Annotated in this window: 190 protein-coding genes, 3 rRNA genes and 2 pseudogenes (1 of these 195 cut by a window edge); 79 read left to right on the top strand and 116 right to left on the bottom strand. The window is 73.2% G+C overall.

Annotated features, from left to right (window positions below; genetic code table 11):
• Positions 1–39 precede the first annotated feature (39 nt).
• Positions 40–852, top strand: coding sequence for an ion transporter (locus tag EKG83_RS34690; RefSeq protein ID WP_322746613.1), 813 nt, complete (start codon positions 40–42; stop codon positions 850–852).
• 77 nt (positions 853–929) lie between these two features.
• On the opposite strand, the gene EKG83_RS34695 is transcribed toward EKG83_RS34690, so the two are convergent.
• The 4 genes from EKG83_RS34695 to EKG83_RS34710 form a co-directional block, all read right to left on the bottom strand.
• Positions 930–2231, bottom strand: coding sequence for an NlpC/P60 family protein (locus EKG83_RS34695; protein WP_033431847.1), 1302 nt, complete (start codon positions 2229–2231; stop codon positions 930–932).
• Positions 2232–2379: 148 nt separating this feature from the next.
• Positions 2380–3909 (bottom strand): AMP-binding protein, encoded by a 1530-nt coding sequence (locus EKG83_RS34700; protein WP_033431848.1) that lies wholly within the window; start codon positions 3907–3909, stop codon positions 2380–2382.
• Positions 3910–4180: 271 nt separating this feature from the next.
• Positions 4181–4759: a carbonic anhydrase family protein gene (locus tag EKG83_RS34705; RefSeq protein WP_170191862.1), complete on the bottom strand. Its 579-nt coding sequence runs from the start codon at positions 4757–4759 to the stop codon at positions 4181–4183.
• A 61-nt stretch (positions 4760–4820) separates the two neighbouring features.
• On the bottom strand, positions 4821–5579 hold the full coding sequence (locus tag EKG83_RS34710) for an SIR2 family NAD-dependent protein deacylase (RefSeq protein ID WP_084716558.1): 759 nt from the start codon (positions 5577–5579) through the stop codon (positions 4821–4823).
• A gap of 36 nt (positions 5580–5615) precedes the next feature.
• On the opposite strand from EKG83_RS34710, the gene EKG83_RS34715 reads away from it, so the two are divergent.
• Both EKG83_RS34715 and EKG83_RS47230 read left to right on the top strand, forming a co-directional pair.
• Positions 5616–6071 (top strand): hypothetical protein, encoded by a 456-nt coding sequence (locus EKG83_RS34715; RefSeq protein WP_033431852.1) that lies wholly within the window; start codon positions 5616–5618, stop codon positions 6069–6071.
• A complete protein-coding gene (locus tag EKG83_RS47230; protein ID WP_051766102.1) occupies positions 6068–7525 on the top strand; it encodes a hypothetical protein in 1458 nt (485 codons plus the stop codon). Before EKG83_RS34715 ends, EKG83_RS47230 begins: the two co-directional genes overlap by 4 nt.
• Before the next feature lie 28 nt (positions 7526–7553).
• Here the strand turns inward: EKG83_RS47230 and EKG83_RS34725 are convergent, their stop codons facing one another.
• Together EKG83_RS34725 and EKG83_RS34730 are read right to left on the bottom strand one after the other, a co-directional pair.
• Positions 7554–8201, bottom strand: coding sequence for a hypothetical protein (locus EKG83_RS34725; RefSeq protein ID WP_033431853.1), 648 nt, complete (start codon positions 8199–8201; stop codon positions 7554–7556).
• A gap of 160 nt (positions 8202–8361) precedes the next feature.
• Positions 8362–9105, bottom strand: a complete 744-nt coding sequence (locus EKG83_RS34730; protein WP_228122328.1) for an ABC transporter ATP-binding protein — start codon at positions 9103–9105, stop codon at positions 8362–8364.
• A 146-nt stretch (positions 9106–9251) separates the two neighbouring features.
• Between EKG83_RS34730 and EKG83_RS34735 the strand changes: the two genes are divergently transcribed.
• Complete coding sequence (locus EKG83_RS34735; protein ID WP_084716560.1) at positions 9252–12074, top strand: aconitate hydratase; 2823 nt, start codon at positions 9252–9254, stop codon at positions 12072–12074.
• Positions 12075–12129: 55 nt separating this feature from the next.
• Here the strand turns inward: EKG83_RS34735 and EKG83_RS34740 are convergent, their stop codons facing one another.
• Positions 12130–14217, bottom strand: a complete 2088-nt coding sequence (locus EKG83_RS34740; RefSeq protein WP_170191863.1) for an ATP-binding protein — start codon at positions 14215–14217, stop codon at positions 12130–12132.
• 390 nt (positions 14218–14607) lie between these two features.
• Here EKG83_RS34740 and EKG83_RS34745 point away from each other — a divergent pair, with 390 nt between their 5' ends.
• Both EKG83_RS34745 and EKG83_RS34750 read left to right on the top strand, forming a co-directional pair.
• The gene (locus EKG83_RS34745; protein WP_033431856.1) at positions 14608–15624 is read left to right on the top strand and encodes a pectate lyase family protein; all 1017 of its coding nucleotides are present in this window, start codon (positions 14608–14610) and stop codon (positions 15622–15624) included.
• A 199-nt stretch (positions 15625–15823) separates the two neighbouring features.
• Positions 15824–17080, top strand: coding sequence for an RAD23 family protein (locus EKG83_RS34750; RefSeq protein ID WP_153278652.1), 1257 nt, complete (start codon positions 15824–15826; stop codon positions 17078–17080).
• Here EKG83_RS34750 and EKG83_RS34755 read toward each other — a convergent pair.
• Entirely contained in the window at positions 17028–18623 is a 1596-nt protein-coding gene (locus EKG83_RS34755) for an alpha/beta hydrolase (protein ID WP_033431857.1), read from the bottom strand. The genes EKG83_RS34750 and EKG83_RS34755 overlap by 53 nt on opposite strands.
• Positions 18624–18734: 111 nt before the next feature.
• Between EKG83_RS34755 and EKG83_RS34760 the strand changes: the two genes are divergently transcribed.
• Positions 18735–19808, top strand: coding sequence for a DUF4037 domain-containing protein (locus EKG83_RS34760; RefSeq protein WP_033431858.1), 1074 nt, complete (start codon positions 18735–18737; stop codon positions 19806–19808).
• A 248-nt stretch (positions 19809–20056) separates the two neighbouring features.
• Here the strand turns inward: EKG83_RS34760 and egtD are convergent, their stop codons facing one another.
• The 5 genes from egtD to EKG83_RS34785 form a co-directional block, all read right to left on the bottom strand.
• Positions 20057–21031, bottom strand: coding sequence for an L-histidine N(alpha)-methyltransferase (gene egtD / locus EKG83_RS34765; RefSeq protein ID WP_033431859.1), 975 nt, complete (start codon positions 21029–21031; stop codon positions 20057–20059).
• Positions 21028–21777 (bottom strand): ergothioneine biosynthesis protein EgtC, encoded by a 750-nt coding sequence (gene egtC / locus EKG83_RS34770; RefSeq protein ID WP_033431860.1) that lies wholly within the window; start codon positions 21775–21777, stop codon positions 21028–21030. The genes egtD and egtC overlap by 4 nt, the downstream gene beginning before the upstream one ends.
• Positions 21778–21779: 2 nt before the next feature.
• Positions 21780–23393: an ergothioneine biosynthesis protein EgtB gene (gene egtB / locus EKG83_RS34775; protein ID WP_228122329.1), complete on the bottom strand. Its 1614-nt coding sequence runs from the start codon at positions 23391–23393 to the stop codon at positions 21780–21782.
• Positions 23390–24637: a glutamate-cysteine ligase family protein gene (locus EKG83_RS34780; protein ID WP_051766109.1), complete on the bottom strand. Its 1248-nt coding sequence runs from the start codon at positions 24635–24637 to the stop codon at positions 23390–23392. The genes egtB and EKG83_RS34780 overlap by 4 nt, the downstream gene beginning before the upstream one ends.
• Positions 24638–24865: 228 nt before the next feature.
• Positions 24866–25405 carry a Scr1 family TA system antitoxin-like transcriptional regulator gene (locus EKG83_RS34785; protein ID WP_033431862.1) on the bottom strand — a complete coding sequence of 180 codons (540 nt, stop codon included), beginning with the start codon at positions 25403–25405 and terminating at the stop codon, positions 24866–24868.
• A gap of 127 nt (positions 25406–25532) precedes the next feature.
• Between EKG83_RS34785 and EKG83_RS34790 the strand changes: the two genes are divergently transcribed.
• Genes EKG83_RS34790 through EKG83_RS34800 form a run of 3 tightly spaced genes read left to right on the top strand, consistent with a single transcriptional unit; the run spans position 25533 to position 27767 of the window.
• Positions 25533–26129, top strand: a complete 597-nt coding sequence (locus EKG83_RS34790; RefSeq protein WP_033431863.1) for a TetR/AcrR family transcriptional regulator — start codon at positions 25533–25535, stop codon at positions 26127–26129.
• Complete coding sequence (locus EKG83_RS34795) at positions 26126–27298, top strand: MFS transporter (protein ID WP_033431864.1); 1173 nt, start codon at positions 26126–26128, stop codon at positions 27296–27298. The genes EKG83_RS34790 and EKG83_RS34795 overlap by 4 nt, the downstream gene beginning before the upstream one ends.
• A 10-nt stretch (positions 27299–27308) precedes the next feature.
• Positions 27309–27767 (top strand): acyl-CoA thioesterase, encoded by a 459-nt coding sequence (locus tag EKG83_RS34800; RefSeq protein ID WP_051766111.1) that lies wholly within the window; start codon positions 27309–27311, stop codon positions 27765–27767.
• Between the two features lie 7 nt (positions 27768–27774).
• On the opposite strand, the gene EKG83_RS34805 is transcribed toward EKG83_RS34800, so the two are convergent.
• Positions 27775–28833 carry a TetR/AcrR family transcriptional regulator gene (locus EKG83_RS34805; RefSeq protein WP_033431865.1) on the bottom strand — a complete coding sequence of 353 codons (1059 nt, stop codon included), beginning with the start codon at positions 28831–28833 and terminating at the stop codon, positions 27775–27777.
• Between the two features lie 90 nt (positions 28834–28923).
• Here EKG83_RS34805 and EKG83_RS34810 point away from each other — a divergent pair, with 90 nt between their 5' ends.
• The gene (locus EKG83_RS34810) at positions 28924–30096 is read left to right on the top strand and encodes a cytochrome P450 (RefSeq protein WP_051766113.1); all 1173 of its coding nucleotides are present in this window, start codon (positions 28924–28926) and stop codon (positions 30094–30096) included.
• Here EKG83_RS34810 and EKG83_RS34815 read toward each other — a convergent pair.
• Positions 30086–30553 (bottom strand): nucleoside/nucleotide kinase family protein, encoded by a 468-nt coding sequence (locus EKG83_RS34815; protein ID WP_033431866.1) that lies wholly within the window; start codon positions 30551–30553, stop codon positions 30086–30088. The genes EKG83_RS34810 and EKG83_RS34815 overlap by 11 nt on opposite strands.
• Positions 30550–31029 (bottom strand): DEAD/DEAH box helicase family protein, encoded by a 480-nt coding sequence (locus tag EKG83_RS34820; RefSeq protein WP_033431867.1) that lies wholly within the window; start codon positions 31027–31029, stop codon positions 30550–30552. The genes EKG83_RS34815 and EKG83_RS34820 overlap by 4 nt, the downstream gene beginning before the upstream one ends.
• A gap of 83 nt (positions 31030–31112) precedes the next feature.
• Between EKG83_RS34820 and EKG83_RS34825 the strand changes: the two genes are divergently transcribed.
• On the top strand, positions 31113–32411 hold the full coding sequence (locus tag EKG83_RS34825) for a cytochrome P450 (protein ID WP_033431868.1): 1299 nt from the start codon (positions 31113–31115) through the stop codon (positions 32409–32411).
• A gap of 134 nt (positions 32412–32545) precedes the next feature.
• On the opposite strand, the gene EKG83_RS34830 is transcribed toward EKG83_RS34825, so the two are convergent.
• The 6 genes from EKG83_RS34830 to EKG83_RS34855 form a co-directional block, all read right to left on the bottom strand.
• Positions 32546–34021 (bottom strand): peptide MFS transporter, encoded by a 1476-nt coding sequence (locus EKG83_RS34830; RefSeq protein WP_033431869.1) that lies wholly within the window; start codon positions 34019–34021, stop codon positions 32546–32548.
• A 478-nt stretch (positions 34022–34499) separates the two neighbouring features.
• Positions 34500–35006 (bottom strand): DUF4262 domain-containing protein, encoded by a 507-nt coding sequence (locus tag EKG83_RS34835; protein ID WP_033431870.1) that lies wholly within the window; start codon positions 35004–35006, stop codon positions 34500–34502.
• Between the two features lie 298 nt (positions 35007–35304).
• A complete protein-coding gene (locus tag EKG83_RS34840) occupies positions 35305–36054 on the bottom strand; it encodes a YebC/PmpR family DNA-binding transcriptional regulator (RefSeq protein WP_033431871.1) in 750 nt (249 codons plus the stop codon).
• Between the two features lie 18 nt (positions 36055–36072).
• Positions 36073–36678 carry a pyridoxal 5'-phosphate synthase glutaminase subunit PdxT gene (pdxT, locus tag EKG83_RS34845; protein WP_033431872.1) on the bottom strand — a complete coding sequence of 202 codons (606 nt, stop codon included), beginning with the start codon at positions 36676–36678 and terminating at the stop codon, positions 36073–36075.
• Positions 36679–36778: 100 nt separating this feature from the next.
• Positions 36779–38188, bottom strand: a complete 1410-nt coding sequence (locus EKG83_RS34850; protein WP_033431873.1) for an amino acid permease — start codon at positions 38186–38188, stop codon at positions 36779–36781.
• Positions 38189–38201: 13 nt separating this feature from the next.
• Positions 38202–39425 carry a trans-sulfuration enzyme family protein gene (locus EKG83_RS34855; RefSeq protein ID WP_033431874.1) on the bottom strand — a complete coding sequence of 408 codons (1224 nt, stop codon included), beginning with the start codon at positions 39423–39425 and terminating at the stop codon, positions 38202–38204.
• Positions 39426–39499: 74 nt separating this feature from the next.
• Here EKG83_RS34855 and EKG83_RS34860 point away from each other — a divergent pair, with 74 nt between their 5' ends.
• The 4 genes from EKG83_RS34860 (at position 39500) to EKG83_RS34875 (ending at position 42995) form a co-directional block, all read left to right on the top strand.
• On the top strand, positions 39500–39970 hold the full coding sequence (locus EKG83_RS34860; protein ID WP_033431875.1) for an Lrp/AsnC family transcriptional regulator: 471 nt from the start codon (positions 39500–39502) through the stop codon (positions 39968–39970).
• A 348-nt stretch (positions 39971–40318) separates the two neighbouring features.
• Positions 40319–40702, top strand: a complete 384-nt coding sequence (locus EKG83_RS34865; protein ID WP_322746614.1) for a winged helix-turn-helix transcriptional regulator — start codon at positions 40319–40321, stop codon at positions 40700–40702.
• 44 nt (positions 40703–40746) lie between these two features.
• Complete coding sequence (locus tag EKG83_RS34870) at positions 40747–42606, top strand: acyl-CoA dehydrogenase family protein (protein WP_456153895.1); 1860 nt, start codon at positions 40747–40749, stop codon at positions 42604–42606.
• Positions 42603–42995 (top strand): DUF6292 family protein, encoded by a 393-nt coding sequence (locus EKG83_RS34875; protein WP_228122330.1) that lies wholly within the window; start codon positions 42603–42605, stop codon positions 42993–42995. Before EKG83_RS34870 ends, EKG83_RS34875 begins: the two co-directional genes overlap by 4 nt.
• Here the strand turns inward: EKG83_RS34875 and EKG83_RS34880 are convergent.
• The gene (locus tag EKG83_RS34880; RefSeq protein ID WP_033431877.1) at positions 42992–43300 is read right to left on the bottom strand and encodes an AzlD domain-containing protein; all 309 of its coding nucleotides are present in this window, start codon (positions 43298–43300) and stop codon (positions 42992–42994) included. The two genes, EKG83_RS34875 and EKG83_RS34880, sit on opposite strands and share 4 nt — an antisense overlap.
• The gene (locus EKG83_RS34885; RefSeq protein WP_033431878.1) at positions 43297–43974 is read right to left on the bottom strand and encodes an AzlC family ABC transporter permease; all 678 of its coding nucleotides are present in this window, start codon (positions 43972–43974) and stop codon (positions 43297–43299) included. Before EKG83_RS34885 ends, EKG83_RS34880 begins: the two co-directional genes overlap by 4 nt.
• Positions 43975–44031: 57 nt before the next feature.
• Between EKG83_RS34885 and EKG83_RS34890 the strand changes: the two genes are divergently transcribed.
• Positions 44032–44589 carry a helix-turn-helix domain-containing protein gene (locus tag EKG83_RS34890; protein ID WP_033431879.1) on the top strand — a complete coding sequence of 186 codons (558 nt, stop codon included), beginning with the start codon at positions 44032–44034 and terminating at the stop codon, positions 44587–44589.
• Between the two features lie 192 nt (positions 44590–44781).
• The gene (locus EKG83_RS34895) at positions 44782–45045 is read left to right on the top strand and encodes a hypothetical protein (protein WP_033431880.1); all 264 of its coding nucleotides are present in this window, start codon (positions 44782–44784) and stop codon (positions 45043–45045) included.
• Positions 45046–45095: 50 nt separating this feature from the next.
• Here the strand turns inward: EKG83_RS34895 and pdxS are convergent, their stop codons facing one another.
• Positions 45096–46004 carry a pyridoxal 5'-phosphate synthase lyase subunit PdxS gene (gene pdxS / locus EKG83_RS34900; protein WP_033431881.1) on the bottom strand — a complete coding sequence of 303 codons (909 nt, stop codon included), beginning with the start codon at positions 46002–46004 and terminating at the stop codon, positions 45096–45098.
• 248 nt (positions 46005–46252) lie between these two features.
• On the opposite strand from pdxS, the gene EKG83_RS34905 reads away from it, so the two are divergent.
• Positions 46253–48313 carry an elongation factor G-like protein EF-G2 gene (locus EKG83_RS34905; RefSeq protein WP_033431882.1) on the top strand — a complete coding sequence of 687 codons (2061 nt, stop codon included), beginning with the start codon at positions 46253–46255 and terminating at the stop codon, positions 48311–48313.
• Positions 48314–48358: 45 nt separating this feature from the next.
• Here the strand turns inward: EKG83_RS34905 and EKG83_RS34910 are convergent, their stop codons facing one another.
• The gene (locus EKG83_RS34910; RefSeq protein ID WP_033431883.1) at positions 48359–49861 is read right to left on the bottom strand and encodes a CoA-acylating methylmalonate-semialdehyde dehydrogenase; all 1503 of its coding nucleotides are present in this window, start codon (positions 49859–49861) and stop codon (positions 48359–48361) included.
• Positions 49858–51132: an aspartate aminotransferase family protein gene (locus EKG83_RS34915; protein ID WP_033431884.1), complete on the bottom strand. Its 1275-nt coding sequence runs from the start codon at positions 51130–51132 to the stop codon at positions 49858–49860. The genes EKG83_RS34910 and EKG83_RS34915 overlap by 4 nt, the downstream gene beginning before the upstream one ends.
• A gap of 106 nt (positions 51133–51238) precedes the next feature.
• On the opposite strand from EKG83_RS34915, the gene EKG83_RS34920 reads away from it, so the two are divergent.
• Complete coding sequence (locus tag EKG83_RS34920) at positions 51239–52888, top strand: PucR family transcriptional regulator (protein WP_033431947.1); 1650 nt, start codon at positions 51239–51241, stop codon at positions 52886–52888.
• Between the two features lie 292 nt (positions 52889–53180).
• Here EKG83_RS34920 and EKG83_RS34925 read toward each other — a convergent pair whose 3' ends face one another.
• Entirely contained in the window at positions 53181–53609 is a 429-nt protein-coding gene (locus tag EKG83_RS34925) for a hypothetical protein (RefSeq protein WP_033431885.1), read from the bottom strand.
• A 132-nt stretch (positions 53610–53741) separates the two neighbouring features.
• Between EKG83_RS34925 and EKG83_RS34930 the strand changes: the two genes are divergently transcribed.
• Complete coding sequence (locus EKG83_RS34930; RefSeq protein WP_153278653.1) at positions 53742–55778, top strand: ATP-binding protein; 2037 nt, start codon at positions 53742–53744, stop codon at positions 55776–55778.
• Positions 55779–55914: 136 nt separating this feature from the next.
• Here EKG83_RS34930 and EKG83_RS34935 read toward each other — a convergent pair whose 3' ends face one another.
• Positions 55915–56580, bottom strand: coding sequence for an alpha-lytic protease prodomain-containing protein (locus EKG83_RS34935; RefSeq protein WP_051766119.1), 666 nt, complete (start codon positions 56578–56580; stop codon positions 55915–55917).
• Between the two features lie 101 nt (positions 56581–56681).
• Complete coding sequence (locus EKG83_RS34940; RefSeq protein WP_033431886.1) at positions 56682–57656, bottom strand: LysR family transcriptional regulator; 975 nt, start codon at positions 57654–57656, stop codon at positions 56682–56684.
• Between the two features lie 144 nt (positions 57657–57800).
• On the opposite strand from EKG83_RS34940, the gene EKG83_RS34945 reads away from it, so the two are divergent.
• From EKG83_RS34945 to EKG83_RS34965, 5 genes are all read left to right on the top strand, one after another.
• Positions 57801–58544, top strand: a complete 744-nt coding sequence (locus EKG83_RS34945; protein ID WP_084716564.1) for an RDD family protein — start codon at positions 57801–57803, stop codon at positions 58542–58544.
• A 261-nt stretch (positions 58545–58805) separates the two neighbouring features.
• Positions 58806–60308: an NCS1 family nucleobase:cation symporter-1 gene (locus EKG83_RS34950; RefSeq protein ID WP_051766123.1), complete on the top strand. Its 1503-nt coding sequence runs from the start codon at positions 58806–58808 to the stop codon at positions 60306–60308.
• A gap of 53 nt (positions 60309–60361) precedes the next feature.
• Complete coding sequence (locus EKG83_RS34955) at positions 60362–61144, top strand: nitrilase-related carbon-nitrogen hydrolase (protein ID WP_051766126.1); 783 nt, start codon at positions 60362–60364, stop codon at positions 61142–61144.
• A complete protein-coding gene (gene hydA, locus EKG83_RS34960) occupies positions 61141–62526 on the top strand; it encodes a dihydropyrimidinase (RefSeq protein ID WP_033431951.1) in 1386 nt (461 codons plus the stop codon). The genes EKG83_RS34955 and hydA overlap by 4 nt, the downstream gene beginning before the upstream one ends.
• 8 nt (positions 62527–62534) lie before the next feature.
• Positions 62535–63527 (top strand): TIGR03842 family LLM class F420-dependent oxidoreductase, encoded by a 993-nt coding sequence (locus EKG83_RS34965; RefSeq protein WP_033431888.1) that lies wholly within the window; start codon positions 62535–62537, stop codon positions 63525–63527.
• 63 nt (positions 63528–63590) lie between these two features.
• Here EKG83_RS34965 and EKG83_RS34970 read toward each other — a convergent pair whose 3' ends face one another.
• From EKG83_RS34970 to EKG83_RS34990, 5 genes are all read right to left on the bottom strand, one after another.
• The gene (locus tag EKG83_RS34970; protein ID WP_033431889.1) at positions 63591–64046 is read right to left on the bottom strand and encodes a hypothetical protein; all 456 of its coding nucleotides are present in this window, start codon (positions 64044–64046) and stop codon (positions 63591–63593) included.
• A 200-nt stretch (positions 64047–64246) separates the two neighbouring features.
• On the bottom strand, positions 64247–68008 hold the full coding sequence (locus tag EKG83_RS34975; protein ID WP_153278654.1) for an nSTAND1 domain-containing NTPase: 3762 nt from the start codon (positions 68006–68008) through the stop codon (positions 64247–64249).
• 275 nt (positions 68009–68283) lie between these two features.
• Positions 68284–68466 carry a DUF397 domain-containing protein gene (locus tag EKG83_RS34980; RefSeq protein WP_033431890.1) on the bottom strand — a complete coding sequence of 61 codons (183 nt, stop codon included), beginning with the start codon at positions 68464–68466 and terminating at the stop codon, positions 68284–68286.
• Positions 68438–69295 (bottom strand): helix-turn-helix domain-containing protein, encoded by an 858-nt coding sequence (locus EKG83_RS34985; protein ID WP_084716566.1) that lies wholly within the window; start codon positions 69293–69295, stop codon positions 68438–68440. Before EKG83_RS34985 ends, EKG83_RS34980 begins: the two co-directional genes overlap by 29 nt.
• A 161-nt stretch (positions 69296–69456) precedes the next feature.
• The gene (locus tag EKG83_RS34990; protein WP_084716568.1) at positions 69457–72603 is read right to left on the bottom strand and encodes an FG-GAP-like repeat-containing protein; all 3147 of its coding nucleotides are present in this window, start codon (positions 72601–72603) and stop codon (positions 69457–69459) included.
• Between the two features lie 112 nt (positions 72604–72715).
• Here EKG83_RS34990 and EKG83_RS34995 point away from each other — a divergent pair, with 112 nt between their 5' ends.
• The 4 genes from EKG83_RS34995 (at position 72716) to EKG83_RS35010 (ending at position 75375) form a co-directional block, all read left to right on the top strand.
• Entirely contained in the window at positions 72716–73255 is a 540-nt protein-coding gene (locus tag EKG83_RS34995; RefSeq protein WP_033431892.1) for a DUF4240 domain-containing protein, read from the top strand.
• The gene (locus EKG83_RS35000) at positions 73252–73626 is read left to right on the top strand and encodes a PH domain-containing protein (RefSeq protein ID WP_033431893.1); all 375 of its coding nucleotides are present in this window, start codon (positions 73252–73254) and stop codon (positions 73624–73626) included. Before EKG83_RS34995 ends, EKG83_RS35000 begins: the two co-directional genes overlap by 4 nt.
• 124 nt (positions 73627–73750) lie before the next feature.
• A complete protein-coding gene (locus EKG83_RS35005; protein WP_228122969.1) occupies positions 73751–74737 on the top strand; it encodes a glycoside hydrolase domain-containing protein in 987 nt (328 codons plus the stop codon).
• A 209-nt stretch (positions 74738–74946) separates the two neighbouring features.
• Entirely contained in the window at positions 74947–75375 is a 429-nt protein-coding gene (locus EKG83_RS35010) for a peptidoglycan-binding domain-containing protein (RefSeq protein ID WP_084716570.1), read from the top strand.
• Here EKG83_RS35010 and EKG83_RS35015 read toward each other — a convergent pair.
• The 11 genes and pseudogenes from EKG83_RS35015 to EKG83_RS35060 all read right to left on the bottom strand — a co-directional run bounded on the left by EKG83_RS35015 (position 75366) and on the right by EKG83_RS35060 (position 87038).
• On the bottom strand, positions 75366–77699 hold the full coding sequence (locus tag EKG83_RS35015) for a tetratricopeptide repeat protein (protein ID WP_051766132.1): 2334 nt from the start codon (positions 77697–77699) through the stop codon (positions 75366–75368). The two genes, EKG83_RS35010 and EKG83_RS35015, sit on opposite strands and share 10 nt — an antisense overlap.
• A gap of 19 nt (positions 77700–77718) precedes the next feature.
• Entirely contained in the window at positions 77719–78198 is a 480-nt protein-coding gene (locus EKG83_RS50060) for an NUDIX hydrolase (RefSeq protein WP_428829925.1), read from the bottom strand.
• A gap of 15 nt (positions 78199–78213) precedes the next feature.
• A pseudogene (locus tag EKG83_RS50065) lies at positions 78214–78624 on the bottom strand (exopolyphosphatase); the annotation flags it as partial.
• Positions 78625–78689: 65 nt separating this feature from the next.
• On the bottom strand, positions 78690–79811 hold the full coding sequence (locus EKG83_RS35025; RefSeq protein WP_033431896.1) for a glycosyltransferase family 4 protein: 1122 nt from the start codon (positions 79809–79811) through the stop codon (positions 78690–78692).
• Positions 79808–80740, bottom strand: coding sequence for a phosphatidylinositol mannoside acyltransferase (locus EKG83_RS35030; protein WP_033431897.1), 933 nt, complete (start codon positions 80738–80740; stop codon positions 79808–79810). Before EKG83_RS35030 ends, EKG83_RS35025 begins: the two co-directional genes overlap by 4 nt.
• On the bottom strand, positions 80737–81342 hold the full coding sequence (gene pgsA / locus EKG83_RS35035) for a phosphatidylinositol phosphate synthase (RefSeq protein ID WP_033431898.1): 606 nt from the start codon (positions 81340–81342) through the stop codon (positions 80737–80739). Before pgsA ends, EKG83_RS35030 begins: the two co-directional genes overlap by 4 nt.
• 60 nt (positions 81343–81402) lie before the next feature.
• Positions 81403–82242 (bottom strand): helix-turn-helix domain-containing protein, encoded by an 840-nt coding sequence (locus EKG83_RS35040; RefSeq protein ID WP_153278655.1) that lies wholly within the window; start codon positions 82240–82242, stop codon positions 81403–81405.
• 319 nt (positions 82243–82561) lie between these two features.
• Positions 82562–83110 (bottom strand): HIT family protein, encoded by a 549-nt coding sequence (locus EKG83_RS35045; RefSeq protein ID WP_033431899.1) that lies wholly within the window; start codon positions 83108–83110, stop codon positions 82562–82564.
• Positions 83107–85155, bottom strand: a complete 2049-nt coding sequence (gene thrS, locus EKG83_RS35050) for a threonine--tRNA ligase (protein WP_033431900.1) — start codon at positions 85153–85155, stop codon at positions 83107–83109. The genes EKG83_RS35045 and thrS overlap by 4 nt, the downstream gene beginning before the upstream one ends.
• 199 nt (positions 85156–85354) lie before the next feature.
• Complete coding sequence (locus EKG83_RS35055; protein ID WP_153278656.1) at positions 85355–86482, bottom strand: serine/threonine protein kinase; 1128 nt, start codon at positions 86480–86482, stop codon at positions 85355–85357.
• 10 nt (positions 86483–86492) lie between these two features.
• Positions 86493–87038: a hypothetical protein gene (locus tag EKG83_RS35060; RefSeq protein WP_051766138.1), complete on the bottom strand. Its 546-nt coding sequence runs from the start codon at positions 87036–87038 to the stop codon at positions 86493–86495.
• A gap of 96 nt (positions 87039–87134) precedes the next feature.
• Between EKG83_RS35060 and EKG83_RS35065 the strand changes: the two genes are divergently transcribed.
• Positions 87135–87446, top strand: a complete 312-nt coding sequence (locus EKG83_RS35065) for a hypothetical protein (RefSeq protein WP_033431901.1) — start codon at positions 87135–87137, stop codon at positions 87444–87446.
• Positions 87447–87478: 32 nt separating this feature from the next.
• Positions 87479–87781 (top strand): SH3 domain-containing protein, encoded by a 303-nt coding sequence (locus EKG83_RS35070; RefSeq protein WP_033431902.1) that lies wholly within the window; start codon positions 87479–87481, stop codon positions 87779–87781.
• Between the two features lie 52 nt (positions 87782–87833).
• Here EKG83_RS35070 and EKG83_RS35075 read toward each other — a convergent pair whose 3' ends face one another.
• Complete coding sequence (locus EKG83_RS35075) at positions 87834–88484, bottom strand: hypothetical protein (RefSeq protein WP_033431903.1); 651 nt, start codon at positions 88482–88484, stop codon at positions 87834–87836.
• Positions 88485–88487: 3 nt separating this feature from the next.
• On the bottom strand, positions 88488–88700 hold the full coding sequence (locus EKG83_RS35080; protein WP_033431904.1) for a hypothetical protein: 213 nt from the start codon (positions 88698–88700) through the stop codon (positions 88488–88490).
• Between the two features lie 139 nt (positions 88701–88839).
• Here EKG83_RS35080 and EKG83_RS35085 point away from each other — a divergent pair, with 139 nt between their 5' ends.
• A complete protein-coding gene (locus tag EKG83_RS35085) occupies positions 88840–89202 on the top strand; it encodes a hypothetical protein (RefSeq protein WP_051766140.1) in 363 nt (120 codons plus the stop codon).
• A 1-nt stretch (position 89203) separates the two neighbouring features.
• Here EKG83_RS35085 and EKG83_RS35090 read toward each other — a convergent pair whose 3' ends face one another.
• From EKG83_RS35090 to EKG83_RS35115, 6 genes are all read right to left on the bottom strand, one after another.
• Positions 89204–89995 (bottom strand): alpha/beta hydrolase family protein, encoded by a 792-nt coding sequence (locus tag EKG83_RS35090; protein WP_033431959.1) that lies wholly within the window; start codon positions 89993–89995, stop codon positions 89204–89206.
• Between the two features lie 77 nt (positions 89996–90072).
• Positions 90073–90774: a FadR/GntR family transcriptional regulator gene (locus tag EKG83_RS35095; RefSeq protein ID WP_033431905.1), complete on the bottom strand. Its 702-nt coding sequence runs from the start codon at positions 90772–90774 to the stop codon at positions 90073–90075.
• Positions 90771–91538 carry a 3-oxoacyl-ACP reductase gene (locus EKG83_RS35100; RefSeq protein WP_033431906.1) on the bottom strand — a complete coding sequence of 256 codons (768 nt, stop codon included), beginning with the start codon at positions 91536–91538 and terminating at the stop codon, positions 90771–90773. Before EKG83_RS35100 ends, EKG83_RS35095 begins: the two co-directional genes overlap by 4 nt.
• Positions 91539–91550: 12 nt before the next feature.
• Positions 91551–92909 carry an aldehyde dehydrogenase family protein gene (locus tag EKG83_RS35105; protein ID WP_033431907.1) on the bottom strand — a complete coding sequence of 453 codons (1359 nt, stop codon included), beginning with the start codon at positions 92907–92909 and terminating at the stop codon, positions 91551–91553.
• Positions 92906–93610: a gamma-glutamyl-gamma-aminobutyrate hydrolase family protein gene (locus tag EKG83_RS35110; protein WP_033431908.1), complete on the bottom strand. Its 705-nt coding sequence runs from the start codon at positions 93608–93610 to the stop codon at positions 92906–92908. The genes EKG83_RS35105 and EKG83_RS35110 overlap by 4 nt, the downstream gene beginning before the upstream one ends.
• On the bottom strand, positions 93591–94931 hold the full coding sequence (locus EKG83_RS35115; protein ID WP_033431960.1) for a glutamine synthetase family protein: 1341 nt from the start codon (positions 94929–94931) through the stop codon (positions 93591–93593). Before EKG83_RS35115 ends, EKG83_RS35110 begins: the two co-directional genes overlap by 20 nt.
• A 240-nt stretch (positions 94932–95171) precedes the next feature.
• Here EKG83_RS35115 and EKG83_RS35120 point away from each other — a divergent pair, with 240 nt between their 5' ends.
• The 4 genes from EKG83_RS35120 (at position 95172) to EKG83_RS35135 (ending at position 97631) form a co-directional block, all read left to right on the top strand.
• On the top strand, positions 95172–95318 hold the full coding sequence (locus tag EKG83_RS35120) for a hypothetical protein (RefSeq protein WP_153278657.1): 147 nt from the start codon (positions 95172–95174) through the stop codon (positions 95316–95318).
• Positions 95315–95566: a Rossmann-fold NAD(P)-binding domain-containing protein gene (locus EKG83_RS35125; protein WP_153278658.1), complete on the top strand. Its 252-nt coding sequence runs from the start codon at positions 95315–95317 to the stop codon at positions 95564–95566. The genes EKG83_RS35120 and EKG83_RS35125 overlap by 4 nt, the downstream gene beginning before the upstream one ends.
• A 66-nt stretch (positions 95567–95632) precedes the next feature.
• On the top strand, positions 95633–97048 hold the full coding sequence (eat, locus tag EKG83_RS35130) for an ethanolamine permease (RefSeq protein WP_033431909.1): 1416 nt from the start codon (positions 95633–95635) through the stop codon (positions 97046–97048).
• A 121-nt stretch (positions 97049–97169) separates the two neighbouring features.
• Positions 97170–97631: a CAP domain-containing protein gene (locus EKG83_RS35135; protein ID WP_033431910.1), complete on the top strand. Its 462-nt coding sequence runs from the start codon at positions 97170–97172 to the stop codon at positions 97629–97631.
• Positions 97632–97634: 3 nt separating this feature from the next.
• On the opposite strand, the gene EKG83_RS35140 is transcribed toward EKG83_RS35135, so the two are convergent.
• Both EKG83_RS35140 and EKG83_RS35145 read right to left on the bottom strand, forming a co-directional pair.
• Positions 97635–98453 (bottom strand): leucine-rich repeat domain-containing protein, encoded by an 819-nt coding sequence (locus tag EKG83_RS35140; RefSeq protein WP_033431911.1) that lies wholly within the window; start codon positions 98451–98453, stop codon positions 97635–97637.
• Entirely contained in the window at positions 98378–100795 is a 2418-nt protein-coding gene (locus tag EKG83_RS35145; protein WP_051766143.1) for an NACHT domain-containing protein, read from the bottom strand. The genes EKG83_RS35140 and EKG83_RS35145 overlap by 76 nt, the downstream gene beginning before the upstream one ends.
• Before the next feature lie 58 nt (positions 100796–100853).
• Between EKG83_RS35145 and EKG83_RS35150 the strand changes: the two genes are divergently transcribed.
• The 4 genes from EKG83_RS35150 to EKG83_RS35165 all read left to right on the top strand — a co-directional run bounded on the left by EKG83_RS35150 (position 100854) and on the right by EKG83_RS35165 (position 105156).
• Entirely contained in the window at positions 100854–101717 is an 864-nt protein-coding gene (locus tag EKG83_RS35150) for a 3-hydroxybutyryl-CoA dehydrogenase (protein WP_051766145.1), read from the top strand.
• A 456-nt stretch (positions 101718–102173) separates the two neighbouring features.
• On the top strand, positions 102174–103223 hold the full coding sequence (locus EKG83_RS35155) for a tryptophan dimethylallyltransferase family protein (protein WP_063741357.1): 1050 nt from the start codon (positions 102174–102176) through the stop codon (positions 103221–103223).
• Between the two features lie 9 nt (positions 103224–103232).
• On the top strand, positions 103233–104600 hold the full coding sequence (locus EKG83_RS35160) for a tryptophanase (RefSeq protein WP_033431914.1): 1368 nt from the start codon (positions 103233–103235) through the stop codon (positions 104598–104600).
• Between the two features lie 208 nt (positions 104601–104808).
• Positions 104809–105156: a hypothetical protein gene (locus tag EKG83_RS35165; RefSeq protein ID WP_033431915.1), complete on the top strand. Its 348-nt coding sequence runs from the start codon at positions 104809–104811 to the stop codon at positions 105154–105156.
• A 41-nt stretch (positions 105157–105197) separates the two neighbouring features.
• Here the strand turns inward: EKG83_RS35165 and EKG83_RS35170 are convergent, their stop codons facing one another.
• The 5 genes from EKG83_RS35170 to EKG83_RS35190 form a co-directional block, all read right to left on the bottom strand.
• Entirely contained in the window at positions 105198–105791 is a 594-nt protein-coding gene (locus EKG83_RS35170) for a GTP-binding protein (protein WP_033431916.1), read from the bottom strand.
• The gene (locus EKG83_RS35175; protein WP_033431917.1) at positions 105772–106143 is read right to left on the bottom strand and encodes a DUF742 domain-containing protein; all 372 of its coding nucleotides are present in this window, start codon (positions 106141–106143) and stop codon (positions 105772–105774) included. The genes EKG83_RS35170 and EKG83_RS35175 overlap by 20 nt, the downstream gene beginning before the upstream one ends.
• Positions 106143–106580, bottom strand: a complete 438-nt coding sequence (locus EKG83_RS35180) for a roadblock/LC7 domain-containing protein (RefSeq protein WP_033431918.1) — start codon at positions 106578–106580, stop codon at positions 106143–106145. Before EKG83_RS35180 ends, EKG83_RS35175 begins: the two co-directional genes overlap by 1 nt.
• A 44-nt stretch (positions 106581–106624) precedes the next feature.
• A complete protein-coding gene (locus EKG83_RS35185) occupies positions 106625–109063 on the bottom strand; it encodes a sensor histidine kinase (RefSeq protein WP_033431919.1) in 2439 nt (812 codons plus the stop codon).
• A 214-nt stretch (positions 109064–109277) separates the two neighbouring features.
• Positions 109278–110207, bottom strand: a complete 930-nt coding sequence (locus EKG83_RS35190; protein WP_033431920.1) for an SMP-30/gluconolactonase/LRE family protein — start codon at positions 110205–110207, stop codon at positions 109278–109280.
• Between the two features lie 271 nt (positions 110208–110478).
• On the opposite strand from EKG83_RS35190, the gene EKG83_RS35195 reads away from it, so the two are divergent.
• Positions 110479–111891: a DUF1996 domain-containing protein gene (locus EKG83_RS35195; protein WP_033431921.1), complete on the top strand. Its 1413-nt coding sequence runs from the start codon at positions 110479–110481 to the stop codon at positions 111889–111891.
• Positions 111892–112280: 389 nt separating this feature from the next.
• Here the strand turns inward: EKG83_RS35195 and EKG83_RS35200 are convergent, their stop codons facing one another.
• Positions 112281–113735, bottom strand: a complete 1455-nt coding sequence (locus EKG83_RS35200; RefSeq protein ID WP_033431962.1) for a PucR family transcriptional regulator — start codon at positions 113733–113735, stop codon at positions 112281–112283.
• Positions 113736–114042: 307 nt separating this feature from the next.
• Between EKG83_RS35200 and EKG83_RS35205 the strand changes: the two genes are divergently transcribed.
• From EKG83_RS35205 to EKG83_RS35225, 5 genes are all read left to right on the top strand, one after another.
• Complete coding sequence (locus EKG83_RS35205; RefSeq protein ID WP_033431922.1) at positions 114043–114915, top strand: FAD binding domain-containing protein; 873 nt, start codon at positions 114043–114045, stop codon at positions 114913–114915.
• 2 nt (positions 114916–114917) lie between these two features.
• Positions 114918–115394: a (2Fe-2S)-binding protein gene (locus tag EKG83_RS35210; RefSeq protein WP_033431923.1), complete on the top strand. Its 477-nt coding sequence runs from the start codon at positions 114918–114920 to the stop codon at positions 115392–115394.
• Positions 115391–116746 carry an 8-oxoguanine deaminase gene (locus EKG83_RS35215; RefSeq protein WP_033431924.1) on the top strand — a complete coding sequence of 452 codons (1356 nt, stop codon included), beginning with the start codon at positions 115391–115393 and terminating at the stop codon, positions 116744–116746. The genes EKG83_RS35210 and EKG83_RS35215 overlap by 4 nt, the downstream gene beginning before the upstream one ends.
• Positions 116743–118968 carry a molybdopterin cofactor-binding domain-containing protein gene (locus tag EKG83_RS35220; protein WP_051766149.1) on the top strand — a complete coding sequence of 742 codons (2226 nt, stop codon included), beginning with the start codon at positions 116743–116745 and terminating at the stop codon, positions 118966–118968. The genes EKG83_RS35215 and EKG83_RS35220 overlap by 4 nt, the downstream gene beginning before the upstream one ends.
• Positions 118969–119328: 360 nt before the next feature.
• On the top strand, positions 119329–119811 hold the full coding sequence (locus EKG83_RS35225) for a nucleoside deaminase (RefSeq protein ID WP_033431925.1): 483 nt from the start codon (positions 119329–119331) through the stop codon (positions 119809–119811).
• Between the two features lie 412 nt (positions 119812–120223).
• Here EKG83_RS35225 and EKG83_RS35230 read toward each other — a convergent pair whose 3' ends face one another.
• From EKG83_RS35230 to EKG83_RS35245, 4 genes are read right to left on the bottom strand one after another with little or no spacing between them, the layout of a single operon-like run.
• Positions 120224–120841 carry a response regulator gene (locus EKG83_RS35230; RefSeq protein ID WP_033431926.1) on the bottom strand — a complete coding sequence of 206 codons (618 nt, stop codon included), beginning with the start codon at positions 120839–120841 and terminating at the stop codon, positions 120224–120226.
• Positions 120838–122037, bottom strand: a complete 1200-nt coding sequence (locus EKG83_RS35235) for a sensor histidine kinase (protein ID WP_033431927.1) — start codon at positions 122035–122037, stop codon at positions 120838–120840. Before EKG83_RS35235 ends, EKG83_RS35230 begins: the two co-directional genes overlap by 4 nt.
• Before the next feature lie 3 nt (positions 122038–122040).
• Entirely contained in the window at positions 122041–122766 is a 726-nt protein-coding gene (locus tag EKG83_RS35240; protein ID WP_033431928.1) for an ABC transporter permease, read from the bottom strand.
• Positions 122767–122774: 8 nt separating this feature from the next.
• Positions 122775–123683 carry an ABC transporter ATP-binding protein gene (locus EKG83_RS35245; protein ID WP_033431929.1) on the bottom strand — a complete coding sequence of 303 codons (909 nt, stop codon included), beginning with the start codon at positions 123681–123683 and terminating at the stop codon, positions 122775–122777.
• A gap of 336 nt (positions 123684–124019) precedes the next feature.
• Here EKG83_RS35245 and EKG83_RS35250 point away from each other — a divergent pair, with 336 nt between their 5' ends.
• The 3 genes from EKG83_RS35250 to EKG83_RS35260 are packed head-to-tail and all read left to right on the top strand — an operon-like array spanning position 124020 to position 126414.
• Entirely contained in the window at positions 124020–124742 is a 723-nt protein-coding gene (locus tag EKG83_RS35250; protein ID WP_228122331.1) for an alpha/beta fold hydrolase, read from the top strand.
• Positions 124743–124793: 51 nt separating this feature from the next.
• Positions 124794–125441, top strand: a complete 648-nt coding sequence (locus EKG83_RS35255) for an HAD family hydrolase (protein ID WP_033433385.1) — start codon at positions 124794–124796, stop codon at positions 125439–125441.
• Between the two features lie 10 nt (positions 125442–125451).
• On the top strand, positions 125452–126414 hold the full coding sequence (locus tag EKG83_RS35260) for an LLM class F420-dependent oxidoreductase (protein ID WP_033433384.1): 963 nt from the start codon (positions 125452–125454) through the stop codon (positions 126412–126414).
• A gap of 3 nt (positions 126415–126417) precedes the next feature.
• Here EKG83_RS35260 and EKG83_RS35265 read toward each other — a convergent pair whose 3' ends face one another.
• The 3 genes from EKG83_RS35265 to EKG83_RS35275 all read right to left on the bottom strand — a co-directional run bounded on the left by EKG83_RS35265 (position 126418) and on the right by EKG83_RS35275 (position 129782).
• Positions 126418–127785, bottom strand: coding sequence for a serine/threonine-protein kinase (locus EKG83_RS35265; protein WP_051766463.1), 1368 nt, complete (start codon positions 127783–127785; stop codon positions 126418–126420).
• A 211-nt stretch (positions 127786–127996) separates the two neighbouring features.
• Complete coding sequence (locus EKG83_RS35270) at positions 127997–128473, bottom strand: hypothetical protein (RefSeq protein WP_084716828.1); 477 nt, start codon at positions 128471–128473, stop codon at positions 127997–127999.
• A gap of 43 nt (positions 128474–128516) precedes the next feature.
• A complete protein-coding gene (locus EKG83_RS35275) occupies positions 128517–129782 on the bottom strand; it encodes a PucR family transcriptional regulator (protein WP_033433401.1) in 1266 nt (421 codons plus the stop codon).
• Between the two features lie 71 nt (positions 129783–129853).
• Here EKG83_RS35275 and gabT point away from each other — a divergent pair, with 71 nt between their 5' ends.
• The 5 genes from gabT (at position 129854) to fxsT (EKG83_RS35300) (ending at position 139897) form a co-directional block, all read left to right on the top strand.
• Entirely contained in the window at positions 129854–131107 is a 1254-nt protein-coding gene (gene gabT / locus EKG83_RS35280; protein ID WP_033433382.1) for a 4-aminobutyrate--2-oxoglutarate transaminase, read from the top strand.
• Positions 131104–132531, top strand: coding sequence for an aldehyde dehydrogenase family protein (locus EKG83_RS35285; RefSeq protein WP_033433381.1), 1428 nt, complete (start codon positions 131104–131106; stop codon positions 132529–132531). The genes gabT and EKG83_RS35285 overlap by 4 nt, the downstream gene beginning before the upstream one ends.
• Before the next feature lie 618 nt (positions 132532–133149).
• Positions 133150–134640 carry a VMAP-C domain-containing protein gene (locus tag EKG83_RS35290; protein WP_033433380.1) on the top strand — a complete coding sequence of 497 codons (1491 nt, stop codon included), beginning with the start codon at positions 133150–133152 and terminating at the stop codon, positions 134638–134640.
• The gene (locus tag EKG83_RS35295; RefSeq protein ID WP_033433379.1) at positions 134637–135638 is read left to right on the top strand and encodes an AAA family ATPase; all 1002 of its coding nucleotides are present in this window, start codon (positions 134637–134639) and stop codon (positions 135636–135638) included. Before EKG83_RS35290 ends, EKG83_RS35295 begins: the two co-directional genes overlap by 4 nt.
• Positions 135635–139897, top strand: coding sequence for an FxSxx-COOH system tetratricopeptide repeat protein (gene fxsT / locus EKG83_RS35300; RefSeq protein ID WP_153278660.1), 4263 nt, complete (start codon positions 135635–135637; stop codon positions 139895–139897). The genes EKG83_RS35295 and fxsT (EKG83_RS35300) overlap by 4 nt, the downstream gene beginning before the upstream one ends.
• Before the next feature lie 11 nt (positions 139898–139908).
• On the opposite strand, the gene EKG83_RS35305 is transcribed toward fxsT (EKG83_RS35300), so the two are convergent.
• Positions 139909–141387, bottom strand: a complete 1479-nt coding sequence (locus EKG83_RS35305; RefSeq protein WP_228122332.1) for an aKG-HExxH-type peptide beta-hydroxylase — start codon at positions 141385–141387, stop codon at positions 139909–139911.
• 262 nt (positions 141388–141649) lie between these two features.
• Entirely contained in the window at positions 141650–141772 is a 123-nt protein-coding gene (locus tag EKG83_RS49280) for a hypothetical protein (protein WP_265590301.1), read from the bottom strand.
• 445 nt (positions 141773–142217) lie between these two features.
• On the opposite strand from EKG83_RS49280, the gene EKG83_RS35310 reads away from it, so the two are divergent.
• Entirely contained in the window at positions 142218–142733 is a 516-nt protein-coding gene (locus EKG83_RS35310; protein WP_033433376.1) for a lytic polysaccharide monooxygenase auxiliary activity family 9 protein, read from the top strand.
• Positions 142734–142781: 48 nt separating this feature from the next.
• Here the strand turns inward: EKG83_RS35310 and EKG83_RS35315 are convergent, their stop codons facing one another.
• Positions 142782–143510 carry an SDR family NAD(P)-dependent oxidoreductase gene (locus tag EKG83_RS35315; protein WP_033433399.1) on the bottom strand — a complete coding sequence of 243 codons (729 nt, stop codon included), beginning with the start codon at positions 143508–143510 and terminating at the stop codon, positions 142782–142784.
• Positions 143511–143631: 121 nt separating this feature from the next.
• Between EKG83_RS35315 and EKG83_RS35320 the strand changes: the two genes are divergently transcribed.
• Genes EKG83_RS35320 through fxsT (EKG83_RS35330) form a run of 3 tightly spaced genes read left to right on the top strand, consistent with a single transcriptional unit; the run spans position 143632 to position 150172 of the window.
• Positions 143632–145128 (top strand): VMAP-C domain-containing protein, encoded by a 1497-nt coding sequence (locus EKG83_RS35320; protein ID WP_153278661.1) that lies wholly within the window; start codon positions 143632–143634, stop codon positions 145126–145128.
• Entirely contained in the window at positions 145128–146144 is a 1017-nt protein-coding gene (locus EKG83_RS35325) for an AAA family ATPase (protein WP_033433398.1), read from the top strand. Before EKG83_RS35320 ends, EKG83_RS35325 begins: the two co-directional genes overlap by 1 nt.
• The gene (gene fxsT / locus EKG83_RS35330; RefSeq protein ID WP_033433374.1) at positions 146141–150172 is read left to right on the top strand and encodes an FxSxx-COOH system tetratricopeptide repeat protein; all 4032 of its coding nucleotides are present in this window, start codon (positions 146141–146143) and stop codon (positions 150170–150172) included. Before EKG83_RS35325 ends, fxsT (EKG83_RS35330) begins: the two co-directional genes overlap by 4 nt.
• Before the next feature lie 2 nt (positions 150173–150174).
• Here fxsT (EKG83_RS35330) and EKG83_RS35335 read toward each other — a convergent pair whose 3' ends face one another.
• The 4 genes from EKG83_RS35335 to EKG83_RS35345 form a co-directional block, all read right to left on the bottom strand.
• Positions 150175–151824: an HEXXH motif domain-containing protein gene (locus tag EKG83_RS35335; RefSeq protein ID WP_033433373.1), complete on the bottom strand. Its 1650-nt coding sequence runs from the start codon at positions 151822–151824 to the stop codon at positions 150175–150177.
• Positions 151799–151993 (bottom strand): hypothetical protein, encoded by a 195-nt coding sequence (locus tag EKG83_RS47235; RefSeq protein WP_033433372.1) that lies wholly within the window; start codon positions 151991–151993, stop codon positions 151799–151801. Before EKG83_RS47235 ends, EKG83_RS35335 begins: the two co-directional genes overlap by 26 nt.
• A 397-nt stretch (positions 151994–152390) precedes the next feature.
• Positions 152391–153020, bottom strand: a complete 630-nt coding sequence (locus tag EKG83_RS35340; RefSeq protein ID WP_033433371.1) for a UdgX family uracil-DNA binding protein — start codon at positions 153018–153020, stop codon at positions 152391–152393.
• Positions 153007–153186, bottom strand: a complete 180-nt coding sequence (locus EKG83_RS35345; RefSeq protein ID WP_033433370.1) for a CsbD family protein — start codon at positions 153184–153186, stop codon at positions 153007–153009. Before EKG83_RS35345 ends, EKG83_RS35340 begins: the two co-directional genes overlap by 14 nt.
• A gap of 336 nt (positions 153187–153522) precedes the next feature.
• Between EKG83_RS35345 and EKG83_RS35350 the strand changes: the two genes are divergently transcribed.
• Positions 153523–154014, top strand: coding sequence for an ANTAR domain-containing protein (locus tag EKG83_RS35350; RefSeq protein WP_051766460.1), 492 nt, complete (start codon positions 153523–153525; stop codon positions 154012–154014).
• Here EKG83_RS35350 and treZ read toward each other — a convergent pair.
• The 12 genes from treZ to EKG83_RS35410 form a co-directional block, all read right to left on the bottom strand.
• Positions 153983–155701 carry a malto-oligosyltrehalose trehalohydrolase gene (treZ, locus tag EKG83_RS35355; RefSeq protein WP_033433369.1) on the bottom strand — a complete coding sequence of 573 codons (1719 nt, stop codon included), beginning with the start codon at positions 155699–155701 and terminating at the stop codon, positions 153983–153985. The two genes, EKG83_RS35350 and treZ, sit on opposite strands and share 32 nt — an antisense overlap.
• On the bottom strand, positions 155698–157878 hold the full coding sequence (gene treY / locus EKG83_RS35360) for a malto-oligosyltrehalose synthase (RefSeq protein ID WP_033433368.1): 2181 nt from the start codon (positions 157876–157878) through the stop codon (positions 155698–155700). Before treY ends, treZ begins: the two co-directional genes overlap by 4 nt.
• Positions 157875–160001, bottom strand: coding sequence for a glycogen debranching protein GlgX (glgX, locus tag EKG83_RS35365; protein WP_033433367.1), 2127 nt, complete (start codon positions 159999–160001; stop codon positions 157875–157877). The genes treY and glgX overlap by 4 nt, the downstream gene beginning before the upstream one ends.
• Positions 160002–160051: 50 nt before the next feature.
• Positions 160052–160411, bottom strand: coding sequence for a hypothetical protein (locus tag EKG83_RS35370; protein WP_033433366.1), 360 nt, complete (start codon positions 160409–160411; stop codon positions 160052–160054).
• A gap of 89 nt (positions 160412–160500) precedes the next feature.
• On the bottom strand, positions 160501–162369 hold the full coding sequence (gene malQ / locus EKG83_RS35375) for a 4-alpha-glucanotransferase (protein WP_033433365.1): 1869 nt from the start codon (positions 162367–162369) through the stop codon (positions 160501–160503).
• A 106-nt stretch (positions 162370–162475) separates the two neighbouring features.
• Positions 162476–163387 (bottom strand): LacI family DNA-binding transcriptional regulator, encoded by a 912-nt coding sequence (locus EKG83_RS35380; protein WP_033433364.1) that lies wholly within the window; start codon positions 163385–163387, stop codon positions 162476–162478.
• A gap of 326 nt (positions 163388–163713) precedes the next feature.
• Positions 163714–164667 carry an LLM class F420-dependent oxidoreductase gene (locus EKG83_RS35385; RefSeq protein WP_033433396.1) on the bottom strand — a complete coding sequence of 318 codons (954 nt, stop codon included), beginning with the start codon at positions 164665–164667 and terminating at the stop codon, positions 163714–163716.
• 291 nt (positions 164668–164958) lie between these two features.
• Complete coding sequence (locus tag EKG83_RS35390) at positions 164959–165855, bottom strand: M23 family metallopeptidase (RefSeq protein ID WP_228122333.1); 897 nt, start codon at positions 165853–165855, stop codon at positions 164959–164961.
• A gap of 557 nt (positions 165856–166412) precedes the next feature.
• Positions 166413–168506: a transglycosylase domain-containing protein gene (locus tag EKG83_RS35395; RefSeq protein ID WP_228122334.1), complete on the bottom strand. Its 2094-nt coding sequence runs from the start codon at positions 168504–168506 to the stop codon at positions 166413–166415.
• Between the two features lie 326 nt (positions 168507–168832).
• On the bottom strand, positions 168833–169873 hold the full coding sequence (locus tag EKG83_RS35400) for a carbohydrate kinase family protein (RefSeq protein WP_033433362.1): 1041 nt from the start codon (positions 169871–169873) through the stop codon (positions 168833–168835).
• A gap of 22 nt (positions 169874–169895) precedes the next feature.
• A complete protein-coding gene (gene shbA / locus EKG83_RS35405; protein ID WP_084716825.1) occupies positions 169896–170573 on the bottom strand; it encodes an RNA polymerase sigma factor ShbA in 678 nt (225 codons plus the stop codon).
• Between the two features lie 177 nt (positions 170574–170750).
• Positions 170751–171974 (bottom strand): SAM-dependent methyltransferase, encoded by a 1224-nt coding sequence (locus EKG83_RS35410; protein ID WP_033433361.1) that lies wholly within the window; start codon positions 171972–171974, stop codon positions 170751–170753.
• Between the two features lie 191 nt (positions 171975–172165).
• On the opposite strand from EKG83_RS35410, the gene EKG83_RS35415 reads away from it, so the two are divergent.
• From EKG83_RS35415 to EKG83_RS35425, 3 genes are read left to right on the top strand one after another with little or no spacing between them, the layout of a single operon-like run.
• Positions 172166–172990, top strand: a complete 825-nt coding sequence (locus EKG83_RS35415) for an alpha/beta fold hydrolase (protein WP_033433360.1) — start codon at positions 172166–172168, stop codon at positions 172988–172990.
• 40 nt (positions 172991–173030) lie between these two features.
• Positions 173031–173216 carry a response regulator transcription factor gene (locus EKG83_RS35420; RefSeq protein WP_033433393.1) on the top strand — a complete coding sequence of 62 codons (186 nt, stop codon included), beginning with the start codon at positions 173031–173033 and terminating at the stop codon, positions 173214–173216.
• A gap of 4 nt (positions 173217–173220) precedes the next feature.
• The gene (locus tag EKG83_RS35425) at positions 173221–173775 is read left to right on the top strand and encodes a nucleotidyltransferase family protein (RefSeq protein WP_033433359.1); all 555 of its coding nucleotides are present in this window, start codon (positions 173221–173223) and stop codon (positions 173773–173775) included.
• 6 nt (positions 173776–173781) lie between these two features.
• On the opposite strand, the gene EKG83_RS35430 is transcribed toward EKG83_RS35425, so the two are convergent.
• Both EKG83_RS35430 and EKG83_RS35435 read right to left on the bottom strand, forming a co-directional pair.
• The gene (locus EKG83_RS35430) at positions 173782–174441 is read right to left on the bottom strand and encodes a DivIVA domain-containing protein (protein WP_033433358.1); all 660 of its coding nucleotides are present in this window, start codon (positions 174439–174441) and stop codon (positions 173782–173784) included.
• A 26-nt stretch (positions 174442–174467) separates the two neighbouring features.
• Positions 174468–175316 (bottom strand): lysozyme, encoded by an 849-nt coding sequence (locus EKG83_RS35435; RefSeq protein WP_033433357.1) that lies wholly within the window; start codon positions 175314–175316, stop codon positions 174468–174470.
• 280 nt (positions 175317–175596) lie between these two features.
• Here EKG83_RS35435 and EKG83_RS35440 point away from each other — a divergent pair, with 280 nt between their 5' ends.
• Positions 175597–175971 (top strand): hypothetical protein, encoded by a 375-nt coding sequence (locus tag EKG83_RS35440; protein WP_033433356.1) that lies wholly within the window; start codon positions 175597–175599, stop codon positions 175969–175971.
• A 121-nt stretch (positions 175972–176092) separates the two neighbouring features.
• Positions 176093–178222, top strand: a complete 2130-nt coding sequence (locus tag EKG83_RS35445) for a transglycosylase domain-containing protein (protein ID WP_033433355.1) — start codon at positions 176093–176095, stop codon at positions 178220–178222.
• A gap of 563 nt (positions 178223–178785) precedes the next feature.
• On the opposite strand, the gene EKG83_RS35450 is transcribed toward EKG83_RS35445, so the two are convergent.
• On the bottom strand, positions 178786–179541 hold the full coding sequence (locus EKG83_RS35450) for a DeoR/GlpR family DNA-binding transcription regulator (protein WP_033433354.1): 756 nt from the start codon (positions 179539–179541) through the stop codon (positions 178786–178788).
• A gap of 112 nt (positions 179542–179653) precedes the next feature.
• Between EKG83_RS35450 and EKG83_RS35455 the strand changes: the two genes are divergently transcribed.
• The gene (locus tag EKG83_RS35455; protein WP_051766458.1) at positions 179654–180394 is read left to right on the top strand and encodes an SIS domain-containing protein; all 741 of its coding nucleotides are present in this window, start codon (positions 179654–179656) and stop codon (positions 180392–180394) included.
• A gap of 55 nt (positions 180395–180449) precedes the next feature.
• A complete protein-coding gene (locus EKG83_RS35460) occupies positions 180450–182021 on the top strand; it encodes a penicillin-binding transpeptidase domain-containing protein (protein WP_153278662.1) in 1572 nt (523 codons plus the stop codon).
• Here the strand turns inward: EKG83_RS35460 and EKG83_RS35465 are convergent.
• From EKG83_RS35465 to EKG83_RS35480, 4 genes are all read right to left on the bottom strand, one after another.
• Positions 182018–183856 (bottom strand): ABC transporter ATP-binding protein, encoded by a 1839-nt coding sequence (locus EKG83_RS35465; RefSeq protein ID WP_153278663.1) that lies wholly within the window; start codon positions 183854–183856, stop codon positions 182018–182020. The genes EKG83_RS35460 and EKG83_RS35465 overlap by 4 nt on opposite strands.
• A 504-nt stretch (positions 183857–184360) precedes the next feature.
• Positions 184361–185176, bottom strand: a complete 816-nt coding sequence (locus EKG83_RS35470; protein ID WP_033433351.1) for an enoyl-CoA hydratase/isomerase family protein — start codon at positions 185174–185176, stop codon at positions 184361–184363.
• A 66-nt stretch (positions 185177–185242) separates the two neighbouring features.
• Positions 185243–185452, bottom strand: a complete 210-nt coding sequence (locus EKG83_RS35475; protein ID WP_015103570.1) for a helix-turn-helix domain-containing protein — start codon at positions 185450–185452, stop codon at positions 185243–185245.
• Between the two features lie 177 nt (positions 185453–185629).
• On the bottom strand, positions 185630–187258 hold the full coding sequence (locus tag EKG83_RS35480; protein WP_033433350.1) for an ABC-F family ATP-binding cassette domain-containing protein: 1629 nt from the start codon (positions 187256–187258) through the stop codon (positions 185630–185632).
• A gap of 147 nt (positions 187259–187405) precedes the next feature.
• Here EKG83_RS35480 and EKG83_RS35485 point away from each other — a divergent pair, with 147 nt between their 5' ends.
• A complete protein-coding gene (locus EKG83_RS35485; RefSeq protein ID WP_051766456.1) occupies positions 187406–188179 on the top strand; it encodes an SDR family oxidoreductase in 774 nt (257 codons plus the stop codon).
• 154 nt (positions 188180–188333) lie between these two features.
• Here the strand turns inward: EKG83_RS35485 and EKG83_RS49470 are convergent, their stop codons facing one another.
• A complete protein-coding gene (locus EKG83_RS49470) occupies positions 188334–190997 on the bottom strand; it encodes a helix-turn-helix transcriptional regulator (RefSeq protein ID WP_153278664.1) in 2664 nt (887 codons plus the stop codon).
• Between the two features lie 43 nt (positions 190998–191040).
• Here EKG83_RS49470 and EKG83_RS35495 point away from each other — a divergent pair, with 43 nt between their 5' ends.
• On the top strand, positions 191041–191511 hold the full coding sequence (locus EKG83_RS35495; protein WP_051766454.1) for a DUF1579 family protein: 471 nt from the start codon (positions 191041–191043) through the stop codon (positions 191509–191511).
• Between the two features lie 46 nt (positions 191512–191557).
• Here the strand turns inward: EKG83_RS35495 and EKG83_RS35500 are convergent, their stop codons facing one another.
• The 5 genes and pseudogenes from EKG83_RS35500 to EKG83_RS35520 all read right to left on the bottom strand — a co-directional run bounded on the left by EKG83_RS35500 (position 191558) and on the right by EKG83_RS35520 (position 194529).
• Complete coding sequence (locus EKG83_RS35500) at positions 191558–192088, bottom strand: hypothetical protein (RefSeq protein WP_033433348.1); 531 nt, start codon at positions 192086–192088, stop codon at positions 191558–191560.
• Positions 192081–192596, bottom strand: a complete 516-nt coding sequence (locus EKG83_RS35505) for a SigE family RNA polymerase sigma factor (protein WP_033433347.1) — start codon at positions 192594–192596, stop codon at positions 192081–192083. Before EKG83_RS35505 ends, EKG83_RS35500 begins: the two co-directional genes overlap by 8 nt.
• Before the next feature lie 4 nt (positions 192597–192600).
• Entirely contained in the window at positions 192601–193032 is a 432-nt protein-coding gene (locus EKG83_RS35510; RefSeq protein WP_033433346.1) for a hypothetical protein, read from the bottom strand.
• A 259-nt stretch (positions 193033–193291) separates the two neighbouring features.
• A pseudogene (locus EKG83_RS35515) lies at positions 193292–193957 on the bottom strand (acVLRF1 family peptidyl-tRNA hydrolase); the annotation flags it as partial.
• Positions 193954–194529, bottom strand: a complete 576-nt coding sequence (locus EKG83_RS35520; RefSeq protein ID WP_228122335.1) for a hypothetical protein — start codon at positions 194527–194529, stop codon at positions 193954–193956. The pseudogene EKG83_RS35515 and the gene EKG83_RS35520, both read right to left, overlap by 4 nt.
• A 291-nt stretch (positions 194530–194820) precedes the next feature.
• On the opposite strand from EKG83_RS35520, the gene EKG83_RS35525 reads away from it, so the two are divergent.
• Positions 194821–195798 carry a helix-turn-helix domain-containing protein gene (locus EKG83_RS35525; protein WP_033433345.1) on the top strand — a complete coding sequence of 326 codons (978 nt, stop codon included), beginning with the start codon at positions 194821–194823 and terminating at the stop codon, positions 195796–195798.
• Positions 195799–195849: 51 nt separating this feature from the next.
• On the opposite strand, the gene EKG83_RS35530 is transcribed toward EKG83_RS35525, so the two are convergent.
• Positions 195850–198609 (bottom strand): S8 family serine peptidase, encoded by a 2760-nt coding sequence (locus tag EKG83_RS35530; RefSeq protein WP_033433387.1) that lies wholly within the window; start codon positions 198607–198609, stop codon positions 195850–195852.
• Positions 198610–198789: 180 nt separating this feature from the next.
• Complete coding sequence (locus tag EKG83_RS35535; protein ID WP_033433344.1) at positions 198790–200358, bottom strand: deoxyguanosinetriphosphate triphosphohydrolase family protein; 1569 nt, start codon at positions 200356–200358, stop codon at positions 198790–198792.
• Between the two features lie 77 nt (positions 200359–200435).
• On the opposite strand from EKG83_RS35535, the gene EKG83_RS35540 reads away from it, so the two are divergent.
• On the top strand, positions 200436–203519 hold the full coding sequence (locus EKG83_RS35540) for a CHAT domain-containing protein (RefSeq protein WP_170191904.1): 3084 nt from the start codon (positions 200436–200438) through the stop codon (positions 203517–203519).
• A 55-nt stretch (positions 203520–203574) separates the two neighbouring features.
• On the opposite strand, the gene rrf is transcribed toward EKG83_RS35540, so the two are convergent.
• The 3 genes from rrf to EKG83_RS35555 all read right to left on the bottom strand — a co-directional run bounded on the left by rrf (position 203575) and on the right by EKG83_RS35555 (position 208743).
• Positions 203575–203691 (bottom strand): 5S ribosomal RNA (rrf, locus tag EKG83_RS35545).
• A gap of 112 nt (positions 203692–203803) precedes the next feature.
• A 23S ribosomal RNA gene (locus EKG83_RS35550) occupies positions 203804–206882 on the bottom strand.
• 345 nt (positions 206883–207227) lie between these two features.
• Positions 207228–208743 (bottom strand): 16S ribosomal RNA (locus EKG83_RS35555).
• Together the 16S, 23S and 5S rRNA genes form the textbook arrangement of a ribosomal RNA operon.
• Positions 208744–209271: 528 nt before the next feature.
• On the opposite strand from EKG83_RS35555, the gene EKG83_RS35560 reads away from it, so the two are divergent.
• The 4 genes from EKG83_RS35560 (at position 209272) to EKG83_RS35575 (ending at position 214227) form a co-directional block, all read left to right on the top strand.
• Positions 209272–210207 (top strand): MASE1 domain-containing protein, encoded by a 936-nt coding sequence (locus EKG83_RS35560; protein ID WP_228122336.1) that lies wholly within the window; start codon positions 209272–209274, stop codon positions 210205–210207.
• On the top strand, positions 210207–211286 hold the full coding sequence (locus EKG83_RS35565) for a lycopene cyclase family protein (protein ID WP_033432471.1): 1080 nt from the start codon (positions 210207–210209) through the stop codon (positions 211284–211286). The genes EKG83_RS35560 and EKG83_RS35565 overlap by 1 nt, the downstream gene beginning before the upstream one ends.
• Positions 211287–211328: 42 nt before the next feature.
• Positions 211329–213032 (top strand): EAL domain-containing protein, encoded by a 1704-nt coding sequence (locus tag EKG83_RS35570; RefSeq protein WP_051766264.1) that lies wholly within the window; start codon positions 211329–211331, stop codon positions 213030–213032.
• Positions 213033–213114: 82 nt separating this feature from the next.
• Positions 213115–214227 (top strand): carboxylate-amine ligase, encoded by a 1113-nt coding sequence (locus EKG83_RS35575; RefSeq protein ID WP_063741380.1) that lies wholly within the window; start codon positions 213115–213117, stop codon positions 214225–214227.
• Positions 214228–214297: 70 nt separating this feature from the next.
• Here EKG83_RS35575 and EKG83_RS35580 read toward each other — a convergent pair whose 3' ends face one another.
• Genes EKG83_RS35580 through EKG83_RS35615 form a run of 8 tightly spaced genes read right to left on the bottom strand, consistent with a single transcriptional unit; the run spans position 214298 to position 220895 of the window.
• Positions 214298–214690, bottom strand: a complete 393-nt coding sequence (locus EKG83_RS35580) for a metal-sulfur cluster assembly factor (RefSeq protein WP_033432472.1) — start codon at positions 214688–214690, stop codon at positions 214298–214300.
• Complete coding sequence (sufU, locus tag EKG83_RS35585) at positions 214687–215130, bottom strand: Fe-S cluster assembly sulfur transfer protein SufU (RefSeq protein WP_033432473.1); 444 nt, start codon at positions 215128–215130, stop codon at positions 214687–214689. Before sufU ends, EKG83_RS35580 begins: the two co-directional genes overlap by 4 nt.
• A complete protein-coding gene (locus EKG83_RS35590; protein ID WP_033432474.1) occupies positions 215131–216408 on the bottom strand; it encodes a cysteine desulfurase in 1278 nt (425 codons plus the stop codon).
• Positions 216409–216453: 45 nt separating this feature from the next.
• Positions 216454–217227: a Fe-S cluster assembly ATPase SufC gene (gene sufC / locus EKG83_RS35595; protein ID WP_033432475.1), complete on the bottom strand. Its 774-nt coding sequence runs from the start codon at positions 217225–217227 to the stop codon at positions 216454–216456.
• Between the two features lie 6 nt (positions 217228–217233).
• Positions 217234–217578 (bottom strand): non-heme iron oxygenase ferredoxin subunit, encoded by a 345-nt coding sequence (locus EKG83_RS35600; protein WP_033432476.1) that lies wholly within the window; start codon positions 217576–217578, stop codon positions 217234–217236.
• Entirely contained in the window at positions 217575–218750 is a 1176-nt protein-coding gene (sufD, locus tag EKG83_RS35605) for a Fe-S cluster assembly protein SufD (protein WP_033432477.1), read from the bottom strand. The genes EKG83_RS35600 and sufD overlap by 4 nt, the downstream gene beginning before the upstream one ends.
• Position 218751: 1 nt before the next feature.
• Complete coding sequence (sufB, locus tag EKG83_RS35610) at positions 218752–220197, bottom strand: Fe-S cluster assembly protein SufB (protein ID WP_033432478.1); 1446 nt, start codon at positions 220195–220197, stop codon at positions 218752–218754.
• Positions 220194–220895, bottom strand: coding sequence for a helix-turn-helix transcriptional regulator (locus EKG83_RS35615; RefSeq protein WP_033432479.1), 702 nt, complete (start codon positions 220893–220895; stop codon positions 220194–220196). Before EKG83_RS35615 ends, sufB begins: the two co-directional genes overlap by 4 nt.
• A gap of 94 nt (positions 220896–220989) precedes the next feature.
• Between EKG83_RS35615 and mptB the strand changes: the two genes are divergently transcribed.
• Both mptB and EKG83_RS35625 read left to right on the top strand, forming a co-directional pair.
• Positions 220990–222573, top strand: coding sequence for a polyprenol phosphomannose-dependent alpha 1,6 mannosyltransferase MptB (gene mptB / locus EKG83_RS35620; protein WP_051766266.1), 1584 nt, complete (start codon positions 220990–220992; stop codon positions 222571–222573).
• 205 nt (positions 222574–222778) lie between these two features.
• Positions 222779–226423 carry a patatin-like protein gene (locus EKG83_RS35625; protein ID WP_084716688.1) on the top strand — a complete coding sequence of 1215 codons (3645 nt, stop codon included), beginning with the start codon at positions 222779–222781 and terminating at the stop codon, positions 226421–226423.
• A 154-nt stretch (positions 226424–226577) separates the two neighbouring features.
• Here the strand turns inward: EKG83_RS35625 and EKG83_RS35630 are convergent, their stop codons facing one another.
• Positions 226578–228602 (bottom strand): glycosyltransferase, encoded by a 2025-nt coding sequence (locus tag EKG83_RS35630; RefSeq protein WP_033432481.1) that lies wholly within the window; start codon positions 228600–228602, stop codon positions 226578–226580.
• Complete coding sequence (locus EKG83_RS35635; RefSeq protein ID WP_228122337.1) at positions 228599–229192, bottom strand: DUF998 domain-containing protein; 594 nt, start codon at positions 229190–229192, stop codon at positions 228599–228601. The genes EKG83_RS35630 and EKG83_RS35635 overlap by 4 nt, the downstream gene beginning before the upstream one ends.
• A gap of 171 nt (positions 229193–229363) precedes the next feature.
• Between EKG83_RS35635 and EKG83_RS35640 the strand changes: the two genes are divergently transcribed.
• Positions 229364–230299 carry an ABC transporter ATP-binding protein gene (locus tag EKG83_RS35640; protein WP_228122338.1) on the top strand — a complete coding sequence of 312 codons (936 nt, stop codon included), beginning with the start codon at positions 229364–229366 and terminating at the stop codon, positions 230297–230299.
• Positions 230300–230361: 62 nt separating this feature from the next.
• Positions 230362–230686 carry the start of an ABC transporter permease gene (locus tag EKG83_RS35645; RefSeq protein ID WP_084716696.1) on the top strand. The gene runs 395 nt beyond the window's last position, so only the first 325 of its 720 coding nucleotides appear in the window; the start codon lies at positions 230362–230364; its stop codon lies beyond the right edge, outside the window.

The following is a 230686-nucleotide window of genomic DNA, read 5'->3' on the forward strand; positions in this document are numbered from 1 at the left end:
GCCGGGTGAATCGGCTCAAGCCCCGCCCACCCGGGACCGATGGGCACGGTGCTCACACCACCGCTCACCGTGCCCCGGGGGTTCTGGATGTCTTTGCGCGACCGCGTCCGCGACGTCGTGGACGGCAGGCGCTTCCAGCGGTTCGTCATCGGCGTCATCGTGGTCAACGCGGTCGTGCTCGGCTGCGAGACCTCGGCCGCGCTGGTCGCCGCGCACGGCGACCTGCTGGCCGCGCTCGACCGGACCGCCCTGGTGTTCTTCGTGCTGGAGCTGGTGGCCCGCCTGTACGCGCACCGGACCCGCTTCTTCCGCGACCCGTGGAACGCGTTCGACCTCGCGGTCGTGGCCGTCTCGGTGTTCCCGGCGGCCGGGCCGCTGTCGGTGCTGCGGTCCCTGCGCGTACTGCGCGCCCTGCGGCTGGTCTCGGCGGTGCCCAGCATGCGGCGCGTGGTCACCGCGCTGGTCAGGTCCGTCCCGGGCCTGCTGTCCCTGACCGGCCTGCTGGTGCTGCTGCTGTACGTGGGCGGCGTGGTGGCGGTGAACCTGTTCCGCCACAGCGGCGACCCGCGCTTCGCCGACCTCGGCTCCACCGTGCTGACGCTGTTCCAGGTCACCACCGGCGACGGCTGGTCGGACGTGATGCGCGACCTGATGGCCACCCAGCCGCTGGCGTGGGTGTTCTTCCTGGTCTACCTGCTGGTCGGCACCTTCACCGTGCTCAACCTGTTCATCGCGGTGGTGTGCGGCGCGATGGAGCCGGAGTCGCCCCCGGACCGCATGCTGCTCGACGAGGTCCGGGCGCTGCGCGAGGAGGTCCGCGCCCTGCGGCTGGCCCCCGTGGGCGACCGCTGAACCGCGACCGGTCCGGCGACCGATCCGGTGACCGGCCGGCCTCGTCGCCGTACCGGCCCGCGGGAGCCGCGGTGGTTTCAGAGCAGCCGCGTGGCGTACGGCATGATGCCGCCGTACCGGACCGGGGCGACGCGGACCTGCGACCCCGAGTACGGCGCCTCGATCATCATCCCGTCGCCGAGGTAGAGCGCGACGTGCGTGCCGCCGCCCGGTCCCCAGAACAGCATGTCGCCGCGCCGGGCCTGGGACAGCGGCACCTTGCGGCCCGCGTTGTACTGGTAGCCGCTGTAGTGGGGCAGGTAGACGCCGACGCCCGCGAACGCGTACATCATCAGCCCCGAGCAGTCGAAGCCGACGGTGTAGTAGTCGCCGTAGGAGTCGCCGACGCCCCAGTCGCGGATGCCGACCGTCGGGCCGTCGTAGTTGCCGCCGCCCCACGAGTAGCGGACGCCGAGCTGCCGCATGGCGCGGGCGATCACGGCCTCGACCCGGTCGCCCACCGGCCCGGCCGCGGGCGGTGCGGGTGCCGGCGGCCGGGCCGCCGCCTGCTGGGCCGCCAGCAGCGCGGCCTGCTGCGCCGCCTCCTCCTCGCGCCGCTTGTCCGCGAGCCACTGCTCGTACCGGGCGCGCTGGCCCTCCAGGTCCTCGACGGCGGCCAGCGCCCGGTCCAGCTCGCCCTCGACGCGGGTCCGGTCCTCCTGGATCGCCCGCGCCGCGGCGGCCTGCTCCTGCTGCGCCCGCACGGCCGCGGCCTGCGCCTCGTCGGCCTCCCGCCCGGCCCGGTCGGCCGCGGCCCGCTTCTCGTCGGCGACGGCGAGGGCGCCGCGGGCGGCGGCGTCCTTGTTCGCCTTCTCCGCCCTGGTGCGCTCGACGTCGTCCAGCGCGTCGAGGCTGGAGTCGCCGACGGCCTCCAGCAGCTGGGCGCGGGCCATCAGGTCCGCCGGGCTGGACGCGCCGAGGTAGGCCGACAGGGACCCGATGGTGCTGCCCTGCCGGAAGCTGGCGGCGGCGAACTCGTCCAGCCGGTGCCGCGCGTCGTCGACGGCCCGCCCCGCGGCCTCGGCCTCCAGCTGGGCGGCGTGCGCCCGCCCGCGCGCCCGGTCGGCCTCGGCGCGGGCCGCCTCCAGGTCGACCCGCGCCTTGTTGGCCAGCTCCATCTTGAACGCGACGTCGTCGGCGAGGCCCTGGAGGCGGGCCTCGGCCTCGGTCAGCGCGCCGGTCAGCTCACCGACGCGGGCGGCCTTGGCGTCGGCCTCGCGCCTGCCCGCGTCGATCGCCGCGTCGCCGGGGTCGGCCGGGGGCGGCACGGCGACCGCCGTACCCGCCAGGCCGACCACCGCGGACAGCGCGACCACAGCCGAGAGCACCCATCGAGCCACGACACCCCGCCTCCCCGCCGTTCGGCCGATCGGCTGTGCTCCGATCGGCCCAACAGGACCGTTCGACGGAACTGTGCCACTCCCGCAACGCGCTTTCCAGTCGGCCCAGGACCAACTTCAGCCACATGGGTAACAGGGGTTTGAGCGGTCAGTTGACCTCGCGGGACAGCCCCGACCAGTAGGGTTCGCGCAGCTTGAACTTCTGCACCTTGCCGGTGGCGGTGCGCGGGATGGCGTCGCGGAACTCCACCGACGTCGGCGCCTTGTACCCGGCCAGCCGCGCCTTGCAGTGGGCGATCAGCTCGGCCTCGGTGACCTCCGCGCCGCCCACCGGGACGACCAGCGCCTTGACCGTCTCGCCCCACTTGTCGTGCGGCACGCCGATGACCGCCGCCTCGGCCACCGCGGGGTGGGCGAACAGGGCGTCCTCCACCTCGATGGACGACACGTTCTCGCCGCCGGTGATGATCACGTCCTTCTTGCGGTCGGAGATGGTGAGGTGGCCCTCGTCGTCCAGCGCGCCGCCGTCGCCGGTGTGGAACCACCCGCCGTCCAGCGCCTCGGCCGTGGCCTCGGGGTTGTCCCAGTAGCCGGCCATGACGACGTTGCCGCGGGCCAGCACCTCGCCGGTGTCGGAGATCCGCAGCCGCACGCCCAGGGCGGGCGCGCCGGCGCGCGACAGTTTCCGCGCCCGCTCGTCCGGCGCAAGTCGGTCATCACCCGGTCGGGTGCGGTTGAAGGTCAACAGCGGCGAGGTCTCGGTCAGGCCGTAGAGCTGGAGGAACTCCCAGCCCAGCTCCTCCTCGACGCGGGCGATGGTGCGGCTGGGCGGCGGCGCGCCCGCGCACACGATCCGCACCCGGTCCCGGCCGGGCACCTCGCCGTCCCAGCCCTGCGCGGCGTCCAGCACGGCGTTCCACACGGCGGGCGCGCCGCACATGAGGGTGACGCCGTGGTCGCGGACGCGGGTGAGGATCTCGGTGCCGTCGACCTTGCGCAGCACGACCTGGGGCACGCCCAGGCCGGCGAGGCCGAAGGGCATGCCCCAGCCGTTGCAGTGGAACATCGGCAGGGTGTGCAGGTAGACGTCGCGCTCCCAGACGCGGGCGTGCAGGGCGAAGGTGACCGCGTTGAGCCAGATGTTGCGGTGGGTCATCCGCACGCCCTTGGGGCGGGCGGTGGTGCCCGAGGTGTAGTTGATGGTGGCGGTGGCGTCCTCGTCGGGTTCGCGCCAGGGGCGGGGCTCGGCGTCGAACCGCATCAGCGCCTCGGTCTCCTCGCCGAGGGTGAAGCGGTGCGGCGCGGTGACGCCGCCGAGGTCCAGCTCGGGGTCGACGAGCAGCGCGGACGCGCCGCTGTGCTCGACGATGTAGGCCACCTCCTCCGGGCGGAGCCGGAAGTTGACCGGGACGCACACGCGGCCCGTGCCGGGCACGGCGTGGAGCAGTTCGAGCAGCCGGGCGGAGTTCTGGCTGACCACGGCCACCCGGTCGCCCTCGGCCAGGCCGAGCGCGTCGAACCCGGCCTGCCAGGCGCGGACGCGCTCGGCGAACCGCCGGTGGGTGGTGGTCGGCACGGGCGGCGCCGGCTGGTTCGGCTCGTCGACGGTGGCGGTGGTGTCGGCGAAGACCTGCTCCGCCCGGTGGACGAAGTCGGAGACGGTCAGGGGTACGCGCATGCGGGTTGACGCTATTGGGTGGCGGGACGCGCGGCTACCGCGTCGGAATCGGTTCGGGACCGGTTCGGGACCGGTTCGGCCGGGCAGCGGCCACGAACCCGCCGGGGCCGGGCAGCGGTCGCGAACCCGCCGGGGCGGGCGGCGGCCACGAACCCGCCGAGCCGGGCAGCGGTCACGAACCCGCCGAGCCGGACAGCCGCCAAGAACCCGCAGAGCCGGACAGCCGCCACGAACCCGGCCCACCTCCCGGCGATCACGGGGACCGCCCCGATCACACCCCGGTGCTCAGCACGAACCGCCGGTTCAGCGGCTGCACCGGCCGCGCGCGGTCGGCGTGGGCCCGGACGAAGGCGCGCAGCCGCTCGTCGGCCACCGCCGCCACCCCCTTCATCACCACCCAGCTCACGTTCTCGGTGAACTCACCCGTGGTCAGCGACCCCTCGTACCGGTCGAACCCGCCGTGGTCCGGCAGCAACCCGGGCAGGTCGACCTCCCGCGGCGCACCCCCTCCGCCGTCGCCCCCGCCGCGCTCCCCACCGAGGTCGAGGAACACCGCGACCACGCAGGCGTGCAGCCGGTCGTCCGCCCGCACGTGCACCGCGTGCAGCTCGGCCGCCTCCGGCCGCCCGTCGACCCAGTGCTCGCTCGGCCGGTGGAAGTGGAGGTTGGCCAAGCGGTACCGGTGCCCGCGCAGGACCACCGCGTGCACCCCCGAGGGCACGAACCGCCACCCGTCGGCGCCCTCCGAGACCTCGAAGCGGTCCGCGCTCCACTCCACCTCCAGCTCCCCGCGCAGACCGGGCACCACGAAGGCACCGCTGAGGTTGATCGGCGACTGCTGCTCCCCCACCACCCCAGGATGCCGGCGATCACCGCCCACGAAAGGCCGACTCAGCACCACGAACAGGTGATCACCAGGTACTGGGGTCACCCCAGGTCCGGATCGGTCCGGACGCCACCACGGGCACGGCGACCAGCACCGGCAGCGACTCCTCCACCGGCTCGCGCACCACCGCCGCGGCCACGTCGTCGTACGGCGTCGGCGTCAGGTTGCAGACCACCAGGGCCGCGCCGGCCCGCACCGCCAACCCCACCAGCGACGCGCCCGGCTCCACGGTCAGGGACGTGCCCGCCGCCAGCACCGCGTCGCAGTCCAGCGCCGCCGCGCGCGCCACCCGCAGCACGTCGTCCGCCAGCGGCTCGCCGAACGCCACCGTCGCGGGCCGCAGCGCCCCGCCGCACAGCGGGCACCGCGGTTCGCCGGCCCCGGCGCGCACCTCGGCCAGCGCCCAGCTCGTCGCGGCGCCCGCACCGCAGTCGACGCAGACCACCCGCGCCGCCGACCCGTGCAGCTCCACCGCCGACGACCCGGCCCGCTGGTGCAGCCCGTCCACGTTCTGGGTCAGCAGCGCCCGCACCCGGCCGGCGCGCTCCAGCTCGGCCAGCGCCCGGTGCGCGGCGTTGGGCTCGGCGGTCCACATCGGATCGTCCAGCCAGGACCGCCACGCCACGGCCGCCCCATCCGCCTCGTGACCGCCCGCCTCGCGCCCACCCACCCCACGCCCGACCACGGGCGGGGCGAAGCGGTGCACGCCCGATGCCGCCGACACGCCGGCCCCGGTGAGCACGGTGATCCGCCGGGCGACGGCCATCACGTCCCGAGCACTCATGCCCCCACCGTCCCACACGCCTGCGAGCATGTCCGCGTGCGCAGGACGTGGGTGGGTGCGGTCGTGGCGGTTGTCGGCCTGATCACAGCGGTGGCGGGGACGTTCCTGCCCTGGCTGCGGTCCGGATCGGTGCGGCGGAGCAGTTACGAGGTGCTCGCGCTCCGTGGTCTTGCCGGGTTGGACGGGGTGGACGGCGAGGTGGTGCGCGGCATCTGGGTCGGCCTGACCCCGCTGGCCGTGTGCTGCACGGCGCTGTGGGTGCTCCGATTTCCCCGAATCGCCGCCTGCCTGGCCCTGCTGTTTGGCACGATCGCGGGAACGGTGGCGGCACTTGCCGCCGTCCAAGGGGGTGACGAGGGATCACCGGTCGGGATCAGCGCGGTCGGACCGGTGGTGACCCTCGGTGGTGCCGTGCTGGGGATCGCGGGGGCGATCACCGTGCTCACCGCGAAGACCCGCACCGCGTTCAGCAGTCCAGGAGGAAGACCGTGACCTACCCGGGTAACGGCGGCGAGTGGCAACCGCAGCAGAACCCTTACGGGCAGCCCCAGCAGGGCGGCTACCCGCAGACCGGCCCTCAGGGCCACCCGCAGCAGGGCTACCCGCAGCAGGGCCAGCCCCCGCAGGGGTTCCCGCAGCAGGGCTACCCGCAGCAGGGGTTCCCCCAGCAGCAGTACGGCCAGCAGTACGGCCAGCCGCCGATCGGCTACGTCGGCGGTGAGCCGCCGAAGAAGAAGCGCACCGGCCTGGTGGTCACCGCGGTCGTCGCCGTCCTCGCGCTGGCCGCGGGCACGGTCGCCACGGTGTGGGCGCTGCGCAGCTCCGGCACCCAGGCCGGCGCGGAGAGCCCGTCGGCCGCGGCCAACAACCTGCTCAACGGCCTGACCAGCGGTGACGTCCTGGGCATCGCCAACGGCCTGGCGCCCGCCGAGGCGACGCTGATCAAGGACTACCTGGAGGCCAGCACCTCCGAGGCCAAGCGGCTGGGCATCTTCAAGTCCGACGCCGACCCGAACAAGATGACCGGCCTGGAGATGAAGGTCGAGGGCGTCAAGTTCGACGACGCCGCGGCCGTGCGGGTCAACGACCACCTGACCATCAACAAGGTGGTCGAGGGCAAGCTGACGGTCACCTCGGACGCCAAGAAGATCCCGCTGACCGACAAGCTGGTCGACGCGCTGGGCGCCGACTTCGCCAAGGCCGAGCCGCAGACCGAGACGATCGACTTCGCCGAGGTCAAGGCCGAGCGCGACGGCAAGCCGATCGGCATCGCCACGATCAAGGTCGACGACGAGTGGTACCCGAGCATCTTCTACACCATCGCGAACGTCGCGCTGGAGGAGGAGGACCTGGAGTGGCCCGCGCAGGGCATCGCGCCGGCCGGCGCGGGCTCGGCCGAGGACGCCGCCAAGCAGATCGTGGAGAAGGCCCTCGACGGTGACATCAGGGGCGTCATCGCGCTGCTGCCGCCGGACGAGATGGGCGTGCTCCAGGACGTCGGCCCGGTGATCCTGGACCAGGTCGGCGAGGTGCCCGCCACCGACGCGAAGCTGATCTCCCTGGAGACCGACTCGAAGGACGTCACCGGCGGCAAGCAGCTGACCATCCGCAAGCTGGTGCTGGAGGTCGACGGCGAGCAGGGCGAGATCACCCGCGACGGCGACTGCTACACGGCCAAGGCCGAGGGGCAGACGCAGCGGCTCTGCGCGGACGAGATCGCCGAGCTGGTCGAGCAGCAGGGCGGGCGCGACATCCCGGCCGCGGCCGTGGACGTGATCGCCCGGGTCGGCTCGCGGGTGCTCAAGGACGGCATCGGCGTGGTCGCCACCGAGGTGGACGGCAAGTGGTACGTCAGCCCGTTCCGCACCTACAGCGAGCTGTACCTGACGCTGCTGCGCGGGCTGGAGGCCAAGGACGTCGACGAGCTGATCGACGCCATCAGGTAGGTCCCCGGCCCCGGCCCCCGTCGCGGTCTCACCCGCGGCGGGGGCCGAGTGCCGTCGCGAGCCAGGTCGCGCCGACCACGAGCAGCACGGCGGACACCCCGGACACCAGCAGGGCGGCCGGCACGCCGTCGCCGTGGGACAGCGACCACAGCACGTTGCCGACCGGCGGGGTCCGGCCGAGCAGGAGCGGCAGCACCACCAGGCCGGCCGCGGCGAGCGCGGACCAGCCCGGGCGGTCGACCACCGGGCGGCCGCACAGCACCCCGATGCCGACGCCGACCAGCGCGCACACCGCGAGCCCGCCGAACCCCTGGGCCACCACGCCCGGCGGGTACGGGCGCGGCTGCGTCACCACCGGCACCAGGGCCGCGACCAGGGCGAGCGCCAGCGCGGCCGCGGCGGACAGCGCGGTGACGGCCGCGTGGACCCGCCACCAGGAGCCCGCGGCGGTCGCGGTGACCGCCCGGCGGACGGGGTCCTCGGCACCGGTGATCACGATCGACAGCCAGGCCGACACCGGGACGAGCAGCACGCACGCGCCCGCGTAGGCCGACAGCGGCGGGCCCGCGTCGGAGGCGTAGAGCATGCCCAGCACGGCCGCGAACAGCAGGAGGGGCGGCAGCCAGCGCTGGGTGCGCAGCACGTCCGCCAGCAGGTAGCCGACCAGCGCCCTCACGACCGCACCCGCCCCGCCGCCGCACGCCGCGCCGCCGCACAGCCCGCCGCCGCACGCCGCGCCGCCGCACGCCCCGCCGCCGCACGCCGCGCCGCCGCACAGCCCGCCGCCGCACAGCCCGCCGCACGCCCCGCCGCCGCACGCCCCGCTCCCGGCCCCCTCACGACCGCACGCTCCGCACCGAGCACCCCAGCCGCAGCGCCTCGACCAGCACCCCGTCGCTGTGCCCGACCCGCACCTCGACCCGCGCCCCGCTACCGACCGACCGCACCGAGCTGACCCCCTCCAACGCCTCGATCAGCGAAAACGCCTCCCCCACCCGGTCCAGCTCGATCACCACGACCCCACCGCGCGCCTCGCCCAGGTGCACCTCCCGCGCCCCCGGCAGCTCGTGCCCGTGGTGGTCGGTGAGCAGCACGGCCGCCCCGGCCGAGGTCACCAGCTCGCCCAGCACGGCGCCGGTCGCCGCGTCCAGCCCGGCCCACGGCTCGTCGAGCACCAGCAGGTCGGTCGCCTGGAGCGCCTGGACCAGCGCGACCTTCTGCGCGTTGCCCTTGGACAGGGTGGCCATCGGCGCGTCCGGGTCGCCCGCGAAGTTCAGCGCCTCGACCAGGTCCCACCGCGCCGGCACGCCCCGCACCGCGGCCAGCCGGCGCAGGTAGTCGCGGGCGGACAGCCGGACCCCGGTCGGGAACCGCTCGGGCGCGTACCCGACCGACGCGCCGCGGGTGACGCGGCCGGTGGTGGGCGCGGTGACGCCCGCGGCGACGCGCAGGAGGGTGGACTTGCCCGATCCGTTGCCGCCCCGCAGCACCACCACCTCGCCGCGCGGGACGTCCAGCGAGAGGTCGCGCAGCACCCAGGGGCCGCGCCCGTAGCGCTTGCCGATTCGATCAAGACGCACCACGGGTGTGATGATGCCCGGACCGAGGTGGGGCCCGGTTGAAGGTTTATACAGGACACGCGTACTGTTTGGGGTGGGAGGGCACCGCACCGACGGGTGCGGGAGACTCAGCAGAAGTTCCCGATACCGACTTTGCGCGTCACCAGATGGAGTTTCACGTGACTGCACCAGCGAGCAAGGACAGCTTCGGCGCCCGCGGCACGCTCACCGTCGGCGACGCCTCGTACGAGGTGTACCGGCTGAGCGCGGTCGAGGGCGCCGAGCGCCTGCCGTACAGCTTGAAGATCCTGCTGGAGAACCTGCTGCGGACCGAGGACGGCGCGAACATCACCGCCGACCACGTGCGCGCGCTGGGCGGCTGGGATCCGTCGGCCGAGCCGAACACCGAGATCCAGTTCACCCCCGCCCGCGTGGTGATGCAGGACTTCACCGGCGTGCCCTGCGTGGTCGACCTGGCCACCATGCGGGAGGCCGTCACCCAGCTCGGCGGCGACCCGGCGAAGGTCAACCCGCTGGCGCCCGCCGAGCTGGTCATCGACCACTCGGTGATCGCCGACGTGTTCGGCCGGCCGGACGCGTTCGAGCTGAACGTGGACCTGGAGTACGAGCGCAACAAGGAGCGCTACCAGTTCCTGCGCTGGGGCCAGACCGCGTTCGACGAGTTCAAGGTCGTGCCGCCCGGCACCGGCATCGTCCACCAGGTGAACATCGAGCACCTGGCGCGCGTGGTCATGGTGCGCAACGGGCAGGCGTACCCCGACACCCTGGTCGGCACCGACTCCCACACCACGATGGTCAACGGCATCGGCGTGCTCGGCTGGGGCGTCGGCGGCATCGAGGCCGAGGCCGCGATGCTCGGCCAGCCGGTGTCGATGCTGATCCCGCGCGTGGTCGGCTTCAAGCTGCACGGCGAGCTGCCCGCCGGCGCGACCGCCACCGACCTCGTGCTGACCATCACCGAGATGCTGCGCAAGCACGGCGTGGTCGGCAAGTTCGTCGAGTTCTACGGCTCGGGCGTGGGCGCGGTGCCGCTGGCCAACCGCGCCACCATCGGCAACATGAGCCCCGAGTTCGGCTCCACCTGCGCGATCTTCCCGATCGACGGCGAGACCATCGACTACCTGAAGCTGACCGGCCGCTCGGCCGAGCAGCTCGCGCTGGTCGAGGCTTACGCCAAGGAGCAGGGCCTGTGGCACGACCCGGCGGCCGAGCCGGTCTACTCCGAGCACCTGGAGCTGGACCTGTCGACCGTCGTGCCGTCGATCGCCGGCCCGAAGCGCCCGCAGGACCGCATCGAGCTGGCCAGCGCCAAGGAGGCGTTCCGCCAGGCGCTGGGCTCCTACGTCACGAACACCGAGGACGGCACCAAGTCCAACGTGGACGAGGCCGTGGAGGAGACGTTCCCGGCCAGCGACCCGATCGCGGTGGCCGACGGCGACGCGGGCGGCGCGCCGCGGGTGTTCCACTCGGCCGCCGAGGGCAGCGAGGGCCGCCCGTCCAACCCGGTCAAGGTGTCCGTGGACGGCGCCGAGTTCGAGCTGGACCACGGCGCGGTCGCGATCGCCGCGATCACCTCGTGCACCAACACGTCCAACCCGTCGGTGATGATCGGCGCGGCGCTGCTGGCCAAGAAGGCCGTGGAGCGGGGCCTGGAGCGCAAGCCGTGGGTGAAGACCACCCTGGCGCCGGGCTCCAAGGTGGTCATGGACTACTACGAGCGCGCGGGCCTGCTGCCGTACCTGGAGAAGCTGGGCTTCCACCTGGTCGGCTACGGCTGCACCACCTGCATCGGCAACTCCGGCCCGCTGCACGAGGACATCTCCGCGGGCGTCAACCAGGGCGACCTGGCCGTGGTGTCGGTGCTGTCGGGCAACCGGAACTTCGAGGGCCGGATCAACCCCGACGTCAAGATGAACTACCTGGCGTCCCCGCCGCTGGTGGTGGCCTACGCGCTGGCCGGCACGATGGACAAGGACATCACCACCGAGCCGCTGGGCACCGACGGTGACGGCAACCCGGTGTACCTGTCGGACATCTGGCCGTCGCCGCAGGAGATCGCCGACGTGGTCGCCTCCTCCATCTCGGCGGAGGGCTTCACCAAGGGCTACGCGGACGTGTTCGCGGGCGACCAGCGCTGGCAGTCGCTGCCCACGCCGACCGGCAACACGTTCGAGTGGGACGCCGAGTCCACCTACGTGCGCAAGCCCCCGTACTTCGAGGGCATGCAGATGGAGCCGGCCCCGGTGACCGACATCGACGGTGCGCGCGTGCTCGCGCTGCTCGGCGACTCGGTGACCACCGACCACATCTCCCCGGCCGGTGCCATCAAGGCCGACTCGCCCGCGGGCAGGTACCTCACCGAGCACGGCGTGGAGCGCAAGGACTTCAACTCGTACGGGTCGCGGCGCGGCAACCACGAGGTGATGATCCGGGGCACGTTCGCCAACATCCGCCTGCGGAACCTGCTGCTGGACGACGTCCAGGGCGGCTTCACCCGCAACTTCCTGGCGGGCGGCGAGCAGACCACGATCTACGACGCGTCGGTCGCCTACGCCGAGGCGGGCGTCCCGCTGGTCGTGCTGGCGGGCAAGGAGTACGGCTCCGGCTCGTCCCGCGACTGGGCCGCGAAGGGCACGTCGCTGCTCGGCGTGCGCGTCGTGATCGCCGAGTCGTTCGAGCGCATCCACCGCTCCAACCTCATCGGCATGGGCGTCCTGCCGCTGCAGTTCCCGGCGGGCGAGAACGCCGCGTCCCTCGGCCTGGACGGCACGGAGACCTACGGGTTCACCGGCGTCACCAAGCTCAACGAGGGCGAGACGCCCCGCACGGTGCACGTGGTCGCCACCAAGGAGGACGGGTCGAAGGTCGAGTTCGACGCGGTGGTCCGCATCGACACGCCCGGCGAGGCCGACTACTACCGCAACGGCGGCATCATGCAGTACGTGCTGCGCAAGATGGTGCGCAGCTGAGCTGTCGGGGTTCGGAGGGCCGTTCACCTGTTGGTGGGCGGCCCTCCGCCGTTGTTCAGGGGGATAGCTCCGCCAGGCGAGCGCGCACCTCGGCGGCTCTGCGGAGGTTGAAGGCTTCGTAACCCACCAGTGCTCGCCGCCAACACCGCTCGGCGCCGGCGACGTCGCCGACTTCGCGCAAGGAGAGGCCGAAGAGGTCGAAGAACCTGGCGATGTCGGCCGGCCCGCCGTGCCTTTCGTCGAACTCGTCCCCGTCGAGCACCTTTTCGCAGAGCCGGATGACGTCGTCGTGCCTGCCCTGTCCCTGCAAGGCCATCACCAGGTGCACGGGAACGGTCAAAATGCCTCCGTGGTCGCCGGCTGATCGGCGGAGGGCATCTTCGTGATCCGCGTGGCGGATGGCCGACTCGTAATCCCCCATCCCGGTGTAGGCGCGGCTCAGATTGCCTTCGATCACACCTGCGAACCTGCCGCGCTGCAGCCCGGCACTGAGCGGTCGGGCCCGCAACAACAGATCCACGGCTTCCTGATAGCGGTGCCGCGCCATGTTCACCAGCGCAAGCGTGTTGAGCGCAAAGGCCGCTGCTCTCCGGTCGTCCGAACGGCGAGCCAGTCGGGCCGCTCGTTCTGCCATTCTCTCGGCGTCCTCCCAACGCTGGTCGGGCAGTACGGAGTACATGTCGGCCAGGCTGTTGAGCACGTCCGCCTCCATGGCTTCGTCTCTCGCGCGCCTCGCGGCGGTCAGCGCCCACTCGTTGACGTCCAGGGCTTCGGTCCACTGACCGCGCAGGTAGAACTGGTACCAGGAACCCAGGGCGATCAGCCTGGCGAGCACCGGCAAGTCGAAGTCGGTCGCCGCCCAGCGGACGACTGGAACCAGGTTCGGCAACTCCGCATCCCACCACGCGGCCGCGTCCTCCAGCCCGGTGAAGTGGATTCCCGATGAGCCGAGGGGCGGGATCTGGTCGCGGTGATCCGCGATCGTCGCGGCATTTCTCTCGGCAGCGGCTTTGAGCGCGTGGTGGGCGTACCACTCGATCAGCCTCGTCCCGGCCTGTCGACGGACTTCACCGTCGCTCTCGGCGCGATCGGCGGCGTACGACCGCAGCAGATCGTGACATCGATAGCGGTCCCGGCCGACTTCCTCCACGAGGTGTGCGTCAACGAGCGCTTCCAGCAGTCGGCGCACGGTGCGGAGGTCCACGTCGGCGAGGGCCGCTGCCGCGTGTATTCCCAGGTCTGCACCAGGATGAAGGCCGAACAGCCGGAACAGGCGGGCTTGCTCGGGCAGCAGTCGGTGGTAGGACCCGTCGAACACCGCGCGCAGCGTCAACTCGTGATCGTCCGGCACGCTGAGCAGGTCGAGGCGATCACGGCCGTCCGCGAGGTCGGCGACCAAGCCCGCGATCGACGAGCGCGGGTCGCTCACCCGGGCAGCGGCGATGCGCAGGGCCAGCGGCAACCGCGCGCACAACCGCACCAACTCCTCGGCCGCTCCGGGGTCGGCCGCCACGCGTTCGGGCCCGAGCAGACCTCTGAGCAGGTCCACCGCTTCACCGGGCGTCAACAGGTCCAGCGGCAGCCGCCGCGCCGAAACCCCCACCACCAACCCGGTCAGCGAGGCGCGACTGGTCACCACGACCAGGCACCCCGGGCTCCCCGGCAGCAACGGCCGGACTTGCGTGGTGGCGTTGGCGTTGTCCAGCACGACCAGCACGCGCCGACCGGTCAGCACCGACCGGTACAGCGCCGACTGCGCCTCCACCCCGGCCGGGATCACGTCGGGCGGAACACCCAGCGCCCCGAGGAACGCCTCCAGCACCTCGCTCGGTGAAAGAGCCTCACCGGGCCCGTACCCCCGCAGGTTCACGAACAGCGTCCCGTCCGGGAAGCGGTGCTCCACCCGCCGCGCCCAGTGCACGGCCAAGGCCGTCTTGCCGACCCCGCCCGCGCCGTCCACCGCGGAGATCACCACCGTCCCGGTGTCGCGGGGCCGGTCGAGCAGCGCGTCCAGGAACGCCAACTGCTCGGCTCGCCCGGTGAAGTCCGGCACGGCCAACGGCAACTGGCGCGGCACCACCGACGGCACCCAACCACTCGACGCACCCACCGAGACCTGATGGATCGATCCGGCCTGCACCACGGGTCCACGCACCTCACCGCGAACCCGATTGCGCGCTTCCCACCCGGGCGACACCCACCCCATCGGACCAGTGTCGCGCCGGGCAGCGGAAAGCGCCATGAACCATTTACCGCACCCGTCCCGACCGCACGACCCCCGCCTTGACCGGTACGGCCGGGTCGGCGCGACCATTCGCCACTCCGATACCACGCCGCCCGGAATGCCCGAAAACACATGCGTGAACCGTCGGACGACCGGATCGAAATCCGTCGAAACCGTCGAACAAAGCCACATATGTGAATTGTTTTGACTTCCCCGTCCCCCCGCCCCCCATCATCGGAACACCGCCGCACGCGTTCCCCGACCACGTACCGCCGACGCCGGCGTCGGCCACGTCCAACGGAGGACTTCGTGAGGAGAACACCTGCGTTCGCGCTCGCCGCGACGCTCATCGGCGGGGTCACCGCCGCGGTCACCGCGCCCGTCGCGGCCGCGCCCGTCGCGGCCGCGGCCGACTCGCCCGTCGGCTTCGCCTCGGTCAACGCCCTCGGCCAGAACGGCACCACCGGCGGCGCGGGCGGCCCCGAGGTCACCGTCACCAACGCCGACGACTTCATCGCCAACATCAAGGCCGCCGGCCCGCGCGTGGTCCGCGTCCAGGGCCTGATCACGCTGCCCGCCGGCATGTACGACGTGTCGTCCGACAAGACGATCACCGGCGTGGGCGCGTCCTCGGGCATCACCGGCGGCGGCCTGAACGTCGGCCTGCCGGTCAGCGGCGCCACCACGCCGCCGGCGGACGCCGTGCACAACGTGATCATCCGCAACATGGTGTTCCGCAACGCCAGCGACGACTCGATCAACGTGCAGATGTTCAGCCACCACGTCTGGATCGACCACAACGACCTGGCCTCCGGCTACGACGGCCTGATCGACATCAAGCGCGGGTCGAGCTACGTCACCGTGTCGTGGAACCACACCCACCACCACACCAAGAACATGCTCCTCGGGCACGACGACAAGAACGGCGCCCAGGACACCGGGTACCTGAAGGTCACCTACCACCACAACTGGTTCGACAAGACGCCGCAGCGCAACCCGCGCGTGCGGTTCGGCAACCCGGTGCACGTGTTCAACAACTACTACTTCGACAACAGCGACACGGGCGTGGCGTGCCAGGCCCGGTCCGGGTGCTGGGTCGAGGGCAACTACTTCGAGGACGTCGAGGAGCCCATGACCAACAGCTACTCGGGGCCCAGGGGGAACATCGTCGAGCGGAACAACGTGTACGTGGGCGAGTCCGGTTCGCCCGACATCGGCGGGTCCAGCGGGGTCGAGGACCCGGCGCGGTACTACCAGTACACAGTGGACGGTCCGGGCGACGTGAAAACCCTGGTGACACGAGGAGCCGGTACGGGCAGGATTTGAGCGGGGTGCAGCAAGAGGGGCCGTTCCGCTCGCGGGGCGGCCCCTCGCGCTGTTCGGGGGGTGCCTGAGTGGAGGACTCGCCGTGCCTGGGTGGAGGACTCGTCGTGCCTGAGCGGAGGACACGCGGGGTCTGAGTGGAGGACACGCGGGGTCTGGGGGTTCGACTCGCGGGGGCGCTAAGGTGCCACCGGGGGTAGTCATGTGGGCTTTTCTGGTGGTGTCGGGGCTGGTGCTGCCGCTGTGGGAGCACGGCCCGCGGTTCGGTGAGGCGTTCCCGCTCGTGGTCGTGGGCCTGCTGCTCGCGGCCTGGAAAGCGCATGCCGCGCACCCCGGCGAGTGGTTCCCGCTGCTGGCGACCGGTTCCCTCGCGGTCACCGCGGTGCTCGCGGGCGGTGAGCTGGTCGGGAACGCGGCGGCCGGGTTCGCCACCGGCCGGTTCCTGGCGGGCCTGGCCCTCGCGCTCGGCCTGGGCTGGTGGGCGTGGCGGGCGCGCAGCGGGGTGGTCGCGGTGACCGCGCCGGCCTACCTGGCCGCCGTCTGGTACCTGGCGCCCGCCACCGCCGAGCCGGGGGTGGGGTTCCTGTCCCAGGACCAGTACTGGGCGCTGCGCGCCACGCCGCACGTCGGGCCGCTGCCGGAGCTGGTGATCGTCGCGGGCGCGGCGGTCGCCCACGCGCGGTCGTGGCGGTGGCGGCCGTGGCACGTGCTGGGCGTGGCCGGGGCGGTGGGCCTGCTGTGGTACCCGGAGGCGCTGGTGCTGCTGCTCGCCGCGGGCGTGGCGGCAGGGTACGACCTGCACGTCCGCCGGCCGGGCGCGTGGTACCCGCTGCTGCTGCTCGGGACCGGGCTGGTGGTGTGGTCGCTGTGGCACCCCGGGACCCCGGAGGTGCCGCCCGGCACCCCGCCCACCGCACTGCCCGGGACCGCGTTCGCGCCTCCGTCCGGCAACGCGGTCATCTCCCTGGTCCCGCCCGACCCGTACGCCCCCGCGCCCGTCAACCCGTACGCCCCCGCGCCCGTCAACCCGTACGCCCCCGCGCCCGTCAACCCGTACGTCCCCGCGCCGTCCGACGAGCGGATCGCGGTGGTCACCGTGCTCACCGGCGTGCCGATGAGCCGGACCGAGGGGACGGCGACGGCGCTGACCGGCGGCGGTGACCTGCTCCTCGTCGCCGCCGTCGTGCTGGCGCTGGTCGCGTGGGGGTGCTGGTGCCGGGACCTGGTGGTGCTGCTCTCCGCCGCCGCGTACGCCGGCGCCGCCCGGGTCCTGCTCTGGCCGGTGCCGGACCCGGGGCTGTGGTTCGGGGGCCCGCCACTGCGGCTGGGCCCGTGGCACCCGCCGGTCGCGGTGGTGCTGGTGGCGGGTGCGGCCGTCGCGCTGGCGACGGCCGCACCCGCGGCCACTAGAACGGTTGGGCGTTGGGCTGGAAGACCTGGCCGTTGGCCGGGGCCTTGAGGTTGACCAGGTAGTCGGTCACCAGGGTGTCCACGCCCGCGCTGTCACCGAGGATGCAGTGCCCGAACGCGTCCACGCTGACCAGCCGCGCGTTGCCCAGCTGGCGGGCCATGCGCTGGGCGAACTTGTACTGCGTGGCCGGGTCGTAGTAGTTGCCCACCACGACGACCGGGTTCGGCGTGCGCTTGCCCCACGGGCCCGCGTAGCGGTCGGGCCGCGACACCGGCCACGACGCGCAGGTCAGCAGGTCGGAGGTCGCCTGGTAGCGGCCGAACGTCGGCGACTCCCGCTCCCACGCGGCGGCCAGCACCGGGTACAGCGCGGGCACGTGCAGGAACGGCTTGTCGGTGCAGTTCACACCGTAGTAGGAATCGTCGAACTCGTACGGGGTGTCCGCGCTGACGACGCCCGCGCGGACGTCGGCCAGACCGCCCTTGTTCGCCAGCGGCGGTTCGACGGCCTGCTCCTGCACCGAGAACGACGCCGCGGACGGGTGCAGCACCGCGTAGATGCTCTGGAGCCACGTGGCCAGGGCCTTGAAGCGGGTCGGCGCGTACAGGTCGCTGGCCACCCGGCCGACGTAGCCGTCGTAGGTCACGACCTGGCCGGACGGGAGCGTGACCGGCTCGGCGCGCAGGCTGTCGCGCACCTCGTCGAACTTCGCCCGCGGGTCGCCCTCGCTGTAGGCGCACTTGTCGCCCTCGGCGTCGCAGCGCTTGAGGAAGGCGTCCAGCGCCAGCTCGAAGCCCTGCGCGCGCTGCCGGTCGTACTCGGCGCCGTTGGAGGTGCGCAGCGCCGGGTCGACGTTGCCGTCGATCACCAGCGCGCGGGACCGCGACGGGAAGATGTTGGCGTAGGTGGCGCCGATCAGGGTGCCGTAGGAGAAGCCGACGAAGTTCAGCTGCCGGTCGCCCACGCCCTGCCGCAGCAGGTCGAGGTCGCGGACCACGGCCTCGGTGGACATGTGCTGGAGCAGCGGGCCGGCGTTGCGCGCGCACGCGTCGGTGTAGTCCTCGGTGGCGACCATGGTGTCGCGGATCTCGGTGCGGGTCAGCGGGATCGCCGACATGCGCCCGAAGATCTCGTCGGCCTCCTCCAGGGTCTGGAAGCAGCGCAGCGGCGAGCTGCGCGCCACGCCGCGCGGGTCGAACCCGATCAGGTCGAACCGCTTCATGACCTCCGGCTGGAAGAACGAGGAGCCGTAGGCGGAGTAGATCAGGCCGGCACCGCCGGGGCCGCCGGGGTTGATGAACAGCGAGCCGATCTTGTTGGCCTGGTCGTCGGCCGGCCGCTTCATCACCGCGATGGTGATCTTCGCGCCGTTGGGCTTGCGGTGGTCCAGGGGGACCGGGTGGTTGGCGCAGCTGACCTTGGTCCGCTCCGCCGCGGGGATCTCGGCCAGCACGTCGGCCGGGCAGGCGGACCACTGGATGGGGGTGGCGCCCTGCGCTTCCTGGGCGACGGCGGGACCGGTTCCGACCAGGCCCGACACCGCGGTGCCCGCGGCCAGGGCCAGAACCAGCGCTCTGGATCGGAGTTGCATGGGGTAGCGCTCCCTCGCTTCGACCGGCGTCGCTCTCAGTGGCAGTTGCGACGCCATCGCGCGAGGCTTTCACTCGATCGTGTCGAGCAACACCCGCAGAACGGAGGATTCGTGACCGCCGAACGGTTCTTGCCGGGCCTGGAACTCGCCGGGCGGTTCTACCGGGAGGCGGTCGAACCGCTGGTCCACGAGCACTTCGGTCCCGTGCCGCACAGCGCGGCCCGGATCGGCGAGGGTTCGGAGGTCCTGGGCTTCGACACCGCGCGGTCGGCCGACCACGAGTGGGGCCCGCGGCTCCAGCTGTTCCTGGACCCCGACGACCCCCGCGCCGACGAGATCCGGGAGGTGCTGTCCGAGCGCCTGCCCAAGACCTTCCTGGGGTGGCCGACGCACTTCGCGGGCGGCGGGGACGGCGCGAGCGCCGTCATGACGCCCACCGACGGGCCGGTGGCGCACCGCGTCGAGGTCACCGACCTGGGCACCTGGTTCGACCGGCGGCTCGGCTTCGACCCGCGCGCGGGCGCCACCACCCGGGACTGGCTCGCCACGCCCACCCAGCGGCTGCTGGAGGTCACGGCCGGCGAGGTGTTCCACGACGGGCTCGGCCGGCTCGAACCGGCGCGGGCGGCGCTGCGCTGGTACCCGGACGACGTGTGGCGGCACGTGCTGGCCTGCCAGTGGCTGCGGATCTCGCAGGAGGAGGCGTTCGTCGGGCGGTGCGGCGAGGTCGGCGACGAGCTCGGGTCGGCCGTGGTGGCGGCCCGGCTGGTGCGCGACCTCATGCGGCTGCGCCTGCTCCTGGACCGCCGCTACCCGCCGTACTCGAAGTGGCTGGGCAGCGCGTTCGCCCGGTACGCCGACCTGGTGCCGGTGCTGCGGGCGGTGCTGGCGGCCGGGGACTGGCGGAGCCGGGAGGAGCACCTGGCGGTGGCGTACGAGCACGTCGCGCGGGTGTGCAACGGCCTGGGGCTGGCCGAGCCGGTCGATCCGACCACCCGGCCGTTCCACGACCGGCCGTTCCGGGTGCTGCGGGCGGACCGGTTCAGCCGGGCCCTGGCCGCGGCGGTCACGGACCCCGAGGTGGCCGCGCTGCCGCTGGTCGGGGCGGTCGACCAGGTCGTGGACAACACCGACGTGCTGTCCCGCCCGGACCGCGCGCGGGGATGCGCCTTCGGCGGGGGGTGAGGTTCGAGGAGTGAGGTGTGGGGAGTGAGGTGCGGGGGTGCGGCAGCCCGAAGTCGGGCAGTGGAGCGAGAGCCGGCGGTCACCGCCCGGCGGTCACCGCCCGGCAGACGCGGCCCGGCAGACGCGGCCCAGCAGACGCGACCCAGCACGCGCGGCCCAGCAGGCGCGGCCCGGTGCCCCCGACAACCCGGGGGCACCGGACCTCCGCCCCGTGCCACGGCCCTGCTTCCCCGCCCTACTCCACCGCCCTACCCCACCGCCCGGGCCAGCGACAGCGCGAACCGCCCCTCCGAATCAGTCCACCACTCGCACAGCTCGAACCCCGCCGCCACCAGCTCCCGCTCCACCCCCTCCCGCCGGAACTTCGCCGACACCTCCGTCCGCAGCTCCTCCCCCTCCGCGAACTCCACGTCCAGCCCCAGCGCGGCCACGTGCGCCCGCACCGGCCGCACCGCCCGCAACCGCATCTCGATCCACTCCTCCTCCGCGTTCCACAGCGCCACGTGCGCGAAGTCGTCCGGGTCGAAGTCCGCCCCCAGCTCCCGGTCGACCACCCGCAGCACGTTGCGGTTGAACTCCGCGGTCACCCCCTGCGCGTCGTCGTAGGCGCGGACCAGCACGTCGGGGTCCTTGACCAGGTCCGTGCCGAGCAGCAGCCACTCCCCCGCGCCCAGCACGTCCCGCACCGAGGTGAGGAACTTGTCGCGCTCCTCCGGGATCAGGTTGCCGATCGTCCCGCCCAGGAACGCCACCAACCGCGGCGGCGCGCCGGGCAGCAGGCCCAGGTGCTCCGTGAAGTCACCGACCACGCCGTGCACGCGCAGTCCTTCGTAATCGGCCACGATGGCCCGCGCCGCCTCGGTCAGCGCCGACGGCGACACGTCCAGCGGCACGAACTCCTCCAGCGTGCCGTGCTCGCGCAGGGCGGTGAGCAGCAGCCGGGTCTTCTCCGACGACCCGGAGCCCAGCTCGACCAGGGCGCGCGCGCCGGTGGTCCGGGCGACCTGCGCCGCCCGCGCGACCAGGATCTCCCGCTCGGCCCGCGTCGGGTAGTACTCCGGCAACCGGGTGATGTCCTCGAACAGCTCGCTGCCGACCGCGTCGTAGAACCACTTCGGCGACAGCCACTTCGGCCGTGCGGTCAACCCCGCCCTGGCCTCGGCCCGCAGCGCCAGCGCCGCGTCCTCGGGCGTCAGGTGCACGTCCAGCACAGGCTCGGTCATCCTCGTCCAATCCGTTTCACGTCCACTGAGGACACGTCGGCGACCACCACGTGCCCGTCGGGCAGTTCCCGCCACCCCGGGCCGGGGTCCAGCGGCTCGGAGGCCAGCGTCACCGCGCCGTCGCCCGCGCGCACCCACAGCGAGTGGGTCCACGTCGTGCCGGCCAGCACGGTCCCGTCGGTGAGCAGGAGGTTCAGCCGCGAGCCGGGTGCGGCGGCGGCCACTTCGGACACCACGTCGGCCAGCGCCGCGCCGGGCGCGGCGCCCGCGTCGAGCCGCGACCGCACCAGCGCCCACAGCAGGGCCGAGTCCGTCGGCGCATCGAGGGTCAGCAGCGCCGCCGTGGGCAGCGCGGCCGCGACGTCCACCACGGACCCCGGCCAGCCGGTGATCCGACCGTTGTGGCTGAACAGCCACCGCCCGTCGGTGAACGGCGCGCACGCGGTCTCCACCACGGGCATGCCGACCGTGGCCGACCGGACCGCGGCCAGCACCGCGCCCGACACCACGACCCGGCTCAGCTGCGCCAGGTTCTCGTCCGACCAGAGGGTGCCCGCCCGGCGGTAGCGCACCGCCGGGCCGCCCGGCGCGGGGTACCAGCCCACGCCGTAGCCGTCCACGTTGACCGTGCCGCCGCCGCGCATGTCGCCCGGCGCGTACGACTGCCGCTCCAGCGAGTGCGGCGGGTCGTGCAGCAGGGCGGCGATGGGCACGGCGGGGCCCAGGTAACCCAGGTGGCGGCACACCGTCAGGTCAGCTCTTCCCTCTTCGCGTCCCGCGCGCAGCGGAAGCCCGCGAAGATCTGCCGCCGGATGGGGTAGTCCCAGTTGCGGAACGTGGCCCGCACCGCCGCCTGGTCGCTGCCGAACGACCCGCCGCGGAGCACCTTGTACTCCGGCCCGAAGAACACCTGGGAGTACTCGGCGTACGGGAACACCTCGAAGCCGGTGTAGCCGTGGAAGTCCGAGCTGGTCCACTCCCACACGTCACCGATCAGCTGGTGCACGCCCAGCGGCGAGGCACCCGCCGGGTACGCGCCGACCGGCGCGGGCGACAGGTGCCGCTGGCCGAGGTTGGCGTGCCGCTCGGTCGGCTCCTCGTCGCCCCACGGGTAGCGCCGGGACCGCCCGGTCGCCGGGTCGAACCGGGCCGCCTTCTCCCACTCCACCTCGGTCGGCAACCTCTTGCCCGCCCACTTCGCGTAGGCCGCGGCCTCGTGGAAGCAGACGTGCACGACGGGTTGCCGCGGGTCGAGCGGCGCGGTGACGCCGAACGCGGTGCGGTACCACCGGTCGCCCTGGCGCTCCCAGAAGCGCGGCGCGACCAGGCCCGCCTTCCGCACGTGCGCCCACCCGGCCTCGCTCCACCAGCGCGGGTCGTCGTAGCCGCCGTCGGCGACGAACTCCAGGTAGGCGCCGTTGGTGACCGGGGTGGTGTCGATGAAGAACGGGTCGGTGACCGCCTGGTGCGCGGGCCGCTCGTTGTCCAGCGCCCACGCCTCGGTGGAGGTGCCCATGGTGAACGGGCCGCCGGGCACCAGCACCTCGTCCGGGCCGACCGGGCCGCCGGGTGGTGGTGGCGGCGCGTCGAGCACCGGGGCGCCGACGCGCAACTGGTGCGTGGCCAGCATGGTCTCGTCGTGCTGCTGCTCGTGCTGGACGACCATGCCGAAGGCGAAGCCGTTCTCGACGAGCCTGCGGCCCTCCAGCGGGACGCGGTCCAGCACGTCGAGCACCTTGGTCCGCACCTCGCCCACGTACCGGCGGGCCTCGGCGGGGCCGAGCAGCGGCAGCTGCGGGCGGTCGGCCCTGGCGTGCTTGAACGCGTCGTACAGCTCGTCGATGTCCGCGCGGACCGGCTCCCGGCCGCCCACGTCGCGGACCAGCCACAGCTCTTCCTGGTTGCCGACGTGCGCGAGGTCCCACACCAGCGGGGACATCAGCTTGGAGTGCTGGCGCACCAGGTCGTGGTCGTCGACGGCGTCGGTGAGCAGGCGGCTGCGCTCGCGCGCCCTGGCGAGGTCGGCGGCGATGCGCTCGCGCAGGCGGTCGGCCTCGACCCGCTCGGCACCCGCCGCCGGGACGGACGCCGGAACCGACGCCAGGGCCGACGCCGTCAGGCCCGCGGGCACCGAGCACTCGCGCGCCGGACCCTCCACTTCCGAGCCGGCGCTTGCCACGCCGGTGCTTGCCACGCCGGCGCCCGCCGCACCGACGGACGTCGAGCCCACACCCGCCGCACCGGCGAACGTCGAGCCCACACCCGTCGCACCGGCGGACGTCGAGCCCGCACCCCTCGCACCGGCGGGCGTCGGGCCCGCCGCGGTCGGGTTGGGCGAACTGGTCGTCTCCTGGCTGGTCATGATCGGCCCCCTCCGGTCTTCCCCGTCTTCTCGGCCAGCGTTCGGTGCAGTTCCTCGGCTATCTCGTCGGTCTGCCCCACCGGCAGGTCGGTGTTCGCGAGCGCGGCGCTGCCCAGTTCGACCACGTCCCGCGCGGCCCGGGCCAGCACCGGGTCGTGCAGCCCGTACCGGGCCGCGGTCAGCCAGCGGCCGGCCGCGGTCTCGGTGGCGGCCAACGTCGCGTCCACCACCTCCGGCGTGCTGAACAGCGCCGCCAGCAGCACCACCGGCGCCACCCAGCCACCGGTCGCCGGCGTGTCCAGGTAGCGGATCTCCACGTACCCGCGCGGCCGCACCGGCGGGAACTGGAGGGTCAGGTGGTAGTCCAGGTCGTCCCTGGTCGGCGGCCGGTCCAGGGCGCCGCCGATCCAGTCCGCGAAGGTCAGCGGCCTGGGCGGGGTCCAGTCCGGCCCGGGGCGGCGCACCACGATGACCGGCGTGTCGAGCACGCGCCTGGCCCACGCGCCGGCGGGGTCGGCGCACACCGCGGCGGGGCGGGTGCGGACGGGGTCGGTGGCGTAGAGCGACCGCATCCGGGCACCGGCCCAGTCCGTGCGGCGACCGCCCACACCGGGCGAGTTGGCGAACAGCGCGGTGAGCACCGGGCCGAGCGCGTGCACCGCGGCCCAGCGCTTGGGCAGGTCCTCCAGCAGGCCGAAGTCCAGGCACACCTGGAGGCCCGCGGTGCTGCACATCATGGTGATGCCCTCGGGCCCGAGCGGCGCGAAGGCGGCCTCCATGGCCGCGTAGCGGGGGACCCGCAGCAGCCGGCGGGGCGGCCGGAAGGGGTCGGCGCCGCGCTCGCCCAGTCGCAACCCGGCCGGTTCGAGCAGCCGGTGCACGTGGTCGACGTCGAGCGCGACGGTCTTGAGCAGGTCGGTGAGCGATGCGCGGGGCGGGGTGGAGATCTCCACCTGGCCACCGGGCTCCACCGTCAGCGGGCTGCCGGAGGGCAGCGGGCGCTGGGGGCTGTCCGGGACGAGGGTCGGTGGCGCGTGGTCACCGAGCGCGGCCGCGAGGGTCGCGGCGTCCAGCGGTTTCGCCGGGTCTTCGACGTGGTGGACGGTCCATTCCAGTTCGACCCCGAGCAGCCTCGGAGGTCCGTGCTTGAAGCAGACCGAGGCCACGTATGCCTCGGCCTCCGCCCTGTCCCGGAACACCGCCGGCACGGGCCCCTCAGCGGGGGCGTTGCGGACAGCAGTCACGTGACTCACTCCCCGTCATGATCCTGGTCGTCCTCGACGCTACACGGGGGTACCGACAGTCGACGATGAACGAAACCCTTGCGGATCAATGACATCGACCAGGTAACCCTTGCGGTCCAATGAGACTCACGGCGTGAAACGCGGTGTTCACCTGGCGGACAGCTCCCCCGCGGGCCCGGCACCGCCGGCCCCGGTGCCCGAAACGTCCGGAAAGACCGGCCGGCGGCGCTACTCCCCCCGGTAGACCAGCGCCCGCCGCCCGAACTCGGCCCGCGACGACGGCGCGTCCAGCGCGACCCGGTCGAGCACGGCCGCCCCGCGCGCCCCCAGCGGCAGCGCGAACGGCGCGCGCGGCAACCCGGCGCACCCGGCGGCGAACGGCACCAGCCGCACGACCACGTCGTCCCGGTCGGCCACCGCCTGCCACTGCTCGGCCAGCACGCCCGCGTCCCCGACCCGCACGTGCAGCGCCGCCTCGTGCACGAAGAACCGCGCGGCGGCCGGCACGAAGGGCTCGACCCGCTCGCCCAGCGCGGCGGCGTAGCCCGGCGTGCGCAGCGGCTCGGGCACCACCAGCGTCTCGTACACCGCGAACTCGACGCCGACGGGCGGTCCGGGGCGCGTGCCGACCAGCCCGAGCAGGTCGATCAGGTCGGGCCCACGACGCTCCCGGTCCGGGGTGGACGGTCGGCCCAACCCCCAGCCCGACCCCCGCCCCGGCCCCGCCGCGGTCCGCGACAGCGGCCGGATGTCCTCACCTGCGGTCACACCGTGCCACCGTAGCCGGCCTGACCAGGTGTTTCGAGCCGGGAGCAGCAAGTACACCCCAAAGTGGACCCGCCCAAGCCGTACGTACTGATTGGATTTCGCCGGCCGACCCTGGCAACATCGACCGGTGCCCAGGGTGAGCCAGGACCACCTCGACGCCCGCCGCCGCCAGATCCTGGACGGCGCGCGTGCGTGTTTCGCGCGCTTCGGTTACGAGGGCGCGACCGTGCGCCGCCTGGAAGAGGCTACCGGCCTGTCCAGGGGCGCCATCTTCCACCACTTCCGCGACAAGGAGTCGCTGTTCCTCGCCCTCGCCGAGGACGACGCGCTGCGCATGGCCGAGGTCGTCGCCGAGCAGGGCCTGGTGCAGGTCATGCGCGAGCTGCTGTCCACGCCGGCGCCGGCGGGCGACGCCGAGAACCCCGCGGACTGGCTCGGCACCCGGCTGGAGGTGTCGCGGCGGCTGCGCACCGACCCCGAGTTCCGGGGGCGCTGGGCCGAGCGGTCGCGGCAGCTCACCGACGCCACCCGGCAGCGCCTGGAGCGCCAGCGGGAGGCCGGGAACCTGCGCGACGACGTCGACGTGGACGTGCTGACGTCGTTCCTGGAGCTGGTGCTGGAGGGCCTGGTGTCACACCTGGCCATGGGCCTGCCCGCGGACGACCTGGAACCCGTGCTGGACCTGGTCGAGGAGAGCGTCCGCAGGCACCGCCGCACCGGGTGACCCGCTACCTCGTCTCCGCCGGCCTCGCCCGCCTCGCCGACGAGATGGTGGGCGTGGCGGTGCTGCTGCTCGTGCTGTCGCGCGCCGGTTCCGGCCTGTTCGCGGGCGTCGTGGTGGCCGCCTACACGGTGCCGTCGGTGCTGTCCGGGCCGCTGCTCGGCGCGTGGCTCGACCGCGCCCGCCGGCCCGTGCTCCTGTTGGCCGCCAACCAGTTCGCGCTCGCGGTCAGCGCGGTGGCCATGCTGTTCGCCCCGAACGCCCTGCTGCCCGCGCTCGCCGTCGTCGCGGGCGCCACGCTGCCGATGACCAGCGGCGGGTTCACCAGCGTCGTGCCGCGGCTGGCGCGGGCGCGCGGCACGCCCCTGGACCGGGCGACCGCGCGGGACGCGCTGCTGTTCAACGGCGCGGCCATCGGCGGGCCGGCGCTGGCGAGCGCGCTGGCGGTGGGCTGGTCGCCGGTGGTGGCGATGGCCTCGATCGGCGCGCTGTCGCTGGTGGGCGGGCTGTGCACGACGACGCTGCGCGTGCCCCCGCACCCGCCGGACGCGCACCCGTCGCTGTGGTCGGCCGTGCGGCGCGGCCTGCGGCACCTGGCCGCCACTCCCCCGCTGCGCGGCGCGACGGTCGCGTCGGTGCTCGCCCACGGCGCGACCGGCCTGCTGTTCATCGCGCTGCCGTTCCGGCTGGTGGAGCTGGGCGCGGGCGACGACCGGACGGGGCTGGTCTGGGCGGTGCTGGAGGTCGGGTGCGTGGTCGGCATCCTGGCCACCCGGCGGCGGCTGGCGCGGTGGCGGCCCGAGCGCGTGGTCTTCGCGACCACCGCCCTCCACGGGGGCACGCTGCTGCTGTGGCCGTTCGCCGGGCACTTCGGCGTGCTGCTCGGGGTGGCGCTGGTCAGCGGCGTGGCGCAGGGGCCGACGCTGACCGCCGTCATCACGTCCCGGCAGCGGTACACGCCCGGACCGCTGCTCGGCCAGGTCTCGACCACCGGCGCGAGCCTCAAGATCGGCGCGTTCGCGCTCGGCTCGGCGGTGGGCGGCGCGCTGGTCGAGGTGTGGCGGTGGCCGGCCGGGGCGGTGATCCCGCTGGTCGCGGCCTGCCAGCTGCTGGCTGCGTCACTCGGGGCAATCGCCGCCCGAACGCGCCAACCCGCCCCGGTGACCCCCTAGGATCGCCGGCATGGCTGACCCGCGAGCTGCCCACGTGCACCGGGTGCGGGTGCGCCCGGTCGACTGCGACCGCCAGGGGATCGTGCACGCCTCCCGCTACCCGGTGTTCTTCGAGGCGGCGATGGTGGAGGCGCTGCGCTCCCTGCTGGGGTCGTACAAGGAGCTGGAGAAGCACGGCATCGACTTCGTGATGGCCGAGACGTCCATCCGGTACCTGGCGCCGGCGCGGTTCGACGACCTGATCCGGATCGGCGTGCGGGTGCGCACCCTCGGGACCACGACGCTGACCATGGGGTTCGACGCGGACGTCGACGGCACGCCGGTCGCCACCGGGTGGAACCGCTACGTGTCCTTCGGGACCCCCGAGCTGCGCAGCACCCCGATCCCGGAGGACTTCCGCCGGGTGCTGGAACGCCGGCCCGCGCCCGGCCGGTCGGCCACCCGGTCGGTGCCCGCGCCGCGGCGCTGAACACCCGTCATCGCCGGACCCGAGCCCCGACCGCCACCGCGTGCCCGGCCCCCGCCCCCTCGGCGCGCGCCACCACCCGCCCCCGCTCGACCCGCACCGCCACCTCGGTCTCGTCGCTGACCGCCGGCACCCCCGCCGCCGCCGCGAGCGCACCGGCCTCGTCGCACACCACCCGCACCGCGGGCCACGCGTCGCCCCGGAACGCCTGCCGCAGGCACCCGCACAGCCGCGCCACCACCAGCCGGGCCAGCGGCGCCAGCTCGCCGGGCGCGGCGGTGACCATCACGACGGTCACCGGCCCGCCCGCCCGCACCGCCCCCTCCGCGGCCGCCAGGCGGTTCAACCCGAGCACGACCACCACACCGTCCCCGTCCGGCGTGACCGGCTCACCGCGCACCAGGTCCGTCACCGCCGGCGGTCGCCACGGCGCGTCCTCGGCCCGGACCGGCGGCGGGTGCTCGGGCCACGGCCACCAGTCGTTCAGCTCCAGCCCCGCCAGCCGCTCGCAGGCGCTGACCAGGTCGAACGCCTCGCCGAACCCCGGCGCGGCACCGGCCAGCCCGCTCGCGCCGTGCAGCGCGGTCAGCACCAGCCCGGCGAGGCGGACCGCGCGCCGGGGCGGGGCGCCCGCCGGCGGCGGCACCGGGTCCAGGTGCTCCAGGGCCAGGGCGAGCAGCAGCGCGTCGAGCCGGAGCAGTTGCGCGTAGGGCCGCCGGGTGACCTCCTCCGCGGCGACCTCGGCCTCGAAGTCCCGGTGCAGCGGGTCGAACGCGGGTGAGGTGACCCAGGCGCGGGCCAGCGCGCCCAGGGCCTCGGCGGCGTCCCGGCCGCGCTGCGGGTCGGCGGGCACGGCCGCGCGCTCGACCAGGTCGGCCAGCACGGCGAAGTACAGGGCGCGCTTGCCGGGGAAGTTGGAGTAGACCGCGCCGCGGGTCAACTCGGCGCGCTGGGCGATCACGTCGACCTTGGCGTCGCGGTAGCCGCGCTCGGCGAACTCCTCGCGCGCGGCCGCCAGCACCCGCGCCCGGTTGTGCTCCTGGAGCTCCGCCCTGCTCAGCCGGACCACCGCACCCCCCGTTCGCCAGGCACCACGCGCTCAAGATACCGTCACCATTCAGATGACGAGAACATCTGATCTGAACATCTGGAGGATCGCGTGACCGTGCCCGAGATCGACCCGACCGACCCGGCGGTGCTGCTGGACCCGTTCACCGCCTACGGCCGCGCCCGCGAGCAGTCGCCCGTGGCGCGGATGGCGGTGCCCGGCATCGGCACCCTGTGGATCGTCACCCGCCACGAGGACGCGCGGGCGATGCTCAACGACCCCCGCTTCGAGGTGAACTCGGCCAGCTTCCTGCGCCCGCCCGGCCTGCCCGACCACTGCCTGCCCTACCTGCGGACCATGGCCGAGGTCGACGGCCCGGAGCACACCCGGCTGCGCCGGCTGGCCGCGCCCGCGTTCACCGCCCGCCGCGCCGCCGCGTTCCGGTCGCGGGTGGAGGCGACCGTCGAGGCGCTGCTGGACGCCCTGCCCGACGGCGACACCGTCGACCTGCACGAGCACTTCGCCCGCCCCCTGCCGATGGAGGTGATCTGCGAGCTGGTCGGCATCGACCCGGAGGACCGCCCGGCGTGGCGCGAGCACGGCCGGGCCGTGGCCGCCGGGTACGGCGAGGCGTTCAAGGACGCAATCCCGGAGGTCATCGCCAACGCGCTGGCGGCCGTGGCGCGGCGCGCGGAGGAGCCGGGCGACGACGTGATCTCCCAGTTGCTGCGCGCCCGCGCCGAGGACGGCGACCGGCTCGGCGAGGCGGAGCTGGTCACCCTGGTCTGGCACCTGGTGCTGGCCGGGCAGACGCCCACGAACCTGATCACCAACGGCCTGGTGGCGCTGCTGGAGCACCCCGACCAGCTCGCCGCGCTGCGCGCCGACCCCGCCCTGCTGCCGGGCGCGGTGGAGGAGCTGACCCGGTGGGTCGGGCCGCAGCTGCTCACCACGATCCGGTACACCCGCGAGGAGGTGGCCTTCGGCGACGTGGTGATCGGCGCGGGTGAGGCGGTGACCGCGGCGATCGCGTCGGCCAACCGCGACCCGCGGGTGTACGACGCGCCGGACGAGCTGGACGTCACCCGAACGCCCGCGGTGGGGCACCTGAGCTACTCGCACGGGCCGCACTTCTGCCTGGGCGCGGCGTTCGCCAGGGTGCAGACCGAGGTGGCGCTGGGCGCGGTGCTGCGGCGGTTCCCGGAGCTGGTGGTCGACGGGGAACCGCGCCGCATCCCGGACGGCGGCACGTGGCGGTTCGCCTCGCTGGTGGTCAGGCGCTGAGGATCTCCGAGGCCACCTCGGCGGGCGTCCGGCCGCCGGTGTCGACCACGCGGGCCCCCGCCGGAGCCGGGCGGACGACGGCGAGGGCCCTCAGCCCGGCCTCGGGCAGGCCGGGCAGGTCGTCACCGGCCAGGCTCACCCCCTCGCCGCGGCCCCGGCCGAGCAGGCGTTCGACCAGGTGGTCGTGGCTCGCGTGCAGCCACCAGAGGGTCGCGCCGGGCAGGAGCAGCGCGTGGTCGCCGACGACGACCAGGTGCTCCGCGCCGGCCTCGCGGTAGCCGCGCCACACCGCGCGCAGGTTGCGGGCCCGCTGCTCCGGGGTGAGCGGCGGGTCGGCGAAGGTGATCTGGGCCAGGTCGACGTACGCGCCGCGGGTCGTGGCGCACAGGCGCCGGTGGACCTCCCAGCCGACGGTCGACTTGCCGACGCCGCGCGGTCCGTCGATCCAGCGGATCACCGCAACCCCGCCAGCACGAGCCGGGCGGCCTCGGCCGGGGCGCGGCCGCCGGTGTCCACGGTGGGGCCGGCGAAGTCGTCGCGGTCCATCTCGGCGGCCACGGCGGTGGCGCGGGCGACGAGGTGGGCGGGCCAGCCCCTGGCCAGCAGCCGGGCCGACAGCAGGTCGACGTCCGCGCGCAGGCGGCAGAACGCGACGTCCGCGCCGGGCAGGCGGTCGGTGTAGGCGGGCACCAGCGCGCGCCGGTCGGGGCCGCCGGCCACCACCAGCGCGCCGCGCACCCGGGCCGACCACAGCGATCCGAGCGTGCCCGCCTTCACCGCGTGGTTGTCCGGGTCGTCCGGGGGCACCGGGTGGCACAGGCCGAGCTGGTCGACGTCGACGTAGGCCGCGTCGTCGAGGGCGCGGTAGACGTGCCACCCGACGGTCGACTTGCCCGCGCCCGCCGGGCCCAGCAGCCAGATCACCTTCGTCATCGCGCGGCAGCCTAGCCGGCGGCCGGTGGACCTGGCCGGCGTTTTTCCTTGAACCCGAACGCCGTCGGGGCCACGGTGGTGGCATGTCGTCCACGGTGAAGAAAGCGAGCCTGCTGTTCCTCGGGCGCAACGTGGTCCGCCTGCAGGCCCTCCTCGGCGACCCGGGCGCCCGGCTGTTCGGCCTGGACCCCACCCGCGACCCGTACCCGGAGTTCGAGCGGCTGCGCCGGCGCGGCGTGCTGGTGCGCAGCCGGCTGGGGCTCTACCTGACCACGTCGCACGAGCTGTGCTCGTCGCTGCTGCGCGACCCGCGCTTCGGCACGCTGCCCGCGAGCGCGCTGTCCGTGGTGGACCCCGTGGTCCGGGTGGACGGGCGGAAGCTGGTCAACCCGGTCGACGAGTCGTTCCTGGTGCTCAACCCGCCGGACCACACCCGCCTGCGCAGGCTGGTCGCGCCCTGGTTCACCCCGCGCGGGCTGCGGGCGCAGGCGGACACCGTGGAGCGGGTGGTCGAGCGGTACCTGGACGAGGCGGCCGGGCGGCCGTCGTTCGACCTGGTGCGCGACTTCGCCGCCCGGGTGCCGATCCAGGTGATCGCGGACCTGCTGGGCGTGCCCGGCGCCGACCACGCCTCGTTCGCGCGGTGGGGGCGGGCGCTGGTCAACGCGCTGGACGGGGTGCGCGACATGGGCGAGGTGCGGGCGCTGCGCACGAGCCTGCGCGAGTTCGAGGCGTTCCTGGACGATCTGATCGAGCACCGGCGGCGCGTGCCGGGCGAGGGTGACGTCGTCTCGGCGCTGGTGGCGCAGGAGGACCTGAGCCGGGAGGACCTGATCGCCACCACGGAACTGCTGCTGGTGGCCGGTTTCGAGACGACGGTCAACCTGATCGGCAACGCCGTGCTCGCCGTGCTGGGCGACCCGGAGGTGCGCGCCGGGCTGCTGGACGACCCGGCGTGCGCGGAGGCCGTGGTGGAGGAGACCCTGCGCCACGACCCGCCGGTGCAGTACACGGTGCGGGTCCCGTTCGAGACGACCGAGGTGGCCGGCACCCGGCTGCCGAAGGGCACCCCGGTGATGATGGTCATCGCGGCGGCCAACCGCGATCCGGCCGTGTTCGCCGACCCGCACCGGTTCCTGCCCGGCCGGCCGGACGGCCGCGAGCACCTGGCGTTCTCGTCGGGCATCCACTACTGCCTGGGCGCCGGCCTGGCCCGGATGGAGGCCGCCGCCGCCCTGCGCGGCCTGTTCGGGCGCTTCCCCGACCTGCGCGCGGCCGGGCGCGTGACCCGCCGCCCGTCGCGGGTGATCCGGGGCGCGGCGCGGTTCCCGGTAACGACTGGGGAAACAAAACGACACACGATCGTGGAAACCATCAGCTAGCACTCAGGAATGTGGTGCATGCTGGTACCTCGAACGACCCGCCGCACCGCCGCCGCGGCGGGTCGTTCACCTTTTTCCGCATTGGTGCGGTCCTGCCCTGCTCCGAGGAGACGCGCCGCGGGAATTCGCGCCCCTCAGTCCACTCCCCGCATCAACCGGTGGATGGACCTGGCACCCAGCACGAGCGCGACGCCCAGCGCGATGGCCACCCCGCCCAGCACCCCGAAGTACGCCTCCGCGTTCTCGTCGCTGTAGTAGCGCACCACGATCGCGCCCACGCCCTGCCCCGCCGCCGTGGCGAGGAACCACAGGCCCATGGTCTGCGAGGCGAACGCCCGGGGCGCGAGCTTGGTCGTCACCGACAGCCCCACCGGCGAGAGCATCAGCTCACCGCAGGTCATCACCAGGTACATCGCGATCAGCCACAGGAAGCTCACCCGCACCGCCGGGTCGCCCTGCCCCGCCACCATCAGCAGCAGGAACGACAGGCCCACCAGCAGCAGCGAGTAGCCGAACTTGCGCGGCGTCACCGGCTGGCGCCCGGCCAGCCGCGACCAGAGCAGGGCGAACAGCGGCGCCACCACGATGATCATCACCGGGTTGATCGACTGCACGAACGACGGCTTGAGCGAGAGCCCGAGGACCGTGGTGTCCACCCGCGTGTCCGCGAACGCCGCGATCACCGTGGCGCTCTGCTCGAACAGCAGCCAGAACATCGCCGCCGCGACGAACAGCGGGATGTAGGCGATCACCCGGGACCGCTCCACCGGCGTGGTGCGCGGGCTGCGCACCATCACCGCGAAGTACCCGACCGGCAGCAGCACCGACAGCAGGCTGATCAGGTTGATCACGCCCTCCGCGCCGAGCACGCCGAGCACCACCAGCAGCGCGACCGCGGCGACCGCGCCGACCACCACCGCCGCGATCCGGCCCAGCACCCGGCCGCGCTCCCCGGCGGGCAGCGGCCTCGGCGGCGCGGCGGCCGAGTCGCCCAGGCCGCGCACGCCCGCCCGGTACACGACCAGGCCCAGCGCCATGCCGACCGCCGCCGCGCCGAAGCCCAGGTGCCAGTCGTACTCCTCGCCCAGGAAGCCGCACACCAGCGGCGCCAGGAAGCCGCCGAGGTTGATGCCCATGTAGAAGATCGTGAAGCCCGAGTCGCGGCGCGGGTCCTGCCGGTCGTAGAGCCCGCCGACGACCGTGGAGATGTTCGGCTTGAGCAGGCCGGTGCCCAGCACGATCAGCACCAGGCCGGTGTAGACGCCCGCCACGCCGATCGGCAGCGCCAGCGCGACGTGCCCGAGCATGATGAGCACGCCGCCGTGGAAGACCGCGCGCTGGCCGCCCAGCACCCGGTCGGCCAGCCAGCCGCCCGCCACCCCGGACATGTAGACCGACGCGCCGTAGATGGCGACCAGCGACAGCGCGAAGCTCTTGTCGAGCCCGAGCGCGCCCTCGGCCGTGGACCGGTACAGGTAGTAGGCCAGGATCGCTTTCATCCCGTAGTAGGAGAAGCGTTCCCACAACTCGGTGAAGAACAGCGTGGACAGTCCTCGGGGGTGACCGAAGAAGTCCCGCTGCGGGGTGGAGACGGCGCTCGTGGCGCTCACTGGGTCCTCCTGCTCTCGGCGGACGTCACCGTCGGCGTCCGGGCAAAACTACGCCGAACGGGTGTACGTCGGGAAATCCGCATACCACCGAGTGGTCCAATGCACAGCCGCGGGTGGTGCCGACCCGTGCGGCGCCGGACCCCTGCCGGAGCTCACGGGGCCCGCCCCGCGCGGCTCCCCCGTCCGCGCGGGGCGGGCCCCGCCTCCCCCTTCACGATGCGCCAACCCCCGACGTCCGACGCATGGGCACAGTGATATCCCGCCGAAGGTTGTCCGGGGTCGGCTCCCGGCACCTGACAACAGTTGCCGGACAACCTCATCGGGCCCCGCCGCACGCGTGCGGCGGGGCCCGACGGGTGCCGGACGGACCAGCCGAGGTGATCGACGTCCGCACCGGGAGGTGGTCTGCGCACACCCAGGGTGCCGGCGAACCGCCGCGAACGCCCGACCAGTCGGCGAACTCCGTGCGTCGATCCGGTCACGGACCGTTGACGCCCGGCTCCCAGCTCTCGGGCCGACCGCTCTCGGTCAGCAGCAGCTGCCAGTCGCCGAAGCCCATCGGCGCGTCGTGGTGCCACGGGAACCGGCCCTGGGCCGTGGGCACGATGATCTGCACGGCGGCGAAGTCGCCCTTGCCGTAGAGCAGGAACGCGCTGCCGAAGAACTCCGGGTAGAAGCCCTTGAACACGCGCTCGAAGGTGATCGGGACGCCGTCGAAGAAGTCCCAGTAGAGCCTGCCGGGGACGAACCGCTCACCGCGCCGGGCGCGGTCGACGTAGGCCCGGATGAGCACCTGGGCCTGCTCGGGCGGCAGGCCGAGCACCACGGCCTCGGCCACCCCGAACCGGCGCCAGGCGCCCACGGAGAACGCGTACCCGGCGCCCTCGGCGTCCTCGGGCACGGTGACCACCGCGTGCCCGTGCAGCTCGGACTGCTCCAGCAGCCAGTCGCGCAGCTTCAGGTCCTGGGGGGAGGGAGACGACACCGGGCCATTGTGACCGGCGCTCCCGTCACCCCCGTGTGAGACCGCGAGGCCGCCGCGCGAGACCGCCCTCACACCCGCGACCGCGCGCACGCGCGCACGCGCCACACCCGCACCCGCCCCCGCGCAAGACCGCACCCGGGCACGACCGCGGCCCACCCGAACCCGCGCACGACCGCACCCCGCACACAGCCGCGGCCCCACCCGAACCCGCACCCGCACTCGCGCACGACCGCACCCCGCACACGACCGCGGCCCCACCCGAACCCGGGCGGGGCCGCGGCCCGCGAAGCGGGACCGGTCAGCCGACCTCGGCCATGACCTCGTCGGACACGTCGAAGTTCGCGTAGACGTTCTGCACGTCGTCGCAGTCCTCCAGCGCGTCGATCAGCTTGAAGATCTTCCGCGCGCCCTCCGCGTCGAGCTGCACCGACACCGACGGCAGGAAGTTCGCGTCCGCCGACTCGTAGTCGTAGCCGGCGTCCTGGAGCGCCTTGCGCACGGCCACCAGGTCGGTCGCCTCGCACACGACCTCGTAGCTCTCGCCCAGGTCGTTGACCTCCTCCGCGCCCGCGTCCAGCACGGCCATGAGCACGTCGTCCTCGGTCAGCTCGCCCTTGGGCAGGATCACCACGCCCTTGCGGCCGAACATGTAGGCCACCGAGCCCGGGTCGGCCATCGAGCCGCCGTTGCGGGTCATGGCGGTGCGGACCTCCGACGCGGCCCGGTTGCGGTTGTCGGTCAGGCACTCGATCAGCACCGCCACGCCGTTGGGGCCGTAGCCCTCGTACATGATGGTCTGCCAGTCGGAGCCGCCCGCCTCCTCGCCGGCACCGCGCTTGCGCGCGCGCTCGATGTTGTCCAGCGGCACGGAGTTCTTGCGCGCCTTCTGGATGGCGTCGTACAGCGTCGGGTTGCCGTCGGGGTCACCGCCGCCGCCGCGGGCCGCGACCTCGATGTTCTTGATCAGGCGCGCGAAGAGCTTGCCGCGCTTGGCGTCGAGTGCGGCCTTCTTGTGCTTGGTGGTCGCCCACTTGGAGTGGCCGCTCATTTCTCCTCCGTCTGTCCCTCAGCCCGCGGCACGGACCATGTCCACGAATAGGCGGTGCACGCGCCCGTCGCCGGTCAGTTCCGGGTGGAACGAGGTGGCGAGCACGTGCCCCTGCCGAACCGCGACGATCCTACCGGCGGCCTCGCCCGCGTCCTCGGTTTCGGGGACCCGGGCCAGCACCTCCACGCCCTCGCCGGTCGACTCGACCCACGGCGCGCGGATGAACACCGCGTGCACGTCACCCACGTCGGTGAAGTCCAGCTCGGCCTCGAAGGAGTCGACCTGCCTGCCGAACGCGTTGCGCCGGACCACGATGTCGAGCCCGCCGAGCTGGTGCTGGTCGGGCCGGCCGTCGAGCACCCGGTCGGCGAGCAGGATCATGCCCGCGCACGAGCCGTAGGCCGGCATGCCCTCCTTGATCCGGGCGCGCAGCGGTTCGAGCAGGTCGAACGCCTCCAGCAGGCGGCTGATGGTCGTCGACTCGCCGCCGGGCAGCACCACGCCGTCGACCTCGGCCAGCTCCTCGGGCCTGCGGATGGGCCGCGCCAGGGCGTCGGCCTCGGCCAGCGCCACCAGGTGCTCACGGACGTCGCCCTGGAGGGCGAGGACACCGACGACGGACACGGTTGGGCTTCCTCCTCGATCAGGTCCCACCAGGGTAGGTGACCGGGTCGGGCGCGTGCTCGTGGCACCCGCCCGACCCGGCCGGTCTTCCCGCGGCGCGCTAGTCGGGCGCCGCGACCCGCCCGCCCGCCTGGTGGGCGGCCGGGCGACGGGCTCGGACGACTCGCCAGCCGGCGAACAGCGCGGCGGCGAGCAGCGGGGTGGACCAGAAGGCGATGCGCTCGGCCGTCCCGGCGAACGCCATCAGCACGATGACCAGGGCGAGGAAGGCCAGGGTCGCGTACCCGGTGTAGGGGGCGCCGGGCATCCGGTAGGCGGGCCGCTCGACCTCGCCGCGCAGCGCCGCGCGCCGCAGCCGGAGCTGGCAGGCGATGAGCGTGGCCCAGGTGGTGACCACGCCCAGGGAGGCCACCGCGATCGCGATGTCGAACGCCTCCTTGGGCACGAGGTAGTTCAGGACCACCCCGAACAGGTAGGCGACCGAGGTCAGCAGGATGCCGCCCGCCGGCACGTGCCGGGCGTTGAGCCGCCCGGTGAACGCGGGCGCCTCGCCGTGCCGCGCCAGCGACCGCAGGATGCGGCCGGTGGAGTACAGGCCCGAGTTGCACGATGACAGCGCGGCGGTGAGCACGACCGCGTTCATCACGTCGCCCACGGCCGGCACGCCGAGCGCGGAGAACACGGTGACGAACGGGCTCTCCGCGCCGCTGTAGGCGTGCCAGGGCAGCAGCATCGCCAGCAGCAGCACCGAGCCGACGTAGAACACGCCGATGCGGTAGACCACGCCGTTGATGGCCTTGGGCAGCACCTGGCGCGGGTTGGCGGTCTCCCCCGCCGCGATGCCGACCATCTCGATGGCGGAGTAGGCGAAGATGACGGCCTGGAGCGTCATCAGGGCGATGCCGACGCCGGCGGGGAACAGGCCGCCGGAGCCGACGAGGTTGTGCGCGCCGGCCTGCTGCCCGCCGACGTCCGCGCCGCCGACGACCAGCGCCACGCCGGTGAACAGGAAGACCACCAGGGCGGTCACCTTGACCACGCTGAACCAGAACTCCAGCTCGCCGAACAGCTTCACCGACAGCAGGTTCACCGCGACCAGCACGCCCAGGGCGACCAGCGCGGTGACCCACTGCGGCAGGTCGGGCAGCCACCGGTGCACGTAGATGGCGACCGCGGTGATCTCGGCGATGCCGGTCATCGCCCAGTTCAGCCAGTACATCCAGCCGGAGGTGAACCCGGCCCACGGTCCGATGAACTCGCGGGCGTACTCGACGAAGCTGCCCGCCGTCGGCCGGTGCAGGACCAGCTCGCCCAGGGCGCGCATGACGAAGAACGCGGCCACGCCGCACAGCGCGTAGGACAGGACCAGGGCGGGGCCCGCCTGGGCGAGCCTGCCGCCCGCGCCGAGGAAGAGCCCCACTCCGATCGCGCCGCCGATGGCGATCATCTGCACCTGGCGCTTGGTCAGCGCCTCGCGGTAGCCGTCGGCGGTGGTTCCCTGGTCGTCCATGGCGGCCGGGACGCTATCCGGTCTGGACCAACTTCCCGGGACCGCTTGAGGAAGGCTTGATGTAATTGCGCTCACAAGGACCGGAAAGTGCCTGGTCCAGGTCCTCCCAGAGGTCTTCGACGTCCTCCAGGCCCACGCTGAGCCGCAGCAGGTTCGCGGGCACGCCGGACGCCTCCCGCTCGGCGCCGGGCACCAGCCGGTGGGTCAGCGCGGCCGGGTGCTCGACCAGGGTGTCGACCGAGCCGAGGCTGACCGCGGGCGTGACCAGCCCCAGCCGCCCGACCACGGCCGCGGGGTCCTCGCGCGTGGTGAACGCCAGCACGGCGCCGGGCCCGCGCAACTGGGTGCCGACCAGGCCGGCCGGGTCGGCGCCGGGCAGGCTCGGGTGCCGCACGAGCCCGGTGCCGGGGTGCGCGGCCAGCCGCCGCGCCAGCTCCACCGCCGTGCGCTGGGCCGCCTCCACGCGCAGCGGCAGCGTGGCCAGGCCGCGGTGCAGCAGGTAGCCGCCCAGCGGGTGCAGCACCGCCCCGGTCAGCGCCCTGACCTGCCGCAACGGGCCCGCGTGCGCCTCGTCGCAGGCCACCACGCCGCCGAGCACGTCGCCGTGCCCGCCGAGGTACTTGGTGGCCGAGTGCAGCACGTAGGTCGCGCCGAGCGCGGCCGGGTTCTGGAGCACGGGCGTGGCGAAGGTGTTGTCCACCACGACCGGTGCGCCCCCGGCCTGCCGGACGATCGACGCGATGTCCAGCAGGTCCAGGTTGGGGTTGGCGGGCGTCTCGACCACCACCAGCCCGGTGCCCGGGGTGACCGCGTCGGCGACCCGGTCGGCGGCGGCGTAGGTGGTGCGCACGCCCAGCAGGCCGTTGGACAGCAGGTGGTCGGTGCCGCCGTAGAGCGGGCGCACCGCCACCACGTGCGGCTTGCCGGCGAGCGCGCACGCCGCCTGCACCACCGCCGTCACCGCCGCCATGCCGCTGCCGAACGCGACCGCCGCGGCCGTGCCCTCCAGCGCGGCCAGGGCCCGCTCGAACCGCGCGGTGGTGGGGTTGTGCAGCCGGGCGTAGACCGGCGAGGACGCGTGCGCGGCGCCCTCCGCGAGGTCCTGGAGCGCCCGGCCGCCCGCGGCCTGGTCGGGCACCGGGTAGGTGGTGGACAGGTCGAGGGGAGGGGCGTGCACGCCCAGGTCGGCGAGGTCGTCGCGCCCACCGTGCACCGCCGTCGTTCGCAACCGCTTCATGGGCGGATCGTGGACTCGACGTCGGTGCGACGGGCACACTTCCGCAGGCCGTTCGGCGGACAAGGGGGTTCGTTGTGCTGGATTCGGTGGACGCGGCCATCGTGCGGGAGCTGCAGAAGGACGCTCGGCTGCCCAACAAGGACCTGGCGGCGCGGGTGAACGTGGCGCCGTCCACGTGCGTGGTGCGGCACCGGTCGCTGCGCGAGCGCGGGGTGATCACCGGGTACCACGCGGAGGTGGACCTGGCGGCGGTCGGGCGGTCGGTGCAGGCGGTCGTCGCGGTGCGGGTGCGGCCGCACACCAGGGCGGTCGTCGAGCCGTTCATGGCGTACGCGCTGTCGCTGCCGGAGGTGCTGGCGGTGTCGCACGTGGCCGGGCCGGAGGACTTCCTGGTGCACGTGGCGGTCGCCGACACGGCCCACCTCCAGCGGCTGGTGCTGGACCGGTTCACCACGCGCCGCGAGGTCAGCGAGGTGCGCACGAACCTGCTGTTCCAGCACGTGCGGAAGCACGGGGTGCCGGTGGAGGGCACGGCGGGCGGTTGAGTTCGCGCCTCTCCGCTCCCGGAGGGCGGCAGGCCCCGCGCGACGGCCGACCGGCACAGTGGGCCGACCGGCACAGCAGCCACCCGGCACAGCGGGTCGACCGGGTCCACGCCCTCGAACAGCGGCGCCAGCAGGTCGCCCTCGGCGACGTGCCGGTAGAACGCCTCGAACGCCGCCGCGCCACCCGCCCACGAGTACGGGCTGGGCACCGCCTCGCCGAGGTCAACCGGCTCGTAGTGCCGCATCTCCTCGATACCCGGCACGAACTCCCGCACCTCGGCGAAGAACGGCGGGAAGCGCGGCCCCCGCCAGGCGGTCGCGCGCGGAGGTCCAGGTGATGCGGAGGACGTGCGACTCCGGCTCTTCCGGGCACCGGCTCAGTTCGAAGTCCCGGCACTCCGGGGCCGCCGCCAGGTGGACCGCCTGGCGGTGGACGTCATCGGCACCAAGTGGGCCGTGGTGGTGCTGGCCCGCCTCAAGGAGGCGCCGCACCGCTACGGCGAGCTGCGCCGGCGGGTGCCCGGCATCACCGAGAAGGTGCTGACGACCAGGTTGCGCGAACTGGAGGCGGCCGGATTGGTCGAGCGCACCGCCACCGACGAGGTGCCGCCCGCGGTGACCTACCGGCTCACCGGGGAGGGCCGGGAGCTGGCACCCGCCCTCCAGGTCCTCCACGACCGGGGTCGGCGGCGGGCCGACCGGGAGGGCGTGGTGATCGAGCCGACACCGTGACCACCACCCTCCCGCCCGGTGGCACCGGTGAACGTGTGTTAGCAATGGTTATGCGGACTGAAGCGCTGCGGGAGCTGCTGGACGGCCGTTGGGCGGAGCTGCGCCGCGACTCCCTGGACCTGCTCGGCAAGCTGGCACCGGTGCACGACCTGCCCCGCGAGGAGTACCGCGCGTGGGTCCTGGAGCAGCTGCACGCGCTGGCCGCCGGCGGCCACCCGCTGATCGGCTTCCCCACCGAGTACGGCGGCAAGGGCGACGTGGGCGGCTCGGTGGTGGCGTTCGAGGTGCTGGGCTTCGGCGACCTGTCGCTGATGGTCAAGGCCGGCGTGCAGTGGGGCCTGTTCGGCGGCGCGGTGCAGGCGCTGGGCACCGAGGAGCACCACGCCCGCTACCTGCCCGGCATCATGGGCCTGGACCTGCCCGGCTGCTTCGCCATGACCGAGACCGGGCACGGCTCGGACGTGCAGCACCTGCGCACCACCGCCACCTACGACCCCGCCGCGCAGGAGTTCGTCGTGCACACGCCCGATGCGGCGGCGCGCAAGGACTACATCGGCAACGCGGCCCGCGACGGGCGGCTGGCCGTGGTGTTCGCGCAGCTCGTCACGGGAGGCGAGGAGCACGGCGTGCACGCCCTGGTGGTGCCGATCCGCGACGGGTCCGGCGCGGCGATGCCCGGCGTGACCATCGAGGACTGCGGGCCCAAGGCCGGGCTGAACGGCGTGGACAACGGGCGGCTGACCTTCGACCACGTGCGGGTGCCGCGCTCGGCGCTGCTCAACCGGTACGGCGACGTGGCGCCGGACGGCACCTACTCCAGTCCCGTCGAGGGCCGCGGCAGGCGGTTCTTCACCATGCTGGGCACGCTGGTGCGCGGCCGGATCAGCGTGGCGGGCGGCGCCGGCAGCGCGACGAAGAAGGCCCTGGCCATCGCGATCCGGTACGGCGACCGGCGCCGGCAGTTCACCCGCCCCGACACCGGCGCGGAGGTGGTGGTGCTGGACTACCTGGCCCACCAGCGGCGGCTGCTGCCCGCGCTCGCGCAGACCTACGCGCTGCACTTCGCGCAGGAGGAGCTGGTGTCGGCGCTGCACGACGTGTCCGACGACCGGGGGCAGCGGGAGCTGGAGTCGCGCGCCGCCGGGTTGAAGGCGGTGGCCACCTGGCACGCCACGCACACCATCCAGGCGTGCCGCGAGGCGTGCGGCGGCGCCGGGTACCTGGCGGAGAACCTCATCGCGGGCCTGAAGGCCGACACGGACGTGTTCACCACGTTCGAGGGCGACAACACGGTGCTGCTCCAGCTCGTCGCGAAGGGGCTGCTGACCAGCTACCGCGACCACGTCGGCGACCTGGACCCGTGGGGCATGGCGCGGTTCGTGGCCGACCAGGCGGTGGGCGTGGTGATCGAGCGGACGGCCGCGCGGGCGCTGATCGACCGGCTCGTGTCGGGCAGCTCCGACGCGCTGCTGGACCGGGGCTGGCAGGTGCGGCAGTTCGAGGACCGCGAGCGGCACGTGCTGGAGGGCCTGGCGCGGCGGCTGCGGCGGGCGTCGCCGGAGAACGCGTTCGACGTGTTCAACGCCGCGCAGGACCACGTGCTGCACGCGGCGCGCGCCCACGTGGACCGGGTGGTGCTGGAGGCGTTCGTGGCGGCGTTGGAGCGCGGCACGGACCCGGAGGTGACCGCGCTGCTGGGCAAGGTGTGCGACCTGTACGCGCTGAGCGTCATCGAGGCGGACCGGGCCTGGTTCCTGGAGCACGGCCGGTTGACGCCGCAGCGGGCCAAGGCGGTGTCGCAGGCGGTCAACGAGCTGTGCGGGCAGCTGCGGCCGCACGCGCGGGACCTGGTGGACGCGTTCGGCATCCCCGAGCCCTGGCTCGCCGCGCCGATCGCGGGGTGAGGGAGGTGCTGCCCGAGGACGACGCGGGGGTGCTGGCCACGGCCCTGGCCGGGTACGTGCGGGCCGTGGCCGCGGAGGTCGGCGTACCGCCCGAGGGCACGGAGTTCGAGGTGTCCGACACCACCACGGCCTACCTCGCGCTCGCCGAGGGCGCCGGCCGGGACCTGATGCTGGTGTGGAGCAGCGAGCACGGCTGGTCGGTGGCGGTGGAGACCGACCCGGGCGAGCAGCCGGTGACCGTGGCCCACCTGGGCCCGCCCCTGGTGCCGCGGCCGGCGGAGGTGGCGCGGTTCGTGGCGGACGTGCGGGCGGGCGGGCCGGGTCGGCCGGAGCTGACCGTGGCCGAGGACCGGCGCCTGCTGGTGGAGCGGCTGTCGGCCTACCTCTAGTCCACGCCGGCGAGCCGCAGCAGCGCCGTGGCGCCGGCGGCCAGCACCACGACCACCGCGAACGGCGCCCGCCGCCACGCCGCGACCGCGCCCACCAGCACGCCCACCGGCAGGGCCGGCCCGGCGAACCCCCGCCCCTCGGTGAACGCCGACACGGCCACCAGCGCGAACAGCATGACGGTGGCCGCGGTCGACATCAGCTCCCGGACCCGCTCGGACAGCGTGACCCGGTCGCGCAGCAGCGGCCCGGCCAGGCGGAGCGCGAAGGTGCCCGCGGCGAGCAGGAGGACGGCCGTCAGCGTCACGCCCGCACCCCCCGGCGCGCGGTGGCCACCAGCCCGACCAGGGCGAGCAGCACGGGCACGCCCGCCGGCAGCACCGGCGTGGCGGCCAGCGCGACGACCGCGCCGAGCAGCGCCGCGTCCCGCGTCACCCGGTCCTTCAACGCGGGCAGCAGCAGCGCCACGAGGGCCGCGGGGAACGCCGCGTCCAGCCCGAGGGCGCCGGGGTCGCCGACGTTCCGCCCGACCAGCGCGCCCACGAGCACCGCCGCGTTCCACGCGCCGAAGAGCGCGACGCCGCAGGACCAGAAGGCGGCGCGGGCCCGCTCGGGGTCCGGCTGAGCCAGCGCGAACGCGGTCGACTCGTCGGTGAGCAGGTGGCTGCCCACGAGCCGCCGCGCGAGGCCCGGCCCGAGCACGTGGCCGACCGCCAGCCCGAACGGCAGGTGCCGGGCGTTGAGCACGAGCCCCGCCAGCACGGCCGCGGCCGGGCTGCCACCGGCGGCGACGACCCCGACGGCCATGAACTGCGAGCCGCCGGCGAAGACGAGCAGCGACATCACCACCGGCAGCCACCACGGCAGGCCGGCGGCGGTGGAGATCGCGCCGAAGGAGGCACCGCTGACCGCCGCACCGGCGGCCACCGCGGTGACGTCGCGCAGCAGCGCGGGATCTGGGGTTCGCCATGTCGAACGCATCGTCTTCTACGATGAACATTGTCTAGACCGTTCGTCAAGCCGAACGATGGGACCGTTATGTCGAACACAGGTGCGCCGCTGGACGTCATCGCCGCCTCCCTGCGGCGCGAGCGCGAGCGGGTGGGCCTCTCGATCAGCGAACTCGCCAAGCGGGCCGGCATCGCGAAGTCGACGCTGTCGCAACTGGAGTCGGCGAGCGGGAACCCCAGCGTGGAGACGCTGTGGGCGCTGGGCGTGGCGCTGGGGGTGCCGTTCGCGCGCCTGGTCGACCCGCCCGCGCCCCGGGTCAAGGTGATCCGCGCGGGCGAGGGCCCGGCGATCTACTCGGAACGGGCGCACTACACGGCCACCCTGCTGTCGTCCTGCCCGCCGGGCGCGCGGCGCGACATCTACGTGCTGAACCTCGAACCGGGCCCGGCCCGCGAGTCCGCGCCCCACATGGCGGGGACCGTGGAGCACGTGGTGGTCAGCACCGGGCGGGTGCTGGCGGGGTTGCGGGCCGATCCGGTGGAGCTGGGCCCGGGGGACTACCTGATGTACCCGGGCGACCAGCCGCACATGGCGCAGGCGTTGGAGGCGGGGACCGCGGTACTGCTGGTCTCCGAGCACGTTTAGCACGCACGTTCGAGCGATTCAGCCGGACAGGACCGAAGCCGATGGGGGTGGGTGCGAGATCCAGCGCGAGATGCGCCTCCACCGCGCCCCGGCGAGGTCGTCGACACGTCAAGCAGCGGAAGTGGATGCGACAAGCACGCCACCGGCCTCTGCCCACCCGACGTGCTCACCGGGGCGGTAGAACGGCCGACGATGCGGGAGTGGGTGGCGAGCGCCGTCAACCGCACCCGGAGCATCGACGGCGAAGAGCTCCAGCGGGTTGTCCGCGAGGTTCGCGAAGAAGACGACGAGGTCTTCAGCTCGCGCAGCCAGGTCGAGCACAGGCTGGTGCAGTTCGCCAGCGGCCTGACCACGACGGACCCGCTGATCGACCTCAACGGCTTCCGCGACCCGTCGGCCCCGAGCACGTTGGTGGCGCTGCACGCATGCCGCGCCGAAGCCCACCCAGGACCCTGAACACGCGGAAGGCGGCCGCCGGAACCCCGGCGGCCACCAGGCGAAACCCCTTACCAGCCCCGCTCGGCCAACCGGTGCGGCTGCGGGATCTCGTCGACGTTGATGCCGACCATCGCCTCACCCAGCCCGCGCGACACCTTGGCGATCACGTCGGGGTCGTCGTAGAAGGTGGTCGCCTTCACGATCGCCTCGGCCCGCTGCGCCGGGTTCCCGGACTTGAAGATCCCCGACCCGACGAACACGCCCTCCGCACCGAGCTGCATCATCATCGCCGCGTCGGCCGGGGTGGCGATGCCACCGGCGGTGAACAGCACGACCGGCAGCTTCCCGGCCTCCGCGACCTCCCGCACCAGCTCGTACGGCGCCTGCAGCTCCTTCGCCGCCACGTACAGCTCGTCGGCCGGCAGGTTCTGCAGCCGCCGGATCTCCGCGCGGATCTTGCGCATGTGCGTGGTGGCGTTGGAGACGTCACCGGTGCCGGCCTCGCCCTTGGACCGGATCATCGCCGCGCCCTCGGTGATCCGCCGCAGCGCCTCGCCCAGGTTCGTCGCGCCGCACACGAAGGGCACGGTGAACTGCCACTTGTCGATGTGGTTGGCGTAGTCGGCCGGGGTCAGCACCTCGGACTCGTCGATGTAGTCGACGCCCAGCGACTGGAGCACCTGGGCCTCGACGAAGTGGCCGATGCGGGCCTTGGCCATCACCGGGATGGACACCGCGTTGATGATGCCGTCGATCATGTCCGGGTCGCTCATCCGGGACACGCCGCCCTGCGCGCGGATGTCGGCGGGCACGCGCTCCAGCGCCATGACGGCCACGGCGCCCGCGTCCTCGGCGATCTTGGCCTGCTCCGGGGTGACCACGTCCATGATCACGCCGCCCTTGAGCATCTCCGCCATGCCCCGCTTGACGCGGGAAGTACCGGTGACCTGGGCGCCGGTGTCGGGTGAAGTGGTCACGGCCAACCTTTCCAACTCGAAGTGGGACGTCACCCATGGTAAGGCGGACGTGGACCGCCGAAGCAGGCCAATTCGACACGTTCTCGGCAGTCCACTTCGCGTCCCCGCCCAGGTGGTGGCGCACGCCACGTCCCGGCAAGCCGAACCGGGCGGATTCCTCCTGCCGGGTTGGGTGTGACCGCTTGGGGTTGTCCTGCACGCCCGGCGGGTGTGAGATCGAACACTAATCACTTGTGGAGGGTGGTCCCATGGGTTCCAAGCAGTCCGACAACGGCCACTCGGCAGGCGCGGTCGCTGTGGACGACCCGGCCAAGGTCCGCAACGTCGTGCTGGTCGGCCCGTCCGGCTCCGGCAAGACGACGCTCACCGAGGCCCTGCTCGCCCGCACCGGCGTCCTGACCCGAGCGGGCTCCGTGGTCGAGGGCAACACGATCTGCGACCACGACCCGGCGGCGGTCCGCCAGCAGAGGTCGGTCGGCCTCTCCGTCGCCCCGGTCCGGCACGGCGACATGAAGATCAACTTCATCGACACCCCCGGCTACGCCGACTTCGTGGGCGAGCTGCGCGCCGGGCTGCGCGCCGCCGACGCGGCGCTGTTCGTGGTCAGCGCGGCGGAGGGCGTGGACGCCACCACGGTCGCGCTGTGGGAGGAGTGCGCGGCCGTCAACATGCCGCGCGCCGTGGTGATCGCCCGGTGCGACCACCAGCGGGCCGACGTGCTCGCCGAGGTCGCCGCCTGCCAGGCCGCGTTCGGCGCGGGCGTCGTGCCGCTCTACCTGCCCGACGACGGCGACGGCCTGGTCAACCTGCTCACCACCGACGACCCCGCGCACGAGGAGCGGCGCAACGCGCTCATCGAGGGGATCATCGCGGAGAGCGAGGACGAGACCCTGATGGACCGCTACCTCGCCGGCGAGGAGGTCGACCAGGCCACGCTGGTCGCCGACCTGGAGACCGCCGTGGCGCGCGGCTCGTTCCACCCGGTGCTGCCGGTGTGCTCGATGACCGGCCTCGGCCTGCCCGAGCTGCTCGACGGCATCACCCGCGCCTTCCCCTCGCCCCTGGAGCACCCGCTGCCCGAGGTCACCGACGTGGACGGCATCCCGCACCCGCGCCTGGCCGCCGACCCGGACGGCCCGCTGGTCGCCGAGGTCGTGCGCACCGCCGTCGACTCCTACGTCGGCCGGGTCTCGCTGGTGCGCGTGTTCTCCGGCACCCTGCGCCCCGAGCGCCCGGTGCACGTGTCCGGCCACGGCATGGCCGACCGGGGCCACGAGGACCACGACGCCGACGAGCGGGTGGCGCACGTCTACTCGCCGCTGGGCGCGAACCTGCGCGAGGTGCCCTACTGCGTGGCGGGCGACCTGTGCGCGCTGACCAAGCTCGGCTCCGCCGAGACCGGGGACACGGTGTCCGCGCCGGAGAAGCCGCTGCTGGTGGCGCCCTGGCGGATGCCGGAACCGCTGCTGCCGGTGGCCATCGTGCCGCGCAGCCGCAGCGACGAGGACAACCTGGCCCGCAACCTCGGCAAGCTCGTGGCGGGCGACCCCACGCTGCGCCTGGAGCGCAACGCCGAGACCCACCAGCTCGTGCTGTGGTGCATGGGCGAGGCGCACGCCGACGTGGTGCTGGCGCGGTTGCGCGCGGGCGGCGCGGAGGTCGACACCGAGCCGGTCCGGGTGGCGCTGCGCGAGACGTTCGCCGCGCCGGCCAAGGGCCACGGGCGGCACGTCAAGCAGTCCGGCGGGCACGGCCAGTACGCGGTGTGCGACATCGAGGTCGAACCGCTGCCGCGCGGCTCGGGCTTCGAGTTCGTGGACCGGATCGTGGGCGGCGCGATCCCCAACCAGTTCATCCCGAGCGTGGAGAAGGGCGTGCGGGCGCAGTTGGAGCGCGGTCTCCAGGGCGGCCACCCGGTGGTCGACGTCCGGGTCACCCTCGTCGACGGCAAGGCCCACTCCGTCGACTCCTCCGACGCCGCGTTCCAGACCGCCGGCTCCCTGGCCCTCAAGGACGCCGCGGGCAACGGCAGGACGTGCCTGCTCGAACCCGTGGAGGAGATCTCCGTGCGGCTGCCCGACGAGCACCTGGGCACCGTGCTGGGCGACCTGTCCGGCCGCCGCGGGCGGGTGCTGGGCACGGAGGCGGACGGCAGCGGCTGCACGGTCGTGCGCGCCGAGGTGCCCGCCACCGAGCTGCTGCGCTACGCCGTCGAGCTGCGCTCGCTCACCTCGGGCACGGGCACCTACACCCGCCGGTTCAGCCGGTACGACCCGCTGCCGCAGAACCTGGTCGCCCAGGCGAAGTGACCCCGGCGCGCGGGCGGGCCACCGGGGTGACCCGCCCGCGCGCGCTCACGTGTTGCGCGGGAAACCGAGGTTCACGCCGCCGTGCGAGGGGTCGGGCCACCGGCCGGTGACCACCTTGGTGCGGGTGTAGAAGTGCACGCCGTCCGGCCCGTAGGCGTGCGAGTCGCCGAACAGCGAGTCCTTCCACCCGCCGAACGAGTAGTAGGACACCGGCACCGGGATGGGCACGTTCACGCCCACCATGCCCACCTCCACCTCGTGCTGGAACCGCCGCGCCGCGCCGCCGTCACCGGTGAAGATCGCCGTGCCGTTGCCGTAGGGGTTGGCGTTGACGACCTCCAGCGCCTCGTCGTAGGACGCGACCCGCAGCACCGACAGCACCGGCCCGAAGATCTCGTCCCGGTAGACCGACGTGCCCGTGCCGACGTGGTCGAACAGCGTCGGCCCGAGCCAGAACCCGCCCTCCTCGCCGTCGACCGGGTGCTCCCGCCCGTCCACCACCAGCGTCGCGCCCTCGGCCACCCCCGCGTCCACGTAGGACAGCACGCGGTCCCGGTGCGCGCCGGTCACCAGCGGGCCCATCTCGCAGCCGGGCCGGCGGCCGTCGCCGACGTGCAGCCCCCGCACCCGGTCCACGATCTTGGCCACCAGCTCGTCGCCGACCGGGTCCACGGCCACCACGACCGAGATCGCCATGCACCGCTCCCCCGCCGAGCCGAACCCGGCCGACACCGCCGCGTCCGCCGCCAGGTCCAGGTCCGCGTCCGGCAGCACCACCATGTGGTTCTTCGCGCCGCCCAGCGCCTGCACGCGCTTGCCGTGCCGCGTGCCGGTCTCGTAGACGTACCGCGCGACCGGCGTGGAGCCGACGAACGAGACCGCCTTGACGTCGGGGTGCTCCAGCAGCCGGTCCACGGCCGGCTTGTCGCCGTGCACCACGTTGAGCACGCCGTCGGGCAACCCGGCCTCGGCGAACAGCGCGGCGATGAAGTTGGCCGCCGACGGGTCCTTCTCCGACGGCTTGAGCACCACCGCGTTGCCGCACGCGATGGCGTTGGGCACGAACCACAGCGGCACCATGGCGGGGAAGTTGAACGGCGAGACCACCCCGACCACGCCCAGCGGCTGCCGGATCGAGTACACGTCGACGTTGGTGGAGGCGTTCTCGCTGAACCCGCCCTTGAGCAGGTGGGGGATGCCGCACGCGAACTCCACGGCCTCCAGCGCGCGCTGCACCTCGCCGGCCGCGTCGGACAGCACCTTGCCGTGCTCGGCGGTGACGATCGCGGCCAGCTCGTCCTTGCGGGCGTTGAGCAGCTCCCGGAAGGCGAAGACCACGTTCGCGCGCTGGGCCAGCGACGCGCCCCGCCACCGGGTGAACGCCTCGCGCGCCACGGCCACCGCCTCGTCCACCACGGCGGCGTCGGCGAGGTCGACGCGCGCGGCCACCCGCCCGGTCGCCGGGTCGTGCACGTCGCCGGTGCGCGCGCCCTCCCGGTCCCACGGCTTACCGCCGATCCAGTGGGTGATCCTCTGCTCGGCGGTCACAGCACGGCCTCCAGGGTGTCCAACGCCTCTTCCACCTCGTCCTCGGTCACCGTCATGGGCGGCGCGAGCCGGATGACGTTGCCGTACAACCCGCCCTTGCCCACCAGCAGGCCGCGTTCCCGCGCGCCCTCCAGCACCGCGACGGCCTTCGCGGCGTCCGGCTCGCCCTGCGGGCCCACCAGCTCGACCCCGACCATCAGCCCCTTGCCGCGCACGTCGCCCACTGCCGGCCGGTCCTCGGCGATGCGCCGCAGCCCGCCGATCAGCCGGTCGCCGAGCTTGGCCGCGTTGGCCTGCAAGTCGTTGTCCAGCAGGTAGTCCAGGGTGGCCAGGGCGCCGGTGGTGGCCAGCGGGTTGCCGCCGAAGGTGGACAGCGAGTGCGCGTCCAGGCAGTCCATCACCTCGCCGCGCGCCACCACGCCGCCGATGGCCAGGCCGTTGCCCAGGCCCTTGGCGAAGGTCATCGCGTCCGGGGTGACGCCGTGCGCCTGGATGCCCCAGAAGTGCTCGCCGGTGCGGCCCCAGCCGGTCTGCACCTCGTCGGAGACCAACAGGATGCCGTACTCGTCCAGGACCTCCTTGAACGCGGCGAACAGGCCGTCCGGCGGCGAGGAGAACCCGCCGACGCCCTGGATCGGCTCGACCACCAGGCACGCCACGTCGCCGGCGGTCGCCGTGGCGATCACCTCGCGCAGGTCGGCCACGCACGCCTTGACGTAGTCGGCGTCGGGGAGGTCCTTGAACGGGCTGCGGTACCGGTAGCCGCCGTGCACCCAGGCGACCTTGACCGGGCTCAGCGAGGACGCCGACCAGGCCCGGTTGCCGGTGATCGCGACGGTGGCGAACGCGCGGCCGTGGTAGGAGTTGCGCAGCGCCAGCACCTGGTCGCTGCGGCGGTACCGGGTGGCCAGCATGAGCGCGGTCTCGTTGGCCTCGGTGCCCGAGTTGGTGAAGAACACCTTGGCGTCCGGGATGCCCGACAGCTCCGCGACCTTCTCGGCCAGCTCCACCTGCGAGCGGATCAGGTAGAGGGTGGAGCTGTGCACCACGCCGGTGGCGAGCTGCGACCGGATCGCGTCGGAGATCTCGGCCACGTCGTAGCCGATCGCGTTGGTCAGGATGCCGGCGAAGAAGTCGAGGTAGGTGCGGCCCTCGCCGTCGGTGACGCGCCTGCCGCTCGCGCTCGCGATCTCGATCGGCCGGTCGTAGTACAGGGCCATCCAGTCGGGCATCACCGCGCGGTGCCGGGCCAGCAGCTCCTCGTGTCCCATGGCGTCCTCCGGTCCTCGGTCCTGCCCATGGAGTCTGCTGGGCGGGCCGTGGGGCCGCCATGGACAACCTGTACCGCTTTTCGGCACGCCGGATTACGTTGTGTCCGTGTACCCGACCGTCGCCGAGGCGCTCGCCCTGCCCGTGGTCCGCCGGGGCGGGCCCACCGTGGTCGCGGGCGCGGCCGGGATGGGGCGGCGGGTGCGCTGGGTGCACGCGGCCGAGGTGGCCGACATCGCGCACCTGCTGCGCGGCGGCGAGCTGGTGCTGACCACCGGCATCGCGCTGCCCGAGGACCCGGAGGGGCTGGCCGGGTACGTGGCCGAGCTGGCGGCGGTGGGCGCGGCCGGGCTGGTGGTGGAGCTGGTGCGGCGGTGGAGCGACGAGGTGCCGGGCGCGCTGGTGGCCGCCGCCGAGCGGCACGAGCTGCCGCTGGTCACGCTGTCCCGGGAGACCCGGTTCGTGTCGGTGACCGAGGCCGTGGTGGCGCTGATCGTGGACGCGCAGCTGGCCGAGCTGCGCGCGGCCGAGCAGGTGCACGAGGCGTTCACCGCGCTGACCGTGGCCGGTGCCGAGCCCGCCGAGGTGCTGCGGGAGGTGGCGCGGACCTCCGGGCTGCCGGTGGTGCTGGAGACGCTGGGGCACGACGTGCTGGCCTACGACGCGGCCGGGCAGGACCCGACCGCGCTGCTGGCCGACTGGGGGCAGCGGTCGCGGGCGGTCGCGGTGGCCGAGCGGACCGCCTACCACGAGGCGTCCGGGTGGCTGGTGACCGTGGTGGGCGCGCGGGGCGCCGACTGGGGCAGGCTGGTGCTGGTCACGCCCGAGGCGCCGCCGCACCGGCACGTGGTGGTGGCCGAGCGGGCGGCGTCGGCGCTGGCCGTGCACCGGCTGGTGGCGCGGGACCGGGAGTCGCTGGAGCGGCAGACCCACCGGACGCTGCTGACCCAGTTGCTCGGGCAGCCGCCGGCGGACCTGCCGGCCCGGGCCGCCGCGCTGGGCGTGCCCCTGGACCGGCGGCAGCTGGTCGGCGTGGCGATCCGGCCGGGCGCGGCGACCGCGCCCGCGCAGGCCCTGGCCACCCAGGAGGTGCTGCGGGACCTCGCCGAGGCGACGGCGCTGGCGGCTCGGCGGGTGACGGTGCCCGCACTGGTCGGCGTGGTCGACGACACGAGCGTGCGGGCGTTGCTCTCGTTGCCGCCGCAGGCCGGGCTGACCGGTGTGCTGCGGCGGTTGGCGCGGGAGGTGCACCGGACGGCGGCGGGCACGCAGCACGCGCTGCCGGTGGTGGTGGCCGTCGGCACGACCGTGACCGGCCTGGCCGACGTGCGGCGATCATTGGGCGAGGCGGCGCACGTCGCCGGTGCGGCGTTGCGGTCGCCGGGTTCCCGGCTGTACCACCGGCTGGACGACGTGCGCCTGCGCGGGCTGCTGCACCTGCTGCGGGAGGACGAGCGGGTGCGGGCGTTCGCGGACCGGGAACTCGGGCCGCTGCTGGCGCGGGACGACAACCAGGGCAGCCGCCTGGTGGAGCTGCTGCGGTGCTACTGCGAGCACGGCGGCAACAAGTCCGCCGCGGCCGCCGCCGCGCACCTCTCGCGGACCGCGTACTACCAGCAGTTGGCCCGGATCGAGCAGGTGCTCGGGGTGTCCTTGGAGGACCCGGAGTCGGTGCTGTCGCTGTACGTCGCGCTGCTGGTGCACCAGGCGGGCGGGCGGGACCCTCAGCTGCCCCGCCCGCCCTCGGCGGCGGACTAGACCTTCCGCGACTGCACGACCGGACCGGCGGGGCCCTCAGCCTGCCCCGCTCCCGGCGAACCGGAACTCCACCACCGGACCAGCAGGACCCACAGCCTGCCCCGCCCCCGGCAGCGAACCGGAACCCCACCACCGAACCAGCAGGACCCACAGCCTGCCCCGCCCCCGGCGGCGAACTCGAACTCCACCACCAGACCAGCAGGACCCACAGCCTGCCCCGCCCCCGGCGGCGAACCCGAACTCCACCACCGAACCAGCGGGACCCACAGCTCGCCCCGCGCCCGGCGGCGAACTAGGGCAGCGTCGGCGCCTGCAGCGGCAGGTCGGTGAGACCCGGCACCGGCAGGGCCGGCGCCTCGGGGGCGGCCAGGCCCGGCGTCAGCGCCCGTTCCTGGGGCGCGGCCGGCGCGGCGGGCACGGCCGGCAGCGCGCCCGGCGCGGCCAGCTCCGGCAGGCCGACCCCGGCGGGTGCCGCGACCTGCGGCGCCTTGGTCTCCGGCATCGAGGCGGCGGCGGGCGCCGGCAGCTGGAGCGAGTGCCCGGAGAGCAGGTCGGTGCGGGGCGTGACGACCTGCTCGCCGACCTCGGGCGAGTAGCCGACGCCGTCCACCAGGTCGGTGGGGGCCTCGGCGGCGTTGGCGGCGGACGCGAGGAGCGGCGAGGCGCCGGCGGCGAGCAGGGCGGCGGCACGCAGGAGTCCGCGCGTGCGGTTTCCAGACACGGTGTTCCTAACCTGGTCGGGGACCATCAACTGACCCCTACTGCATCGGCCGCCGCCAAACCGCTCCACAGGTGCACGATCAGGTGACTGACGCTCCGTGTTGCCGCCACCCGATCGGGTCAGAATGGCCCTGTGGACGACTTACGCAACACCACGGGCCCGGTGCACGGGCACGTGGTCCAGGCCGGCACGATCAACGGCGGCGTGCACCTGTCCGGTCCACCGGCGCGGCCCGTCGGCCGGCTCCCGCCCGCCGTGCCGCACTTCGTGGGGCGCGCCGACGAACTGGCCCTGCTGACCGCCCGGCTCGGCGCCGCGCCGATCACGGTGGTCACCGGCACCGCGGGCGTCGGCAAGACCACCCTCGCGGTGACCTGGGCGCGCTCGGTGGCCGACCGCTTCCCCGACGGCGTGCTGTACGCGGACCTGCGCGGGTTCGACCCGCTCGGCCCGGTCGACCCGGCCACCGCGGTCCGCGGCTTCCTCGACGCGTTCGCCGTCCCGGCGCAGGAGGTCCCCACCGACCCCGACGCGCAGGCGGCCCTCTACCGCAGCCACGTGGAGGGCAGGCGGGTGCTGGTGCTGCTGGACAACGCGCGCGACCCCGAGCAGGTGCGCCCGCTGCTGCCCGGCAGCGCCACCTGCGCGGTCGTGGTCACCAGCCGCAACCGGCTCAGCGGCCTGGTGGCGCGCGAGCAGGCGGGCCGCTGCTCCCTGGGGCCGCTGTCCGCGGCGGAGTCGCGCGACCTGCTGTCGGCCCACCTCGGCCCGGCGCGGGTGGCGGCGGAGCGGCGGGCGGTGGACGAGCTGGTCGAGCGCTGCGCGCGGCTGCCCATCGCCCTGGCCATCGCCGGCACCAGGGCCGTGGACGCGCGGCACGCGGACCTGGTCGAGGTGGTCACCGAGCTGGCGGAGCTGTCGGAGCTGTCCACGGGCGACGGCGAGCGCACCGACCTGCCCACGATCTTCGGCTGGTCCTACCGCGTGCTGTCCCCGCCCGCGGCCCGGCTGTTCCGCCTGCTCGGCCTGCACCCCGGCCCGGACTTCGGCCTGCCCGCCGCGGCGAGCCTGCTCGGGGCGCCGCTCCCGGACACCCGGCGCCTGCTGCGCGAGCTGACCGGGGCCTCGCTGCTCGAAGACCACGCCAGGGGCCGCTACCGGTTCCACGACCTGCTGCGCGAGTACGCCGCCGGGCGGGCCGAGGCGGAGGAACCGGCCGGGGCGCGGCACGCGGCCGTCCTGCGGCTGCTCGACCACTACCTGCGCACGAGCTTCGCCGGGGAGCGGCAGCTCTACCCGCACCGCGACCCGATCGCCCCGGGACCGCCGGCCGGGGGCGCGGTCACCGTGCCGGTCACCGACCTCCCCTCGGCGTGGGACTGGTTCACCACCGAGCACGCGAACCTGCTCGCCGCGCTGTCCCTCGCCGAGCGCACGGGGTGCGCAGGCCACGTGTGGCGGCTCGCCTGGAGCATGTCGTCCTACCTGGGTCGCAGCGGGCGCTGGCAGGACTGGGAGGCGACCCAGCGGCAGGCGCTGGCCGCCGCGGCCGGGCCGGGGGCCGAGGCGCTGGTGCTGCGCGTGCTCGGCCGGGTGTTCACCCTCAGCGGTCGCTACGGCGAGGCGGTCGAGGTGCTGGAGCGGGCGCTGGCGCTCCCCGTGGACCTGGCGCACACGCACGAAGCGCTCAGCCTGGCCCACGAGCGGCGAGGAGCGCCGGCCGAGGCGCTGGACCACGCGCGCACCGCCGTGGCGCTCAGCGCTCAAGGCGGCAACCGGCTCCGGCGGACCAGCGCGCTCGTCCAACTGGGCCGGGCGCTCGTGGCCTCGGGCGAGCCGGCCGAGGCGCGTGAACACCTCACCCGCGCGGTGGACGCCCTCGCGGGTGCGGACGACCGGATCAGCCTGGCCGATGCCACCGAGGCGCTGGGCCGGGCGAGCCTGCACTCGGGCGACCACACCGGGGCGCTCGCGCGCTTCGCGGAGGCCCTGGCGTGCTACCGCGAGTTCGGCGACCGCTGGTCCGAGGCGCACACGACGGCCCGCGTCGGCGAGGCGTGGTCCGGCCTGGGCGACCTCGACCGGGCCCGCTACGCGTGGCAGGCGGCGTCCGAGCTGTTCGCGCTGATCAACCACCCCGAGGCCGCGAGGTGGCGGGACCGGGTGTGAGAAAAGGCCCCGCGGTCCACCCGTCCGCCGAAACGGGGAACCGCGGGGCCACCCGCCCCCTCAGGCGGTTCGTGGGCCGCCACGGGCCCGTGCCGGGGAGACTGGCGGCACGGACCCGCGGCGGCTTCCCCCGGGACTAGGGGTTCGTCACCCCGAGCGCGTAGCCGCCGGAGCCGCTGGACGCGTGCACCCGGTAGCGGTAGTACCCCGCGGTGCCGTTGCAGGTCACCGTCTCGCTCGCCGACGGGCTGTCGCCCTCGGCCACGTCGACCCGCGCGCCGCCGTTCGGCCGGAGCGCCTGCCCGCCGGCGGCCGGGGAACCGCGGTGGGTGGTCTCCGAGTCGCGGTGCCACCCGGTGGTCGACCCGGAGTGGTCGTTCACCAGGCCGCGCGGGGTGTTGCCCGGGAACGAGGAACCCCGGAACGAGCCGCTCGGGTCGGACGTCGACGCGCCGGTCGTGCCGCAGTGGCCCGCGGTGGCGAAGCCGCCGTCGACCGGGAAGCCGACCGAGCAGCGCGTGCCGCTGCCGGTGTTGTGGGCGTTGCCGCCGATCACGTCGATCAGCGGGCGCGGGGCCTCGGTCGTGGTGGCGTACCGGACCGCCGCCGCGCGGGCGCCCGAGGAGGCGGCGGACGCCCGCGCGGCGGCGAGCTGCGAGGGGTGCGACTCGACCACGACGGTGTCGGTGGGCAGGTCGACGTACCAGCCGGGCACCGACGCGGCGTTGGCGTCCAGGCCGAGGTCGCGCCGGGTGCCGGCCGCCGGCGGCGCCGCGACGAGCGCCCTCGCGGCAGTGGACATGGGGTTCTCCTCGGAGGAGTGCGGGGATTCCCCGTGAAAAGTAAATGCGCCGCCGCGAACCGGGTAATACCGCTTTGGTCATAAGACGGCGTGATGGCCCTTCACACGTTCGCGTGATGTCCGACCGTGCCGAACTCCGGGTGCGCCGCCAACCAGGACGCGTAGCGGGCGCTGCGCTCGGCGGTCTCCCGGTACGCCTCGGCGGCGTAGCGGAGCACCTGCGGCCCGAACGCGGCGGCCGGCCCCTCGGGGTCCCAGCCGATGAGGTGCCGCCAGCGCAGCGGCACGCCCGCCAGCGGCATGGTGACCAGGCCCGGGGTGTGGCGGAACGTCGGCTGGCACAGCACCACCGCGTCACCCCCGGCGGCCAGGTCGATGCACGCGGCCATGTCCACCTCGTACAGGGTGCGCGGCGTGAACCCGGCCCGGCTGCACGCGGCCACGAAGCAGTCGCCGAAGCACCCGTCGCCGGGCACCGCCGCCCACTGGGTGTCCGCCAGCGCCGCCAGGTCCACCTCCTCCAGCAGCGCGCTCGGGTGGTCCTCGGGCACCAGCACGAACACCGGCTCGACCGCGATCACGCTCCAGGTCAGCCCGTGGTCGGCGGGCGGCGGCGCGTCGCCGCACACCCCGACCAGCACGTAGTCGAGCCGGCCCGCGGCGACCATGGCCGCCAGCTCGTCGTTGGACCACGACACCTGGGTGGACACGGGCGAGCCGGGGTGCTCCTCGGTCAGCCGGTGCACCAGGCCGCCGAGCATCGGGCCGTTGACCGCGCCCACCCGGTGGCGCTCGCCGGGCTCGCCGTCGTCGACCAGGCGCAGCGCGTCCTCCTGGAGGCGGGAGAACGCCGGCAGCAGCACGCGCGCCCGCTCCAGCACCAGCTCGCCCAGCGGGGTGGGCCGGGCACCCTTGTGGTCGCGCTCGAACAGCCTGCCGCCGAGCAGCGCCTCGATCCGGTGGAGCTGCGCGGTCAGGGCGGGCTGGGCGAGGCCCAGCACCGAGGCCGCCTTGGAGAGGCTGCCGGCGTCCGCGATGGCGCAGACGACGCGCAGGTGGCGCAGTTCGAGCTTCATCCGACCGAAGGTAGGACACCGGCAACGAGCAGTCGACCGCCTGGCGACCATCACCCGAACAGGAGGGTCGCGTTCCGTATTTTTACGGACCGCTCCGATTACGCACCGCACTATTGTTCGGCCATCCGAATACGGGGGGTATTCATGGCACTACAGCCCGCACCACCGCGGCACCTCGGCCGCCGCTGGGTCGCCCGACTGGTCGACTGGCTCCTCCCGCTGGTGCTCACCTCGCCGCTGTGGTTGGTCGGCCTCGGCCACCTCCAGCACAGCGCGGCGTTCAGCGCCGCCTCGGTGGTCGACGACAGCGTGCTGGGCCTGCTCACCCTGCGGTGGGGCGACGCGGGCGACAGCGCGGGCGCCGGCCTGGCCGAGGTCTGGGGCACCGCGGTCGCCACGGTGGTGGCCGTCGTGGTCGCGCAGGTCCTGGTCGTCGCCGCCTACGACTTCGTCGCCCACGCGTGGCTGGGGCGCACCCTGGGCAAGGCGATCACCTCGCTGTCCGTCGTGCCCGTCGACGGCTCGCGGCGGATCGGGCCGGCACGCGCGCTCACCCGCTCGGCGCTGACCGTGCTGCTGCCGGGTGCCGGGTGGGCGGTGCTGATCGCCGGGGTGCTCGACCTCGACGTGCCGCTGGTGCTGCTGGGGTCGGCGCTGGTGGTGCTGTCGTGCGTGGAGTGCCTGGCGCTGCGCGGCCCCCGGTGCTGGCACGACCGCAGGGCCGGCACCGTGGTCCAGCCGGTGGACTGGGCGGCCAAGCTCGCCGCCGTCCGGGACTCGGGCGCGTGGGCGCTGGCGCAGCGCGCGCCGGGCCGGGTGCTGGAGCAGGGGTTGGCGCTGCGGGACCGCTTCGGCCCCGGCCGCGAGGGGCCGCGACCGCCCCGATAGCGCAACCGCCTCGGCAACCCGAACGCGCGACACCGCTCCCGGCCACCACCGGCCGGGAGCGGTGTCGCGCGTTCGGGCGTGGTCCGCGCGCCGGGCCGGGCACCGCGCGCCCGCAACGGGCAAGTTGTGCGCTGATCATGCCAAGCGTGGACACTCTGACACTGCCCAACCGCGTAGCCCGACCGGAGGATGCCGGGATGGAAAAGGCGCCGAATCGCCCGTCCGAAGGGTGTTCCACGAGCGTAACAGGGGAGTAATCGCATGGTCCTAGACCCCGCAACGCAGGTCACAGCGGCCCCCGACGGCCGCGTCGAACTGCGCGACCACACCCCGATCGCGGACAGCCCGCACTACAACCCGGAACTGGCCCCGGTGCCGCTGCGCGAGCGCACCTGGACGACCTACAACTTCTTCGCCCTGTGGATGGGCATGGCGCACAACATCCCCAGCTACACGCTCGCCGCGTCCCTGGTGGCGCTGGGGATGGACTGGCTCCAGGCGTTCCTGACCATCACCCTGGGCAACCTGATCGTGTTGATCCCGATGCTGCTCAACAGCCACGCCGGCACCAAGTACGGCATCCCCTTCCCGGTGTTCGCCCGCGCCTTCTACGGGGTGCGCGGCGCGAACCTGGTGGCGCTGCTGCGGGCGTTCATCGCGTGCGCGTGGTTCGGCATCCAGACGTGGGTGGGCGGCAAGGCGCTGCACGTGATCGTCGGCAGGCTCGCCGGCGACGGCTGGGTGCACGCGCCGGTCGTGCTGGGCCAGGTGTGGACGCTGTGGCTGTGCTTCCTGGCCTTCTGGGTGGTGCAGATGCTGATCATCTGGCGGGGCATGGAGGCCGTCCGGCGGTTCGAGAACTGGACCGCGCCGCTGGTCAGCGTCGGCTTCCTGGTGCTGCTGGGCTACGTGGCGGTCAAGGCGGGCGGGTTCGGGCCGATCCTGGCCGAGCCGTCGCGGCTGGGCTGGGGCGCGGAGTTCTGGCAGGTGTTCTTCCCGGCGCTGATGGGCATGATCGCGTTCTGGTCGACGCTGTCGCTGAACATGCCCGACTTCACCCGGTTCGGCGGCAGCCAGCGCAAGCAGGTGGTCGGCCAGCTGCTGGGCCTGCCCACCACCATGTCGTTCATCGCGATCGTGGCCATCCTGACCACCTCCGGCGCGATGGCGCTCTACGGCGAGGCGATCTGGGACCCGGCGGAGCTGGCCAGCCGCTTCGACTCGACCTCCGTCGTGCTGGTGGCCCTGGTGTCGCTGGTGCTGGCGACGGTCTCGGCGAACCTCGCGGCCAACGTGGTCAGCCCGTCCTACGACTTCTCCAACGCCTTCCCGAAGCGGATCAGCTTCGCGGTCGGCGGCCTGATCACCGGCGTGGTCGGCGTCGTCATCCAGCCGTGGCGGCTGATCTCCGACCCGAACATCTACATCTTCGCGTGGCTGGGCTTCTACGGCGGCCTGCTGGCGTCCGTGGCGGGCGTGTTCATCGCCGGCTACTGGGTGCTCGCCCGCACGAACCTCGACCTGACCGACCTCTACCTGTCCGGGCGCGGCGCCTACTGGTTCCGGGCGGGCTGGAACCCGCGCGCGGTGGTGGCCACCGCGGCCGGTTCGCTGCTGGCCGTCGGCGGCGCGCACGGCGGGCCGTTCCCGGCCGACGGCCTGATCCCGCCCCTCAAACCGCTCTACGACTACAACTGGGTCGTCGGCCTGGTCGTCGGCCTGCTCGTCTACCTGGCGCTGGCGCCACGGAGGGAGAACGCGTGAGCATCGTCCGGGCAGGTCTGGTCCAGCAGAGGTGGACCGGCGACAAGGATTCGATGATCGCCAACGCGGTCGAGGCGATCCGCTCCGCGGCGTCGCAGGGCGCGCAGGTGGTGTGCCTCCAGGAGCTGTTCTACGGGCCGTACTTCTGCCAGGTCCAGGACGCCGACTACTACTCCTACACCGAGGGCGTCCCGGACGGGCCGACCACCGAGCTGATGTGCCGGGTGGCCGAGGAGAACGGCGTCGTGCTCGTCGTGCCGGTGTACGAGCAGGAGCAGCCCGGCGTCTACTACAACACCGCCGCCGTGATCGACGCCGACGGCACCTACCTCGGCAAGCACCGCAAGAACCACATCCCGCAGGTCAAGGGGTTCTGGGAGAAGTTCTACTTCAAGCCCGGCAACCTCGGCTACCCGGTGTTCGACACCGCCGTGGGCAAGGTCGGCGTCTACATCTGCTACGAGCGGCACTTCCCCGAGGGCTGGCGGATGCTGGGCCTGAACGGCGCGCAGATCGTGTTCAACCCGTCCGCGACCAGCCGCGGCCTGTCGGAGTACCTGTGGCGGCTGGAGCAGACGTCGGCGGCCGTCGCCAACGAGTACTACGTGGGCACGATCAACCGCGTCGGCGTGGAACCGCTGGGGGACAACGAGTTCTACGGCCAGTCCTACTTCGCCGACCCGCGCGGGCAGCTCGTGGGCGAGGCGGCCTCGGACACCGAGGAGGAAATCGTGGTCCGGGACCTGGACATGGACCTGCTGGCCGAGGTCCGCGACCTGTGGGCGTTCTACCGCGACCGGCGCCCGGACACCTACCAGGGGCTGGTGCAGCCGTGAGCATCCTCATCAAGGGCGGCACGGTCGTCAACGCCACCGGTGCCGTGCGGGCCGACGTGCTGGTGGACGGCGAGCGGATCGCCGCGCTGCTCGCGCCCGGCTTCCCGCTGGAGGCCGACCGGGTCGTCGACGCCACCGACAAGTACGTCATCCCCGGCGGCGTCGACGCGCACACCCACATGGAGATGCCGTTCGGCGGCACCTCCTCCGCCGACACCTTCGAGACCGGCACGGTCGCCGCCGCGTGGGGCGGCACCACCACGATCATCGACTTCGCCGTGCAGACCAAGGGCACCTCGCTGCTGGCCGCCCTGGACACGTGGCACCAGAAGGCCGAGGGCAGCTGCGCGGTCGACTACGGGTTCCACATGATCGTCTCCGACGTCAACGAGACCTCGTTGAAGGAGATGGAGTCCTGCGTCGCCGCGGGCGTGAACACCTTCAAGATGTTCATGGCCTACCCCGGCGTCTTCTACGCCACCGACGGCGAGATCCTGCGCGCCATGCAGAAGGCCCGGGAGACCGGCTCGACGATCATGATGCATGCGGAGAACGGCATCGCGATCGACCAGCTCGTGGCGCAGGCGCTCGCGCGGGGCCGCACCGACCCGGTCGAGCACGGCCTGACCCGGCCGCCCGAGCTGGAGGGCGAGGCCACCTCGCGCGCCATCGCGCTGGCGAAGGTCACCGGCTCGCCGCTCTACATCGTGCACCTGTCCGCCGCCCAGGCGCTGGACGCGGTGGCCGAGGCGCGCGACACCGGGCAGAACGTGTTCGCCGAGACGTGCCCGCAGTACCTGTACCTGTCGCTGGAGGACCTGGCGCGGCCGGGCTTCGAGGGCGCGAAGTACGTCGCCTCTCCCCCGCTGCGGCCCAAGGAGCACCAGTCGGAGCTGTGGCGCGGCCTGCGCACCAACGACCTGTCGGTGGTGTCGACCGACCACTGCCCGTTCTGCTTCAAGGACCAGAAGGAGCTGGGGCGCGGCGACTTCGCCAAGATCCCCAACGGGATGCCGGGCGTGGAGCACCGGGTGGACCTGCTGCACCAGGGCGTGGTCAAGGGCGAGATCAGCCTGGAGCGGTGGGTGGAGATCAGCTCCACCACGCCCGCCCGGATGTTCGGCCTGCACCCGCGCAAGGGCGTCATCGCGCCCGGCGCGGACGCCGACGTCGTGGTGTACGACCCGCGCGCCACGCAGGTCATCTCGGCGGCCACGCACCACATGAACGTCGACTACTCCGCGTACGAGGGCATGGAAATCACCGGAAAGGTCGACACCGTGCTGTCCCGCGGTCGTGTCATCGTGGACGGCTCCGGTTACCGGGGGTCGACCGGGCACGGCCGGTTCCTGTCCCGCGAGCTGAACCAGTACCTGGTCTAGGAGGCGCTGTGGACTTCGGTGTGGTGCTGCAGACCGACCCGCCCGCGCGGGACGTGGTGAAGGGGTTCGAGGCGGCCGAGGGCAACGGGTTCCGCCACGGCTGGACGTTCGACTCGTGCGTGCTGTGGCAGGAGCCGTTCGTCATCTACTCCCAGGTGCTGGCGGCGACGTCGTCGCTGGTGGTGGGCCCGATGGTGACCAACCCGAGCACCCGGGACTGGTCGGTGACCGCGTCGCTGTTCGCCACCCTCAACGACATGTTCGGCAACCGCACGGTGTGCGGCATCGGCCGGGGCGACTCCGCGCGCCGGGTGATCGGGCAGCCGCCCGCGTCGCTGGCCACCCTGGGCCGGGCCATGACGGTGATCAAGGAGCTGGCCGAGGGCCGGGAGGTCGAGCACCACGGCACGCCGGTCCGCATCCCGTGGGTGCGCGACGGGAAGCTGGAGATCTGGATGGCCGCCTACGGGCCCCGCGCGCTGCGGATGGTCGGCGAGCAGGCCGACGGGTTCATCCTCCAGACCGCCGACCCGGACATCGCCCGGTGGACGATCGGCGCGGTGCGGGAGGCGGCGGTGGCGGCCGGGCGCGACCCGGCGGCGATCACGATGTGCGTGGCGGCACCCGCGTACGTCGGCGACGACCTGCCGCACCAGCGCGACCAGCTCCGCTGGTTCGGCGGGATGGTCGGCAACCACGTGGCGGACCTGGTCGCCCGGTACGGCGACTCGGGCGCGGTGCCCAAGGCGCTGACGGACTACATCAAGGACCGCGAGGGCTACGACTACAGCCACCACGGCCGGGCGGGCAACCGGTCGACCGATTTCGTGCCGGACTCGATCGTGGACCGGTTCTGCCTGGTCGGGCCCGCTTCGGCGCACGTGGAGCGGTTGGCGGAACTGGCGGGGATCGGCGTGGACAACTTCGCGCTGTACCTGATGCACGACGAGAAGGACAAGACGCTGGCCGCCTACGGGGCCGAGGTGATCGGGCGGGTGTGACGGCGTGCGCCGGTCCCCGGACCGCCCGGGGACCGGCGCACCCGGTCGGCGCTCGGGGTGTCCTCACACCGCCTGGGCCGCGCAGGGCGACGTGGCACCGGCGGCGACGGCCGTCCCGGCGGAGGTCGCGGTGGGGCCGGTGACCGGGGGGCCTCCGGACGCGAGGCGGTTCCCGTTGCAGGAGTAGGTCCGGAACGAGTCGCCGAGCCGGAAGACGAACAGCAGGTAGTCGTACCCGACGCCCAGCCTGGTGCCGCACACCGTGCTGTGGACCGGGGTCTCGACCGTGACGACCCCGACGGGCACGTCACCCTTGTACTCGGTGCCGACCCTGATCATGTAGAGGTACTTGTCGTCGCCGGACACGTTCGGGTCCCCCATGTCGGGGACCTCGGCGAGCACGACGCCGGTGAACACGTGGTCGACCCGCGCGTAGCGCTTCGCCTCGGTGTCCTGGGAGGGGCAGGTGCAGGCGTTGGCCGTGCCGACCGACACCACCACCATCCCGGTGAGCAACACCAGCACACCGGCCGCGCGCGCTAAAAAGCGAAAAAGCATGGAGGACCTCCCGCAGGGACGACAACGGCGCTGTGGCGGTGTTCTTCCAGAATAACCGCCCAGCCCGGAAGAACAGACGCCCGCTGGTATGCCGACCACTCCGGCGAACAGCGCAGCGGAATTCCGCGGAGCAATTTTCGTCAAGTCCGACCGCCTTCCGGTCAGCTCGGCGCCCCGTCCTCCCGGCAAGGCGGCTCATAAGGCAGGTCCGGCAGGTAGGTGCTCCACTCGTGCGACGTGATCGGGGCACCCGTATTGCGGCAGATGTCGGCGATAACAGCCTCTTCATCGGTCCGCCAGAACCGCACGACCCGATCCCCGCCCCCGGCCACCAGCAAATCCTCCCGGGGGTGGAACGCGGCCGCGTCGAGCGGCGAACCGCCGGCCGCCAGGACCGCGACGCGCTCGGGCCGCAGGGGGTCGTGCACGTCCCACAGCCAGGTGGTCCCGTCGATCACCGCGGCGGAGAGCAGCGGCCTGGTCGGGTGGAACGACAGTTCGATGATCCGCCCGGTGGCGCCGGTGATCGGCTGCCCCAACCGGCGCGGCGCACCCGGGTCGCCGACGTCCCACAGCACCGCGGTCCCGTCGACCCCGCCGACCGCCAGCAGCGTCCCGCCGGGGTTGAACACCGCGCTGTAGGCGTAGCTGGTGAGCCCGTCCAGTTGGGCACGCCCGCGCAGCGCGTCCGGATTCGTCACGTCGAGCAGGTAGGCGTGGCCGTCCGCGCTGGCCGCCGCCAGGTACGCGCCCGACGGGTGCCAGTCCAGGTCCAGCACCGCGCCGCGCGCCTCCTGGATCGTCGAGCGCAGCCGCGGCCGGCGCGGGTCCCCGACGTCCCAGACGCGCACGACCGCGTCGCGCCCCGCCACGGCCAGCAGCGGCCCGTTCGGCTGGAACGCCACCGCCGTGACCGGCCGGTCCCCGCCGGGCAGCGTCACGGACCCGCCTCCGGAGTACAGCACCACGTCACCGCCGAAGGTGCCGGCGGCCAGCAGGCCGCCGTCCGACGAGATGGCGCCCGCGCCGCTCAGCGACGGGTCGTCGATCCGCGTGCCGGGCACCCACCCGGAGGTGTCCCAGGTGGCCAGGCCGCCCTCGGCGAAGACCGCGAGCCACCTGCCGTCCCGGCTGAAGGTGGTGTCGCCGATCGGCGCGGACATCCGCCGGGGGAACACCTCCGACAGCGCCCACTCGCGCAGGGCGCCGTCGGTGGCGACCGACGCCAGGGTCGCGCCGTCGTCGGTGAACTCGGCCCACGTGACCACGTCGGGGTGGGGCAGCGTGCGCGCGGTCGCCCAGGTCGCGGTGTCCAGCACCCGGATCGTGGAGTCGGAGCTGCCCGCGGCGAGGTGGCGGCCGTCGGGGCTGAAGGCCACCGTGGTCACCTGGAAGTTGAACAGGCCGGGCAGCACCACGTCCGCCTCGGGCGACGGTGACGACGAGTCGCGCCACACCCGCAGCGCGCGGTCGTGCGAGCCGGTGACCAGGGCGCCGCCGTCCGGGGCGAACGCGATCGCGGGCACCGTCAGCTCACCGGAGCGCAGCACGGCGACCTGCCCGGCGGTGCCGGTGGTGCGCCACAGGTGGACCGTGCCCGCGTCGGTGCCGAACGCCAGCCTGTCGCCCGTGGCGTCGTAGGTGACCGTGCGCACGGGGCTGGTGGACGGCAGGTGGGCCAGCCGCCGGGGGTTGCGCGGCTGGTCCACGGCCCACCGGACCACCCCGTCGTCGCCGGCGGCGGCCAGCTCGCGGCCGGTGGGGTCGATGTCCAGCCGCTGGACGGGCCCGGCCGGGCCGTCGGTCAGGACGGCGAGCTGCCGCGGCACGTGCGGGTCGGACACGTCCCACAGCACCACGCGCGCCAGCGTGTCACCGACCGCCAGGAGGCGGTCGTCGGGCGAGAGCGCGAGCGCGTACACCTTCGCGTCCGGGGCGACGGGCGGGATGGTGCCGGCGCGGGTGAGCCGCCGGCCCGTCCCGGTCAGCAGCCGCACCGTGCCGTCGGTGGCGTCGCTCACCGCGGTCAGGCCGCCGTGGGCGGACGTGGCCAGGGCGATCGGCCCGGCGCCGCCCGGGTAGCGGACCGGGACGGGCACCGAGGAGTACTCCAGCAGGGCCGACCTGGCCTCGGTGGTCCGCGCGACCCGGTAGCCGGCCACGGAGAGCTGCGCGGCCAGGGCCGGGTCGGTCTCCCGGAGCTTCTGGGCGGTCAGCGCGATCTGCCGGGACAGCGCGGTGTCGCGGGCGCGCAGCGCCTCCGTGCGCGCCGCACCCGCCATCGCCGCGAGCACGCCCGCCACGAGCGTGCCCACGACGGCGAGGACCGCCAGCACGCGCAGCCGCCGGACGCCCCGGCGCCGGGTCGCCCGCTCGCGCCGGGCGCGGGCGACGCTCTCGTCCAGGAACTCCCGCTCCACCGCGCTCAGCCGCAGGGTGTCCGACACCGGGCCGGCCTGCGACCGCATGACCTCCAGCCGCACCCCGGTGACCAGCGCGGACGGGTCGCGCCCGTTCTCCACCCAGGTCCGGGCCGCCTCGGCGATCCGCCGGTGGGCGCGCAGCGCCGCGCGGCCCTCGTCGATCCAGCCGCGCAGCCTCGGCCAGGCGGTCAGCACCGCGTCGTGCGCCAGCGAGACGACGTCGCCGTCGACGGTGAGCAGGCGGGCGTCGGCGAGCCGGGCGAGGACCAGCTCCGCGTCCCGGGCCACTGCGCGCAGCTCGGCCAGCGGCACGTGGCGCCGGGTGGCCGCGCCGCCCTCCTCGACGGCGACGAGCCTCAGCAGCAGTTCGGCGGCCAGGCCGCGCTGGTGCGCGGCGAGCGAGTGGTAGGCCGCCTCCGCGGTCTGCACGACGGCGCCGTCGAGACCGCCGGCCGCGGTGAACCCGGCGAGGGTGAGCACGTCACCGCGCCGCCGCCGCCACGTCTCCAGCAGCGCGTGGGACAGCAGCGGCAGCACGCCGGCCTGCCCCTTGGCCTCGTTGACGACGGTGGCCAGCAACGCCCGCTCCACCGACAGGCCCACGGCCGCCGCCGGGCGGCTCACCGCCTCGCGCAGCTCCTCGGCGTCCATCGGGCCGACCAGCACCTGGTTCTCCCGCAGCACCGCGGCCAGGCCGGCGTGCTCGGCGCAGTGCCCGTAGAAGTCGGCCCGCACGCTGAACAGCAGCCGGAAGCACCCGTCCGGCCGCCGCGCGAGCGCCAGGACCTCGTCGGTGAAGCGCAGCCGCTCGTCCGGGTCGCAGGCGGTGAACAGCTCCTCGAACTGGTCGACGACGAGCAGCAGCGCGGAGCCGTCGGGCAGGCCGTCGACGGTGTCGTGCAGCGCGGCCAGGGCGTCGGCGGGTTCCCCGGCGTCGGGCAGGACGGCGGCCAGGGCGGCCCACGGGTCCTCGCCGGGCGTCATGACCAGCGGTCGGACCCCGGCCCCGGCGGCGGCCAGCGCGGGCAGCACCCCGGCCGCGAGCAGCGACGACTTCCCCGCCCCGGACGCGCCCAGCACCGCGGTCACCGGGTGGCCGGACACCCGCGCCACCACGTCGGCGACCAGCCGCCCGCGGCCGAAGAAGAGGTCCGCGTCCTCGGTCCGGAAACCGGCCATCCCGCGATAGGGCGCCCGCCCGGGACCGCCGGCCGACCCGGCGTCCCCCTGCCCGGCGACCGCGGCCGAGGCGACCCGCCACCTGGCCGTCCACTCCTGCTCGTCACCGCCGCACGCCCGCACGTAGGCGAGCGTGGTGGCCAGCGTCGGCAACCGCCGTCCGGCCGCCGCCGACGACAACGTCGCCACCGACAACCCGCACCGCTGGGAAAGCCCCCGATAGGTCAGCCCGCCCGCCTGCCGGCGCAATTCCCGCAATTCTGCGGCGAATCCCTGGACCACCCCCGCCGCCGGGTCCAACGGCGACTCCGGACGTGGCACGATCCACCACCCCCCGTGGTGAAATATTATTCATGTTCATGTCCGGCGCGGCGTCCTGGCTCCCCCTTCCGCGCCGAACATCGTTGTTCAAGGGCGTTGACGCTACCGAACAACTACCAGGTCAGGGAGGCTTCGGTGGCCGGTTCACCCGATTCCACCTCCGACCGCCGAGAACCGCCATGGGGGGGACAGGTCGACGCGGGAGGAGTTGCCACAGGGGGGAAGAACGCCTTCCCCGCCCGGGTCCGGGCGGGGAAGGCGTTCTTGATCCGGGATCAGCGCCGCGGCAGCCCACCGAGGAAGGCGCGCCACGAGGTCGGGGTGAAGGCCAGGCGCGGGGCGGTGTTCTTCGAGTCCCGCACGCCGACCGCCTCCGACGCGAACGCCACCTCCACGCAGTTGGTGTTGGCCCCGCCGCTGTAGCTGCTCTTACGCCAGCGCCTCGCCTCCGAACTCACGCTGTTCCTCCCGCAGTCGGTCGTAGCGGTTCGCCCACCTGGCGAACACCGACCGCGATTGTTCCTCACTCAGCGCCACCCGGTCGAGGTCCTTGCACGCCCGCCGGAATCGGTCGGTGGTCTCGATGTCGTCCGAGAACACCGACACCGGCCCTGTCTCGGCGTACGAGACGGGTGAGTGGTCGGCGAAGGTCATGAAGGTGAAGGCCGAGAGCAGCGATGCGGGCAGTTGAATCGTGAGGCTCACCAGCCTCACCCCGCCGCGGAACAGCAGTTGCAGCATCTGCTCGTACATCACCTGCGGACCACCCACCATGTGGTGCAGCGCCGATTCGAGGATGAAGAAACGTCCCTCGGGAGGCAGGGGTCGGTTGAAGATCCGCTGTCGGATCATGCGCTCGGCCACGCGGTGTTCACCGACCGTCGCCTCCATCAGTGCGCGGGCGTAGTCCTCGGTCTGAAGGAGTCCGGGTATGTCAATGATCTCGTATGCCCAGATCACCGTGGCACTCTGCTCGTGCAGGATGAGGGCGCGCAGGTTGTCGGGCATGGCGAGTTCGTGCTTCCTTACCAGGTGGCCCGTGTTCAGCTCACGGGCCAGCTCCATGATGTGGTCGAAGGTGGCCTGGTCGGCGTGGAGGCTGCCGACGTAGCGGGCGATGTCCAGCGGACTGGTGCCGCGCATCCCGCGTTCCAGTTTGGATATCTTCCCCGGCGACCAGCCCAATTCCTCGGCGAGGGCGTTGAAGCCGACGGCGGAACTGCGACGGGCCCGACGGAGGGCGTCCCCCAGTTCCCGACTGAGCGCATTGGACGCACGTGATTCCATACGGGCACGCTAGGGGTGTTTGACCAGGAGGTTCCAGCAAGAGGCCATTATTTCACCCCATGAGGTCAGAGGTGTACCGGCGGGCAACCCCGATCTCTACAATTGACTTCGGACCATTGTTGCGCGAGCGCAACAATGGTCCGAAGTCGGGACTGCTCCGGTCAGCCGAAGTTGATCCAGGCCCGGGTGGAACCGGTCCTGGGGTTGACGTCGAGGTAGTCCTCGCGGCGGTCGGCGTTCAGGTCCGCGAACTGGATCTGGCTGCCGGGGGCGAGGACGCCGCTGGCGATGGTGCCCTGCGGCGCCCAGTACCAGTCGCCGCCCTCGGGCTTGGGTCCGCCGTTGGTCCACATGTCGACCGAGCTGTTGTCGTGCAGGACCAGGTAGTCGGCGCGGCGGTCCCCGGTGAGGTCGGCGAAGCGGACGTTGCGGCCCGCCGCCCCGACACCGCCGGCGATGGTGCCCTGCGGCACCCAGTACCAGTCACCGCCCTCCGGCTTGGGTCCGCCGTTGACCCACGCCTGGACCGAGCTGTTGTCGTTGACGAGCACGTAGTCGGCCCGCCCGTCGGCGTTGAGGTCGGCCAGCCGGATGTTGGCGCCCGCCGCTCCGACGCCGCCCGCGATGGTGCCCTGCGGGAACCAGATCCAGTCACCGCCCTCGGGCTTGGGACCGCCGTTGAGCCACGCCTGGACCGAACTGTTGGCGTTGACCACCACGTAGTCGGCCCGGCCGTCGCCGTTGAGGTCGGTGAACCGCACGTTGCCGCCCGGCTGGCCGACGCCGCCCGCGATGGTGCCCTGCGGGAACCAGGCCCAGTCACCGCCCTCCGGCTTCGGACCGCCGTTGACCCACGCCTGGACCGAGCTGTCCGCGTTGACCTGGAGGTAGTCGGCCCGGCCGTCGCCGTTGACGTCGGCGTAGACGACCCGGCTGGAGTTGCCGCCCGTGATCGGGCCCCGCTGCTGCCAGGTCCAGCCGGTGCCGCCCGGCTGGCCGCCGTTGCGCCACAGCCAGGTCTCGCCGGTGACGGGGTTGACGTCGAGGAGGTCTGCCCGGCGGTCGCCGTCGAGGTCGACGAACTTGAGCTGGCTGTTGGCCGCGCGCAGGCCGGTGGAGATGGTGCCCAGCGGCTGCCAGTACCAGTCGCCGCCCCCGGCCTTGGGGCCGCCGTTGAGCCACGCCTGGACCGTGCCGTCGGCGGCGGCGGTCAGGTAGTCGGCCCGGCCGTCGCCGTTGAGGTCGGCGAAGCGCACGGTGCCGCCCGGCTGGCCGACGCCGCCGGCGATCACCTGCGTCTGCGAGGTCCACGGGTTGGCCGCGCCGGGGGTGCTCAGCGCGACCCGGACCGAGCTGTCCGGGTGGACCTGCAACCAGTCGGCCGAGCCGTCACCGTCGACGTCGGCGAAGCGGTGGTTGACGTTCAACGACACCGGGGGTCCGGCGAAGGGGCCGTGGCTGCGCAGCCCGGGGTTCTGGGTCACCCACAGCGAGTCCCGGAACTCGCCGCCGTCCAGGTTCGAGGTGATCGTGATCCAGTCGGCGCGGCCGTCGTTGCCGAAGACGTCGCCGAACTCCCAGCGGTAGGCGCCGCCCAGCGGGATGCCCGTCGTGAAGGTGCGCCAGAAGGACCAGGCGACGGTGCCGTCGGAGTTGGCGCCGCCGTTGCGCCACACCGCGGCCGTGCCGGTGTCGCGCGCGGCGACGAAGTCCGGCCTGCCGTCACCGTCGAAGTCGGCGTAGTGGATCCGCTCGTCACCGCCCAGGGACAGGTCGCCGGGGTAGGAGCCGGGCGCCATGGTGCCGCCCGCGATGACCTCCTGCGGGATCCAGCCCCGGACCGGGCCGCCGGTGCCCCCGCCCGGCTGGGTCGGCGGCGGGGTGATCCAGCCGGCCCACTCGGCGGCCTCGATGCCCTCGTAGAAGACGTGGCTCATCTTGCGGTAGCCGCTGTCGTTGGGGTGCAGGAAGTCGGCCAGGTCGGCCCCGGGGTCCAGCGCCGACCAGCTGTCGACCAGCCACGCCTTCCGGCCCTGGGCCCGCCGCTCGTAGACCTCCTGGGGCAGGCTGCCGTTGAAGGCCGAGACGCGCGGCCCGGTGTCGGGGTGGGCCGACGGGACGAGGGTGGAGACGACCAGCGTCACGTCCGGCTGCTTGGCGAAGATCCGGTCCATCAGGGTGCCCAGCCGGTCGGGTGCGCCGGCCGGGTCGACGGCCTCGTTCATGTCGTTGGTGCCGATGTGCAGCAGCACCACGTTGGGCTTGTAGGTGTCCATCACGGAGTCCGTGATGCCGATGAGGTCGTTGATCTTCCAGCCGGGGTGGCCCTCGTTGTCGTTGTCCGGGATGTTCCCGTAGTGCTGGGAGCCGACGTAGCTCACCGTGGTGTTCGTCTGCCGCCGCAGCTGCTCCCACAGCGGCCCCCGGTACGCGGCGGTCGTGCTGCCCGCGCCGAAGGTGATCGAGTCGCCGAACGGCAGGATGCGCAGCTCCTGCGGCTGGGCCGCCGCGCGCATCGTGCCGATCGCCACCGCGTAGTGGTCGGGGCTCGACCCGGGCAGCCGCTGGACCGGGAGGTCCTGGACGTTGTCCGAGGAGACCGCGTAGTCCAGCTCCCCGCCGCTCTGGTGGGTCGGCAGGCCCGAGTTGTAGATCCGGGACTGCGGCGGCAGGGGGAAGGTGCCGGGCTCGCGGTTGAAGTCGCCGAGCACGGTCCACGTCCGGCCCGGCCCCTGGTTGTTCACGAAGTTGGCGATCGCCTGCGTCATGGGCTGGGCGTCGCGACCGCCCTGGCCGGTGCGGCTGGAGAGGGCGTGGTAGGTGAAGTACCAGTTGTCGCCGAAGCGCACGCCCAGGGCGTTGCGGCCGTCCTGGACCGGGTTGACCACGATGGTGACCTCGTCCGCCGGGCGCTGGGTGACCAGGGCGAGGTTGTTGCGGCCACCCTGGTAGCCGCCGCCGTTCTGGTCGGTCTGCAGGAAGTAGACCTCGTACCCCTCGCGCACGTTCCACCGGTGGTACTGGACGAAGCCGGAGTTGCCGGGCGCGCCGGGGATGATCGGGATGTTGCCGATGTGCTGCCCCGGCGGGGTCGGACCCGCCTCCTGGAGCGCGACGATCTCCGCGGCCCGCGCGTAGTCGACCACCGTGGTGGTCCACTTGCTGTCGTTGCCGGAGGTGGCGCCCTGGAGGTTGCAGGTGATCACGGGCCACAGGTCGAGACCCGCGGCCGAAGCGGGGCCGGTCGTTGTCCCGACGACCGCCAGGGCGGACGCCAGGGCCGTCAACACGGCGAGCACTTTCCTCATGCGGGGGACGCTATGGGCGCGGCGGGCCGCGGGGCGTCCCCGCGTGGTGGACAGTTCGGTGTGGCTCGCGCGGGGGACGCCGTTTGTCGTACCCCGTCGCTATGGTGCGCCCATGATCCTTCCCACCGCTGCCGACGAGGCCCGCTTCTGGGCCATGCTGGACGACGCCTGGGCCGGGCGCGGCCCCGAGGTCGACGGTCTGCGCCGCGCGCTGGCCGGGCGCGACCCGGCCGAGGAGGGCTTCGACGAGGCCGCCCAGCTCGAAGAGCACCTGGACCGGGTGCTGGCCGACCTGCGCGCCGCCGCCGAGGACCTGTCCTCCCAGGAGCTGACCGCGCTGGACCGCGTGGTCGAGCGCAAGCTGCACGAGATCGACCGCGAGGACGTGCACGAGGTCACCGACGGCTCGGACGACGGCTTCCTCTACGCGCGCGGCTTCGTCGTGGCGCTCGGGCGGGAGTTCTACGAGGCCGTGGCGCGCGACCCGCGGGTGGCCGTCGCGGACGCCGAGGCCGAGGGCCTGTGCTACCTGTTCGCCCACCTGCACGCCGACCGGTTCGGGGACTTCCCGGAGACCGGGTCGGGGATCTCCCGGGAATCGGGCTCGAACCCCGCCGGCTGGCCGGACTCGGAGGTACCGTCGAACGCGTGATCGACTTCGAGAAGCAGTCCGTCTTCAAGCTGGCGCCGTGCCGCCCCGAGGACATCGCGTCGCAGGTGGCGCCGATCCTCATCCAGGGCGAGCAGATCGTGTCGTGCTTCAAGACCGTGCGCGACTTCGTCGTGTTCACCAACAAGCGGGTCATCGCGGTGAACGTCCAGGGCATGACCGGGCGCAAGAAGGACTTCACGTCGCTGCCCTACAGCCGCGTGCAGGCGTTCTCCATCGAGACCGCGGGCACGTTCGACATGGACGCGGAGCTGGACCTGTGGTTCAGCGGCCTGGGGCAGGTGCGCCTGGAGTTCAAGGGCCACGCCGACGTCCGGCTGCTCGGCCAGATGATCGCGACGTTCGTGCTCTGAAATAGTGGAGCAGGCCGTTGGAATATTCCACGGCACCCCTACTGGATTACTTTCGACACCCATCGAGGTTTCCCCCGCCTGCCCCCCGGGCACACTACTGTGAAAATGGGGAAGGCAGGTGTCCATGGCCGAAGTGCTCGACTACTCGGCGGGCTTTCCCGGAGCCGCCGCGATCAGGCAGGCCGGCTACGCGGGAGCCGTGCGCTACATCGGCTTCCCCGATTACCTCAAGTGCACCACCAGGGCGGAACTGGACGACTTCACCAACCACGGCCTCGGCATGGCGCTGGTGTTCGAGCACTACACCACCGACTGGCGCGGCGGCTGGGGGGCGGGTGCCGCCAACTACCGCCGCGCCCGCGACCACGCCAACGCGATCGGGTTCCCCCCGGAGCGCCCCATCTACATGGCGGTCGACCAGGACGTCGTGACCGAGGCCGAGTTCCAGTTGGCGCGCGACTACATCCGCGGGGCCCGCGACGCCGCCGGCGGGTACCCCGGCCTGGTCGGGGTGTACGGCGAGCACGACGTGTGCCAGGCCGTCTCCGGCGACGGGCTGTGCGACTGGTACTGGCAGTGCCGGGCCTGGTCCGGCACCCCCGTGCGCCTGTTCCCCGGCCGCCACCTCTACCAGCGCGTCGGCACCGTCTACGTCAACGGGATCGCCGCCGACGTCAACGACGTGCTCCAGGAGGACTGGGGCCAACACACGGAGGACGGGATGCCCAGCCTGTCGGAGATCGAGAACGCCGCCTACCGGGCGGTGCTGCACGCCCTCATCGACGCGGCGAACCGGGCCAACGACACGGCCTCGATCGCGAACGAGGCACTGGGCGGCGTGGTGTGGAGCAAGCAGCTGTCCCCGGACGGCGAGTTCTACGCCCCCGCGCAGACCTGGCTGCTGAACCTGCACAACTACGGCTACGAGCTGATCCGGCGCCTCGCGGCCAACGGGAACGAGGAGGCGCTGGCGGCGGCGCTGCTGCCGGGCCTGATCGACGCGATCCCCCGGCTCGGCGACGCCGACCTGGGCCGCATCGCCAAGGCCGTCACGGAGGAGCGGGACCGCCGCGCCCGCGAGGACGCCGTGAACACCGACTCCCGCTGCTGATTCCCGCCGCCGCCGACCCCCGCCGCCTCCCGCTGCCGACGAAAAGCCCACCGATCGATACCCCGAACAGACCAACCAACGACCCCCTTACGCTGAAAAGTGAGGAGAAGTCAAGATCTTGACGCCCCGGGGCGCCCGATGTTGACTTGCCCCGCAAATGAGCGCCGCCCATTTCGGCGCGCTCCGGGGAATTCTTGGGAGTCCTTTTCATGCTGAAGCGGGTTCTGGGCACTGCGGCAATTCTCGCGGTGGGGATGATGGGCGTGGCGGTCCCGTCGGCCTCCGCGGTCGGGGTGTGCACGAAGTCGGTCGCCCACAGCGGTCCTACCGGCCAGGTCTGGGTGCCGGCGGCCTCGGACGGCTCGAAGAGCTGCACCACCCAGCGGGGCAACGTGAGCCAGGCGGTCTCGCAGCTCCAGGGCACCCTGAACGAGTGCTACGAAACGCAGGTCCGCAACGCCGGCGTGTACCCGCTGGACATCGACAACAATTTCGGCGCGAACACCGAAAAGGCGCTCAAGGCCGTGCAGCGCTACATCGGCACCACCGCCGACGGCGTCTACGGCCCGAACACCCGCAACGCGATGAAGTTCATCTACACCGAGTCCTTCCCCCTGGCCTGCGGCCGCTACCGCTGATCGTGCGGTGGCGCGGCCGACCAGGGCCGCGCCACCACACCACCGGGCTCCAGCCCGTAGTGCGGCAACCGGTCCGCCTCGTCCGACCGCCCGGCCTTCACCAGCAGTCGGGCGATCACCTCCAGGCCGCACCGGGGCCCGACCTCCGCGTACCGCAGGTACCACGCGGCGGCCTCCTCCGCCCGCCCCACCTCGTCGAGCAGCAGGGCCGCCGTGCGCATCGCGGTCGTGTCCCCGGCCTCCGCGAGCCGGACCAGGCAGGCGCCCACCTCGTCGGCCCGCCCCGCGCGCACGGCGATCCCGGAAACCCTGCGCAGCGCCTCGTCGTCGCGGTCGACCGCGCGCAGGTACAGGTCCACCGCGTCGGAGAGCCGGTCCGTCGCCTCCATCAGCCCGGCCGCGTACCGCAGGTCCGCCGGGTTGTCCGGGATGTCCTGCCCGAGCAGCCACACCGCCGCCGCCTCGAAACCCCGGTGGGCCGCCAGCGCCCGCGCGCAGGACCCGACCGCGTCCCGGTCACCCGCCGCGACGGCGCGCTCGAACCACGTGACGGCCTCGTCCGGCCGCAGGCCCTCCACCATGAGGTGGGCGATCAGGCGCTCCGGTGAGATGTCCCGCTCCTCCGCGTAACCGCGCAGCAGTGCAACGGCGTCCACCACCCGACCCGCGCCGACCAGCACCCTGGCTTCGGCGGCCACGCGGTCGACCGGGACGTCCTCGTCATCGGGCACCGGCGGTTCCCCGTCGTCGCCGGTGCGGCGCACCACCTCGACGACCTCCACCGACGTCTCCCCGGACACCCACGAGCGCAACCGCTCCAGCAGCCGCGCGCTGAACCCCACCCCGTCCCGCGCACGGGGCGTGAGCCAGTCGATCGCCTCCGGCACCCGCTTCTCCCGGACCAGCAGCTCGACCAGCAGCCGCTCGGCGACGAAGTCACCGGCCCCGGCGGCCCGCCGGTAGTGCCCCAGCGCCTCGTCCACGGCCCCCGCCCGCCGCGCCGCCCGGCGCAGGGCACCCGGGTCGCCCGCCCGGACCGCGCGGTCGTACCAGTTCTCGGCCTCCCCGGCGCGCCCGATCCGCTCCAGCAACCGCGCCACGGCCGCCGCGTCCCCGGACCGGCGGTGCAGCAGGAAGGCGAAGCGGAAGTACCCGCGCCGCTCGGCCTCCTGCGCGAGACCGGGCAGGTCCTCGGCGGGCGCGTGCTCGACCAACGCGTCCCACAGCGACGCCGGGGGGACGACGGCGTACCGCTCCCACCGCCCGGTCTCCTCCAGGTAGTCCTCCAACCGGAAGCCCCCACCGGCCTGCCCCGGCCGCGGCCGGACCCGCACCAGCGGGCTCACCCCCGCGTGCGACAACGCCAGGCAGTGCCCCAGCGCGGCGTCGAACCAGTCGTCCCCGAGCCTGCCCCACTGGGAGTCGCTGAGGTACCCCGGCGCCGCGGCCTCCAGCAACGCGCGCGAGAGCACCACCCCGTGCCCCAGCCGCCGGGCGTCCATCGCCGCGTCGATGACCGCCGCGGCAGCGGGCGGCGCGGTGCGGTACCGCTCCAGCAAGGCAGGCGCACCGGCCAGGTACTGGGCCACCTGCCGATCGGCCGCCCGCTCGACCGCCTCGGCCAACAGCGGGTCACCCGACCCGCGCGCCACCGCGACGTCGGCCGCGGTGAACTCGTCCGGCACCCGGACACCCGCCTGCACCAGCAGCTCACGAGCCTGCGCGTGCGGGTCCTCAACCCCGGACAACGGCCGGGTGACCAGGGTTGCCCAGTACTCCGGCCACAGCGTCGCCAGCACGAGCACCGGCCCCCGGCCGGGGTCGCGCAGCAGCTCCCGAACCGCGGCGGCCACCCGCTCCCCGGCGCCCGGCAGCAGGTAGTGCTGGGCCTCGTTGAGCCACAGCACGGTGTGCGGCCCGACCCGGTCGAGGTCGGCCAGCACGGCCTCCGGCCGACCGGGGCTGATCGGGTGCCACAGCCGCCAGTGCGCCGGCAACCGCCGCACGGCCTCCCAGCACGCCCGCGTCTTGCCGGTCGACGATCCCCCGACCAGCACGACGATCGCGCTACCACCACCCACTACGACGTCCACGACCTGCCGCAGCACCTCGTCGTGCGGGCGCGGCACGTAGGTCGGCAACCCGGTGCCGGCGGTCCGGTGCACCTCCAGGTCGAACGGTGAGCACTCCCCCACCGGCGTGCCCAGCGGCCCGGCCGCGATCGGCGCAGGCCCGAAGAGGTTCACCACGCCCGCGTGCCCGACCTGCACCGCGCTGCCGATCTCGCCGGACAGGGCGTTGTGCACGGTCGGCCGGTCCGTCATGGACCCACGGTAGCGAAAATCAGCGGATCGACCGGGTGGTCCCGTCCCACCCGCCCAGCGCCCCGGGCAGCACCTCGGCGAACTGCACCGGGTACACCACCGCGTCCGCCCCGGCCAGCTCGTCAGCCGACCACCACCGGTGCCCCACGATGGTCCGCCGCTCCAACTCGTTGAACCGCGAGGTGTCCACCTCCACCCCGTCCCCCACCCGGGCCAGGAAGAACCACTCCACCGCCGCGACCGTCACCCCGTCGAAGCTGATCACGGCGTGCCGCTTCCACAGCGGCCCCTCCAGCTCGTCCGGGCCCAGCACCACCCCGGTCTCCTCCAGCAGCTCCCGCACGGCCGCGTCCCGCAGCTCCTCGCCGGGCTCCACCCCGCCACCCACGGTGAACCAGAACAGCTCGTCCGGCTTCGCCGGGTCGAACCCCTCGAACAGCAGCACCCGGTCGGCGGGGTCCACCAGCACCACCCGGGCCGACACCCTGGTGACCGGCACCTCCGCGTCCGTCCCCGGCTCGGCGATCTCGAAGTACGCGGGCGTCGGCGCGGTACCCGCCAACCGCAGCCAGCGCACCGAACGCCGCCGCCGCAGCGCGAGCGTGTCGCGCACCGCGTCGTTGTGCACCCGGCGCGCCAGCACGACCCGCTGCTCCGCGTCGGCCAGTTCCGCGGCCAGCGCGGGCGCGAGCACCGACCGGTCCAACGCCTCCAGCAGGGCGCTCAACCGGTTCTCCGCCGCCTCGCGGTCACCGCGCCGCGCCCGCTCGGCCTCGTCGGCCGCCGCGCGCAGCTCCGGTTTGCCGCACACCGCCGCGACCGCACGCGTCACCACCGCGCGCCGCGCCAGGGCCGCGTCCAGGGCGGCCCACGCCGAGTCGGTGCGCACGTGCAGCCGGTCCAGCCGGTTGGCCGTGCCGAGCATCCACGGCCCCACCAGCAGCGCCACCGCCAGCAGCACCAGGAACGCGGTCGCGGCACCCGAACTGGTCACGCCTCACGCACCCGGCGCGGGTCGGCGGCCATGGCGCTCTCGTAGACCCGCAGCACCTGGTTGGCCACCACGGACCAGTCGAACGCCATCACGCGCTGCCGCGCCGCGTCCGCGTAATCGCCCCGCCGCGCGGGGTCGTCCAGCAGGTCCCGCAACGCCACCGCCAGCGCCGCCGGGTCGCCCACCGGCGTCAGCACCCCGGCCTTGCCGTCGTCGAGCACCCGCCGGAACGCGTCCAGGTCGCTCGCCACCACCGCGGCACCCGCCGACATCGCCTCGGTCAGGATGATGCCGAAGCTCTCGCCGCCGGTGTTGGGCGCGCAGTAGACGTCCACGCTGCGCAGGGCGCGGGCCTTCGTCTCGTCGTCGACCATGCCGAGGAAGTCCATTCGCGACGCCAGCTCCGGCCCGGCCTGCCTGCGCAGCTCGTCGGCGTCGCCGCGGCCGACCACCAGCAGCCGCGCGTCGGGCAGGTCCAGCGCGCGGAACGCCTCCAGCAGCACCGGCATCCCCTTGCGCGGCTCGGTGAACCGGCCGACGAAGCCGACCGTGCCGCCGGGGCGCGGGTAGCCGTCCAGGGGCGCGGCGTCGGCGAAGAACGACACGTCCACGCCGTTGGGGATCTCCACCGCGTCCCCGCCCAGGTGCTCCACCTGCACCCGCCGGGCCAGCGCGGACACCGCGATCCGGGCGGTGATCTTCTCCAGGAACGGCTGGAGCACCGCCTGGAGCGCCACCAGCATCTTCGACCGGGGCGTGGAGGTGTGGAAGGTGGCCACGATCGGGCCGTCCGCCGCCACCAGCGCCAGGAACGACAGCGACGGCGCGGTCGGCTCGTGCAGGTGCAGCACGTCGAACTCGTGCTCGGCGATCCAGCGCCGGACCCGGGCGAACGACACCGGCCCGAACGACAGCCGCGCCACCGACCCGTTGTACGGGATGCCGACCGCGCGGCCGGTGGGCGTGACGAACTCCGGCACGGGCGTGTCGTCGTCGGCGGGCGCCAGCACCTCCACCTCGTGCCCGAGGCCGCGCAGGGCGCGCGCGAGGTCGACCACGTGCGCCTGCACCCCCCCGGGTACCTCGAAGGAGTACGGGCACACGATGCCGACCTTCACACCGACTCCCCTCGGCGGGCCAGCACCCGGCGCAGCGCCCGCTGCCTGGTCTCGGGCAGGTCCGCCAACCACAGCGGCTGCATCATGTGCCAGTCGGCGGGGTGCGCGGCGATGTCGGCGGCGAACACGTCGGCCACCTGCTGGGTCGCCGCGCCCACGCCCGAGGTGCCGCCGACCCGCACCGGCGGGTGGAACCGGATGTGCCAGCCGTCACCGGTGAACCACAGGCCCACCGGCAGCAGCGCCGCGCCGGTCGTGGCCGCCAGGTGCGCCGGGCCCGCGGGCATCAGGGTCTTCTCGCCGAAGAACGTCACCGGCATGCCGCCCGCGGTCAGGTCGCGGTCGGCCAGCAGGCACACCACCCTGTTGGCGCGCAGCCGCTCGGCCAGCACCACGGCCGGGTTGCGCTCGCCGCCGGTCAGCGGCACCACCTCGAAGCCCAGGCTCTCCCGGAAGGCGATGAACCGCTGGTACAGCGACTCCGGCTGGAGGCGTTCGGCGACCGTGGTGAACGTGCCGCAGTGGCCGACCAGCCACACCCCGGCCACGTCCCAGTTGCCGCTGTGCGGCAGCGCCGCCACCACGCCCCGGCCCTCGGCCAGCGCGGCGTCCAGGTTCTCCACGCCGCTGACCGTGCGGTCGCACTCGGCGAACACCGCCTCGCGGTCCATCGACGGCAGCCGGAACGCCTCCCGCCAGTACCGCGCGTACGAGCGCAGCGACTGCCGGACCAGCTCGTCCAGCTCGGCCTCGCCCGCCCGCGGCACGACCCGGCGCAGGTTCCGGCGCAGCTGGTCGACGCCGTCGCCGCCGCGCCGGGCGCCCCAGTCGGCGGCCGCGTCGAACGCGCCGCGCGCCACCCGCTCGGGCAGCAGCCGCGCCAGGCGCCAGCCCGCCGCGTACCCCAGGTCGGCCAACCGCTGCTTCACGTCAGCTCCTTCGCCTCGCGGCTCACGGCCAGCACGCGCTGCGCGACCGTGACGGTGACCAGCGCCGCGAGCAGGTACAGCGCCACCGGCAGGACGTAGGGCACGCCCAGGCCGTGCAGCCCGACGCCGAGCAGGGCGATGATGAACCGCTCGGCGCGCTCGGCCAGGCCGCCGTCGGCGGACAGCCCGGTCGCCTCGGCACGCGCCTTGACGTACGAGGTGACCTGCGCCCCGACCAGCGACACCAGGGCCGCGGCGGCCAGGCCCCGCTCCCCCGCGTCGAACGCCCACCAGGCGACGGCGGCGAACAGCGCGCCGTCGGCGACCCGGTCGCACGTGGCGTCCAGCACGGCGCCGAACCGCGTGCCGCCGCCGCCCGCGCGGGCCATCGCCCCGTCGAGCAGGTCGAACAGCACGAACGCGGTGACGAGCACCGCGCCCGCGAACAGCTGCCCGCGCGGGATGAACCACAGCGACGCGGCGACGGAGCCGACGGTGCCCAGCACCGTGACGGCGTTCGGGGTGAGGCCGCGACGCAGCAGCCAGCCACCGATCGGGTCGGTGACGCGCGAGACGGACGCGCGGGCGAAGATGTTCAGCATGGGGTGGCCAGGCACCTACCGGCGGGGACGGAGTGGTCCCCGGCAGCCTAACGACCCAGCTCAGCCGAGCTTGCGGTGGTCCCTGGAGATCTGTTCCAGCAGGTCTTCCAGCTCCTCGCCGCGCACCGCCAGGCGTTCCAGCCGACCGAACAGGGCCAGGTACTCCCGCACGTCGTGCGGGTCGGTGATGGTCGCGTTGCCCGTCAGCACGGTCAGCGTCACCACGCGCTCGTCGTAGACCTGGAACCCGTGCGGGGCGACCATGTTCGCGTCCACCGACCACGGCACCACACCCAGCTGGACGTTTGGTCTTCGCATGATCTGCGACAGGTGGTCGATCTGCTCGCACATCAGGTCGGCCGACCCCATGCGCCAGCGCAGCGCGCTCTCCGCGAGCAGGAACACGAACCGCTTGCCCAGGTCGTCCATGCGGGCGCGCCGACTGCGGAGCGTGGCGATCGCGGTGTCCTGCTCGTGCGCCGGGGTCGAGTTCAGCACGACCCTCAGGTAGTTCTCGCTCTGCAGCAACGCGGGCACACCCGCGTTCTGGAAGAAGCGGCTCGTGGTGGCACGGGCCTCGATGCGGGCCACGGTCTGCTGGTGGCGGTGGGCCCCCCGGTGCAGCACCACCCGGCGGGTCTCCGCCTCGGCGTGCAGCTGGCGGGCCAGTTCGACCAGCTCGACCCTGGTCTCCCTGGTCGCGGACAACTCGGCGACCAGGCGCTCCACGTCGGTCACGGACGGGAGGAGCATGCCGTTCTCGATCTTCGACAACTTCGACTGGCTCATCCCGGTAGCGCGCGCCGTGGCCGTGCCGGTCATCTTGGCCTCGGTGCGCAGCCGTCGTAACTCGCGCGAGAGCCGTTCTCGGGCCAGCCGCGAACGCTCAGGTGCGGTCATGCAACGCACCGTATCGATGGAGGACCCTCTTGACGATCGGCCACCACGGTGCTTGCGGCCCCTTGACACATCACTCGGTGGTGATCTGCAACACCGTCACCGTGATCAAGGGGGGACGCACGTGCAGCCGCCCGTGCAGGTGCAACGGCGCCCGGGGCGGTCGTGCCGCCGGCCCGGTCCGACCCGCCCGCGGGAGGCCGCCGGCCGGGTCGACCGGTGCGCGCCGGTTCGGATTCCCGCGAAAATGCGCGCGCGAGATCAACCGGCGCATTGTCGGGAATAGAATTCCCGGCCACCGCGCGGCGGCCGGGAATTCGCGTCAGGAATCGGCCTGCCAGGCCGAGGAAAGCAGTTCCCGGGTCTCCGGCAGCAACTGCGGCAGCACCTTGGTGTGGCCGATCACCGGCATGAAGTTGGCGTCGCCGCCCCAGCGCGGCACCACGTGCTGGTGCAGGTGGGCCGCGATGCCCGCGCCCGCCACCACGCCCTGGTTCATGCCGATGTTGAACCCGTGCGGGTCGGCCACCCGCCGCACCACCCGCATCGCCCGCTGGGTGAACTCGGCGAACTCGACCGTCTCCGCCGGCGTCAGGTCCGTGTAATCGGGCACGTGCCGGTACGGCAGCACCATCAGGTGGCCGGGGTTGTAGGGGTACAGGTTGAGCACCGCGAACACCAGTTCGCCCCGCGCCAGGATCAGGCCGTCGGCGTCGGCCAGCCCGGTCACCCGGCAGAACGGGCAGCCCTCGGGCTCGTCGCCGACCGCCTTGCCCTCGCCCTTCACGTAGGACAGGCGGTGCGGGGTCCAGAGGCGCTGCAGCGCGTCCTGGACCCCCACCCCGTCCTGCTCCTCGTAGTCGGTCGTCACCGGACGAGTTCCGCGGTGGGCGAGGCGTTCTCGCGCCGCGCGACCCAGTCCACGACCACCTCCACCGCCCGGTCCACCGGCACGCCGTTGACCTGCGTGCCGTCGCGGAACCGGAACGACACCGCGCCCTGCTCGACGTCCTTGCCGCCCGCGAGCAGCATGAACGGCACCTTCTGCGTGGTGTGGTTGCGGATCTTCTTCTGCATCCGGTCGTCGGAGGCGTCGACCTCGGCCCGGACGCCCTTGAGCTTCAACCGCCGGACGACGTCCAGCAGGTGGTCGACGTGCTCGTCGGCGATCGGGATGCCCACCACCTGCACGGGCGCCAGCCACGCCGGGAACGCGCCCGCGTAGTGCTCGGTCAGCACGCCGAAGAACCGCTCGACCGAGCCGAACAGCGCCCGGTGGATCATCACCGGCCGCTGCCGCGAGCCGTCCGCGGCGGTGTACTCCAGGCCGAACCGCTCGGGCAGGTTGAAGTCCACCTGGATGGTCGACATCTGCCAGCTGCGGCCCAGCGCGTCCTTGGCCTGCACGGAGATCTTCGGCCCGTAGAACGCCGCGCCGCCCGGGTCGGGCACCAGCTCCAGGCCGGAGTCCTCGGCGGCCGCCCGCAGCGCCTCGGTCGCGGCCTCCCAGACCTCGTCCGAGCCGACGTACTTCTCCTCGTTGCGGGTGGACAGCTCCAGGTAGAAGTCCTCCAGGCCGTAGTCGCGCAGCAGCCCGAGGACGAAGCCCAGCAGCGACTTCAGCTCGTCCTGCACCTGCTCGGGGGTGCAGAAGATGTGCGCGTCGTCCTGCGTCATGCCGCGCACCCGGGTCAGGCCGTGGATCACGCCGGACTTCTCGTACCGGTAGACCGAGCCGAACTCGAACATGCGCAGCGGCAGCTCGCGGTAGGACCGCCCGCGCGACTTGAAGATCAGGTCGTGGAACGGGCAGTTCATCGGCTTGAGGTAGTAGTCCTGGCCCGGCTTGCGGACCGTGCCGTCCTCGTTGTACTCGGCGTCCAGGTGCATCGCCGGGTACATGCCGTCCCGGTACCAGTCCAGGTGGCCGGAGGTCTCGAACAGGTTGCCCTTGGTGATGTGCGGCGAGTAGACGAACTCGTAGCCCTCCTCGGTGTGGCGGGCGCGCGAGTAGTCCTCCATGGCCTTGCGGATGATGCCGCCCTTGGGGTGGAACACCGCCAGGCCGGAGCCGATCTCGTCGGGGAAGCTGAACAGGTCCAGCTCCACGCCGAGCCGGCGGTGGTCGCGCCGCTCGGCCTCGGCCAGCAGCTCCAGGTGGGCGTCCAGCGCCTCCTGCGACTCCCAGGCCGTGCCGTAGATGCGCTGGAGCTGGGGGTTCTTCTCGTTCCCGCGCCAGTAGGCGGCGGCGACGCGGGTCAGCTTGAACGCCGGGATGTGCTTGGTCGTGGGCACGTGCGGGCCGCGGCACAGGTCGCCCCACACCCGCTCGCCGGAGCGCGGGTCGAGGTTGTCGTAGACGGTCAGCTCGCCGCCGCCGACCTCCATCACCTCGGAGGTGTCGACGTCGCTCTTGATGTCGACCAGCTCCAGCTTGAACGGCTCCGCGGCCAGCTCGGCCTTCGCCGCGTCCACCGATTCCACCACGCGGCGCTGGAAGCGCTGGGCGCCCTTGACGATCGCCTTCATGCGCTTCTCCAGCGCCGCGAGGTCGTCGAGGGTGAACGGCCGGTCCACCTGGAAGTCGTAGTAGAAGCCGTCCTTGACCGGCGGGCCGATGCCCAGCTTCGCCTCGGGGAACTGCTGCTGCACGGCCTGGGCCAGCACGTGGGCGGTGGAGTGGCGGATGACCGCCCGGCCGTCGTCGGTGTTGGCGGCGACCGCCTCCACCTCCACCTCGACCTGCGGGGTCCAGGACAGGTCGCGCAGGTGGCCCTCGGCGTCGCGGACGACCACGACGGCGTCGGGGCCCTTGCCGGGCAGGCCCGCCTCGCGCACCGCAGTCCCCGCGGTGGTCCCCGCCGGCACCACCACGCGCGGTGGGGCTTGAGCGGCTGCGGGACGTGGCTGGGACACGGGAACTCCTCGGGTCGTCGTGAAAGGTCCTCCCGGAGATGTTATCGGTGCTCATCGAGCGGGTTTCGCCACGGCACGCCCGGCTGGGCGCGGGTGGTGCGGGTGCGGGTGTGGAGGGGCGCGGTGGGGCGGGGCAGGGCGGAGCGGGGCGAGTGCGAAATGATCGAGGCCGGTGCGCGGCCAATCGTCGGCGCAGACCTCAGCAGGTGATGCCGAGGTAGTCGACCAGCGCCCAGCCGCCACGGCCGTCCGCCAGGTCCACCCCCACCCACGGGCCGTCCCGCCCGCCGTCAAGTCGGACCCGCTCGCCGCGCCGCAAGGTGGCGATCACGCCACGGCTGCGCGGCGCATCGCGCACGGAGAGCGTCTCCGCGCAGACCACGCGCTCCTCGGGCTCGCCCCGAACCACGACCCACCCCACCACCGCGGCCACCACGACCACCAGCACCGCCACCCCGACGAGAACGGCGCGGCGCGCGGCGAGGCGTCCCGGGACGCGCCCGGCCGCGGCGGCGCGCACCGCTTCGGCGAACGCCCGCGCGTCCGGGTAGCGGTCCCCCGGGTCCTTGGCCATCGCGGTCGCCACGACCCGGTCGAAAGCCCCGGGCACACCACTCGCGCTCGGCGCCGGGGGCGGCTCCACCGCGACCGCATAGGCCAACTCGGCCAGCGAACGCCGCTCGAACGGGCGACAGCCGGTGAGCGCGGCGTGGAGGAGGCCGCCGAGCGCGTACACGTCCGACCGCGGGTCCCCCGGCTGACCGCGCCACTGCTCCGGCGCCATGTAGGCGTAGGTGCCGGGCGCGGCGTCCGCGGCACCGCCGGTGGCCGTGGACGCCCAGTCCTCGCCGCCGGTCAGGTCGTCGACCTCACCGGCGACCGCCCGCGCCGTGCCGAAGTCGGTGACCACCGGCCGATCGCCGCGCAGCAGGACGTTCGAGGGCTTGAGGTCGCGGTGCACCACGCCCGCCGCGTGCACGGCGGCCACCGCGTCGGCGACCCCGGCGACCAGCGCCGCGGCCCGCGCCGGGGGCAGCGGGCCGCCCTCGTCCAGCAGGCGCTGCAAGTCCGGGCCGGGCACCAGGTCCATGACCAGCCACGCGACCCCGTCGTCACCGCCGACCTCGTGCACCCGCACCACGCCGGGGTGGTGCGCGCTCGCGGCGCGGCGGGCCTCCCGGGCGACCCGGTCGCGCCCGGCGGCACCCGGCCCGCGCAGCACCTTCACCGCCACCTCGGCCCCGTCGGCGTCGCGGGTGGCGCGGAAGACCTCGCCGGTCGCCCCCGCGCCGATCCGCTCCACCATCCGGTAGCCGGGTAAGTCCACGGAGCGCACCCTAGCCGGCGCCGGGCGTCACCTCCAGGTCCCCGGCCGGGTCGTCCGCGGAGAGCCGAACCACCTCGCGAACCCCGTCCAGCGCTCGCAGCACGCGCTCGCGCAGGTCGTCGTCGCCGCCCTCCAGCGGGGCCAGCAGCGCCCGCACCGCGCCGCCCAGCGCGTCCGGCTCGCTCGCGGCGACCAGCGGCAGCAGCTCCCGCACCTCGGCCGCGGCCTTGGCCAGCAGGTGCGGCCGGACCGGCTCCTCCAGCACCAGGGCGGCCAGCCGCAGCACGCGACGGCACGCCCGCCGGGCGGTGGCCGCGGTCAGCGGTCGCGCCCCGTCCCCCCCGGCGCGGTGGCGCACCCGGTCGATCCACGGCTCGACGGTCTCGCCGCGCCAGATCGGCCCGGACGACAGCTCGGCGTCCGGCTCGGGCATCGCGTGGCTGCGCCGCCGCCGCCAGACGGTCACGAGCTGGCGACTGAGACCGAGCGCCTCGGCGATCTCCGCGATGCCGTAGAAGGCACGTCTGACCTGCGCCGGAGGTTGCTGTCCCACCACCTCCGCAGTGTAGCTCCAGGGAACACCACTTGCTATCTCCGATGACGCGACCTACCGTCGAAGTGTCATTCGAGATAACGAGCAGGGAGGTTTCAGATGACACGGCGATGGAGGCTCGCGCTCGGCGCGGCGGTCGCGGGGACGACCCTGGCGGCGACCGCGCCGGCGGCGACCGCGGACCCGGTCACGCCGGAGCACGCGATCATCGTGTGCCAGGACGCCACCTTCTACGACAACGTGCCGTCCTCGGGCGGCCGGGCGCTCCGGGTGCTCGGCTACGGCGACAAGGTCGGCCACACCCGCGGCGCGCACCCCGTCTACGACGGCTGGGCCGCCACCTTCGACTTCGGCCCCAACGACTGGGGCTACGTCCGCTACGAGTGCCTGGGCGGCTGGGGTTCGTGGTGACCCGGCACGTCCACCGACGGAAGGAGAGCGCCATGCCCCTGTCCACCTCCCGCACCGCGATCGGCGTCGGCGCGCTCGCCGCGGCGCTGTGCACCGGCCTCGCCGCACCCGCGCAGGCCGAGGTCACCGCACAGGCCGAGGTCACCGCGCAAGCCCGTCAGACCGTGTGCGCGGACGACCTGTACGTCCGCACCGACCCGAACGGCGCGTTCCTCGGCACGCTGTACCGCGGGCAGAGCTTCGACGTGGAGCGGACCTCGGGCGACTGGGCGTACGGCTTCGCCTACGGCAACGTCAACCGCCACGGCTGGGTCCAACTGGGCTGGTTCTGCTGAGGTGGCGCCGGTGCGGGGATCGGGTGCGCCCGATCCCCGCACCGGCGCCACCTCAGCCCGTGATCAGGTGCGGCACGGCCGACCCGGACACCACGTCGCGCCCCGTGGTGCGCTCGTACCGGCGGACCAGGTCGCGGTGGCGGGCGCGGTGGCCCAGGCGGCGCTCGGCGCGCAGCAGCGCGTTGCGGCGCGGCGGCGGGAACCGGGCGGCCAGGTCGCCCAGCAGGGCGACCCGGTCGACGCCCGCGGTCCTGAGCAGCCAGGCGACGCCCGGGTCCAGGGCGACCAGGGTCAGCGCCAGGTGCTCCCGGCGGTGCTCGCGCTCGCGGCGCGCCAGGGCCAGGCGCAGCGACGCGGCGTAGGCGGCCCGGGCGTCCAGGCCCGGGGGCGGGTTCAGGCGGGCGCGGCGCTCCCGGGCCTTCCGGGCGCCCAGCGGCAGCAGGGGTTCCCGGGCCGGCGGGTGGTCGACGATCCCGGGCAGGTCGTCGAGGTCCAGGCCGAGCACGGCCAGCGTCTCCCGGTCGGCCTCCACGCCCGCGCCGTCGCGGGGCACGGCTCCCCGCAGCGCCCGCTCGTGCCCCACCAGGTCGGTCAGGGCGAGCAGGAAGTGCTCGCTGCCGGTGCGCGGGTGGCCCAGTTCGCGGGCCAGCCCCAGGGCGCGGTTCAGCGTGCGGACGAGCTCCCGGTGGTCGCCTCGGAACACGGGTCAGCCCTCCTTGCCGTACTTGCGGTGCACGGTCTGCTTGGTCACGCCCAGCCGCAGCGCGATGTCGCGCCACGACCAGCCCGCGCGGCGGGCGTCGGCGACGTGCCTGGCCTCCAACTGCTCGACCAGGCGGCGCAGGCGGGCCACGGCGCGCAGGCCCGCGTCCGGGTCCGTGCCGTGGGCGGCCTGGTCCAACTCGGCGATCGTGGACATGTCGTCAACATATGCTGACGACCGGGCAGGCGTCAACATGTGCTGACGGGCGCCTTCGCGGTCGGATTCACAGGGAACCGACAGCGGTCCGTGATCGGCGCCTCAGCATCCGCTCAGGTCGGGCGCTCATCCTCGGGGCATGTCCGAGCACGAACCGCCGCCCCAGAGCCCCCGACCGCCGCAGCCGGCCGCCGAGCAGCCTGCCGAGCCCGTACCGCCACCCGTCGCCCCCCGACCGGCCACCCGGGCCGGGTTCGGGCGGTTCGCCCGCCACCGCGCCACCCAACTGGTCGCCGTCGGCCTGCTGGGCCTGGTCCTGGGCGCCGGGATCGTCGCCCTCGCCGGCCGCGACGGCCACCGGCCCGGCAACGCCCAGGACCGCCCGGGCACCTCGCGGTTCGACGACCGCGGCCCCGGCCGCGGCGACTTCGACCGCCGAGAGCGCCCGAACCGCGGCGAACACCAGGACCGCCAGGACCGCCCGGACCGCGGCGAGCGCTGAACTACCCCGCGAGGTGGCGCCGGAACCAGGCCACCAGCCCGGCGTCCACCTCGCGCGCCAACGGCGTCTGCGGCGCGGGCTCGATCCCGGGCTCCTCGGCCAGCGGGTGCGCCAGCCCCGGCACGGACAGCAGCTCACCCCGCTCCCCCAGCGCCTCCACCAGCTCCAGCGCGTCCGCGCGCAACCCCGGGTGGTCCAGCTCCCCGCTCACCACCAGCAACGGCGCACGCTCGGCGAGAACACCCGCGCGAGCGACGAAGTCCAGCCCGTCGACCACCGCGGTGGACTCGGCGTCGTACGGGTACTCGCCCGTGAACAGGTTCACCACCGACCGCATCCGGACGGCCGCGTTCACCACGGCACCGGCGAACACGGGCACCCCGCTCCCGGCCAGGACCCGCAGCGCGACCGCCCCGCCCAGCGAACCGCCCACCACGCCGATCGGCCCGTCGTCGACCGGGAGCTGCGCGCGGACCGACTCCAGCGCCGCCGGGAACTCCTCGGTCGCCTCCCGGACGAACCGGTGCAGGAAGGACATCAGGGGGTCCTCGCGGATCAGCGCCAGGACCGCGTCCGCGCTGCCGTCGACCATGCGCGCACCGCACATCGGCATGCCCAGGTGCACCCGCCACGCGGGCACGCCGTGCATCGGCAGCGCGGCGGCGAACGCGGCGTCCGACCGCGGCGCGTCCAGCATGTGCCAGGTGACGATCAGCGGCGCGGTGCCGCCGTCGGCCGGGGGGAGGGCGGTGAACGGCACGCCGGCGGCCGTGCCCGTGATCGGTGAGCGCATGCGGGCCACGGTAGGGCAGCACCCGGCGTGACCGGCGGCCGTTCTGCCGCAGGCAGAACGCGCCACGAGCAGAACCATCAACTCAGGAAACCGCGCAACAGCACGGCCGTGCCGTCCAGGTGCTCGGCCATCGCCCGCCGCGCGGCCTCGGCGTCACCGGCCAGGACGTGGCCGACGATCGCCGCGTGCTGCTGGTTCGAGTGGGCCAGGTTCGGCTGCAGCAGCGGTATCCGCTCCAGCAGCGCGTTGACCCGCGTCCGCGCGTCGGCCACGGCCGCGGTCAGCGACGCCGAGCCGGTGGCCTCCGCGATCGCCAGGTGCAGCCGCGAGTCCCGGCGCCGGTAGTCCTCCAGCGCGGCCTCGCCGCACTCGGCCAGCCGCGCCAGCAGGTTGCGCCGCTCGGCCGGGTCCAGCGCCCGGCCCGCCGCGCACTCCGCCGCGCCCGTCTCCACCGCCGCGCGCAGCGTCAGCGCGTCCGCCAGCTCGACCGCGTCGACCCGGGGCCCCGCCGTCGGCACCGGCAGCGGCGAGGTCACGAACGTCCCGCCGTAGCGACCGCGCCGCGACTCGACGTACCCGGCGTCCTGCAACGACCGGATCGCCTCGCGCAGCGTCACCCGGCTCACGCCCAGCCGCCCGGCCAGGTCGCGCTCGGCGGGCAGCCGCTCACCCGGGCCGACCGCGCCCAGGCGGATGGCCTGCACCAGCCGCTCCACGGTCTCCTCGAACGCGTTGCCCGCCCGCACCGGGCGGAACAACGCGTCCCGCAACGGCGTCACAGCGGTGTCACGTACGCCCCGGCGATACCGCCGTCCACCAGGAAGTTCGACGCCGTGATGAACGAGGAGTCGTCGCTGGCCAGGAACGCCACCGCGGCCGCGATCTCCTCCGGCTCGGCGAACCGGCCCAGCGGCACGTGCACCAGCCGCCGCGCGGCGCGCTCCGGGTCCTTGGCGAACAGCTCGCGCAGCAGCGGCGTGTTCACCGGTCCGGGTGAGAGCGCGTTGACCCGCACGCCCTGCCGCGCGAACTGCACGCCCAGCTCGCGGCTCATCGCCAGCACGCCGCCCTTGGACGCGGTGTAGGAGATCTGCGAGGTCGCCGCGCCCATGGTCGCCACGAAGGACGCGGTGTTGATCACCGACCCCTTGCCGCGCTCCAGCATGTGCGGGATAGCGTACTTGCAGCACAGGTACACCGAGGTCAGGTTCACCTTCTGCACGCGGTCCCACGCCTCGATGCCCGTGGTGAGGATCGAGTCGTCGTCCGGCGGCGAGATGCCCGCGTTGTTGAACGCCACGTCCAACCCGCCGTAGGTGTCCACAGCGGTCTGGAACAACGCGCGGACCTGCTCCTCGTCGGTCACGTCGACCTCGACGAACAGCCCGGACACCTCGTCGGCCGCCGCCTTGCCCGTCTCGGCGTCCACATCGGCCACGACGACCCGCGCGCCCTCCGCGGCCAGCCGCCGCGCCGACGCCAGGCCGATGCCGCTGCCACCGCCGGTCACCACGGCCACCCGGCCCTCAAGTCGCTGAACCATGCCTCTCCCCACTCAGTGCGCGATGAAGACGTTCTTGGTCTCGGTGAACGCGTCGAGCGCGTCGGGCCCCAGCTCCCGGCCCAGCCCGGACTGCTTGAACCCGCCGAACGGCGTCCAGTACCGCACCGACGAGTGCGAGTTCACCGACAGGTTCCCGGCCTCCACGGCCCGCGACACGCGCAGCGCGCGCCCGACGTCGCGCGTCCAGATCGACCCGGACAGCCCGAACGCGCTGTCGTTGGCCAACCGCACGGCGTCCTCCTCGTCGGTGAACGGCAGCACCGCCACCACCGGGCCGAACACCTCCTCCACGGCCACCGGGTCGGTCGGCGCGACCGGCGCGAGCACCGTGGGCGGGAACCAGAAGCCGGGCCCGTCGGGCGCCGCCCCGCGGAACGCCACCGGCGCGTCCGGCGGCACGTAGGAGGCCACCTTCTCGCGGTGCGCGGCGGAGATCAGCGGCCCCATCTCGGTGGCCTCGTCGCCCGGCTCGCCGACCACGACGCCCTTGACCGCGGGTTCCAGCAGCTCCATGAACCGGTCGTAGGCCGACGCCTGGACCAGGATGCGCGAGCGCGCGCAGCAGTCCTGCCCGGCGTTGTCGAACACCCCGTACGGCGCGGTCGCCGCGGCCCGCTCCAGGTCCGCGTCGGCGAACACGATGTTGGCGGACTTGCCGCCCAGCTCCAGGGTGACCCGCTTGACCTGCTCCGCGCACCCGGCCATGACCCGCCTGCCGACCCGGGTGGACCCGGTGAACACGACCTTGCGCACGGCCGGGTGCGTGACGAACCGCCACCCCACCACGTCCCCGGCGCCCGGCAGCACCTGGAACACGTCCTCGGGGATGCCCGCCTCCCGCGCCAGCTCGGCCAGCCGCAGCGCGGTCAGCGGCGTCAGCTCGGCGGGCTTGAGCACCACGGTGTTCCCGGCGGCGAGCGCGGGCGCGAAGCCCCAGCCGGCGATGGGCATGGGGAAGTTCCACGGCACGATCACGCCGACGACGCCCACGGGCTCGCGGAAGGTGACGTCCCACCCGCCCGGCACCGGGATCTGCCTGCCGAACAGCCGCTCGGGCGCGGCCGAGTAGTAGTGCAGCACGTCGCGGACGTTGCCCGCCTCCCAGCGCGCGTTGCCGATGGTGTGCCCGGCGTTGAGCACCTCCAGCGCGGCCAGCTCCTCCACCGCGCCGTCGACCGCGTCGGCGAACCGCCGCAGCAGCCGCGCCCGGTCGGCGGGCGCCACCTCCCGCCACGCGGGCCACGCGCGGGCCGCGCGGTCGATCGCGGCGTCGGTCTCCTCCGGGGAGGCCAGGGGCACCGACCGCACCACCTCCCCGGTGGCCGGGTTGATCACGTCGTACGCGGTCATCGCACTCCTCCGTCGCGGGCGGCGCCGACCAGGGCGGCGAACAGGCGGTCGTCCTCGCCGGCGACCTCGGGGTGGGACTGCACGCCGAGCACGAACCGCGCGCCCGGCAGCTCGACCGCCTCGGCGGTGCCGTCCGGTGCCCTGGCCACCACCCGCAGGCCGGTGCCCACCGCGTCCAGGGCCTGGTGGTGGTGGCAGTGCACGGTGGTCGCCAGGCCGACGACCGAGGCCAGCACCGACCCCGGCGCCACCGCGATCCCGGTGTGCCCGAACACCCCGGGCGCCGGGTTGTGGCCGTCGACGTGCTGGACCAGCGTGCCGCCGAGCGCCACGTTGAGCACCTGCATCCCGCGGCACACCGCGAGCACCGGCAGGTCGAGCTTGAGCGCCGCGCGGGCCAGGTCCAGCTCGACGGCGTCCCGCTCGGGCCGCGCCGGCCCGGTGCGCGGGTCGCGGGGCCTGCCGTAGCGGGCGGGGTCCACGTCCGCGCCGCCGGAGAGCACCAGGCCGTCGAGGAAGGCGAGGCCGTCGGCGTCCCACTCCCCGACCGGCGGCAGCAGCACGGGGTTGCCGCCACCGCGCACCACCGCGTCGAGGTAGTCGCGGTGCAGCACGGCCGCCTCGACGTCCCACACGCCGAACGCGGTGCGCTCCAGGTAGGTGGTGACGCCGATCAGCGGCCTAGAGCCGTTCGAAGCCACGGACGCGCTCCCAGTCGGTCACCGCGGCGTCGAAGGCGGCCATCTCCACCCGCGCCGCGTTGAGGTAGTGGTCGACCACGTCCTGGCCGAACGCCTCCCGGGCGATCTCGCTGCGCGCCAGCAGGGACGCGGCGTCGCGCAGCGTGGTCGGCACGGTGGGCCGGTCGGAGGCGTAGGCGTTGCCGACGAACTCCTCCTCCAGCGGCAGCCCGTTGTCCAGGCCGTGCAGGCCCGCCGCGATCAGCGCGGCGATCGCCAGGTACGGGTTGACGTCCGCGCCGGGCACCCGGTTCTCGAACCGCAGCGACCGGCCGTGCCCGACCACGCGCAGCGAGCACGTCCGGTTGTCGCGGCCCCACGCCACCGCGGTCGGCGCGAAGCTGCCGCGCACGAACCGCTTGTAGGAGTTGATGTTCGGGGCGAGGAAGTAGGTGAGTTCGCGCAACGCGGCCAGTTGGCCGGCGAGGAAGTGCCGCATCACCTCGGACATGCCCTCGCCCTCGGCGAAGACCAGCTCGTCGTCCGCGCCGCGCAGGCTGAGGTGGATGTGGCAGGAGCTGCCCTCGCGCTCGTTGTACTTGGCCATGAACGTCAGGGACCGGCCGTGCTGCGCCGCGATCTCCTTGGCGCCGGTCTTGTAGAGGCTGTGGTTGTCGCACGTGGTCAGCGCGTCGGTGTAGCGGAACGCGATCTCGTGCTGGCCGGGGTTGCACTCGCCCTTGGCGGACTCGACCACCATGCCCGCGCCCGCCATGTGGTTGCGGATGGCGCGCAGCAGCGGTTCCACCCGCGCGGTGCCGAGCAGCGAGTAGTCCACGTTGTACTGGTTGGCCGGGGTGAGGCCGCGGTAGCCGCGGTCCCACGCCTGCTCGTAGGTGTCGTTGAAGACGATGAACTCCAGCTCGGTGCCCGCGAACGCGCGCAGGCCCCGTTCGGCCAGGCGGTCGAGCTGGCGCTTGAGCACCTGGCGCGGCGAGACGGAGACCGGTTCGCCGTCCTCGGTCACGATGTCGCACAGCACCATGGCGGTGCCCTCGTGCCACGGGACGCGGCGCAGCGTGGACAGGTCGGGCTTCATCACCAGGTCGCCGTAACCCCGGTCCCAGGACGAGGTGGCGTAGCCGCCGACGGTGTTCATCTCCACGTCGACGGCCAGCAGGTAGTCGCAGCCCTCGGCGGCGTGCTCCAGCACCTCGTCGAGGAAGTAGCGGGCGGCGCAGCGCTTGCCCTGGAGGCGTCCCTGCATGTCGACGACGGCGACGAGCACCGTGTCCACCTCACCCGAGTCCACGAGCACGCGCAACTCCTCCACGGCGAGCATCCGCACCACCTTCAAAGGTATGACAGCGACCCATTGGACCGGCCCATCTTGGCACCAACGTGTGAACTGCGCCACCACTCGGGCGGAGGAGGACGAACGCGCACGGCGGTGGGATTGAGGAACGGCGATGGGACGAGGCGGCGTGCTGGTCACGGGCACGGCGGTCCGGCGCCGCGTGGACCTCCCTCCGCCCGGCCACCTTCGCCGCCAACGCCCTCGCATGGGCCGAGCAGGCCCGGGGTGGTGCGCGAACCGCACGGCGCCGCCGCCACCTCGCCGCTCCACGAGGACGACCTCGCGGCGGTGGCGGTGCGCGCGCTCACCGACGACGGGCACGCGGGCCGACCGGCCCCGAGTCGCCGCCCCGGGCCGGGCAGGTGCGCGTGATCGGCGAGGTGATCGGCCACCCGGTCCTCTGGGACGAGGCGCCCGAATCCGAGGCGCGGCAACGGATGCTCGCGCGCGGCCGGCCCGCCGGGGTCGCCGAGGGCGTGCCGCGGGCCCGGGCCGGGCTGGTGGACCACCCCGAACCGGTCACCACCGCCGTGCGGGACATCACCGGGTCGCCGGCCCGGCCGTTCCGCTCGTGGGTCGCCGGGCACGCGGCCGCGTTCCTCCCGCAGCCCACCCGTTGACACCGTCGAGTGATCCAGGCCACCCTCGCCCAAAGGAGCGCGTCTGACCCATTAGAGGGAGCGCAGATGGCCAAGCACGTCGAGTACGAGAAGGTGGGCAGCGACTACCTGGAGCACCGGCAGCTCAAGCGCGGCGCCGCGGGGTGGGTGCTGCTGGCGGGGCTCGGGGTCTCCTACGTCATCTCCGGCGACTTCGCCGGGTGGAACTTCGGGCTGGAGCAGGGCGGCTGGGGCGGCCTGCTGGTGGCGACGGTGCTGATGGGCGCCATGTACACGTGCATGGTGTTCGGCCTGGCCGAGCTGGCCGCCGCGCTGCCCGTGGCGGGCGGCGGGTACGGGTTCGCCCGGCGCGCGCTCGGCCCCCTCGGCGGGTTCGCCACCGGCGTCGCGATCCTCATCGAGTACGCCATGGCGCCCGCGGCCATCGCGGTGTTCATCGGCGGCTACGTGGAGACGCTGGGGCTGTTCGGGCTGACCAACTCGTGGCCCGTGTACCTGGTGTGCTTCATCGTCTTCATCGGCGTCCACCTGTACGGCGTGGGCGAGGCGCTGCGGCTGATGTTCGTCATCACCGGTGTCGCCGTGGTGGCGCTGGCGGTGTTCGTGATCGGCATGGTGCCGTCGTTCGACTCGGCCAAGCTGTTCGACGTGGCCGACGGCGGTTTCCTGCCGTTCGGGGTGGCGGGCGCGCTCGGCGCGCTGGTCTACGCCATCTGGTTCTTCCTCGGCGTGGAGGGCGTCCCGGTGGCGGCGGAGGAGGCGCGCGACCCGAAGCGGGACATGCCGCGCGGCATCATCGGCGCGATGGTGGTGCTGCTGGTGTTCGCGGGCGCCATCCTGGTGCTGGCGCCGGGCGGTGCCGGGTCGGAGGCGCTGAAGGCGTCGGACAACCCGCTGCCCGACGCGGCGCGCGCGGCGTACGGCGACGGCAGCGTGCTGGCGCAGATCGTGAACTACGTCGGCCTGGCCGGGTTGGTGGCGAGCTTCTTCTCGCTGATCTTCGCCTACTCGCGGCAGCTCTTCGCGCTGTCCCGGGCCGGCTACCTGCCCAGGTGGCTGTCGCGCACCAGCAGGCGCAAGACGCCGCACCTCGCACTGGTCGTCCCGGGCGTCCTCGGCTTCCTGCTGGCGGCGATCACCCAGGACGGCGCGCAGCTGATCAACATCGCGGTGTTCGGCGCGGCGCTGTCGTACGTGCTGATGATGGTGTCGCACATCGTGCTGCGCGTCCGCGAGCCCGGGTTGGAGCGCCCGTACCGCACCCCCGGCGGTGTGGTGACGACCGGCATCGCCCTGGTGCTCGCCGTGGCGGCGGTGGTGGCGACGTTCTTCGTGGACGAGCTGGCGGCGGGCATCACCGCGGGCATCGTCGTGGTGGCGCTGGCGTACTTCTGGTTCTACAGCCGCCACCACCTCGTGGCGTCGGCGCCCGAGGAGGAGTTCGCCGCGATCGCCCAGGCCGAACGCGAGCTCAAGGACTGACACCACCGGTCCGGGTGGTTTTCCCCACCACCCGGACCGATTCCCCCGATCGTGGAATCAAGTTCCGCTCCGCCACGGGAATACCTCCTTCACGGTGCCAAAGAGTGAGGAGGAACAAGCAATGACACCCAAGACGGTTGCGGTCGCCACGGCCATCGCTGCACTGTTCGTCACCACCAGCACGGCCACCGCCGCGCCCACGTACGACCAGTCGGTGCTGACGCTGACCAACCAGGAGCGGACCGCGGCCGGGTGTCCGGCACTGTCCTCGAACGACCAGCTGATCGCCGCGGCCAAGCGCCACAACGACGAAATGGCCGCCACGGGCAACTTCAGCCACACCGGCGTGGACGGCAGCACCCCCGCGCAACGGGTCAGCGAAGCGGGCTACCCCTTCCGCACGACGGCCGAGAACATCGCCGCGGGGCAGCGGACGCCGGAGGAGGTGGTGCGCGACTGGATGGCGAGCGAGGGCCACCGGGCCAACATCCTCAACTGCGAGCTGCGCGAGCTGGGGGTGGCCTACGCGGTGGACGCGGGTGGGCGTTCCTACTGGACCCAGGAGTTCGGCGTGCGGCAGTAGCTTTCACTTGCCGTCCCACTGGACCACTTCGCTGCCCTCGCCGAGCAGGTCGGCCCCGACCACCTTGGTCAGCATCCCCTCCACCATGACCCGCAACCCGCGGCGGCCCGCGAACGCGGCCAGGTTGACCGGGCTGCCCTGGGTGAAGCGGATCTCGCGGAGGTTCGGGAGCCGGGCGACCGGTTCCAGGGAGCGGACGTCGCGCGCCGAGCTCAACGTCAGCCTCGACAGCCGACGCAAGGTGGCCAGGGACCGCAGGTCGAACACCATGGTGCCGGTCAGGTCGAGCACCACCAGGTTCTCCAGGGCGGCGACCGGGCCGAGGTCGAGGGTGCCGCAGTCGCGGAGGGCCAGGCGCTCCAGCGTCCCGGCCCACCACCCGATCTCGTCGACGTCCACCAGGTGCAGGCGCTCCAGCCGCAGCTCCACCGGCCCGGCCAGGAACGCCAGCGATTGCAGGCCGTGCAGCTCCGGGACCCTCGTCAGCTTCACCACCCGCAGTCGCCAGCCCCGCGCCAGGACGCGGAGCTCGGCGGGGTCGCAGCCGCCGATCAGGTGCAGGTGCTCCAGAGCCGGCACCCGACGCGGCCCGGGCAGGCCCGTGATCCGCTCGGCGGTGACGCGGAGCGAGCGCAACGAGGTGAACCCGCCGAGGGGCGACAGGTCCAGTCGGCGCGGGTGCACGAGCCGCAGGTGCGTCAACCCGGGTGTCCGCAGGGTGCCCAGGTCGACGTCCTCGCTCATCGTCAGGGTGAGCACCTCGACCTGCGGCGGCACGAAGTCCAGCGGGCCCGGGGGCGCGGGGCAGGAGACCCTGCGCACCCGGTCAGGTGGCGCAGGGCTCGCGCCATCCGGGACTCGGTCACGCTGACCGACCGCACCGGCAGCTCCGCGAGCACAGCGGCGGCGTACGCGTCCGGCTCGAAGTCGCCCCACGCGGCGACCAGTTCCTGCTGCACCTTGTCCCGCTCGTCGCGCCGGTACTTCACGAGCAGCGGCAAAGCGTCGTTCAGGCCGGTCGCGGCGGCGGCCCGGACGGTCGCGGCCACCTCGGCCTCCGTGCGCGGGTCGGCGGAGGCCAGCAGGTCGAGCACGAACGGTCCCGCCGACGCGAACGCCTTGGCCGCCGCCAACCCGCGGGGCGGGAGCAGCCGGGTGGCGCTGGCCTCCACCCGCTCCCGCGTCGCGGGTGCCAGCTCCGGCGTGGTCTCCAGGCAGGCCACGGCCAGCAGGTGCAGCGCGTCACGGTGCTTGCGCACCTCGTCACCCCTGGTCAGCACCTGGTTCAGCAGCTCCTCGCGGCGAGTGCCCGGTGCGTGCCCGGCGGCCATCACGACCACCTCGTGCCACTGGTCCAGGTGGGCGTGGGCCACCAGCGTGCCGATGTCGTCCGCGTCGATCGCCGCCTTGGCCGCCAGGTACTCCTGGAACGTGCGGTGCACGAAGTCGACGCGTCCCTCCACGGGTTCGCGCAGCAACCCGCTGCGCTCCAGCAGGTGCCGGTACACCGCTTCGGCGGACGCCCGCACCTCGGGCATCGAGGTGAGCCGGCGCTCCACCTGCTCGACGGCCCTGCTCACCGGCGCGTCGGTCAGGTCGTTGCGGATGAACCAGTACGCCAGATCGCCCAGGAGCAGGGCCTTGCGCGTCCGGGACAGACCGGCCAGCGCCTCGATGCGCCGCTCCGCGTCCCGACGCTCCAGCAGCATCTGCAGAGCGGTGTCGTACAGCTCCATGCGGTTGTCGGGCAGGTCGCCGCGCCGATCGCGGTGCAGGGCGCACAGCAAGGCGCACAGCAGCGGGTAGCCGGCCAGTTTGCGCAGGTGGTGACGCGCGTTGAGCTGCGCCAGCAGGCGCTCGTGGTGCTCCGCGACCTCCTCGCGGGCCGGCTCGTCGACGAGCCGCGTGCGCATCGCGTCGTGCCAGCGCTCGACGAACACCCGCACGTCGGCCGGCGTCATGGGGCGCAGCGACGCCACCGCGAAACCGTCGGCCGCCAGCCAGTCCGGGTCGACGGCGCTCGGCCGCGAGGTGACCACGTACCGGGCTCCCGGGAAGGCCAGGATCAACGACCGCAGCCACTCCCGGGCCTCCTCGCGGCGATCGGACGCCAGCTCGTCCACGCCGTCCAAGAGGAGCAGCCCCCGCCCGGAGCGCAGTTGCGCCTGCACCCAGCCGGGTGGCATCTCGTCCGCGATGTGCCGGCCGACCTCGTCCAGGAACCGCTCCGGGGCGGGCAGCTCCCGGTCGGCGTAGCGGCGGAGCGGGACCAGGAACGGGATCGTGTCGTTCCACGCGGTGAGCGGGTCGGCGAAGTCGCGCTGGGCACTGCGGACGGCGATCCACTGGAGCAGGGTGGTCTTGCCGAGCCCCGCCTCGCCGCGGATGAAGATCCGCTCCCCGGTGGCCAGCAGGTCCTCCACCCGTCGGCCCGCCGCGGCGTAGCCGTCCCGCGGACCATCGGCGGTGAGGCTGATGTAGGCCACCGACAGCGGGTACCGGCGGGTCGCCTCGGACAGCGTGGCGCCGAACATCTCGACCTGGTCGAGCGTGCCCGCGACCAGTTGCCGGTAGTCGTAGGCGAAGTCGGTCGAGGTGCGCCGCTGGGGCAGGCGGTCCAGCACCTTGCGGACCTCGGTGACGATCTCGGTCTCCCTGCGCAGGATCTCGGTGAGCGCGCTCGGGCCGAAGGCGGGCAGCGCCCGGGACATCTCGATCACGTACCCCGCGCACTCGCGCAGCAGCAGGCCGTACAGCTGGGTGCCGTCGGTGGACAGCCCGGTGGGCGCGTACGGGGCTCGGCTGCGCAGGTGGCGATCCAGCCGGCGGGTGTCGAGGTCCGCGGCGAAGAGGTCGTCGTCGTCGAGTGCGGCCTCCTCGAACGTCTCGCGCACCGCCTCGATCGCGGCCAACCGCTCGTGCTCCGCTAATCGGCGGTACTCGGCGGCCACGATCGGCTGCACCCGCTCGACCACGGCGTCCACGAACTGCTCCTGCACCCGACGCAGCTTGCGCTGGTCGAGCGCGTTGGTCAGGCGTCGTTCCAGCAGGTCGACGCCGGTGCCACTGACCGGCGTGGCGAGCGACTTGTCCCCCAGCCACAGCTTGAGCGCGCTGCGCACCACGGACGCGCCCAACGGGATCAGCGCGGCTTCGACGCCCATGCCCCCATCGTGCCGCACGGGATGTGCCCGGCCGCGAACGCCCTGGCAGGATCGGGGCGTGAGTGACATTCAACGTGTTGGAGTGGTGGGTTCGGGCCTCATGGGCTCCGGCATCGCCGAGGTCTGCGCGCGGGCGGGCCTGGACGTGCTGGTGGCCGAGGTCAACCCGGACGCCGCCGAGGCCGCGCGCGGGCGGATCGCCTCGTCGCTCGGCCGCGGGGTGCGCAGCGGGAAGCTGTCCGCCGAGGACCGGGACGCCGCACTGGAGCGCCTGCGGTTCACCACCGACCTGGGCGACTTCGCCGACCGGAACCTGGTCGTCGAGGCCGTCGCGGAGAACGAGCAGGTCAAGACCGACGTGTTCGCGGCGCTGGACAAGGTCGTCGAGGACCCCCGCGCGATCTTCGCGTCGAACACCTCGTCGATCCCGATCATGAAGCTGGGCATGGCCACCGGGCGGCCCGAGCAGGTCATCGGCGTCCACTTCTTCAACCCGGTGCCGGTGTTGAAGCTGGTCGAGCTGGTGCCCTCGCTGCTGACCGGCGAGCAGACGCGGGCGCGCGCCGAGGCGTTCGTCACCGACGTGCTGCACAAGGAGGTCATCCGCTCGCAGGACCGGGCCGGGTTCGTGGTCAACGCCCTGCTGATCCCCTACCTGCTGTCCGCGATCCGGATGATGGAGTCCGGCTTCGCCAGCGCCGAGGACATCGACAACGGCATGGTGCTCGGCTGCGCGCACCCGATGGGTCCGCTGCGCCTGACCGACCTGATCGGCCTGGACACCACCAAGGCGATCGCCGAGTCGATGTACGAGGAGTTCAAGGAGCCGCTGTACTCGCCGCCGCCGCTGCTGCTGCGCATGGTGGACGCGGGGCTGCTGGGCAAGAAGAGCGGGCGGGGCTTCTACAACTACGCGTCCTGACCCGCGGGGGCCGTCGACCGGGGGTGGTCGGCGGCCCCCGCGCGTGCCGGATACCACACCCCGGCGGCCGAAGTCACGGCCGGTGACCGCGCGGAGAATTAACAGAAGTGTCTTGAATGGTAAACGGCAATACCCGCCGAACATTCGACCGTACACCGGCGAGGGCTGTGGGCAAAATGCCACGATCCGTCATCGAAGATCGTCCGCGCATTGGTGCAAAAGGTTGACGAGGCTCCGGTCAATAGGCCGTTCGGAGTATTCCTGATTACCGTCCCGAGCCGCTTCGGCACTGATCGACAGGACCTGTGAACTGCGCATAGAGTGCCCTACGTCACGCTGCGCCCAACTGGTGGACAAGATTGCTTCGCGTAGCGTAACTTTCGGTTCGCACCCCACAAGGAGACCCCCGCCTTGGAACCTCAGAATACTTCCGTACGCGATTTCACAGGGCGCCAGTTGAGTGCCCTGCTGCATTCTGTGGGCATCACCGAAAACACCACCGACTCCGTTGCGCTGCTCGCCGACGCGCTCGGCCCCGGTGGTCTGCGCCCACTTTCCGCCGAGCCGGTGTGGCGTTCCGACGTGGCCGACGACCACACCCCGGTCGAGTTCTCCACGGCGTTCGCGCCGGACGAACCCCCAGTCGTCCGGATGATCGTCGAACCGACCGCGACCAGCCCTTCCCGCCAGGCCAACACCACCGCCGGGCTCGCCGCGCTCGACCGGATGCGGCGCCGCCGCGGCATCGACACCACCCGCTTCGACGCGGTCCGGGACCTGTTCCTGCCGGCCGACGCGGAACGGGATTTCACCTTCTGGTACTCGCTCGTCTTCCGCGCCGGCGACGCCCCGCTGGTGAAGGTCTACCTCAACCCGGAAGTGCGCGGCGAGGCCGCCGCCGGGGAACTGGTGCGCGAGGCGCTGGACCGGACCGGTTTCGCCGGTGCTTTCCCGGGCCTGTGCGAACACGCGCTCACCCGTCCCGGGTTGGACCGGTTTTCCTTCTTCGCGCTCGACCTGGTCGAACAACGCCGGGCGCGGACGAAGGTGTACATCTCCCACCACGCCGCGGACGGCGCCGATGTGACGCGCGCCGCACGGCTCGCCCAGGGCGTGGATGTGGACAGGGTGCCCGATTTCTGCCTGCTGACCGGCGGCCCCTCGGGAACGTTCGACCGGCGCCCGCTGATTTCCAGCTACACGTTCCTGGACGGCGACGCGCAGGCGCCCAGCGGCTATTCACTCTACGTGCCGATCCGGGACTACGTGACCGACGACGAGGAGGCCCGGCGACGGGTGCTCTCGGTGATGACCAAGTACGGCCTGGACCCCACCCCGTTCGACAACGCCCTGCGCACCGTCGCCCGGCGCCCGCTCGACGAGGGGGTCGGCCTCATCGCGCACGTGTCGCTGCGCATGGGCAGGCCGCGCCCCGGCATCACCGTCTACCTGTCGTCCGAGGCGTACGCCGTCACCGCGCCCCGCTCGGTCAGCCTGGCCGTCTAGGAGTCCGCCATGCCCATCATGGAGCCGTACCGCATCAAGGTCGTGGAACCCATCCCGATCACCACGCGCGCGCACCGCGAGCGGGCGCTGGCCGCCGCCGGGTACAACCCGTTCAACCTCGCCGCCGAGGACGTGACGATCGACCTGCTCAGCGACTCGGGTACCGGTGCCCTGTCGGCCGAACAGCAGTCGGCGGGGCTGCGCGGTGACGAGACCTACGCGGGCGCGCGCTCCTACTACCGGTTCCGCGACGTCGTGAGCGAGCTGACCGGGTACCCGCACGCGTTCCCCGTCCACCAGGGGCGCGCCGCCGAGCGGATCCTGTTCACCGCCCTGCTCAAGCCCGGTCAGCTCAGCGTCAGCAACACCCACTTCGACACCACGCGCGCGAACGTCGAGATCCTGGGCGGCAAGGCCGTCGACCTGCCGTGCCGGGCCGCGAAGGACCTCGACGACGACGCGCCGTTCAAGGGCGACATCGACCTGGACGCCCTGGAGGCCGTGCTGTCCGGGCCCGAGGACGTCGCCCTGGTGCTCATCACCATCACCAACAACGGCGGTGGCGGGCAACCGGTGTCGATGGCCAACATCAAGGCCGCGGGCGAGCTGGCGCGCAGGCACGGCGTGCCGTTCTTCCTCGACGCGGCGCGCTTCGCGGAGAACGCGTGGCTGGTCACCCAGCGGGAGCCGGGGTACGCCGGCCGCACGCCGCGCGAGGTGGCCCGGGAGGCGTTCGACCTGGCCGACGGGTGCGTGGCGAGCCTGAAGAAGGACGCCATCGTCCACATGGGCGGGTTGCTCGCGGTCCGCGACCCGGCGCTGGCCGAGAAGTGCGAGCTGCTGCTGATCGCCACCGAGGGCTTCCGCACGTACGGCGGCCTGGCGGGGCGTGACCTGGAGATGCTCGCCCAGGGCCTGCTGGAGGTCACCGAGCCCGCGTACCTGCGGGCGCGCGCCGAGTCCACGGCCTACCTCGCCGACCTGGCCGCCCAGGCCGGCGTGGACAGCGTCCGGCCGACCGGCGTGCACGCGGTCTACCTCAACGCCGGGCGGCTGCTGACCCACCTGCCGCCCGGCCGGTTCCCGGGCTTCGCGCTGGCCACCGAGCTGTACCTGGCCGGCGGCATCCGGTGCGCCGAGCTGGGGTCGCTCTACCTGGGCGAGCTGGACGAGGCGGGCGAGCTGCTCAAGCCCGCGCCGTACGAGCTGGTCCGCCTGGCGATCCCGCGGCGGGTCTACACGCAGAGCCACCTGGAGTACGTGGCGGAGACGCTGGCCGGGATCGCGAAGGACCCCGGGCGGGTGCCCGGCTACCGGCTGACCCACGCGCCGAAGCTGTTGCGGCACTTCAACTGCCGGCTCGAACCGGCGGTGTGAGGCACCGGCCCGTGGCCCCCGCCGCCCGCGGGGGCCACGGGCGTTTCCGGGCTCGGGTTCCGCCGGCGGGCCCGCCCCGGCACCGGTGAAGACTCCCCCGCCCGCTGAAACCCCCGGCGCTGGAACCCCTGGCACCGCTGAAACCCCCTGGCCCGCGGTTCCCCGCCCCGGGTACCGTCCCGCGCGTCCCGACGCAGGAGGTGCCGCCATGGCCGACCGCACGACCACCCTGTGGCGCCCGACCGGTCCGGCCGAGCTGGAGCTGGTCGCGGCGTCCGGTTGGCGCGCCTGGCCGCCCCGGCTGCCGGAGCAGCCGGTCTTCTACCCGGTGCTGGACGAGGACTACGCGATCAGGATCGCGCGCGACTGGAACGTCGAGCACGACGGCGCGGGCTTCGTCACCCGGTTCGAGGTCGAGACCGACTTCCTGGCCCGCTACCCCGTGCGGCAGGCGGGCGGGCGGACGATCCTGGAGCTGTGGGTCCCCGCCGAAGAGCTCGACGAGTTCAACGACCACATCGTCGGCACCATCGACGTGGTGCACGAGTTCCGCTGAGGGGGGCGCCGCGGGCGGATCGCGGAACGCCCCGCCGTGCCTCAGGCCATCGCGTCGAGCCGGTCCATGGTGTGCTGGATCAGGCTGACCAGCACGGTCTTCGACGACTCGCGGTCGCGCGCGTCGCACAGCAGCAGCGGGATGGCCTCGTCGACGTCCAGCGCGCGCCGGACCTCCTCCACCCCGTAGCGGTGCGCGCCCTCGAAGCAGTTCACCGCGATGATGAACGGGATGCCGCGCCGCTCGAAGAAGTCGATCGACGGGAAGCTGCTGTCCAACCGCCGGGTGTCCACCAGGATCACCGCGCCGATCGCGCCGTAGGCCAGCTCGTCCCACATGAACCAGAAGCGGTTCTGGCCGGGGGTGCCGAACAGGTACAGCACCACCTCGGGGTTGATCGTGATGCGCCCGAAGTCCAGGGCGACCGTGGTGGTCTCCTTGTTCTCCAGGCCGACCACGTCGTCGACCCCGACGCCTGCCTCGGTGAGCAGCTCCTCGGTGTGCAGCGGCGGGATCTCGCTGACCGAGTTGACCAGCGTCGTCTTGCCGGTGCCGAAACCGCCGGCGACGACGATCTTGACTGGGGTGGGGACCAGCAGTTCCCCGCCCGGCCGCTCAGATTCCACGGACACCATCCAGCACTGCCTGCAAAAGGTTCCGGTCCGGCACCACGGGGGCCCGGGAGGGGTCTCTGATCACGACGTCACCGCGCTGGATGAGGTCGCTCAACAACACCTTGACGACCACCAGCGGCACGTCGAGGTAGGCGGCGACCTCCGCCACGGACAGCGGTCGCCGGCACAGCTCCATGATCTCCAGGTGCTCCACCGACAACGAGTCCGGGTCCGACGGCGACGGCATCGCGCGCACCTGCGTGACCAGGTGCAGCTCCGGCCGCAGCGGTCGGGTGCGGCCGCGCACCATCGCGTACGGCCGGACCAGGGGGCCCGCCGCCTCGTCGTACCACCAGTCCTCGCGGCCGTTCATCAGGACGACCTTCGGGCAGCGGGCAGGCTGGCGGCCGCGGTGCCGCGCGGCGCCGACGACAGGTAGGTGCCGACGCGCTTGACCAGCATGTTCATCTCGTAGGCGATCATGCCCATGTCGGAGTCCTCCTCGCCGAGCACGGCCAGGCAGGCGCCGTGGCCCGCCGCGGTGACGAAGAGGTAGGCGTGCTCCATCTCGACGATGGTCTGCCGCACGGCGCCGCCGCCGAAGTGCCGCCCGGTGCCGCGGGCGAGGCTCTGGAAGGCCGACGCCATGGCCGACAGGTGGTCCGAGTCGTCCTTCGACAAACCGGCCGATCGGCCGAGCAGCAGACCGTCCGCCGAGAGGACCACGGCGTGCCGGGCTCCGACCACGCGTCCGACCAGGTCCTCCAACAACCAGTTCAGTTCGTTGTGCTGGCTGGTCATGTCGTTCATCGGTTTGCCTTTCCGGTTTCCAGTCGTCCGGTCACTGCCGCTGGTCAGGGTTCGAGCTCCGGCCCCGGGCTGCGACGGGCGTCGCGTGTGCCCCGCTGGAACGCCGACAGGCCCTTGCGGACCCGCTCGGCGGACTGCTCGGGGTCGACCTCGGCGAGCGGTTCGGGCGAGGGGTGGAAATCGTTGCGCACGAGCTGCGGCGCGAGGTTCTGCTGCCTGCGCCTGCGCGGCAGTTCGGGCCGACCGGCGGCGGTCGACTTCTGGTCGGAGGGGGGCCACTCCTCGGCCCGGGTGCGCTGCGGCAGCTCCAGCTCGCCGCTGAACTCCCCGCCGCGCTGGGCCAGGTCCAGGCCGCCGCTCATTCGCTCGACCTCGGGCTCGGGATCGGGGGCGGGTGCGGCGCCGGCGTTGGCCGCGGCCTCCGCCTGGGCCCAGAACCCCTCCAGGTCTCGGGACGTGTCGGGAAAGGCGGCGTCTCGCACTGGGTCGCCCTGCTCGGGGATGTCGTTGAAGGTGCGGCGCGGCAGCTGCCGCGTCTCGGCCGGTTCGGTGGCCGTGGTGGGGCCCGCGACGATGGCGGACGGGATCAGCACGAGTGCCAGGGTGCCGCCGTAGGGCGACTCCCGCAGCTCGACGTGGATGCCCCGGCGGGCGGCCAACCGGGCGACCACGAACAGGCCCAGGCGGGACTCGCCGCGCAGCCGCATCGCGTCGAACTCCGGCGGGTCGGCCAGCATCGCGTTGTGCTGCTCGCGGTCCTCGGGGTTGATGCCCAGGCCGTGGTCCTCGATCTCCACGACGATGCCCTGCGGCACCTCGCTGGCGTGGACCTGCACCTGGGAGCGGGGCGAGGAGAACGCGGTGGCGTTGTCCACCAGCTCGGCGACCAGGTGGATGGTGTCCGCGACGGCCGCGCCCACCAGCGCGGTGTCCGGCACCGGGTTGACCTTCACCCGGACGTACTGCTCGGTCTCGGCGACCGCGGCGCGCAGCACGTCGAGCAGGCGCACGGGCTTGCGCCACTGCCTGCCCGGCTGCTCGCCCGCCAGGATGATCAGGTTCTCGGCGTTGCGGCGGGCGCGGGTGGCCAGGTGGTCGAGCTGGAACAGCGCGTCGAGCTGCTCGGGGTTCTCCTCCTCGCGCTCCAGCTTGTCCAGGATCTTCAGCTGGCGGTGCACCAGGCCCTGGTTGCGGTGCGCGATGTCGAGGAAGACCCGGTTCACGCCCTCGCGGGCCTGGCTCTCCTTCACCGCCGCGGCGACCGCGGTGTACTGGGCGGCATTGAACGCGTCGGCCACCTGCCCGATCTCGTCGCTGCCGTAGTCCAGCGGCGGGACCTCGACCTCCACGTCGACGTGCTTGCCCTCGCGCAGCCGGTCGACGATGTCGGGCAGCCGCTCGTGGGCCAGGGCCAGCGAGTCCTTCTTCAGCGACGCCAGGCGCGTGATCAGGGCCTTGTTGACCAGGCGGTGCGAGGTGCGGATGGCGATGAGGATGCCGATGATCACCGCGAGCAGCCCGATGAGGCTGCCGACGATCACGGTGCGGAACTTGCTCTCGCCGCGCGACATGGTCACGCCGACCGCGCCCGTGGCCTGCTCGCTGACCAGGGCGGTCAGCTCGGCGGACACCGGGCCGCTGACGTTCTGCCACTCCTGGAGGGTGCCCGCCTCCTCGGGCCGGTCGCCGTTCTGGACCAGCCGGCCCTCGAACTCGACCAGCCGCTTCCACTCGTCGCCCTCGACCATGAACTGGTAGTGCTCGCGCACCTCGGGGCGGACGTGGGGCGTGTTCGAGTCGAACGAGGCGTGGTAGGCGCCGACCAGGCTGGCGAACTCGACGTGCTCCTCGGGCGTGAACTGCCCGGCGGCCAGCGCGCCCGAGGCCAGCGAGGTGGCCCGGGACATCCAGTCGGCGGCCTTGAAGTACTCGGAGGCGGTGATGGCGCCCTTCATCGACTCGGCGTCGGGCACCACGCGCGCCTGGACGCTGAACAGCGCGTCGCCGGCGTCGAGGACGCTGTTGTAGTAGGTGTAGATCTCGGTCTTCGACGCGCGGCCGGCCTCCAGCGCCGAGCGCCGCTGCGGGAGCTGGTCCAGCAGGACGTTGAGCGCGTTGATCCGCTCGACGATCTCCGGCGGCGCCTGCGAGGCCAGGTCGGTGAACGCGGCGCGCATGTCGGTGATCGCGCGGTCGGTGTCCTGCTGCTGGGCGCCGAGGTCGCTGGTGCCGGCCTCCGGCTGGGCCAGCGACGTCATGCTCAGCTCGCGCTCCTTCTGGATCGCGGCGAAGGTCTGGACGGCCGGGATGGAGGCGTCGCGCACGCCCTGGGCGACCGCGCGGAGGTAGAAGCCGTCGAAGACGGTGTAGGAGGAGAACAGGGCCCACATGATGAGCAGGACGATGCTGGGGACGACGACGACACCGGTGAGTCGTGAGCGGATCGTCTTGTAGTTCGTCTCCGTGGTGCTCTTCTGCTTCACAGCACTCCGCAGCCTCGTCCGGTACCAGGTCAGGCGCAGCACTAGGGGCGCTGTCTCCTCGTTCACCCGATCCGGCCACGAAACGGTAACACCGGAAGATCATTATTACGAAGAGACAGCGATCACTTGCGCGACGCGACGATGAGGTTACCCAGTCGAGTGATGCCCCGAACAGGGGGCCGATGTGAACTTCTGAGCACCGGCCCCCGGTCTTTCACACTTCGGGAACGGAAACCGCGTTGTACGTCGTCGTGGGCGTGGGCGGGGTGGTGAAGCGGGCGTTGGGCAGGTACAGCCGGTCACCGAACGAGGCGACCGTGGACGGCACGTCGAACCGCGGGTCGGTGAGCTTGGTCACCAGGGTGCCGGACGAACCGTCCCTGACCAGCCGGAAGACGGCGACGGTGTTGAGCCGGTTCTGCACGACGTACAGGGTGCGGCCCTCGACCAGCAGGCCGTCACCGTTGGTGAGCACCTCCCCGCCGAGGTCCACCACGCGCGTCGCGCCCGTGCGCGGGTCGACCCGGTGCAACTGCCCGGTGTTGCTCTGCACGATCAGCAACGCCCTGCCGTCGGGCGTCTCCGCGATGCCGTTCGCGTTGTTCACGCCGGGGGTCAGCGCGAAGTCGCCGGACAGCGGAATGGCGGTGTGCGCCGCGGGCAGCGCACCGCGGCGGCCGAACGGGATCTCGTAGAGCACCGCCTTGCGCGAGTCGGTGAAGTAGGCGGCGTCATCGGTGATCAGGACATCGTTGACGAACGTGTCGGCGTCTTCCGCGAACCGGTAGGACTTGAGGATTTCTCCCGTTTTCGCGTCGACCACCCTCCCGTCCCCGCCGGCGCCGCCCGCGACGAACAACCTCCCGCGCCGGTCGACCTTCAACCCGACCGACGCGGTGCCCGGGCCCTGGCTGAACACCTCGCCGCGCCCGGTGCGGAGGTCGACCCGGAACAGGTCGCCGTCGGCGCGGGAGCCGAAGTAGGCGACGGGCGCCGAGCCGATCGCGATGCCCTCCGGCAGGAAGCCGTCGGGGAGCGGGAACTCGGTCGGGAACGGGTGTGCCGGCGCTGCGGCGGCGGGCGCGGCGGTGACGAGGGAGACCCCCACCACCACGGCGGCCAGCGCACCGAGGGTGCGAGACATGACCACTCCTTGGGTTCGGATGCGTCGCGCGAGTGTTCCGCGACCGGCGGGGCGGGGAGAAGGGTCCTCAGGGAACCGACAGGAAGGGCCACGTGGTGGTTCCTGCCCGAACAGCACGTGGTGCGTAGGTTAGGGGTGGTCGTTCGATAACGAAAAGGTAACGACAAGGTCGCGGTGTCGAGACGGTACGTATGCCCCTGTGTCCACCGCCCACCGGCGGTCGGGGTTTGTTCGCAGCACATGCGCGTACCTACGACGAGGTGACACATCCATGACGCGAAACCAGGGGCGGCACCGCTTCTCCCGGCGCACCAAGCTGACCGCGGGCGTGACCGGGTTGGCGCTCACGATCGGCCTGGCCGTCGCGATTAGCACCGCAGGCGACCAGGGCACCGCCCAGGCCGACGGTGCCGACATCTCCCTGTTCGTCGACATCACCACGCAGCAGCGCAACGTCAACGCGCCCCGTCCCCGGCGTGGCGCGAGCACGGGCACGTTCACCGTCGACTGCGGCCGCAACGAGAGTGGTCACTTCAACCCCGACAACTTCATCGCCCAGCCCGGCGTGCGCAACGGCGCGCAGCACCTGCACGACTACGTGGGCAACGTCTCGACCGACGCCGACTCGACCAACGAGAGCCTGGCCGCGGCCGACACGACCTGCAAGAACGGCGACAAGTCCGCCTACTTCTGGCCCGTGGTGCGCATCGACCGCGAGGACGAGGACGAGGAGCCCGGCAAGCCCGACGCCGCCGAGGTCGAGTGCCCGGACGTGCGCCGCAAGCTGCGCAACATCCCGCAGCGCGCCCGCGCCGAGGTCGACCGCCAGCTCAAGGCGCTCAAGGACCAGATCGCCGAGGCGAACGCGCGGCTCAAGGGCGCGGCCGACGTCGACGACCCGAACTTCGTCAACAACAGCGTGCTGCGGCCGCTGCGGGACAAGCGGACCGCGACGATCGACCGCATCGCCGAGGCCATCGACCGGTTCGGCCAGCGCCCCCGCGGCCTGCGCCGCCTCGCGCCGTGCACGGTGAAGGACGGTGACGCCAACGACGCGCAGGTCGCCGAGGCCGCCAAGGAGGCCGAGCCCGACGCGCCGGAGAACGGCGACGGCAAGAGCGCCAGCGACGAGAACGAGTTGCCCGGCAACGAGGGCGAGATCCAGCGGCCGGAGGTCGTCGACCTCACCTTCCGCGGCAGCCCGGTCGGCAAGGTCGAGGCGATGCCGCAGTTCCTGCGCGTGTTGTACGGCGACGCGAAGGTCTCCACCAACGGCCCGAAGAACGCGCGCAACTCGTGGACCTGCACCGGGTTCGAGGACAAGGTGCTGATGAACAAGTACCCGATCTGCCCGCAGGGCAGCAAGGTCAAGCGCGTCCACGACTTCCCGAGCTGCTGGGACGGCCAGAACACCGACAGCGCCAACCACCGCGACCACATCGTGTACACCAACGAGCGGGGCGAGTGCCCGGCCGGGTTCAAGGCGGTGCCACAGCTGCGGATCAGCCTGACCTACAACATCCCCTGGGACGTGCAGGTGGCCGGCCAGTACCTGGTCGACGCGTTCCCGCAGGAGGAGCACAACCCGTTCTCCGACCACGACGACTTCGCCAACGTGATGTCGCCGGAGATCATGGACCGCCTGGTGCAGTGCGTGAACACCGGCCGCCGCTGCAAGGAGTGACCCGCGGCTGAACGCGACCTTCCCGACCCGCGCGGCGGCGGGTCGGGGAAGGTCGCGTTCAACGGGGACCACCGAGGCTGTTGAACCACCGGGCACCCGCACCCCTAGGACCTTCGAGGCCGTCGGTGGCCCGAGCCGCCCACTCCGAACCCGCCAGCCCCCAGCCCGGCCCAACCCAGTCCGCCACACCCAGCCCGCCACACCCAGCCCGCCACACCCAGCCCGCCACACCCAGCCCGGCCCAACCCAGCCCGGCCCAACCCAGCCCGGCCCAACCCAGCCCGGCCCAACCCAGTCCGCCCCAACCCAGTCCGCCCCAACCCAGCCGCCGACCCCGTGCCGCTGCCCCCGTGCCGCCCACTCCAAGGCCGCCGGGCGGCCCGGCCCGCTCACTCCCCGGTCTGCAGGGCCAGGTAGAGGTCGACGCGCTCGGTGAAGTTCGACAGGTCCGCCCCCAGCAGCTCCTCCACCCGGCTCACCCGGTAGCGCAAGGTGTTCACGTGGACGTGCAGCCGGGCGGCGGCCGCGGTCCAGGAGCCCGAGCAGTCCAGGAAGACCCGCAGGGTGCCGATCAGGTCGGAGCCGTGCGCGGCGTCGTAGTCCAGCACGGGGCCCAGCAGCCGGCGGCGCAGCGAACCCCGCAACCCCTCCGGCACGCCGGCCAGCAGCAGTTGGTGCAGCGCGATCTCCTCCCCCGCCACCACGCAGGTCCGCCCGGGGCGCCGCTCGCCCAACCGCCGGGCGTGGGACGCCTCCTCCGCCGCGCCGCGCAGGCCCGGGTGCGCCACCGGCGAGGAGATGCCGACCAGCACCCGCGCGGGGCCCAGGCCCGGTTCCGCCGTCCGCAGGGCCGACCGCACCTGCTCGGTCCACGCCCCGGCCGGCGCCAGGGCGTACACCTCGTCCCCGACGACCGCCACCAGCGACCTCGGCACGACCGCGGCCAGCACCTCCTCCAGCAGCGCCGCGACCCGTTCGACGCGACCACCCGACGCCGAGGCCGCCACCACCCGCAGCGGCGCACCCGGGTCCCAGCCGACGGCCGCGATGCGGGCCTCCAGGTCACCGCCGGCCAGCACCTGGCGCAGCAGGGGACCCGCGGCGCGGTTCTCGATCTCCCGCCCCTGCACCACCCGCGCCCGCTCGACCCCGACCAGGCTGGCCAGTTCGGCGGCCACCTCGTCGTGCGCGCGGTCACCGGACACCACCAGGACCCACGCGCCCAACCGCCCGCCGCCGCGCGCGGCCACCGGCAGCAGCGTCATGCCGCGCACCACCTTCGGCAGCCGGTCGGCCACCAGGAACTCGCGCACCAGCGCGGCGGCACCCGGCAGGTCCGGGCCCGCCACCACGTGCCCGGTGCACGACAGCACCCAGCACCCCGCGCCCAGCTCCGCGGTCCCGGCCCCGATGAGCTCCGCCAACCCGCCGCCCTCGGCGACCACGGTCAGCAGCCGCCGGTGCCTGCCCAGCTGCGCGCCCGCGTCACCGACCCGCTCGGCCGCGAGCTCCAGCACCACCCGCTCGGTGATGGTCGCGAACGACAGGTCGACCGGCACCTCCAGCAACGGCACCCCGTGCCGTTCACACGCCTCCACCAGCGCCGCCGGCAGTTCACCCGCATCCGGCGGACTGGCCGCCAACGCGGCGACGCCGGAGTTCGCCAAAGAAGAAACAAATATTTCACAATCATCCGCGGTGTGGTGCCACAAGAGTCCGGACAGCACCAGCTCACCGCCGGACAGGTACCGGGTCGGATCGGGCAGTTCGGTGCCGTAAAGCCTGGTCACCGGCCTGTCGAGCAGTTCGGCGCCGACGATCGGGCGCAGTCGCAGCTCGGGCATGCCGAGCAGGGTCCGGACTCGCACGCGCCCCTCCTCACCTCGACCTCACCTCGACTGAATCGAATCGTCACACCGCGGTGGTACTCACGATTCGCCTTCGCCCGATGGTGTTTGTAGGAAAGCACAAATCCATTCGCTGTAGGAACCTGTGATTCGGAGCCCGCCGCCGTAGCCGATCACCCGCGCCGATCGGTGTACTGACCCACGCACCGGAGCACCCACCCGCCGAGCAGCCCCCACCCCGACAGCCCCTACCCCAACAGCCCCCACCCCGAGCAGTCGAACAACCGAGCCGCCGAGGTAGCCGATGGACTTCCTTCGCCCAGCCACCCTCGCCGAGGCGCTGAGCATCAAGGCGCAGCGGCCGGAGGCCGTGCCGATCGCGGGCGGCACGGACGTCATGGTCGAGCTGAACTTCGACCACCGCCGCCCCGCCGCGCTGCTCGACCTGACCCGCATCGCCGAGCTGCGCGAGTGGGAGGCGGTCGACGGTTCGGTGCGCCTGGGCGCCAACGTGCCCTACGCGCGCGTCATCGACGAGCTGGGCGACCGCCTGCCCGGCCTGGCCATGGCCTCCCGCACGGTCGGCTCGCCGCAGATCCGCAACCGGGGCACGGTCGGCGGCAACCTCGGCGCGGCCTCCCCCGCCGGCGACACCCACCCGGTGCTGCTGGCCGCCGGCGCGACCGTGGAGGCCGCCTCGGCGCGCGGCACCCGGCTGATCCCGGCCACCGAGTTCTACCTGGGGGTCAAGCGCAACGCGCTGGCACCCGACGAGCTGATCACCGCCGTCCACGTGCCCGCCACCGGGGCGCCGCAGCAGTTCGCCAAGGTCGGCACCCGCAACGCCATGGTCATCGCGGTGTGCTCGTTCGCGCTGGCCCTGCACCCGGCGCGGCAGCGGGTCGGCGCGGCCGTCGGCTCGGCCGCGCCCACGCCGCGCCGCGCGTCGGCCGCCGAGGATTTCCTGTCCGGCGAGCTGACCGCCACCGGCCGGTGGGACTCCCCCGAACCGCTGCCCGATCCGGTGGTGCGGCGGTTCGGCGAACTGGTTGCCGAGGCCGCGAGCCCCATCGACGACGTGCGCGGCTCGGCCGCGTACCGCAAGCACGCCCTGTCCGTGCTGGCCCGCCGCGCCCTCGGCTGGGCCTGGCGGGACTACTCCGGGAAGGTGGCCTGACCATGCGCGTGGAGCTGACCGTGAACGGCAGGCGCCGCCGGGCCGACGACGTCTGGGAGGGCGAGAGCCTGCTGTTCCTGCTGCGCGAGCGCCTGGGCCTGCCCGGCTCCAAGAACGCCTGCGAGCAGGGCGAGTGCGGCTCCTGCACGGTGTACCTGGACGACGTGCCGGTGTGCGCGTGCCTGGTCGCCGCCGGTCAGGCGCAGGACCGCGAGGTCCGCACCGTCGAGGGCCTGGCCGACGGGGACGCGCTCGACCCCGTCCAGGCGGCCTTCGTCGAGGCGGGCGCGGTGCAGTGCGGTTTCTGCACCCCCGGCCTGGTCGTGGCCACCCACGACCTGCTCGACCGCGTCCCGCGGCCCAGCGACCCGGAGATCCGCGAGGCGCTGGCCGGCAACCTCTGCCGCTGCACCGGCTACGAGAAGATCCTCGACGCCGTGCGGCTGGCGGCCGCCACGCGGGCGAACGGGCGCCGATGACCCCGACGATCATCGACGGCGCCGCGATCGCCACCGTGGACGCCGCCGGCACCGAGCACGCGTTCGGCCACGTCGTGGTCGAGGACGGCCGGATCACGGCGGTCGGCCCCGGCCAGGCGCCCAGACCCACCGGCCCGCACACCTGGGTCGACGGCACCGGCTGCCTGGTCACCCCTGGTCTGGTCAATACCCACCACCACCTCTACCAATGGGCCACGCGCGGCATCGCCCCCGATGCCACGCTCTTCGAGTGGTTGACCACGCTGTACCCGGTGTGGCGCGGCCTGGACGCCGACATCACGCACGCCGCCGCGGCCGCCGGCCTGGCCCGGCTGGCGACCACCGGCTGCACGACCGCCGCCGACCACCACTACGTCTTCCCGCGCGAGGGCGGCGACCAGTTCGCGGCCCTGGTCGACGCCGGCCGCCGGATCGGCATCCGCCTGCACGCCGTGCGCGGCTCGATGGACCGCGGCCGGTCACAGGGCGGCCTGCCGCCGGACAACCTGGTCGAGGAGACCGAGGCCGCCCTGATCGGCACCGAGCAGGCGATCGCCGAGCACCACGACCCCGCCCCCGACGCGCTGGTCAAGGTCGCCGTCGGCCCCTGCTCGCCGTTCTCGGTCAGCCGGGAGCTGATGACCGGCGCGGCCGACCTGGCGCGGGCCCGGGGCGTCCGCCTGCACACCCACCTCGCCGAGACCGTCGACGAGGAGGAGCACTGCCTGTCCCAGTTCGGTCGCACCCCCGTCGAGTACGCCGAGGACCTCGGCTGGCTCGGCGACGACGTGTGGCTCGCGCACACCGTGCACCTGGCACCCAACGCGGTGCGGCGCATGGGCGCCACCCGCACCGGCTCGGCGCACTGCCCGTCCTCCAACGGCCGGCTGGGCACCGGCACCGCCCCGGTCCGCGACCTGCTCGACGCGGGCGCGCCGGTCGGCCTCGGCGTGGACGGCGCCGCGTCCAACGAGTCCTCCGGCCTGGTGGAGGAGCTGCACCAGGCGCTGCTCCAGGCCCGCCAGCGCGGCGGCCCCGAGGCGCTCGACGTGCGCGAAGCGCTGTGGCTGGGCACCATGGGCGGCGCGCGCTGCCTCGGCCGCGACGGCGACATCGGTTCGATCGAGCCGGGCAAGCTCGCCGACCTCGCCGTGTGGCGGCTCGACGGCCTCGACCACGCGGGCATCGACGACCCGGTGGTCGCCCTGGTCCTGGGACCGCTGCCGCGGCTCGGGCTCCTGCTGGTGGGCGGCCGCACCGTCGTGGACGACGGCGGGCTGCGCACCGCCTCCACCGCCGACCTCGCGCGCGACCTGCGGGCCGCCGCCAAGCGACTGAAGGGCACGCGATGAGCCTGACGCCCGCCGAACTGACCTCCGCCGTCTCCGGCGGCATCGGTTCCAGCCCGCAGCGGCCCGACGGCACCCTCAAGGTCCGCGGCGAGTTCGCCTACGCCTCGGACCTGTGGCACGAGGACATGATCTGGGGCGCGACCCTGCGCAGCCCCCACCCGTACGCCAGGATCAGGTCGGTCGACATCACCGAGGCCCTGCGGGTACCGGGCGTGCACGCCGTGCTCACCCACGAGGACGTGCCCGGGCTCAACCGCTACGGCCTGGAGCACAAGGACCAGCCGGTGCTCGCCGAGGACGTCGTGCGCTACCAGGGCGAACCGGTCGTGCTCGTGGGCGCCGACCACCCGGAGACCGCGCGGCGGGCCATGGCGCGCGTGGAGGTCGACTACGAGGTGCTGGACCCGGTCGTGGACATGGAGACCGCGGTCGGCGCCACGCCCCTGCACCCCGGCGGCAACCTGGTGCGGCACGTCCCGATCCGGCGCGGCGACCAGGGCGCGCGGGCCGAGGTCGTGGTCACCGGCCGGTACGAGGTCGGCATGCAGGACCAGGCGTTCCTCGGCCCCGAGTCGGGCCTGGCCGTGCCCGCCGAGGACGGCGGCGTCGACCTCTACATCGCCACCCAGTGGCTGCACGTCGACCAGGCCCAGGTCGCCACCGCCCTCGGCCTGCCCCTGGAGCGGGTGCGGCTGACCCTCGCCGGGGTCGGCGGCGCGTTCGGCGGGCGCGAGGACCTGTCGATGCAGGTGCACGCCTGCCTGCTCGCGCTGCGCACCGGCAAGCCCACCAAGATGGTCTACAACCGCGAGGAGTCCTTCTACGGGCACGTGCACCGCCACCCCGCGGTCCTGCACTACGAGCACGGCGCGGACCGCACCGGCAAGCTGGTCTACGTCAGGGCGCGCATCCACCTCGACGGCGGCGCCTACGCCTCCAGCACGGGCGCGGTGGTGGCCAACGCGGCGACGCTGGGCATCGGCCCGTACGAGGTGCCCAACGTGACCGTGGACTGCTGGGGCGTCTACACCAACAACCCGCCCTGCGGCGCGATGCGCGGTTTCGGCGCGGTGCAGGCCGCCTTCGGCTACGAGTCCCAGATGGACAAGCTCGCCGCCGCGCTGGGGATGGACCCGGTGGACCTGCGGATCGCCAACGCGATGAGCGAGGGCTCGACCATGCCGACCGGCCAGGTCGTCGACTCCGCCGCACCGGTGGCGCGGCTGCTGGAGCTGGTCCGGGACAGGCCGCTGCCGCCGCGGCCCACCTCGGTCGACCTGCGCGACCTGCCCGGCGGCGTCTCCAACACCACGCACGGCGAGGGCGTGGTGCGGGGTGTCGGCTACGCGGTCGGCATCAAGAACATCTGCTTCTCCGAGGGCTACGACGACTACTCCACCGCACGCGTGCGGCTCCAGGTGATCAACGGCGAGGCGGTCGCGCTGGCGCACACCGCGGCGGTCGAGGTGGGCCAGGGCCTGGTGACGATCGTGCAGCAGATCGTGCGCACCGAGCTGGGCGTGGAGCGGGTGACGATCCTGCCCATGGACACCAGCATCGGCAACGGCGGTTCCACCTCGGCGTCCCGGCAGACCTACGTGACCGGTGGCGCGGTGAAGGCGGCCTGCGCGGCCGTGCGCGAGAGGCTGACCGGGCTCGCGGGCGGCCGCGACCCCGCGTCGCTCGACCTGGCCGAACTGCTCGGCGACGAGGTGGTCGACGAGACGGTGGAGTGGCGGCACCGGTCCACCGAGCCGATCGACCCGGTGACCGGGCAGGGCAACGCGCACGTCCAGTACGGGTTCGCCGCGCACCGGGCCGTGGTCGACGTCGACACCGAGCTGGGCCTGGTGAAGGTGGTCGGGCTGGACTGCGCCCAGGACGTGGGCCGGGCGCTCAACCCGCAGGCCGTCCTCGGCCAGATCCAGGGCGGTTCCGCGCAGGGCCTCGGCCTGGCGGTGATGGAGGAGATCCAGACCGCGGGCGGGCGGGTGCGCAACCCGTCGTTCACCGACTACCTCATCCCGACCGTCCTCGACATGCCGCCGATGGGCATCGACGTGCTGGAGCTGGCCGACCCCCACGCGCCCTACGGCGTGCGCGGCGTCGGCGAGCCGCCCACCATCTCCTCCACACCGGCCATCGTCGCGGCCATCCGCGCCGCGACCGGCCGCGACCTGCCACGCGTGCCCGTGCGCCCGGAGCACATCACCGGCACCTGACCACCACGCGCGCCACCCTCGCCACCCTCGCCACGGCCCCGGTCGCGGCACGGGCGGGCACGTCCCGGCGAGGCCGCCGAGACACCCCCGGAGCACCCGCACGACGACCCGCACGGCACCCCGACCGACACCCCGACCAGCGCCCAGACCAACGATCCGACCGACAGCACGACCAGCGACCCGACCGGTACCCCGGTCCACGCCTCGACCAGCAGCCGGGTCAGCCACCGGGCCGCCGACCTGGTCGACGACTCGACCAGCGTCGCGAACGATGACCCGACCAGCACCCCTGCCGGCGACCCGACCGACAATCCGACCAGCGACCCGGCCAACCGGACCACGGCGAAAGGCACCACACCCATGACCACCTCCGTCTCCCCCGACCACGCCTGGCTGCGCGAGTCCGTCGAACTGGCCACCCGCAACGTCGCGGCGGGCGGCGGCCCGTTCGGCGCCGTGGTCGTCCGCGACGGGGTCGTCCTCGCCACCGGCACCAACCAGGTGACGACCGCGCTCGACCCGACCGCCCACGCCGAGGTCGTCGCGATCCGCGCGGCCTGCCGGGCGATCGACGACTTCCGGCTCACCGGCTGCGTGCTGGTGTCCTCCTGCGAGCCCTGCCCGCTGTGCCTCTCGACCGCCCTGTGGGCGCGGGTGGACCGGGTCGTCTACGCCGCCGACCGGCACGACGCGGCCGCGGCCGGGTTCGACGACCGGGAGTTCCACGCGCTGTTCGCCAGGCCGCGCGAGACGTGGGACCTGCCGGTGCACCGGATCTCGACGGGTGCGGACGACGCGCCGTTCCGGGCGTGGCTGGAGCGGACCGACCGCGTCGACTACTGACCCGGCGACCACCCGGGGGCACCGGGCGAGCCAGCCGGGCGCGTTCGGCCGCGCCGTGCCCGCGGGCCCCGCCCGACCGGTCGCGGGAGGGATGCCGTGCCCCGGGCCGGGGTCCGCGCGCGAGGCGACTGGTCGTCGTGCGGCGTCGATCCCCGCACCGAGGGCGGAGCGGGCACCGCGTCGTTGCGACAGGCAGGCCGCGGTGGTGGTCGGGAAGTGACTGGTGGACTTGCCGGATTCGCTGGTCATGGCCCCAGGTTGGGCCGAGTCGAGGAGCGGTGCAACGACGATCGGTCAGCCTGTGGACAACTTCGCGGCGAATTGATGGATAAACTATGCGGCGTTTTTCCCGACCCCCCGCAAGGGCCCTGCGCCGTCCGTCCTAATGCGACTCGAAGCACCACGGGCAGGCTCAAGCGCCCAGCAAACCCCGCTCGTAAGCCACCGCCACCGCTGCGGCGCGGTCCTTCACCCCGAGCTTGGCGTACACGTGCACCAGGTGCGTCTTCACGGTCGCCTCGCTGATGAACAGCCGCGCCGCCGCCTCCCGGTTCGTGCAGCCCCGCGCGATCAGCCCCAGCACCTCGACCTCGCGGTCGCTCAACGGCTCCGCCGCGGGCTGCCGCACCTGGCCGACCAGCCGGGTCGCCACCGACGGGGACAGCACCGCCTCGCCCCGCGCCGCCGACCGCACCGCGCGGAACAGCTCGTCGCGCGGCGTGTCCTTGAGCAGGTAGCCCGTCGCACCGGCCTTGATCGCGGGCAGCACGTCGCTGTCCGTGTCGTAGGTGGTGAGCACCAGCACGCGCGTCGGGAAGTCCCGCAACCGCCCGATCGCCGTGACGCCGTCCACCCCCGGCATGCGCAGGTCCATCAGCACCACGTCCGGCTTCACGGCCCGCACCACCGTCACCGCCTCCGCGCCGTCGGCCGCCTCGCCGACCACCTCGATGTCACCGGCCGACGCGAGCATGCCCCGCAGCCCGTCGCGCACCACCGGGTGGTCGTCCACCACCACGACGCGGATCACCTGGCCACCTCGGCCGGGATCGCGGGCACCGACGCGGACACCGCCGTGCCGCCGCCGGGCTCGGACTCCACCACCAGGGCCCCGGCCAGGCGCGACACCCGCTGCCGCATGCCGATCAGCCCGAAGCCGTCGGTCGCGCCACCCGGGTCGAACCCGGCGCCGTCGTCGCGCACGTCCAGCGTCACCACGTCCTCCATGTACGACAGCGTCAGCCCGACCCGCGACGCGCCGGCGTGCTTGGCGACGTTGGACAGCGCCTCCTGCGCGGCGCGCAGCAGCGTCACCTCGACCTCCGGGTGCAGGGGCCGCGCCGCGCCCGTGGTGGCGACGGTGGCGGCGACCCCGGTCTGGTCCACCCACCCCGTCACGACCTCGGACAGCGCGTCGGGCAGGTTCGCGTCCTCCAGCGCGGGCGGCCGCAGGGCGTGCACGGAGCGGCGGGCCTCGGCCAGGTTCTCCCGCGCCAGGCGCAGCGCCGTCTCGACGTGCCGCGGCGGGTTCTCGTCGGCCTGGAGCTGGGTGATGATGCCGGTGAACCCCTGGGCGAGGGTGTCGTGGATCTCCCGCGCCAACCGCTGCCGCTCGTCGAGCACACCCGCCTCACGGGCCTGGATGAGCAGCTGGGCGTGCAGGCCCGCGTTCTCCTCCATCATGGCCGCCATGTCGGCCAGCATCTCCTTGCGGCGCCTGCTCTGCTCGTTGGTGAAGTGGCCGAGCAGGGTGAACGTGCTCGCTATGATCACGATGACGACCACGAGGGCCAGGTAGACGCCGATCGCCACCGGGTCCGGCTCGGGCAGGCCGCCGTACAGGGAGGTGGCGGCCAGCACGCCCGTGGCGACGACGCCCGCGAACTTCCAGCGGCCCGCCAGGTTCTCGATCGCGTAGATGTAGCCCGCGAACGAGAAGAACCCGAACATGGAGTGCCGCAGCCCCAGCACGGCGTAGGCGACCAGCACGCCCACGTAGAACACGCCCATCAACCGGGGCCGCTCGCGCCACTGCGGGTGCAGCGTGTGCCACCACAGCATCCACAGGGCGGTGGCGACCGCGATGCCGACGTTGACCGCCTTCGTCCCCGGCGGGTCCGGGATGATCGCCGCGTAGACGACGGTCGACAGCACCAGCACCAGGTACGGGATGGCCTGCCCCGCCACCCCCAGGCGGTGCTCCCACACGTCGAGCTCGTCGGTCATGCCTCACTCCCAGCGGAAGGACTTCGCCGCGACCGTACCCGCCGCCGCCGCGACCACCGCCATGATCGCCAGTTGGAGCGGGTCGGGAGCGGTGCCCTGCCACGCCTCCTGCAACGCGCCCACGCCCGGCGGCAGGTGGTCGCCGATGCGGTTGAGGAATTCGGGCAGCATCACCCGCGGCAGGTAGGCGCCGCCGAAGAACATGACGAGCATGAAAGCCACGGTCGCCCAGCCGCCCGCGGCCCTGGCGTTCGGCGCCCACGCGGCCACCAGCAGGCCCAGCGCCGACAGCGACAGCAGCCCGAGCAGGCACGTGATCAGGAACACGACCGGCTGCCGCGGCGGGTCGATGTCGAACGCCGCCTTGGCCACCACCAGCAGCAGCACCAGCGACAGCGCGCCGGCGATGAAGTTCACCACGACCTGCGCGACCAGCAGCTTGGCCGGGTGGACCGGCGTGGTGGAGAAGCGGCGCAGCACGCCCTTCTCCCGGTAGGTGGCCACCGCGGTGGGCAGCCGGTTCAGGCAGAGGAACGCGAACGCGATGACCACCAGCGTGGGCATGTAGTGGTCGACGAACCGCAGGTCGCCGAACTTGGGGTCGGGGGTGCGCAGCGCGGGGATCGCGCCGAGGACCAGCAGCAGGAGGGTGGGGAAGAAGACGGCGAACACGACCATGACCGGCTCGCGCAGGAACAGCTTCCACTCGATGTTGACGATCTTCAGCATGGCTGGGTTCACTCCGAGGGCGTGCGGCCGGTGAGGTGGATGAATGCCTCGTCGAGGCCCGCCTGCTCGACGCGCAGGTCGGCGGCGACGACGTGGTTGCGGGCGAGCAGCGACGTGACGGCGTGCAGCAGGTCGCCCTTGCCCGTGACGACGAACCGCGAACCGCGCTGCTCGACGGCGGAGACCTCGGGCAGGTCGCGGAGGAGGTCCGGGTCGAGCGGCGAGGTCGGCCGGAAGCGGACCGTCTGCTGGGCGTCCAGGCCGGAGACCAGGCCGTCCGGGGTGTCGACGGCGACGACCCTGCCCGCGTCGATCACGGCCAGCCGGTCGCACAGCCGCTCGGCCTCTTCCATGAAGTGCGTGACCAGCACGACCGTGACGCCGGAGTCGCGGACCTGCTCGACCAGCTCCCAGGTGTCACGGCGGGCCTGGGGGTCCAGGCCGGTGGTCAGCTCGTCGAGCACCGCCACCCGCGGCCTGCCGACCAGGGCGAGCGCGATGGAGACGCGCTGCTTCTGACCGCCGGACAGGTGCCGGTACTCGGTGCGGAGGCGGTCGCCGAGGCCGAGGCGGTCCAGCAGCTCGCGCCAGTCGGCCGGGTCGCGGTGGAAGGACGCGTACAGGTCCAGCGCCTCGCCGACCCGGATGCGGTCGGGCAGCTCGCCCTGCTGGAGCTGCACGCCCAGCCTGGTGCGCAGCTCGGCCCGGTCGCGCCGCGGGTCGAGCCCGTCCACGCGGATGGTGCCGCCGTCCGGCGAGCGCAACCCCTCGACGCACTCGACGGTCGTGGTCTTGCCGGCCCCGTTGGGGCCGAGGATGCCGAAGATCTCCCCTTCGTCGACGGTGAACGACACGCCGTCCACCGCGACCTTCTCGTCGTACCTCTTGACGAGGTCGACCACTTCGATGATCGCCATGCCACCAGGTTCGTCGGCGGCGCGGCCCGGCGGATCGCACGGCGGGTCGGACTCCCGGTCAACCGATCGGTTGACCGCCCGTAGACCACCCCGAACGTGGAACTCGGGGGTCCCGGACGTGGAACTCGGGGGTGCCGGGGGTTCGACACGGGGGTGCTGGAGGTTCGACTCGCGGGGGCTGGGGGCATGACACTCGCGGGGTGGGGGCATGACACGCGCGGAGGGAGGGAGGGGGAGGGGTGGGTGGGGGTGGTGGGGCGGGGGTGGCCGGTTGAGACGCGTGCTTAACCGGGAATTGGCGGCGCCGTGGCCGTCCGGCCCGGCAGAATCGTGAGGGTGACTCCCGCACTCCTGTTGGCCCACGGCGCCGGTGGCGCCGTCCGGGCGAACTTCAGCCCCCTGATCCCCCAGCTGTCGCGCAAGCGCAAGGTGCACGCGGTCGATTTCCCGGGCTCCGGCACCACGCCCCGGGCCACCGCACCGCTGGAGCTCGACGACCTCGCCGACCGGCTGGTCGCCGCCGCCGAGGGCGAGGAGCGGTTCGCGATCGTCGGTTTCTCCCTGGGTTGCTCGGTCGCGGTGCGCGCGGCGCTGCGGTACCCCGAACGCGTCACCGCCCTCGTGCTCACCGCCGGGTTCGCCCGCGCCGACGAGGAGACGGCGGCGCGCCTGCGGGAGTGGCGGCGGCGGCTGGACGGCGACCGCGCCGAGATGGCCCGCTACCTGGTGTCGGTGGCGCTGGGCGAGCCGTTCCACCGCCGGATGACCGCCGAGCAGGAGGCCGGGTTCCTGGAGCTGGTCGCCATGACGATCCCGCCGGGCAGCCCGGAGCAGGTCGACCTGGCGCTGCGCGCCGACGTGACCGCCGACCTGCCGGAGGTGGCGGTGCCGACCCTGGTCATCGGCACCAAGCACGACCGGCTCATCGCGCCGAGCGCCACGCGGGCCATGGCCGACCTCGTCCCCGGCGCCCGGTGGGCGGAGCTGGACAGCGGCCACGCGCCCGCGCTGGAGGCACCCGGCGAGTGGGCCCGGCTGATCGAGGAGTTCCTGGCCTGACGCGTGGTCGGCGGCGGTTTGCCGGTCCTCCGGTCGGGCTAACCCCGGCCCATGACCAACACGCTCGTCCTCGACGTGGACGGCACGCTGGTGGACACCAACTACCACCACGCCGTGGCCTGGTTCCGCGCGTTCCGCCGCTTCGACATCACCGTGCCGACCTGGCGCCTGCACCGCGCCATCGGCATGGGTGGCGACAAGCTGGTCGCCGCCGTGGCCGGTGACCACGTCGAACGCGAGCGCGGCGACGACCTGCGCCAGGCGTGGGAGGCGGCGTTCGAGCCGATGCTGGCCGAGATCCGGCCGCTGGAGGGCGCCCACCGCCTGGTGGCCGCGGCGCTGGAGCAGGACTTCGCGGTGGTGCTGGCCAGCTCCGGCAAGCGCCACCACGTCGACCACTACCTCAAGCTCATCGACGCGGTGGGCCTGCCCTCCACCTCCTCCGACGACGTGGAGGAGACCAAGCCGGCGCCCGACCTGGTGGAGGTGGCGCTGCGCAAGGTCGACGGCGGCGGCCGGGCCGTGGTGATCGGCGACTCCGTGTGGGACTGCGACGCCGCGCGCCGCGCCGGCCTGCCGGTGGTGTGCCTTCGCACGGGTGGTTTCGGCGAGGCCGAGTTGCGCGAGCACGGGGCGTCGGCAGTCTACGAGGAACTCGACCGGTTGCGGGCGGACCTCACCGACCTGCCGATGGCCTAGGAGGAACACCGTGCGGATCGGTTACACCCTGATGACAGAGCAGGCCGGACCACGCGAGCTGGTCGGGCACGCGGCGCTGGCCGAGGCGGCCGGGTTCGACTTCGAGGTGATGAGCGACCACTACTCGCCGTGGCTGGACGAGCAGGGGCACGCCCCGTACGCGTGGAGCGTGCTGGGCGCGGTCAGCCAGGTCACCGAGCGGGTCGAGCTGATGACCTACGTGACGTGCCCGACGGTGCGCTACCACCCGGCCGTGGTGGCGCAGAAGGCCGCGACCGTGCAGCTGCTGTCGGGCAACCGGTTCACGCTGGGCCTGGGCGCGGGCGAGAACCTGAACGAGCACGTGGTCGGCCGCGGCTGGCCGCCGGTGAACGTGCGGCATGAGCTGCTGCGCGAGGCCGTGGAGATCATCTGCCTGCTGTTCGACGGCGGGTACGTCAACTACTCGGGTGAACACTTCCGGGTGGACTCGGCGAAGCTGTGGGACCTGCCGGAGCAGCGGGTGCCGATCGCGGTGGCGGTGTCGGGGCACCAGTCGGTGCGCACGTTCGCGCCGCTGGCCGACGCGATGGTGTCGACCGAGCCGGAGCCGGAGCTGTGCCGGGAGTGGGACGTCTTCCAGGGCAAGGGCTCGCCGTCGCGCAAGATCGGGCAGCTGCCGGTGTGCTGGGACACCGACCGCGACCGGGCCGTGGCGCGGGCGCACGAGCAGTTCCGCTGGTTCGCGGGCGGCTGGAAGGTCAACGCCGAGCTGCCGGGCACGGCCGGGTTCGCCGGCGCCACGCAGTTCGTGCGGCCGGACGACGTGGCCCAGCAGATCCCGTGCGGCCCGGAGGTGGGCCCGATCGTGGAGGCGGTCGACAAGTTCCGCGAGGCCGGCTTCACCGACCTGGCGCTGGTCCAGATCGGCGGCGACCACCAGGCGGAGTTCCTCGACTTCGCCAAGGGCGAGCTGCTGCCCGCCCTGCGCTGAGCCTCAGCCCTTGCCGCTCCCCGTCGTGCGCGCCTGCTCGGCGGGGTCGATCACCGTCGGCTTGCCGGGGGTGGGCACGACCGGGGCGACGGGCACCTTCGGGGACGCGGGGCCCGGCCGGGCCGTGCGGTCCTTGGTGGGCTTCGCCTCCGCGTCCTCCTCCGAGGCGTCGTCCTGCTCGTCCGGCTGGTCTTCGGTGGTGATAGTGGTGGTGGTGGTCGCGGTCGGTTGCCCGGCCGGGGCCTGCGGGTTCCCGGTCACGGCCTCCCCGCCGGCCGGGAGCGGGTCGCCGGTGGTGGTCGGGACCTGCGCGACCGGTTGGACGAGGGTGCTGGTCACCCCGGCGGACGGCTCAGCCCGGTCGTCCGGGGTCTCGCCCGCGGGCGCCTCGCCCAGGTTGAGCACGACCAGCGCGGTCAGCGCCGCCGCGGCCGCGCCCACACCCACGAGCAGCACGCCGTTGGCGGGGCGGCGGGACCGCGCCCGCCCGGCCGGGGGCGCCACCACCGGCTTGGACACCACCAGGCCGGGCACCGCAGGCCCGGCCAGCGGCGGCAGGCCCCGGCTGGCGCGTTCGGCGGCGGCGAGCAGCCGGGCGCACTCGGCCGCAGTGGGTCGCCGCTCCGGGTCGGAGGCGGTCATCGCGGTCAGCGCGGTGCTCCACGCGGCGGGCAGGTCGGTCGGGACGCGCGGTTCGCGGTGCAGGCGGGCCAGCGCGGCCTCGGTGTCGCCGCCCGGGTACTCGGGCCGGCCGGTCAGGCACTCCAGCAGCACCAGGCCCAGCGCGTAGACGTCGGCGGCGGGCAGCACGTCGGCGCCGCGCACCTGCTCGGGCGCGAGGTAGCCGGCGGTGCCGACCAGGATGCCCGACCGGGTGACGCGGGTGACCTGCGCCTGGAGGGCCAGGCCGAAGTCGGCCAGGTAGGCGCGCCCCTCGCCCGGGTCGAGCAGGATGTTCGACGGCTTCACGTCGCGGTGCACCACGCCGTGCGCGTGCACGTGGGCCAGGACCTGCGCGACCTGCGCGCCGATGCGGGCCACCTCCGCCGGCTCCAGCGCCTCGCGCATGCGGCGGCGCAGTGTGCCGCCCTCGACCGGCTGCATCACGAAGTAGGGCCGCCCGAGGTGGACGCCGGTGTCGTAGACCTCCACCAGGCCCGGGCAGTGCAGCTCGCCCAGCACGTCCGCCTCGCGGGCGAGCCTGATGCGGTCCTCCGGGCTCGCCTCGCCCGGGAAGAACTTGATCGCGACCCTGCGCTCCAGCCGCGTGTCGAACGCCCGGTAGACCTCGGCCATGCCACCCGAGCCGTAGAGGGTGCCCAGCGCGTACCTGCCGTCGACGACCTCTCCGGTCAGGTCACCATCCCACATCCGGGTTGTCCCTCCGCTGCGTCGAAGAAGCACGCCGGATGCCGAAAGCTACCGGTTAAACGGCATGACAAGCCACCTCATTGACTGCTTCGGGAGCCTCTACCCGCAAAAACGCCGTTCTAAACCCCATGTTTATTCAAATTCGCGAAGTTCGGACCAGGGCTTGTGACGCCACTCGGACGAATGACGCCACAAGCCCTCGGTCACCTGGTCACGCCGCCTGCGTCGCGCACGGCGTTGTAGGGGTGCTGCTCCCCCCGCTCGTCATCGGCGGACCGACCGATGCCGGTCGGGTACCGCCGCACGAGGTGATGTCCACCCTCGCGTCCGACGAGTCGCCGAACGCGAACACCACGTACTCGACCCCCACGGACAGCTTGACGCCGCACGCGGTGATGACGGTCGTGCTCAACGCGTCGACCATGGGCGGCACGCTGCCCTTGTACTGGAGCCCCACCTGGATGCGGTAGCGGTTCCTGTCGTCGTAGGTGTCCGGCGTGTTGTTGTCCTCGACCTCCTCCGCGAGCACCGTGCCGGCGAACACGTGGGTCGCCCGGTTGTACCGGTCGGCCTCGTTGCCCGGCAGGCAGGTGCACGCGCTGGCCGGGCTGACGAGCACCGCGCCGAGCAGTACCGCGATGCCGGTCACCACGCCGAACGCGTGCGCAATCAATCGTGGGCGCGCCAAGGGAACCCCCTCTGTGGGTCGGTCATGGCGGTGTGCGCCCAGCCTAGTTCCCGGCGTGCAGCGCGAACCACAGTTCCGCACGCGTACCTGCGGGTTCCAGCGAGCGCCCGAGCAGCAGCTCGACGCGCCGCAAGCGGTTGCGCACGGTGTGCCGGTGCACGCCGAGCCGGGCGGCCGCCGGGTCGGCCTGGCCGTGGCAGGCCAGCCACGCCCGCAGCGTCTCGCGCAGCACGTCGTCGAGCGGGGCGAGCAGGGCCGCGGCGTGTTCGGCCGCGTCGGGCGCCAGCAGCCGCGCGGACGCGACCTCCTCGAACCGGGCCACGCCCTCCTCCAGCGCCCGCAGCGCCTCCCGGTAGCCGCGCGCGACGTCCGTCGCGTCCACCGGGCTCGACGCGGCGGCGGGCACGTCGAGGTCGTGGGCGAGCACCACCTGCCGGCCGTCGACCTCGGCCGCGAACCCCGGCGGCTCGGCCACCTCGGCCAGCGGCAGGAACACCCGGAACGGCGCCTCGGGCAGCCCGGCCACCGGCACCCCGGCCAGCAGCAGCCGGAACCGCTCCGCGCGCAGGTCCCGGCGGACCCGCTCCACCTCGTCCGAGCGCGCCAGGGCGAGGGTGAGCAGCGACGCGGCGGTGTTGACCACCCCGGCGTCCAGCGGGCCCGGCGCCACCACGGCCAGGAACCCGCGCCGCCCGAGCACCTGCATCGCCGCGTGCCGCTCCCCCGCCTGCCACGACGCGCTGGCCGCCCCGGCGGACGCGGCCAGCCGGCGGACCTGCTCGGTGAGGTCGGGCAGGTCGCCGCAGGCGTGCACGGGCGCGCCCGCCCCGTCCAGCAGGGCCACGCCCCCGCCGACCAGGCCGGCCAGCCGCTCCACCACGCCCCGCGGGCCGTCGCCGACCGCGGAGCGGGTCAGGGCCTGCCGCGCCCGGTCGGCGCGGCTGATGGCGGCGTACTTGTCGGCGGCGACCGCCTTGGTGATGGCGATGAACGGCGTGGCCCTGGGCACCTCCAGCAGCGCCAGGCCGGCCGCGCGGGCGGCGTCGACCAGGTCGGCGGGCACGCGGTCGTGGCTCAGGCCGGTGCCGAAGCCCAGGCCGACCGCGCCCGCGGCGACGAGCCGTCGCACGTAGTCGTCGGGCGGGCCGAGCGCGATACCGGTGGTGAGCAGCAGTTCGCCGCCCTCCAGGAACGGGGTGGGGTCGGCCAGCTCGGTGCTGTGGACCCAGGCGATCGGGCGGTCCAGGCCGGCGTCCACGCGCACCGCCAGGCCGACCTCCCGGGCCAGCGCCCCCACCGTCAGTGACATGGACACTGTGTACAGCCCGTTGGCCACCATGACCACTGTTCCCGGTCGACCGGTGCGCCGAAGCTGGAGGTGTGTCCCGACTGCGCACCGAGGTCCCCGGTCCCCGTTCACGCGAGCTGAGCGCGCGCCGCAAGGCCGCCGTGGCCGCGGGGGTGGGATCGACGTTGCCGGTGTTCGTCGACCACGCCGAACCGGGTCTGCTGGTCGACGTGGACGGCAACCGGTTGATCGACCTGGCCTCCGGCATCGCGGTGACCGGGGTGGGCAACCCGGCGCCGCGGGTGGCGGCGGCGGTCCACGAACAGGTGGACCGGTTCACGCACACGTGTTTCATGGTGACCCCGTACGAGGGGTACGTGGAGGTGTGCGAGCGGTTGGCGGAGTTGACGCCGGGCGCGCACGACAAGCGTTCGGTGCTGCTCAACTCCGGTGCGGAGGCGGTGGAGAACGCGGTCAAGATCGCGCGGCGGGCGACCGGGCGTGCCGGTGTGGTGGTGTTCGACCACGCCTATCACGGCCGCACGAACCTGACCATGGCGTTGACCGCGAAGGAGATGCCCTACAAGCACGGTTTCGGGCCGTTCACGCCCGGCGTGCGGCGCGTGCCCGGCTCCTACCCGCTGCTTGACGGGCTGAACGGGGTGGAGGCGGCGCGGCGGGCGGTGGCCGCGGTCGAGCGCCCCGAGGAGGTGGCGTGCGTGGTGGTCGAGCCGGTCCAGGGCGAGGGCGGGTTCGTCGTGCCCGCGTCGGGCTTCCTGCCGGAGCTGGCGCGGTGGTGCCGGGAGCACGGGGTGCTGCTGGTGGCCGACGAGATCCAGACCGGGTTCTGCCGCACCGGTTCGTGGTTCGCATCCGACCACGAAAGTGTGGTTCCGGACCTGGTGACCACGGCCAAGGGCATCGCGGGCGGCCTCCCCCTGTCGGCCGTCACGGGGCGCGCCGAGGTCATGGACGCCGTGCACGCGGGCGGGTTGGGCGGCACCTATGGCGGAAACCCGCTGGCCTGCGCCGCGGCCCTGGGTGCCGTCGACACCATGCGGGAGCTGGACCTCAACGCCGCCGCGCGGCGCATCGAGGCCGTCGCCCTGCCCCGCCTGCGCGACCTGCCCGGCGTGGTCGAGGCGCGCGGCCGGGGTGCGATGCTGGCCGTCGAGCTGGCCTCGGCGGAGGTGGCCGGCCGGGTCGCGGCGCGCTGCCACCAGGCCGGGGTGGTGGTGTTGACCTGTGGGACGCGCGGCAACGTGATCCGCCTGCTGCCGCCGCTGGTGATCCCGGACGAGCTGTTGGCCGAGGGCTTGGACGTGCTGGAAGGAGCGATGGCGTGACGACTCCCTACTGGGTCGCGGGGCGGCCCGCGAGCAGTCAGGACCTGGTGGAGGTCCGCAGTCCGCACGACGGCGCGATCGCGGGGGTGACGTCGAACGCGTCCGCCGAGGACGTGGAGCGGGCGGTGGCCGCGGCGCACGCGGTGGCCGGGGAGTTCGCCGTGCTGCCCGCGCACGCCCGCGCCGCCGCGCTGGACCACGTGTCGCGCCGGTTGGCCGAACGGGCGGACGAGGTCGCGGCGCTGATCACCGCGGAGTCGGGCAAGCCGGTGAAGTGGGCGCGGGTGGAGGTGGCGCGGGCGGTCTCGACGTTCCGGTGGGCGGCGGAGGAGGCGCGCCGGTTCTCCGGCGAGTTGCAGCGGCTGGACACCGACCCGGCGGCGGCGGGTCGGTTGGCGCTGGTGCGCCGCGTGCCACGCGGCCCGGTGCTGGGCATCGCGCCGTTCAACTTCCCGCTCAACCTGGTCGCGCACAAGGTCGCGCCGGCGTTGGCGGTGGGCGCGCCGATCGTGGTCAAGCCCGCGCCCGCGACGCCGCTGGTGGCGTTGCTGCTCGGTGAGCTGCTGGCCGAGACGGACCTGCCGGCGGGGTCGTGGTCGGTGCTGCCGGTGCCCAACGAGGTCGCCGGCGAGCTGGCCGAGGACCCGCGGCTGCCGGTGGTGTCGTTCACCGGTTCGGGTCCGGTCGGGTATTCGATCCTGGAGCGGGTGCCGCGCAAGCACGTCGTGCTGGAGCTGGGCGGCAACGCCGCCGCGGTGGTGTGCCCGGACTGGGACGACCTGGACTTCGCCGCCTCGCGCATCGCCACGTTCGCGATGTACCAGGGCGGGCAGTCGTGCATCTCGGTGCAGCGCGTCTACGCCCACGCGCAGGTCCACGACGCGCTGACCCAGGCCGTGGTGGCGCACGTGCGCAAGCTCGGCGTCGGCGCCCCGACCGACCCGGCCACCGACGTCGGCCCGCTGATCAACGAGGCCGCCGCCCGCCGCGTGGAGAGCTGGGTGGACGAGGCCGTGGCCGCCGGCGCGAGGGTGCTCACCGGCGGGCGCCGCGACGGCGCGGTCTACGAGCCCACGGTGCTCACCGACGTGCCGCCCGGCTGCAAGGTCGTCGACGAGGAGGTGTTCGGCCCGGTGCTGGTGCTGGAACCCGTGCCGACGGTGGAGGACGCCTTCGACCGCGTCAACGCCTCCCGCTTCGGCCTGCAGGCCGGCGTGTTCACCCACGACGTGCGCCTGGCGTTCCGGGCCTCGACCAGGCTGGCCGTGGGCGGGGTGATCGTCGGCGACGTGCCCAGCTTCCGCGCCGACCAGATGCCCTACGGCGGGGTCAAGGAGTCCGGCACCGGCCGCGAGGGCGTGAAAGCGGCCATGGAGGACCTGACCGAGCAACGCGTGCTCGTGCTCACCGGCCTGGAGCTGTAGTTCCACGGTGGTGGGCTCGCGGCGATCCCCGCGAGCCCACCACTCGAACCGGTGAAGTGCCGGCTCAGCCCCACTCCGGCCCGACGCTGCGGGCGCCTGCTGCTGCGCGAGACACCGAACCGTTGTGTGCGCCTCAAGACCTTGCCGGCCCGGCCTTCGGGGCAAGAATTTTCACACCCCCGGCTGAGAAACGGCCCATGTCGACGCCATTGTGGTCACGGAATGTAACGACACGAACCCGCTCCCGATCGAGAGGGTGCCGTCTCGCCAGGCCGGACACCTCGTCGAGCGAGTTCGGCTGCTCAGAGCCCCTCCACGGGATTCCACCGCAAGGGTGAGAATTCCACTCGACAGTGCCAGCCCAACCGCTGTCGGCCAGAAGCAGCAACCCATATGAGTGATGCCGGCGGAATTCTTTCGGACACCAGGCCGATCGACAAACCGGCCCACGTCCCATACGGCGACGAGAAGTGAATAAAACTCACACAACTTGACCGGCCCGCCACCCGCAACTCGCACTAACCTAACGCAGTGGCTAACCGATGACCTGCTGCGGACTATAGACGGTCGGGTGGGTGTTGCACTCGACGGACGAAGTCCTGCGGAACGGGGGCCACCGTGGTCCAGGAAGACGACATGGGGCAGCGACGGCTGCTCAGGTCGCTGGTCGACGTCCTCTCCCGCATCCCCGCGCTCCTCACCCGCGAGGGGCGCGACCTGGTCATCCGGATGATGAGCATGGAACTGGGCGAACCGGTGTTCGTCGAGGACCACCCGCTGCCGGTCGGGCACCTGTTCCACCTCGCCGAGGCGTGCCACCGAACACCCGAAAGGCTTTCCGCATTATTGCGGACGATAGGCTTGATCGAGCAGGATTCCAAGCCGATGGAAGAATTGCGGCGGATCGTGGGCGAGATGACCCCGGCCGACCTCTTCCCGACCAACGACAGGGCAAGGCTTTTCACATTGCTGGCCGGCATCGCGGTTCCGGACATCGCGGACATCTACCGCGCGATCGCCGGCCCTTCCGCCCCGAACCTCTACGGCCCCACCACGCTCACCGAGATCTTCCGGATCCTGGAGACGTTCAACGCGGGCCCCGACGGGCTGCCCCGTCCCCTGGTGTTCCTGGAGCACGTGGCCACCCGGGTCCGCACCGAGCTGTCCATCGAGCTGCAGCGCTGGACCTACGAGCAGGCGAGCAAGATGGGCTTGGCGGACGAGCTGGTCGAGGCGCGGGAAAAACTCAGCTCGGAGGTCGCCGTGCCGCTGACCCCGCCGCCGGGCTCGCCGGCCTGGCTGGTGCTGCGGCTGTGCGCGGACGGACCGAGCGGCGACCGCCACCGGTTGTCGTCGTGGCGGCAGCTGGGCAACCCGCAGCAGTGGGCGCCGCTGCCCGGCGAGGAGTTCACCGGACCGCTGGAGCAGGTCAAGCGGCACGTGACCGAGCTGATCGAACAGGTCGAGGACGCCTGGGAGCAGTACCAGCCCGATATCCGGGTGGAGTTCGTCCTGGACTACGACACGCTCAACGAGCCAGTCGACCAGTGGCCCTGGGATGACGATCCCTACCTGGTGCAACCGTTGGGTTGTAAGTATCCCGTCGTGGTGCGCAGCCTGGAGCGCATGACGGCACGCCGCTACCACCGCGAGTGGCGGCAGCGGTGGGACGAGCTGGAGCGGCAGCTGGAGCGGATCAGGCGGGTCGAGCGCGCCTCCACCTGCCGTGGCACCACCGGCTTGCGGGAACTGCTGTCGCTGTTCAACCGCAAGCGGGGGCTGGTGTCGATGGTGCTGTCCGCGCCGCCGTGCCCGGACGCGGCCGGGCGCGACGAGGTGGCGGTCGGGGTGAAGGCGGGGGTGCCGCTGATCCTGTGGCACCGCAGCGACTGCGCCTCGGCGGAGTTCGAGGAGCTGGTGGAGTCCCTGCTGCACGAGCAGGACGAGCACCACCTGCTGGAACGCGTGCGCCTCGTGCGGACCAGGGCGTTCGCGGAAGGCCCCGCGCGGCGTCACGTCGGCGAGGCGCTGACCGTGCTCTACGACGACCCCACCAGGCTCGTCGTGCCCACCCAGCCGGGGCCACCACCCGAGGGGGCGACGGGATGAACCACGGCGGCGGTCACGTCTACCACGGCACCGGCGAAGTAGCGGAGCACCCGGTCTCCGCCCTGCCCCCACCACCGCCGTGGCGGACGTTCAACGGCAGCGGCGACGCCACCAGGCCCACCGACGACGGCGGCGAGGGCGACCGCCGGGTGGGCGGGGTGCGCTCGGTGCGCCGCACACCGCACCCCGACGAGGTGGCCATGGTCGACGCGGCCATCCGGCTGCGCCGCCCCCTGCTGGTCACCGGCGCGCCCGGCACCGGCAAGTCGTCGCTGGCCTACCTCGTCGCCCGCGAACTCGGACTCGGCCCGGTGCTGCGCTGGCCCATCACCAGCCGCACCACGCTCAAGGACGGCCTGTACCTCTACGACGCCATCGGGCGCGTGCAGGCCGTGGGAGCGGGTGACCCCGACTCGGGCATCGGCGACTACATCCACCTCGGCCCCCTGGGCACCGCCCTGCTCCCCTACGACCTGCCCCGCGTGCTGTTGATCGACGAACTCGACAAAGGCGACATCGACCTCCCCAACGACCTGCTCAACGTCTTCGAAGAAGGCGAGTACCCCATCCCGGAACTGGTCCGCTACGCCAAGCACCAGGAGCAGGTCCGGGTGCTCACCGAGGACCGCGGCCACACCGCCACCGTCACCCACGGCGTGGTGCGCTGCCGCGAGTTTCCCATCGTCGTCATCACCAGCAACGGCGAACGCGAGTTCCCGCCGGCCTTCCTGCGCCGCTGCCTGCGCCTGCACGTCAAGCAGCCCGGTCGCGAGCAGCTCGGCGAGATGGTCGCGGTGCACTTCGGCGACGCCCACGGCGTGGACGTGGCCCGCCTGATCTCCGACTTCCTCGCCCACCGCGACCAGGTCGGCACCGTCTCCGCCGACCAGTTGCTCAACGCCGTCCACCTCGCGACCTCCGGCGCCTACCAGCCCGACGAGGACTGGACCGAGCTGCTGCGCGCCATCTGGCACCCCCTGTCCACGGAGGCCGGATGAGCGCACCACGCGAACCCACCGTCCGCGAGGTGCTCCTCCAGCACCTCGACGCGACCGAGCACCGGCTGGAACGACTGCGCACCGCGGACCTGACCCTGCGCGAGATCCGCGACTCGCTGTGGCTCGCCGGCACCCTGCGCCCGGCCGCGGAACCGGCCGCGGGGGAACCGCCCCCCGCGCTCCCCCACGACGACGACCGACCACCACCGGACCCCGAAGAGCAGGTGCGAGAGGAGCCCGAGACCGAGGAGGGCGACCACCCGGCACCCGAGCCCACCTGCACCCAGGGCTGGACGCCGACGCCGACCACGCTGGACCGCGCCGACCCGTGGTCGGACGGGCACGGCACGGTCAGCGCGGTCTCGGCGTGGCCGACCGTGCCCGCCCTGCCCGAACGCCGCCGGCTCAGCCGCGCCCTGCGCCCGCTGTGCCGGCACGAGCCCTCGCCCCGGCTGCGGCTGCTCGACGAGGAGGCCACCGCCGTGCGCGCGGCCCGCGACCGCCTGTGGCTGCCAGAATGGCGCGCCGCGCCCTGGCGGCGCTTCGAGATGGCCCTGGTCGTCGACACCACCGTGGCCGCCGAGCTGTGGCAACAGACCGTCAGGGAATTTCGACTCCTGCTGGAACGCCAGGGCGCCTTCCGCGACGTCCGCACCTACGTGATGGACAGCTCCTGCCCCGAACCGCACGAGGTGACCCTGCGCTCCGAGGGCGGCGCGAAGCACCCCTGGCGCTACCTGCTCGACCCGGCGGGCACCCGGATCGTGCTGGTGCTCACCGACACCGTCGGCCGCGCCTGGCACACCGGCGCCGTCGGCCACGTGCTCCACCACTGGGGCCGCGTCATGCCGGTCGCGGTGGTGCAGACGCTGGCCCAGCGCTTGTGGTCCTGGGGCGGCCTGCCCACCCGCCGCATGAAGCTGTCCGCACCCGCCCCCGGCACCCCCAACTCCCGGCTGCGCGTGCACGGCCCGGCCACCCATGCCACCGCGGTACCCGTGCTCGGCCTGTCCGCGGAGTGGCTGGCCGGCTGGACACGCCTGCTCACCGCCCCCGGCTCGGAATGGGTCGAGACCACCGCCGCCCTGGTCGGCCCCTGCACCGTCCCCGCGCCGCGGGTCCCCGAGGAGGAACCCGCCGACGCCGCGCAGAGCGTGCTGAGGTTCCGCACCTACGCCTCCGCCGACGGCTTCCAACTCGCCGCCCTGCTCGCCGCGACCCCGCTGAGCCCGCAGCTGATGAGCCTGGTCCAACGCGTCCTGCTGCCCGGCTCCGACCTCTCCGCGCTGGCCGAGGTCATGCTCGGCGGGCTGATGACCCGCCTGCCCGGCGCCAACGGCGACACCGACGCCGTCGCCTACGACTTCCACCCCGGCGTCCGCGAGGAACTGCTGGCCACCGCCCGCCGCGCCGACACCGCCCGCGTCGCCCGAATCCTGGACACCTACGCCGGCCAGGACAACCACGCGCTGCGCAACTACCGCCTGGTCCTCGACGACCCCTACCACGCCGAGGACATCGACGCCTCTCCCGAGAACCTGCCCTACCTGCGCGTGCAGGAAGCCGTGTTCAAAGCCCTGTCCGGACCCTATTCCAGACGGTCGCAACGCATCCACCGATCGATGGAACGAGACATCACAGCACAGGAGAAGCAGTTGACGACCACCGACGCCCAGCCCCTTCCCACCGGGGCCGGGTCGCCGCTGCCCGAAGGAGACGACGTGACCACCGCCCCCGGCACCCCTCTCTTCACCGGCGAACGGCAGCCGGGTACCACCCAGCCGCAGGTGTGGGGTCACGTACCGCTGCGCAACCCCGACTTCGTCGGACGCGAAGAACTGCTCGAACAGCTCCGCGTGCGGCTCAGCGAAGCCGGCCCCACGGCGGTCCTGCCCGAGGCGCTGCACGGCATGGGCGGTGTCGGCAAGTCCCAGACCGTCGTCGAGTACATCTACCGACATGCCTCCGAGTACGAGGTGGTCTGGTGGATCTCCGCGGAGCGGCAGGAGCAGATCAAGCAGAGCTTCGTCGAGCTGGCCAAGCAGCTCGGCGTCGCCGCGTCGGGATCGGCCGAGACCGCCGTTCCCGGTGTGCTGGAGGCGTTGCGCCGGGGCGAGCCCTACTCGCGCTGGCTGCTGGTCTTCGACAACGCCGACCGCCCCCAGGACGTCCGCCGCTTCTTCCCCGCGGGCACCGGCCACATCGTGGTCACCTCCCGCAACTCCGAGTGGGGCGGCTACGCCCGCCCCGTCGAGGTCGACCTGTTCACCCGGGAAGAGAGCATCGAACTGCTGGACCGCCGCGGCGGCAACCTCGACCGCGCCGAGGCCAACGCCCTCGCCGAGGCCCTGGGCGACCTGCCCCTGGCCGTCGAGCAGGCCGCCGCCTGGCGCGCCCAGACCGGCATGCAGGTCTCCGAGTACCTGGAACTGCTGCGCCAGAACCGCACCGAGCTGCTGGAGGCGGGCACCTCCAGCGAGGACCAGCTCCCGGTCGCCGCGGCCTGGAACGTCCCGCTGAACCGCCTCAAGAACGACCACCGGGCCGCCCTCCAGCTGCTCCAGGTCTGCGCCTTCTTCGGCCCCGACCCGATCTCGCAGAAGCTGTTCCGCGGCGCGCGCGACGTGCCCGTGCCCGAGGCGCTGGCCGCCGCGCTGCGCGACCCGATCCGGCTCAGCCGCGCCATCCGCGAGATCAGCCGCTACAGCCTGGCCAAGATCGACCACCGCGCCAACGCCCTCCAACTGCACCGATTGGTCCAGACCGTGCTGAAGAACCAGCTCGACCAGGCCGAGCAGGACCGCATGCAGCACGCCGTCCACGTGCTGCTGGTCAACGGCGACCCCGGCGACCCGGAGAACTCCGACAACTGGCCCCGCTACGCCGAACTGCTGCCCCACGCCCTGGTCTCCGAGGCGGCGCAGTGCCAGGACCGGTGGGTGCGCCAGCTCGTGCTGAACCTGGTCAAGTACCTGATCAACGCGGGTGACTTCGGCAGCGCCCACGACCTGGCCAAGGAGACCGCCGAGGGCTGGCGGCAGTCACTGGGCGAGGACGACCACGACACGCTGGAGATGACCCGGCAGTACGGGATCTCGTTGCGCCGCCAGGGGCAGAAGGACGAGGCGCAACGCCTCAACGAGCAGACTTACCGCAGGTTCCAGGCGGTGCTCGGCGAGGAGCACGAGGCCATGCTCAACATGCTGGACACCGTCGCGCTCGACCGCCGCGCCCAGGGCCAGATCGTGCAGGAGCTGGAGATCCGGCGGCAGGTCTACGAGCGCGCGGTCGCGATCCTCGGCGAGGACGACCCGGCCACCATGAACTACGCCAACAACCTGGCCAGCGCCTTCCGCCTGATGGGCGCCTACCGGCAGGCGCACGACATCGACACGGCCAACCTGCGGCGGCGGATCCAGGTGCTCGGCCCCAACCACCGGTCCACGTTCGGCTCCTACAACAGCCTCTTCATGGACCTGCGGGAGCTGGGCTCGTACACCGAGGCCGCACGGCAGCAGGACGAGTTGCTGGACCGCCAGCGGCAGGTGTTCGGCGAAGACCACCCCTGGGTGATCGGGGCCGTGCGCAACCTCGCGGTGGCGCTGCGCAAGGCGGGTGAGCACGTGCGCGCCAAGGAGCTGTCCGAGGAGTGCGTCGCCCGCTACCGCCGCCGGCACGGCGACAACCACGTGGACACGATCACCGCCCGGATGAGCCTGTCCACCGACCTGCGCCACCTGGACAACCTCGACGAGTCGCTGCGCCTGGCGCGGCAGAGCTTCGAGGCGTTCCAGCGCGTCTCGGGCCCCGCCCACCCGTACACCCTCGTGGCGGCGATCAACCTGGCCGTGACGCTGCGCCTGCGCGACGACGTCGCCGAGGCGCTCGACCTCAACCGCCGGACGTACGACACCCTGGTCGAGCTGTTCGACGTCAACCACCCCAACAGCCTGATCGCGGCAGCCAACCTGGCCAGCGACCTCGCCGCCACGGGCGACCACGCGGAAGCCAGGAAGATCGACGAGGACACCCTGGAGCGGGCGACCAGGGTGCTCGGGCCGGAGCACCCGACGACGCTGGCGGTCGCGCTCAACCTGTCGCTGGACCTGCGCAGCCTGGGCGAGGAGAGCGAGTCCGCGGTGCTGCACGCGCGCACGGTGGAGGGGTTCCGCAAGGTGCTCGGCGAGGAGCACCCGGCGACGATCGCGGCCACCCAGTACGTCCGGGCGAACTGCGACACCGACACCATGCAGTTCTGACCGCCGGGTGCTCATCCGACGGTCCGGTCGAACCAGGCCACCAGCTCCGCGGCCGGCGGGGCCGCACCGGTGCGGGCGGCCACGCCGCGGTGGGTCGCCCGCACCAGCTCGGGCACCCGGCGCAGCGCGGTCGAGTCGAGGGCGAGGGCCAGGCCCGCCCACGCCGTGACGTCGTGGGGCGCCGCGCGCAACCGCGCGGCGTACCCCTCGGCGGCCGCGTCGCGCTCCCCGCGCAGGTGGGCGAACTCCGGGCCGCGCCGGTTCGCGACCCGGTCGAACTCGGACGGGTCGAGGGCGCGCAGCCGGTGCAGGGCGGTCAGCAGCGACTCGCCCGAGGCCGTCGCGGGCACCACCCGACCGCGCCGGGGGTCGCCCGGGGCCTCACCGCCACCCAGCCACGCCGCCACCGCGGCGGAGACGGTGCCCGGGTCGGGACGGACGTGCCGCAGCCTCCAGGTGACCGCGTGGTCGGCAGTCATCGCCTCGACGGCCGCGGCGACCTCCGGGGTGCGGGCCACCGCGTCGCAGACCGCCAGCCGGGCGGCCACCGCGGCGACGAACTCGCGTCCGAGGTCGGTGAGCGAGGTGAGGCGGCTCATCCCGTCCAGGGCCGAGCCGACCTGCCGGGCGCGGTGGCAGAGGTTGAACTCGCCCCGGCGGGCCAGTGACGGCGGCAGGACGTCGCGCTGGGCGTGCCAGAACTCGACCACGCTGACGAAGGCGTACACACCGTGCAGCAACGCCTCCACCGGGCGCGGGTCGTCGCGCCAGGGTGCGTAGTGCACGGGCGCGTCGCCGCCGTCGTGCAGTTCGACGAGGTCGAGCAGGGCGTTGACCTTGGAGTGCTGCAGCTCGTGCACCAGGGCCTCGCCGAACTCCGTCGCGGACCGCTTGGGCGACATGGCGACCGCGCCGAACGCCGCGGCCGAGGACGCGGCGAACACGTCACGCCGCGAGTCCAGCGGCACCACCGCGGCCAGCCCGGCGGACAGCTCCTCGGCCGGACCGGGGTGCCGCGTGGTCAGCAGGTCCCATGCCTCGCCCAGGAGCTTGTGCCACTCGTCCCGCTCGGCGGGGTCCAGCGGTCGCGGCGGCACGGGGGCACCGAACTCCCGGTAGGGCTCCAGGTCGTCGAGCACCACCTCGATCACGCGGCCGCGGGCGGTGCCGCGCTGCCTCGGGACCGGCTCCCACCGGACGGGCACCGGCCTCCCCGCCACGTCCAGTTCCACGCCCGCGGGCGTGGTGCGCAGGGTCGCGTGCCCGACCGGGAACCGGTGCGGCAGCAGGCAGGTGCCCACCGTCGGCAGGGTCACCGCGCCGTGCACCACGGGCACCGCGACCTCGCACCGCAGGCCCGCCCGGACGGCCGCGGCCGCGACGACCGCGTTGAACCAGCCGACCTCCGACCACAGCGGCGTGGCGTCGGTGGGGGTGCCGAGCACCTGGCGCAGCGCCCGGCTCAGCCACACCCCCGCGGAGTGGCTCATCAGGACGTCCTCGACCACCTCCGGGGCACGCTGCTCGGCCTCGGCCAACAATGTCCACGCCCGGTCGAGGTCGGCGAACGGACCGAGTCGCGCGGCGACCCCGGAAGCGACCGCCAGGAAAGCGCGCAGGCGTAACCTTCGAACGCTGTACTGGGTTGTCCGCAAAATTGCCATTCCAGTGGCGGACACCGATCCCGAACAGATCTCGTCGAACACGAAACGCGGCAGGCGGTGCGTGCTCAGCGCGACGGCGTCCACGCGCCTACCCGCTGAACTGGGCCTGCTCCTGGACGGAATCGCCGTAGTCGCCGGACCGGAACCGGTCGAGCGTGCGGCGGACCGCCCGGGCCAACGCGGGGTCGCGCAGGGATCTGATCTCGAACAACGACGTCGCGGTGAGGTCCAACAACTCCGAGGACAGTTCTCGAGGTGTTTCCACAGACATGTCGACCGCCTCCCGATCCCGCCCGATTGCCATCATGCCCGAAGGTGCGCACGCGCCGCAGCACCCAGCCGGATATTCCGATGGCGGCCAACAGGTCCATTCCGACGGGTGGGGCAACCGCCGCGTCGGAAACCGCTTGCCGGTCCACCGTCGAGCCCTGTCGGTGGACCCAGGGGCCCGACGCGCTCGGATGGCGCCCCTCGAGAGGGGTGCGGGTCTTCGGCGTTGGTGCCGACCCCGAGGTTGGTAGTTGTCACCAGGCAATCACAGAGAGTATGGTCTAGACCGGCCGCCGCGTTTGGGTGAACGCCCTGCACACCACCCACGCGCAATCGGGTCGGCGTTCGCCACAAGCGTTTCCGCCCATCCGAGCAGAGGAGTCCACATGTCGCTCCGCCGAAGGATCGCCGCGGTGGCGGCCGGCGTGCTCGCCGCACCGCTCGTGTCCGTCGCCCTGCCGTCGGCACCCGCCCTCGCGCACGGCTACGTGTCGTCACCGCCCAGCCGCCAGGCCCAGTGCGCCGCCAAGACGGTGTCGTGCGGGGCCATCCAGTGGGAACCGCAGAGCGTCGAGGGCCCGAAGGGCCTGCGCAGCTGCAACGGCGGGGTCGCCCGCTTCGCCGAGCTCAACGACAACAGCAAGGGCTGGAGGGTCAGCAACACCGGCCGCACGGTCACGTTCAACTGGACCTTCACCGCGCGGCACCGCACGGCCAACTACGAGTACTACGTGGACGGCCGGCGGGTCGGTTTCTTCGACGGCGGCAACCAGCAGCCCCCGGCCACCGTGTCGCACTCGGTGAACCTGGGCGCTTCGGGTCGCCAGACGGTGCTCGCCATCTGGAACATCGGTGACACCGCGAACGCGTTCTACGCCTGCATCGACGTGAACGCGAGCTGATCGCGGGGTGGGGCGCGCCGCGGCGGGCGCGCCCCACCCCGTCCGCCGCTAGACCGTGAAACCGCCGTCGACGTGCAGCCGGGCACCGGTGACGTAGCGGGCCTCGTCCGAGGCCAGGAACGCCACCGCGGCCGCCACCTCGGCGGGCTCCGCGTACCGCCCGAGCGCGGTGAACCCGTTGATCACGGCGGAGTTCGGGCCGTCGGCGGGGTTCAGGTCGGTGTCGGTCGGGCCGGGGTGCACGAGGTTCACCGTGATGCCCCTCGGCCCCAGCTCCCGCGCCAGCGCCCGGGTCATCCCCTCCAGCGCCGCCTTGCTCGCGGAGTACAGCGACAGCCCGGGGAACACCGCGCGGTCGGCGACGTTGCTGCCGATGCTCACGACCCGCCCGCCGTCGCCCAGGTGCGGCAGCGCGGCCCGCACCGCCACGAACATCGCCCGCACGTTCACGTCGAAGGTCCGGTCGAAGTCCTCGACCCCCAGCTCCTCCACCGGCCCGACGGTGAAGTCCCCCGCGTTGTTGACCAGGACGTCCAAGCGCCCCAACACCTCCACGACCTCGTCCACGGCCGCCGCCACCGCCGCGGCGTCACCGCTGTCGGCGCGCACCACGTGCACGCGCCGCCCCAACGCCTCCACCCGCGCGACCACGTCGTCCGCCGAACCGCGGCACGTCACCGCCACGTCGGCACCCGCTTCCGCCAGGCGCACCGCGACCGCGGCGCCGATCCCCTTGCCGCCGCCGGTGACCAGCGCGACCCTGCCCTCGAATTCCATGCCGATGATGGTGGCGGGAAAGCACATTCCCGTCCGGCGGGAATCGGACTTGGTGCTGTGCCGGGGAATTCGCCCTACCATGAACGCCGCGGAACGCGGGCGCGATCACGAGGGGGCGCGGGTGGCATGGGCACCGAGTGGCGCGGCACAGGCCCGGGGCGACCCCGGTGAGGAGAGCACCCCGCTGATGCCGCTGGTGACGGCCCTGCGGCGGATCCCGATGCTGGCCGACCGCAGCGGGCGGGAACTCGTCGTGCGGATGGTGGGCGAGGCGTTGCGCGAACACCTCCCGGTCGAGGACCACAAGTACCCGGTGGGCCACCTGTTCAGCATCGCGGAGGTGTGCTGCCGCCGCCCGGAAAGGCTTTCCGCACTGGTGCGGGTGCTGGAAATGCTGGAGCAGGACTCGCGCCCGATGGTGGCGTTGCGGGACCTGGTGCGGGACATGACCACGCTGGCGCTGTGGTCCGACGAGGCGCGCGGCGAGGTGCTGGCGCTGCTGTCCGGTGTGGTGGTCCCCGACATCGAGGGCGTCTACCTGGCCGTGGCGGGCCCGTCGGCGCCGCCGCTGCGCGGGTCCACCACGTACCAGGAGGTCTTCCGCACGCTGGAAACGCTCAACGCGCGCCCGGACGGCGTGCCGCGGTCGCTGCTGTTCGTCGAGCACATCGCGGCGCGCGTGCGCACCGAGCTGGCCGTCCGGCTGCACCACTGGGTCGACCGGCAGGCGGCCGCGCTGGACCTGGCCGCGGAGGTGGCGTCCGCGCGATGGGAGGTCCGGGAGGGGCGGGTCGCGGCCCCGGCCCGCCCGTCGGACGCCTACGTGGTGTTCCAGCTGTGCCGGGAGGGCCTGCGCGGCGACGTCCACCGGCTGTCCCAGTGGCACCAGCTCGACCTGTCCACCGGGTGGCACCCGGTGCGCGGCGCGGACTTCACCGGCGACCTGGAGGCGGTCAAGCACCGGGTGGCCGAGGCGGTGGAGGGGCTGGAGGCGGACTGGGCCGGGTTCGCGCCGCGCGTGCACGTCGAGTTCGTCCTGGCCGCCGAGCTGATCAACCTCGACGTGGACCAGTGGCCGTGGGAGACCGACGCGCCGCTGCCCGAACCGCTGGGCTGCCGCTACCCGGTGGCGGTGCGCAGCCTGGAGCGGATGGCGGCGCGCAAGTACCACCGGTCCTGGCACCAGCGCTGGGAGCTGCTGCGCTCCCAGCTCGACCGGACGGGCGCGATCCACGAGGACGCCACGTGCTGGGGCGGCGACGGCAGCGCGAGGGCTGTGCGCGAGCTGATGTCGAAGCTCCAGCGCGACGCCGCCGCGGTGTCGCTGGTGCTCAGCTCGCCGCCGCACCCGGAGTCGCGGGGCCGCGACGAGATCGCGGTCGGGCTGCGCGCGGGCATCCCGGTGGTGATCTGGGACCGGGCCGGCTCGGACGACGGCTTCGTGGCCCGGGCCAGGCGGCTGCTGCACGAGGACAACCCGCGCGACCTGCTGGAACGGGTGCGGCTCGCGCGGTCGGACGTGTTCGAGGCGGGCGGCGACGGCGGTCTGACGGTCCTGTGGGACGACCCGTCGCGGGTGGTGCTGCCGGTGCACCCGACGGCGCCGGAAGGGGTGTGATGGTGGACAACACCGACTGGTACGTCTACCGGGGCACGGGTCGTGTGGCGGCCCACCCCGTGGCGGCCCTGCCGGAGGCACCGCCGTGGCGGCGCTTCCCCGGCACCGGCGAGGCGTCCCGCCCGACCGACGACGGCGGCGAGGGCGACCGGCGGGTCGGCCGGACCGCGGTGCCGCGCGTGCCGCACCCCGACGAGGTGGCGATGGTCAACGCGGCCCTGCTGCTGCGCCGCCCGCTGCTGGTCACCGGCGACCCGGGCACGGGCAAGTCGACGCTGGCCCACCTGATCGCCCGCGAGCTGGGGCTCGGCCCGGTGCTGCGCTGGCCGGTGACCAGCCGCACCACGCTCAAGGACGGCCTGTACTTCTACGACGCCATCGGCCGGGTGCGCGCGGCGGGCGGCGGACCGGGCGACGCGGACATCGGCGACTACATCCACCTCGGCCCCCTGGGCACCGCCCTGCTCCCCTACGACCTGCCCCGCGTCCTGCTCATCGACGAACTCGACAAAGGCGACATCGACCTCCCCAACGACCTGCTCAACGTCTTCGAAGAAGGCGAGTACCCCATCCCGGAACTGGTGCGGATCGCCGGGAGCCACCCCGAGGTCCGGGTGCTCACCCACGACACCGGCGGCGAGGCGGTGATCCGGGGCGGCGTCGTCCGCTGCCGCGAGTTCCCGGTGGTGGTGATCACCAGCAACGGCGAGCGCGAGTTCCCGCCAGCCTTCCTGCGCAGGTGCCTGCGCCTGCACGTGGAACCGCCGGACCACGAGCAGCTGGGCCGGATGGTGGCCGCGCACTTCGACGACACGCACGGCGTGGACGTGGCCGGGTTGATCCGGAGGTTCCTGGAGCGGCGCGAGGAGGTCGGCGGCGGCCTGGCGGCGGACCAGCTGCTCAACGGCGTGCACCTGGCCGTGCGGCTGGCGACCTCCGGCGCCTACCGGGCGGACGACGACCTGCCCGCCGTGCTGGAGGCCATCTGGCACCCGCTCCAGGCCGAGTCCGGATGACCGGTCCCCCGCCGCCGGGCAGCGGCCGGCTGACCGTGCGCGAGCTGCGCGACGCGCTGTGGCTCGCCCGGCTGGTCGTGGCCGGCGGCTCCGCCGGTCGCCCGGACGTCGGGGGGCGGCCCGCGCCGGGAGCGCACCCCGTCGCACCCCCCGACGAGGCGCACCCGGCCGGGCCGGTCGAACCGCGGCCGCCCGAGGAGCGCGTCCCGGCACCGCCCACCGGCGTCCGCCCGACCACCGACGCGACCGCCGCGGCCACCACCCCGCTGCCCGCCGTGCCCGTGCTGCCCGAGCGGGCCCGCATCGCCCGCGCCCTCCGCCCGCTGGACCGCACCGCGCCGTCACCGTGGCGGCGCGAGCTGGACGAGGAGGCGACCGCCCGCCACGCCGCGCAGGACGGGCTGTGGATGCCGGCGTGGCGCCCCGAGCCCGCGCACCCGTTCGACCTGGTGCTGGTGGTCGACACCTCCCCTTCCATGGCGATCTGGCAGCACACCGCGCGCGAGTTCGCCGAGCTGCTGCGCCGCCAGGGCGCGTTCCGCGACGTCCGCCACCACCGGGTCGACTTCTCCCCCGCCGACCCGGCGGAGCTGCGCGTGCGGCCGGAGGGCCCGACCGCCACGCCCGTGCCGTGGTCGCGCCTGGCCGACCCCACCGGTCGCCGCGTGGTGCTGGTGTTCACCGACGGCGTGGGCGGGGCCTGGCGCAGCGGCGCGGCGGGCCACGTGCTGCACCGGTGGGGCCGGGTCATGCCCGTGGCCGTGGTGCAGGCGCTGGACCGGCGCCTGTGGTCGTGGAGCGCCCTGGGCACCTCGCGCTTCCAGCTCTCCGCGCCCTTCCCCGGCGCACCCAACCGGTTGCTGCGCGCGACACCGCTGGACCCCGACCTCACCGCTTCCCGCGAGCCCGGCACGGTGGTACCGGTGCTGGCCCTGTCCCCGGACTGGATGGCCGCCTGGGCGAGGCTGGTGTCGCAGCCCGGCGCCGCGCCCGTGGAGGTGACCGCGACCGCGGTGCGCCCCTTCCGCCGCGAACCGGCGCCCGAGCCGGCTCCGGGCCCGGAGCCGACGCCGCGGGAACGCGTGCTGCGGTTCCGCACCGTCGCGTCGGTGACCGCGTTCCGCCTGGCGGGCCTGCTCGCCGCGGCACCGCTCGACCTGGCGTCGATGAAGCTGGTGCAGCGCGTGGCGGTGCCCGGCAGCGGCCTCACCGCGCTGGCCGAGGTGCTGCTGGGCGACCTGCTGGTCCGGCTGCCCAAGGGCGGCGGCCCGGTCGAGTACGACTTCCGCCCCGGCGTGCGGGAGGAGCTGCTGGCCGGGCTGCACCGCGCCGACACCGTCCGCGTGGTCCGCCTGCTGGGCGACCACGCGGGACCGTCGGACACGGCCCTGCACGACTACGCGCGGGCGGTCGACGCGCCCGACGAGGTCGGGCTTCCCGAGCCCTCCGCGGCGAACGCGCCCCACCTGCGGGTGCAGGAGGCGGTGTTCCGCGCCCTGTCCGGGCCTTACCTGGCCAGGGCGAACCGCCTGGCGGTGCTGCTGGGCCGCGGTCGGGTCGCGCACGCGCCGCCCCGGCGCCGCGCGGTGCCGGAGCACCGGCCCGACGTCCTGGGACCGATGCCGCTGCGCAACCCCGATTTCGTGGGGCGCGAGGACCTGCTGGAGGCGGTCCGGGCGCTGTTGACCGGGACACCGGGCCCGGTGGTGCTGCACGGCGCGGGCGGCATGGGCAAGTCCCAGGCGGCGCTGGAGTACCTGTACCGCCACGCCCCGGAGTACCAGGTGGTGTGGTGGGTGCCCGCGGAGCACCAGGCGCAGGTCCGGGCCGCCCTCGTCGAGCTGGCCGGCAGGCTCGACCTGCCCACCGGTTCCTCGGTGTCGGGCCTGCTCCGCGCGCTGGGCGAGGGCAGGCCGCACGCGCGGTGGCTCCTCGTGTTCGACAACGCGGGCGCTCCCGGCGAACTGCTCCCGTTCCTCCCGTCGGGTGGCCACGTCATCGTCACCTCGGGCGACCCGGCGTGGTCCGGGCACGCGCGCCCGGTCCGGGTCGACCGGTTCAGCCGGGCGGAGAGCGTCGCGCTGCTGCGCGGGCACGACCCGGACCTCTCCCGCGCCGACGCCGACGCCCTCGCCGACGCGCTCGCCGACCTGCCGCTCGCGGTCGAGCAGGCCGCTGTCTGGCGCTCCCGGACCGGCATGGGGACGGCCGAGTACCTGGAGCTGCTGGCCGCGAACCGGGCCGAGCTGCTGGCCGCCGGCGTGGCGGGCGACTACCCGCTGCCGGTGGCGGCGGCCTGGCACGTGCCGCTGGTGCGCCTGGCGCGGGAGCACCCCGTGGCGCTGGAGCTGCTGCGGCTGTGCGCCTTCTTCGGCGCCGAGCCGGTCCCCCTGCGGCTGTTCCGCGGCGTCCGGGCGGCGCCGGTGTCGCCCGAGCTGGTGGCGGCGCTGGAGGACCCCGTCGCGCTCGCCCGGGCCACGCGGGAGATCAGCCGGTACGGCCTGGCCAAGATCGACCACCGCGACCAGACCGTGCGGATGCACCCCCTGGCGCAGGCGGTGCTGACGAGCCGCCTGGACGCCGGAGAGCAGGACCGCTCGCGGCACGTGGTGCACCTGTTGCTGGCCCACAACGACCCCGGGGACCCCTACCGGGTCGAGGACTGGCCCCGCTACGCCCGGCTGCTGCCCCACGTCGTCCAGTGCCGCGCGGTGGAGTGCCTGGACGGCCTCGTCCGGCGGATGCTGATCAACTCGGTCCGGTACCTGGTCGAGGTGGGCGACTTCGGTGGTGCCGCGGAGCTGGCCGGGCAGAGCACGACCGCCTGGCGCTCGGCCATGGGCCGGGCGGACCTGCCCACCCTCGACATGGCCCGCCTGCACGGGATCGGGCTGCGGCGGCTCGGCCGCGCCGACGAGGCCAGGTCGCTCAACGAGTCGACCTACGCCGAGCTGCGCGCGCAGGTGGGCGACGACCACGAGGCCGTCATCGACATGCTGGACGTCCTGGCCGCGGACCGCCGCCGGGCCGGGCGCCTGGCCGAGGAGCTGCGGTTGCGCGAGGAGGTGCTGGCGCGGGCGCTGCGCGTCCTCGGGCCGGACGACCCGGAAACCCTCCGGTACGCCAACAACCTCGCCAGCTCGCTGCGCGGCACGGGCCGGTTCGCGGAAGCGCTGGAGCTGGACGAGGACACCGCGCGCCGGCGCACCGAGATCCTGGGCGCGGACCACCTGAGCACGCTGCGCTCCCTCACCGCGCTGGCCATGGACCTGCGGGAGTGCGGCCACCACGACGATGCGCTGGACCTGCTGGACGACACCCTGGCGCGCCAGCGCGGCCTGCTCGGCGACGACCACCCGCACACCCTCGGGACGATGCGCAACCTGGCGGTGACCCGCTGCCGGGCCGGCGACCACGCGGGTGCGCGGCTGCTGGCCGAGGAGTGCCTGACCCGCTACCGGCGCCGCCACGGCGAGCTGCACCTCGACACCTCCACGTCGATGGTCAGCCTGTCGGTGGCGCTGCGGCACCTGGGCGACCTGCGGACCGCGCGGGAGCTGGCCGAGCGCGGTCACCGGCAGTTCGCCCGGACGAGCGGGCCCGAGCACCCGTTCACCCTCGTCGCGGCGACCAGCCTGGCCGTGGCCGAGCGCCTGCTGGGCGACCTGGACCGGGCTCGGGAGCGCAACGCCGGGGCCGCCGAGGTGCTGCACCGAACCCTCGGCCCCGACCACCCCTACGCGCTGGTGACCGCGACGAACCTGGCGAGCGACCTGGCCGCGGCGGGTGAGCACGGGGCGGCGGCCGACCTGGACGCGGACACCCGGCGGCGATCCGAGCGGGTGCTGGGGCCCGGGCACCCGGCCACCCTGGCCGTGACCCTGAACCTGGCACGCGACCTGCGGGCGCTCGGCGAGCACGCCGCGTCCGCCCGGCTGCACCGGGAGGTGCGGGCGGCGCTGGGCGAGGAGCACCCGGCGCCCCGGTCCGAGCGGGTCGACTGCGACACCGACACGATGCAGATGTGAGTTCAGCCGGCGAGCCACCGGGCCAGCGGCAGCGGATCGGGGGCGGGCGCGCCCCGGCGCCGGACCTCCCGGTGCACGGCCCGCGCCACGTGCGGCTCGTCCAGCAGGGCGGGCGCACCGCCGGCCAACCCGAGCCCCACCCAGGCGGCGCCGTCCTCCGGGTCGGCCCGCAGGCGGTCGAGGTAGCCCGCACCCGCCGTGACCAGGTCGTCGCGGGCGTAGGCGGCGTCGGGGCCGGTGCGCGGGGTCGCGGCGAAGCGCTCCGGGGTCAGCGCCCTGGCCCTCAGCAGCGCCGCCCGGTCGGTCGACACCCGCTCACCGGTCGCCACCACCTCGGCACGCGGCCGCGTCGAGCGGGCCCGGCCGGCGAGCCAGTCGTCGGCCAGCGCCGCGACGTCCGCCGGGTGGGGCCGCACGTGCCGGACCCGCCAGGCGGCCCGGTGGTCGGCGGTGATCCGATCCACCACGCCGGCGTGGGGCGAGGCGGCCGGGTCCGGTTCGAGCGCCGCGAGCCTGCGCGCCACCGCGGCGACGAACCGGCGCCCCTCGCCGGTCAGCCGGCGGGTGCCCACCTCCGCCAGGGCGAGCCGCAGCTGACGCGCGCGCAGCGCGGCCGCGAAGCTCCCCGGCGACTGCGCCTGCCAGAACTCGACCACGCCGGTGAAGGCGTAGAGGCCGTGCAGCACACCGGTGAGCGGCCGCGGGTCGTCCCGCCAGGGGGCGTAGTGGCACTTCGCCCCGTCCTCGTCGTGCAGGCGGACCAGGTCGAGCACGGCGTTGAGCTTGGAGTGCTGGATCTCGTGCACCAGGGTCTCGGCGAACTCGGCGGCCGATCCGACCGCCGACAGCGCCACCGCCCCGAACGCGCTCGCCGAGGACGCGCCGACCACCCCGCTGCCGGCGGGCAGCGGCACGAGGCTGGTCAGGCCGGCCGACAGCTCGACCGCGTACCCGGTGTGCCGCTCGACGAGCAGCGCCCACGCCTCGTCCAGCAGGTCGCACCAGCGCCCGTGCTCCGCCGGGTCGAGCGGGTCCGGCGACGCCGGCTCGACGAACCCGCGGTGCGGGTCCACGTCGTCGACGGTCACGTCCAGCACGAGGCCGCCCGCCTCGCTGCGGTGGCGGCGGAAGGGGCGGAGCCCGACGGCGACCCCGTCGACGCGCACGGGTTCGCCCGGACCACCGAAGCCCAGCTCGGCGGTCGGCGCCTCCCCCGGCGCGGCGTACTGGCCGATCGTGGGCACGGTCACCACGTCGTGCGAGACCGGCACGACCAGCCGCCCCGCCATCCCCGCCCGCATCGCCGCGGCCGCGGCGACCGCGTGCAGGACGCCGACCCGCGCCACACCCCGCCTCAGCGCCCGCGCGAGCCACGTGCCGACCGCGGGCGCCATCAGCACGTCCTCGACCGAGGCGGGATCGCGGCGCTCGGCCTCGGCGAGGACCTCCCAGGCGAGTTCGGCGTCGTGCGCCCCCGTACGCCGCGCCACCTCCAGCAGGGTGCGCAGGGCCAGCCTGCGGCGCCCGTACTGGGCCCGGTGGAGCACGCCCATGACCCTGGCGTCGACGGGGCCCGCGCAGATCAGGTCGAAGTCGGCATCGGACAGGTGCGCCCGGGTGCGCGGTTCAGCCGTGGTGGTCTCGGAGGACATCCGCCTGCTCCTGGACGGCCTCCGCGGGTTCGCCGCACGCCGCGGCCGCCAGGGTGCGCTCGACCGCATCGGCCAGGGCGGGCGTCCACAGGGCGCCGAGTTCGGCCAGCGGGAGGGAGGTGGGGTCGAACGGGTCCGCTGCGGGACTCGGTGGCGAACTCGCCGTCACTTCGCTCGTCTCCTCCTGCCTGCTCCGAACGCCCGTGCGCGATCCCCCGGCCGCGCGTGGCGACAGGGGAGGGACGACTCTAACAGGAGAGGGCTCGGCCGCTCGGATTATATAACGCGTGGCGCGGTGGAGCAGCCCGTTGTGACGAACGGAATTTACGTTGCAGGACGCGCCCGGGCTCGCATAGGTTCGTGTTACACGAGAAAGGAGGTGGTCCGAAGTTGTATAGCTACAGGACTCGTCGTGAGGTGGCTGTCCGCTAGGACCGTTCTTTTCCCAAGGTGGTCCGGGCGAATCCCAGGCAGCCACCCGGCCCCCGTGATCCCGAGCCCAGTCCAGCTCGGCCCGCGCCCAGGCGCGGGAAGCGATCCGGGGGCCGCTCCACGTTCCGGGGTGCTCAGCCCAGGTGCTCGCGCACGACGCGCAGGTCCGCCAGGAAGCCCCGGTACGCCTCGTCGCGGTCGGGGGCGCGCAGCACCGACGACGGGTGGACCGTGGCGATGACGTCGTGCCCGCCCGCCCGCTCCAGCCGCCCGCGGCGCTCGGTGACCTTGAAGTCGTTGCCCAGGACGGCCTTGGCGGCGGTGGCGCCGAGGCAGACGACCAGGTCGGGCTCGACCCGCGCCAGTTCGGCGTGCAGCCACGGCACGCACGCCGTGACCTCGCCGCGCACCGGCGACTTGTGGATGCGCCGCTTGCCGCGCGCGTCCAGGGTGAACTTGAAGTGCTTGACCGCGTTGGTCAGGTAGACGCCCTCGCGGTCCAGGTCGGCCTCTGCCAGGGCCTTGTCCAGCAGCTTGCCCGCGGGGCCGACGAACGGCTCGCCGCGGCGGTCCTCGACGTCGCCGGGCTGCTCGCCGACGCACACCAGGCGGGCGTCCTCGGGCCCGGCGCCGAAGACGGTCTGGGTGGCGTCCTCGTACAGGTGGCACCCGCGGCACCCCGCCGCGGCGCGCCGCAGCGCCGCCAGGTCCGCGCCTTCCGGCACGAACGGGGCGGCGCTGCCGGTCCGGCTAGTGGTCGCCACGGAAGGCGTCCTTCACCTTCTCCGCTGCCTGCTTGAGGGAACCCTTGGCCTGCTCGGCGCGGCCCTCGGCCTGCCACTGCTCGTTGTCCGTGGCGTCACCGACCGCTTCCTTCGCGCGGCCCTTGAGCTCCTCGGCCTTGTTGTCGAACTTCTCGTCGGCACCCACGACAGAATCCCTTCCTAGACTGCCATCTCACCAGGTGGATACCCGTCAGCCGATCGGGGAAACCGGGAGCACGACCGCCGCGGGTGGCGCCGACCGGCCCCGCGGGCAGCGCGTTCGCCGCGCCGAGGGCGGTCCGGTTGCACCGAGCCACCCTCTCTCGACTACGGTGATCGTCTACGCGGTTGAAAAGCCAGCCGCAAGCCACCCGGCGCCCGAGAGGGCACCAGGGTCAGCGAGAGCTGTGGGCTTGCCTGGGCCGGCACCCGCGTGTCCGTTGCGGCTCTTGCACTGCTGGCCTGGCTGACCGGTACCCACGTGTGAGAGAGGAGCCCGACCGTGGTCGGGGACAACGGCCGTGACGATTCGCTGACCGCGCGGATCGCCAGCCTTGAAGCCGAGGTGAGAGGGCTGCGCAAAGCCGTGCAGACACGCACCGTGATCGGGCAGGCCACGGGCCTGATCTCCGCGGTGCAGGGTTGCACCCCGCAGGAGGGGTTCCAGCTGCTCGTCCGCATGTCGCAGCACCACAACGTGAAGCTGCACACGATAGCCCTCAAGCTGCTCGACCTCTCGGCCGAGCTGGGACCGCGCCAGGCCGTGCGCGCCGTCCACCAGTCCGCCGAGCCGAACGGCCGGGTCGCCGCCTCCGAGTGGCCCGGGGTCGACGTGGTGCACGCGGCCCGGCGGCTGGTCGCGGCGTACGACGCGGCGCAGGGGGCCGGTGACGAGCAGCCCGAGGTGCGCCGGCAGCTGGCCGACCAGGTCACCCTGGCCGGCCAGCTGCTCGCGGAGAAGCTCACCGAGGTGGGCTGGCTACCGGAGGGCTGAGCACCGCGAAGGAGTCGCCGGGCAGGCGCACGACCTGCCCGGCGACCTCCACACCGGCGGAGGCCAGCAGCACGTCCGGCGGTCCGTCGAACCGCACCTCGGCGTCCGGGCCCAGGTTGGCCAGCACGCGCAGCGGGCCGCGGTGCAGCTCCACCACACCGTCCCGCTCCCGCACCTCGAACCGGTCCAGCCGCGGGTCGGCCAGCTCGGGCCGCTCCCGGCGCAGCGCGATCAGCGCCCGGTAGGTCTCCAGCAGCTCCCGGTGGCCGTCGGCGGTCACCTCGTCCCAGCGCAGCGCCGAGCGCCGCACCGTGGCGGGGTCCATCGGGTCGGGCACCTCCTGCTCGTCCCACCCGTGCCGGCCGAACTCGCGCCGCCTGCCGGTGCGCACCGCCTCGGCCAGCTCCGGGTCCGGGAACGACGCGAAGAACTGCCACGGCGTGCTCGCCCCCCACTCCTCGCCCATGAAGATCATCGGCGTGTACGGCGAGCACAGCACCAGGGCCGCGCCGACGGCCAGGCGCCGGGGCGGCACCTTCGCCGACAGCCGGTCGCCGGTGGCGCGGTTGCCGACCTGGTCGTGGTTCTGCAGGTAGGCCAGGAACCGGTAGCCGGGCAGCCTGCGGTCGACCGGGCGGCCGTGGTGGCGGCCCCGGAACGACGACCAGGTGCCCGCGTGCAGGAACACGTCGCGCAGGGTCCGGCCGAGCTGCCCCTCGAAGTCCGGGTAGTAGCCGAACGTCTCGCCGCTGAGCGCGACGTGCAGCGCGTGGTGCAGGTCGTCGGCCCACTGGGCGTGCAGGCCGTAGCCGCCGCCCTCGCGCGCGGTGACCAGGCGGGCGTCGTTGAGGTCGGACTCGGCGATCAGCGTCAGCGGCCGGCCGAGCCCCGCCGACAGCGCGTCCACCTCGGTGGCCAGCTGCTCCAGCAGGTGCAGCGCGCTGCGGTCCACCAGGGCGTGCACGGCGTCGAGCCGCAGGCCGTCGACGTGGAAGTCGCGCAGCCAGCCCAGGGCGTTGTCGATCACGTACCGGCGGACCTCGTCCGAGCCCTCGCCGTCGAGGTTGAGGCCGGGGCCCCAGTCGTTGCTGCCCGCGAAGTAGGGCCCGAACCGGTCGAGGTACGCGCCGGAGGGCCCGAGGTGGTTGTAGACCACGTCGAGCAGCACGGCCAGCCCGCGCGCGTGGCAGGCGTCGACGAACCGCTTGAACCCGTCCGGCCCGCCGTAGGGCTCGTGCACCGCGCCCCACAGCACGCCGTCGTAGCCCCAGCCTGCGGTTCCGTCGAACGAGTTGACCGGCATCACCTCGACGTGGGTGATCCCCAGGTCGACCAGGTGGTCCAGTCGCCCGATCGCGCCGTCGAAGGTGCCCGACGGGGTGAACGTGCCGATGTGCAGCTCGTAGACCACCGCGCCCGGCAGCCCGCGCCCGGTCCACGCCGAGTCGGTCCAGGGGAACGCCGAGTGGTCGTAGACCCGGGACGCGGAGTGCACGCCGTCGGGCTGCCAGAGCGACCGGGGGTCGGGCAGGGCGTCGCCGTCGAGCACGAACGCGTAGTCCGCGCCCGCCTCGCGGGGCACGTCGGCGTGCCACCACCCGCCCTCGCCCGCGACCATGTCGTGCTCGCGGCCGTCGACCCGCACCCGGACGCGCTCGTGCGCCGGGGCCCACACCGAGAAAGTCACCGATCTCCTCGCACCAGCAGCGCAACGGGGTAGCGGTCCAGCAGGTCCGCCAGGCGGGGGGCACCGGCGGGCACCGGGCGGGAGGTGAGCACGTCGGTCCACTCCCCCGGCGGCAGCGGCAGCACCGTGTCGCCCCAGCCGCCCGCGTCGGCCAGCCCGACGGGCAGCCGGGTGGCCACCGCGACCAGCCCGGTCCGCTCGAAGGCGACCGCGTGCCGCGCGGCCGGGCCGCTCGCCGGCAGCGGCCGGTAGCCGCGGAACAGCTCCGGCCGCTCCCGGCGCAGCCGCAGCGCGCGGTGCACCACGAGCAGCTTGGCCGCGCCGGAGTCGTCGACGTCGGGCAGCCAGCCCTCCTCGATGCGCCGCAGCAGCCTGCGCCGCACCTCGTAGTCGACCGGGCGGCGGTTGTCGGGGTCGACCAGGGACAGGTCCCACAGCTCGGTGCCCTGGTAGACGTCGGGCACGCCGGGCGCGGTCAGCTGCACCAGCTTCTGGCCCAGCGCGTTGGACCAGCCCGGCAGCACGACCCGGTCGACGAACTCGGCGACCTCGGCGGCCACCGGACCGTCCAGCACCTGGTCGGGCCACGCGGCCACGGCCGCCTCGAACTCCTCGTCGTGGTCGGTCCAGGTGGTGCGGACCTTGGCCTCCTTGGCGGCCTTGTCCAGGTAGGCGCGCATCCGGTCGGCGGTGATCGGCCACGCGCCGACCAGGGACTGCCAGGCCAGCATGTTCAGCGACGGCTCGTCGATCGGGTGCTCGGCGGTCCACCGGCGCACGTGCCCGGCGAACTCGTCGGGGATCTCGGCCAGCACGGCCAGCCGGGCGCGCACGTCCTCGGACCGCTTGGTGTCGTGCGTCGACAGCGCCGTCATGGCCAGCGGCGTCCCGGCCTCGCGCAGCGCGGCCCGCCGGTGGAACTCCTCGGGCGGCACGCCGAACCGGTCGGGCGCGCCGCCGACCTCGTTGAGCGCCGCGAACCGGGTGTAGCGGTAGAACGCGGTGTCCTCGGTGCCCTTGGCGACCACCATGCCGGAGGTCTGCTGGACGCGGGTGGCCAGCTCGCCGCCCGGGTCGGCGCGGACCTGCTCGTCGAGCGCCCGCGCGGCCGGGCTCGTGGACGCGGCCACGGCCGCCCGCCACGCGTCCAGCCCCTCGGGCAGGTAGGAGCGGTAGACCGGGAAGTTGACCATGACCTCGGCCACGGCCCGCTCGGCCTCCGCGCGGTCCGGGTGGCGCACCAGCGCGGCGATCCGGCGCACCTCGGCGCGCAGGATCGTGTCGGCCACCAGCGCGCGGCTGGTGTGCTCGACCTCGGCGAAGTCGACGGGCACGCCCAGGTCGCGGGCCAGGTCGGTGAACCCCGCCTCGCCCGCCGGGTCGACGAACAGCCCGCACACCTCGCGCAGCGCGTCGTAGCCCGTGGTGCCCTCGACCGGCCAGCTCGCGGGCAGCGCCTCGTCCGCGCCGAGGATCTTCTCCACCACCAGCCACACGCCGGAGCGCTCCTTGAGCCGCCGCACGTACCCGCCGGGGTCGGCCAGGCCGTCGGGGTGGTCGACCCGCAGGCCGGTCACCTCGCCCGCGGCCACCCACCGCAGCACCTCGCCGTGCGTGGCCTCGAACACCTCCGGGTCCTCCACGCGCACGCCGGCCAGCGTGGTGATGTCGAAGAACCGCCGGTAGTTCAGCTCGGCGTTGCCGCGCCGCCAGAACGCCAGCCGGTAGTGCTCGTGCTCCTCCTCGGAGCCCTCGTCGCCGGCGAAGGGCAGCAGCAGCTTGCCCGCCTCCCAGTCGACGTCGAAGTAGCCGGCGTAGCGCGACCCGCGCCCGTGCCGCAGCACGTCCGACCACCAGGGGTTGACGTCGTTGTCGCCCACCGCCATGTGGTTGGGCACGATGTCGAGCACGAACCCGAGGCCGGCCTGCCGCAACGCCTTGCTCAGCGCCACCCGGCCGGCCTCGCCGCCCAGCTCCTCGCGGGCCCGGGTCGGGTCGACCACGTCGTAGCCGTGCGTGGAGCCGGGCACGGCCTCCAGCACCGGCGAGGCGTAGAGCGCGCCCGCGCCCAGCGCGTCCAGGTAGTCCACCACCGCCTCCGCGTCGGCGAAGGTGAAGTCGGGGGTGAACTGGATGCGGTAGGTCGAGGTGGGGGCGCCCGGTGGTGTCCCGCTCATTCCTGTCCCGTCCGCTGCAGCACGACCAGGGACCGGGCGGTGAGGGTGAGCGTGCCGCCGGCGGGGATGGGGTCGCCGGCCAGCTCGGGGGTGACCACGGCGCCGGTGGCGGTGTCGACGACGGCGGTCCACTGGGCGCCGTACCCGGGTTCGGGCAAGGTGATCTCGATGTCCTCGTGGTGGGCGTTGAAGGCGAGCAGGAACGAGTCGTCGAGCACGCGCATGCCGCGCTGGTCGAGGTCGGGGATGCCCTCGCCGTTGAGGAACACCACGATGCAGCGCCCGAAGCCGCTCTCCCAGTCCTGCTCGGTCATCTCCTCGCCGGCCGGGGTGAACCAGGCGATGTCGCGCAGCTCGTCGCCCTTGCGGATGGGCTTGCCCTGGAAGAACCGGCGCCGCCGCAGCACCGGGTGGCGCTTGCGGAACTCGGTGAGCGCGGCGGTGAAGTCCACCAGCTCGCGGTTCTTCTCCGCCAGCGACCAGTCGACCCAGGACAGCTCGTTGTCCTGGCAGTAGGCGTTGTTGTTGCCCTGCTGGCTGCGGCCGAGCTCGTCGCCGTGCAGCAGCATCGGCACGCCCTGGGACAGCAGCAGGGTGGCCAGCATGTTGCGCTGCTGGCGCACGCGCAGCTCGTTGACCTCGGGGTCGTCGGTCGGCCCCTCGACGCCGCAGTTCCACGAGCGGTTGTCGTCGGCGCCGTCGCGGCCGTCCTCGCCGTTGGCCTCGTTGTGCTTGCCGTTGTAGGAGACCAGGTCGGACAGGGTGAAGCCGTCGTGCGCGGTGACGAAGTTGATCGAGGCGTACGGCCGCCTGCCGTCGTCCTTGTAGAGGTCCGACGAGCCGGTGATGCGCGAGGCGAACTCGCCCAGCGTGGCCGGCTCACCGCGCCAGAAGTCGCGCACGGTGTCGCGGTACTTGCCGTTCCACTCGGTCCACAGCGGCGGGAAGTTGCCCACCTGGTAGCCGCCGGGGCCGACGTCCCAGGGCTCGGCGATGAGCTTGACCTGGCTGACCACCGGGTCCTGCTGGACCAGGTCGAAGAACGTCGACAGCCGGTCCACGTCGTAGAACTCGCGCGCCAGGGTGGCGGCGAGGTCGAAGCGGAACCCGTCGACCCGCATCTCGGTGACCCAGTAGCGCAGCGAGTCCATGATCAGCTGGAGGGTGTGCGGGCTGCGCACGTTCAGCGAGTTCCCGGTGCCGGTGTAGTCCATGTAGAACTTCGGCTCGTCGTCGACCAGGCGGTAGTACGCCTGGTTGTCGATGCCGCGCATGGACAGCGTCGGGCCCAGGTGGTTGCCCTCGGCGGTGTGGTTGTAGACCACGTCGAGGATGACCTCGATGCCCGCCTCGTGCAGGGCGCGCACCATGCCCTTGAACTCCTGCACCTGCCCGGCGTTCTCCGGCAGCGCCGCGTAGCCCTCGTGCGGCGCGAAGAAGCCGATGGTGTTGTAGCCCCAGTAGTTGCTCAGGCCCTTCTGCTCCAGGACGTGGTCGCTGATGAACTGGTGCACGGGCATCAGCTCGATCGCGGTCACGCCCAGGCTCTTCAGGTGCTCGATCACCGCCGGGTGCGCCAGGCCCGCGTAGGTGCCGCGCAGCCGTTGCGGCACCTCCGGGTGCAGCATGGTCAGGCCCTTGACGTGGGCCTCGTAGATCACGGTCTCGTTGTAGGGCGTCTTCGGCGGGCGGTCGTTGGCCCAGTCGAAGAACGGGTTGACCACGACCGACAGCGGCACGTGGCCGGCCGAGTCCTGGTCGTTGCGCTCCTCGGGCGAGCCGAACGGGTAGCCGAACAGCGACTCGTGCCACTCCACCGCGCCGGTGATCGCCTTGGCGTACGGGTCGATCAGCAGCTTGTGCGGGTTGCACCGCAGGCCCCGGTCGGGGTCGTGCGGCCCGTGCACGCGGTAGCCGTACTTCTGGCCGGGGCCGACACCGAGGAGGTAGCCGTGGTGGACGAAGCCGTCCACCTCCGGCAGCCGCACCCGGGTCTCGGTCCCGTCGTCGTGGAACAGGCACAGCTCGACGTAGTCCGCGACCTCGGAGAAGAGGGTGAAGTTCGTGCCGACGCCGTCGTAGGTGGCGCCGAGCGGGTAGGGAGTTCCGGGCCAGGGCCGCACAGGGTTTTCCTCCGGACGAGCTGAGACTTACCGACCCCTACCGTTGTAGATCAAGACCTGCCGGTGTGCGACCTGACGAGCTGACCGCGGGCCGCGACCAGCAGCAGGCGGGCTTCCTGGAGCTCGGCGTAGCGGAGGTGTTCGGCGGCCGCCTCGGCGCAGGCCACGGCCTGGCCCAGGGCGGGGTTCGCGCCGGCCTCGGTGCGGCGCAGGGCGTCGCGCAGCGACTCCTCGGCGTGGTGCGTGCCGGACTGCGGGTCGGCCAGGTTCGACGGCCGGACCGCGGTGAGGACCCGTTCGACGGCCGCTTCGAGCACGTCGGCGGGATGCGCGGCGCGGGTCGCGACGGGGGCGGTCTGGGCGGGCAGTTCGGGCAACAACCCGGTGCGGGCGACGAGCTCGGTGTTCACGGGTGAATGCCACCTCCAACCATGGCGCGGGTGACGGGCTAGACCATACTCCGCAGGTGGGCGGCCCGCGGTGACGTGCGTGTTTCGGATCATGCGCCGCGCCCGGCGGCGAGGGCGGCGGCCACCCGGCGCACGCGCGGGTCGTCGAACAGGTCGGCGAGCGCGACGGGCAGCGGGATCCGCCAGTTCGGGTACTGGTCGGTGGTGCCGGGCAGGTTGGGCTGGCGGGTCTCACCCAGCGCATCCTGGGGTGATGTCAGCACGAGGACCGAGCGGGCCCGGGCGAGCAGTGCGTGGAACGCGGTAACCAGGTCATCGGCGGGAACACCCTCCTGCTTGAGCAGCTCTACCAACTCGTCCCGCTCGCGCGCGGCTGCCTCGTATTCCCCTTCCGGGGGACCTTCAAACTGCCCCAGTTCGGCTCGCACCCGAACGTGTTCGGCGGCCAGGAAGCCGGCCACCGTCGGCAGGTCGTGCGTGGAGATGCTCGCCATGGCCGACTCGCGCCACTTCTCCGGCGGCACCAGCGGGTGGTCGGGCAGGTCGTAGTCGCGCTGGAACCACAGCACCGCCGAGCTGAGCATGCCGTGCTCGTGCAGCGACTCGGTGACCTTCGGCTCCACCGTGCCCAGGTCCTCGCCGACGACGACGGCGCCCGCGCGGTGCGCCTCCAGCGTCAGCACGGCCAGCATCGCCTCGGCGTCGTAGTGCACGTAGGTGCCGCGCTTGGCCGGTTCGCCCGGCGGGATCCACCACAGCCGCCACAGGCCCGCGACGTGGTCGATCCGGATGCCGTCGGCGTGGCGCAGCACGCTGCGCACCACCGCGCGGAAGGGCTCGTAGCCCTGCTCGGCGAGCCGGTCCGGCCGCCACGGCGGCAGGTTCCAGTCCTGGCCGAGCTGGCTGAACGCGTCCGGCGGGGCGCCCACGGTGACGTCCGCGGCGAAGGCGTCGCGCCAGGCCCACGTGTCGGCACCACCGGGGTGCACCCCGACGGGCAGGTCGTGGACGACGCCGACTGGCATACCCGCATCGTGCGCCGCGTCACGTGCCCGGGCTAGCTGCTGCTCGCACAATTCCTGGAGCCACGCGTGGAACATCACTCGTTCGTGTGACGGCGTTGCGGTGGCGGGGTCCTGCTGCGCGGCGGGCCAGGTCCGCCAGTCGGGACCGTGCTCCTCGGCCAGCGCGCAGAACCGGGCGAAGTCCAGCAGGTCGCCCTCGGGCTCCCGGTGCTCCTCGTGCCGCCACAGCAGCTCCAGCGCCTCGGCCTTGGCCCGCCACACCGCGTCGTAGTCGATCAGCCCGGTGTCGTTGGGCGGGCGCAGCGCGTCGATCCGCGCACGGGTCTCCGCGTCGACCCGGTGGTAGGCGGGGACGTCGGTGACGCGCAGGTAGAGCGGGTTGGCGTAGCGGCGGCTGGACGGCGAGTACGGCGACCGCTCGACCGGCGTGGTCGGGCTGATCGCCTGCACCGGGTTGACCAGCAGCACGCCCGCGCCCAGCTCCTCGGCGCTGCGCCGCGCCAGGGTGGCCAGGTCGCCGTAGTCGCCCATGCCCCACGACTCGGCCGAGCGCATCGCGTAGAGCTGGAGCATCCACCCCCACGCCCGCGGCACGGCCGGCAGCCGGCGCGGCGCCACGATCACGGTGCGGTCGCCGAGCCGGTGGTAGCCCGGCGGCAGCGCGGCGGGCAGCTCCACCTCGCCGCCGTCCTCCAGCCGGATCGTGCCGGTCTCGTCGAGCACGTCGCCCTCGTGCAGCACGAGGGTCCGCGGCGGCGGCTTGGGCGCGGCCAGGGCGCGGCGCACCGCCTCCGGGGTGGAGGCGTCCACGTCCAGCTGCGCCAGGACCGCCACCACCACGTCCGCGTCGACGTCCGCGCGGCGCTGGTTGGCGTCCTCGTAGTGCGTGGCCACCCCGTGGGCCTCGGCCAGTGCCGCGAGCTCGTCGTCCACGCCGGACAGCTTCGTCTCCTCTGGTCGGCCCGAGCCAGGGCGACCGGGGCCGGTCACCCGAAGGATGCAGGTGGTTCGTCAGGTCAATAACCGCTGCGCGCCGCGCTCAAACCCGCCGACCGGAGGAATCGCGGACGACCAGCCGCACCGGCGGCGGCCCACCCGCGGCGTCCTCGCCGCGCAGCCGGGACAGCAGCACGTCCACGGCGTGCTCACCGCGCTCCCGCCACGCGCCCTCGACCGCGGTGATGCCCACCGCGCGGGTCAGCTCGGCACCGTCCAGGCTGACGATGGAGACGTCACCGGGCACGGCCCGCCCGTCGCGGCGCAGCCGCAGGAACACGCCCAGCGCCACCTCGCCGCTGGAGCTGATCACCGCCGTCGGCAGCCGCTCGGCGTCCAGCAGCACGTCCACCACCTGCTCGCCGCCCGCCACGGTCGGCGAGGACCACAGGGTCCACTCCGGACGCACGCGCAGCCCGCCGGCGGCGAGTTCCTCGTCGTGCGACTCGTCGCCGGTGACCACGAGCGCGACGTCCCGGTGCCCCAGCTCGACCAGGTGCCCGACGGCCAGGCGCAGCGCCTCGCGCAGGTCGTCGTCGCCGACCTCGACCACCGGCACGTCCAGCCCGCGCAGCGCCGCGCCCTCGGCCGGGGTGAGGTCGACCGACAGGGCGAGCACCCCGTCGACCCGGCGGGCCAGCGGCAGCTCCTCGAAGAAGCGGGCCCGGGCCGGCGGTTCCCCGAGCACGTAGAGCAGGACGTCGTAGCCGGCCTGCCGCAGCGCGCCCTCCGCGCCCGCGAGCAGGTCGCCCCGCCGGACGTCACCGGCCAGCACGGCGATCGCGTACCGCCGGCCGCCCGCGAGGCTCGACGCGTCGCGGGCGATGGCGTACCGCATCCGCTTGGCGACCTCCGTGACGTACCGGCGGGTCGCCTCCGAGACCCCCGGCTCGCCGCGCAGCGCCCGCGACACCGTCGCGGCGGACACCCCGGCGGCCCGCGCGACGTCGGACATGCTCGTCAACTTCCACCTCCCGGCCTGGTACGAGCCTATCCAGATCCGGGCGCCGGGCCTGTTGCGAACATCACTTGAGGGGCGGCGGTCGAGCAGCGGGGCTCACCGAGCGGCAGTCGGGGGACGGGCTCGGGAGACGGCGGCAGGCGCCCGGGACCTCGGGCCGGCCGTCAGGCCACCTGTCGGACCACCCCGTCGGGCCATCCGGCGACCGCCCGTCAGACCGGCCGACAAGCCGCTCGTCGGACCAGCCCGTCGGGCCATCCGGCGACCGCCCGTCGGACCACCCGACAAGCCACTCGTCGGAACACCCGACAGGTCGCCCGTCAGGCGTTCGGCGCGAGGGTGCGCACCAGTTCCAGCTGGTCGCCGCCGGTCGGCAGAAGGGCCATGACCGGCGTGTCCACCCCGTTGGCGGCGTACTCGGCGACCTTCCGCCTGCACTCGGCCACGCTGCCGTGCACGACCAGCTCGTCCACCACCTCGTCGGGGACGAGGGCACCCGCGCCGCGCCGGTCGCCGGCCGCCCACGCCTCGTGCATCGGTCGCAGCGCCTCGCCGCGGCCCAGCCAGTCGTGGAAGGCGGCGTAGGCGGGGACGGTGAGGTAGGTGCTGATCAGCATGCGGCCGAGGGCGCGGGCCGCGGCGGCGTCCTCGGTGGGGCAGACGAAGATCCGGGCGGCCAGTTCGGCGCCCTCGCCGAGTTCGGCGCGCACCTTGGGCACGTCGCCCGCGCCGAGCCAGTTGGTGATGGCGCCGTCGGCCTCGCGGCCGGCCAGGCGCAGCATGCTCGGGCGGAGGGCGGCGAGCATGATCGGCGGCGCCTGGGCGGGCACCCGCTCCAGCCGGAAGCCGCGCACCGAGAAGGTGTCGTAGTCCTCGGTGACCTTCTCGCCGCCCAGCGCGGCCTTGAGGAAGCGCAGCGTGTCGCGCGTGCGCTTGAACGGCTCGCGGAACTCCACGCCGTTCCACCGCTCCACGATCGCCGGTGACGAGGAGCCGATGCCCAGCACGAACCGCCCCGGGGCGATCTCGGCCATGGCGGCGGCCGTCATGGCCAGGGTGGCCGGGCCGCGCGTGTAGACGGGGGCGATCGCGGTGCCCAGCCGGAGCCGGTCGGACCACTGCGAGGCCAGGGCGAGCGGGGTGAAGGCGTCCGTGCCGGAGGTCTCGGCGGACCAGGCGTCCGCGTAGCCGAGGTCCGGCAGCTCGGCCACCAGCTTGGCGTGGTCGAGCACCGGCACGCCGGTCAACGGCAGGGTGATTCCCCAACGGGCCACGGTCGCCTCCCTGAGCATCCGGCCGCCACCGTACCGCAAGTTACCGACCGGTCGGTATGCCCTCGGGGAAGGATCTCCGGGACAAAGGGTGTAGGCGCGGGCGAACGGGGTATCCCGTCATCGAAGGGGCACCGGTCGCCGCATGTGCGTCCTCCACCCGGTGCCCCGCTCCACAACGTGCGACTGCCGGTTCGGGCCGGCAGCCGCCAGGACGACCCGCACCGGGATTCGGGCCCGGTCGGGGTGTCGGGGAGCCCCGGGGGACGCTCCGGGGAACCGCCGGGCCCGGGCTCAGAGGTTGATGCCGCGCTCGCCCAGCCAGCCGATGGGGTCGATCTTCTGCGAGCCGCCGACCCACACCTCGAAGTGCAGGTGCGGCCCGGTGGACTGGCCGCGGTTGCCCATGGTCGCGATCTGCTCGCCGGCCCGCACCTGCTGGCCCTGGGCCACCAGGATCTCGTTGACGTGGCCGTAGACGGTGATCGTGCCGTCCTCGTGCTGGACGCGGACCCACAGGCCGAAGCCCGACGCGGGCCCCGCCTCGACGACCACGCCGCTCATGGCGGACAGGATCGGGGTGCCGATGGCGTTGGCGATGTCGACGCCGTAGTGCGTCGTGCCCCACCGGGCGCCGAAGCCGGAGGTGAACGCGCCCTCGGCCGGCTTGACGGCCTTCGGGCGCCTCGCGGCCTCCTCGGCGGCGATGCGCGCCTGCTCCTCGGCCTGCGCGGCGGCCACGCGGGCCTGCTCGGCCGCCGCGGCCTCCTGCCGGCGCTTCAGCTCGGCCTGCCGCGCGTTGTAGGCATCGGAGGCGTGCCGGATGGCCTGGTCGACGTGCTGGCGGGCGAGGAGCGCCTCCGACCGCATGAGCTTGGCGGCCTCCAGGCCGGGCTCGACGGCGTGCACGGTGCGGATCTGGGCCTCGCTCGCGGAGGCCACGTCGTCGGCCGCGAGGGCCGCGGCGAGGTCGGTGCCCGCGGCGAGCGGGATGATCCTGGTGGCGTCCGCGTCGAGGCCGTTGGCGGCGCCGATGCTGGTGACGAACGCGCCGGCCACGACCGCGACGGCCGCGACCCGGTTGCCGACCGGGGACTTGTCGTACTCCGCGCGGTGGCAACCGCGCTTGCCGGTGACCCTCGGGGACGCGCTGTACGCGCGGCGGCCACTGGCGATCGAGTGCCGTGCCAAGGTTGTGCCTTCCTGCATCGGGGAGCCCGGTCCGGACGCCTGGCGGGGGAACCAGGTGGCACCGCTTTCGGGGAGCGGGGCCGTGTCCTTCTGGTGACCGAACCGTGACATGCGGCGGGGAACGTAACCCGTCGTAGCCGAGGAGGGCAACCCTTCGGGGGAGCGCTGCGCGTTTTTAGTGAGATAACACACTGATTACTACGCAGAGTGTTCAGATACGCATGAGTTTCGCATCTGGTCGTTATAAAAGCCCTGGTCATCGGGGCCGTGGAGGCGTCGGGAGAGGCCGTGAGCGGCCCCGCGGCGCGGACGACGGCGAGTCCCGGCCGACGCCCCCGCGGCAAGCGGCGCGACCTGCGGTGACCAGCGCGAACGAGCCCGGACGGGGCGAGGCGACCGCCGCGGACGGGGCGGGGCGACCCCGCGGGCGGCACCACGGCTCGGCCGCCGCGACTTCGCCCCACGGGACAGGCCCGCCCGAACGGGCCACCGCGAGGTGGTCACCGCTCGAACGGGCCTGGTCGTTGTCGCGTCCGCCCCGAAGCGCCCGGTCCCGGCTAGCGGTAGCGCGGGTCCACGCCGGGCAGGTTCGCCGGCGGCTTGTCCTGGTGCAGGACGCGCATGGCGTTGAACCACGTGGGCGCGGCCACCTGGCCACCGTAGACACCGTTGTTGTTGGTGCGACCGCACAGGTAGGGCGGGTTGCCGGGGCAGATGGCCTCCGGCGTCGCGCCGTCGGCGAAGGTCATCACCGCGCCGGCGTAGAACGGGGTGGCGCCCATGAACGCGACCGACATGTGGTGCTCGGTGGTGCCGGTCTTGCCGATCATCGGGCGGTTCCAGCCCGCGGCACCGGCCGCGGCGCCCGCCGTGCCGCCCGGCTTGGTGTCCGCGCTCATGCCGTTGGCCAGGGCGTTGGCGACCTCGGGGGCCACCGCCTGGTCGCACGGGGTCTCCTTGAGCTGCACCGGCTGCCCGTTGCGGTCGACGACCTTCTCCACCGGGGTGGGCGGGCACCACTTGCCGCTGCTCACGATGGTCGCCGAGACGTTCGCCAGCTCCAGGACGCTGGTCGGGCCGGCGCCGAGGGTGAACGAACCGCTGTTGTCCTGCTTGTACTGGTCGCCCTGGGACGGCCCGTTGGAGCCGTCGGCCTTGAGGGGCAGGCCCTCGGTGTTCACGCCCTGCATCGACTCGCGCAGGCCGAGGCGGTAGGCCATGTCGACCACGTTGTTCAGGCCCGCCTTCTCCTGCAGGATGACGAACCCGGTGTTCGGGGACTGCGCCAGCGCCGAGGTGAGCGTCATCTTCTCCGGGTAGTCGCCGGCGTTCTTGACCGTGTAGCCCCGGTTGCCGTCCTTGTAGACCGGCGAGGTGTAGGTCTTGGGCACGTCGATCTGCCGGTCGATGCCGGTGACGCCGCGCTCCAGCGCCGACGCCGCGGTGAACACCTTGTAGATGGAGCCGGCGCCGAACCTGGTCACCTCGGCGGGGATCGAGTAGGCGCTCTGGCCCGCCTCGGCGTTGTTGCCGAAGTCGCGGTTGGCGGCCAGCGCGCGCACCCGGTGCTTGTCCTGGCCGGGCTCGACGACGGCCATGGCGTTGGCGATGCCCGGCTGGTTCTTGGGCACCTGGTTCTGGGCGGCGTTCTTGGCCTCGCGGGTGGCGACCGGGTCCATGGTGGTGGTGATCGTGTAGCCGCCGCGCAGGATCTCGTCGAGCGGCAGGCCGGCCCGGTCCAGGTAGTCGATCAGATAGCGGCAGAAGAACCCGTAGATGGGGCCGTCGCCGGCGCCGACGCAGCCGTTGGGCAGCAGCTTCAGGTCGGGCACGACGCCGATGTCGGCGGCCTTGTACTCGTTCGCCTTCTCCTCGGCGACCTTCGCGTCCGAGCCGAACGCGCCGTTCTCGCGCATCTTCTCGATCACGGTGTTGCGGCGCTTGATCGCGGCGTCCACGTCGGCGCCGGGGTTGAGCCTGCTCGGCTCGTTGACCAGGCCGGCGAGCATCGCGGCCTGCGGCACGGTCAGCTTGTCGGGGGTGGTGTCGAAGTAGGCGCGGGCCGCGGCGCCGACGCCGTAGGTCTGGTTGCCGAACGGGACGACGTTGAGGTACGCGGTGAGGATCTCGTCCTTGGTCATCTTCTGCTCGAGCTGCGTGGCGATGCGGGCCTCGCTGATCTTGCGGCCCAGGCTGACCTCGGTGGCCTTCTCGTACGCGTCCTCGGTGCCCTTGCCGACCACGAACGCCAGGTAGTTCTTCACGTACTGCTGGGTCAACGTCGAGGCGCCCTGGGAGGCGCCGCCGTCCACGCCCGCCTTGGCGGCGGCGCGGGCGATGCCCTGCCAGTCGACGCCCTTGTGCTCGAAGAACCGCTTGTCCTCGATCGCGATGATCGCGGCCTTCATGGTGTCGGAGATCTGCTCGGACGCCACCGGCACCCGGTACTGGTCGTACAGGTAGGCGATCGGCTGGCCGTTCATGTCCAGCACGGTGGAGACCAGCGGCAGCTCGGCCTTGGTGAGCTCACCCGAGGTCTGGTCCACCGTGTCCGCGGCGCGGTTGGAGGCCAGACCGAGCCCACCGACGACGGGGAAGAGCAGCGCCGCGACGAGCACGCCCGCCATCAGGCACAACCCCACCAACTTCACCAGACCTGTCGCGCGCGCGGCGAACACTGAACCTGCAACCCCTTCCGAAGCCCCGAGGGAAACCCCCATCGAGTAAGTCGCACGACGACCGCCGCGGGTTGCTCGTGGGCGAGCAGAAGTTCTCGGGAGCGGTGTCGACGACGACTGTCGAACTTACTCCTGCCCGTGGGAGCCCCTGGTGAAACCCCGTTGGGCCGGACGGCCGAGGCCGCCGGGACCGACGGGGTGATCGAACTCACCCGCCGGCGAAACCGGCGGGGCGGCTGTCGAGCCCGCCTCAATGATCGAACAGGTGTTCGACCGGGGTCAAGATCACGATCGGGTGATCAGTGGGAGCGCAGGCGGATCGTCGCGCTCGCCCGCCGCATCTCCGCGCCCGCCTGCTGCGGCAGCACGTCCTCCAGGAACCCGTAGTGCCGCAGGTCGTCGTCCATCCGCCGGGACACCGTGCGCCACCACGTGGCGATGTCCACCCAGCCCGGCGCCGACAGCGACCCGCCGAAGTGCTGCACGGACAGCGCCGCGCACAGGTTCGCGAACCGCACCCGGTGCTCCAGCGGCCACCCGCTCAGCGTCCCGAGCACGAACCCGGCGCCGAACACGTCGCCCGCCCCGGTCGAGTCGAGCGCGGCCACGTTCAGCCCGGGCACGTCCACGCGCTCGCCGGTGGCCGAGTCGACCGCCACCGCTCCCCCGCCGCCGCGCGTCACCACCACCACGGGCACGTGCTCGGCCAGCGCGGTCGCGGCGCCCTCCGGCGTGTCGCACCGCGTGTAGTGGCGGGCCTCCACCTCGTTGGGCAGGAACACGTCGTAGCCGTCGAGCCGCCGCAGCAGGTCGGGCGCCCACGCCTCGGTGCGGTCCCACCCGATGTCGGCGAACAGCAGCGCGCCGCGCTCCTTGGCGGTCGCCACCCACCGCTCGTCGTCCGGTCCGATGTGCACGAAGCACGCCCTGGTGGCCGGCGGCGGGGCCAGCAGCTCGTCGGCGCCGACCGGCGGCCGGTGGCCGTGGGTGACCATCGAGCGGTCGCGGTCCATGGCCATGGACACGGTGACCGGCGAGTGCCAGCCGTAGAACCGGCGGCAGTAGGACAGGTCGACGCCCTCCTGCTCGGCCAGCACCTCCCAGCAGAAGTCGCCGTAGGCGTCCTCGCCGAAGGCCGCCGACAGGGCGGTGCGCAGGCCGAGCCTGCGCAGGGCCACGGCGAGGTTGGCGATGCCGCCCGGGCAGGAGCCCAGGCCCTCGGCCCACACCTCGGTGCCCGGCGCGGGCGGGCGCGGCAGGCCGGTGAAGATGATGTCCAGGAACACCGTCCCGGACAGGAGCACGTCGAACTCGGGGGTCGTGGGCGACGGCGGTGCCATTCCCACACGATGCCAAACCGGCTCAGCCGTCGACAGCGGCGAACATCTCGCGCATGCGGACCAGCGCACGGTGCTGGGCGACCCGGACGGCACCGGGCGTGGACCCGACGGCCGCCGCGGTCTCCTCGGCCGACAGGCCCACCGCGACCCTGAGCACCAGGATCTCGCGCTGCCGGTCGGGCAGCCGGCGCAGCAGCTCGGTGACGTGGCCGATCATCTCGCCGTTCATGGCCCGCTGCTCGGGCCCGTCCTCCAGGGTGGGCGTGTCGGGCAGCTCGGGCACGACCTCGGACCGGCTGCGCACGGCGCGCCTGCGCGCGTCGGCGACCTTGTGGGCGGCGATGCCGTACACGAACGCCAGGAACGACCCGGGCTCGTACTGGTACCTGCCCAGCGCCGAGACGACGGCCAGGCACACCTCCTGGGCGATGTCGTCGGCCGAGACCAGGGTGCGCTCGCGGGTGCCCACGCGCGCGCGGCAGTACCGCAGCACGAGCGGCTGGATGCGGGCGAGCAGCTGCTCGACCGCGCGCGGGTCGCCCAGCAGGGCGGCGTCCACCAGTTCGGACAGCTCGGCCTCGGCGAGCCACCGGGAGGTGCGGTGCGGCGGCGCCCCACCCGCCACCAGCCGGACCCCGGGCCGGTCGGGCGCCCCGACCACGACCTCGTCGTCAGCTCGCGCGGATGCGTGATGCACCATCCGGCGACCTCCTCACGCTGCTGTACCTCCCGGCCCACCCCGGCTCACTGATGAGGAGCGCGCAGCGGGGCTCCTGATACGGGATCCGCCAAAGCTGACCACGATCCGGGACCACCCGGCGCGAAGAACACCCGTCCGAGGGAGGATATGAGCCGAACGGCCCAGTGGCGCAGCCCGTTACTTCGCGAAGGCGAACTGCCGCACGTCCAAGTAGCCCACCCGGAACCCCGCCTCCGAGTAGGCCAGGTAGAACTCCCACATCCGCTTGAACGTGGCGTCGAAGCCGAGCGCGGCGACCTCGTCCCACCGCCGCAGGAACGCCTCCCGCCACCGGCGCAGGGTCTCGGCGTAGTCCCGGCCGAACGCCCGGCTGTCGGTCACGCGCAGCGCCGTGCGGTCGCGCGCGGTGTCCTCGATCGCGCGCACGGACGGGATCAGGCCGCCGGGGAAGATGTACTTGTGGAACCACGTGTACCCGGCGGCGGTGGCCAGCATCCGGTCGTGGGGCATGGTGATGGCCTGGAGCCCGAACCGGCCGCCGGGCACGAGTGACCGGTCGACCGCGGCGAAGTAGGCGGGCCAGTACTCGGCGCCGACGGCCTCGATCATCTCCACCGACACCGCGGCGTCGTACCGGCCGCGCTCCTCGCGGTAGTCGCGCAGGTGCACGGTGACGCGGTCGGCCACGCCCGCCTCGCGCGCCCGCCGCTCGGCCAGCGCCTTCTGCTCGGCCGACAGGGTCAGCGTGGTGACCTCCGCGCCGCGCCGCGCGGCCCGCACGGCCAGCGCGCCCCACCCGGTGCCGATCTCCAGCAGCCGGGTGCCCGACCGCACGCCCGCGTAGTCGAGCACGCCGTCGACCTTGCGCATCTGCGCGTCGGCCAGGGGCTGGTCGGGGGTGGCGAACCACGCCGACGAGTAGGTCATGGTCTCGTCGAGGAACACCCGGAACAGGTCGTTGGACAGGTCGTAGTGCCGCTGGACGTTGCGGCGCGCGCCCGCCGGGTCGTTGCGCTCGGCGGCGGGCTGGCGGCGCTCGACCCAGCGGCGCAGCGGCTGGAGCACCGGCGGCACCAGCCCGGTGAGCCGGGCGGCGAACGCGGTCAGCAGCTCGGCGAGGTCGGGCGAGGTCCAGTCGCCGGTCATGTACGCCTCGCCGAATCCGATCTTGGCGTCCGCGCCGAGCCGGTGGAAGAACGCCTCGGGCCGGTGCAGGAGCATGACCGGCGCGCCCGGGCCGCCCGCGCCGAGCCTGCGGCCGTCGGGCAGCAGCACGCGGACGGGCAGGGTGCGCGCGGCGCGGCGGAACAGCGCCTCGGCGGCGCGGGCCCGCCACGGCGAGCGGGGCGGGTCCCACAGCCCGGGCCAGGCGCCGGGGCGGGGCAGGTCCACGGTGCTCATCCACCACTCCTCGGGACTGCCGGCACTCGCCGCCGCCGCCGGTGCTCGCCCGGCGGGCGGCGCCCGTCCATGGTGGCACCGCCGGGGGTTTCCCGCGTTGCCGCGAACCGGTGGTCCGGGCGCGCGGCGGAGGGGTGGAGAATGTGCGGCGCAGCGGGGTGGACCGGGGAGCGGACGGGGTCGAGGACACAGTGATCGAGCAGATCGGCGTGCCGACGGACGAGGGCGTCTTCGACGCGATCGCGGCGGGCCCGGAGGACGGCCGCCCGGTGTTGTTCCTGCACGGCTTCCCGGAGGCGGCCGTCGAGTGGGAGCACCAGGTCGCGGTGCTCGGCCGCGCGGGGTTCCGGGCGGTGGCGTTCGACCAGCGCGGCTACTCCCCCGGCGTGCGGCCCGAGCGGGCCGCCGAGTACGGGGTGGAGGCCCTGGTCGGGGACGTGCTGGCGGTGGCGGACTCGTTCGGCTGGTCGGCGTTCGACCTGGTCGGCCACGACTGGGGCGGCGCGGTGGCGTGGTGGACCGCGGCGGAGCACCCCGGGCGGCTGCGGAAGCTGGCCGTGGTGTCCACGCCGCACCCCGGCGCGTTCGCCGACGCGGTGCGCACCGACGAGGACCAGCACCTGCGCTCGGGCTACATGACCGAGTGGCGCGGCAGCGGCACCGAGAAGCGGATGCTGGCCGACGACGGCGCGGCGCTGCGGCGCATGTTCGAGTTCCGGGTGCCGCCCAGCCGGGTCGACGAGTACGTGCGGCGGCTGTCCGAGCCGGGCGCGCTGACCGCGGCGCTGAACTGGTACCGCGCGGGCCGGCCGGGCGGCAAGGCCGGGAAGGTGTCCGTGCCCACCATGTACGTGTGGAGCACCGAGGACGTGGCGTTCGGCTCGACCGCGGCGCTGGCCACCGGCGACTGGGTCGTCGGGCCGTACCGGTTCGAGATGCTGGAGGACGTGTCGCACTGGGTGCCGGAGGAGGCGCCGGAAGCGCTCACCGCGCTCCTTTTGGAACATCTGCGCTGAGGGTTGAACCGCACGCGGGTCCCCGCACGTGTTCTCGCGTATGACGGAGTTGACCTACTCGGAGCGCAGGGTCGCGACCCTCGCCGCGTTGGGCCACAGCAACCGGGCGATCGCCACCCGCCTGCACATCACCGTGAGCACGGTCGAGCAGCACCTGACCAGGGTGTACCGCAAGTTGTCGGTGGCCGGGCGGGCCGAGCTGAAGGGCCACCGCGCCCTAGTCTGACCCCGTGCGGGTCGCGGGGTTGGTGCTGGCCGCCGGTGCCGGGCGCCGGTTCGGCCGGCCCAAGGCGCTGGTGTCGCACCGCGGCGTGCGCTGGGTCGAGCACGCCGCGGGGGTGCTGCGCGACGCCGGGTGCTCGCCGGTCGCCGTGGTGTTGGGGGCGGCCGCGGCGGACGCGCGCGCCCTGGTGCCGGCGGGCTGCCTCGTGGTGGACAACCCCGACTGGGCCTCGGGCATGGGGTCGTCGCTGCGCGCGGGCCTCGGCGCGCTGGCCGGCGCGGACGCGGTGGTCGTGCTGCCGGTGGACACGCCGGGCGTGACCGCGGCGGCCGTCGGGCGCTTCGTGGCGCTCGCGTCCGCCGCGGCGCTGGCCCGCGCCTCCTACTCGGGTGTGCCCGGGCACCCGGTGCTGATCGGCGCCGACCACTGGGCGGGGGTGTCGGCGGCGGCCGTGGGGGACGCCGGTGCGCGGGACTACCTGCGGGCGCGCGGGGCGGTCGACGTGCCGTGCGGGGACGTGGCCGACGGCGCGGACGTGGACCGGCCCGGGGACCTGGGCTGACGGGGGTCACTGGCCCCGCGGTTCGGCTTGCAGGGGGTCGGCCTGCAGGGAGTCGGCCTGCAGGGGGTCGATGCCGAACGGCCGGGTCTCGGGCGGCACGACCTGCAACGGCTGCGCGTCCGGCGGCACGACCTCCAGCGGCTGCGCGTCGGGCGGCACGACCTGCATCGGGCCCGAGACGATCCGCGGCCCCGGCACGTCCGGCGGTTCCCACCGGCCGGGCGCGGCCGCCCCGGCCCTCGCCGCCGCGACGATCTCCCGGGCCCGCTGCTCGGCCTCGGCCAGGCGGCGCTGCGTCTCCTGCTCGGTCTGGTCGAGCAGCACCGCCTGCCTGCGCGCCACCTCCTCGGCCTGCCTGAGCATCTGCTCGCTGCGCTCGCGGGCGTCGCTCTCGAAGGCGTCCGCCTTCTGCCTGGCCACGTGCATCAGGTAGCGGATGCAGCCGGACACGGCGTTGTCCTTGGAGTAGCCGGCGTGCAGCACCCGGTACTCGCCCAGCTCGCTGCGCGCGTCCTCCAGCTCGCGGACCAGGTCCTCGGCGGTGGCGACGGCGGCGTCCCGGTCGACCCGCAGCACCTCGACCTCGTCGCGCAGCCGGGCCAGTTCGGCGTCCACCTCCCGCCGGTCGTAGCCGCGCCACCGGATGTGGAACCGGTCGTCGTGCATGGACGCCACCCTCCTCCGGGCCGGGGTCAGCCCCTGGCCAGCGCCGCGAGGTCGTCCGCGGTGCCGTTGAACACGTTCTGGTCGATCGGTGCCGAGCTGTGCTGCCAGATCGAGTGCACCGCCCAGCGGTGCGGCAGCGGCCCGATCTCCGCCGCGTACCGGGCCACCCACACCGGGCTGGTGTCGGTGAAGTCGCCGGCGAGGCCGGTGCACCGGTCCCACCACAGGGTGGAGGTGTAGACGACCGGCCAGCGGCCGGTGCGGGCCTGGTAGGTCTCGGCGAACTGCCGGATCCACTCGACCATGGCGTCGGGCGTGAGGCCGTAGCAGGTGTCCTCGCCGTACGGGTTGTACTCGACGTCCAGCGCGCCGGGCAGCGTGATGCCGTCGGGCGACCAGCCGCCGCCGTTGTCGACGAAGTGGTTGGCCTGCGTGGCGCCGTCGGACCGGTCGGGCAGCGCGAAGTGGTAGGCGCCGCGGATCATGCCGACGGCCGCGGAGCCGTGGTACTGCTGGTCGTAGTAGGGGTTGCGGTAGTCGGTGCCCTCGGTGGCCTTGACGTAGGCGAACCGCATGCCCTGGTCCCACCAGTGCTGCCAGTCCACGTCGCCCTGGTGGCTGCTCACGTCCATGCCGGCGACGGTGGGCCCGGTGGTCTGCAGCTCGGACGCGGCGACCGGCTGCCCGGGCTCGTGCAGGGCGATCTGCGAGCCGGCGGCCTGGTCGCCCTCCCGGGCGACCTGGGCGCCCGCGAGGCGGTCGCCGTCGGGCCTCATCGGCGAGGCGGTCACGTCGGGCGCCGCCAGGCAGCCGACCGCGAGGGCGGCGGCGGCGACGCGGACCGCCCACTTCCGGGTCCGGGGTTGCGCGGCCATGGGTCATTCCTCCCTGGAAAAGCACGGGACCTCTCGCCTCCGCACCGTCACCGGCGCCGGAGGACGTCACTGGGCTCCGGCTACCACCGGTCGGAACGATTGCAACACGAAACAAAAAATGCCACTCGTACGAATGACGAGTAGGCACTTTACTGGCACGTTCGGTGATCGTCGACGCGGAGAGTGGCGCTATTTTCCACCCGATGGGGAAACGGACGCATGAGGTGCCACCTCCCAGGGCACTCCACGACCGGGGTGACCCGCTGAAGGTGAGGGAGCCATGTCCACGACGGGAGTCGACTGGGAGCCGTTCATCGAGTCGCTGCACGAGGCGGCCGGGCTGTGGGACCGGGCCCTGGCCTGCCGCGCGAGGCGGACCGGGCCCGACGCCGGGGACGACGACCCGCCGCGGGTCGTGCCGATCACCCAGGACGAGGCCGAGCGGCTGATGCGGGCGGTGGCGTTCCTGGCGCGCCGGCTGAGCGTGGCCGCGGAGTGCGTGGTCTACGAGACCGCGGAAACCCGCCTGGAACCGACCGAGGGCGACCCGGCCGCGGAGGCGGACGCGTTGTCGCTGACCGCGCTGCACGCCGCCGCGATGCGCCACGCCGCCGACCTGGCGAGCGCCGCGGCCACGCGCTGCGACGCAGCGTGAATGCATTCCACCAACGAGTGAACTCCGTCCGGTTAAACGCCGGCGGGCAATTGTCGAGACCTTGCGGTGAACCTCCCGGCCGCCGCGTTTTCCGCGGTCGACCGGGGCCCACCTCCAGGGCATGCGTAGGTCGGATTGCATCGCGAAACTCGCCGGTCTGTGCCTGGTGGCCGGGCTGCTGCTGGCCGGGCTCGCGCTGCCGGTCGTCGGGGCGGCGGGCCTGGTGTCCAACCGGATGGGCGACCAGGTGGCGGCGACCTCCGTGAGCCTGGTCAACACGCCCCCACCGCTGATGTCGACGATCACCGACAAGGACGGCGTGCCGTTCGCCTACCTCTACGACCAGTACCGCGTGCTCACGCCGTCGGACAAGGTCGCGCAGGTCATGAAGGACGCGCTGATCTCCGCCGAGGACCGGCGGTTCTACGAGCACAACGGCGTGGACTGGCTGGCCACCCTGCGGGCCGCGATGCGCAACCAGTCGTCCGGCTCCGTCCAGGGCGCCTCCACGATCACCCAGCAGTACGTGAAGAACCACCTCGTGCACGTGCTGGAGCGCGACGACAAGGGCGGGCAGGTCAAGGCGCAGGAGCAGACGCTCGCCCGCAAGCTGCGCGAGGCGCGGATCGCCATGCACGTCGAGTCGCAGCTGACCAAGGACGAGATCCTGACCCGCTACCTGGACGTCGTGCCGTTCGGCGGCACCATCTACGGCATCGCCGCGGCGTCCCAGGCGTACTTCGAGACCACGCCCGACCGGCTGACCGTGCCACAGGCCGCGATGCTCGCCGGGATGGTCAACAGCCCGACGTTCCTCGACCCCGAGGCGCGGCCCGACAAGGCGGTCGACCGGCGCAACGTGGTGATCGACCTGATGGTCGCCAACAACAAGCTCTCGCCCGAGCAGGCCGAGGTCTACAAGCGGGAACCGCTGGGCCTGGCCACGCCGGTGCGGCCGCTGCCCACCGGGTGCGTCGGCTCGGGGCCGGAGGTCGGGTTCTTCTGCTCCTACGTGGTCAACTACCTGACCGAGAACGGCTTCGACCTCGACCAGCTGAAGACCGGCGGCTACACCATCGAGACGACCCTCGACCGCACCCTCACCCAGCAGGCCAAGCAGGCCGCCGAGGCGCAGGTGCCGAAGACGACGCCCGGCATCGCCAACACCGCGGCCGTGGTCAAGCCGGGCCGCGACCGGCACGAGGTGGTGGCCCTGGTCGCCAGCCGCGACTACGGGCTGAAGAAGGAGGAGTTCCAGACCCAGTTCGACCTGCCGTCGGCCGTCGAGAACAAGTTCGGCGCCGGCTCGGTGTACAAGGTGTTCACCGCGGCGGCCGCGCTGGAGAAGGGCATGGGCATCGAGACGGTGATCCAGACGCCCAACTCGTACGTGTCGAGGGTGTTCCGCGGCGGCGCCCCGTCGTGCCCGTCGACCGGCGAGCAGGCGACGTACTGGTACTGCCTGTCCAACCACGACAGCTCCTACCCGCCGCAGATGACGTTGAAGCACGCGCTGGCGACGTCGCCGAACACGGGGTTCGTCATCCTGGAGGAGAAGGTCGGCCTGGACGCGGTGGTCGACATGGCCTCCAGGCTGGGGATGCGCGAGACGATGTCGACGAACATCGCGGGCGTGCAACCCGACCCGTCGGCCGAGCGCCAGGACCTGAGGGTGTCGCAGGCCGACTTCTACAAGTCGGCGGGCAACGCGTCGTTCACGCTGGGCCCCGCGCCGACGAGCACGCTGGAGCTCGCCAACGTGGCCGCGACCCTGGCCTCGGGCGGGTCGTGGTGCCGGCCCACCCCGATCCGCAGGATCACCGACCGGTACGGCAAGGAGGTGCGGGCGGAGGAGCCGCCGTGCGAGCAGGTGGTCGAGGAGGCGCTGGCGAACGCGATGGTGGTGGGGTTGAGCGAGGACGACCAGGAACGCGGCACCGCGGCGGCGGCGGCCAAGCAGTTCAACTGGACGCGGCCGGCGCTGGGCAAGACCGGGACGACCGAGGAGTACAAGTCGGCCGCGTACCTCGGGGCGACGCCCGACTACGCCGGCGCGGTGCAGGTCTTCAACGACGGGACCACGCCGAAGGGCATCTGCGTGAACGGCGGCCCCCCGCGGCTCTGCGAGGAAGGCGACATCTACGGCGGCACGCTGCCGGCGCGGACGTGGTTCGACTTCATGTCCAAGGCGCACGCGAACCTGCCGGAGAAGCCCTTGCCGGCCGTGGAGCCCCGGTACCGGCTACCATGATCGCGTACCTGGTTCCGGCTGGTCGCGGGCTGGGCCCGGCACGAAGGTCGCGGTCGGAACCGGGTCACACGATGGGGTGATCATCGCCGGAAAATGTACGAAAACGGCGTCCCCGATCATCGGTGAATCAAGAGGAACCGCGACCACCACGGCACGCCGCCCCCGGAACCACACCCGTCGGCGGCGGGCAACAGTACGAGCAGGGCAGCACGCAGGACGGCAGGTGAGGCGGCACCCCGGAGACCTGGCCGGACGAGGCGGCCCGAAGCTCGGCGGACCAGGCGACGCGGGGCTTGGTCGGACCGGGCAACGCGGGGGTCAGCCGGACGCGACGTGAGGGTTGGCGGGACGAGGCGCGAGGTGTTCCAGGGCCAGCCGGACGGGGCGGGCGTGGGCCAGGGCGGATGAGACACCTGCGCGGGCCCGGCAGACGGGCTCGCGTGAGGACTTGGCGGGTGAGGCGAAGCGAGCGCGAGTCGGCGGGCGAGGCGGCGCGTCCGGAGCCGGGTCGGCCGGGATAGCGCCCTCCCGCGGACGAGGTCGGCCGAGCCCTGCGGACCGGGTCAGACGAGGCGCACCTCGACCCCGGCGTCCCGCAGGCGGTGCAGTTCGTCGGCGGGGGCGCTCGCGTCGGTGACCAGCACGTCGACGTCGCCCACCGGGCACACCCGGCCGAAGGCGGTGCGCCCGAACTTCGAGCTGTCGATCGCCGCGATCACGCGTGCCGACGCCCGGATCGCGGCCCTCTTCACCGCGCCCTCGGTCAGGTCGTGCGCCGACACGCCGTCGCGGGTGGTCAGGCCGCAGCTACCGAGCACCATGGTGTCGAAGCGCATCACCTCGAACGCGTGCTCGGTCAGCGGGCCGCCGAAGGCGAGTTCACCCGGTCGTGTGTCGCCGCCCGGTAGGACGAGCCGCACGTGGGGGGCGTTGCGGAGGACGTCCACCGCGTGCAGGGACAGGGGCAGGACGGTCAGCCGGCGGTCGATGAGCTCGCGCGCCACCTCGACGGCGGTGCTGCCGCTGTCGAGCACGACCGTCTCACCGTCGTCGAGCAGGTTCGCGACGGCGGCGGCGATGCGCCGCTTGACCGCCAGCCGCTGGCGCGACCGCGCCGCGTAAGGCGTCTCCTCCCCCGTCAGCATGCCCACCGCCGCGCCGCGCACGCGCCGCACCAGGCCGTCGCGTTCGAGCACGTCCAAGTCGCGCCGCACGGTCATCTCGGAGGCGCCGACCAGTGCCGCGAGCGTGCCGACGGGGACCCGTTCGCCTCCGCGCAGGCGTTCCAGGATCGCTTCGTGCCGCCAGACGACGTCCATCTTGTTCGATTGAACACGCGGGCTGTTCGGTGGTCAACACCCTGGCGGGTGATGGGACGATCCGGTAGGACTGGCGGGCACACATTTGGTGTAGACCATTGGAGGGCGACGCATGGCGACCGAGACCGTGACCGGATCCGACTACGGCGACGTCGTGCGCAACCACCTGACCAGGGTGGAGCAGCAGAACGCGGGCGCCCTCGACGACGTGGCCGAGCTGGTGCTGGCCAGCGTCCGCGCGGACGGCCTGGTGCTCGCGGCGGGGGCGGGCCACTCGCTCGCCGCGGTCGCCGAGACCTTCTACCGCGCGGGCGGCCTGGCGTGCGTGCGCCCGATCTACCACCCCGAGCTGCTGCCGATGCACGGCGCGGTGAGCAGCACGGCGGCCGAGCGGCGGTCCGGGCTGGCCGCCGAGGTGCTGCGGGAGGCGGGGTTGGCCGCTCACGACGTGTTGTTCGTCTTTTCCACGTCCGGGGTAAATCCGTACCCGGTCGAGTTGGCGGTGCTCGCTGCCGGTGCCGGGTGCCCGGTGGTGGCGGTGACGTCGGTGGCCGCCAGCGCGTTGGCGCCGCGGCGGGCCGGCACGACGCTGGCGGAGAGCGCGACCGTGGTGCTGGACAACCTGGTCCCGCCGGGTGACGCGACGTACCCGGCGGGCAACCCGGTCACCGCCGCGGTGTCCACGCTGGCCACGACGTTCCTGTGGAACCTGCTGATGGTGCGCCTGTTCGACAAGGCGGCCGAGGCCGGGATCGGGCTGCCGCTGTGGCGCAGCGCGAACGTCGAGGGCGGCGACCAGGCCAACGCCGAGCTGCTGCGGAAGTACCAGACGCGGGTGCCGCAGCTCGGCTGACGTTCACGAATCCTCCACACGTTCGGATTAATCTCCGGACAGCGAGGGGGGAAATGTGAACAAGAGGACGAAGCGCTGGGTGATGGCCGGTGGGGGCACCGCCGCGATCGCGGTGATCGTGGCGGGCGCGGTGGTGCTGTGGTCGGCGGGTGAACCGGCGCCCACGGTGGCCCGGCAGCCCGAACCGGCCTCACCGGGCGTCGTGGCGCAGGAGTTCGTGGCCGCGCTGCGGGACGGCGACGCGACGCGCGCGGCCGCCGCGACCGACGCCGCCGAGGCGGCGAACGCGGCGATCACCAGGACGAAGCAGGGCATGTCGGGGGCGAGGTACCAGGCGCGGCTCACCTCGCCCGCCGTGCCGGAGGGCGCGACGTCGGTCGAGGTCGACGCGGACGTCACGTGGACCCTGCCCGACCTCAAGGTCCTCGCCTACCGGACCCGGTTCGAGGTGCGCCGGGTCGGTGACGAGTGGCGCGTGCACTGGTCGCCCACCGCCCTGCACCCGCAGCTCGGGGAGGGCCAGGGCCTGGCCTACTCCACCACGACCGGCGACGGCGCGCTGCTCGACCGCACCGGCGCGCCGGTGGCGCCGGGCTTCGCGCCGGTGGTGATGGGCACCGTGCGGCAGGCGGTGGGCTCGCTGTCCGGCGTCCCCGGCTCGCGGGTCGCCGTGGTCGACGCGGCGGGCGCGCCGGTGTCGGTGCTGCTGGAGAACAAGGGCGAGGTCAAGCGGTCGGTGACGGTCACCCTCGACCCGGCGGTGCAGGCCGCCGCGCAGGCCGCGGTGGACGGGGTCGGGCAGGCGGCCGCGCTGGTGGCGTTGCAGCCCTCGACCGGCGAGATCCTCGCGGTGGCGCAGAACGCCCCCGCCGACGGCATCGGGCGCATCGCGCTGGAGAACCTGTTCGAGCCGGGGTCGACGTTCAAGGTGGTGACCGCGGCGGCGGCGATGGCCGGCGGTTCGGTGGGGCCGGACACGCCGGTCGAGTGCCCCGGCGAGGCCACCATCGGCACGCGGCGGATCACCAACGAGGACTCGTTCGACCTCGGCTCGGTGCCGCTGCACCGGGCGTTCGCGGCGTCGTGCAACACGAGCTTCAGCAGGCTGGCGGCCGACCTGCCGGCGAACGCGCTGCCCGACGCCGCCGCGCACTTCGGGCTGATGTCGGACTTCACCGTCGCGGGCATCACCACGAACACGGGCAAGGTCCCGCCCGCGGAGTCGGTGCCGGAGCGGGTCGAGGCGGGCATCGGGCAGGGCGACGTGCTGGTCACGCCGTTCGGCATGGCGCTGGCGGCGGCGACCGTGGCGAACGGCCGGACGCCGGTGCCGCAGCTCGTCCGCGAGAGGCCGACGCCGGAGCAGGCGCCTGCCGCGCCGCCCGCCGGGGTCGTCCCGGCGCTGCGGTCGATGATGGACGAGGTGGTGACCGGCGGCACGGCGCGGGAGCTGGCCGGGTCCGGCGTGCGCGGCAAGACCGGCACGGCCCAGTTCGGCGACGGCGCGCGGGCGCACGGGTGGTTCATCGGCTACCGGGGTGACCTGGCGTTCGCCGTGCTGGTGGTGAACGGCGGGTCGTCGAAGGTGGCGGTGTCGGCGACCGCGACGTTCCTGGCCGGGCTCTAGACGGGGGCCTCGTCGAACTGCGTCCGGTGCAGCTCGGCGTAGCGGCCGTCGGCGTTGAGCAGCTCGGCGTGGGTGCCGCGTTCGACGACGCGCCCGTCCTCGACGACCAGGATCTGATCGGCCGCGCGGATCGTGGACAGGCGGTGGGCGATGACCAGCGCGGTGCGGCCGGCGAGGGCTTCGGTGAGCGCGGCCTGCACGGCGGCCTCGGACTCGGAGTCCAGGTGGGCGGTCGCCTCGTCGAGGATGACGACCCTCGGCTGGGCGAGCAGCAGGCGGGCGATGGTGAGGCGCTGGCGTTCGCCGCCGGAGAGGCGGTAGCCGCGTTCTCCCACGATCGTGTCGAGTCCGTCGGGCAGGGACTCGACGAGCTGGTCGAGGCGGGCGCGGCGCAGGGCGTCGCGGATCTCGTCCTCGGTGGCCTCGGGGCGCGGGTAGGTGAGGTTGGCGCGGATGGTGTCGTGGAAGAGGTGGCCGTCCTGGGTCACGACGCCGACGGTCCGGCGGATGGAGTCGGAGGTGAGGTCGCGGACGTCCGCGCCGGACAGCCGGACGGCGCCCTCGTCGACGTCGTAGAGGCGGGGCACCAGCGAGGCGATGGTGGACTTGCCCGCGCCGGACGAGCCGACGAGCGCGACGAGCTGGCCGGGTTCGGCGCGGAAGGTGATGCCGTGCAGGACCTCCTCGCCGCCGCGCGCGTCCAGGGTGGACACGTTCTCCAGGGAGGCGAGGGACACCTTGTCGGGTGAGGGGTAGGCGAACCGGACGTTGTCGAACTCGACACTTACGGGGCCATCCGGCACCTGACGGGCGTCACTCTTCTCAGTGATCATGGGTTCGAGGTCCAGCACCTCGAAGACACGTTCGAAGGAAACCAGGGCGGTCATGACGTCGACGCGCGCGTTGGCCAGGGCGGTCAGGGGCGTGTAGAGGCGGGTCAGGAGCAGGGCCAGCGAGACCACGGTGCCCGCGGCGAGGTGGCCGGTCAGGGCGAGGTAGCCGCCGAGGCCGTAGACGAGGGCCTGGGCCAGGGCGGACACCAGGGTCAGGCCGGTCATGAACCAGCGGGTGGCCATGGCGGTGCGGACGCCGATGTCGCGGACCCGGGCGGCCCGGGCGGCGAACTCGGCGACCTCGGTGCGGGGGCGGCCGAAGAGCTTGACCAGGGTCGCGCCGGGGGCGGAGAAGCGCTCGGTCATCTGGGTGGTCATGCCCGCGTTGAGGGTCGCGGCCTCGCGCTGGAGGTCGGCCATCCGGACGCCCATGCGGCGGGCGGGCAGGACGAAGATCGGGAGCAGGAGGAGCGCCAGCGCCGTGACTTGCCACGAAAGTGTGAACATCACGCCGAGCGAGAGACCCAACTGGATGACATTGGTCACTACACCCGAAAGGGTGGACGTGAACGCCCGCTGGGCGCCGATCACGTCGTTGTTCAGGCGGCTCACGAGCGCGCCGGTGCGGGTGCGGGTGAAGAAGGCGACCGGCATGCGCTGGACGTGCTCGAACACCGCGCGGCGCAGGTCGTAGATCAGGCCCTCGCCGATGCGCGCCGACTGCCAGCGCTCGACCAGGCCGAGGCCCGCGTCGACGACCGCGATCCCGGCGATCGCGACCGCCAGCCACACCACGACCGACGTGCCGCGGCCCTCGACGATCGCGTCCACCACCTGGCCGGCGAGCACCGGGGTGCTCACCGCCAGGACCGCCGAGACGACTGGGAGCAGCAGGAACAGCACCAGCTTGGTCCGGTGCGGGCTGGCGAAGCCCAGCACTCGGCGGAACGTGCCGGGGCGTACCCCCGTGGGCGCGTCGGAAGCCCGCATCGCGCTGCGCATCAAAGCCCAGGATCCGTCCACGACAGACAGGAACGCGGGTGGTGGGCGCAGGCTTCCCGGTTTCGGCCTCCGGGTTCGGCGCGTTCGGTGGTGAACTGCCTGCGAGGGGCGCGGGTGGGCGGTGCAGGCGCGGCGCGGTGGGGGCGCGGCACGGTGGCGGTGCAGGCGCGGCCGGTGCAGGCGCGGCCGGTGCAGGCGCGGCCGGTGCAGGCGCGGCCGGTGCAGGCGCGGCCGGTGGGGGCGCAGGCAGGGGCGGGCGGGCTAGCGGTGCGGGCGGGCCGTGCGGCCTGCAGTGGGTGCGGGCTGCAGGGGTTCCCGGGTCGTGGGGGTCTGGGCTGCCGGGGCCTCGGGTCGCAGGGGGTGGGTGCGGAGGCTGGTGGGGTGGCGTGCTGGGTGGTCTCGGCGTCTCGATCTTCTCTCAACCGATGATCGGGGACGCCGTTTCCGTACATTTTCGGGCGATGATCACCCGATCGTGTAGGTGGCCGCCAGCAAAACGCCTGGTCAGGACTGCGGACGTGCCAGGGCTGCCAGTTCGGCGAGCCTGCGGAGCTGGGCGGTGCGCTCGGCGAGCAACTGCTCCTCCTCCGTCGCCCCGTCGGCTGCCGCGGTCAGGAGTGCCAGGGTTTCGCGCACCGCGCCTGGCAGGGGGCGGAGGAGTTGGGTGACCAGGTCGTCCACTGCCGCGTCCAGGGCGTCGCCTGCTGCGACGTTGTTCACCAGGCCGATGCGTAGCGCCTCCTCCGCGCCGACGCGGCGGCCGGTCAGGCAGATCTCGGCTGCCCTCGCGTAGCCGACGAGCCTGACCAGCGGCAGGGTGCCGCCCAGGTCGGGGACCAGGCCCAGGGAGGTTTCGGCCATGCTGAAGAGGGCGTCGTCGGCTGCCACGCGGAGGTCGCACGCCAGGGCCAACTGGAAGCCCGCGCCGATGGCGTGCCCGCGCACCGCGGCCACGGTCACCCTCGCCGGGTCGCGCAGCCAGCGGAAGCCCTCTTGGAACTCCGCGATCAGCTCGGCGCCGGCTTCGGGGCCCCGCGCGGTGATCTCGGCCAGCCCCGGTTCGCCCGCCACCTGCCCACCGGTGAACATGCGCCGGTCGAGGCCCGCGGAGAAGGCACGACCGGAGCCCCGGACGACCACCACGCGGACGTCCGGGTCCAGCTGCTCGCCGATCGTCCGCAACGCCGCCCAGGTGGACGGCGTCTGTGCGTTGAGCACGTCGGGCCGGTCGAGCGTGATCGTCGCGCGCGCCCCGGCGACTTCGAGCCGCACGCCTCCGCGTTCCAGCAGGCCGGCGTCGATGGCGGTCGGTGCCGACATGCGTGAACCTCCGGTGTCTGGCGGGCGCCGTCTCTCCTCGGCACCCCGGTGTTACCGGAGGGTAGCTTACTTCTTCTTCGTGCGGGTGGCGCCACCGCGACCGCGCAGCTGCACACCGGATTCGCTGAGCACCCGGTGCACGAAGCCGTAGGAGCGCCCGGTGGACTCGGCCAACGCCCGGATGCTCGCGCCCTTTTCGTACTTCTTCTTCAGGTCAGCGGCCAGCTTGTCCCGCGTGGCGCCGGTGATGCGGGCGCCCTTCTTCAGGTCAGCCACCTTGTCCCGCCTTCCGTAGACAGCAGGTCGGGCCTTCGAAAGCCCCTGTCGTCGCAATGATCGAACACGACGACCAAGAACGCCAGGTGATCAAGCGAAATGATCGGCGAGCGGTCGGTCGACCACGGGGAGCCGATCATCGCTCACTTTGCGGGTTTGAAGCGGGAAAACCTTGCCTCAGGCCAATTGCACGAGTTCCAGGTACTCCGCGGACCAGTGGTCCTCGGTCCCGTCGGGCAGCAGGATCACCCGCTCGGGCTCAAGGGCCTCGACGGCCCCGGGGTCGTGGGTGACGAGCACGACGGCGCCCTCGTAGCGGCGCAGCGCGTCGAGCACCTGCTCACGGCTGGCCGGGTCGAGGTTGTTGGTCGGCTCGTCGAGCAGCAGCACGTTGGCCGCGCTCGACACCAGCCCGGCGAGCGCCAGCCTGGTCTTCTCGCCGCCGGAGAGGGTGCCCGCGGGCTGGTCGAGCTGCTCGCCGCTGAACAGGAACGTGCCCAGCAGCGACCGCAGCTGCTGCTCGGGGACGTCCGGGGCGGCGTGGCGGATGTTCTGCCAGACGCTGGCCTGGTGGTCGAGCGTCTCGTGCTCCTGGGCGAAGTAGCCGAGCTTGAGGCCGTGGCCCTTGACGACCTCGCCGCTGTCGGGGCGCTCCATCGAGCCGATCAGGCGGAGCAGGGTGGTCTTGCCGGCGCCGTTGAGGCCGAGGATCACCACGCGCGACCCGCGGTCGATGGCGAGGTCGACGCCGCTGAACACCTCCAGCGAGCCGTAGGTCTTGCTCAGGCCCTCGGCGGTCAGCGGGGTCTTGCCGCACGGCGCGGGCTGCGGGAAGCGGATCTTGGCGACCTTGTCGGCCTGGCGGGTCTCCTCCAGGCCCGCGAGCAGCTTCTCGGCGCGGCGGGCCATGTTCTGCGCGGCGACGGCCTTGGTGGCCTTGGCGCGCATCTTGTCGGCCTGCGCCATGAGCGCGCCGGCCTTCTTCTCGGCGTTGGCGCGTTCGCGGCGGCGGCGCTTCTCGTCGGCGGCGCGGGCTTCGAGGTACTTCTTCCAGCCCATGTTGTAGACGTCGACCTCGCCGCGGGTGGCGTCGAGGAACCACACCTTGTTGACCACGTCGTCGAGCAGCTCGACGTCGTGGCTGATCACGACCAGGCCGCCGTCGTGGGACTTGAGGAACCCGCGCAGCCAGGCGATGGAGTCGGCGTCGAGGTGGTTGGTGGGCTCGTCGATGAGCAGGATGGTGCTGGACTTGGCGCCGACGCCCGCCTCGGAGGCGGCGAACAGGATGCGGGCCAGCTCGACGCGGCGGCGCTGGCCGCCGGACAGGGTGCGCAGCGGCTGGGCCAGCACGCGGTCGGGCAGGCCGAGGTTGGTGCAGATGCGGGCGGCCTCGCTCTCGGCCGCGTAGCCGCCGAGCGCGGCGAACCGCTCTTCGAGGCGGCCGTACTTGCGCACCGCGCCCTGCAGCTCGTCGTCGTCGGCCAGCTCGGCCATGACCGACTGCATCTTCTCCATGTCGCGCAGGAGCTGGTCCAGGCCGCGGGCGGACAGGACGCGGTCCTTGGCGATGACCGACAGGTCGCCCTCGCGCGGGTCCTGGGGCAGGTAGCCCAGCTCGCCGCTGCGGCGGACGTCGCCCGCGTAGGGCTGGCCCTCGCCGGCCAGGACGCGCAGGGAGGTGGTCTTGCCGGCGCCGTTGCGGCCGACGAGGCCGATGCGGTCGCCGGGCTGGACGCGCAGGGTGGCGCCGGAGAGCAGGATGCGCGAACCGGCGCGCAACTCCAGGTCGGTTGCGGTGATCACTTTTTCGGGGACTCCGGGGTGTGGTCGTGCGAGGACAACGGCGCAGCTCGGGCGCTACCTACTCGATCAAGACGACCACGCACCCCAGTCTACGGGGTCGCCGCCACCGGATTACGGGGATGTGCGCAGGCGCATAGATTGCCGCCCATGACTTCGGAGTTCACGGGCAAGGCCGCCCTGGTCACGGGCGCGAGCCGGGGCATCGGCCTGGGCATCGCGCGGGAGCTGCTCGGCCGGGGCGCGTCGGTGGCGATCACCGGGCGCAAGGCGGACGCGCTGGCCGCCGCGGCGGCCGGGTTGGCCGACGACGCGGGCGTGTCGCCCGACCGCGTGCTGGCGGTGCCGGGCAACGCGGGCAGCGCCGACGACCGCGCGGAGGCCGTGCGGCTGGTGGTGGAGCGGTTCGGGCGGCTGGACGTGCTGGTGAACAACACCGGCATCAACCCGGTGTTCGGGGCGCTGGTGGACGCCGACCTGGACGCGGTGCGGAAGATCTTCGACACGAACGTGGTGGCCGCGCTGGGGTTCGTGCAGCTCGCGTGGCGGGCGTGGATGGGCGAGCACGGCGGGGCGGTGCTGAACGTGGCGTCGGTGGGCGGGCTGCGGTCCACCGGGGCGATCGGCGCCTACGGGGCGAGCAAGGCGGCGCTGATCCGGTTGACCGAGGAGCTGGCCTGGCAGCTGGGGCCGAAGGTGCGGGTGAACGCGGTGGCGCCGGCGGTGGTGAAGACGCGGTTCGCCGAGGCGCTGTACACGGGGCGCGAGGAGGACGCGGCGGCCGCCTACCCGATGAAGCGGCTCGGGACGCCGGAGGACGTGGCGCGGTTGGTGGCGTTCCTGGTGTCCGACGCGGCGGAGTGGATCACCGGGGAGACGGTGCGGGTGGACGGCGGGTTGCTGGCCACCGGCACGCTGGGCTGAGCCGGGCCGGACGGGCCGGGTCGAGATGGGTGCGGCCGGGCCGGACGGGCCGGGTCGAGATGGGTGCGGCCGGGCCGGACGGGCCGGGTCGAGATGGGCGCGGCGGGGTCGGGCTGGGCCGGTGGCGCCGCGGGTGGCGGGGCGGGTGCCGCTGTCAGGCGTGGCGGCGGGCCGCGGTGGCCAGTTCGGTGCGGTTGGCCACGCCGAGCTTGGCGTAGACGTGGGACAGGTGGGTCTTCACCGTCGCGCGGCTCATGAACAGGCGCTTGCCGATGTCGGGGTTGGTGAGGCCGGCCACGGCCAGGTCGACCACGCTGCGCTCGGCGGGGGTGAGGCTGTCCCAGCCGCTCGACGGGCGTGACCTGGTGCCCCGTGAGCGGCGGATCCAGGCGATGGCCTCGTCCAGCCGGAGGGCGCGGCCCTCGGTGAACGCGTCGTCGTCCCGGCCGGCGTCGGGGCGCGGGAGGCCCATGTCCTGCCGGGCGCGGTCGCAGGCGCCCAGGAGGCGGGCGGCGGTCGTGCCCGCGGCCGGGTGGGCCAGGGCCTCCAGGCTGTGCACGCACGCGGGGGCGAGGCCGTGTTCGGCGCGGATGGCCAGTGCCCGGTGGTGCAGGTCCTCGCGTTCGCCGGGGTCGGCCAGCTCGGCGCGCAGGTGCAGGGCGTCGGCGTGGAGGCCGGGCATGCCCAGGTCGCGCACCAGGTCCAGGACCTCGGCCGCCTCCCGCCGGGCCGCGGTGGTGTCGCCGGTGCGGTGCAGGGCGGTGGCCAGGCCGATGCGGGCGTGCGGGGTGAGGGGTCTGGCCGACATCTCGTGCCGGTAGGCGCGCAGCGCCCGTTCCGGCTCCCCCGCCCACAGGTGCAGGCGGCCCGCGCACTCGACCAGGCCCGGCACGAACGGGGGTGCCGGCGCGTCCTCGACCAGGCGCAGGACGGGGGTCAGGACCGCCCACGCCTCGTCCAGCCGTCCGGTCGTGCCCTCGACCAGGGCCAGCACGGCGTGCGCCGATCCGACGCGGTGGAAGTCGGCCAGGGGGGCGGCCACGCGCACCGCGCGTTCGGCGAACGCCCTGGCGGCGCGGAGGTCGCCGGTGGCCGCCGCGCTGGTGGCCAGGAAGCCCAGGGCGGTGGCGGCCACGCCCCGGTCGCCGCGCGCGACCAGGCCGGCGGTGGCGCGGGTGAGCAGCGGCACGGCTTCGGCGTGGCGGTCGCGGAGGTGGTGGAGGATGCCGGTCAGGGCGTCGGCGCCGTCGCGGCCGAAGCCGTAGTCGGCGGCGGTGGCGATCTCGTGCGCCTCGGCGGCCAGGGCGCCCGCCCGGGTGAAGTCGCGGCCCAGCAGGTCCAGGGCCGCCAGTTGGCGTGCCAGGCAGGCGGTGCGGTGGTCGCCGACCTCGTCGGCGATGTCCAGGGCGGTGCGGGCGGCGGCGCGGTCCTCGGGGGTCGACCGGGTGGTGTCGGCGACCAGGGCCAGGCCGGCCAGGAGCCTCGCCCTGGACGCGGTCCGGTCGTCCGGGTGCGCCCGGACCGCGCGGCGCAGCAGGTCCAGGCCCTCGGCGCCGCGGCGGCTGGAGTGCCAGAACCAGGCGAGGTGGGCGGCGAGGCGGCGGCCCCGGTCGTCGGTCAGGCCGTGCTCGACGGCGGCGCGGTGGTTCTCGTGGTCGACCTCGACCAGGGCGTGCCAGGTGTCCTTGTCCGCGTCGAGGAGGTGGGCGGCGTCCTCGACCGCGGCCAGGCAGGTGTCCAGGTGGCGGTCGCGGGTCTCGTCGCGTTCACCGGAGGCGTCGAGCCTGGCCTCGGCGTACTCGCGGACGGTCTCCGGCAGGCGGTAGCGGGTGGTCTCGCCCCGGGTGTCGGCGGTGAGCAGCGACTTGTCGACGAGGCGGCGCAGGCCGGTGAGCACGTCGGGGCCCGCGACGCCGCGGGCGGCGGTGGCGGTGAAGCCGCCGCGGAAGACGGCCAGGCGGCGGAACAGGACGCGGTCGGGCTCGTCGAGCAGGTCGTGGCTCCAGTCCAGGGACGCCGCCAGCGTCTGGTGGCGGGCGGCCACGCCGTGCGGGCCGCGGATGAGCAGGCGGAACCGGTCGTCCAGGCCGGCGACGATCTCCTGCGGGGTGAGGGTGCCCGACCAGGCGGCGGCCAGCTCGACGCCCAGCGGCATGCCGTCGAGGCGGGCGCACGCGGTGCGGACGGCCGCGGCGGCCGCCGCGGAGCCGGGCGGGCCGCCGGCGCGGGCGTGGAACAGGGCGACCGCGTCGTCGCGGGACAGCGGCGGCACCCGCCACACCCGCTCCCCCGGGATGCCCAGCGGTTCGCGGCTGGTCGCCAGGACGGTGGCGCCGCGGCAGGTGCGCAGGACGGCGGCGACGAGGTCCGCGGCGGCGGTGAGGACGTGCTCGCAGTTGTCCAGGCACAGCAGCACCCGGCGGTCGGCGAGTTGGCGGGCCAGCGACGCGACGGGGTCCCGGTCGGTGAGCCGCACGCCCAGCGCCCCGGCCACCAGCGCCGGCACGGCGGCCGGCGAGGTGGTGGCGGTGAGGTCGACCCAGTGCGCGTCCGGGTCGGGTGCCGCCGCGTGCGCGGCCAGGCGCGTCTTGCCGCAGCCGCCGGGGCCGGCCAGCGTCAGCAGGCGCACGTCCGGGGCGGCGAGGGCGGCCGCCAGGTCGGCGGTCTCGGCGGTGCGGCCGACGAAACCGGTCAGGTACGTCGGTGGGGCGTGGTCGGCGGACATCACCCGGGAGTATGCGGGTGCCCCGGCCGGGGCGGGGCGGATATCGGCCAGGTGGCCGATCTTCCGGCGGGCCGCGGGCGGCAGGGTTCCCACCACGGCACCGCCGCCGGTGGGGCCCGGAGAGCAGGGGGAAGACGTGTCGGACGACGTGCGGGCGATGAGCCCGGACCCGGCGTTGAAGCAGCTGGACCGGTTCGTGGGGACGTGGGAGATGGAGGGCGGGCTGGTCGGGTCCGCGGAGAGGAACATCAGGGGGCGGGCCACCTACCGGTGGTTGCCGGGTGGGTTCTTCCTGGAGCAGCGGGTGCGGTTGGACTTCGCCGGGCTCGCCCGGATCGACTCGCTGGAGATCATCGGGTACGACCCGGGAACGGGGACGTTCCCGTCGACGGTGTACTCGAACATGTCGCCGCAGCCGTTGCCGTACCGGTGGGCTCTCGACGGGGACCTGGTGACCATCACGGTGACCCACGGGCCGTTGGACGCGACTTTCACCGGCCGGTGGAGTGCGGACGGGACGTACTTCAGCGGTGGGTGGCGGCCCAACCCCGGGGCCGACGAGGTGGTGAACGTCGCCTACGACGTGGGTGGCGGACGCGTGGAGTAGGTGCTGTTGGGGACGGGTGGGCCGGGCGGTGAAGGGGCGGGCCGGGTCAGCCCCGGGGTGCGGTGGTCGCGGGGGGCTCCGCGGTCGTCGTGGGGGCCGCGGTGGCTTGTGCGGTGGTCATCGGGGGGTTGGGGCGGACCGCCGTGGTGGGGTTCGGGCGCTCGGTCCTCGTGGCGGTCGGGATGCCCTGCGGGTCCTCCCGGCCCGGGACGGGGCTCGACGTGGTGGTCGTCGAGGTCGGGGGTGTCGAGGCCGGGGGCGGCGGGGTCGTGGTCGGCCGGGGTGGGGTGAGGAGGGGTTGTTCGCCGCTCTTCGGGGTCGTCGGCTGGTTGGTGACGGTGGGGACCGGGGGGCCTGCCGGGACCGTGCGGGACGGGTCGGGGGGTTGGTTCAGGGCGAAGGCGACCACGACCGCCACCAGGGCGGTGGTGCCGGTGCCGGTCGCGGCCACGGCGTAGCCGCGGCGGCGGCGCTTGAGCCGCACGCCCCGGTGGACCACGTCCATGGCGCCGAACGTGCGCGGCAGGGGGTGGATGTTCAGCTCTTCGAACGTCTTCTTCAGCTCGTCTTCAAGCACCGCGCGACACCTCCTGCCACAACGCCCCGAATTCCGGTCCCAGCCTCTGCCGCAGCGCCTTGAGCCCTCGGTTGGTGTTGCTCTTCACCGTCCCCACCGAGCAGCGGAGGGCGGCTGCGGTCTCCTCCACGCCCAGGTCGTGCCAGTACCGCAGCACGAGCGTCGCACGCTGCTTCGCCGGGACCGCCGACAGCGCCTGCCACACCACCAGCCTGTCCTCGCTCAGCGCCCCCGCCGTCGGCAGCTCCGGCGGCGTGTCGGTGAGCTTCTCCCGTTTCCAGCGCATCCGCCTGCGCTCGGCGAGGAAGGTGCGCACCACGATCTGCCTCAGGTAGGCGTCCAGGCCCTCGCGGTGCGCCATCCTCGGGCCGGCCAGGTAGAGCTTGAGGAACGCGGACTGCACCAGGTCTTCGGCCTCGTGGTGGTTGCCGCACAACAAGTACGCGGTGAAGCGCATCGAGTCGGCGCACCGGTCGAAGTGTCGGGTGAACTCCGCGTCCCAGCTCACGTGCTCAGCGCTCCGGCGTCGGCGCCACCGCGGCGGTGCTGGTGGGCAGTGGGGGCCTGGTGGTGTACCGGGTCGTCGAGGTGGGGGCCGGGGGTCGGACCGTGGTGGTCGGGTAGGCGGTGGGCGGGAGCGTGGTGGTCGGCAGCGGGGTGGGGAGGATGGGCGGGTGGCCCGTGGTCGTCGGGCGCGGGCCGGAGGTGGTCGGCTGCGGCGTCGGCTCCGGGGTCGGGGCGGGGGTCGGGGCGGGGGCCGTCGTGCTGGTGGCGCCGGGTGAGGTGGTCGCGGTGGGCCGCGAGGTCGTGGTGGCGGGGGCGCTCGTGGTGGTCGGCGCGGGGGTGGGCGGGCCGTCCAGGCCCGACGCCAGGGCCGGGACCGCCACCGCCAGGCCGCCCAGCAGGACGACGCCGGCCGCCAGCACGGTTCGTTTGCGCGACACAACTGCTCCTCGGGATTCGGGGACTCCTCCGGTGGTGCCCCTCCGCCCTTATGAATGCGGTGGGGCGGTCGGGGGGTTGTCACGAGTTTTCGGGGAGTCGGTCCGGCTGGTCGCGGTCGGTGGGAGTGGTGCGGTCGGAAGAGGGAGAGGAAGGAAGAGAGGGAGAGGAGGCGGGCGCGGCGCGGCCGGTGGCGACCGTGGTGGGGTCGGCGAGACCGGCGAGGTCCGCGGCGTCGGGGAGGAGGGCGGCGGCAGGAGGGCGGACGACGATCTCGACCGCCCGGGCCCTCAGCGCCGCCTCGTCCAGCACGGCCCGCCGGGGATCGGGCACGTCCAGCACCCGCGGGGACGCCAGCGCGAACACCGCGGCCAGCCGGCGGTCGGCGCGCAGCGCGTCCAGCGCCTGCCGGTCGCCGCCGAGCACCACCGCGTCCAGCTCGCCCAGCCGCGGCACCAGGAAGCGGGCCGCGTCGTCGGCCGCGGCTCGCAGGGCGACCCGCGCCTGGCCCTCGCGCCGGCGCGCGAAGCGCTGCTGGGACCACCCGCCTGCCTTGCTGCGGCCGTGCACCTGGTGACTGTCCGTGGTCGACTCCAGCACCCGGCCGTTCACAGTCACACCGACGCCGTGACCGCCGAGCCGGACGAGCAGCAGGCCGAGGCGGCGGGGCGCCAGGGCGTTGGACAGCAGCGGTTCGAGGACCAGACCGGCATCCTGGCGCTGGGCCGTACGGGTGAATTCGCCGAAGGCGGTGATCACCGAGGCCGTAGTGCCGTCGGCCGCCGTCGCCACCCACTCGTGCGGGCTCACCGACGTGGTGGTCACCCCGCCGTGGCGGCCGGCGAACCGGGAGAACCAGCCGGTCAGGCGCTCGGGGTCGACCTCGACGGCGCGCCCGCCGCCCGCGGCGGGGCGGACGCGGCTCATGCCGGCGCGACCGCGACCCACACGGGCAGCGGGTGCCCGCACTCGGCCGGCGACAGCCGCTGGACCGCCGCGAAACCGGCCGCGGCCAGCTCGGCAGTCACCTGTTCGGGGGAAAGCACCCGGTGGCGGGTGGACACGGTGCCCGCCACCTGCCACGTCCCGTCCACGGGCACCAGCCGCACCACGTCCAGGGCGTAGGACTCGCCGTCGGGCGACCAGTCCCACAGCTGCACGGTGACCTGCCGGTCCGCGCCGCGCCCGGTCACCTTCGGCGGCGGGGCGGTGGGGCGCAGCCGGCTGAGCCGGTCCAGCTCGGGCACGGCGGCGACGAGCAGCCCTCCGGGGCGCAGCGCCTGCCTGGCCAGCAGCAACGCCTGCGACAACGCGTTCTCGTGGGCGAGCCGGGGCAGCAGGTCGTCGCCGGCGCGGACCACGTCCACGGGCGGCCCGCCGTGGTGGCGGACCACGTCGAGCAGGTCGAGCACCGTCCGCGGGCCGGTGCCCAGGACGGCGGCGGCGACCTCCGTCAGGGGGTCCTCCGGCAGGGGCACGAGGTCCTGGGCCGCGGTCACCGGCAACACAGTAGGGGCTACCGATCACGTGTCGCCATCGGCGGCGGGGCCAGGTGCCCCCTATCAGGTCCGAAGGGATTTGGGACACATCGGCGACCGGCCGTTGCACTACGTTACCGACGGGTTTACAAAGGATGGAGCAGGAGCGTTCACCACTTGACAGAACGATGTCCACCCCAGTGAACTCGTAACCCGTTCGGCCCAATCATTGACTCCGCTCGGAAGGCACCAACGCCCTGCGTTGGCGGGTAGGGTCACTGGGGCGTGATCTCATGACAGCGGGGAGTCACAATGACCAACGCTGCCGGTCGACCCAACCTGTCCGTCGACGAACTCGACCCGACGGGCCACGGCAGTCTTGCGCAGCTTCTCACCACCGGACCCTTCCCGGAGGCGTTGAGGGCTGCCATCAAGGCCAGCAGGCTGAGCCTGGACCGCATCCAGCACCGGCTTGCCCTGCGGGGGGTCACCATCAGCGTCGCCACGCTGAGCTACTGGCAGTCGGGTCGTCGTCGTCCCGAGCGGCCGGAGTCGCTGGAGGCGCTGCGGCACCTGGAGACCGTGCTGGGCGTGCCCCAGGCGGGCCTGTCGGCGCTCCTGGGACCGCCGCGGCCGCGGGGCAGGCGGTCGCGACCGACCACGATGATGCCGATCGACGCGCTGTGGGAGCGCCGCGAGCGGGTGGCGAACCTGCTCTCGAAGGTGGACACCACCTCGGACGTCAAGCTGGGCCGGATCAGCCAGCACGACCGCATCGAGATCGCCGCGGACGGCGGCCAGCGCTCGGTGTGGGTGCGGCAGATCCTGCGGGCCGAGCAGGACGGCCCGGACCGCTGGGCGCTGGTGTTCGAGACCGAGGAGTCCGACGTGCTGCCGCGGGTGGTGAACCTGCGCAACTGCCACCTCGGGCGCGTCGTGGAGGACACCGAGGTCAACATCATGGCCGCGGAGATGATGTTCGACCGGCCGCTGAGCCGCGGCGAGACGATCATCATGGAGTACGAGCTGCTGTTCGCCGAGGGCCACTACCCGGCGGGCAAGAACACCTTCGCCCGCAAGTTCCGGCTGCCGGTGCGGGAGTACGTGATCGAGGTGCGGTTCGACCCGTCGTACCTGCCGGCGCGGTGCCAGCAGTACAGCGTGCCCGCCGGTGACGACACCCCGTCGCGGCGCCGCAACCTCGCCCTGGACAGCGCGGGCGGCGTGCACGCCGTGGCGCTCGGTTTCGGGCCCGGCGTGTTCGGCATCCGCTGGGAGTGGCCGAAGTAACAGATGTAAAAAGAGGGCCCCGGGACGCGTCCCGGGGCCCTCTTCATTGACTCAGACGTAACCGTTGATCTTCAGCGAGACCGCGCGGATCGAACCGCGGTCGGTCGAGGCCGCGTCGACCACCTTGAACGTCCACGTGCCGTCGGCGGGCTGCTCCAGCAGCGCGGCCAGCGGCGTGATCGGCCGCCACGAACCGGTGAACGGCGCGTTCGCGCTGGTCACCGACGAGAACGACTTCGCGGCGCTGTCGTCGAACACGACCTGGCACAGGTTCGAGCCGGTCGCGCCGTTGCGCTGGAACACCGTCGCGGTGACGCCGGACGGCGAGGTCAGCGTGCCGACCAGGTCACCCACGAACGTGTGGTCGATGCCCACCGTGGTCGAACCGTCCGTGTTCGGCGTGCACTGCGAGCCGTCGACGGAGAGCACGACCTTGGACGCGCGGCCGACGCCGCTGACCGGGATCTGGACGGTCGCGCCGGTCGGGTCGTTGTCCGGGATGGCCACCACCGGCCCGCCGTAGGCGAAGGACTTCACCTCGCGCGACGGCTCGCCCACGACCAGCGTGAACGAGGTGGTCGTCGGCGACGTGGCACCGGAGTAGGTCACCCGGGTGTCCAGCCTGATGCCCGTGCCCACCGTCGCCGACGCCGGGACCGTCACCTTGAACGTGCTGGTCAGCGTCTGGCCGACGTCGATGTTGCCGTAGTACCGCGACCGCGGCGCGATCGTCACGCCCGCCGTGGGCGAGGTGAGCACGAGGCTCGTGGACGCGGCCGTGCCGTCACCGACGTTGGTCACCGGCACGGTCACCGTCGCGGTGGTGCCCGGCTTGAGGTACTGGCTGCCGTCCGCGTCGTTGACCACGGTCGGCCGCTGCGCCCTGGCCAGCGGCTGCGGCGAGGCACCCGTGTAGGCCAGCGCCAGGTCCGCGCGCACGACACCGGCGCCGGTGCGGTTGTCCACACCCGCCTGAGCGATGTCGACGGCGGTGGCGGTCAGCGCCTGCCGCACCTCGGCCGGGGCCAGGCCGGGGTTGCCGGACAGGATCAGGCCCGCGATGCCCGCCGCGTTGGGCGCCGCCGCCGAGGTGCCGAAGAACGGGTCGAACCCGGGCACGCTCGTGGTCACGCCGTCCGCCGCGGTCAGGTCCGGCTTCTGCCTGACCTCCTCGGCCGGGGAGCCGTCGGGCGCGAAGAACACGCGCCGCGGGCCGTCGGAGGTGAACCGCTCGGGCTTCTGGGAGCCGTCGAAGGCACCCGGGAACGGCCCGCTCGGGTTGGCCGGGTCACCCGGCTCCAGGTCGAACGGCAGCGGGTCGGCCGCCGGGGCCGCCGCGACGCTGATCGCGCCCCTGGCCGCCGAGTGGCCGCGGGTCACGCCGGGGGTGGCGAAGCCCTTGAGGCCGTTGGCGGCGTCCTTGAAGCGACCGCCCAGGGCGGACAGCGCCAGGTACTTGTCCTCACCGCGGAACTTCACCACGGCCAACCGCAGGCCGCTGGAGCTGGCCGGCGTGTTCAGCCGCTCGTACGGGTCCTGGGTGCCGTCCTGCACGCCCTGGCTGAACGCCACCACGTTGCCCTGCGCGTTGGCCAGGTACAGGTCGTAGTCGTTGAACGACGAGGACAGCGGGTCGGCCCAGAACAGCGTCACCGGCACGTTGCCGGAGCCGTCCGACAGCGGGTTGAACACCTGCTTGCCCGCCGGGTCGGGGTTGAAGTCGTGGGCCGTGCCCGCGAACTTGCCCACGCCCACGCCGGAGTCGACGAACCGGCCCTCCCAGTGGCCCGAGGTGCCGTCGGCGACGTTGCCCTCGTTGCCCGCGGAGGAGAAGAACAGCGCGCCGTCCGCGGCGACCGCGTCCACCGCGCGGGCGATGATGCCGTCCTGGAACGGCGACTCGTTGAAGTACAGCACGTCGTCGACGATGACGTCGCAGCCCAGCTGGAAGCGCAGGGCGCGGATGTTGTCGGCGAAGCTGGCGTCGCCGTTGAACGCCGTGGCGAAGCCGAGGCGCGCGTTGGGCGCGATGTCGTGGAGGATCTCCAGCATCGCGGTTCCCTCGTTGCCGTCGCCCTCCTGGCCGGGCAGCACCTCGACGTCCGCGGGCAGCTCGCCCGCCGCCTGCGAGGCGGCCAGCGTGTCGACGCCGTCGGACAGCGCGCACAGCTTCACGCCGGTGCCGGTGACGTGGAACTCGCCGCGGGCGGTGTCGGCGGCGTGGGCCCGGTCGCCCTCGCCGGTCCTGGCCGCCTGCACCGAGACCAGCGCCTCGCGGGTCCGCTCCTCGACCGCCTTCGCCCGGTCCTCCTTGGACGGGGCCGCGGCGGTGTCCTTCCGGTCGCGCTGGTGGAACGTCTTGGCCTCCACCGCGGTCTCGACGCGCCGCACGTCACCGCGCGCGGAGAGCCGGGGCAGCGCGGCGAGGGGCAGCTGGGCGCGGACCGTGCCGCCCTCGGCGGACACCGCGCGGATGCCGCCGCCCGCGGCGCGGACGGCGTTGACCAGGTCGTCGCTGACCTTGTGGGCGCGGATGTCCACCAGCACGGTGTTCCCGCTGCCCACCTTCACCCCGGTCTGCAGCGCGGGGAGGCGGTTGAACGTGCCGGCGTCGACCCGGCGGCGCTGCTCGACGACGAGCGCGCTGTCCATCTTGGACTCGGCCCCGGAGAGCGACCTCTTGATCTCCTGGAGCGCGGCGATCTGGGCGGCGGTGGTGTCCTCGACGCCCTTGGACGCCCTGGTCGGATCGGCGGAAGCGGGTGACGCGACACCCAGGGTCAGCAGCACGGCGGCACCGGCTGCGGTCAAGGCGGTTCTTCGAGACCGGCGGCGTTCTGAACGCACAGGCGTCTCCCCCAAGTTGGGCGTGCCCCCGACGCACGCGTCCGGCGACCGGGTGTCCCCGATCGAGGGGTCAACTTATTGCGCATGTGCAAGTACCGTCTGCCACCGTTCGGCCTACTTGTGACGTGGAATACCCATCACAGTTCACAGTACGAAGGCGTCGGTCCACAGTTGTCCGGTACGTCCGGACAGGGCGTCGAGCAGCGCCGCGGCCTGGTTGTCGGTCAGCGAGGCCACGAAGTCGACCACCGCCCGGCCACGCGCCAGCGTCCGCACCGCGTCCGGCCCCGACGGGGCGTCACCGGTGGCGCCGACCAGCGCGGACGGGTCGGTCCGGGCCAGCTCGGCGTACTCGCGGCCGGCCAGCTCGACCAGGTCGTGCAGCCGCCGCGGCAACCGGTTCGCCTCGTGCCGGTCGGTCGCCCACTGCTCCAGCGCCTCCACCAGCGCCGTCAGCAGCCGCGCCTGGCCGCGCTGGTGCAGCGCCAGGTCCGGGCGCAGCAGCACGAACCGGCGGTGCACGAACTTCAGCACCTGCACCTCGTGCCACTGCCGCACCGCCAGCACCACGTGCCCCGACCGCGTCGTCGGCTCCTCCACCACCCCGACCGCGTCCACCAGGCGCCGCGTCCACCGCGCGGAGAACCCCGCCACCGCCTGCTCCGCCTCCACCGACCCGTCGAACGGCACCGCCAGCAACCCGTCCACCAGCTCGGCCCGCACCTTCGCCACGGCCTGCGCGAACGCGTCGTCGTCCACCGCCCACGAGTCCTTCGCGTGCAGGCGGCGGCGCAGCGCCTCCAACGACCGTCCCGGCCGCCGCTGCTGCGCGTCCAGCTCCGCCGCCGACAGACCGGCCAGCTCGACCGCCCGGTCCAGCCACGTGTTCAGCTCCGCCGACACCGTGGCGTGCTGCAGCACCCCCACCCGGTAGAAGTCCTCCACGTCGTGGATCGCGTAGGCGATGTCGTCCGCGGTGTCCATCACCGACGCCTCCACCGTCTGCTGCCACGGCTCCAACCGCCCCGCGTAGTAGGCGCGCGCCTGCCGCACGTCCTCCAGCTCGGTGACGTAGGCGGAGAACTTCGCCGACCCGGTGCCCGGCGCGTCCGGCGGCTCCGCGGCACCCCGCGGCGGCGCGGGCAGGTGCCGCGGGTGGGGGTCCGGGTGCGACAGCCGCGTCCACGGGTACTTCAGCATCGCCGCCCGCACCGCCACCGTCAGGTCCAACCCCACCGCCGACGGGCCCCGCACGTCCGTGGTGGTGACGATCCGGAACGACTGCGCGTTGCCCTCGAACCCGTCGGCCAGGCCGAACCGGTGCCGCGCCAGCCGGTCGAGTACCTGCTCGCCCAGGTGCCCGAACGGCGGGTGCCCCAGGTCGTGCCCCAGCGCCGCGGCCTCCACCACGTCCGGGTCGCACCCGCCCAGCTTGTCCAGCAGCACCGCCACGTCCGCGCGGGTGTTCAGGCGCTCGGCGATCGCGCGGGCCGCCTGCGCGACCTTGAGGCTGTGGGTGAGCCGGTTGTGCACCAGCAACCCCGACCCGGTCGAGCTGATCACCTGCGTCACCCCGCCCAGGCGGGAGAAGAACGGCGAACCGGCCACCCGGTCCCGGTCCACGCGGAACGGGCCTGCGGCCAGGTCGGGCTGGACGGGGACGTCCCCGCCGGAACGGCGCTCGGCGCGCGGGTCGACGTGCTGCTGGTGCATGGGGAGGAACTTAACCGCCGCGTGTGCGCCCCGCCGCGACGGCGCTACCGTGGGAACCCGTCAGCCGGGAGGTCGGGTTGTCCGAGTCGGACCACGTCAACCAGTCCCGCGGCGCAGGCGGCCCGTTCGTGCAGGCCCGCGACGTGGCGGGCGGCATCCACTTCCACTCGCCGCCGACCGCGCGCCCGCGGCAGCTCCCGCCGCCGATCGGCGAGTTCACCGGCCGCCGGGCCCAGCTCGCCGAACTCGACGCGCTGCTCGACGCACCCGCCGCCGGCGGCGTGGTCGTCTCCGCGGTGTCCGGCACCGCCGGCGTCGGCAAGACCGCGCTGGCGATCCACTGGGCGCACCGCGTGCGCGCCCTGTTCCCCGACGGCCAGCTCTACGCCGACCTGCGCGGCTACGACCGGGAACCGCCGCTGCCGCCCGGCGACGTGCTCGCCGGGTTCCTGCGCGCCCTCGGCGACACCGAGGTGCCCGACGACCTGGCCGAACGCGCCGCCCGCTACCGCAGCCTGGTCGCCGACCGGCGCGTGCTCGTGGTCCTGGACAACGCCCGCACCGACGGGCAGGTCCAGCCGCTGCTGCCCGGCAGCCCGACCTGCTTCGTCGTGGTCACCAGCCGCGACCGCCTCCCCTCGCTGCGCGTCCGCTACGGCGCGCACGGCGTCGACCTCGACCTGCTGCCCCTCGACGACGCGCTGAGCCTGCTCCGCGCCACCGTCGGCACCCGGGTCGACCAGGACCCCGACGCCGCCGCCGCGCTCGTGCGGCGCTGCGCCCACCTGCCCCTGGCGCTGCGCATCACCGCCGAACTCGCCGCGACCAGGCCCCGCGCCCCGCTCCGCGAACTCGCCGACGAACTGGCCGAGGAGGGGCGGCTCCTCGGCGTCGCCGAGGACGACCGCACGATCCGCACCGTGTTCTCCTGGTCCGTGCGGCAGCTCGACGACGAGCCCCGGCGGGTGTTCCGGCTCCTCGGCCTGCACCCCGGCCGCGACTACGACGCCGCCGCGGTCGCCGTCCTCGCCGAGGTCGACGAGGGCCGCGCCCGCCGCGCGATGGACGCCCTGGCCCGCGCGCACCTCGTGGCGGAACGCGCCGACCGCCGCTACCTCATGCACGACCTGCTGGCCGCCTACGCGCGCGAACTGGCCGGGGGCGTCGACGACGACGCGGTGTTCCGAAGGCTGTTCCGGCACTACTCCGAAGCGGCCCAGCGGGCGGTGCGCGCCGGCGACCTGACCTGGTTCGAGGCGGAGCGGTTCAACCTGGAGGTCCTGGCCGGGAACCGACGTGCGCCGACCGCCTGGCACGTCCACTTCGTCCACTCGCTGGCCGTCCTGCACCGCCTGGCCGGCGACATCCCCCGCGCCCTCCGGCACTTCCAGAACGCCCGCCACGTGGTCGAGCGCACACCGCACCGCCGCCGAGAAGTCATGCTCGACCAGGCCGAGGCACTGGTGGTGGCGGGGCTGTACTCGGAGGCGTCACTGCTGCTGGACGAGCTGCACGAGTGCCACGGGACCTCCGCGGAACTCCACCGGCTCGGCGCGATCGCCGCCCTCGGCAGCGGCGACTTCGACACGGCCGCCCGCTGGGCCCTGGCCGCGGCCGGGGCGCACGGGGCAGCCGGGCACCACCGCGAGGCCGCCTCCTGCGCGCTGACCCGCCTGGCCGCCGTCACCGCCGAACCGGCGCGCGCACCCCGGAGCGCGCTGCGCGACGCCATGTCGACCGCCGCCGAGCTCAAGCGGCACGGCGCGGCCGACGAAGCCGGCCACGCGCTCCTGATCGCCGCGCGGCTGCTCGTCACCGCGGGCGAAGCCGAACGCGCGACCGCCCTCCTGGACGAGGACGACCTCGACGACCCCTCCGCCGAACACGAACTGCTGCGCCGGCTGTGCCGCGCCGAACTCGCGCTGCACCGGGGTGACGCGGACGGCGTGCTGGCGCACACCGAAGCGGCGTTCACCGCGGCGATCGAGCGGACGGCCAAGTGCCCGGCACGGCTCACCCCGGCACCGATGAGCACCTTCTACGCCCAACGCCTGCGCGAACTCGCGCTGCGCGTCGTCATCGGGCGCCCCGACCCCCGCCCCCTGTTCGACTTCGCCGAACGCGCCCGCGTCCGGCACCTCAAGTACCTGCCCCACCCGCTGGTCACCGACTCCGGGGTGGTCGAGTTCGACGCGGTCACCCGCATGATCGGCAACCGCGCCCTGGTCAGCTTCGTGCGGGTGTGGAACGAGCTGTTCGCCCTGGTCGTCGCGCACGGCAGCCTGGCCGTCGTGGAACTGGGCCACACCGACGCCGTCTTCGAACTGGCCCGGACGCTGCGCGCCGACATCGACGCCGCCGCACCCGACCACCTGCCCGCTCCCCTGGTCCGCGTCATCCGCGCCTCGACCGAGCGCAACGCCGCCGAACTGGACCGGCTCGTCATGCGGCCCCTCGCCCCGCACATCGGTGACCTCGAACTCGTCATCGTGCCGACCGGCCCCCTGTACTCGGTCGCCTGGGCCGCACTGCCCTCGCTGCGCGGCAGGCCGATCGTGGTCGCCCCCTCGGTGACCGCCTGGTCCACCGCCGAGACGAGGCTGTGCGCCAAGTTCATCGGCCCCCGGCGCACGGTGTTCGTCCTCGGTCCCGGCATGGTCGTCCCGCACGGGGAACTGGTCACCGCAGCCGCCTTCCACCCCCACGCCATGATCATCTCGGGGGCGGAGGCCAAGGTCGAGACCGCGCTCGACGCCATCGACGGCGCCGGCCTGGTGCACCTGGCGGCGCACGGCGAGAACGAAGCCGACAACTCGTCGTTCTCCCGACTGGAACTCGCCGACGGCCCCCTGTTCGCCCACCAGTTCGGCGAACTGCGGAAACCACCGGGGCAGGTCATCCTGGCCGCCTGCGAACTGGCGCTGAGCCGCAAGGCCGCCGACGACGACGCGCTCGGGTTCGCCAACGGCCTGCTCGCCGCCGGTGCCGCCACCGTCATCGCGGCCGTCAGCCGCGTCGGCGACGACTCGGCCGCCGACGCCATGTACGACTACCACCGAGGGCTCAGCACCGGGAAGACACCAGCCCAGGCACTGGCGCAGGCCGTCGCCGTCGACCCCGTGCGGCGACCCTTCATCTGCATCGGCACCGGGGAGGGCTGAACGCACAAAGCCCTCAGGGGCACCCGGCGAACCGGGTGCCCCTGAGGGAAAGAATGTTCGGCGGCGTCCTACTCTCCCACACCCTCACGAGTGCAGTACCATCGGCGCTGGAAGGCTTAACTACCGGGTTCGGAATGGGACCGGGTGTTCCCCAACCGCAATGACCACCGAAACACTATGAAATTACCAACCCGTAGGCACCCGGCCACACCCGACTCCCGCCGGATGGACCTGGTGGTCCGGTTCGGTTCTTTCAGAACCGCACAGTGGATGCGTAGCGTCTTCATGACAAGTCCTCGGCCTATTAGTACCGGTCAACTCCAGCCGTTACCGACCTTCCATCTCCGGCCTATCAACCCAATGGTCTCTTGGGGGCCTTAACCCACAAAGGGTGGGATACCTCATCTAGGAACGAGCTTCCCGCTTAGATGCTTTCAGCGGTTATCCCTTCCGAACGTAGCCAACCAGCAATGCCCTTGGCAGGACAACTGGCACACCAGAGGTCCGTCCGTCCCGGTCCTCTCGTACTAGGGACAGCCTTCCGCAAGTATCCTACGCGCGCGGCGGATAGGGACCGAACTGTCTCACGACGTTCTAAACCCAGCTCGCGTACCGCTTTAATGGGCGAACAGCCCAACCCTTGGGACCTACTCCAGCCCCAGGATGCGACGAGCCGACATCGAGGTGCCAAACCATGCCGTCGATATGGACTCTTGGGCAAGATCAGCCTGTTATCCCCGGGGTACCTTTTATCCGTTGAGCGACCACGCTTCCACAAGCCATGGCCGGATCACTAGTTCCGACTTTCGTCCCTGCTCGACCCGTCGGTCTCACAGTCAAGCCCCCTTGTGCACTTGCACTCGACACCTGATTGCCAACCAGGCTGAGGGAACCTTTGAGCGCCTCCGTTACCCTTTGGGAGGCAACCGCCCCAGTTAAACTACCCACCAGGCACTGTCCCTGATCCGGATCACGGACCGAGGTTAGACATCCAGTACGACCAGAGTGGTATTTCAACGACGACTCCACAACCACTGGCGTGGCCGCTTCACAGTCTCCCACCTATCCTACACAAGCCGAACCGAACACCAATACCAAGCTATAGTAAAGGTCCCGGGGTCTTTCCGTCCTGCCGCGCGTAACGAGCATCTTTACTCGTAGTGCAATTTCGCCGGGCCTGTGGTTGAGACAGTCGAGAAGTCGTTACGCCATTCGTGCAGGTCGGAACTTACCCGACAAGGAATTTCGCTACCTTAGGATGGTTATAGTTACCACCGCCGTTTACTGGCGCTTAAGTTCTCAGCTTCGCCCCGAAGAGCTAACCGGTCCCCTTAACGTTCCAGCACCGGGCAGGCGTCAGTCCGTATACATCGTCTTGCGACTTCGCACGGACCTGTGTTTTTAGTAAACAGTCGCTTCTCGCTGGTCTCTGCGGCCAACTGGTCCTAGCCCGCAAGGGGCTTCAAACCCTTTGGCCCCCCTTCTCCCGAAGTTACGGGGGCATTTTGCCGAGTTCCTTAACCACAGTTCGCCCGATCGCCTCGGTATTCTCTACCTGACCACCTGTGTCGGTTTGGGGTACGGGCCGCATGAACACTCACTAGAGGCTTTTCTCGGCAGCATGGGATCACCCTACTTCGCCTCAATCGGCTATGCATCACGTCTCAGGATGTGTGAGCTGCGGATTTGCCTACAGCTCTCCCTACACGCTTACACCAGTACTACCACTCACTGGCGGAGCTACCCTCCTGCGTCACCCCATCGTTTGACTACTACAAGCTCGGGTCCCGCGCTCCACTTGGAGAAGACCCGAAGGTCGGCCCCCAAGCTTTGGGCGGTTAGCATCGCAAGCCTCGCCATGGGCGCGTTCACACGGGTACGGGAATATCAACCCGTTGTCCATCGACTACGCCTGTCGGCCTCGCCTTAGGTCCCGACTTACCCTGGGCGGATTAGCCTGGCCCAGGAACCCTTGGTCATCCGGCGGCAGAGTTTCTCACTCTGCTTTCGCTACTCATGCCTGCATTCTCACTCGTCCAGCCTCCACCACTAGGTTCCCCTGCAGCTTCAGCGGCTGAACGACGCTCCCCTACCCATCCCAGCAAAACTGGAATGACACGGCTTCGGCGGTGTGCTTAAGCCCCGCTACATTGTCGGCGCAGGACCACTTGACCAGTGAGCTATTACGCACTCTTTAAAGGGTGGCTGCTTCTAAGCCAACCTCCTGGTTGTCTGGGCGACCCCACATCCTTTCCCACTTAGCACACACTTAGGGGCCTTAGCCGGCGTTCTGGGCTGTTTCCCTCTCGACTACGAAGCTTATCCCCCGCAGTCTCACTGCCGCGCTCTCACGTACCGGCATTCGGAGTTTGGTTGATTTCGGTAAGCTTGTGGGCCCCCTAGACCATCCAGTGCTCTACCTCCGGCACGAAACACACGACGCTGCACCTAAATGCATTTCGGGGAGAACCAGCTATCACGGAGTTTGATTGGCCTTTCACCCCTAACCACAGCTCATCCCCCAGGTTTTCAACCCTGGTGGGTTCGGGCCTCCACGCGGTCTTACCCACGCTTCACCCTGGCCATGGCTAGATCACCCCGCTTCGGGTCTAGACCACGCGACTCAACCGCCCTATTCGGACTCGCTTTCGCTACGGCTACCCCACACGGGTTAACCTCGCCACGCAGCACTAACTCGCAGGCTCATTCTTCAAAAGGCACGCCGTCACCCCTAAAGGCTCCGACGGATTGTAGGCACACGGTTTCAGGTACTATTTCACTCCCCTCCCGGGGTACTTTTCACCTTTCCCTCACGGTACTAGTCCGCTATCGGTCACCAGGGAGTATTCAGGCTTAGCGGGTGGTCCCGCCAGATTCACAGCAAATTCCACGAGCTCGCTGCTACTTGGGAACACCACAAAGAGGAGACAGGTTTTCGCGTACGGGACTCTCACCCTCTACGGTCACGCTTTCCAGACGCATTCCGCTAACCACATCTCTTTATGACTCTTTGCCAGTCCGGCAGAACTGACCAGTGGGTCCCACGACCCCGCGAATGCAACCCCTGCCGGGTATCACACAGACGCGGTTTAGCCTCTTCCGCTTTCGCTCGCCACTACTCACGGAATCACGGTTGTTTTCTCTTCCTGCGGGTACTGAGATGTTTCACTTCCCCGCGTTCCCTCCACGCACCCTATGTGTTCAGGTACGGGTGACCCCACATGACTGAGGCCGGGTTTCCCCATTCGGAAATTCTTGGATCTCAGCTCGGTTGACAGCTCCCCAAGACTTATCGCAGTCTCCTACGTCCTTCATCGGCTCCTGGTGCCAAGGCATCCACCGTATGCCCTTAATAACTTGCCACAAAGATGCTCGCATCCACTGTGCAGTTCTCAAAGAACAACCAGACACCATCTCTTCCCTGCCAACGCCTACCCGACCGAAGCCAAGCGGTTCGAAGACTGAGACAGCCCTGTCGTTACTCGCTGAAAGAGACACTCGCGTGTTCTCTCAGGACCCAACAGCGTACCGAACAGAAGCCTTGAACCCTCGACGGACCCTTCCACGCTCGCAAGCGAGCAGTACTAACTCCGTCAACAACCCGAGGTTCTGCATTAGCCAGCATCCACTAATATGAGCTCCACCCGACGATCGTTCGCCGCCGGCGTGGCCTCCGAACCACCGAAGCAGTTCGCAGATGCTCCTTAGAAAGGAGGTGATCCAGCCGCACCTTCCGGTACGGCTACCTTGTTACGACTTCGTCCCAATCGCCAGTCCCACCTTCGACCGCTCCCCCCCTTACGGGTTGGGCCACGGGCTTCGGGTGTTACCGACTTTCGTGACGTGACGGGCGGTGTGTACAAGGCCCGGGAACGTATTCACCGCAGCGTTGCTGATCTGCGATTACTAGCGACTCCGACTTCACGGGGTCGAGTTGCAGACCCCGATCCGAACTGAGACCGGCTTTTTGGGATTCGCTCCACCTCACGGCTTAGCAGCCCTCTGTACCGGCCATTGTAGCATGTGTGAAGCCCTGGACATAAGGGGCATGATGACTTGACGTCATCCCCACCTTCCTCCGAGTTGACCCCGGCAGTCTCCCATGAGTCCCCGCCATAACGCGCTGGCAACATGGAACGAGGGTTGCGCTCGTTGCGGGACTTAACCCAACATCTCACGACACGAGCTGACGACAGCCATGCACCACCTGTACACCAGTCCGAAGAGGCCCACATCTCTGCAGGTTTCCGGTGCATGTCAAGCCCAGGTAAGGTTCTTCGCGTTGCATCGAATTAATCCACATGCTCCGCCGCTTGTGCGGGCCCCCGTCAATTCCTTTGAGTTTTAGCCTTGCGGCCGTACTCCCCAGGCGGGGTGCTTAATGCGTTAGCTGCGGCACGGAGGACGTGGAAGCCCCCCACACCTAGCACCCACCGTTTACGGCGTGGACTACCAGGGTATCTAATCCTGTTCGCTCCCCACGCTTTCGCTCCTCAGCGTCAGTATCGGCCCAGAGACCCGCCTTCGCCACCGGTGTTCCTCCTGATATCTGCGCATTTCACCGCTACACCAGGAATTCCAGTCTCCCCTGCCGAACTCAAGTCTGCCCGTATCGACCGCAGGCTCCACGTTAAGCGTGAAGTTTTCACGGCCGACGCAACAAACCGCCTACGAGCTCTTTACGCCCAATAATTCCGGACAACGCTCGCACCCTACGTATTACCGCGGCTGCTGGCACGTAGTTAGCCGGTGCTTCTTCTGCAGGTACCGTCACTCGCGCTTCGTCCCTGCTGAAAGAGGTTTACAACCCGAAGGCCGTCATCCCTCACGCGGCGTCGCTGCATCAGGCTTGCGCCCATTGTGCAATATTCCCCACTGCTGCCTCCCGTAGGAGTCTGGGCCGTGTCTCAGTCCCAGTGTGGCCGGTCACCCTCTCAGGCCGGCTACCCGTCGTCGCCTTGGTAGGCCATCACCCCACCAACAAGCTGATAGGCCGCGGGCCCATCCCGTACCGCCGGAACTTTCCACCCCCCACCATGCGGAAGGAGGTCATATCCGGTATTAGACCTAGTTTCCCAGGCTTATCCCAGAGTACGGGGCAGGTTGCCCACGTGTTACTCACCCGTTCGCCGCTCGTGTACCCCGAAGGGCCTTACCGCTCGACTTGCATGTGTTAAGCACGCCGCCAGCGTTCGTCCTGAGCCAGGATCAAACTCTCCAATAAGGAATGAGTTCGATCGCTCCGAACAACACTGACAATTACGTCAGCTGTCCAGTAACAATCTCAAAGGAATCCTCTTGACGAGGATCATAAATTTACTGGCTATTCGGCACGCTGTTGAGTTCTCAAAGAACACGCGCTCACCATCTTGTCCCGCGTCTTACCGCGGTTCATTCCGGGGCTTGTGTTGAAAGCTTAGCTCGTTCGTTTTCGCGGTGTCAAATCGGCCGTTTCGGCTGCTCGGCTCCGCGATCAACTCGCTCAAGCATTCAGTTTAGTCCTTGTTCCCACCGGCCCGAGGCAGCACCCTAGGTACTGCTTGTTCTTGCCGGGGGTTTCGCCGCGCTCCGTTCCGGTTTTCCCGGCCCGTTCCGCGCTGGCAGAGAGAAAGTTACACGCCCGTCGGCGCGGAGACAAATCGGGGGGTCGATCGCGGCATCACCGCAGCTAGGCGTGGTGCGGGCCCGGTGGGCGCGGGATGCTGTGCGGGTGCCACCACTCCCCCGCCTCCGCCCGTGGGGTCAGTACGGGGTGCGACTGCTGCTGGTCGCGGCCTGCTACTACCTCGGCGCGCGCCTCGGTCTGCTCCAGGCCCTGGTCAACGATCAGGTGACGCCGCTGTGGCCGCCGACGGGCGTGGCGCTGCTGGCGCTGCTGCTGGGCGGGCTGCGGATGTGGCCGGGGATCACGGTGGCCGCGTTCGCGGTGAACGCGTCGTTGAGCGACGTCGGTGCCACGGCGGTGATCAGCCTGGGCAACACGGCGGGGCCGGTGGTCAGCTTCCTGCTGCTGCGGCGGGTGGGGTTCCGGTCGGAGCTGGACCGCACGCGGGACGCCCTGGCCCTCGTGCTGCTGGGCGCGTTCGCGGGCATGCTGGTCAGCGCGACGGTGGGCGGTGGCGCGTTGCTGGTGTCCGGGGTGATCGGCGGCGGGGACTTCCTGTCGACGTGGTCGGTGTGGTGGACCGGGGACGTGCTGGGCGTGCTCGTGGTCGTGCCGCTGGTGCTGGCGGCGCGGTCGCTGCGGGGGCGCCGGCCGGCGCCGCGCCGGTTGGCGGAGGCGGTGGCCCTGCTGGGCGGCACGGCGGTGGTGATGGCGGTGGCCACGACCGTGGACATCAGGTTGATGTACCTGGTGTTCCCGTTCCTGGTGTGGGCGGCGTTCCGCTTCCAGCACGCGGGCACGGCGCCGTGCGCGTTGATCGCGACGACGCTGGCCGCGCGCGGCGCGGCGTTGAGCGACGGGCCGTTCGAGGGGTTGGACCTGTTGGTGCGGATGGTGACGTTGCAGGCGTTCAACGGGACGACGGTGACGACGGCGTTGTTGGTGTCGGCGGCGATCGCGGAGCGGAACGCGGCGCGGTCGGCGATCGAGCGGACGGTGGACCAGTTGGCGGACGTGGTGTCGAAGTACCAGCCGTTGTTGGCGCGGAACGTGCTGCCGCCGCGGCCGCCGGAGGGGTCCTGATGGGCGGCGTGGTGGTCGTGGGCGGCGGACCGGCCGGGCGGGCGCTGGCGCGGGAGTGCGCGGCGCTGGGGTTGCGCACGACGCTGGTGGACCGGGACCCGGGGCGGCCGTGGCGGGCGACGTACGCGGCGTGGGCGGACGAGCTGCCCGCGGGTGCGCCGGTGTCGGTGGTGGCGTCGCGGGCGCGGGTGGTCGGCACGCGGGAGCACCGGTTGGCGCGGGCGTACGCGGTGCTGGACAACGAGCGGTTGCGGGAGTTGCCGGACGGGGTCGAGGTGGTCGCGGGCCGGGTGGTGGCGCGGACCGCGTCGGGGGTGCGGCTGGCGGACGGGCGGGTGGTGTCCGGGCGGGTGGTGCGGGCCACGGGCGCGGTGGGTGGTCGGGCGGCGCAGACGGCGGTGGGCGTGGTGGTGCCCGCGGCGGCGGCGCGGCCGTTCGTGGGGCCGGACGAGGCGTTGATCATGGATTGGCGTCGGCCGCCGGCGCGGACCACCGAGGACCCGACGTTCCTGTACGCGATCCCGCTGGGCGCGGACCGGGTGCTGCTGGAGGAGACGTCGCTGGCGCGGCGGCCGGGGTTGCCGCTGCCGGAGCTGCGGTTGCGGTTGCGGGCGCGGTTGGCGGCGCACGGGGTGGCGGTGCCGGACGGGGACGAGGAGCGGGTGCACATCCCGTTGGACGTGCCGCCGGCGGCGGGCGCGTTCGGTGCGGCGGCGGGGTTCGTGCACCCGGCGACGGGGTACAGCGTGGCGACGTCGCTGCGGCGGGCGCCGGGGGTGGCGCGGGCGTTGGCGGAGGGCCGGCCGGTGGGGCGCTCGGTGCCGGAGCGGGTGGTGCACGGGTTGCGGTTGCGCGGTCTGACGGCGTTGCTGGCGATGCGGCCCGACGAGGTTCCGCAATTCTTCGACAATTTTTTCCTCTTGGCGGAGAATGATCAGCGGGCCTACCTCGGCGACCACGGTGACCTGCGCGGGACCACTCGTGCGATGCTGCGGTTGTTCGGCGTCTCGCGGTGGCCCATGCGCGCTCGCATGGTATTTCCTGTGCAGACGGCCAAATTTGTGGGAACACCTGGTTAACGCTCTCGGCGTGTTCGGGCGGGACAGGGCACGATCGGGGTCGTGCCCGCCTTGCTGGATGACGTTCGGTTCGCGTTCCAGCCGTTGTTCAACCTCCACACCGGAGGGGTCGTGGCGGTGGAGGCGCTGGCCCGGCCGCACGACGGCAACGTCCACGACCTGCTCCGCATGGCCTTCCAGGCGGGGTACCTGGCCGACACCGACGTGGCGCTGGCCTGCCGCGCGGTGCGCCACGCCGCCGACCACCAGCTCGGCCTGCCGCTGCACGTGAACGTGCTGGCGATGACCGTCGCGGACAGGCCCGGGGTGCTGGCGCCGCTGTACGGCGCGCTGCGCGAGGTGGGGCGCACCCCGGCGGACGTCGTGGTGGAGGTGGGCGCGCCGTACTCGCGGGCGCCGCGCCGGCGGCTGGTCGAGCACCTGCGGCGGTTGCGCGGGGACGGGTTCCGGATCGCCCTGGACGGGGTGGGCGGTGGCGACCCGGCGCTGTCGCTGCTGGCCGAGGTGCAGCCCGACGTGATCAAGCTGGACCGCGAGGTGGTCGTCGGGCTGCCGGTGGACCAGGCGTGGTGCGCGCTGGTGCAGGCGTTGCAGCACCTGTGCGAGCACACGGGTTCGCAGGTGGTGGCGGAGGGCGTGGAGACCGAGGCGCAGCTCGCCGCGCTGCGCCGGCTGGGAGTCCGGCTGGCGCAGGGCAACCTGCTGGCGGGCGCGCAGCGGCGGCCGCGGGTGGACGTGACGATCTCGGCGGTGCTCAGCGAGGTCAACGACCCGGAGGCGGTGTCCCGGGCGATGACCGCGCCGCTGCGGCGCCGGCCGGGGCCGCGGGTGACGGACTTCCTGCACCCGGCGACCACGCTGCCGGACTCGGCGACCTCCGAGGAGGTGCTGGAGGTGCTGTCCCACCAGCCGGCGGTGACCGGCGTGGTGCTGGTGGACGCGGACAACCGGCCGCGGTGGACGGTGGACCGCAACCGGTTCCTGCTGGCGGTGACCGGGCCGTTCGGGCACGCCCTGCACGCCAGGCGGGAGGCGGCGCGGCTGGCGGACGAGCCGAAGCTGATCGGCGCGGAGGCCGGTGCGCTGGAGCTGCTGGACGTGGTGGCGCACGCCAACCGGGAGCGCACCAACGACGACCTGGTGGTCGTGGACGGCGAGGACCGCTGCCTGGGCGTGGTGCGGGTCGCGGACGTGGTGCGCGGCGTGGCGGAGCTGAAGGTGGAGCAGGCGGCGGCGCTGAACCCGCTGACGCGGCTGCCGGGCAGCGACTCGGTCGCGCGGGAGGTCGACCGGCGGGTCCTGGGCGGCGAGCTGTTCGCGGTGGGCTGGCTGGACGTGGACGCGTTCAAGCGGGTGAACGACTCGGTGGGCTTCGCCGCGGGCGACGACCTGATCCGGGCGCTGGGGCGGGCGCTGACGGAGGGCGCCGCGGCGCACCCGGGCGTGCAGGTGGGGCACGTCGGCGGGGACGACTTCCTGCTGGTGGCCGGGTTGGACGAGGTCGTGCCGTTCTCGGCGGGCGTGCTGGACCGGCAGTACGCGGTGGAGGGCGCGGCCGTGACGCTGTCGCTGGCGACGCTGGTCTGCGCGGCCGGGTCGGTGGGGTCGTACCGGGAGGTGTCGCGGCTGCTCGCGCCGCTGAAGGGGCACGCGAAGTCGCTGCGCGGCACGAGCTGGGTGCTGGGTCGGCCGGGCAGCGACCACGTGGACGTGCTGCGCGGCGGGCCGCACCTGGCGGTGGGCTAGCGAAGTTCACCGCAACGCCCCTGTCCACCCGTGCCGGTCGCTCCTAGCATCCAGTTTGCCGCTCGGCGCAGGGAGGCCCGTGGTGACCGAGGTGACCGCCCTACCGCTGCCGACGCCGGTGCCCGGCCCGCCGCTGACGGTGGGCGTGGAGGAGGAGTTCCTGCTCGTCGACGCGGTGACCGGGGAGCTGGTGCCGCTGGCGCCCGCGGTGCTGGGCGGCGCGGACGGGGTGCTGGACCTGCAGGCGGAGCTGACCCGGTACCAGGTGGAGAGCGCCACGCCGGTGTGCCGCGGCATGGTCGAGGTGCGCGAGCAGCTGGTGGCGGCGCGGCGGGAGCTGGGTCGGCTGGCCGGGGCGCACGGGGCGCGGATCGTGGCCAGCGGGACGCCGGTGCTGGGCGGTGAGCGGCCGCCGCCGCTGAGCGACGACGCCCGGTACCGGGCGATCTCGGCGCGGTTCCGGTCGCTGGTCGACGGGCTGACCACCTGCGGGTGCCACGTGCACGTGGGCGTGCCGGACCGGGAGACCGGGGTGGTGGTCAGCAACCACCTGCGGCGGTGGCTGCCGGTGCTGCTGGCGCTCAGCGCGAACTCGCCGTTCTCGCGGGGCCGGGACACCGGGTACGCGAGCTGGCGGTACGTGGCGTGGAGCCCGTGGCCGTCGGCGGGCGCGCCGCCGTGGTTCTCCTCGGTCGAGGACTACGACTCGGGCACGCGGGTGCTGCGGGCGACCGGGGCGGCGCTGGACCCGGGGATGGTCTACTGGGACGTCCGGCTGTCGGCCCGGTACCCGACGGTGGAGCTGCGGGTGTGCGACGTGGCGGCGACCGTGGACGAGGCGGTGCTGATCGCGGCCCTGGTGCGGGCGGTCGCGGCGACGGCGGTGGCGGGCGAGCCCGCGCTGCGCGTGCCGGACCTGGCGCTGCGCGCGGCGATGTGGCGGGCGGCGCGCGACGGGCTGGCGGGCGCCGGGGTGCAGCCGCGCACCGGTGAGCTGGTGGCGGCGGCGGACCTGCTGCGGGAGCTGGTGGCGTGGGTGCGGCCGGCGCTGCGCGCGGCCGGCGACGAGGCCCTGGTGCTCGACGGCGTGGGGCGGCTGCTGGTGGACGGCACGGGCGCGGCGCGGCAGCTGCGGGCGTTCGGGCGGCGCGGTTCGGCGGCGGACGTGGTGTCGCTGCTGGTGGAGCAGACCTGAGGGCGGGACGCGGGCACCCGCCGGACCGCGGTGGTCCGGCGGGTGCCGGTTCGAGCGCTCCCCGCGCGGGTCAGACGGTGAAGCCGAGGGCGCGCAGCTGCTCGCGGCCGTCGTCGGTGATCTTCTCCGGGCCCCACGGCGGCATCCACACCCAGTTGATGCGGAAGTCGTTCACGATGCCGCCGCCACCGCCGCCGACCAGGGCGGCGCGGGTCTGGTCCTCGATGACGTCGGTCAGCGGGCACGCCGCGGAGGTCAGCGTCATGTCGATCAGGGCGACGTTGTCCTCGTCCACCCGGATGTCGTAGACCAGGCCCAGGTCGACGACGTTGATGCCCAGCTCGGGGTCGACCACGTCGCGCATGGCCTCCTCGACGTCGTCCAGGGCGGCCACCTCGGCCTTCGGCGCGGGCGGTTCGGGCATGCCCTCGATGCCGCGCACCACGTCCTCCTCGGTGCTCATGCCTTAGCTCCCTCGCTGCGGGACACCGCGTCCTTGAAAGCCATCCACCCCAGCAGCGCGCACTTCACGCGCGCCGGGTACTTCGCCACGCCCGCGAACGCGATGCCGTCCTCCAGGACGTCCTCGTCGGGCTCCACCCGGCCGCGGCCCTGCATCAGCTCGACGAACGCGTCCATCTTCACGAACGCCTCGTCCAGCGGCCTGCCCACCACCAGGTCGGTCAGCACCGAGGTGGACGCCTGGCTGATCGAGCAGCCCTGGCCCTCGTAGGACACGTCCGCGACCTTGCCGCCGTCCAGCCGCACCCGGAGCGTCACCTCGTCGCCGCAGGTGGGGTTGACCTGGTGGGACTCGGCGTCGAACGGGTCGCGCAGGCCACGGCCGTGGGGGTTCTTGTAGTGGTCCAGGATGATCTCCTGGTACATCTGCTGGAGCTGCATTCAGGCCACCCCGAAGAACTTCTGCGCCTCGCGGACGGCGTCCACCAGCGCGTCCACCTCGTCGGGCGTGTTGTACAGGTAGAAGCTCGCGCGGACGGTCGCCACCGCGTCCATCCGCCGGTGCAGCGGCCACGCGCAGTGGTGGCCCACCCGCACGGCCACGCCCAGGCTGTCGAGCACCTGGCCCACGTCGTGGGCGTGGACGCCGTCGACGACGAACGACACGGCGCCGCCGCGGTCCGCGGTGTCGAGGGGCCCGACCACCCGCACGCCCGGGATCGCCGACAGGCCCTTGAGCGCGGCGGCGGTCAGCTCGTGCTCGTGCGCGGCGACGCGGTCCATGCCGACCGCGGTGAGGTAGTCGACGGCCGCGCCCAGGGCCACCGCCTGCGAGGTCATCGGCACGCCGGCCTCGAACCGCGCGGGCGGCGGGGCGAACGTGGAGCTCGCCATGTGCACCATCTCGATCATCGACCCGCCGGTGAGGAACGGCGGCAGCGCCTCCAGCAGCTCGCGCCGCCCGTAGAGCACGCCGACGCCGGACGGGCCGAGCATCTTGTGGCCGCTGAACACCGCGAAGTCCACGCCGAGGGCGTGGAAGTCCACCGGGCCGTGCGGGACGGACTGGCAGGCGTCCAGGACGGTGAGCGCGCCCACCCGGGCCGCCGCGTCGACCAGCGCGCGCACCGGGTTGACCGTGCCCAGCACGTTGGACTGGTGGGTGAACGCGACGACCTTGGTGCGCGGGTTGACCAGCTCGTCGACGTCCGACAGGTCGAGCCTGCCCTCGTCGGTCACGCCGAACCAGCGCAGCGTGGCGCCCGTGCGGGCGGCCAGCTGCTGCCACGGCACCAGGTTGGCGTGGTGCTCCATCTCGGTCACCACGATCTCGTCGCCGGGGCCGACGCGGAACCGCTCGGCCTCCGGTCCGGACGTGGCGGCGTTGCCCATCGCGTAGGCGACGAGGTTCACGCCCTCGGTGGCGTTCTTGGTGAACACCACCTCGCCGTAGTCGGCGCCCACGAAGTCGGCGATCTTCTGCCGCGCGGCCTCGTAGGCGTCGGTGGCCTCCTCGGCCAGCTGGTGCGCGCCGCGGTGCACGGCGGCGTTGGCGGTCTCCAGGAAGGCGCGCTCGGCGTCGAGGACCTGCCTCGGCCGCTGCGAGGTGGCGCCGGAGTCCAGGTAGACCAGCCGCTTGCCTTCCCGCACGGTGCGGCCCAGGATCGGGAAGTCCGCGCGCACGGTAGCGACGTCCAGTGGAGCAGCGGTGGTGGTCACAGCCCCGACGCCTCCTCTCGGTACGAAGTCACAGCAGGTGCAACGTCAGCCGATGCTGGCTGCTTCCTGCTTCCCGGTGTACTTCACGTAACCCTCGGCCTCCAGCTGCTCGGCCAGCTCGGGGCCGCCCGACTCGACCACGCGCCCGTTGGCGAACACGTGCACGAAGTCCGGCTTGATGTACTTGAGGATCCGGGTGTAGTGCGTGATCAACATGATCCCGGCGTCGCCGGACGCCTTGTACCGGTTCACGCCCTCGGACACCACGCGCAGCGCGTCGACGTCCAGGCCGGAGTCGGTCTCGTCCAGGATCGCGATCTTCGGCTTGAGCAGGCCCAGCTGCAGGATCTCGTGGCGCTTCTTCTCGCCGCCGGAGAAGCCCTCGTTGACCGAGCGCTCGGCGAACGCCGGGTCGATGTCGAGGTCGGCCATCGCGCCCTTGACCTCCTTGACCCAGTGCCGCAGGTTCGGGGCCTCGCCGCGCACGGCGGTGGCGGCGGTGCGCAGGAAGTTCGACATCGACACGCCCGGGACCTCGACCGGGTACTGCATGGCGAGGAACAGGCCCGCGCGGGCGCGCTCGTCCACGCCCATCTCCAGCACGTCCTCGCCGTCGAGCAGCACGCTGCCCGAGGTGACCTGGTACTTGGGGTGCCCGGCGACGGCGTAGGACAGGGTGGACTTGCCGGAGCCGTTGGGACCCATGATCGCGTGCGTCTCGCCCGACCGGATGGTCAGGTCGACGCCCTTGAGGATCTCCTTGGACGTCTCGTCGGTGGTGACCGAGACGTGCAGGTCCTTGATCTCCAGAGTGGCCATTGGTGCTCAGTTCTCCTGGTGTGGCGAAAGTCGGTTCGTGGTGGTGGTGACGTCGACGTAGACGTCACCAGCGCGGAGTTCGACGGCGAACACGTCGACCGGTTCGGTGGCGGGCGGCGACGACGGGCGGCCGGTGCGCAGGTCGAAGCACGAGCCGTGCAGCCAGCACTCCACGCCGCGGCGCGTCACCTCGCCCTCGCTGAGGGCGACCTCGGCGTGGGTGCACAGGTCGCGCAGGGCGTGCACGGCGTCGCCGTCGCGGACGAGCAGGACGGGGGTGTACCCGTCGCCGACCTCGAACGCGACCGGCTTGCGGTCGTCGAGGTCGGCGACCGAGCACACCCGGATCACGCGCCCACCGCTTCCAGTTCCGCCTCGATGGCGGCCTCCAGGCGCTCGCGCACCCCGGGCACGCCGATCTTGAGCAGGATCTCGTGGAAGAAGCCGCGCACGACCAGGCGGCGGGCCTGCTCCTCCGGGATGCCCCGCGCCTGCAGGTAGAACAGCTGCTCGTCGTCGAACCGGCCGGTGGCGCTGGCGTGGCCCGCGCCCTCGATCTCGCCGGTCTCGATCTCCAGGTTGGGCACCGAGTCGGCGCGCGCGCCGTCGGTGAGCACCAGGTTGCGGTTGAGCTCGAAGGTGTCGGTGCCCTCGGCCGCGGCGCGGATCAGCACGTCGCCGATCCACACGGTGTGCGCGTCCTCGCCCTGCAGCGCGCCCTTGTAGACGACGTTGCTGCGGCAGTTGGACTCCGCGTGGTCGATGAACGGCCGGTGCTCCAGGTGCTGGCCCGCGTCGGCGAAGTACAGGCCCAGCAGCTCGGCGTCGCCGCCGCGGCCGGCGTAGGTGACCGTCGGGGTCAGGCGCACCAGGTCGCCGCCCAGGGTGACCACGGTGTGCCTGATCGTCGCGTCGCGGCCCAGCTTCACGTGGTGGGAGGACACGTGGACGGCGTCGTCGGCCCAGTCCTGGATGGCCACGACGGTCAGGTGCGCGCCGTCGCCGACGACGAACTCGACGTTGTCGGCGTACGCGCCGGAGCCGCGGTGGTCGATGACGACGACGCCCTCGGCGAACGGCCTGGCGTTGACCTGGAGGTGCCCGTAGGCGACCTCGCCCCTGCCCGGGCCGGTGACGGTGACCGTGGTGGGCTCGGACTTGGCGTCGCCCGGCAGCGTGACGACGGTGGCCTCGGCGAACGAGCACCACGCCTGCGCGGCGACGCGGTCGCCGGGGGTGCCCGCGACGCCGAGGCGGTCGTCGCCGCGGGTCGCGGTCTCGACGGCCACGCCCGCGGGGGCCTCGACGTCGACGGTGGCGCGGCCGGTGGCCTCGGCGCCGTTGTGCAGGTTGGCCAGGCGCTTGAGCGGGGTGAAGCGCCAGATCTCCTCGCGACCGCCGGGCACCTCGAACGCGGCCACGTCGAAGGACGTGAAGTGGTCCGCGCGCGAGGACACCGGGGCACCCGCACCGTGCGAGTGGGCCGTCAGGCCGTGTTGCTGGTCTTCGGTGGTGACGGCCATGTCAGCCGACGGCCCCTTCCATCTGCAGCTCGATCAGGCGGTTCAACTCCAGCGCGTACTCCATGGGCAGCTCGCGCGCGATGGGCTCGACGAACCCGCGCACGATCATGGCCATGGCCTCGTCCTCGTTCAGGCCGCGGGACATCAGGTAGAACAGCTGGTCCTCGGAGACCTTCGAGACGGTGGCCTCGTGGCCCATCGCCACGTCGTCCTCGCGGACGTCGACGTAGGGGTAGGTGTCCGAGCGGCTGATGTTGTCCACCAGCAGCGCGTCGCACTTGACCGTGGACTTCGAGTGGTGCGCCCGCTTGTTGACCTGGACCAGGCCGCGGTAGGAGGTGCGGCCGCCGCCGCGCGCCACCGACTTCGACACGATCGTGGACGACGTGTGCGGCGCCATGTGGACCATCTTCGCGCCCGCGTCCTGGTGCTGGCCCTCGCCCGCGAACGCGATCGACAGGACCTCGCCCTTGGCGTGCTCGCCCATCAGGAACACGGCCGGGTACTTCATGGTGACCTTGGAGCCGATGTTGCCGTCGATCCACTCCATGGTCGCGCCCTCTTCGGCCTTGGCGCGCTTGGTGACCAGGTTGTAGACGTTGTTCGACCAGTTCTGGATGGTCGTGTAGCGGCAGCGGCCGCCCTTCTTGACGATGATCTCCACGACCGCGGAGTGCAGCGAGTCCGACGAGTAGATCGGCGCGGTGCAGCCCTCGACGTAGTGCACGTACGCGCCCTCGTCGACGATGATCAGGGTCCGCTCGAACTGGCCCATGTTCTCGGTGTTGATCCGGAAGTACGCCTGGAGCGGGATCTCCACGTGCACGCCCTTCGGCACGTAGATGAACGAGCCGCCCGACCACACCGCGGAGTTCAGCGCGGAGAACTTGTTGTCACCGGCGGGGATGACGGAGCCGAAGTACTCCTTGAACAGCTCCGGGTGCTCCTTGAGGCCCGTGTCGGTGTCCAGGAAGACGACGCCCTGCTCCTCCAGGTCCTCGCGGATCTTGTGGTAGACCACCTCGGACTCGTACTGGGCGGCGACACCGGCGACCAGGCGCTGCTTCTCCGCCTCCGGGATGCCCAGCCGGTCGTAGGTGTTCTTGATGTCCTCGGGCAGGTCCTCCCAGGTCGCGGCCTGCTTCTCGGTCGACCGGACGAAGTACTTGATGTTGTCGAAGTCGATGGCCGACAGGTCGGAGCCCCAGGTCGGCATCGGCTTGCGGTCGAACAGGCGCAGCGCCTTGAGCCGGTACTCCAGCATCCACTCGGGCTCGGACTTCTTGGCCGAGATGTCCCGGACGACGTCCTCGTTCAGGCCCCGGCGAGCGCTCGCGCCTGCCGCGTCCGAGTCGGCCCAGCCGAACTCGTAGTTGCCGATGCTCGCCAGGGTCTCTTCCTGGGTGAGCTGGCCTGTGGTGGTGCGCTGCTCGGCAGCGGCAGTCATGCGGGCTCCCCTCCATCCGGGTTCCGGGGTGTGTTCGGGATGTGCGTCGTGCACACGGCGTCACCGCGCGCGATCGTGGCCAGGCGCTGGACGTGCGTGCCGAGCAGGTCGGCGAACGCCGCCGTCTCGGTCTCGCACAGCTGCGGGAACTCGGCCGCGACGTGCGCGACGGGGCACAGGTGCTGGCAGAGCTGCTCCCCCGCCCCCACGTGCCGCGCCGAGGCAGCGTAGCCCTCCCTGGTCAGCGCGATCGCCAGGGCCTTGGCCCGTTCGGCCGCGTCGGGCTGGGCCACGATGGCCGCCCGGTGCTGGTCGACCAGCGCGGAGACCCGCCGCTGCGCGAAGGCCCGTACCGCCTCCTCCCCGCCCTGTTCGGCGAGGAACCGCAGCGCGGCGACGGCGAGGTCGTCGTAGGCGTGCCCGAAGCGGGCCCGCCCCTGCTCGGTCAGCAGGAAGAGCTTGGCCGGGCGACCCCGGCCGCGCTGCCCCCTCCGGGGGGCCTCCCTGCCGGTCGCCTCGCCGTCGGCCACCAGCGCGTCGATGTGCCGGCGCACCGCCGCGGAGCTGATGCCCAGCTGCTCGGCGACCGAGGCCGCGGAGACGGGGCCCTGCTCCAGCAGCAGGCGTGCGACGGCGTGCCGGGTGCGCCCGTCGTGCCCGGCTGGCACGGCGGTCGAGTGGGTCCCGGCGTTTTTCACAACACCAGTGTTGCGTATTTCGCCGGCACTCGCAAAGATCACCGCGCGTCGGGTGACCCGACTCACCCGGCGGGGCGGCCGATACCCTGCCGACGTGACGGCGGGCGGATTGGTGACGGGGAACCGGGCGGGGATCGGCGAGGCGGCAGCGCTCGACGCCCCGGAGCGCCGGCAGCTCGACATCATCCGCCGCTGGGGCACGGTCGGCGCGCTGCTGATGGCCGTGGGCTCGCTCGGGTCGGGCGTGGCGCCGGTGTTCAGCCCGCTGCCGGGCACGCCGCTGCTGAGCCTGTTCGTGCGGATGCCCACCGCCTCCATGGCCGTGGTGTGGACCGGCATGTTCATGGTGGTGTCGGCGTGGCTGTGGCTGGGCCGGTTCGCCCGGCCGGGCCGGCCGCGGCTGATGACCCGCAGCCAGCTCGACCGGACGCTGCTGATGTGGATCACGCCGCTGGTGTTCGTGCTGCCCATGTTCAGCCGCGACGTCTACAGCTACCTGGCGCAGTCGCAGATCGCGGCCAACGGGCAGGACCCCTACGAGCTGGGGCCGGCCACCGCGCTGGGCGTGGACCACGTGCTGACCAGGAACGTGCCCAACATCTGGCGGGAGACGCCCGCGCCGTACGGGCCGCTGTTCCTGGCCGTGGGCCGGGTCATCTCCATGGTGACCGGCGACAGCGTGCTGCCGGGGGTGTTCCTGCACCGGCTGCTGGTGCTGCTGGGCCTGGCGATGACCGTGTGGGCGCTGCCCCGGCTCGCGCGCCGCTTCGGCGTGCCGCCGGTGAGCGCGCTGTGGCTGGGCGCGGCCAACCCGCTGGTGCTGTTCCACCTGGTCGTGGGCGTGCACAACGAGGGCCTGGCGATCGGGCTGATGCTGGTCGGCCTGGAGCTGGCGCTGCGCCGGATGCCCACCACGCCCGGCGCGCCGGTCACGCGCGAGGAGCTGCTGTGGATCGTGCTCGGCGCGACCATGATCACCATGGGCGCGGCGGTGAAGATCCCGGCCGCGCTGGCGCTGGGCTTCCTGGGCGTGATGATCGCCCGCCGGTGGGGCGGCCGGTTCACCGACCTGGTCCGCGCGGCGCTGCTGTTGCTGCTGGTCTCGGGCGTGGTGATGGTGGGCACGTGCGTGGGCACGGGCCTGGGCTTCGGCTGGGTGGAGACGCTGAACGTGGCCTCCACGGTCAAGAGCTGGATGTCGCCGCCGACCGCGATGGGCTTCCTCGGCGGCGGGCTGGGGCTGGTGCTCAAGCTCGGCAACCACACCGACTCGCTGATCATCCTGATGCGCCTGGTCACCCAGGCGGTGTCGGTGGCCATCGCCGGGACGCTGCTGTGGAAGGCGTTCCAGGGGCGGATCAAGGCGGTCAACGGGCTGGGCGCGGGCCTGGGCGCGGTGCTGGTGCTGGGGCCGGTGCTCCAGCCGTGGTACGTGCTGTGGGCGGCGTTGCCGCTGGCCACAGCGGTGCTGGCGCGCCGGTTCCGGGTGTTCGCGACCACCGCCAGCGCGGTGATCGCGGTGGTGCTGCCGCCGACGGGGTCGGCGTTCGACGGGCGCGCCTACATCGTGCCGCAGGCGGTGACCGGCGCGGTGGTCGCGTTCGCGCTGTGCGTGCTGGTGGCGCGCCGCCAGGTGCTCCCGCTGCTGCGGCCCGACCCGCTGCCGGGCTCGGTGTAGCCCTCGGCGGTGTGAACGCCGCCGGGGCCGATGTGAACGCTTCCGGACCTGGTCCGACCACTGACGGGTGAACCGTCGCCGGGCCGCGTGATGGCCCGTCCGGCTGCCGGTGACCCGATCGGGGTGTAACCGGTTGCCCGGTTCGGGCGAGACACCGTTGCTGGGACGATCGGGTCACCGGGGCATTCGGGGGAGGGAGCGCGCGATGGCGGACGTGCCTCAGGAGCAGATCCGGTTCGCGGTGGTGCTCAACGGCGGGGTGAGCCTGGCCGTGTGGATGGGCGGCACCGTGCTGGAGCTCGACCGCCTGACCAGGGGCGACGGCCCGTACGCGGCCCTGCTGGACATGGTCGGCAGCACCGCGCGCGCCGACGTCATCACCGGCACGTCGGCGGGCGGCATCAACGGTGCCGCGCTGGCGTTGTCGCAGGTCAACCGCAACGCGCGGCTGGAGCGGCTGCGGGACCTGTGGGCCGAGCAGGGGCGGATGGAGCAGCTGCTGCGCACCCCGTTCCGCGGCCAGCCGGTGTCGCTGCTGCGCGGCGACGAGTTCTTCCTGCCGCGGCTGCGGGAGGCGCTGGAGCGGCTGACCGGGGACTTCGAGCCGACCCCGCGCGACGAGCGGCCGGTGGACCTGCGGATCACCACCACGCTGCTGACCGGCGTGCCCGCGGTCACCCACGACGACCTGGGCCAGCCGCTCGTGCAGTCCTCCCACCAGGGCAGCTTCTCGTTCCGCCGCGACCCCGGCGGGCGCGACGACTTCACCGCCGACCGGCTGCCGGCGCTGGTGGGGCGCCTCGCGCTGGCCGCCCGCTCCTCGGCGTCGTTCCCGTTCGCGTTCGAGCCGTCGTTCGTGCCGGTGGCGCCCGGCGCGCCCGACGGTGACCGGCCGAACATGGCCGAGGTCGCCTCGTGGGCCAACGGCACCGACAACCGGTCCCGGTACGCGGTCGACGGCGGCGTGCTGGTCAACACCCCCACCAAGGAGGCGCTGGAGGCCATCGACCGGATGCCCGCCGAGGGGCCGGTGCGGCGGGTGATGCTGCTGGTGTTCCCGCACGCCCGCGACGACGTGGTGGAGCCGGTGGCCCCGGTCGACGGCGCCCTGCCCAGCACGGTGGCCACCGGCGGCGGCCTGCTCGGCGCGCTGACCGGGCAGAGCGGCCGCACCTACGTCGAGCGCATCGAGGAGCACAACCGCAACGCCGCGTCCCGGCGGGGCGGCCGCAACGCGCTGCTGGACCGGCTGGCGCGCGGCGGTTCGGTGGTCGAGCGGCTCTACGCGCTGGCCGGCACGCTGCACGACCACTACGAGGACGTGCGCATCCGGCACGCGGCCCGCGACATCACCTGCCGCCAGTTCGAGGTGCCCGGCGCCAACGCCGCCGGCTGGACCTTCGAGCGGGTGCGCGCGGCCGCCGAGGCCGCCCAGCGCCAGTACCGCGACGAGCAGGGCCGGCTGCCGTACGTGCCGGTGGCGCCGCAGCCCACCCCGCTGCCCGACCACGGCTGGCCGTGGGGCATCACCATGGCCGAGCGGCTCGCGTCGGCCGCGATGGACCTGCTCAAGCGCCTGGTGTGGGTGATGCCCGACGCGCAGCGGCTCGGCGCGGCCCGCACCGACCTCTACGACGTGCGGTCGCGGCTGCGCGCGGCGCGCGCCGAGCTGGACGGGCACTGGACCACCGCCGAGCTGGAGGAGCTGGACCAGGCGTACTGGGAGCGGCGGCTGCACCGGTTCGCCGGGAAGATGCTCGACGAGCCCGACGGCGTCGGGCAGCGGGTGCGCGAGCAGGTCGACCGCATCGCCGACATCCTCGACGACGCGCACACCATCCTCGTCGGCCTGGACGACACCCACCTGCGCGTGGGCGCGCTGCGGCCGTGGCACCGGCTGCTCACCGAGCCGCCCACCCCCGCCGAGGCCGGGCTGGCGGGCGGCGCGCTGTGGCTGTCCCGGGTGCTGGCGCTGGAGGTGGCGGCCACCTGCCTGGCCGACGACAGCCGCGGCGGGCTCGACCAGGCCGTGGAGCTGGTGCAGATCAGCCTCCAGACGCGCAACGCCTTCGCCGAGTACAGCCTCACCCCCGACGACAAGGCCGGCGGCGCGTCGCTCAACCGGTTCTCCGGGTTCCTCAAGCGGTCCTGGCGGGTCAACGACTGGATCTGGGGCCGCCTCGACGGCGCCACCATGCTGTGCCGGGTGCTGTTCGACCCGAAGCGGCTGCTGCGCGTCGACCGGCTCGAAGGCGGCGGCGGCGACCCGGCCGAGCGGGCCGCGCGGCGGGTCGACGAGCTGGTGGGCAGGCTGTTCGGCTCGGGCCTGCCAGCCGACCTGGAGCCGTGCGCGGCCAGGGCGAAGCAGGAGCTGGCGCGGGTGTACGCGAACCCGGACGGCGACCACCCGCCGACGTGCGAGGCGCTGGCGGAGCTGGCCGCGTGGGCGCTGCACACCCGCATCGCGTGCGAGGAGCTGCCGGCGCTGCGCGCGGCGATCCTGGCCGACCGGCTGGAGGGCGCGGACCGGCGCTCGCGCGGCGAGCTGTTCCTGGAGGAGCAGGCGGCGCTGCTGGCGCGGCTGCCCGTGCGCACCGACGCCGAGCGGGTCGAGGTGGGCGTGCAGGCGCTGCGCGCGTTCGACCGGGCGGGCATCGGGCGCGAACCGCTGGTGCAGGAGGCGAGCAGCGACCAGGTGATCCGCACCGCGGCGACCGCGGCGGCGGTGGCGATCACCGTGGCCGACAGCGAGAACTCCGGGCTGGGCACGGCGAAACCGCTGACCAGGACGTTGCGCGGGGCGGCGCTGCTGCCGTACTGGACGATCACCGGGCTGACCCGGGGCGGGCAGCTGGCCCAGTTCCTCGGGCTGCTCGGCTTCGCGCTGGGCGGCGCGCTGCTGGTGCTGTCGCTGTTCGACCTGCTGCCGCCCTGGGCGGTGGGGCCGGCGGCGGCGCTGGGCAGCGGCACGCTGCTGGCCGCGTTCGGCTACGCGGCGCTGCGCTCCGGCACGCTGCTGCACGGGCTGGTGCTGCTGTCACCGGTGATACCGCTGGTCGCGGTGGCCGTCGACCGGACCAGGGACGCGCTCGCCGGTGACGCGGGCAAGCAGGCCACCACCGGCGTGGTCGCGGTCGGCGGCGTGCTGCTGGTCGTGCTCGGGCTGCTGGTCATCGGCAGCCTGCCCGCGCCGGTCGGCACGCCGCTGGCGGTGCTGGCCCGCGTCCGGCTCAAGCCGCGGCTGCTGCTGCGGGTGCTGGTGGCCGCGGCGATCGTGGCGGGCGTGTGGGTGTTCGTGCGGTACCGGCTCTACGACCTGCCCGCGCCGGTGGTCGTCGCGGGCACGGTGGTGGCGGTGCTGTTCGGCGCGGTCACCTCGTACCTGCTGGGCAGCTCGCTGCGGCGGTGGCGGCAGGTGGACGGCGCGTGGGAGACCGAGCCCGCCGAACCGCCCGCGTCGGCCACCGCCGGGTGGGCCGCGGTGTACGGGTCGGTGCTGCTGGCGCTGGCGGCGTTGATCCAGGTGGCCGAGCTGCGCTTCACCGGCTGGGAGGCGGTGCTGGGCACGGCGCTGTCGTTCGGGCTGGTCCTGCTGTTCGTGACCACGTGGTGGGTGCCGCTGCGGGCCCGGCGGACCATCGCGACGTCGCTGGTGGAGCAGATGTCGATCGTCGACTTCGCCCCCGACCGGGTGGCCGAGGAACTGCTCAGGCGACTGGAGGGCCACGGCATGCTGTTCAAGTTCCTCACCGAGCTGGGCCCCGACGGCCGACCGCGCCTCAACGCCCGCGGCCGGCACGTGGCCCACCGCGCCCGCCGCCTCTCCACCACCGGCACAGACCGCACCTAACCCGCGCGTGTCCTCCACTCCGGCACCGCGAGTCCTCCACTCCGGCACCGCGAGTCCCGCGTTCAAGACCACCTGGGTTCCACGTTCCGAACGGAGGGCTCGCGGTGTCTGAACGGAGGACACGCGGTGTCTGAGCGGAGGACACGCGCGGGGGTCAGGCGGCGGCGGTTGCGGGGGTGGCGGGGCGGAGGGCGGGCAGGCGCATGGCCTGGGCGTAGAGGGATTCGAAGGTGTCCAGGGTGGTGTCGATGGCGTGGGCGGCGATCAGCTCGCCGGAGGCGGCGCCCATGCGGGCGGTCACGGCGGGGTCGGCGACCACGGCGTGCAGGCGGTCGGCCAGGCCCCGCACGTCGCCGGGGGTGAACAGCCAGCCGTTGCGGCCCGGGCGGCACAGGTGGGGCAGGGCCATGGCGTCGGCGAGCACGACGGGCCTGCCCGCAGCCATCGCCTCCATGGTGGCCAGGCTCTGCAGCTCGGCGATGCCCGGCATGCAGAACACGTCGGCCGCGGCGTAGGCGTCGAGCAGCTCCTCCTCGCCGACGAACCCGCGGAACCGCACCCGGTCGGCGATGCCCAGGTCGCGCGCCAGCAGCTCCCACTCCGCGCGGCACGACCCGTCGCCGACGACCTCCGCGTGCAGGCGCGGCACCAGGGCCACCGCGCGCAGCAGCTCGTCGACCCGCTTCTCCTCGTCCAGCCGCCCCACGAACAGCACGGTCGGCGCGTCGGCGCGCCGCACCGGGCGCCGCCCCCGGTACCGGTCGACGTCGATGCCGCACGACACCGCCACCGCCCGCGGCGGGAACCCGTTGTCGTGCAGCAGCCGCACGGCCCGCGGCGTCGGCGCGGTCACCACGTCCGCCTGCCCGAACACCCGCCCCAGGTCGCGCCACGCCCACCGCGACGCCGCACCCCGCAACCAGCCGGGCACCCGCGCGTGGCCGAACAGGTTCTCCGGCATGAAGTGGTTGGTCGCCACCGCGGGCACGCCCAGCTCCACGGCCCGCCGCAGCACGTACCGGCCGACCACGAAGTGCGCCTGCACGTGCACCAGGTCTGGCCGCAGCCGGTCCAGCAGCGCCGCCACGTCCCGGCGCACCTCCCACGGCAGGCCGATGCGGAACGTGCGGTGGAACGGGGTGCGGTGCGACCGCAGCCGGTGCACGGTGATGCCGTCGACCCGCTCGGTGCCCGCCCGCCCGGTGGGCGACACGCACACCACGTGCACGTCGTGGCCCCGGCCGGCGAGCCCGAGGGCCAGCCGGTGCGCGAACCGGGCCGCGCCGTTGACGTCGGGCGGGAACGTCTCCGCGGCGATCACGACCCGCGTGGCGCGTCCGTCGTTCACTGTCTTCTCCGATCTGGTGGTGGTTGCTCGGGGCTCGCGGGCCAGCGCGACCACGCCGCCGACGGCGACCAGCGCGCACGCGAGCTCGGCCAGGGCGACGGCGCCGCTGGTCCGGGTCGCCTCGCCGAGCAGACCCGCGCCGATGCCGACGGCCACGAGCGGGTCCACCACGGTGAGGCAGGCGACCGCCAGGTGCGGCGGTCCACTGGCATAGGCGTGCTGGGTGAACCAGCCGCCGACGAGCAGGGCGGCGGCGATGCCCGCCGCCGAGGAGGCGGTCGCCCAGGTCACGCCGCCCTGCTGGACGTCCTGGGACACCGCGCGCATGAGCACGGACACCAGGCCGTAGGCCACGCCGCCGGCCGCGCCGAACCCGAGGGCCCGCACCGCCGGGCGGGTGGCCAGCACACCCACCAGGCCGGGCGCGGCGACCAGGCCGAGGGCGAGCAGGCCCGCCCGCAGCTCCGCCTCGGGCGCGACGGCGGTGGCGGTGGCGCTGCCCGCGGCCAGGAACACGAAGGCGGCGACCCCCGTCGTGGTCACCAGGACCGCGGGCAGCTCCCGCCGGCGCCCGTCGAGCAGCGCGGTGATGCCGATGGCGACCACGCCCACCGGCTGCACGACGCTCAGCGGCGCCATCCCCAGCGCCACCGCGTGCACCGCCGAGCCGAGCACGAGCAGCAGCAGCCCCAGCAGCCACCGCGGCCGGCGCAGCAGCTCCGACACCCGCGGCGCGCCCCCGCCGGCCCGCACCGCGTCGTGCTGCAACCGGGCGGCGAAGGCGAAGCACACCGCCCCGGCCACCGCCAGCGGCACCGCGACCCCCGTCACGACGCCACCTCCCGGCGCACCACCGCGGCGGCGAGCGCGAACAACAGGCAATAGAGCAGGAAGAACAACACGCGTTCGAAAAGCCCCAGCAGGACCGCCCCGTCGGCGGAACCGGTCAACGCGAGGTGGCTCAGCATGAATGCGACCGAACCGAATCCGGCGGCGACGGAAAAACGACGGACGGTGGCACTCGGGATGAACGTCCGGGAAATCAGCCACCCGGCCAGCGGCAGCGCCGCGAACATCACCGCGCCCGCGTACCGGTGCACCGCGCCGGAGAACGACGTCGGCGCGCCCACCGGGTCCGTCGGGAACACCGCGGCCGCGGTCAACCCCGCCGCCCACAGCCCCATCAGCCACGACACCGGCCCGTGCACCGGCAGGCCCGACCGCACCAGCACCACCAGCAACCCCACCGAAGCGGCCGCCAACGACAACGCGGTCACCCCCAGCAGCGCCGTGCCGTTGTCCACGAAGATGTAATCGCTGACCGTGTGCCGCACCGGGCTCAGTTCACCGAACGAGGCCACGTGCAGGTATACGACCGGCAACAGCGACCCGACCAATCCCGTGACGGCCAGCGGCAACACCGCCGTCCGCCGTTCCCCCCTGATGTCCGCCACGAACAAGATCCTGGCGGCGATACCGCGGCCCGCGATATCCGGAAGACCCCCGAGGAAACCCTGAAGCCCCCCGGAGGAACCCGGTGGGGTTGACCCCACCACCGGGGCGACGACGGCCAGGTCCTACGCTGCGCAGTCGTGAGCCCGCATCCCCAGCACCCTGCCGTGGAGGTGTCGGGGCTGGTCAAGCGCTACGGCTCCACCGTCGCGGTGAACGGACTCGACCTGGCCCTGGAAACCGGCACGGTCCTCGCGCTGCTCGGCCCCAACGGCGCCGGCAAGACCACCACGGTCGAGGTCTGCGAGGGGTTCCGGCGGGCCGACGGCGGCGAGGTCCGCGTCCTGGGCCTCGACCCCGCCCGCGACGGCGACCGCCTGCGCCCCCGCATCGGCGTGATGCCCCAGGGCGGCGGCGGCTACCCCGGCGTGCGCGCCACCGAGATGCTGCGCCTCGTCGCCGCCTGCGCCGCCAACCCGCTCGACCCCGCCTGGCTGCTCGACGTGCTCGGCCTGTCCTCCGTCGGCCGCACCCCCTACAAGCGGCTCTCCGGCGGCCAGCAGCAGCGCCTGTCGCTGGCCTGCGCCCTCGTCGGCCGCCCCGAGCTGGTGTTCCTCGACGAACCCACCGCCGGCCTCGACCCCCAGGCCCGCCGCCTGGTCTGGGACCTCGTCGCCGCCCTGCGCGCGGACGGCGTCAGCGTCCTGCTCACCACCCACCTCATGGACGAGGCCGAAACCCTCGCCGACCACGTCGTCATCGTCGACGCCGGCCGCGTCGTCGCCCAGGGCAGCCCCGCCGAGCTGACCACCCGCCACGACGACCGCCAACTCCGCTTCCGCGCCCGCCCCGGCCTGGACCTCACCCTGCTGCGCGACGCCCTCCCCGAGGGCATGGAGGTCCACGAGGCCACCCGCGGCGCCTACGTCGTCCAGGGCACCATCGACCCCCAGGTCGTCTCCGCGGTCACCTCGTGGTGCGCCCAGCAGGGCGTGCTGGCCGAGGAGCTGACCGTGGCCAAGCGGAGCCTGGAGGACGTGTTCCTCGACCTCACCGGCAGGGAGCTGCGCCCGTGACCGAACACCGGTTCCCCCCGGGCACCTTCAGCCCCGCACCCGGCCGCGGCCGGCTCGGCCGGATGCTGCTCGCCCAGGCCCGCACCGAAGCCGTCCTCACCCTGCGCAACGGCGAACAGGTCCTGCTGACCGTGCTCATCCCGGTCGCCCTCCTGGTCGCGATGAGCCTCATGGCCGTCATCCCGGTGCCCGAACCACGCGTGGCCTCGGCCACCGCCCGCGTCCTCGCCCTGGCCGTCATCTCCTCCGCGTTCACCGGCCAGGCCATCGCCCTCGGCTTCGACCGCCGCTACGGCGTGCTCAAGCGGCTCGCCGCCACCGCGCTGCCCCGCTGGCTCCTCGTCGCCGGCCGGGTGACCGCGGGCCTCGCCGTCGTCGCCGTCCAGG

The sequence above is a fragment of the Saccharothrix syringae genome (assembly GCF_009498035.1).
Taxonomy (GTDB): Bacteria; Actinomycetota; Actinomycetes; order Mycobacteriales; family Pseudonocardiaceae; genus Actinosynnema; species Actinosynnema syringae.

What these genes read in the sequence shown, in the direction of transcription:
- EKG83_RS35085 (WP_051766140.1), top strand. Translation starts at nt 88,840, where the DNA reads ATGTCCGAGCACGAACCGCCGCCCCAGAGCCCCCGACCGCCGCAGCCG.
- EKG83_RS34940 (WP_033431886.1), bottom strand. Translation starts at nt 57,656, where the DNA reads ATGAAGCTCGAACTGCGCCACCTGCGCGTCGTCTGCGCCATCGCGGAC.
- EKG83_RS34955 (WP_051766126.1), top strand. Translation starts at nt 60,362, where the DNA reads ATGATCGCCAACGCGGTCGAGGCGATCCGCTCCGCGGCGTCGCAGGGC.
- EKG83_RS35450 (WP_033433354.1), bottom strand. Translation starts at nt 179,541, where the DNA reads ATGGACGTCGTCTGGCGGCACGAAGCGATCCTGGAACGCCTGCGCGGA.
- shbA (WP_084716825.1), bottom strand. Translation starts at nt 170,573, where the DNA reads ATGGTGCATCACGCATCCGCGCGAGCTGACGACGAGGTCGTGGTCGGG.
- EKG83_RS34700 (WP_033431848.1), bottom strand. Translation starts at nt 3,909, where the DNA reads ATGCGCGTACCCCTGACCGTCTCCGACTTCGTCCACCGGGCGGAGCAG.
- EKG83_RS34950 (WP_051766123.1), top strand. Translation starts at nt 58,806, where the DNA reads ATGGTCCTAGACCCCGCAACGCAGGTCACAGCGGCCCCCGACGGCCGC.
- EKG83_RS35010 (WP_084716570.1), top strand. Translation starts at nt 74,947, where the DNA reads ATGCTGAAGCGGGTTCTGGGCACTGCGGCAATTCTCGCGGTGGGGATG.
- EKG83_RS35180 (WP_033431918.1), bottom strand. Translation starts at nt 106,580, where the DNA reads ATGAACGACATGACCAGCCAGCACAACGAACTGAACTGGTTGTTGGAG.
- EKG83_RS35580 (WP_033432472.1), bottom strand. Translation starts at nt 214,690, where the DNA reads ATGAGCACCGAGGAGGACGTGGTGCGCGGCATCGAGGGCATGCCCGAA.
- EKG83_RS34825 (WP_033431868.1), top strand. Translation starts at nt 31,113, where the DNA reads ATGTCGTCCACGGTGAAGAAAGCGAGCCTGCTGTTCCTCGGGCGCAAC.
- EKG83_RS35115 (WP_033431960.1), bottom strand. Translation starts at nt 94,931, where the DNA reads ATGCTCGCCGTGGAGGAGTTGCGCGTGCTCGTGGACTCGGGTGAGGTG.
- EKG83_RS34885 (WP_033431878.1), bottom strand. Translation starts at nt 43,974, where the DNA reads ATGCGTTCGACATGGCGAACCCCAGATCCCGCGCTGCTGCGCGACGTC.
- EKG83_RS35145 (WP_051766143.1), bottom strand. Translation starts at nt 100,795, where the DNA reads ATGGGCGTCGAAGCCGCGCTGATCCCGTTGGGCGCGTCCGTGGTGCGC.
- EKG83_RS35445 (WP_033433355.1), top strand. Translation starts at nt 176,093, where the DNA reads ATGCGTAGGTCGGATTGCATCGCGAAACTCGCCGGTCTGTGCCTGGTG.
- EKG83_RS34945 (WP_084716564.1), top strand. Translation starts at nt 57,801, where the DNA reads ATGGCACTACAGCCCGCACCACCGCGGCACCTCGGCCGCCGCTGGGTC.
- sufU (WP_033432473.1), bottom strand. Translation starts at nt 215,130, where the DNA reads ATGCAGCTCCAGCAGATGTACCAGGAGATCATCCTGGACCACTACAAG.
- treY (WP_033433368.1), bottom strand. Translation starts at nt 157,878, where the DNA reads ATGAGCGGGACACCACCGGGCGCCCCCACCTCGACCTACCGCATCCAG.
- EKG83_RS35240 (WP_033431928.1), bottom strand. Translation starts at nt 122,766, where the DNA reads ATGCTGAAGATCGTCAACATCGAGTGGAAGCTGTTCCTGCGCGAGCCG.
- EKG83_RS35305 (WP_228122332.1), bottom strand. Translation starts at nt 141,387, where the DNA reads ATGAGCCACTCCGCGGGGGTGTGGCTGAGCCGGGCGCTGCGCCAGGTG.
- EKG83_RS34870 (WP_456153895.1), top strand. Translation starts at nt 40,747, where the DNA reads ATGGTTATGCGGACTGAAGCGCTGCGGGAGCTGCTGGACGGCCGTTGG.
- fxsT (WP_033433374.1), top strand. Translation starts at nt 146,141, where the DNA reads ATGACCGGTCCCCCGCCGCCGGGCAGCGGCCGGCTGACCGTGCGCGAG.
- EKG83_RS35165 (WP_033431915.1), top strand. Translation starts at nt 104,809, where the DNA reads ATGGCCGACCGCACGACCACCCTGTGGCGCCCGACCGGTCCGGCCGAG.
- EKG83_RS34855 (WP_033431874.1), bottom strand. Translation starts at nt 39,425, where the DNA reads ATGAAGCGGTTGCGAACGACGGCGGTGCACGGTGGGCGCGACGACCTC.
- EKG83_RS35040 (WP_153278655.1), bottom strand. Translation starts at nt 82,242, where the DNA reads ATGACCGCACCTGAGCGTTCGCGGCTGGCCCGAGAACGGCTCTCGCGC.
- EKG83_RS34690 (WP_322746613.1), top strand. Translation starts at nt 40, where the DNA reads ATGGGCACGGTGCTCACACCACCGCTCACCGTGCCCCGGGGGTTCTGG.
- EKG83_RS35080 (WP_033431904.1), bottom strand. Translation starts at nt 88,700, where the DNA reads ATGTCCACGATCGCCGAGTTGGACCAGGCCGCCCACGGCACGGACCCG.
- EKG83_RS35090 (WP_033431959.1), bottom strand. Translation starts at nt 89,995, where the DNA reads ATGCGCTCACCGATCACGGGCACGGCCGCCGGCGTGCCGTTCACCGCC.
- EKG83_RS35070 (WP_033431902.1), top strand. Translation starts at nt 87,479, where the DNA reads ATGCCCCTGTCCACCTCCCGCACCGCGATCGGCGTCGGCGCGCTCGCC.
- EKG83_RS35195 (WP_033431921.1), top strand. Translation starts at nt 110,479, where the DNA reads ATGACGCGAAACCAGGGGCGGCACCGCTTCTCCCGGCGCACCAAGCTG.
- EKG83_RS35325 (WP_033433398.1), top strand. Translation starts at nt 145,128, where the DNA reads ATGGTGGACAACACCGACTGGTACGTCTACCGGGGCACGGGTCGTGTG.
- EKG83_RS35420 (WP_033433393.1), top strand. Translation starts at nt 173,031, where the DNA reads ATGACGGAGTTGACCTACTCGGAGCGCAGGGTCGCGACCCTCGCCGCG.
- EKG83_RS35245 (WP_033431929.1), bottom strand. Translation starts at nt 123,683, where the DNA reads ATGGCGATCATCGAAGTGGTCGACCTCGTCAAGAGGTACGACGAGAAG.
- EKG83_RS35235 (WP_033431927.1), bottom strand. Translation starts at nt 122,037, where the DNA reads ATGACCGACGAGCTCGACGTGTGGGAGCACCGCCTGGGGGTGGCGGGG.
- EKG83_RS35310 (WP_033433376.1), top strand. Translation starts at nt 142,218, where the DNA reads ATGTCGCTCCGCCGAAGGATCGCCGCGGTGGCGGCCGGCGTGCTCGCC.
- EKG83_RS34735 (WP_084716560.1), top strand. Translation starts at nt 9,252, where the DNA reads ATGGAGTTTCACGTGACTGCACCAGCGAGCAAGGACAGCTTCGGCGCC.
- EKG83_RS35400 (WP_033433362.1), bottom strand. Translation starts at nt 169,873, where the DNA reads ATGGCACCGCCGTCGCCCACGACCCCCGAGTTCGACGTGCTCCTGTCC.
- EKG83_RS35465 (WP_153278663.1), bottom strand. Translation starts at nt 183,856, where the DNA reads ATGCGCAGCGCGATGCGGGCTTCCGACGCGCCCACGGGGGTACGCCCC.
- EKG83_RS35410 (WP_033433361.1), bottom strand. Translation starts at nt 171,974, where the DNA reads ATGAGCACCGTGGACCTGCCCCGCCCCGGCGCCTGGCCCGGGCTGTGG.
- EKG83_RS34915 (WP_033431884.1), bottom strand. Translation starts at nt 51,132, where the DNA reads ATGGGACACGAGGAGCTGCTGGCCCGGCACCGCGCGGTGATGCCCGAC.
- EKG83_RS35160 (WP_033431914.1), top strand. Translation starts at nt 103,233, where the DNA reads ATGCCCATCATGGAGCCGTACCGCATCAAGGTCGTGGAACCCATCCCG.
- EKG83_RS35015 (WP_051766132.1), bottom strand. Translation starts at nt 77,699, where the DNA reads ATGACGGACCGGCCGACCGTGCACAACGCCCTGTCCGGCGAGATCGGC.
- EKG83_RS35470 (WP_033433351.1), bottom strand. Translation starts at nt 185,176, where the DNA reads ATGTCGGCACCGACCGCCATCGACGCCGGCCTGCTGGAACGCGGAGGC.
- EKG83_RS35265 (WP_051766463.1), bottom strand. Translation starts at nt 127,785, where the DNA reads ATGTGGGATGGTGACCTGACCGGAGAGGTCGTCGACGGCAGGTACGCG.
- fxsT (WP_153278660.1), top strand. Translation starts at nt 135,635, where the DNA reads ATGAGCGCACCACGCGAACCCACCGTCCGCGAGGTGCTCCTCCAGCAC.
- eat (WP_033431909.1), top strand. Translation starts at nt 95,633, where the DNA reads ATGGCCAAGCACGTCGAGTACGAGAAGGTGGGCAGCGACTACCTGGAG.
- EKG83_RS35170 (WP_033431916.1), bottom strand. Translation starts at nt 105,791, where the DNA reads ATGGTGTCCGTGGAATCTGAGCGGCCGGGCGGGGAACTGCTGGTCCCC.
- EKG83_RS35205 (WP_033431922.1), top strand. Translation starts at nt 114,043, where the DNA reads ATGGACTTCCTTCGCCCAGCCACCCTCGCCGAGGCGCTGAGCATCAAG.
- EKG83_RS35100 (WP_033431906.1), bottom strand. Translation starts at nt 91,538, where the DNA reads ATGGTTCAGCGACTTGAGGGCCGGGTGGCCGTGGTGACCGGCGGTGGC.
- EKG83_RS34840 (WP_033431871.1), bottom strand. Translation starts at nt 36,054, where the DNA reads ATGAGCGGCCACTCCAAGTGGGCGACCACCAAGCACAAGAAGGCCGCA.
- EKG83_RS35175 (WP_033431917.1), bottom strand. Translation starts at nt 106,143, where the DNA reads ATGAACGGCCGCGAGGACTGGTGGTACGACGAGGCGGCGGGCCCCCTG.
- EKG83_RS35455 (WP_051766458.1), top strand. Translation starts at nt 179,654, where the DNA reads ATGGCGACCGAGACCGTGACCGGATCCGACTACGGCGACGTCGTGCGC.
- EKG83_RS35220 (WP_051766149.1), top strand. Translation starts at nt 116,743, where the DNA reads ATGAGCCTGACGCCCGCCGAACTGACCTCCGCCGTCTCCGGCGGCATC.
- EKG83_RS34710 (WP_084716558.1), bottom strand. Translation starts at nt 5,579, where the DNA reads ATGAGTGCTCGGGACGTGATGGCCGTCGCCCGGCGGATCACCGTGCTC.
- EKG83_RS35525 (WP_033433345.1), top strand. Translation starts at nt 194,821, where the DNA reads ATGACCAACGCTGCCGGTCGACCCAACCTGTCCGTCGACGAACTCGAC.
- EKG83_RS35315 (WP_033433399.1), bottom strand. Translation starts at nt 143,510, where the DNA reads ATGGAATTCGAGGGCAGGGTCGCGCTGGTCACCGGCGGCGGCAAGGGG.
- EKG83_RS35190 (WP_033431920.1), bottom strand. Translation starts at nt 110,207, where the DNA reads ATGTCTCGCACCCTCGGTGCGCTGGCCGCCGTGGTGGTGGGGGTCTCC.
- EKG83_RS34850 (WP_033431873.1), bottom strand. Translation starts at nt 38,188, where the DNA reads ATGGACGACCAGGGAACCACCGCCGACGGCTACCGCGAGGCGCTGACC.
- sufD (WP_033432477.1), bottom strand. Translation starts at nt 218,750, where the DNA reads ATGGCCGTCACCACCGAAGACCAGCAACACGGCCTGACGGCCCACTCG.
- EKG83_RS35255 (WP_033433385.1), top strand. Translation starts at nt 124,794, where the DNA reads ATGACCAACACGCTCGTCCTCGACGTGGACGGCACGCTGGTGGACACC.
- egtB (WP_228122329.1), bottom strand. Translation starts at nt 23,393, where the DNA reads ATGACCAGCCAGGAGACGACCAGTTCGCCCAACCCGACCGCGGCGGGC.
- EKG83_RS34995 (WP_033431892.1), top strand. Translation starts at nt 72,716, where the DNA reads ATGATCCTTCCCACCGCTGCCGACGAGGCCCGCTTCTGGGCCATGCTG.
- EKG83_RS35210 (WP_033431923.1), top strand. Translation starts at nt 114,918, where the DNA reads ATGCGCGTGGAGCTGACCGTGAACGGCAGGCGCCGCCGGGCCGACGAC.
- EKG83_RS35295 (WP_033433379.1), top strand. Translation starts at nt 134,637, where the DNA reads ATGAACCACGGCGGCGGTCACGTCTACCACGGCACCGGCGAAGTAGCG.
- EKG83_RS35565 (WP_033432471.1), top strand. Translation starts at nt 210,207, where the DNA reads ATGGGCGGCGTGGTGGTCGTGGGCGGCGGACCGGCCGGGCGGGCGCTG.
- EKG83_RS34820 (WP_033431867.1), bottom strand. Translation starts at nt 31,029, where the DNA reads ATGACGAAGGTGATCTGGCTGCTGGGCCCGGCGGGCGCGGGCAAGTCG.
- EKG83_RS35430 (WP_033433358.1), bottom strand. Translation starts at nt 174,441, where the DNA reads ATGCACGACGACCGGTTCCACATCCGGTGGCGCGGCTACGACCGGCGG.
- EKG83_RS34890 (WP_033431879.1), top strand. Translation starts at nt 44,032, where the DNA reads ATGTCGAACACAGGTGCGCCGCTGGACGTCATCGCCGCCTCCCTGCGG.
- EKG83_RS35535 (WP_033433344.1), bottom strand. Translation starts at nt 200,358, where the DNA reads ATGCACCAGCAGCACGTCGACCCGCGCGCCGAGCGCCGTTCCGGCGGG.
- EKG83_RS35225 (WP_033431925.1), top strand. Translation starts at nt 119,329, where the DNA reads ATGACCACCTCCGTCTCCCCCGACCACGCCTGGCTGCGCGAGTCCGTC.
- EKG83_RS35200 (WP_033431962.1), bottom strand. Translation starts at nt 113,735, where the DNA reads ATGCCCGAGCTGCGACTGCGCCCGATCGTCGGCGCCGAACTGCTCGAC.
- EKG83_RS35065 (WP_033431901.1), top strand. Translation starts at nt 87,135, where the DNA reads ATGACACGGCGATGGAGGCTCGCGCTCGGCGCGGCGGTCGCGGGGACG.
- EKG83_RS34990 (WP_084716568.1), bottom strand. Translation starts at nt 72,603, where the DNA reads ATGAGGAAAGTGCTCGCCGTGTTGACGGCCCTGGCGTCCGCCCTGGCG.
- EKG83_RS34895 (WP_033431880.1), top strand. Translation starts at nt 44,782, where the DNA reads ATGCGGGAGTGGGTGGCGAGCGCCGTCAACCGCACCCGGAGCATCGAC.
- EKG83_RS34750 (WP_153278652.1), top strand. Translation starts at nt 15,824, where the DNA reads ATGTGGGCTTTTCTGGTGGTGTCGGGGCTGGTGCTGCCGCTGTGGGAG.
- EKG83_RS35625 (WP_084716688.1), top strand. Translation starts at nt 222,779, where the DNA reads ATGGCGGACGTGCCTCAGGAGCAGATCCGGTTCGCGGTGGTGCTCAAC.
- EKG83_RS35335 (WP_033433373.1), bottom strand. Translation starts at nt 151,824, where the DNA reads ATGTCCTCCGAGACCACCACGGCTGAACCGCGCACCCGGGCGCACCTG.
- pgsA (WP_033431898.1), bottom strand. Translation starts at nt 81,342, where the DNA reads ATGCTGAACATCTTCGCCCGCGCGTCCGTCTCGCGCGTCACCGACCCG.
- sufC (WP_033432475.1), bottom strand. Translation starts at nt 217,227, where the DNA reads ATGGCCACTCTGGAGATCAAGGACCTGCACGTCTCGGTCACCACCGAC.
- EKG83_RS35435 (WP_033433357.1), bottom strand. Translation starts at nt 175,316, where the DNA reads ATGGCCGCGCAACCCCGGACCCGGAAGTGGGCGGTCCGCGTCGCCGCC.
- EKG83_RS34755 (WP_033431857.1), bottom strand. Translation starts at nt 18,623, where the DNA reads ATGCAACTCCGATCCAGAGCGCTGGTTCTGGCCCTGGCCGCGGGCACC.
- EKG83_RS35135 (WP_033431910.1), top strand. Translation starts at nt 97,170, where the DNA reads ATGACACCCAAGACGGTTGCGGTCGCCACGGCCATCGCTGCACTGTTC.
- EKG83_RS34935 (WP_051766119.1), bottom strand. Translation starts at nt 56,580, where the DNA reads ATGTCCACTGCCGCGAGGGCGCTCGTCGCGGCGCCGCCGGCGGCCGGC.
- sufB (WP_033432478.1), bottom strand. Translation starts at nt 220,197, where the DNA reads ATGACTGCCGCTGCCGAGCAGCGCACCACCACAGGCCAGCTCACCCAG.
- egtD (WP_033431859.1), bottom strand. Translation starts at nt 21,031, where the DNA reads ATGACCGAGCCTGTGCTGGACGTGCACCTGACGCCCGAGGACGCGGCG.
- EKG83_RS35005 (WP_228122969.1), top strand. Translation starts at nt 73,751, where the DNA reads ATGGCCGAAGTGCTCGACTACTCGGCGGGCTTTCCCGGAGCCGCCGCG.
- EKG83_RS34800 (WP_051766111.1), top strand. Translation starts at nt 27,309, where the DNA reads ATGGCTGACCCGCGAGCTGCCCACGTGCACCGGGTGCGGGTGCGCCCG.
- EKG83_RS34985 (WP_084716566.1), bottom strand. Translation starts at nt 69,295, where the DNA reads ATGGAATCACGTGCGTCCAATGCGCTCAGTCGGGAACTGGGGGACGCC.
- EKG83_RS35440 (WP_033433356.1), top strand. Translation starts at nt 175,597, where the DNA reads ATGTCCACGACGGGAGTCGACTGGGAGCCGTTCATCGAGTCGCTGCAC.
- EKG83_RS35275 (WP_033433401.1), bottom strand. Translation starts at nt 129,782, where the DNA reads ATGTCACTGACGGTGGGGGCGCTGGCCCGGGAGGTCGGCCTGGCGGTG.
- EKG83_RS35105 (WP_033431907.1), bottom strand. Translation starts at nt 92,909, where the DNA reads ATGACCGCGTACGACGTGATCAACCCGGCCACCGGGGAGGTGGTGCGG.
- EKG83_RS34905 (WP_033431882.1), top strand. Translation starts at nt 46,253, where the DNA reads ATGGGTTCCAAGCAGTCCGACAACGGCCACTCGGCAGGCGCGGTCGCT.
- EKG83_RS35380 (WP_033433364.1), bottom strand. Translation starts at nt 163,387, where the DNA reads ATGTCCGACGTCGCGCGGGCCGCCGGGGTGTCCGCCGCGACGGTGTCG.
- EKG83_RS35485 (WP_051766456.1), top strand. Translation starts at nt 187,406, where the DNA reads ATGACTTCGGAGTTCACGGGCAAGGCCGCCCTGGTCACGGGCGCGAGC.
- EKG83_RS35215 (WP_033431924.1), top strand. Translation starts at nt 115,391, where the DNA reads ATGACCCCGACGATCATCGACGGCGCCGCGATCGCCACCGTGGACGCC.